Source organism: Actinomadura decatromicini, assembly GCF_008121305.1.
In the GTDB taxonomy this organism is placed as follows: domain Bacteria; phylum Actinomycetota; class Actinomycetes; order Streptosporangiales; family Streptosporangiaceae; genus Spirillospora; species Spirillospora syzygii.
This window is the reverse complement of record NZ_VSRQ01000008.1, coordinates 113,653-337,227: the sequence shown is the minus strand read 5'-3', so window position 1 is coordinate 337,227 and position 223,575 is coordinate 113,653. Positions and strand designations below refer to the sequence as shown.

Annotated in this window: 209 protein-coding genes (2 of these 209 cut by a window edge); 95 read left to right on the top strand and 114 right to left on the bottom strand. The window is 73.2% G+C overall.

Going from position 1 to position 223,575, the window contains the following annotated elements; all coding sequences use genetic code 11:
* Positions 1-309: the 5' end (the start) of a hypothetical protein gene (locus tag FXF68_RS34375; protein ID WP_148766748.1), read on the bottom strand. The gene continues 1,014 nt to the left of window position 1, outside the view; 309 of the gene's 1,323 nt are visible here — the first part of the coding sequence; it begins with the start codon at positions 307-309; its stop codon lies off the left edge, out of view.
* A 57-nt stretch (positions 310-366) separates the two neighbouring features.
* On the bottom strand, positions 367-657 hold the full coding sequence (locus FXF68_RS34370; RefSeq protein WP_148766746.1) for a UGSC family (seleno)protein: 291 nt from the start codon (positions 655-657) through the stop codon (positions 367-369).
* A gap of 190 nt (positions 658-847) precedes the next feature.
* On the opposite strand from FXF68_RS34370, the gene FXF68_RS34365 reads away from it, so the two are divergent.
* Positions 848-1,660: an IclR family transcriptional regulator domain-containing protein gene (locus FXF68_RS34365; RefSeq protein WP_148766744.1), complete on the top strand. Its 813-nt coding sequence runs from the start codon at positions 848-850 to the stop codon at positions 1,658-1,660.
* Between the two features lie 33 nt (positions 1,661-1,693).
* Complete coding sequence (gene selB, locus FXF68_RS34360; RefSeq protein ID WP_148766742.1) at positions 1,694-3,451, top strand: selenocysteine-specific translation elongation factor; 1,758 nt, start codon at positions 1,694-1,696, stop codon at positions 3,449-3,451.
* Positions 3,452-3,474: 23 nt separating this feature from the next.
* Here the strand turns inward: selB and FXF68_RS34355 are convergent, their stop codons facing one another.
* The 10 genes from FXF68_RS34355 to FXF68_RS34310 form a co-directional block, all read right to left on the bottom strand.
* Positions 3,475-4,143: a GntR family transcriptional regulator gene (locus FXF68_RS34355; protein ID WP_148766740.1), complete on the bottom strand. Its 669-nt coding sequence runs from the start codon at positions 4,141-4,143 to the stop codon at positions 3,475-3,477.
* Between the two features lie 143 nt (positions 4,144-4,286).
* Entirely contained in the window at positions 4,287-5,129 is an 843-nt protein-coding gene (locus FXF68_RS34350; protein ID WP_148766738.1) for an NAD(P)-dependent oxidoreductase, read from the bottom strand.
* A gap of 9 nt (positions 5,130-5,138) precedes the next feature.
* On the bottom strand, positions 5,139-5,927 hold the full coding sequence (locus FXF68_RS34345; protein ID WP_148766736.1) for an ATP-binding cassette domain-containing protein: 789 nt from the start codon (positions 5,925-5,927) through the stop codon (positions 5,139-5,141).
* Positions 5,914-6,681, bottom strand: coding sequence for an ABC transporter ATP-binding protein (locus FXF68_RS34340; protein WP_148766734.1), 768 nt, complete (start codon positions 6,679-6,681; stop codon positions 5,914-5,916). The genes FXF68_RS34345 and FXF68_RS34340 overlap by 14 nt, the downstream gene beginning before the upstream one ends.
* Positions 6,662-7,660, bottom strand: a complete 999-nt coding sequence (locus FXF68_RS34335) for a branched-chain amino acid ABC transporter permease (RefSeq protein WP_148766732.1) — start codon at positions 7,658-7,660, stop codon at positions 6,662-6,664. The genes FXF68_RS34340 and FXF68_RS34335 overlap by 20 nt, the downstream gene beginning before the upstream one ends.
* Positions 7,657-8,529 (bottom strand): branched-chain amino acid ABC transporter permease, encoded by an 873-nt coding sequence (locus FXF68_RS34330; protein WP_148766730.1) that lies wholly within the window; start codon positions 8,527-8,529, stop codon positions 7,657-7,659. Before FXF68_RS34330 ends, FXF68_RS34335 begins: the two co-directional genes overlap by 4 nt.
* Before the next feature lie 35 nt (positions 8,530-8,564).
* Complete coding sequence (locus FXF68_RS34325) at positions 8,565-8,984, bottom strand: VOC family protein (RefSeq protein ID WP_148766728.1); 420 nt, start codon at positions 8,982-8,984, stop codon at positions 8,565-8,567.
* Between the two features lie 70 nt (positions 8,985-9,054).
* The gene (locus FXF68_RS34320) at positions 9,055-9,798 is read right to left on the bottom strand and encodes an SDR family NAD(P)-dependent oxidoreductase (RefSeq protein WP_148766726.1); all 744 of its coding nucleotides are present in this window, start codon (positions 9,796-9,798) and stop codon (positions 9,055-9,057) included.
* Entirely contained in the window at positions 9,798-10,997 is a 1,200-nt protein-coding gene (locus tag FXF68_RS34315; protein WP_187438248.1) for an ABC transporter substrate-binding protein, read from the bottom strand. The genes FXF68_RS34320 and FXF68_RS34315 overlap by 1 nt, the downstream gene beginning before the upstream one ends.
* Before the next feature lie 253 nt (positions 10,998-11,250).
* Positions 11,251-12,402, bottom strand: a complete 1,152-nt coding sequence (locus FXF68_RS34310) for an acyl-CoA dehydrogenase family protein (protein ID WP_148766722.1) — start codon at positions 12,400-12,402, stop codon at positions 11,251-11,253.
* A 76-nt stretch (positions 12,403-12,478) separates the two neighbouring features.
* Between FXF68_RS34310 and FXF68_RS34305 the strand changes: the two genes are divergently transcribed.
* On the top strand, positions 12,479-13,627 hold the full coding sequence (locus tag FXF68_RS34305) for a thiolase family protein (RefSeq protein WP_148766720.1): 1,149 nt from the start codon (positions 12,479-12,481) through the stop codon (positions 13,625-13,627).
* Positions 13,628-13,676: 49 nt separating this feature from the next.
* Positions 13,677-14,429 (top strand): SDR family oxidoreductase, encoded by a 753-nt coding sequence (locus FXF68_RS34300; protein ID WP_148766718.1) that lies wholly within the window; start codon positions 13,677-13,679, stop codon positions 14,427-14,429.
* Between the two features lie 65 nt (positions 14,430-14,494).
* On the opposite strand, the gene FXF68_RS34295 is transcribed toward FXF68_RS34300, so the two are convergent.
* From FXF68_RS34295 to FXF68_RS34265, 7 genes are all read right to left on the bottom strand, one after another.
* Positions 14,495-15,433 carry an acyl-CoA dehydrogenase family protein gene (locus tag FXF68_RS34295; protein WP_148766716.1) on the bottom strand — a complete coding sequence of 313 codons (939 nt, stop codon included), beginning with the start codon at positions 15,431-15,433 and terminating at the stop codon, positions 14,495-14,497.
* The gene (locus tag FXF68_RS34290; RefSeq protein ID WP_148766714.1) at positions 15,423-16,880 is read right to left on the bottom strand and encodes a class I adenylate-forming enzyme family protein; all 1,458 of its coding nucleotides are present in this window, start codon (positions 16,878-16,880) and stop codon (positions 15,423-15,425) included. The genes FXF68_RS34295 and FXF68_RS34290 overlap by 11 nt, the downstream gene beginning before the upstream one ends.
* Positions 16,877-17,992 carry an acyl-CoA dehydrogenase family protein gene (locus tag FXF68_RS34285; protein ID WP_148766712.1) on the bottom strand — a complete coding sequence of 372 codons (1,116 nt, stop codon included), beginning with the start codon at positions 17,990-17,992 and terminating at the stop codon, positions 16,877-16,879. The genes FXF68_RS34290 and FXF68_RS34285 overlap by 4 nt, the downstream gene beginning before the upstream one ends.
* A complete protein-coding gene (locus FXF68_RS34280; RefSeq protein ID WP_187438247.1) occupies positions 17,989-18,825 on the bottom strand; it encodes an enoyl-CoA hydratase/isomerase family protein in 837 nt (278 codons plus the stop codon). The genes FXF68_RS34285 and FXF68_RS34280 overlap by 4 nt, the downstream gene beginning before the upstream one ends.
* 64 nt (positions 18,826-18,889) lie before the next feature.
* Positions 18,890-20,080: a CaiB/BaiF CoA transferase family protein gene (locus FXF68_RS34275; protein WP_281292245.1), complete on the bottom strand. Its 1,191-nt coding sequence runs from the start codon at positions 20,078-20,080 to the stop codon at positions 18,890-18,892.
* An 8-nt stretch (positions 20,081-20,088) separates the two neighbouring features.
* On the bottom strand, positions 20,089-20,868 hold the full coding sequence (locus FXF68_RS34270) for an IclR family transcriptional regulator (RefSeq protein WP_148766708.1): 780 nt from the start codon (positions 20,866-20,868) through the stop codon (positions 20,089-20,091).
* A 194-nt stretch (positions 20,869-21,062) separates the two neighbouring features.
* Positions 21,063-22,295, bottom strand: coding sequence for an acyl-CoA dehydrogenase family protein (locus FXF68_RS34265; protein ID WP_148766706.1), 1,233 nt, complete (start codon positions 22,293-22,295; stop codon positions 21,063-21,065).
* A gap of 74 nt (positions 22,296-22,369) precedes the next feature.
* On the opposite strand from FXF68_RS34265, the gene FXF68_RS34260 reads away from it, so the two are divergent.
* Together FXF68_RS34260 and FXF68_RS34255 are read left to right on the top strand one after the other, a co-directional pair.
* Positions 22,370-23,146, top strand: coding sequence for a crotonase/enoyl-CoA hydratase family protein (locus FXF68_RS34260; protein ID WP_148766704.1), 777 nt, complete (start codon positions 22,370-22,372; stop codon positions 23,144-23,146).
* 97 nt (positions 23,147-23,243) lie between these two features.
* Complete coding sequence (locus tag FXF68_RS34255) at positions 23,244-24,080, top strand: DNA-directed RNA polymerase subunit alpha C-terminal domain-containing protein (RefSeq protein ID WP_148766702.1); 837 nt, start codon at positions 23,244-23,246, stop codon at positions 24,078-24,080.
* 86 nt (positions 24,081-24,166) lie between these two features.
* Here the strand turns inward: FXF68_RS34255 and FXF68_RS34250 are convergent, their stop codons facing one another.
* The 3 genes from FXF68_RS34250 to FXF68_RS34240 form a co-directional block, all read right to left on the bottom strand.
* Positions 24,167-26,602: a M28 family peptidase gene (locus FXF68_RS34250; protein WP_222870215.1), complete on the bottom strand. Its 2,436-nt coding sequence runs from the start codon at positions 26,600-26,602 to the stop codon at positions 24,167-24,169.
* 369 nt (positions 26,603-26,971) lie between these two features.
* On the bottom strand, positions 26,972-27,754 hold the full coding sequence (locus FXF68_RS34245; protein ID WP_148766700.1) for an oxidoreductase: 783 nt from the start codon (positions 27,752-27,754) through the stop codon (positions 26,972-26,974).
* A 117-nt stretch (positions 27,755-27,871) separates the two neighbouring features.
* A complete protein-coding gene (locus FXF68_RS34240; protein WP_148766698.1) occupies positions 27,872-28,450 on the bottom strand; it encodes a TetR/AcrR family transcriptional regulator in 579 nt (192 codons plus the stop codon).
* 93 nt (positions 28,451-28,543) lie between these two features.
* On the opposite strand from FXF68_RS34240, the gene FXF68_RS34235 reads away from it, so the two are divergent.
* Positions 28,544-28,747 (top strand): hypothetical protein, encoded by a 204-nt coding sequence (locus FXF68_RS34235; protein WP_148766696.1) that lies wholly within the window; start codon positions 28,544-28,546, stop codon positions 28,745-28,747.
* A gap of 266 nt (positions 28,748-29,013) precedes the next feature.
* Complete coding sequence (locus FXF68_RS34230; protein ID WP_148766694.1) at positions 29,014-31,701, top strand: type 1 periplasmic-binding domain-containing protein; 2,688 nt, start codon at positions 29,014-29,016, stop codon at positions 31,699-31,701.
* A gap of 9 nt (positions 31,702-31,710) precedes the next feature.
* Here the strand turns inward: FXF68_RS34230 and FXF68_RS34225 are convergent, their stop codons facing one another.
* Positions 31,711-32,559, bottom strand: coding sequence for an alpha/beta fold hydrolase (locus tag FXF68_RS34225; RefSeq protein ID WP_148766692.1), 849 nt, complete (start codon positions 32,557-32,559; stop codon positions 31,711-31,713).
* Positions 32,560-32,744: 185 nt separating this feature from the next.
* Here FXF68_RS34225 and FXF68_RS34220 point away from each other — a divergent pair, with 185 nt between their 5' ends.
* The 5 genes from FXF68_RS34220 to FXF68_RS44825 all read left to right on the top strand — a co-directional run bounded on the left by FXF68_RS34220 (position 32,745) and on the right by FXF68_RS44825 (position 36,089).
* Positions 32,745-33,752, top strand: a complete 1,008-nt coding sequence (locus tag FXF68_RS34220; RefSeq protein ID WP_148766690.1) for an SRPBCC family protein — start codon at positions 32,745-32,747, stop codon at positions 33,750-33,752.
* 8 nt (positions 33,753-33,760) lie between these two features.
* Positions 33,761-35,059, top strand: coding sequence for a TrbL/VirB6 family protein (locus tag FXF68_RS42750; protein WP_187438246.1), 1,299 nt, complete (start codon positions 33,761-33,763; stop codon positions 35,057-35,059).
* Positions 35,049-35,351 (top strand): hypothetical protein, encoded by a 303-nt coding sequence (locus FXF68_RS34210; protein ID WP_148766688.1) that lies wholly within the window; start codon positions 35,049-35,051, stop codon positions 35,349-35,351. The genes FXF68_RS42750 and FXF68_RS34210 overlap by 11 nt, the downstream gene beginning before the upstream one ends.
* 19 nt (positions 35,352-35,370) lie before the next feature.
* Positions 35,371-35,496 (top strand): hypothetical protein, encoded by a 126-nt coding sequence (locus FXF68_RS44560; RefSeq protein WP_281292244.1) that lies wholly within the window; start codon positions 35,371-35,373, stop codon positions 35,494-35,496.
* Between the two features lie 335 nt (positions 35,497-35,831).
* Entirely contained in the window at positions 35,832-36,089 is a 258-nt protein-coding gene (locus FXF68_RS44825) for an FAD-linked oxidase C-terminal domain-containing protein (protein ID WP_425458634.1), read from the top strand.
* On the opposite strand, the gene FXF68_RS34200 is transcribed toward FXF68_RS44825, so the two are convergent.
* The gene (locus tag FXF68_RS34200; protein ID WP_148766686.1) at positions 36,046-37,845 is read right to left on the bottom strand and encodes a thiamine pyrophosphate-requiring protein; all 1,800 of its coding nucleotides are present in this window, start codon (positions 37,843-37,845) and stop codon (positions 36,046-36,048) included. The two genes, FXF68_RS44825 and FXF68_RS34200, sit on opposite strands and share 44 nt — an antisense overlap.
* 177 nt (positions 37,846-38,022) lie before the next feature.
* Here FXF68_RS34200 and FXF68_RS34195 point away from each other — a divergent pair, with 177 nt between their 5' ends.
* Positions 38,023-39,444 carry a pyridoxal phosphate-dependent decarboxylase family protein gene (locus tag FXF68_RS34195; RefSeq protein ID WP_148766684.1) on the top strand — a complete coding sequence of 474 codons (1,422 nt, stop codon included), beginning with the start codon at positions 38,023-38,025 and terminating at the stop codon, positions 39,442-39,444.
* Here FXF68_RS34195 and FXF68_RS34190 read toward each other — a convergent pair.
* Positions 39,429-40,217, bottom strand: a complete 789-nt coding sequence (locus FXF68_RS34190) for an AraC family transcriptional regulator (protein WP_148766682.1) — start codon at positions 40,215-40,217, stop codon at positions 39,429-39,431. The genes FXF68_RS34195 and FXF68_RS34190 overlap by 16 nt on opposite strands.
* A gap of 161 nt (positions 40,218-40,378) precedes the next feature.
* On the opposite strand from FXF68_RS34190, the gene FXF68_RS34185 reads away from it, so the two are divergent.
* Positions 40,379-40,900, top strand: coding sequence for a DoxX family membrane protein (locus FXF68_RS34185; protein WP_187438245.1), 522 nt, complete (start codon positions 40,379-40,381; stop codon positions 40,898-40,900).
* Positions 40,901-40,982: 82 nt separating this feature from the next.
* Here FXF68_RS34185 and FXF68_RS34180 read toward each other — a convergent pair whose 3' ends face one another.
* On the bottom strand, positions 40,983-41,819 hold the full coding sequence (locus FXF68_RS34180; RefSeq protein ID WP_148766678.1) for an oxidoreductase: 837 nt from the start codon (positions 41,817-41,819) through the stop codon (positions 40,983-40,985).
* A 115-nt stretch (positions 41,820-41,934) separates the two neighbouring features.
* Here FXF68_RS34180 and FXF68_RS34175 point away from each other — a divergent pair, with 115 nt between their 5' ends.
* Both FXF68_RS34175 and FXF68_RS34170 read left to right on the top strand, forming a co-directional pair.
* Positions 41,935-42,831 carry a LysR family transcriptional regulator gene (locus FXF68_RS34175; RefSeq protein WP_246179101.1) on the top strand — a complete coding sequence of 299 codons (897 nt, stop codon included), beginning with the start codon at positions 41,935-41,937 and terminating at the stop codon, positions 42,829-42,831.
* A 73-nt stretch (positions 42,832-42,904) separates the two neighbouring features.
* A complete protein-coding gene (locus FXF68_RS34170) occupies positions 42,905-43,114 on the top strand; it encodes a hypothetical protein (RefSeq protein WP_148766674.1) in 210 nt (69 codons plus the stop codon).
* 25 nt (positions 43,115-43,139) lie between these two features.
* Here FXF68_RS34170 and map read toward each other — a convergent pair whose 3' ends face one another.
* Positions 43,140-43,910, bottom strand: a complete 771-nt coding sequence (gene map / locus FXF68_RS34165) for a type I methionyl aminopeptidase (RefSeq protein WP_148766672.1) — start codon at positions 43,908-43,910, stop codon at positions 43,140-43,142.
* Positions 43,911-43,998: 88 nt separating this feature from the next.
* Between map and FXF68_RS34160 the strand changes: the two genes are divergently transcribed.
* From FXF68_RS34160 to FXF68_RS34150, 3 genes are all read left to right on the top strand, one after another.
* Entirely contained in the window at positions 43,999-44,268 is a 270-nt protein-coding gene (locus tag FXF68_RS34160; protein WP_148766670.1) for a helix-turn-helix transcriptional regulator, read from the top strand.
* A gap of 38 nt (positions 44,269-44,306) precedes the next feature.
* The gene (locus FXF68_RS34155; RefSeq protein WP_222870214.1) at positions 44,307-44,903 is read left to right on the top strand and encodes a P-loop NTPase family protein; all 597 of its coding nucleotides are present in this window, start codon (positions 44,307-44,309) and stop codon (positions 44,901-44,903) included.
* A 154-nt stretch (positions 44,904-45,057) separates the two neighbouring features.
* The gene (locus FXF68_RS34150; RefSeq protein WP_148766668.1) at positions 45,058-45,618 is read left to right on the top strand and encodes a class IV adenylate cyclase; all 561 of its coding nucleotides are present in this window, start codon (positions 45,058-45,060) and stop codon (positions 45,616-45,618) included.
* Positions 45,619-45,625: 7 nt separating this feature from the next.
* Here FXF68_RS34150 and FXF68_RS34145 read toward each other — a convergent pair whose 3' ends face one another.
* On the bottom strand, positions 45,626-46,927 hold the full coding sequence (locus tag FXF68_RS34145; RefSeq protein WP_187438244.1) for an alpha/beta fold hydrolase: 1,302 nt from the start codon (positions 46,925-46,927) through the stop codon (positions 45,626-45,628).
* Between the two features lie 133 nt (positions 46,928-47,060).
* Here FXF68_RS34145 and FXF68_RS34140 point away from each other — a divergent pair, with 133 nt between their 5' ends.
* Positions 47,061-48,188 (top strand): sensor histidine kinase, encoded by a 1,128-nt coding sequence (locus tag FXF68_RS34140; RefSeq protein WP_148766664.1) that lies wholly within the window; start codon positions 47,061-47,063, stop codon positions 48,186-48,188.
* Positions 48,185-48,847 (top strand): response regulator, encoded by a 663-nt coding sequence (locus FXF68_RS34135; protein WP_148766662.1) that lies wholly within the window; start codon positions 48,185-48,187, stop codon positions 48,845-48,847. The genes FXF68_RS34140 and FXF68_RS34135 overlap by 4 nt, the downstream gene beginning before the upstream one ends.
* A gap of 10 nt (positions 48,848-48,857) precedes the next feature.
* On the opposite strand, the gene FXF68_RS34130 is transcribed toward FXF68_RS34135, so the two are convergent.
* Together FXF68_RS34130 and FXF68_RS42740 are read right to left on the bottom strand one after the other, a co-directional pair.
* Positions 48,858-49,925 carry a maleylacetate reductase gene (locus FXF68_RS34130; RefSeq protein WP_148766660.1) on the bottom strand — a complete coding sequence of 356 codons (1,068 nt, stop codon included), beginning with the start codon at positions 49,923-49,925 and terminating at the stop codon, positions 48,858-48,860.
* 2 nt (positions 49,926-49,927) lie between these two features.
* Complete coding sequence (locus FXF68_RS42740; protein WP_187438243.1) at positions 49,928-50,776, bottom strand: NAD(P)-binding domain-containing protein; 849 nt, start codon at positions 50,774-50,776, stop codon at positions 49,928-49,930.
* A 52-nt stretch (positions 50,777-50,828) separates the two neighbouring features.
* On the opposite strand from FXF68_RS42740, the gene FXF68_RS34120 reads away from it, so the two are divergent.
* From FXF68_RS34120 to FXF68_RS34100, 5 genes are all read left to right on the top strand, one after another.
* Positions 50,829-51,182 carry a MerR family transcriptional regulator gene (locus tag FXF68_RS34120; RefSeq protein WP_148766659.1) on the top strand — a complete coding sequence of 118 codons (354 nt, stop codon included), beginning with the start codon at positions 50,829-50,831 and terminating at the stop codon, positions 51,180-51,182.
* A gap of 24 nt (positions 51,183-51,206) precedes the next feature.
* On the top strand, positions 51,207-52,007 hold the full coding sequence (gene ppk2, locus FXF68_RS34115; protein WP_148766657.1) for a polyphosphate kinase 2: 801 nt from the start codon (positions 51,207-51,209) through the stop codon (positions 52,005-52,007).
* 47 nt (positions 52,008-52,054) lie between these two features.
* Positions 52,055-53,197, top strand: a complete 1,143-nt coding sequence (locus tag FXF68_RS34110) for a sensor histidine kinase (RefSeq protein WP_246179094.1) — start codon at positions 52,055-52,057, stop codon at positions 53,195-53,197.
* Positions 53,194-53,865: a response regulator gene (locus FXF68_RS34105; protein ID WP_148766653.1), complete on the top strand. Its 672-nt coding sequence runs from the start codon at positions 53,194-53,196 to the stop codon at positions 53,863-53,865. Before FXF68_RS34110 ends, FXF68_RS34105 begins: the two co-directional genes overlap by 4 nt.
* A 155-nt stretch (positions 53,866-54,020) precedes the next feature.
* Complete coding sequence (locus FXF68_RS34100; RefSeq protein WP_148766958.1) at positions 54,021-55,001, top strand: NAD(P)-dependent alcohol dehydrogenase; 981 nt, start codon at positions 54,021-54,023, stop codon at positions 54,999-55,001.
* Positions 55,002-55,431: 430 nt separating this feature from the next.
* Here the strand turns inward: FXF68_RS34100 and FXF68_RS34095 are convergent, their stop codons facing one another.
* Positions 55,432-56,031: a hypothetical protein gene (locus FXF68_RS34095; protein ID WP_246179093.1), complete on the bottom strand. Its 600-nt coding sequence runs from the start codon at positions 56,029-56,031 to the stop codon at positions 55,432-55,434.
* A gap of 171 nt (positions 56,032-56,202) precedes the next feature.
* Here FXF68_RS34095 and FXF68_RS34090 point away from each other — a divergent pair, with 171 nt between their 5' ends.
* Positions 56,203-57,246, top strand: coding sequence for a glycoside hydrolase family 113 (locus FXF68_RS34090; RefSeq protein WP_222870213.1), 1,044 nt, complete (start codon positions 56,203-56,205; stop codon positions 57,244-57,246).
* Positions 57,247-57,276: 30 nt separating this feature from the next.
* Here FXF68_RS34090 and FXF68_RS34085 read toward each other — a convergent pair whose 3' ends face one another.
* Positions 57,277-59,103, bottom strand: a complete 1,827-nt coding sequence (locus FXF68_RS34085) for a DUF2334 domain-containing protein (RefSeq protein ID WP_148766649.1) — start codon at positions 59,101-59,103, stop codon at positions 57,277-57,279.
* 503 nt (positions 59,104-59,606) lie between these two features.
* Here FXF68_RS34085 and FXF68_RS34080 point away from each other — a divergent pair.
* From FXF68_RS34080 to FXF68_RS34050, 7 genes are all read left to right on the top strand, one after another.
* Positions 59,607-60,854: a glycosyltransferase family 2 protein gene (locus FXF68_RS34080; RefSeq protein WP_148766647.1), complete on the top strand. Its 1,248-nt coding sequence runs from the start codon at positions 59,607-59,609 to the stop codon at positions 60,852-60,854.
* 117 nt (positions 60,855-60,971) lie between these two features.
* Positions 60,972-62,177: a non-hydrolyzing UDP-N-acetylglucosamine 2-epimerase gene (gene wecB, locus FXF68_RS34075; RefSeq protein ID WP_222870212.1), complete on the top strand. Its 1,206-nt coding sequence runs from the start codon at positions 60,972-60,974 to the stop codon at positions 62,175-62,177.
* A 22-nt stretch (positions 62,178-62,199) separates the two neighbouring features.
* Positions 62,200-62,874, top strand: coding sequence for a 3-keto-alpha-glucoside-1,2-lyase-like domain-containing protein (locus FXF68_RS34070; protein ID WP_222870211.1), 675 nt, complete (start codon positions 62,200-62,202; stop codon positions 62,872-62,874).
* 414 nt (positions 62,875-63,288) lie between these two features.
* Positions 63,289-63,786: a bacterioferritin gene (gene bfr, locus FXF68_RS34065; RefSeq protein WP_148766643.1), complete on the top strand. Its 498-nt coding sequence runs from the start codon at positions 63,289-63,291 to the stop codon at positions 63,784-63,786.
* A 221-nt stretch (positions 63,787-64,007) separates the two neighbouring features.
* Positions 64,008-64,643, top strand: coding sequence for a 2OG-Fe(II) oxygenase family protein (locus FXF68_RS34060; RefSeq protein WP_148766641.1), 636 nt, complete (start codon positions 64,008-64,010; stop codon positions 64,641-64,643).
* Positions 64,640-65,266, top strand: a complete 627-nt coding sequence (locus tag FXF68_RS34055) for a hypothetical protein (RefSeq protein WP_148766639.1) — start codon at positions 64,640-64,642, stop codon at positions 65,264-65,266. The genes FXF68_RS34060 and FXF68_RS34055 overlap by 4 nt, the downstream gene beginning before the upstream one ends.
* A 33-nt stretch (positions 65,267-65,299) precedes the next feature.
* Positions 65,300-66,472, top strand: a complete 1,173-nt coding sequence (locus tag FXF68_RS34050) for an epoxide hydrolase family protein (RefSeq protein ID WP_148766637.1) — start codon at positions 65,300-65,302, stop codon at positions 66,470-66,472.
* A 30-nt stretch (positions 66,473-66,502) separates the two neighbouring features.
* On the opposite strand, the gene FXF68_RS34045 is transcribed toward FXF68_RS34050, so the two are convergent.
* Positions 66,503-68,602, bottom strand: a complete 2,100-nt coding sequence (locus FXF68_RS34045; RefSeq protein WP_187438242.1) for a glycoside hydrolase family 31 protein — start codon at positions 68,600-68,602, stop codon at positions 66,503-66,505.
* Positions 68,603-68,720: 118 nt separating this feature from the next.
* Between FXF68_RS34045 and FXF68_RS34040 the strand changes: the two genes are divergently transcribed.
* Positions 68,721-71,018 (top strand): hypothetical protein, encoded by a 2,298-nt coding sequence (locus FXF68_RS34040; protein ID WP_148766633.1) that lies wholly within the window; start codon positions 68,721-68,723, stop codon positions 71,016-71,018.
* A 278-nt stretch (positions 71,019-71,296) separates the two neighbouring features.
* A complete protein-coding gene (locus FXF68_RS34035; protein ID WP_148766631.1) occupies positions 71,297-72,658 on the top strand; it encodes a M20/M25/M40 family metallo-hydrolase in 1,362 nt (453 codons plus the stop codon).
* 63 nt (positions 72,659-72,721) lie between these two features.
* Here the strand turns inward: FXF68_RS34035 and FXF68_RS34030 are convergent, their stop codons facing one another.
* From FXF68_RS34030 to FXF68_RS33905, 27 genes are all read right to left on the bottom strand, one after another.
* Entirely contained in the window at positions 72,722-73,477 is a 756-nt protein-coding gene (locus FXF68_RS34030) for an N-acyl homoserine lactonase family protein (RefSeq protein WP_148766630.1), read from the bottom strand.
* A complete protein-coding gene (locus FXF68_RS34025) occupies positions 73,474-74,526 on the bottom strand; it encodes an Ldh family oxidoreductase (protein WP_148766629.1) in 1,053 nt (350 codons plus the stop codon). Before FXF68_RS34025 ends, FXF68_RS34030 begins: the two co-directional genes overlap by 4 nt.
* Complete coding sequence (locus FXF68_RS34020) at positions 74,523-75,962, bottom strand: aldehyde dehydrogenase family protein (protein ID WP_148766627.1); 1,440 nt, start codon at positions 75,960-75,962, stop codon at positions 74,523-74,525. The genes FXF68_RS34025 and FXF68_RS34020 overlap by 4 nt, the downstream gene beginning before the upstream one ends.
* A complete protein-coding gene (locus FXF68_RS34015; RefSeq protein WP_148766625.1) occupies positions 75,959-77,467 on the bottom strand; it encodes an amidase in 1,509 nt (502 codons plus the stop codon). The genes FXF68_RS34020 and FXF68_RS34015 overlap by 4 nt, the downstream gene beginning before the upstream one ends.
* Positions 77,448-78,866 carry a 3-oxoacid CoA-transferase gene (locus tag FXF68_RS34010; protein ID WP_222870210.1) on the bottom strand — a complete coding sequence of 473 codons (1,419 nt, stop codon included), beginning with the start codon at positions 78,864-78,866 and terminating at the stop codon, positions 77,448-77,450. Before FXF68_RS34010 ends, FXF68_RS34015 begins: the two co-directional genes overlap by 20 nt.
* A gap of 37 nt (positions 78,867-78,903) precedes the next feature.
* The gene (locus FXF68_RS34005; RefSeq protein ID WP_148766623.1) at positions 78,904-79,344 is read right to left on the bottom strand and encodes a Zn-ribbon domain-containing OB-fold protein; all 441 of its coding nucleotides are present in this window, start codon (positions 79,342-79,344) and stop codon (positions 78,904-78,906) included.
* Between the two features lie 50 nt (positions 79,345-79,394).
* Positions 79,395-80,570: a thiolase domain-containing protein gene (locus tag FXF68_RS34000; RefSeq protein WP_067887870.1), complete on the bottom strand. Its 1,176-nt coding sequence runs from the start codon at positions 80,568-80,570 to the stop codon at positions 79,395-79,397.
* Entirely contained in the window at positions 80,567-82,900 is a 2,334-nt protein-coding gene (locus FXF68_RS33995; RefSeq protein WP_148766621.1) for a CaiB/BaiF CoA-transferase family protein, read from the bottom strand. Before FXF68_RS33995 ends, FXF68_RS34000 begins: the two co-directional genes overlap by 4 nt.
* Positions 82,897-83,703, bottom strand: a complete 807-nt coding sequence (locus FXF68_RS33990; protein ID WP_148766619.1) for an enoyl-CoA hydratase/isomerase family protein — start codon at positions 83,701-83,703, stop codon at positions 82,897-82,899. Before FXF68_RS33990 ends, FXF68_RS33995 begins: the two co-directional genes overlap by 4 nt.
* Before the next feature lie 60 nt (positions 83,704-83,763).
* Positions 83,764-84,186, bottom strand: a complete 423-nt coding sequence (locus tag FXF68_RS33985; protein ID WP_148766617.1) for a Zn-ribbon domain-containing OB-fold protein — start codon at positions 84,184-84,186, stop codon at positions 83,764-83,766.
* 32 nt (positions 84,187-84,218) lie between these two features.
* Positions 84,219-85,349, bottom strand: a complete 1,131-nt coding sequence (locus tag FXF68_RS33980; RefSeq protein WP_148766615.1) for a thiolase family protein — start codon at positions 85,347-85,349, stop codon at positions 84,219-84,221.
* Positions 85,350-85,416: 67 nt separating this feature from the next.
* Entirely contained in the window at positions 85,417-86,097 is a 681-nt protein-coding gene (locus FXF68_RS33975; protein WP_148766613.1) for a GntR family transcriptional regulator, read from the bottom strand.
* A 73-nt stretch (positions 86,098-86,170) separates the two neighbouring features.
* The gene (locus FXF68_RS33970; RefSeq protein WP_148766611.1) at positions 86,171-87,226 is read right to left on the bottom strand and encodes an ABC transporter ATP-binding protein; all 1,056 of its coding nucleotides are present in this window, start codon (positions 87,224-87,226) and stop codon (positions 86,171-86,173) included.
* On the bottom strand, positions 87,223-88,218 hold the full coding sequence (locus FXF68_RS33965; RefSeq protein WP_148766609.1) for an ABC transporter ATP-binding protein: 996 nt from the start codon (positions 88,216-88,218) through the stop codon (positions 87,223-87,225). Before FXF68_RS33965 ends, FXF68_RS33970 begins: the two co-directional genes overlap by 4 nt.
* Before the next feature lie 124 nt (positions 88,219-88,342).
* On the bottom strand, positions 88,343-89,284 hold the full coding sequence (locus FXF68_RS33960; RefSeq protein ID WP_222870209.1) for an ABC transporter permease: 942 nt from the start codon (positions 89,282-89,284) through the stop codon (positions 88,343-88,345).
* Between the two features lie 14 nt (positions 89,285-89,298).
* Positions 89,299-90,243, bottom strand: a complete 945-nt coding sequence (locus FXF68_RS33955) for an ABC transporter permease (RefSeq protein ID WP_222870208.1) — start codon at positions 90,241-90,243, stop codon at positions 89,299-89,301.
* An 81-nt stretch (positions 90,244-90,324) separates the two neighbouring features.
* A complete protein-coding gene (locus FXF68_RS33950) occupies positions 90,325-91,911 on the bottom strand; it encodes an ABC transporter substrate-binding protein (RefSeq protein ID WP_187438241.1) in 1,587 nt (528 codons plus the stop codon).
* 385 nt (positions 91,912-92,296) lie between these two features.
* The gene (gene crcB / locus FXF68_RS33945; RefSeq protein WP_148766602.1) at positions 92,297-92,662 is read right to left on the bottom strand and encodes a fluoride efflux transporter CrcB; all 366 of its coding nucleotides are present in this window, start codon (positions 92,660-92,662) and stop codon (positions 92,297-92,299) included.
* Complete coding sequence (locus FXF68_RS33940; protein WP_148766600.1) at positions 92,659-93,036, bottom strand: DUF190 domain-containing protein; 378 nt, start codon at positions 93,034-93,036, stop codon at positions 92,659-92,661. The genes crcB and FXF68_RS33940 overlap by 4 nt, the downstream gene beginning before the upstream one ends.
* Positions 93,033-93,629 carry a fluoride efflux transporter FluC gene (locus FXF68_RS33935; RefSeq protein ID WP_148766598.1) on the bottom strand — a complete coding sequence of 199 codons (597 nt, stop codon included), beginning with the start codon at positions 93,627-93,629 and terminating at the stop codon, positions 93,033-93,035. The genes FXF68_RS33940 and FXF68_RS33935 overlap by 4 nt, the downstream gene beginning before the upstream one ends.
* Positions 93,630-93,816: 187 nt before the next feature.
* Positions 93,817-94,320: a carbohydrate-binding protein gene (locus FXF68_RS33930; protein ID WP_187438240.1), complete on the bottom strand. Its 504-nt coding sequence runs from the start codon at positions 94,318-94,320 to the stop codon at positions 93,817-93,819.
* A gap of 254 nt (positions 94,321-94,574) precedes the next feature.
* Entirely contained in the window at positions 94,575-95,768 is a 1,194-nt protein-coding gene (locus FXF68_RS33925; RefSeq protein WP_148766594.1) for an acyl-CoA dehydrogenase family protein, read from the bottom strand.
* A gap of 3 nt (positions 95,769-95,771) precedes the next feature.
* Positions 95,772-96,830, bottom strand: a complete 1,059-nt coding sequence (locus FXF68_RS33920) for an acyl-CoA dehydrogenase family protein (RefSeq protein ID WP_187438239.1) — start codon at positions 96,828-96,830, stop codon at positions 95,772-95,774.
* A gap of 32 nt (positions 96,831-96,862) precedes the next feature.
* A complete protein-coding gene (locus tag FXF68_RS33915; protein ID WP_148766590.1) occupies positions 96,863-97,324 on the bottom strand; it encodes a nuclear transport factor 2 family protein in 462 nt (153 codons plus the stop codon).
* Entirely contained in the window at positions 97,324-97,845 is a 522-nt protein-coding gene (locus FXF68_RS42735) for a Zn-ribbon domain-containing OB-fold protein (RefSeq protein WP_187438238.1), read from the bottom strand. Before FXF68_RS42735 ends, FXF68_RS33915 begins: the two co-directional genes overlap by 1 nt.
* Positions 97,846-97,847: 2 nt before the next feature.
* Positions 97,848-99,080, bottom strand: coding sequence for a thiolase C-terminal domain-containing protein (locus FXF68_RS42730; protein WP_187438237.1), 1,233 nt, complete (start codon positions 99,078-99,080; stop codon positions 97,848-97,850).
* The gene (locus FXF68_RS33905) at positions 99,080-100,012 is read right to left on the bottom strand and encodes an LLM class F420-dependent oxidoreductase (protein WP_148766585.1); all 933 of its coding nucleotides are present in this window, start codon (positions 100,010-100,012) and stop codon (positions 99,080-99,082) included. Before FXF68_RS33905 ends, FXF68_RS42730 begins: the two co-directional genes overlap by 1 nt.
* Before the next feature lie 147 nt (positions 100,013-100,159).
* Between FXF68_RS33905 and FXF68_RS33900 the strand changes: the two genes are divergently transcribed.
* Positions 100,160-101,872 carry a thiamine pyrophosphate-binding protein gene (locus FXF68_RS33900; protein ID WP_148766583.1) on the top strand — a complete coding sequence of 571 codons (1,713 nt, stop codon included), beginning with the start codon at positions 100,160-100,162 and terminating at the stop codon, positions 101,870-101,872.
* Between the two features lie 11 nt (positions 101,873-101,883).
* Positions 101,884-102,225, top strand: a complete 342-nt coding sequence (locus FXF68_RS33895) for a DUF6907 domain-containing protein (RefSeq protein ID WP_148766581.1) — start codon at positions 101,884-101,886, stop codon at positions 102,223-102,225.
* Between the two features lie 72 nt (positions 102,226-102,297).
* Here the strand turns inward: FXF68_RS33895 and FXF68_RS33890 are convergent, their stop codons facing one another.
* Genes FXF68_RS33890 through FXF68_RS33880 form a run of 3 tightly spaced genes read right to left on the bottom strand, consistent with a single transcriptional unit; the run spans position 102,298 to position 105,072 of the window.
* Positions 102,298-103,233 carry an enoyl-CoA hydratase gene (locus FXF68_RS33890; protein ID WP_222870207.1) on the bottom strand — a complete coding sequence of 312 codons (936 nt, stop codon included), beginning with the start codon at positions 103,231-103,233 and terminating at the stop codon, positions 102,298-102,300.
* Positions 103,230-104,753, bottom strand: a complete 1,524-nt coding sequence (locus FXF68_RS33885; protein ID WP_148766579.1) for a class I adenylate-forming enzyme family protein — start codon at positions 104,751-104,753, stop codon at positions 103,230-103,232. The genes FXF68_RS33890 and FXF68_RS33885 overlap by 4 nt, the downstream gene beginning before the upstream one ends.
* A 10-nt stretch (positions 104,754-104,763) precedes the next feature.
* Positions 104,764-105,072, bottom strand: coding sequence for a hypothetical protein (locus FXF68_RS33880; protein WP_148766577.1), 309 nt, complete (start codon positions 105,070-105,072; stop codon positions 104,764-104,766).
* Between the two features lie 138 nt (positions 105,073-105,210).
* On the opposite strand from FXF68_RS33880, the gene FXF68_RS33875 reads away from it, so the two are divergent.
* A complete protein-coding gene (locus tag FXF68_RS33875; protein ID WP_187438236.1) occupies positions 105,211-106,107 on the top strand; it encodes a VOC family protein in 897 nt (298 codons plus the stop codon).
* Between the two features lie 70 nt (positions 106,108-106,177).
* Here FXF68_RS33875 and FXF68_RS33870 read toward each other — a convergent pair whose 3' ends face one another.
* From FXF68_RS33870 to FXF68_RS33850, 5 genes are all read right to left on the bottom strand, one after another.
* Positions 106,178-107,074, bottom strand: a complete 897-nt coding sequence (locus FXF68_RS33870; protein WP_148766573.1) for an SDR family oxidoreductase — start codon at positions 107,072-107,074, stop codon at positions 106,178-106,180.
* A gap of 153 nt (positions 107,075-107,227) precedes the next feature.
* The gene (locus FXF68_RS33865) at positions 107,228-107,896 is read right to left on the bottom strand and encodes a TetR/AcrR family transcriptional regulator (protein WP_187438235.1); all 669 of its coding nucleotides are present in this window, start codon (positions 107,894-107,896) and stop codon (positions 107,228-107,230) included.
* A 253-nt stretch (positions 107,897-108,149) separates the two neighbouring features.
* Complete coding sequence (locus FXF68_RS33860) at positions 108,150-109,358, bottom strand: CaiB/BaiF CoA transferase family protein (protein WP_148766569.1); 1,209 nt, start codon at positions 109,356-109,358, stop codon at positions 108,150-108,152.
* 14 nt (positions 109,359-109,372) lie between these two features.
* Positions 109,373-111,019 carry an AMP-binding protein gene (locus tag FXF68_RS33855; RefSeq protein ID WP_148766567.1) on the bottom strand — a complete coding sequence of 549 codons (1,647 nt, stop codon included), beginning with the start codon at positions 111,017-111,019 and terminating at the stop codon, positions 109,373-109,375.
* A 17-nt stretch (positions 111,020-111,036) separates the two neighbouring features.
* The gene (locus FXF68_RS33850; RefSeq protein WP_148766565.1) at positions 111,037-111,909 is read right to left on the bottom strand and encodes an acyl-CoA thioesterase; all 873 of its coding nucleotides are present in this window, start codon (positions 111,907-111,909) and stop codon (positions 111,037-111,039) included.
* A gap of 158 nt (positions 111,910-112,067) precedes the next feature.
* On the opposite strand from FXF68_RS33850, the gene FXF68_RS33845 reads away from it, so the two are divergent.
* Positions 112,068-113,282 (top strand): amidohydrolase family protein, encoded by a 1,215-nt coding sequence (locus FXF68_RS33845; RefSeq protein ID WP_222870206.1) that lies wholly within the window; start codon positions 112,068-112,070, stop codon positions 113,280-113,282.
* A gap of 90 nt (positions 113,283-113,372) precedes the next feature.
* Positions 113,373-113,891 carry a DoxX family protein gene (locus tag FXF68_RS33840; protein WP_148766561.1) on the top strand — a complete coding sequence of 173 codons (519 nt, stop codon included), beginning with the start codon at positions 113,373-113,375 and terminating at the stop codon, positions 113,889-113,891.
* Positions 113,892-113,913: 22 nt separating this feature from the next.
* Here FXF68_RS33840 and FXF68_RS33835 read toward each other — a convergent pair whose 3' ends face one another.
* From FXF68_RS33835 to FXF68_RS33825, 3 genes are read right to left on the bottom strand one after another with little or no spacing between them, the layout of a single operon-like run.
* Positions 113,914-114,636: a TetR/AcrR family transcriptional regulator gene (locus FXF68_RS33835; RefSeq protein ID WP_187438234.1), complete on the bottom strand. Its 723-nt coding sequence runs from the start codon at positions 114,634-114,636 to the stop codon at positions 113,914-113,916.
* Positions 114,637-114,662: 26 nt separating this feature from the next.
* On the bottom strand, positions 114,663-115,814 hold the full coding sequence (locus tag FXF68_RS33830) for an acyl-CoA dehydrogenase family protein (protein ID WP_148766556.1): 1,152 nt from the start codon (positions 115,812-115,814) through the stop codon (positions 114,663-114,665).
* 2 nt (positions 115,815-115,816) lie between these two features.
* The gene (locus FXF68_RS33825; protein ID WP_148766554.1) at positions 115,817-116,878 is read right to left on the bottom strand and encodes an acyl-CoA dehydrogenase family protein; all 1,062 of its coding nucleotides are present in this window, start codon (positions 116,876-116,878) and stop codon (positions 115,817-115,819) included.
* A 403-nt stretch (positions 116,879-117,281) separates the two neighbouring features.
* Here FXF68_RS33825 and FXF68_RS33820 point away from each other — a divergent pair, with 403 nt between their 5' ends.
* The 14 genes from FXF68_RS33820 (at position 117,282) to FXF68_RS33755 (ending at position 131,361) form a co-directional block, all read left to right on the top strand.
* Positions 117,282-118,397 (top strand): ABC transporter substrate-binding protein, encoded by a 1,116-nt coding sequence (locus FXF68_RS33820; protein ID WP_187438233.1) that lies wholly within the window; start codon positions 117,282-117,284, stop codon positions 118,395-118,397.
* A 12-nt stretch (positions 118,398-118,409) separates the two neighbouring features.
* Positions 118,410-119,276 (top strand): branched-chain amino acid ABC transporter permease, encoded by an 867-nt coding sequence (locus tag FXF68_RS33815; RefSeq protein WP_148766550.1) that lies wholly within the window; start codon positions 118,410-118,412, stop codon positions 119,274-119,276.
* Between the two features lie 18 nt (positions 119,277-119,294).
* Positions 119,295-121,178: a branched-chain amino acid ABC transporter ATP-binding protein/permease gene (locus tag FXF68_RS33810; protein ID WP_148766549.1), complete on the top strand. Its 1,884-nt coding sequence runs from the start codon at positions 119,295-119,297 to the stop codon at positions 121,176-121,178.
* A complete protein-coding gene (locus FXF68_RS33805) occupies positions 121,178-121,930 on the top strand; it encodes an ABC transporter ATP-binding protein (protein WP_148766547.1) in 753 nt (250 codons plus the stop codon). Before FXF68_RS33810 ends, FXF68_RS33805 begins: the two co-directional genes overlap by 1 nt.
* A 23-nt stretch (positions 121,931-121,953) precedes the next feature.
* Positions 121,954-124,110 carry an acetate--CoA ligase family protein gene (locus FXF68_RS33800; RefSeq protein WP_187438232.1) on the top strand — a complete coding sequence of 719 codons (2,157 nt, stop codon included), beginning with the start codon at positions 121,954-121,956 and terminating at the stop codon, positions 124,108-124,110.
* Between the two features lie 5 nt (positions 124,111-124,115).
* Positions 124,116-124,568, top strand: coding sequence for an FAS1-like dehydratase domain-containing protein (locus FXF68_RS33795; RefSeq protein ID WP_148766543.1), 453 nt, complete (start codon positions 124,116-124,118; stop codon positions 124,566-124,568).
* A complete protein-coding gene (locus tag FXF68_RS33790) occupies positions 124,565-124,999 on the top strand; it encodes a MaoC/PaaZ C-terminal domain-containing protein (RefSeq protein WP_148766541.1) in 435 nt (144 codons plus the stop codon). Before FXF68_RS33795 ends, FXF68_RS33790 begins: the two co-directional genes overlap by 4 nt.
* On the top strand, positions 124,996-125,406 hold the full coding sequence (locus FXF68_RS33785; RefSeq protein ID WP_148766539.1) for a Zn-ribbon domain-containing OB-fold protein: 411 nt from the start codon (positions 124,996-124,998) through the stop codon (positions 125,404-125,406). The genes FXF68_RS33790 and FXF68_RS33785 overlap by 4 nt, the downstream gene beginning before the upstream one ends.
* Entirely contained in the window at positions 125,396-126,559 is a 1,164-nt protein-coding gene (locus tag FXF68_RS33780) for an acetyl-CoA acetyltransferase (RefSeq protein ID WP_148766537.1), read from the top strand. The genes FXF68_RS33785 and FXF68_RS33780 overlap by 11 nt, the downstream gene beginning before the upstream one ends.
* Before the next feature lie 56 nt (positions 126,560-126,615).
* Positions 126,616-127,374, top strand: coding sequence for an enoyl-CoA hydratase/isomerase family protein (locus FXF68_RS33775; protein ID WP_148766535.1), 759 nt, complete (start codon positions 126,616-126,618; stop codon positions 127,372-127,374).
* Positions 127,375-127,395: 21 nt separating this feature from the next.
* Complete coding sequence (locus tag FXF68_RS33770; RefSeq protein WP_222870205.1) at positions 127,396-128,208, top strand: enoyl-CoA hydratase/isomerase family protein; 813 nt, start codon at positions 127,396-127,398, stop codon at positions 128,206-128,208.
* A 120-nt stretch (positions 128,209-128,328) separates the two neighbouring features.
* Entirely contained in the window at positions 128,329-129,402 is a 1,074-nt protein-coding gene (locus tag FXF68_RS33765; RefSeq protein ID WP_148766533.1) for an MBL fold metallo-hydrolase, read from the top strand.
* Positions 129,403-129,448: 46 nt separating this feature from the next.
* The gene (locus FXF68_RS33760) at positions 129,449-130,642 is read left to right on the top strand and encodes an amidohydrolase family protein (RefSeq protein WP_148766531.1); all 1,194 of its coding nucleotides are present in this window, start codon (positions 129,449-129,451) and stop codon (positions 130,640-130,642) included.
* Positions 130,643-130,719: 77 nt separating this feature from the next.
* Complete coding sequence (locus FXF68_RS33755; RefSeq protein WP_148766529.1) at positions 130,720-131,361, top strand: TetR/AcrR family transcriptional regulator; 642 nt, start codon at positions 130,720-130,722, stop codon at positions 131,359-131,361.
* 90 nt (positions 131,362-131,451) lie between these two features.
* Here the strand turns inward: FXF68_RS33755 and FXF68_RS33750 are convergent, their stop codons facing one another.
* The 13 genes from FXF68_RS33750 to FXF68_RS33695 all read right to left on the bottom strand — a co-directional run bounded on the left by FXF68_RS33750 (position 131,452) and on the right by FXF68_RS33695 (position 145,700).
* Complete coding sequence (locus FXF68_RS33750; protein WP_187438231.1) at positions 131,452-132,087, bottom strand: TetR/AcrR family transcriptional regulator; 636 nt, start codon at positions 132,085-132,087, stop codon at positions 131,452-131,454.
* A 224-nt stretch (positions 132,088-132,311) separates the two neighbouring features.
* Complete coding sequence (locus FXF68_RS33745) at positions 132,312-133,382, bottom strand: zinc-binding dehydrogenase (protein WP_148766525.1); 1,071 nt, start codon at positions 133,380-133,382, stop codon at positions 132,312-132,314.
* A 14-nt stretch (positions 133,383-133,396) separates the two neighbouring features.
* Complete coding sequence (locus FXF68_RS33740; RefSeq protein ID WP_148766523.1) at positions 133,397-134,854, bottom strand: aldehyde dehydrogenase family protein; 1,458 nt, start codon at positions 134,852-134,854, stop codon at positions 133,397-133,399.
* A 4-nt stretch (positions 134,855-134,858) separates the two neighbouring features.
* Positions 134,859-135,659: a hypothetical protein gene (locus FXF68_RS33735; protein WP_148766521.1), complete on the bottom strand. Its 801-nt coding sequence runs from the start codon at positions 135,657-135,659 to the stop codon at positions 134,859-134,861.
* Positions 135,659-136,576: a TIGR03619 family F420-dependent LLM class oxidoreductase gene (locus FXF68_RS43310; RefSeq protein WP_222870204.1), complete on the bottom strand. Its 918-nt coding sequence runs from the start codon at positions 136,574-136,576 to the stop codon at positions 135,659-135,661. The genes FXF68_RS33735 and FXF68_RS43310 overlap by 1 nt, the downstream gene beginning before the upstream one ends.
* On the bottom strand, positions 136,573-138,105 hold the full coding sequence (locus FXF68_RS43305) for a class I adenylate-forming enzyme family protein (protein WP_222870203.1): 1,533 nt from the start codon (positions 138,103-138,105) through the stop codon (positions 136,573-136,575). Before FXF68_RS43305 ends, FXF68_RS43310 begins: the two co-directional genes overlap by 4 nt.
* Positions 138,102-138,890: an ABC transporter ATP-binding protein gene (locus FXF68_RS33725; RefSeq protein WP_246179092.1), complete on the bottom strand. Its 789-nt coding sequence runs from the start codon at positions 138,888-138,890 to the stop codon at positions 138,102-138,104. The genes FXF68_RS43305 and FXF68_RS33725 overlap by 4 nt, the downstream gene beginning before the upstream one ends.
* Positions 138,887-139,666 carry an ABC transporter ATP-binding protein gene (locus FXF68_RS33720; RefSeq protein WP_148766519.1) on the bottom strand — a complete coding sequence of 260 codons (780 nt, stop codon included), beginning with the start codon at positions 139,664-139,666 and terminating at the stop codon, positions 138,887-138,889. Before FXF68_RS33720 ends, FXF68_RS33725 begins: the two co-directional genes overlap by 4 nt.
* The gene (locus FXF68_RS33715; RefSeq protein WP_148766517.1) at positions 139,663-140,706 is read right to left on the bottom strand and encodes a branched-chain amino acid ABC transporter permease; all 1,044 of its coding nucleotides are present in this window, start codon (positions 140,704-140,706) and stop codon (positions 139,663-139,665) included. Before FXF68_RS33715 ends, FXF68_RS33720 begins: the two co-directional genes overlap by 4 nt.
* A complete protein-coding gene (locus FXF68_RS33710) occupies positions 140,693-141,568 on the bottom strand; it encodes a branched-chain amino acid ABC transporter permease (protein ID WP_148766515.1) in 876 nt (291 codons plus the stop codon). The genes FXF68_RS33715 and FXF68_RS33710 overlap by 14 nt, the downstream gene beginning before the upstream one ends.
* A gap of 3 nt (positions 141,569-141,571) precedes the next feature.
* Positions 141,572-142,738: an ABC transporter substrate-binding protein gene (locus tag FXF68_RS33705; RefSeq protein WP_148766513.1), complete on the bottom strand. Its 1,167-nt coding sequence runs from the start codon at positions 142,736-142,738 to the stop codon at positions 141,572-141,574.
* Between the two features lie 44 nt (positions 142,739-142,782).
* A complete protein-coding gene (locus FXF68_RS33700; protein ID WP_148766511.1) occupies positions 142,783-143,976 on the bottom strand; it encodes an amidohydrolase family protein in 1,194 nt (397 codons plus the stop codon).
* Positions 143,973-145,700 (bottom strand): N-acyl-D-amino-acid deacylase family protein, encoded by a 1,728-nt coding sequence (locus FXF68_RS33695; RefSeq protein ID WP_148766508.1) that lies wholly within the window; start codon positions 145,698-145,700, stop codon positions 143,973-143,975. Before FXF68_RS33695 ends, FXF68_RS33700 begins: the two co-directional genes overlap by 4 nt.
* A gap of 431 nt (positions 145,701-146,131) precedes the next feature.
* Between FXF68_RS33695 and FXF68_RS33690 the strand changes: the two genes are divergently transcribed.
* The 11 genes from FXF68_RS33690 to FXF68_RS33640 all read left to right on the top strand — a co-directional run bounded on the left by FXF68_RS33690 (position 146,132) and on the right by FXF68_RS33640 (position 157,133).
* A complete protein-coding gene (locus FXF68_RS33690; RefSeq protein ID WP_148766506.1) occupies positions 146,132-147,301 on the top strand; it encodes an acyl-CoA dehydrogenase family protein in 1,170 nt (389 codons plus the stop codon).
* Between the two features lie 80 nt (positions 147,302-147,381).
* Entirely contained in the window at positions 147,382-148,473 is a 1,092-nt protein-coding gene (locus tag FXF68_RS33685; RefSeq protein WP_148766504.1) for an acyl-CoA dehydrogenase family protein, read from the top strand.
* An 18-nt stretch (positions 148,474-148,491) separates the two neighbouring features.
* Positions 148,492-149,661, top strand: coding sequence for an ABC transporter substrate-binding protein (locus FXF68_RS33680; RefSeq protein WP_148766501.1), 1,170 nt, complete (start codon positions 148,492-148,494; stop codon positions 149,659-149,661).
* Positions 149,662-149,674: 13 nt separating this feature from the next.
* Entirely contained in the window at positions 149,675-150,544 is an 870-nt protein-coding gene (locus FXF68_RS33675; RefSeq protein ID WP_148766499.1) for a branched-chain amino acid ABC transporter permease, read from the top strand.
* 25 nt (positions 150,545-150,569) lie between these two features.
* Complete coding sequence (locus FXF68_RS33670) at positions 150,570-151,577, top strand: branched-chain amino acid ABC transporter permease (RefSeq protein ID WP_148766497.1); 1,008 nt, start codon at positions 150,570-150,572, stop codon at positions 151,575-151,577.
* Positions 151,574-152,359, top strand: coding sequence for an ABC transporter ATP-binding protein (locus FXF68_RS33665; RefSeq protein ID WP_187438230.1), 786 nt, complete (start codon positions 151,574-151,576; stop codon positions 152,357-152,359). The genes FXF68_RS33670 and FXF68_RS33665 overlap by 4 nt, the downstream gene beginning before the upstream one ends.
* Positions 152,346-153,110, top strand: coding sequence for an ABC transporter ATP-binding protein (locus tag FXF68_RS33660; RefSeq protein ID WP_148766493.1), 765 nt, complete (start codon positions 152,346-152,348; stop codon positions 153,108-153,110). Before FXF68_RS33665 ends, FXF68_RS33660 begins: the two co-directional genes overlap by 14 nt.
* Entirely contained in the window at positions 153,094-153,897 is an 804-nt protein-coding gene (locus tag FXF68_RS33655) for an SDR family oxidoreductase (RefSeq protein WP_148766491.1), read from the top strand. The genes FXF68_RS33660 and FXF68_RS33655 overlap by 17 nt, the downstream gene beginning before the upstream one ends.
* Positions 153,898-153,910: 13 nt before the next feature.
* On the top strand, positions 153,911-154,999 hold the full coding sequence (locus FXF68_RS33650) for a zinc-dependent alcohol dehydrogenase (RefSeq protein ID WP_148766489.1): 1,089 nt from the start codon (positions 153,911-153,913) through the stop codon (positions 154,997-154,999).
* Positions 154,996-155,943 carry an SMP-30/gluconolactonase/LRE family protein gene (locus FXF68_RS33645; RefSeq protein ID WP_187438229.1) on the top strand — a complete coding sequence of 316 codons (948 nt, stop codon included), beginning with the start codon at positions 154,996-154,998 and terminating at the stop codon, positions 155,941-155,943. The genes FXF68_RS33650 and FXF68_RS33645 overlap by 4 nt, the downstream gene beginning before the upstream one ends.
* On the top strand, positions 155,940-157,133 hold the full coding sequence (locus FXF68_RS33640) for an epoxide hydrolase family protein (protein ID WP_148766487.1): 1,194 nt from the start codon (positions 155,940-155,942) through the stop codon (positions 157,131-157,133). The genes FXF68_RS33645 and FXF68_RS33640 overlap by 4 nt, the downstream gene beginning before the upstream one ends.
* An 11-nt stretch (positions 157,134-157,144) precedes the next feature.
* Here the strand turns inward: FXF68_RS33640 and FXF68_RS33635 are convergent, their stop codons facing one another.
* From FXF68_RS33635 to FXF68_RS33620, 4 genes are all read right to left on the bottom strand, one after another.
* Positions 157,145-158,200, bottom strand: coding sequence for an Ldh family oxidoreductase (locus tag FXF68_RS33635; protein WP_187438228.1), 1,056 nt, complete (start codon positions 158,198-158,200; stop codon positions 157,145-157,147).
* 70 nt (positions 158,201-158,270) lie between these two features.
* Entirely contained in the window at positions 158,271-159,119 is an 849-nt protein-coding gene (locus tag FXF68_RS33630) for a fumarylacetoacetate hydrolase family protein (RefSeq protein WP_148766483.1), read from the bottom strand.
* A 59-nt stretch (positions 159,120-159,178) separates the two neighbouring features.
* Positions 159,179-160,588, bottom strand: coding sequence for an amidohydrolase family protein (locus FXF68_RS33625; RefSeq protein WP_148766481.1), 1,410 nt, complete (start codon positions 160,586-160,588; stop codon positions 159,179-159,181).
* On the bottom strand, positions 160,585-161,802 hold the full coding sequence (locus FXF68_RS33620; protein ID WP_222870202.1) for a CoA transferase: 1,218 nt from the start codon (positions 161,800-161,802) through the stop codon (positions 160,585-160,587). Before FXF68_RS33620 ends, FXF68_RS33625 begins: the two co-directional genes overlap by 4 nt.
* A gap of 22 nt (positions 161,803-161,824) precedes the next feature.
* Between FXF68_RS33620 and FXF68_RS33615 the strand changes: the two genes are divergently transcribed.
* Positions 161,825-162,871 carry an enoyl-CoA hydratase/isomerase family protein gene (locus FXF68_RS33615; protein ID WP_222870201.1) on the top strand — a complete coding sequence of 349 codons (1,047 nt, stop codon included), beginning with the start codon at positions 161,825-161,827 and terminating at the stop codon, positions 162,869-162,871.
* Positions 162,872-162,888: 17 nt separating this feature from the next.
* Here FXF68_RS33615 and FXF68_RS33610 read toward each other — a convergent pair whose 3' ends face one another.
* From FXF68_RS33610 to FXF68_RS33570, 9 genes are all read right to left on the bottom strand, one after another.
* Entirely contained in the window at positions 162,889-163,887 is a 999-nt protein-coding gene (locus FXF68_RS33610) for a Gfo/Idh/MocA family protein (protein WP_148766477.1), read from the bottom strand.
* A 74-nt stretch (positions 163,888-163,961) separates the two neighbouring features.
* Complete coding sequence (locus FXF68_RS33605; protein WP_148766475.1) at positions 163,962-166,667, bottom strand: sugar-binding protein; 2,706 nt, start codon at positions 166,665-166,667, stop codon at positions 163,962-163,964.
* 19 nt (positions 166,668-166,686) lie between these two features.
* Positions 166,687-167,478, bottom strand: coding sequence for a carbohydrate ABC transporter permease (locus FXF68_RS33600; RefSeq protein WP_148766472.1), 792 nt, complete (start codon positions 167,476-167,478; stop codon positions 166,687-166,689).
* A complete protein-coding gene (locus tag FXF68_RS33595; RefSeq protein ID WP_148766470.1) occupies positions 167,475-168,434 on the bottom strand; it encodes a carbohydrate ABC transporter permease in 960 nt (319 codons plus the stop codon). The genes FXF68_RS33600 and FXF68_RS33595 overlap by 4 nt, the downstream gene beginning before the upstream one ends.
* A gap of 88 nt (positions 168,435-168,522) precedes the next feature.
* The gene (locus FXF68_RS33590) at positions 168,523-169,866 is read right to left on the bottom strand and encodes an extracellular solute-binding protein (protein ID WP_222870200.1); all 1,344 of its coding nucleotides are present in this window, start codon (positions 169,864-169,866) and stop codon (positions 168,523-168,525) included.
* 97 nt (positions 169,867-169,963) lie between these two features.
* Positions 169,964-171,172, bottom strand: a complete 1,209-nt coding sequence (locus FXF68_RS33585; protein ID WP_246179091.1) for a carbohydrate kinase family protein — start codon at positions 171,170-171,172, stop codon at positions 169,964-169,966.
* On the bottom strand, positions 171,172-172,557 hold the full coding sequence (locus FXF68_RS33580) for a 6-phospho-beta-glucosidase (protein ID WP_148766466.1): 1,386 nt from the start codon (positions 172,555-172,557) through the stop codon (positions 171,172-171,174). Before FXF68_RS33580 ends, FXF68_RS33585 begins: the two co-directional genes overlap by 1 nt.
* Entirely contained in the window at positions 172,554-173,315 is a 762-nt protein-coding gene (locus FXF68_RS33575) for a DeoR/GlpR family DNA-binding transcription regulator (protein ID WP_148766464.1), read from the bottom strand. Before FXF68_RS33575 ends, FXF68_RS33580 begins: the two co-directional genes overlap by 4 nt.
* 271 nt (positions 173,316-173,586) lie before the next feature.
* On the bottom strand, positions 173,587-174,507 hold the full coding sequence (locus FXF68_RS33570) for a class I SAM-dependent methyltransferase (RefSeq protein ID WP_148766462.1): 921 nt from the start codon (positions 174,505-174,507) through the stop codon (positions 173,587-173,589).
* A gap of 190 nt (positions 174,508-174,697) precedes the next feature.
* On the opposite strand from FXF68_RS33570, the gene FXF68_RS33565 reads away from it, so the two are divergent.
* The 4 genes from FXF68_RS33565 (at position 174,698) to FXF68_RS33550 (ending at position 179,232) form a co-directional block, all read left to right on the top strand.
* On the top strand, positions 174,698-176,440 hold the full coding sequence (locus FXF68_RS33565) for a hypothetical protein (RefSeq protein WP_148766460.1): 1,743 nt from the start codon (positions 174,698-174,700) through the stop codon (positions 176,438-176,440).
* A gap of 101 nt (positions 176,441-176,541) precedes the next feature.
* On the top strand, positions 176,542-177,459 hold the full coding sequence (locus FXF68_RS33560) for an SIS domain-containing protein (RefSeq protein ID WP_148766458.1): 918 nt from the start codon (positions 176,542-176,544) through the stop codon (positions 177,457-177,459).
* Positions 177,456-178,403 carry a 1-phosphofructokinase family hexose kinase gene (locus FXF68_RS33555; RefSeq protein WP_148766456.1) on the top strand — a complete coding sequence of 316 codons (948 nt, stop codon included), beginning with the start codon at positions 177,456-177,458 and terminating at the stop codon, positions 178,401-178,403. Before FXF68_RS33560 ends, FXF68_RS33555 begins: the two co-directional genes overlap by 4 nt.
* On the top strand, positions 178,396-179,232 hold the full coding sequence (locus FXF68_RS33550) for a class II fructose-bisphosphate aldolase (RefSeq protein ID WP_246179090.1): 837 nt from the start codon (positions 178,396-178,398) through the stop codon (positions 179,230-179,232). The genes FXF68_RS33555 and FXF68_RS33550 overlap by 8 nt, the downstream gene beginning before the upstream one ends.
* Here the strand turns inward: FXF68_RS33550 and FXF68_RS33545 are convergent.
* The 5 genes from FXF68_RS33545 to FXF68_RS33525 form a co-directional block, all read right to left on the bottom strand.
* The gene (locus FXF68_RS33545; RefSeq protein WP_148766452.1) at positions 179,201-179,803 is read right to left on the bottom strand and encodes a dihydrofolate reductase family protein; all 603 of its coding nucleotides are present in this window, start codon (positions 179,801-179,803) and stop codon (positions 179,201-179,203) included. The genes FXF68_RS33550 and FXF68_RS33545 overlap by 32 nt on opposite strands.
* A gap of 40 nt (positions 179,804-179,843) precedes the next feature.
* Positions 179,844-180,998, bottom strand: a complete 1,155-nt coding sequence (locus tag FXF68_RS33540) for a hypothetical protein (RefSeq protein WP_148766450.1) — start codon at positions 180,996-180,998, stop codon at positions 179,844-179,846.
* Positions 180,995-181,969: a WxL protein peptidoglycan domain-containing protein gene (locus tag FXF68_RS33535; protein WP_148766448.1), complete on the bottom strand. Its 975-nt coding sequence runs from the start codon at positions 181,967-181,969 to the stop codon at positions 180,995-180,997. The genes FXF68_RS33540 and FXF68_RS33535 overlap by 4 nt, the downstream gene beginning before the upstream one ends.
* 99 nt (positions 181,970-182,068) lie before the next feature.
* On the bottom strand, positions 182,069-183,052 hold the full coding sequence (locus FXF68_RS33530) for a WxL domain-containing protein (RefSeq protein ID WP_148766446.1): 984 nt from the start codon (positions 183,050-183,052) through the stop codon (positions 182,069-182,071).
* A 93-nt stretch (positions 183,053-183,145) separates the two neighbouring features.
* Entirely contained in the window at positions 183,146-183,973 is an 828-nt protein-coding gene (locus tag FXF68_RS33525) for a hypothetical protein (RefSeq protein WP_148766444.1), read from the bottom strand.
* 102 nt (positions 183,974-184,075) lie between these two features.
* Between FXF68_RS33525 and FXF68_RS33520 the strand changes: the two genes are divergently transcribed.
* From FXF68_RS33520 to FXF68_RS43295, 6 genes are all read left to right on the top strand, one after another.
* Entirely contained in the window at positions 184,076-184,744 is a 669-nt protein-coding gene (locus FXF68_RS33520) for a hypothetical protein (RefSeq protein WP_187438227.1), read from the top strand.
* Positions 184,741-185,766, top strand: a complete 1,026-nt coding sequence (locus FXF68_RS33515; protein WP_246179089.1) for a heme/hemin ABC transporter substrate-binding protein — start codon at positions 184,741-184,743, stop codon at positions 185,764-185,766. Before FXF68_RS33520 ends, FXF68_RS33515 begins: the two co-directional genes overlap by 4 nt.
* Complete coding sequence (locus FXF68_RS33510; protein ID WP_148766442.1) at positions 185,760-186,818, top strand: FecCD family ABC transporter permease; 1,059 nt, start codon at positions 185,760-185,762, stop codon at positions 186,816-186,818. Before FXF68_RS33515 ends, FXF68_RS33510 begins: the two co-directional genes overlap by 7 nt.
* Positions 186,815-187,645, top strand: a complete 831-nt coding sequence (locus FXF68_RS33505; RefSeq protein WP_148766440.1) for a heme ABC transporter ATP-binding protein — start codon at positions 186,815-186,817, stop codon at positions 187,643-187,645. Before FXF68_RS33510 ends, FXF68_RS33505 begins: the two co-directional genes overlap by 4 nt.
* Positions 187,646-187,710: 65 nt before the next feature.
* A complete protein-coding gene (locus FXF68_RS43300; protein ID WP_222870199.1) occupies positions 187,711-189,429 on the top strand; it encodes a sulfatase-like hydrolase/transferase in 1,719 nt (572 codons plus the stop codon).
* Between the two features lie 32 nt (positions 189,430-189,461).
* A complete protein-coding gene (locus FXF68_RS43295; protein ID WP_222870198.1) occupies positions 189,462-191,045 on the top strand; it encodes an ArnT family glycosyltransferase in 1,584 nt (527 codons plus the stop codon).
* Here FXF68_RS43295 and FXF68_RS42720 read toward each other — a convergent pair.
* Both FXF68_RS42720 and FXF68_RS33485 read right to left on the bottom strand, forming a co-directional pair.
* Positions 191,042-193,894 (bottom strand): hypothetical protein, encoded by a 2,853-nt coding sequence (locus tag FXF68_RS42720; RefSeq protein WP_187438226.1) that lies wholly within the window; start codon positions 193,892-193,894, stop codon positions 191,042-191,044. The genes FXF68_RS43295 and FXF68_RS42720 overlap by 4 nt on opposite strands.
* A gap of 60 nt (positions 193,895-193,954) precedes the next feature.
* Positions 193,955-194,494, bottom strand: a complete 540-nt coding sequence (locus FXF68_RS33485) for a carboxymuconolactone decarboxylase family protein (RefSeq protein ID WP_148766438.1) — start codon at positions 194,492-194,494, stop codon at positions 193,955-193,957.
* 101 nt (positions 194,495-194,595) lie between these two features.
* Between FXF68_RS33485 and FXF68_RS33480 the strand changes: the two genes are divergently transcribed.
* On the top strand, positions 194,596-196,068 hold the full coding sequence (locus tag FXF68_RS33480) for a phytoene desaturase family protein (protein ID WP_148766436.1): 1,473 nt from the start codon (positions 194,596-194,598) through the stop codon (positions 196,066-196,068).
* Here FXF68_RS33480 and FXF68_RS33475 read toward each other — a convergent pair.
* The 3 genes from FXF68_RS33475 to FXF68_RS33465 are packed head-to-tail and all read right to left on the bottom strand — an operon-like array spanning position 196,065 to position 199,126.
* On the bottom strand, positions 196,065-197,621 hold the full coding sequence (locus tag FXF68_RS33475; RefSeq protein WP_148766434.1) for an FAD-dependent monooxygenase: 1,557 nt from the start codon (positions 197,619-197,621) through the stop codon (positions 196,065-196,067). The two genes, FXF68_RS33480 and FXF68_RS33475, sit on opposite strands and share 4 nt — an antisense overlap.
* Positions 197,618-198,121 carry an inorganic diphosphatase gene (locus tag FXF68_RS33470; RefSeq protein WP_148766432.1) on the bottom strand — a complete coding sequence of 168 codons (504 nt, stop codon included), beginning with the start codon at positions 198,119-198,121 and terminating at the stop codon, positions 197,618-197,620. The genes FXF68_RS33475 and FXF68_RS33470 overlap by 4 nt, the downstream gene beginning before the upstream one ends.
* Before the next feature lie 36 nt (positions 198,122-198,157).
* Positions 198,158-199,126 (bottom strand): SDR family NAD(P)-dependent oxidoreductase, encoded by a 969-nt coding sequence (locus FXF68_RS33465; RefSeq protein WP_148766430.1) that lies wholly within the window; start codon positions 199,124-199,126, stop codon positions 198,158-198,160.
* Positions 199,127-199,227: 101 nt separating this feature from the next.
* On the opposite strand from FXF68_RS33465, the gene FXF68_RS33460 reads away from it, so the two are divergent.
* The gene (locus FXF68_RS33460) at positions 199,228-200,061 is read left to right on the top strand and encodes a helix-turn-helix domain-containing protein (protein ID WP_148766428.1); all 834 of its coding nucleotides are present in this window, start codon (positions 199,228-199,230) and stop codon (positions 200,059-200,061) included.
* Between the two features lie 5 nt (positions 200,062-200,066).
* Here the strand turns inward: FXF68_RS33460 and polA are convergent, their stop codons facing one another.
* On the bottom strand, positions 200,067-202,706 hold the full coding sequence (gene polA / locus FXF68_RS33455; RefSeq protein ID WP_222870197.1) for a DNA polymerase I: 2,640 nt from the start codon (positions 202,704-202,706) through the stop codon (positions 200,067-200,069).
* Between the two features lie 96 nt (positions 202,707-202,802).
* Here polA and FXF68_RS33450 point away from each other — a divergent pair, with 96 nt between their 5' ends.
* On the top strand, positions 202,803-203,639 hold the full coding sequence (locus FXF68_RS33450) for an LLM class F420-dependent oxidoreductase (RefSeq protein ID WP_148766423.1): 837 nt from the start codon (positions 202,803-202,805) through the stop codon (positions 203,637-203,639).
* A gap of 52 nt (positions 203,640-203,691) precedes the next feature.
* Here the strand turns inward: FXF68_RS33450 and FXF68_RS33445 are convergent, their stop codons facing one another.
* Complete coding sequence (locus tag FXF68_RS33445; RefSeq protein ID WP_148766421.1) at positions 203,692-205,215, bottom strand: M20/M25/M40 family metallo-hydrolase; 1,524 nt, start codon at positions 205,213-205,215, stop codon at positions 203,692-203,694.
* Positions 205,216-205,472: 257 nt separating this feature from the next.
* Between FXF68_RS33445 and FXF68_RS33440 the strand changes: the two genes are divergently transcribed.
* Genes FXF68_RS33440 through FXF68_RS33425 form a run of 4 tightly spaced genes read left to right on the top strand, consistent with a single transcriptional unit; the run spans position 205,473 to position 209,559 of the window.
* Positions 205,473-208,133, top strand: a complete 2,661-nt coding sequence (locus FXF68_RS33440) for a sensor histidine kinase (RefSeq protein ID WP_187438225.1) — start codon at positions 205,473-205,475, stop codon at positions 208,131-208,133.
* Positions 208,130-208,576 carry a roadblock/LC7 domain-containing protein gene (locus FXF68_RS33435; RefSeq protein WP_148766417.1) on the top strand — a complete coding sequence of 149 codons (447 nt, stop codon included), beginning with the start codon at positions 208,130-208,132 and terminating at the stop codon, positions 208,574-208,576. The genes FXF68_RS33440 and FXF68_RS33435 overlap by 4 nt, the downstream gene beginning before the upstream one ends.
* Before the next feature lie 7 nt (positions 208,577-208,583).
* Positions 208,584-208,961: a DUF742 domain-containing protein gene (locus FXF68_RS33430; protein ID WP_067888168.1), complete on the top strand. Its 378-nt coding sequence runs from the start codon at positions 208,584-208,586 to the stop codon at positions 208,959-208,961.
* Positions 208,942-209,559, top strand: a complete 618-nt coding sequence (locus FXF68_RS33425) for a GTP-binding protein (protein WP_148766416.1) — start codon at positions 208,942-208,944, stop codon at positions 209,557-209,559. The genes FXF68_RS33430 and FXF68_RS33425 overlap by 20 nt, the downstream gene beginning before the upstream one ends.
* Here FXF68_RS33425 and FXF68_RS33420 read toward each other — a convergent pair.
* A complete protein-coding gene (locus FXF68_RS33420) occupies positions 209,548-210,159 on the bottom strand; it encodes a TetR/AcrR family transcriptional regulator (RefSeq protein ID WP_148766414.1) in 612 nt (203 codons plus the stop codon). The two genes, FXF68_RS33425 and FXF68_RS33420, sit on opposite strands and share 12 nt — an antisense overlap.
* 73 nt (positions 210,160-210,232) lie before the next feature.
* Here FXF68_RS33420 and FXF68_RS33415 point away from each other — a divergent pair, with 73 nt between their 5' ends.
* From FXF68_RS33415 to FXF68_RS33400, 4 genes are all read left to right on the top strand, one after another.
* Positions 210,233-211,375 (top strand): acyl-CoA dehydrogenase family protein, encoded by a 1,143-nt coding sequence (locus FXF68_RS33415; protein ID WP_148766412.1) that lies wholly within the window; start codon positions 210,233-210,235, stop codon positions 211,373-211,375.
* A 442-nt stretch (positions 211,376-211,817) separates the two neighbouring features.
* Positions 211,818-212,792, top strand: coding sequence for an AraC-like ligand-binding domain-containing protein (locus FXF68_RS33410; RefSeq protein WP_148766410.1), 975 nt, complete (start codon positions 211,818-211,820; stop codon positions 212,790-212,792).
* A gap of 192 nt (positions 212,793-212,984) precedes the next feature.
* On the top strand, positions 212,985-213,557 hold the full coding sequence (locus FXF68_RS33405) for an RICIN domain-containing protein (protein ID WP_148766408.1): 573 nt from the start codon (positions 212,985-212,987) through the stop codon (positions 213,555-213,557).
* Between the two features lie 34 nt (positions 213,558-213,591).
* A complete protein-coding gene (locus FXF68_RS33400) occupies positions 213,592-214,032 on the top strand; it encodes a hypothetical protein (RefSeq protein WP_148766406.1) in 441 nt (146 codons plus the stop codon).
* 154 nt (positions 214,033-214,186) lie between these two features.
* On the opposite strand, the gene FXF68_RS33395 is transcribed toward FXF68_RS33400, so the two are convergent.
* The gene (locus FXF68_RS33395) at positions 214,187-214,753 is read right to left on the bottom strand and encodes a TetR/AcrR family transcriptional regulator (protein WP_148766404.1); all 567 of its coding nucleotides are present in this window, start codon (positions 214,751-214,753) and stop codon (positions 214,187-214,189) included.
* Between the two features lie 120 nt (positions 214,754-214,873).
* Here FXF68_RS33395 and FXF68_RS33390 point away from each other — a divergent pair, with 120 nt between their 5' ends.
* On the top strand, positions 214,874-216,349 hold the full coding sequence (locus FXF68_RS33390) for an MFS transporter (protein ID WP_148766402.1): 1,476 nt from the start codon (positions 214,874-214,876) through the stop codon (positions 216,347-216,349).
* A 156-nt stretch (positions 216,350-216,505) separates the two neighbouring features.
* Here FXF68_RS33390 and FXF68_RS33385 read toward each other — a convergent pair whose 3' ends face one another.
* Positions 216,506-217,378 carry a glycoside hydrolase family 26 protein gene (locus tag FXF68_RS33385; RefSeq protein ID WP_148766400.1) on the bottom strand — a complete coding sequence of 291 codons (873 nt, stop codon included), beginning with the start codon at positions 217,376-217,378 and terminating at the stop codon, positions 216,506-216,508.
* A gap of 290 nt (positions 217,379-217,668) precedes the next feature.
* On the opposite strand from FXF68_RS33385, the gene FXF68_RS33380 reads away from it, so the two are divergent.
* Both FXF68_RS33380 and nrfD read left to right on the top strand, forming a co-directional pair.
* A complete protein-coding gene (locus FXF68_RS33380; protein WP_246179100.1) occupies positions 217,669-218,478 on the top strand; it encodes a 4Fe-4S dicluster domain-containing protein in 810 nt (269 codons plus the stop codon).
* A complete protein-coding gene (gene nrfD, locus FXF68_RS33375) occupies positions 218,475-219,527 on the top strand; it encodes an NrfD/PsrC family molybdoenzyme membrane anchor subunit (RefSeq protein ID WP_148766396.1) in 1,053 nt (350 codons plus the stop codon). The genes FXF68_RS33380 and nrfD overlap by 4 nt, the downstream gene beginning before the upstream one ends.
* Positions 219,528-219,531: 4 nt before the next feature.
* Here the strand turns inward: nrfD and FXF68_RS33370 are convergent, their stop codons facing one another.
* Complete coding sequence (locus FXF68_RS33370; protein WP_148766394.1) at positions 219,532-220,083, bottom strand: DoxX family protein; 552 nt, start codon at positions 220,081-220,083, stop codon at positions 219,532-219,534.
* A gap of 251 nt (positions 220,084-220,334) precedes the next feature.
* Here FXF68_RS33370 and FXF68_RS33365 point away from each other — a divergent pair, with 251 nt between their 5' ends.
* Both FXF68_RS33365 and qcrB read left to right on the top strand, forming a co-directional pair.
* Positions 220,335-220,976, top strand: coding sequence for a hypothetical protein (locus FXF68_RS33365; protein WP_148766392.1), 642 nt, complete (start codon positions 220,335-220,337; stop codon positions 220,974-220,976).
* 129 nt (positions 220,977-221,105) lie between these two features.
* Complete coding sequence (qcrB, locus tag FXF68_RS33360; protein ID WP_148766390.1) at positions 221,106-222,794, top strand: cytochrome bc1 complex cytochrome b subunit; 1,689 nt, start codon at positions 221,106-221,108, stop codon at positions 222,792-222,794.
* Positions 222,795-222,816: 22 nt separating this feature from the next.
* Here the strand turns inward: qcrB and FXF68_RS33355 are convergent, their stop codons facing one another.
* A complete protein-coding gene (locus tag FXF68_RS33355; RefSeq protein WP_148766388.1) occupies positions 222,817-223,386 on the bottom strand; it encodes a TetR/AcrR family transcriptional regulator in 570 nt (189 codons plus the stop codon).
* A gap of 90 nt (positions 223,387-223,476) precedes the next feature.
* On the opposite strand from FXF68_RS33355, the gene FXF68_RS33350 reads away from it, so the two are divergent.
* On the top strand, positions 223,477-223,575 hold the start of the coding sequence (locus FXF68_RS33350; RefSeq protein WP_148766386.1) for a DUF3291 domain-containing protein. Its footprint extends 288 nt past the window's final position; 99 of the gene's 387 nt are visible here — the first part of the coding sequence; it begins with the start codon at positions 223,477-223,479; its stop codon lies off the right edge, out of view.

Below are 223,575 nucleotides of genomic sequence, written 5' to 3'. Positions count from 1 at the left end.
CTCCAGGAACAGGTCGTGCAGGTCGTCCTCGGTCGCGGGCTCCAGCAGCCGGGACCTCGCCCGCTCGAACGTCGCCCCGGCCATGTCGGCGTCGTCGAGCGGCCTGGTCAGCCCGTCGAGGACGTCCCTCGCGAACGGGTTGCCGGAGACGGGGTTGTCACCCTCGACGTACCCGCGCAGCTCGGCGGACGTGCGGCCGGGCACCGGCGAGGGCACGAAGGCGTGCCGCAGCGTCGGGACGCCCGCGAGGCGGCTGGTCGACGCGACGAGCCGCGCGAACGCGTCCGCGTGGACGGAGACGGTTGGCACGCGGTACTCGGACTCGAGCCGCGTGGCGTGGCCGGCGACCGCCGGCGCGCAGCCGCTTCAAAGGCCGACGCCGAGGATCGCCGCGTCCCCCTCCGCCGCGATCCGCGCGTACAGGTCGGGCGCCGGGTCGAACGGCGTGGACAGGTGCTCGGTCACGGTCGTGATCCCGGGCCGGTGCTCGTGGAGGGAGGCGCGGAGCTGGTCGATGAGGTCGGCGGAGTTCTCGAAGCCCGCGTCCACGAGGAAGACCGTCCGGCCCTCCAGGCTGTCGGGCCGCGGGGCCAGCGACTTGCCGCCCACGGTCGGCGCGTTGCCCTCGGGGTTGAACACCGTGATCCTGCCGGCCATGACGACCCCTCTCCACGCCGCGATCATGGCGATCCGGCGTGCGGAACCAGGACGAATGTTCGGATAGTTGATTCTGTGCTGGGGTGTTGATGTTGTCAACAGCCTATATGTCCGGTTTTCGCGGTCTCGGCGACGTGCGGAGGTAGTACGGATGTTTGTCATCCGAACAGGGCTCCCGCATGATGAGCGGATGGCAGTGCCCGACACCGCGCCGGACGGCACCGGCCGCGCGGACGACCGCGGGGCGCACTTCGTCCAGTCGCTGGAGCGCGGGCTCAACGTGATCAGGGCGTTCGACTCGGCCACGCCGCGGCTGACGCTGAGCGAGGTCGCCCGCGCCACCGGCCTCACCCGGGCCGCCGCGCGGCGGTTCCTGCTCACGCTGGTCGACCTCGGCTACGTCCGCACCGACGGGCGACTCTTCTCGCTGACGCCCGGGGTGCTGCGGCTCGGCTACGCCTACCTGTCGGCGCTCTCGCTGCCGGACGTCGCCGAGCCGCACCTCGAACGGCTGGTCGCGACGATCCGCGAGACGTCGTCGGTGTCGGTGCTGGACGGCGACGACGTCGTGTACGTCGCGCGCATCCCGACCTCGCGCATCATGACGGTCGCGATCAGCGTCGGCACCCGCTTCCCCGCGTACGCGACGTCCATGGGGCGGGTGCTGCTCGCCGGGCTGCCCGACGCCGACCTGGACGACCGCCTGGCCCGGGCCGCGCGGCGTCCGTTCACCGAGCGGACCACGACCGACCCGGCAACGCTGCGCCGCGAGATCGACCGCGTGCGCAGGCAGGGCTGGTCGCTGGTCGACCGGGAACTGGAGGACGGCCTGCGGTCGATCGCCGCGCCGATCCGCGACGCCGCCGGCACGGTGATCGCGGCGGCCAACGTCTCCGTCACGGCGGGCCGGGTGCCCGCCGCGCGGATGCGCCGCGAGCTGCTGCCGCTGCTGCTGGACGCCGCCGCCCGGATCGAGGCCGACCTGCGCGCCGCGCGCAACTGAACCGGTGGCCACCCACGCGGGAGGACGAGGACCATGCATGTGATCGCCACCGCCGGGCACGTCGACCACGGCAAGTCCACGCTGGTCAGGGCCCTGACCGGGATGGAGCCCGACCGGCTTGAGGAGGAGCGCAGGCGGCGCCTCACCATCGACCTCGGGTTCGCCTGGACGACGCTTCCGGGTGCGGGCGAGATCGCGTTCGTCGACGTCCCCGGGCACGAGCGGTTCGTCGCCAACATGCTCGCCGGGGTCGGCCCGGCGCCCGCCGTGCTGTTCGTGGTCGCCGCCGACGAGGGCTGGATGCCGCAGAGCGCCGAGCACCTGGAGGCGCTGGACGCGCTCGGGGTGTCCCACGGCGTGCTGGCGGTCACCCGCTCCGACCTCGCCGACCCGGCCCCGGCGATCGCGGAGGCGCGCGAGTGGATGGCGGGCGGGACGCTGCGCGACGTGCCCGCCGTCGCGGTCAGCGCGGTCACCGGCGCCGGGCTCGACGACCTCCGCGCGGCCCTCGTCGACCTGGTCGCCGGACTGCCCCGCCCGGACGCCGCCGCGCCGGTGCGGCTGTGGGCGGACCGGTCGTTCTCCGTGCGCGGCACCGGGACGGTCGTCACCGCCACGCTCGGCGCGGGCACGGTCCACGTGGGTGATGAGCTGCTCAACACCGAGGGGCGGGCGGTCCGGGTGCGGGGCATCGAGGCGCTGGGCGAGCGCCGGGACAGTGTGACCGCCACCGCGCGGGTCGCGCTCAACCTGCGCGGCGTCGACCGCGCCGACGTGCCGCGCGGGCTGCCGCTGCTCACGCCCGGCGCGTGGCGGACCGCGTCCGAGGTGGACGTGGAGCTGCGCCCGACCTCGTCGGCCGCGCCGCCGGAGCGGCTCGTCCTGCACATCGGGACCGCGGCCGTGCCGTGCCGGCTGCGCCCGCTCGGCCCGGCGCACGGACGGCTGCGGCTGGACCGTCCGCTGCCGCTGCGGTACGGGGACCGCGCCGTCCTCCGCGACCCGGGGCGCCGCCGCATCGCCGCGGGGCTGCGCGTCCTGGACGTCGACCCGCCGCCGCTCCGCAGGCGCGGCGCGGCGCGGGCCCGGGCCGCCGAGCTGGCCGGGGTGCGGACGGCGGCGGACGTCGCCGCCGCCCGGCTGGGCCGCGGCCTGCTGCGCGGCGCCGACCTCGCCGCGATGGGCCTGCCCGCGCCCGGCGCGCCCCGGCACGGCGACTGGTGGACGTCCGACGAGCGCTGGGCCCGATACGCGGCCGACCTCGCCGAGGCCGAACGGCGGCACCGGGCCGACCATCCGCTGGAGCCGGGGATGCCGGTGGCGGCGGCCGTCCAGCGGCTCGGCCTCCCCGACCCCGCGCTGGTGCCCGCGCTCGCCGCGGACGCCGGACTGGACTGCGCCTCCGGCCTGCTCACGCCGCCCGGCCACGTGGCCGCGCTGCCCGGCGAGCTGGACGAGGCCGTCCGATCTCTGGAGCTCGACCTCGCCGCCGCGCCGTTCGCCGCGCCGACCGCCGACCGCCTCGCCGAGCTCGGCCTCGGCAACACCGAGCTCGCCGCCGCCGAGCGGCTCGGCCGGCTGGTGCGCGTCGCGCCGGGGATCGTCCTGCTCCCCGACGTGGACCGCCGCGCGCTGGACGTCCTCAAGGCGCTCCCGCAGCCGTTCACGCTGAGCGCCGCCCGGCAGGCGATGGGCACGACGCGGCGGGTGGCCGTCCCGCTGCTGGAACTGCTCGCCGCGCGCGGCCTGACCCGCCGCACCCCCGACGACGAACACGAGATCACCGGGTAGGCCCTGGCGGCGGACGCTTCGGGTCAGGCGGGCGGCGGGGTGTTCCGCCGGAGGCGCGCCGCGTGCAGGATGTGCTCGGCCATGGACCGGCGCGCGTCGTAGGGGTCGCCGCGCTCCAGGGCGTCGATGATCCGGCGGTGGTCGTCCGAGAGGGACCGGGCGTTCTTCTCGTCCTTCCAGATCGTCATCCGCGGTGGGACGAACGCCCAGAGGGAGGCGGCCTGCAGCGCCACCAGCGACGACCCCGCCTCGTAGATGGCGAAGTGCAGCGCGCGGTTCAGCACCGGCAGCCGCGACTGGTCGCCCGCCTCGATCGCGTCGTTGAGGTCCTGGTGGGCGGCGCGGATGCGGTCGAGGGCGGCGTCCTCCATCCGCTCGACGGCGAGGGCGGTGGCGAGGCCCTCGACCTCGGAGCGCAGGAGGTGGAGGTCTTCGATCTCCTGGGGTGTCATGTCCTTGACGGTGGCGCCCCGGTGGGACTCGTAGTTCAGCGCGCCCTCCGCCTCCAGCAGGCGGAACGCCTCGCGCACCGGCGTGGGGCTGACTCCGTAGCGCTTCGCCACGTCGGTCTGCCGCAGGCTCGTGCCGGGCTTGATGAGCCCGTCCGCGATCTCCCGGCGCAGGCGCTCCAGGACGTAGGCGGTCTTGCTCAACGGCGGACCGCTCGCCGTGGAATCCGTCGCGCTCGACACGTCGCCCTCCGGGAGTCAAACAGCGGATCTGGATAATACTCTATCGACTATGGAAGATCCGCTTTTCCCGTTTCATGGAGTGACCGTGCGTGGAGCCATTCTTGCCCTCTCCTATCCTCCAGGAATTTATAGAATATAGCTCCCTAGGCGTCGTGGGCCAGCGTAGCGATGTCCCTGTCGGCGTCGGCCGTCCCCAGGTGGCCTGCCAGGATCCGGGTGATCGCGGGGAGCAGGTCGAGCCGCGTGCCGAGGCTCTCGGCGAACTCGGCGACCAGGGTCGCGTCCTTGTGCAGGATCCGGGTGCTGCCGCGCACCGGCCCCGGCCCCTCCGCCAGCCGCGCGACCAGGACCTGGAGCATCGTCGAGTCGGCGGCCGTCCCCGCCAGCAGTTCGGCGACGTCGGTCTCCGCCAGCCCCGCCGCCCCCGCCAGCCGGACCGTCTCGGCCGCCGCGACGACGTGCGCCGCGACCAGGTGCTGGTGCAGGAGCTTCACGGTCGTCCCCGCGCCGAGCGGGCCGCACGCCACCACCCGGGACGCGTACGCGGCAAGCACCGGCCCGGCCGCGCGCAGCGCGTCCGGGCCGCCTCCGGCGAAGACCGTCAGCGTCCCGGCGACCGCCGACTCGGTGCCGCCGGAGAACGGCGCGTCGAGGACGCGGCAGCCGGTCCCGGCGAGCGAGCCGAGCGCGACCGCGTCCCGCACCGCGACCGTCGAGTGGTTCACCAGGACGTGGTCCGGGCCGACCAGCGGCGCGAGTTCGGCGGCGACGCCGCGCACCGCCGCCGCCGTGGGCAGGACGAGCAGCAGCACGGACGCCGCCTCGACCAGCGCGGCCAGGTCGTCCACGCGCTCGGCCTCCGTCGTCCCCCCGAAGGGGTCGTGGCCGAGCACCCGCCCGCCCTCCCCCGCGAGGCGGTCGGCGAGGCGGCCGCCCATCGCCCCGAGCCCGACGACCCCGACCACGGTCTCCGCGTCCGGACGCATCGGGCCGCCTCAGGCCCGGTGACCGGCGGCGGAGCCGTCGCGGACGTCGCGCCGCACGCTGCCGAGCGCCTCGGCGTAGGCGGCGTCGAGGTCGTCCGGGGCGAGCGGCCCGGCGTGGACGCCGCCGCGCACGAGCACGTACCCCCGGTCGACGTGGCGGAGTAGCCGCGTGCTGGTCGGGCTGGTGAGCAGCGCCGCCACCCCGTCCTCGGCGAGACCGGTCAGCAGGTCGAGCAGCTCACCGACGATCACCGGCGCCAGCCCGGTCGACAGCTCGTCGAGCAGCAGGACACGCGGCTCGCCGAGCAGCGCCCGCGAGATCGCCAGCATCTGCTGCTCGCCGCCGCTGAGCACGCCCGCGGACTTGCGCACGCCCCGCCGCAGCGGCTCGAACCGCTCGACGCCCCGGTCGACGGCCTCGTCCGGGAGGCCGAGCAGCTCGGCCATCACCTGGAGGTTCTCCCGGACGGTCATCCGCGGGAAGAGCTGCCGCCCCTGCGGGACGAGCGCCATTCCCCGTCGGGCCCGCTCGACCGCGCTCGCGGCGGAGACGTCCGCGCCGTCGAGCAGCACCGTGCCCGTGCCGCGCACCGCCCCGTACGCCGCGTTCACCAGCGACGACTTCCCGGCCCCGTTGGCGCCGAGCAGCAGTGTCACTCCCCCGGCGGGGACGGTGAGCGCCCGGCCCGCGAGGTTGAGCGCCACGGCCTTGCCGTAGCCGACCCTGAGATCGCGCACCTCCAGGGCGGCGCGGCCGTCCGCGGAGGGCGTCTCGGGGGTCGTCTCAGTCGTCGCCAAAGTACACCTCCTTCATCTCCTCGCTCGCCATGCACTCGGCGGGGTCGCCGTCGAAGCGCACCTCGCCGTCCGCCATGAGCACCACCCGGTCGACGAGGGAGACGACGATGTCGATGTTGTGGTCCACGAGCAGGACCGCGCATCCGGCGTCGGCCATGGTGCGGATCGCGCGGGAGAGGCCCTGGATGCCGTCGCCGTCCAGCCCGGCGAACGGCTCGTCGAGGAGCACGACCTCCGGGTCCTGGCTGAGCGCCCGCGCCGCCTCCAGCAGCCGCAACTGGCCGAGGGTCAGCTCGGAGGCGGGACGGTCGAGATCGCTCAGGCTCAGCGAGCCCGCCATCTCCTCCGCGCGGCGCCGCAGCCGGTCCGCGCGCGGGTCGACCAGCCCACGGACGATCGTCGACGCGAACGACAGCGGCCCGCTGAAGGTCGTCGCGTAGGCGCCGATCAGGACGTTCTCCAGCGCGGTGAGCTCGTGCGCGACCTGCGGGTACTGGAAGGTGCGCGCCAGCTTCGCGCGCTTGGCGCGGCGGGCCGCGGTCCCGCTCAGCACCCGGTCGGCGACCTTCACCGTGCCGGTGTCGGCGGGCTGCTCGCCGCTGATCAGGTCGACGACCGTGCTCTTCCCGGCGCCGTTCGGCCCGACCAGGCCGACCACCTCGCCGCGGGACACGTGGAAGCTGACGCCGTGGACGGCGCGGACCCCGCCGTACGCCTTGTGCAGCCCCTGGCAGCTAAGCGCTGGGCTGGACATGGTCCCTCCCCTCCTTGTGCAGCGGCCCGTCCCGGCGGACCAGCCTGGCCGCCCGCGCGAGGACGTCGCCGAGCAGGCCGAGCAGTCCCCGCCGCGCGAAGATCAGCACCACCAGCACGGCGATCGCGAAGGCGAGCGTGCCGGTGTCCTGGAACCAGGTCAGGTTGAAGGTCAGCTCGGTGACGACCACCGCCCCGACGACCGCGCCCCAGGGCGACCGGTAGCCGCCGAGGAACGGGATGAACAGCGCCACGAACGCGACCGAGAGCGGCACCGACTCGGGGAGCATCGACAGGTTCACCGCGGCGAAGTACCACCCGGCGACGGCGCCGAGCCCGGCGCCGATGCCGAGCGACACGAGCGTCAGGGCGCGCGTCGAGACGCCCGAGGACTCGACCGCGCGGGGCGCGTCGCCCTTGGCGCGCAGCGCGATCCCGAACGGCGAGGTGCGCAGCCGGTCCAGGCCCCACGCCGCGAGGAACAGGGTCGCCAGCGCGGCGATCACCAGGTGCTGGCGGGTGACCTCGCTCCCGAACAGCGTCAGCCCGCGGGTGAGCGTCACGCCGGACGCGCCGCCGGTGATGCCGGTGCCGTCCACCAGCCAGGCCGCGAACGCCTCGCCGAACAGGAGGGTGACCGCCGCCAGGTAGAAGCCGGACAGCTTGTACGTCGTGAGGCCCAGCAGGACCGCGACCGCCGCCGAGATCACGATCCCGATCGGCAGCGCCAGGAACATCGACAGGTCGGTGCGCACGCACAGGATCCCGAGGGCGTAGCCGCCGATCGCCACGTAGGCGTTGTAGGCGACCGACATCGAGTTGCCCATGATGTAGTGGCTGTACAGGCCGAGGCTGATCAGGCCGTAGGTGACCATGAGGATCGCCAGGTCCTGCCGGTAGCCGTTCTGGCCGACCCACAGCACGACGAGGATCAGCATCGCGAACGCGATCGGCGTCCGCCAGCGGGTGAGGCGGCTCATGCGCGCACCCGCTTGACGAAGATGCCCTCCGGGCGCAGCGCGAAGAACAGCGCGGCGACGGCGAAGGTCACGTAGGTCAGCGCCGCCGGACCGAAGTAGTAGATCGCGAGCGCCTGGAGGAACGCCAGGCCGATCCCCCCGGCGAGCGGCCCCCAGACGTTGGCCGCGCCGCCGATCACGAAGGCGAGGAACCCGAACAGGGTGAACTGGAGCGCGCTCGTGAACGCGACGCCCGCGCGGTTGGCGAACAGCGCGCCCGCCAGCCCGGCGAGCAGGCCGGACGAGGCGAACGCGAGCAGCCGGATCCGCCGGACCGGCATCCCGAGCATCGTCGCGGCCTGCGTGTTGTCGCCGATCGAGCGGAACTGCCGCCCGAGCCTCGTCCTGCGCAGCAGCGTCCCGATGGCGACGAACAGGGCGAGGGTCACCGCGATCTCGATGAGCGCCTGCGCGCTGACGACGAACTTGCCCACGTCGAGGACGTCTCCTTTCATCCAGGTCGCCCCCGGCAGCGCCGACTTGCCGAAGGCGACCCCGGCCATCTGCTGGAGCGCGAAGAGGCCCGCGACGAGCGCCATCACGACGTGGTGGTCCTCACCCCCGCCCGGTTTGACCAGCGGGGCCACGACCAGCACCTCGATGCACAGGCCGAGCGCGACGCCGAACGCGACCGCCGCGAGGACGCCGAGCGGCAGCGGCAGGCCGTGGCCGACCGTGATCGCCGAACTGGCCATCCCCCCGACGACCGCGAGGCCGCCGACGGCGAAGTTGAACAGCGCGGCGCTCTCCTTGACCATGAACAGGGCCAGCGCGATCAGGCCGAAGAAACACCCGGTCTCCAGCGTGGGGACAACGAGCTCGATGGGCATGGGGGGACTCCTTCCAGGGCTGCCGACGCGCTGGGTCACTCGACCCGCTGGTTGATCTCCACCACGTTCATCGACGGGTCGTAGGTGTAGACCTGGTGGAATCCCTTGTAGGACCAGGTCCCGGCGTCGTTGAAGGGCATGCCCTGCTCGCCGAGCCGCCGCATGACGCCCTGGATGTCGTCCACCTGGATGGCGATGTGGCCGTTGATGACGGGGTGCACGCGCAGGTCGTTGTCCCAGGGCAGCGACGGGGTCGGCTTGCAGATGTGGATCTGGCGGCCGTTGTGGTCCTCGAACAGGGCGACGAAGTCGCTTCCGGTCTCCAACTGGCCCTGCTCGCCGTCACCGGACCACGGGAACTGGATCTCCTTCATGCCGAACACGGCGTTGTAGAAGCGGACCATCGCCCGGACGTCGTGGGCGGGGATGTTGACGTGGTGCAGGTTCCAGCTCATGATTCCTTCGTTCTCCCGTTTCTTTCGAGGACGTTCGAGGTCAGGGGGCGGGCGGTCGGCCAATCGGAGGTCAGATCCGCAGGGGGAAGCCGCCGCCGACGGTGAGGGTCTCGCCGGTGACGAACCCGGCGGCCTCCGAGGCGAGGAAGAGCGCGGGCCCGACGAGGTCGGCGGTCCGGCCCTGCCGCGCGATCAGCTGCTTGGACGAGATGAAGTCGGCCAGCAGCGCGGGCGGCAGGTCCGCCATCGCGGCGTCGGTGTCCATCGGGCCGGGCGCGACGCAGTTCACCCGGATCCCGTCGGCGGCGAGCTCGGCGGCGAGCGCCGTGGTCACGCCGCGCACCGCCAGCTTCGTCACGCCGTACACGTCGCGGGGGACGATGCCCGACACCGACGAGACGTTGATGATGCTGGCGTTCGGCGACTCGGCCAGCCAGGGCCGGGCGCTCCGCGCGCACCGGACGAGGCCGACGACGTTGACCGACAGGATCGACATCCACCCCGCGCTGTCGATCTCGGTCGCCGGACGCGACCAGGCCATCAGGTGCAGTCCCGCGTTGTTGACCAGGCAGTCGATCCGGCCCGCCCAGGCGGCGATCTCCTCCATCGCCGCCTGGACCGACTCGTCGTCGCCGACGTCGCAGCGCACTCCCCGGGCGGCGTCGCCGCCGAGCTCCGCGGCGGTGGCCTTCGCCTGGTCGAGGTCGAGGTCGGCGAGCGCCACCCGGGCCCCGTCCGCGACCCATGCCTCGGCGAGGGTGCGCCCGATCCCGCGGGCGCCCCCGGTGATCACGACCAGCGGCCGGCCCGCCATCAGCCGCAGCTCGGCTGGTAGGTCGCCCAGTTCTGGCCGGGCCGGTTCTGCGCGTCGAAGGTGCGCAGGACGATCCCGCACAGCCCGTCCGAGCCCATGTGCTTGTCGGGGCCGAACGACATCGTGAACCCGGTGCCGCCGAAGCTCGCCTCGAACTTGGTGACCTTCTGCAGCGCCTCGTTGATCGCCTTCGAGTCGGCGTCCGCGCCCGCGTCCTTGATCACCTTCGCGATCAGGTGGACGCTGTCGTAGCCCTGCGCGGAGAACGCCGTGAGCGCCTTGAACTTGTCGCCGTTGCGCGCCTTCAGCTTGGCGATGAGGTCGTTGGACCGGGTGTTCTGCGAGGAGATCGCGCTCGCGTAGACGAGGCCGTCCAGCGTCCCCGGCTTGGCGAGCGCCCAGGTCTCGGGCTGGTTGCCGATCGAGGCGAGCGAGAAGCGCGGCTTGTCGGGAAGGGCCTGCTTGAGGGCGTTCTGGAAGAGCACCTCCAGCTGGCCGCCGAGCGAGGAGACGAGGACCGCGTCCGGCTTGGACCGGCTCAGCCTGCTGACCTGGGTGGTGACGTCGGTCGCGTTCAGCGGCGCCTTCTCCTTGGCGACGAGTTCCACGCCCGCCTTCTCCAGGGTCGGCAGCAGCGCGTCGTTCAGGCCCGCCATCGTCGGGGAGTCGTCGGTGAGGACGGCGACCCGCTTGTACCCGGCCTTGGCGAACGCGGCGCCGTACACGGTGCCGACGTCGGTCACCGGGTTGGCGAGGATGTAGGAGTAGCCGTTGTTCGGCGGCTGCGCGATCGCGCCGAGGATGTTCGTCGGCGAGATCGCCGCGACGTGCTCCTGCTGGACGATCGGCTTGACCTGCGCCGCCGACGCGGAGCCGGAGTTCATCAGGATGATCCGGGCCTTCGCGTTGACCAGCTTGCGCACCAGCGCGGGCGACTGGCTCGGCTCGCCGCCGTCGCTGTAACGGACGAGCTTCAGCTTCTTGCCGTCGATCCCGCCGCCGTCGTTGATCTCCGACAGCGCCAGCTCGATCCCGCGCGTCGCCTCGGCGGACGTCGCCGCGGTGCCGCCCGCGGTGTCCTCGATCATGCCGACGACGATGTCGCCGCCGTCCCCCGACGAGCCGCCGCACGCACCGGCCGAGAGGCACAGCACGGCCGCGGCGAGGCTCACCCCCAAAGACCGGGTTCCAACCGCCATGGCGGGCCTCCATCGTTCGTGTTTCCAGTGGGGTGGGTGCATGTTCTCGCGGTTTGTTCTCACACAAGAACAGCGTTCTGCATAACGTAAGCCAGGTCGGCGGAGCACGTCAACCACCTGATGACACCCTTTTCACAGCGGCCACAGGGGGCGCCGGCGCGCGCCGCCGAGCACCCCGAAACGGGCGATGAGCTGGGAAAAGTAGCCCACGGGGGCGGGCCCGGCGATCTCGGCGGTCCGCTCAGCGCAACGCTCAGCGCAACGCGGACCGGCCGAGCAGATGCTTGCCCATCTGGAGGACCTGGATCTGCGAGGTGCCCTCGGGGATCGTCGCCTCGCGGGCGTCGCGGAAGTACCGCTCGACCGGGAACTCCTCCATCAGCCCCGCGCCGCCGTGGACCTGCAGCGCCAGCGTCGCGCTGCGTCCCGCGGTCTCGCCGCAGTAGTACTTCGCCATCGAGCACTCGTAGCGGCCGTCCCCGCCCGCGTCGAGCACGCGGGCGGCGTCGTACCCGAGCAGCCGGGCGGTCTGGGTGCCGACCGCGATGTCGACCACCATCTGCTGGACGAGCTGGAACTCCGCCAGGCTCTTGCCGAACTGCCTGCGCTCCCGGCTGAACCTGACCGCCGCCTCCAGGCACGCCTGCGACAGGCCGACCGCGCCCATCGCCATGTTCAGCCGCCCCTGGTTGACCGCGGCCATCGCGAGCCCGAACCCGGAGCCGGGCTCGCCGAGCAGGTTCCCGGCGGGGATCCGGACGTCGTCGAAGACCAGCTCGCAACTGGTCGTGCTGCGCACCGGCATGTGCGCGATGTCGTGCACGCCGTACGGCGACTCGGCGGCGTCCACCAGGAACGCCGAGACCCCGCGGTCGTTGCCGTCCTCGTCGAGCTGGCGCGCGAGCAGGATCCCGAAGTCGGCGCGCAGCGCGTTGGTGATGTAGATCTTGCGGCCGTTGAGCACGAACGAGTCGCCGTCGCGGCGGCCCGTGCAGCGCAGCGCGCCCGCGTCCGACCCGGCCTCCGCCTCGGTGAGCGCGAACCAGCCGAACCGCGACGCGGCCAGCATCGGGTCCAGGAACCGGGCCCGCTGGGCGTCGGTCCCGGCCCGGCTGAGCAGCATCGCGACCATGCCCTGGACGTTCACCGTGGTCCGCAGCGAGCCCCAGCAGCGCCCGGCCTCCTCCATGAGGACGGCCTGCGCCATCGCGCTGACCTCGTCGCCGCCGTGCTCGCGGGCGACCGCGCCCCGCACGTATCCGAACTCGTAGAGCCCGCCGAGCAGGTCCCAGGGGAACTCGCGGCGCCGCTCGTAGTCGGCGACCAGCGGCGCGACCTCGGCGTCGAGGTAGCGGCGCAGTGCCTCCTGGAGGTCCCGTTCCTCGGTGTTCAACGCGATTGACATCCGCCGTCCTTGCCTTAATCTGTTCACCAGTAAGAACAGTGAACAACATACAGAACAACCTGTCGAGAGGTCCGGGATGAGCGCCACACCTGTCATCGTCGACGCGGTCCGCACCCCGATCGGGCGCCGCAACGGCGCCCTCTCGGGCGTCCATCCGGTGGACCTGACCGCGCACGTGCTGACCGCGATCCTCGAACGCAACGGGCTCGACCCGGGGCGGATCGACGACGTCGTCTGGGGCTGCGTCACGCAGATCGGCGCGCAGTCGAGCAACGTCGGCCGCCTCGGCGCGCTCGCCGCGGGCTGGCCGGAGGCGGTGCCGGGGACGACCGTCGACCGCGCCTGCGGCTCCAGCCAGCAGGCGCTGCACTTCGCCGCCGCCACCGTCGCCTCCGGCCAGCAGGACATCGTGATCGCGGGCGGCGTCGAGTCGATGTCGATGGTCCCGATCGGATCGGCGCGGGCGGTCGGCGCCCCGTACGGGCCGCGGGTCAAGGCCCGCTACGGCACCGACACGTTCAGCCAGGGCCTCGGCGCGGAGACCATCGCCGAGCGCTGGAAGCTGAGCCGGACGGAGCTGGACGAGCTGTCCCTCCGCTCGCACGAGCGGGCCGCCACCGCCACCGACGCGGGCGCCTTCGAGAACCAGCTCGCGGTGGTCGACCTGCCCGAGGGCTCCCTCGCCGCGGACGAGGGCATCCGCCGGGACACCTCGGCGGAGAAGCTCGCCGCCCTCAAACCCGCCTTCCGCGACGACGGCGTCGTCACGGCGGGCAACGCCTCGCAGATCTCCGACGGCGCCGGAGCGCTGCTGATCATGACCGACCGAAAGGCCGCCGAGCTCGGGCTGCGCCCGCTGGCCGCGTTCCGGCACGGCGTCGTCGTCGGCGACGACCCGGTCACCATGCTCACCGCGCCGATCCCCGCCACCCGGAAGCTCCTCGACCGCGCCGGGATCGCCATCGGCGACATCGACGCGTTCGAGGTGAACGAGGCGTTCGCCTCGGTGGTCGCGGCCTGGCAGCGCGAGACCGGCGCCGACCCGGCCCGGGTCAACCCGCTCGGCGGCGCCATCGCGGTCGGGCACCCGCTCGGCGGGTCCGGGGCCATTCTGATGACCCGGCTCGTCCACCACCTGCGCGACAACGACCTCCGCTTCGGCCTCCAGGCCATGTGCGAGGCGGGCGGGATGGCGAACGCCACGCTCGTCGAGCGCTGGTCGTGAACGGCCCGAGCCCCCGCACCCCCTTCCCAGAACCGATGAGGAACACAGCGTGAAGATCGAGTCGTCCACCTTCGTCGTCACCGGGGCCGCGTCCGGGCTCGGCCGGGCCACCGCCGAGCTGCTGCTCGACCGCGGCGCCACCGTGGTCGGGACCGACCTGCGGCCGCGGGCGGCGGACGCGGCCGCGATCCCCTTCGTCGAGGCCGACATCACCGACGAGGCCGCGATGACCGCCGTGTTCGACGCCGCGCGGGAGCGGCACGGGGGCGTGCACGGGGTCGTCCACTGCGCGGGGCGCGGCGGCGACCGGGTGCGGATCCTCGACCGCGACGGACGGCCCGGCTCGCTGGAGTCGTTCGGCGACGTCGTCCGCACCAACCTCATCGGCACCTACAACGTGCTCCGGCTGGGCGCGCGGGCGCTCAGCGGCAACGACCCCGTGGGCGGCGAGCGGGGGGCGATCGTGCTGACCGCCTCGGTGGCCGCGTTCGACGGCCAGATCGGGCAGACGTCGTACTCGGCGTCCAAGGCGGGCGTGCACGGGATGGTGCTGGTCGCCGCCCGCGACCTCGCCTCCCGGGGGATCCGGGTCAACGCGATCGCGCCCGGCATCTTCGACACGCCCATGCTCGCCCGGCTGCCGGAGACGACGCGCGCCTCCCTGTCCGCGACGGTGCCCTACCCGAAGCGGCTCGGCGACCCGGGCGAGTACGCCGAACTCGCCGTCCAGCTCCTCTCCAACGGCTACCTCAACGGCGAGACGATCCGGCTCGACGGCGCGATCCGCATGGCGCCGCGCTGACCCGGCCGGAAGACACCAGAGAGGCGCGACCCGGCACGGGTCGCGCCTCTTTCGTTCGGCGCCGCTCAGGCGGCCGGTATCAGGCCGACCTCACGGGCGAGCCGCTCGGCCTCGGTGGCCGACTGGGCGACCCGCTGCCCGAGCCAGGACAGCGGCCCTTCGAGCGAGAAGCCGATCGCGCCGTAGGTCTGGTGCGCCTGGTAGACGGCCTGCCGGGACGCCCGCGCCGCCGCCCGCAGCGCGACGTGCACGTCGAACCCGGCCGCGCGCGGGTCGTCCGCGCCGTCCAGCGTGTGGGCGGCGCGGCGCGCCAGCAGCGCCGCCGCCCGGACCTGCGCGTCGACCTCGGCCAGCGGGTGAGCGACCGCCGTGAAGTCGCCGATCCGTTTCCGGAACTGGGTGCGCTGCCCGGCGTAGACGACGACGTCGGACAGCACCCGCTGGCCCGCGCCCGCCAAGTAGGCGGCCAGGCCGAGCCGGGCGAGCAGCGCGGCGCCCGGCCCGACCAGTACCTCGGGGCCCGCGGGCACGAGGTCGGCGGCGACGACCGGCTCATGGCCGAGCGAGACCCACTCCTCGCGCCCCTCCCCTAGCGCGACCGGCCGGACGCGCCAACCCGCCTCGTCGTAGCGGCCCAGCTCGAACAGCCGGTCGGCGCTCACGCCCCACGGCATCGCAGAGGCCGTGCCCGCGGCCGGCACCAGCTCCCCCGCCATCACCGCCTCGGCGTCGTCGGCGGGCAGCGCGTCCAGGACGAGGAGGGTCTGCCACCACGGGCCGGGGCAGCCGCCCCGGCCGAGCGCGTCGCCCGCCGCGACCACGTCCATGGCCCCGGCGCCGAGGTCGGGCGCGGTGAGCGCCAAAGCGCCCGCCTCCGCGATCGCGGCCCACTTGGCGCGGGGGAAGACCGGCTCGGACTCCGGTTCCGGCAGGTCCGCCAAGACGCGCGCCAACGTCTCCTGGAAATCGCGCTGCTCCTGGGAGTAGGGCCAGTCAGTGCTCATCGAGCCACCCCTTCAGCGCACGCTTGTCGATCTTCATGGCGGTGGTCAGCGGCATCGCGTCGCGGACGACGATCCGCTTCGGCACCTTGTACCCGGCGAGCCGCTCCCGGCAGTGGCGGCCGAGGACGCCGACGAGATCATCGAAAGCTCGGGACACGGGGACCACCACCGCCTCCACCCGCTCGCCCCAGTCGGGGTCGGGGACGCCGACGACGGCGGCCTGCGCCACGTCGGCGTGCTCGCACAGCACCCGCTCCACCTCGCTCGGGAAGACGTTCTCGCCGCCGGTGATGATCAGCTCCTTGAGCCGTCCGCGCAGCTCGACGACGCCGTCCGGGCGGCGGGCGCCGAGGTCGCCCGAGCGGACGCCCTCCGCCGGGACGGGCCGCAGTTCCCCGCCGACGAGGTAGCCCGCCATCTGCCAGGGCGCGCGGATCACCAGCTCGCCGACCTCCCCCGGCGCGACGGGCGCGCCGTCCGGGGCGACGATCCGCAGCTCGGCTCCGGGCACCGGGCGGCCGATCCCGCTCATCCGCCCGCCGTCCTCCCAGGAGCGCAGCCGCGACACCGCGCCGACCTCGGTGGCGCCGTAGCCGGTGATCAGCGTGGCGCCGCCGAAGCCGCGGCGGAGCCGCTCGGGCAGGTCGGGCTCGGCCGCGGTCGAGCCGAACAGCACGGCGCGGACGTGCCCCGTTCGGGACGGGTCGAACGCGGGATGCCCGAGGATCCGGTTGAGCGCGGTCGGCGGCCCGAACAGCCGGTTCGCGCGGCCGGTGAGCAGCAGGTCCACCGCCCGGCCCGCGTCGAAGCGCGGCTCGACGACCAACCGGCCCCCGGCGTACAGCGTCGCGAACGCGCAGGTGGCGAGCGCGACGTGGAAGAACGGCGCGAAGTACAGCTCGGCGTCGGTGCGGCGCGTTTCGAGGACGTGCGCGCTGCACGGGAGGTAGGCGGCGAGTCCGGCGGTCGTCCAGACGGCGCCGCGCGGCGTCCCGGTCGTCCCGCCGGTCCCGAAGACGATCGCGGGAGCGTCCCCCGGGACCGCGCGGGGCTGCCAGGACCCGGCCTCCCCCACCAGCTCGACGCTCGGGTACGACGGCGCGGACGCCGCCGGGCGGTGCCCGTCGCCGACGACGATCGCGGACGGCCGGACCGCGTCCAGGTACAGGTCCAGTTCGGCCGGTGCGAGCTTGACGTTCAGCGGCGCGGCCGCCGCGCCCGTCGCCATGATCCCGATCAGCGCCGCGAGGTGCTCGGCGCTCGGGTCGAGCGCCGTCCCGACGCGGTCGCCGGGCCCGATGCCGCGGTCGGCCAGCGCGGCGCCGATCTCCCGGGCGCGCCGCCACAGGTCGCCCCAGCTCCACTCGGCCGCCGGGTCGGCGACGGCGGGGTCCGCCGGGGTCTGCTCCGCGCGGGCGCGCACCACCTCCACGAACGAGCCGGTCATCGGCCACCGAGCCCGAACTCGGCGCGCGCCAGGACGCCGCGCATGATCTCCGACGAGCCGCCCGCCAGGGTCTCCATCATCGACTCGCGCCACAGGAAGGCGAGGTCGTCGTCGCGGCGGGTGGCCTCCAGGTAGCCGAGTTCCAGCGCGGCCCGCGCGATCTCCTGGGTCGCGCGCGAGCCGACGAGCTTCACGCGCGCGGCCTCGGCGGTGCAGTCGGCGCCGTCCAGGGCGCGGGCCAGCGCCTCGGCCGCGAGCACCTCGACGGCCTGGACGTCGACCGTGAGCCGCTCGACGCGATCCCGCAGCAGCGGGTCGTCCAGAAAGCCGTGCTCCCGCGCCCAGCCCACCAGGCTCTCCAGGTCGCGGCGGACGCGGCCGGGCAGCACCATCAGATGCCGCTCGACCGCCAGCGCCTCCCGGATCAGCCGCCACGCCTGGCCCTCCGCGCCGACCCGGTCGGTCACCGGCACGACCACGTCGTCGAGGAAGACCTCGTTGAGGCGGTGCCCGTCGATGGTCTCGATCGGCCTGATGTCGACGCCGGGGGCCCGCAGGTCGAGGATGAGCAGCGTGTGCGGGTCGCCGTCGGCCACGCCCTCGGCCCGGCACAGCAGCCAAAGGTAGTCGGAGTGGTGGGCGTCGGACGTCCAGCGCTTCTCCCCCGTGACCCGGTACACGTCCCCGTCGCGGACGGCCCGGGTGCGCACCGCGCGCAGGTCCGAGCCCGCCTCCGGCTCGGAGTAGCCGAGCGCGAAGGAGACGTCGCCGAGCGCGATGCCGGGCAGGAAGCGCGCCTTCTGGTACTCGGTCCCGTGCACGACGAGGGTCTTCGCGACGATCCCGGCGGCGAGGTCGGGACGCGCGGCGCGGGCATGGGCGAGTTCGTCCCACAGCGCGAACTCGTGGGCGAGCGTCGCGGGGACGGCGCCGTCCTCGCCGGGCCAGCCCAGCGAGAGCCAGCCGCGCCGGCCCAGCTCGCGGTAGAGGTCGCGGGTCGCGCCGCCGCGGCCGTGGAAGAACTGGCGTGGGTCGAGGGCGTCGCCCATCCCGTCCAGCAGCGCGCGGACCTCGGCGCGGAACGTCTCGACGTCCCCGGGTTCAGCGGTCATCGCTCACCGTCCACGCTCACCGTCCACTTCGGCGGGCGCTTCTCGGCGAAGGCACGCGCGCCCTCCAGGAAGTCTGGATGGGACCAGTGCCGCTGCGCCGTGCGCCACGCCTCCTCGGCGGCGGCGTGCGGCGGGCGCCCCAGCGACTCCCACAGCAGCGCGCGGGACAGCTCGACCGCGCGCGGCGAGTTCGCCGCGATGCAGGACGCGATGTGCAAGGCGGTCGACTGCAGCTCGGCGGCGGGGACGACCTCGTCGACCAGCCCCAGCGCGTATGCCCGGGCGGCGTCGAGCCGGAACGACGAGCCCTGGAGGGTCATCCGCATCGCCGTGCCGAACGGCAGCCGGTGGGTCAGGCCGATGTTCTCGACCGCCCCGACCTGGCCGACGCTGACGTGGGTGTCCATGAACGCGGCGTGCTCGGCGGCGATCACCACGTCCGAGTCGACGACGAAGTGCAGCCCGCCCCCGGCGGCGACGCCGTTGACCGCGCAGACCACCGGCTTGCGGACGCCGCCGCCGAGCGGCGACCAGACGATCGGCTCCCGCCGCGCGGAGGCGGACGGCACCTCGCCGGTCTCGGCGATCTCCTTGACGTCGGCGCCCGTGCAGAAGTGCCGGTCGCCCGTGCCGGTCAGGAGCACGACGCGGACGTCGTCGTCGGCGTTGGCGCGCGCCCAGATGCGCGCCATCGGCTCGCGCATCCGGCGGCTCAGGGCGTTGCCGGCCTCGGGCCGGTCGAGCCGGACGACCAGGACGCCGGCGGTGACCGAGACGGCGAATCCGGGGTACTCTTCGGCACCGCCGCGATCGGGGCGCTCAGGTGAAGGCATCGACCTACTCATTCACTATAAAGAACTCAGTTCTTCATAGAATACGAGCGGCCGGTCGCCAGGGTCAAGGAAGGGCGGGCGCGGCGAACACCGCGCGGGCGGCGCGCAACTCGTCGGCTTCGTCCCGGCCAAGGCCGAGCTCCGCGAGGATCTCGGCGGTGTCGGCCGCCTGCCCGCACCGGGGCCGGGCGACCGGCGGGCTCGCGGAGAGCCTGGGCGCGGGCGCGGGCTGGCGCAGGCCGTCCCAGTCGACGAAGACGCCGCGGGCGGCGAGTTCGGGGTCGGCGGCCGCCTCGTCCGGCGTGGACACCGCCGTCACGCAGGCGTCGGTCCCGTGGAACCGCTTCCCCCATTCCGCCCTGGTCCGGGACGCGAAGATCTCGGCCAGCGCGGTCCGCTGCGCGGCCCACCGGGACCGGTCGTGCTGCGGCCAGTCGTCCGGGTCGAGTTCGAGGCCGTCCAGGAGCGCGCGGTAGAAGGGGGGCTCGATCGCGCCCACCGCGACGTACCGGTCGTCGGCCGTGCGGTAGGCGCGGTAGAAGGGAGCGGACCCGTCCAGCAGGTTCGCGCCCCGCTCCGGACGCCACGCGCCCGACCCGAGCATGCCGTGGATCATCGTGGTCAGGGACGCCGCGCCGTCCACCATGGCGGCGTCGACCACCTGCCCGCGCCCGGTCCGGCCGCGCTGGACGAGCGCCGCGAGCACGCCGAGCGCGAGGTAGGCGCCGCCGCCGCCGAAGTCGGCCACGAGGTTCAGCGGGACGGCGGGCGGCCGGTCCGGGTCGCCGATCGGGTGCAGCGCGCCGGAGCGCGCGATGTAGTTGATGTCGTGCCCGACGGTCTGCGCGAGGGGTCCGTCCTGCCCCCAGCCGGTCGCCCGGCCGTAGACCAACCCTGGGTTGACCGCGTGCAGATCCGCAGGTCCGAGGCCCAGCCGCTCCATCACCCCCGGCCGCATCCCCTCCAGGAGGACGTCCGCGGACGCCGCGAGCCGGACCGCGACCGCGCGCCCGCGCGGATGCTTGAGGTCGATTCCGATCGAGCGCTGGCCGCGCGTGCGCGGGTCGTCGGCGAGCGCCGTGTCGATCACCCCGGCGGCTCCGGCGCGGTCGATCCGGACCACCTCGGCGCCGAGGTCGGCGAGGAGCATCGCGGCGAACGGCACCGGGCCGAGCGCCGCCGGGAACACCACGCGGACGCCGCCGAGCGCCCGCTCTCCGGCCGGCCGTCCGGCCGGGGGGATCGTCGCGGGCAAGCCGCCTCCTAGCTGCTCAGCCGCCGCGACTGCACGCTGACCTCGCCGATCCGGTCGCAGACCCGGCGCAGTTCGGCGCCGTACTCGGCGGCGGTTTCGTCGTCGATGAGGTTGGAGAAGCCCACGGCGGCCACCACCAGCGTGACCCGGCCCTCGGCGTCGAACACCGGGGCCGCGACCGTGGAGATGCCGAGCGCGTAGCCCTCGTGGTCGACCGTCCAGCCGCGCTCGCGGACCAGGCCGAGCTCCTTCCGGAAGGCCTCCACGTCGGTGAGGCTCTTCGGGGTGAACGCCTGCAGCCCGTGCCGCAGGATGACCTCAAGGGACTCGGGGCTCTCGTAGGCGAGGAAGGCGCGGCCGAACGAGCCGCCCTGGATCGGGATCCGCTCCCCCGGCTGGAGGGTGATCCGGACCCGGTTCGGACGCTCCAGCTTGTCCAGCAGCGAGATCTCCTCGGCGCTCACCCGCCGGTAGATCACGATCGTGGCCTGCAGCTTCTCCAGCAGTTCGCTGAGGTAGCGGCGGGCGAGGGACAGCTCGCCGAACTGGCTGCTCGCCGCCGCGCCCAGTTCGAGCAGGGCCGGGCCGAGCCGGTAGGTGCGCGTCCGCTCGTCGTAGTCGACCACCTCAAGGTTGGTGAGGGTGCGCAGGATGTAGAAGACCGTGCTCTTGTTGATGCCGGTCGTCTCGATGATGTCGGCGAGCACCGACGGTCCGCGCTGCGCCAGGGCGTCGAGCACCGTGAAGGCGCGCGTCACCGCGGGCGCGCGGTCCTTGTCATCGGCCATGGGTCTCGTCCTTTCGCGGGCCGCACGGGTCAGTTTCGTTCCGGAGATCGGCTCCGTCTGACCGGGAAAGATGATTCCAGAACGCGCCGCCCTCCTCCGCCTCGTCAGACTCCGCCCCGTCAGACCCGGCCCTGTCAGACCCGGCCCTGTCAGACCCGGGCCCGTCAGACCCGGGCCCGTCAGACCCGGGTCCGTCAGAGGTCGCGGTCACCGGCGAGCAGGCGGCCCGCGACGAGCCTGCGCAGGATCTCCGCGGACCCGTCGGCGATCTGGACGGTGCGGATCATGTGCCACGCCTCGGCCATCCCGATCTCGGTGGTGATCCCCATCCCGCCCAGGGTCTGCATCGCCCGGTCGATCGTCCGGGTCGCCATCTCGGTGGAGAGGATCTTGCACATCGCCGACTCCTTGAGGGCGCGGTCACCGGCGTCGATCCGGGCGGCGGTGTCGAGGCCGAGGACGTGCGCGGCGTGCACGTACGTCGCGCACTCGGCCAGCGGGAACATCACCCCCTGGTGCTCGGCGAGGAGCCTGCCGAACGAGCGCCGCTCGGCCGCGTAGTCGAGGGCCTGGTCGAGCGCCCAGCGCGCCAGGCCGACGGACTTGGCGCAGTTGTACATCCGGCCCAGGCTGATCCCGCCGAGGCCGATGCCCGCGGCCTGCCCCTCCTCGCCGACGAGCAGCTCGGGCGTCACGTGGACGTCGTCGAGCGAGATGATCGCGTGGTTGCCGCCGCTCTCGCCGTACAGGCTGATGACGCTGTCCACCCGGAACCCGGGCGCGCCGGTGTCGACGAGGAAGGCCGACACGCCGCCGCTGCGGCGGGCCAGCGCGTCGGGGTCGGTCACCGCGAAGACCAGGCCGTAGTCGGCGTAGGGGCCGTTCGTCGTCCACTGCTTGGTGCCGGTCAGGCGCCATCCGCCGGACCCGTCCGGGACGGCCCTGGTCCGCATCGACCAGGCGTCGGAGCCCGCCTCGGGCTCGGACATCATGAAGCACATCGACTTCTCGCCGGACATCAGGCCCGGCAGGACCCGCTCGCGGACGTCCGCGCTGACCAGCCCGAACACGAAGCTCGGACCGGTCGCCCAGTGCGCCAGCACGTCGTGGGCGAGCCAGCGGTGCGGCCCGCTCAGCCGGTAGACCAGCTCCCAGGCGGCGTAGGTGGTGACCGCTCCCTGGCCGCCGCCGCCGAGGTCCTCGGGGACGGTCATGGTGAAGAAGCCGGCCTCCGCCGACGCCGTGCGGACCCGCCGCCGCAGCTCCTCGACGCGGTCGACGTGCCGCCCGGTCTCGTCGTACCGGCCGCGCTGGTCGTTGAGCACGGCGGCGTACTCCTCGTGGAGCGGGAAGACCTCCGCGCGGAGGAAGCCCTCCAGGCCGCTCAGGATGGCGGCCGTCTCCTCGGACACCCCGGTCGTCGACATCACGGCTCCCTCGTTGAACGCTGTTCTTGATATAGAATAACATGCGGCCAGTCAGGGACGCCCGAGGAGGACACATGGAGAAGGAAGCCGGTGACGTCGTCCTGCTGGACGCGTGCGACGGGGTCCTCACGATCACGCTGAACCGTCCCGCGAAGCGCAACGCGGTCGACCGCGCGGTCGCCGAGGCGGTCTCCGCCGCGCTGGACCGGCTGGAGGACGACGACGCCCTGCGCGTGGGCGTGCTCACCGGCGCGGGCGGCACGTTCTGCGCCGGGCTCGACCTCGACGCGTTCGCCCGCGGCGAGGCCGCCCGCTCGGCCTCGCGGGGGTTCGCCGGGATCGTCGAGCGGCCGCCCGCCAAGCCCCTGATCGCGGCCGTGGAGGGCTGGGCCCTCGGCGGCGGCTTCGAGATCCTGCTCTGCTGCGACCTCCTGGTCGCGTCCTCGACCGCCGTCTTCGGCCTGCCCGAGGTCAAGCGCGGGCTGGTCGCCCGGGGCGGCGGGGCGCTCCGCCTCACCCAGCACCTGCCGCGCGGCCGCGCCCTGGAGCTGCTGCTCACCGGCGAACCGATCAACGCCGCGGACGCGCACGCCTACGGGCTCGTGAACCGGCTGGCCGAGCCGGGTCAGGCGCTCCGGGTGGCGCGGGATCTCGCGCGCGCGGTCTCGGCGAACGCGCCGCTGGCCGTGTCGGCGGCGAAGCGGATCGTCACCGAGGCGCCCGGCTGGGGGCTCGACGAGGCGTTCCGGCGCCAGGGCGAGATCCTCGCCCCGGTCTTCGACTCGGCCGACGCCCGCGAGGGCGCGCTCGCGTTCAAGGAGAAGCGCCCCCCGGTCTGGCAGGGACGATAGACGACCGCCGAGCGAAATACCTCGAACGCGACTGCGAAGGGCGACCCCGTCGCTACGCTGTGCGGCATCCCGCCAGCGGCCGAACCCGGAGGTTCCCATGGACGAGGAGTCGCAGCCAGCCGAAAAGGCAGTCGAATACGAGATCGCGCTACCAGCGGACGCCTACTGGACGCGAGACGGGCGCATCCCCCTCGGCTCCGACCTGACCGAGGCGTTGAACCGGGCCATGAAGTACCTGGAACAAGGGGAATTCGGTTCCCTTTCGTTCGTCGCGGCCTTCGACGGCCATTGGCCCCGGGACGAGCGCACCATCGTGTACCGCGTCCAGGACGGGGTGGTGCTGACGCTCGATGGTCGTGACCTCCAGGACCAGGTGCGCACGGTCCTGGACGCCGGAGACGTCGAGGGGTGGAGCCATCTGCCGACCCCGGAGACCCCCATCCCGTTGACGGAGGTCCAGTCCCGCCTCGGGGTCCGCGTCTACAACCTCCTCGCCCGCCAGGGGTTCAGGACCCTGGACGAGGTGCTCGCCGTGCCGGAGGAGACGCTGCGCCAGGAGCGGGGCGTCGGCCGCCACTGCCTGGAGAAGATCCGGCAGCTCCGCGACCCGGAGGGGCCGCTCATCCGCGTGGCCCACACCCGGCCGGTCCGGCAGCAGGACGAGCATGCCGACCTGGTGCGGCGGCGCCTGTCCCCGGCCTCGCTGCAGCGGTACGGAGTCCTCATCGAGCCCCTCGGCCAGTGCGACCTCGCGGTGTCGGCGTTGAGCGTCATCGCCGACTCCCTGAACTCCGAGCCGCTGCCCCCGGCGGACCCCGCCGTCGTCCGGCTCCTCCGCGACGCCGCCGAGCCGGGTCTGCTGGACGCCTACCTCCGCACGCACGAGGCCGTCCCGGAGACCGGTTCGCCGGTCTCCGGGAAGCGCGCCCGCTGACCGTTCGCGCCGGGCGGAACCGTGCCCGGTCCGGGCACCCGCCCCCGGGGGGGGAAGGGCTGGACCGGGCACGTCCGGGCTATCGCCTAGCCTCGCCGGTTGCCCGGCTGGGCGCCCACGGCCACTTTCCAGAGGGCGTAGGCGATCGCGTCGGAGCAGCGGTCGAGCGCGGTCGTGTTGATGTTGTTCGGATAGCTGTCGCAGGACTGGTGGTAGCACCGGTCGAACGCCTGGTTCGCGGTGCCGCCCCACTTCTGCGCCTGGGCGGCGGACTTGGTCGCCGGGGCTCCGGTGAACAGGAACGTCGTGGCGATTCCGGCGTTGCGGAACGACCCGTCGTCACTGCAGCACTCGGAGACCTCCTCCGTCGGGACGTTGATGGAGTCGAAGTACTCCTTGAGGTTCTTCGCCAGCGGCGAGTTGATGTCGTCGATGAAGTAGCCCGGGTTCGGCGAGCCGACCATGTCGAAGTTGAAGTAGCCCTTGATCTTCGACTTGTCGGCGGCCGACAGGCGGCCGACGTAGAACTTCGAGCCGCGCAGGCCCTGCTCCTCGTCCGTCCACCAGGCGAACCGGACGTGGTTCACCATGGTGGGCTTGGTCCGGGCCAGTTGCAGCGCGACTTCCAGTTGTGCGGCGGAGCCGGTGCCGTTGTCGTTGATCCCGGGACCGGCCGCGACGCTGTCGAGATGGGCGCCGAACATGTAGACGTTGCCGTCATTGCCGCCTGGCCAGTCAGCGACGAGGTTCGGCCCCGCGCCGCTGGTGCATCCGGACGAGCACGCCTGCCGGGCCACGGTGAACCCGGCTTCCTTCAGTTTCGCCTCGATGTAGGACACCGAACCGAGGTAGCCCGCGCCCGTCGACCGGCGGGTTCCGCCGTTGCTGCTGGCGATGGTCTGGAACTGCTGCAGGTGCGCCTTGACATTCTCGACATTGATGTCAGGCGACGCCACTACTTTTGGGGAGCCACCCCCCACCGTGTACGCGGTGGAGTCGCTCACGCCCGGGGTGCAGGTCGGCTCGCCGGACTGCGCGCCGAGGCTGACCGCGTCCCACGCGGCCTTGACCTTGTTGAACTGGTCGCAGGTCTTGTCGAGGTTCTTCGCCGCGGTCAGCGTCAGGACGCGGTACCGGGGGTAGCTGGTGCCGGACGTCTTGAGCTGCATCGCGTTGTAGAAGATCTTCGCGGCGTTCAGCACGCCGATGCCGGTGACCTGGCTGTTGTTGCAGGTCGGGCTGGTCGGCTTGCCGCCGCCGGGGTTGGAGCCCTCGGCGAGCAGGTAGAACCAGTGGTTGCCTGGACCCGCGGCCTTGTGGACTTCCATGTTCGGGACGGAGCTGGAGTAGCAGTTCGGGTCGTTGTTGACCTGCGAGGGGTTGTACATGTTGCGGATCGGGCCGCTGCCGGTGAGGTTGACCAGCTCGCCGACGGTGTAGTCCGGGGTGTCGGCCGGGTTGTTCAGGAACGCCTCGACCGCTGCGCCCCAGACGTCCCCGACGAACTCCTGGGTCCCGCCGCCGGACATGCCGCCGGGGGTGAAGTTGTCCAGGCCGTGGCCGAACTCGTGGTCCACGACGTCGGTCGAGGTGATCCACTGGTTGCGGTTGTTGTGGCCGAACTGGGCGTCGGTGCCGTTCCAGTACGCGTTGACCGCGTTGAGGCCGACGCGCGCCGGGGCCCACTGGTTGTTCCGCAGGCCGGTGCGGCCGAAGGTCTTCAGCAGGTCCCAGAAACCGGCGGCGGCGTACATGACGTCGACGCAGCCGGACTCCTTGTCGGTCTTGGACGTGCTGCCCCAGACGTCGTCGGGTCCGGTGAAGACCCGGTTGCCGCTGTAGTCGGCGCAGGACATCCCGGCCCGGTTCGGGTCGCGCATCGAGTACTGGCCGCCGGACTGGGTCGTTCCGAAGGTCAGGTTCGACCCTTCCCAGATGCCGGTGCCGGTGCCCGCGTAGACGAGCTCCTGCTCGCCGAACCGCTTGCCGGTCCGGGCGTCGACGTAGACCTTCTTGCGGCTGGGCTGCTTGCCGTCGCGTCCGGACACGACCGTCTCCCACGCGAGGCGCGGGGTGCCCAGCGCGTAGACGACCAGGCGCGGCTTGGGCGCGGCGGCATCCGGGCTGGTCAGCGCGGCGCGGGCGCGTCCGGCCGCCGCGGTCTCGCTGACCTTCGGGGTGGTGGCGACGGTGATCTGACGCCGCTGCGCCACCGACAGGGTGCGCACGCGGCCCTGCCCGTCGGTGGCGACCACGAAGTCGCCGCCGACCACGGGAAGCCCGCGGTAGGTGCGCTCGTAGGCGACGTAGTACTGGTCCCAGGGCGTGCTGATCACCTGGGTCCGGATGTACTTCTCGTCCTTTCCGGTGTGCAGGTCGGCGGCGTTCGCGGCGATCAGCCGGTCCGCCGACGTGATCGCGGCCGCCTTCGGATCCGCGCCGGGCTTCTGACCGCTCGTGGTGGACGTCATGGCGGGGGCCGCCATGCCCGTGACCGCGAGCGCGGTGACCGTGACGGTCACCAGGAGATGGTTTCTGCGTTTCACAGCCGCATGCCTCCATAGGGGCGGGGGGTGAGGCCGCCCCGCGGGGTCGGGGCGGCGGCCGACGCGGCGGCGGAGCCGGGCGTGGCCGCGCGCACGGGCTCGGGAGCCGTGCGGCACGTGAACGGCCGCCGCGTCTTATGGAGGAGATTGGCATCTCTGGAACGGTCGCGGACCATCACATCTGGTCATAAATTCGCGCTATGCAGCCGTGAACTGCACATCCATGTGATCATCCGCAACGCGGGGAATTGCTTTCACGAGTCTGCGCGTCCGCCGTTCCGCGGGGGTGGGGACGCCATTGCGGCGCCCCCACCCGCGTGCGGTGTCTCCGGTGCGTCTGCTGACTCAGAGGGATTTGACGGTGCCGCCGTCGATCACGTAATCGGCACCGGTGATGTTGCCCGCGACGTCCGAGAGGAGGAACGCGATGAGGGACGCGACCTCCTCCGCCTCGGTGACGCGTCCGGTGGTGATGTTGAAGGCGGCGGGGATCTGCTTGAGGAACGCGCCGTGCTCCGCCCCGTTGGCAGCCGCGACCTTGGCTCCGAACCCTTCCGGGTCCTCCCAGATGGAGGTGCGGACCACTCCGGGCGAGACCGTGTTGACGCGCACCCCCTGCGGCCCGAACTCCTCGGCCAGGGACTTCCCGAGCGCGGCGAGGGCCGCCTTGGCGGCGCTGTAGGCGACCGGCGCGGCGGCGGGCAGCCGGGAGTTGATGGACGAGACGTTGACGATCGACCCGCGACGCTCGATCAGGCTGGGCAGGGCCGCCCGGCTGGCCCGGACCGCGCTGAGCAGGTTGAGGTCGAAGACGCGCGTCCACTGGGTGTCGTCGGTGTCGAGGAAACCGCCGAGTCGGACGTCGTCTCCAGCGCCGACGTTGTTCACCAGGAAGTCGATGCCGCCCAGTTCGGCGCGGGCGGTGCCGACGAAGGCGGCGACGCCCTCGGCGGTGCTCAGGTCCGCCGAGACGGCCAGGGCCCCGGTCTCCTTCAGTTCGGGGGTGATGGTGCGGGCGGCCCCGGCGACGGCGACGCCTTCGGCGACGAGCGTCCGGACGGCGGCGAGCCCGATGCCGCGGCTCGCTCCGGTGACGACGGCGGTCTTGGACGCGAGGTCAAGGTTCATGACGATCCTTTTCTTGAACTACAGGTACAAAATCAGGGCACGCGAAAGCCCGGACCTGCCGGGATTCGGGATCAGTTCGAGGTCGGTTCGGAGGTCGGTTCGGAGGTCGGTTCTGGGTCAGAGGGTGTCGATGGTCGCGTCGATCACCCGGAGGAGCCGTTCCGGCCCCTCGGCGACGCGGCCGAGGACGCGCATTCCCACCGCGATGTTCATGAGCAGGCTCCCCAGCGCGGCGGCGTCACGACCGGGATCGATCTCCCCGGACCGCTGCCCCTCCTCGATCAGCGCCTGGAACGCCCCCTCGGTGCGGTCGATCATGCGGCGGACGAGTTCGGTCGCCTCCTCGTCCACCCCCGCGAGTTCCGTCGCGGTGTTCGCCGCCATGCAGCCGCGGCGATCCGGGTCGCCCAGGTCCATTTCGACCAGGGCCAGCAACGTGCTCCGGAGACGTTCCTTGACCGGCCCCGGACCCTCAAGGCTCTCCACCAGGGCGACGGTCTGGCTGTCGCGGTACCGGCGGAGCGCCCGCTCGAAGAGCTCGCGTTTGCTCCCGAACGCGTTGTAGAGACTCCCCTTGCCGATGCCGAGCGCGTCCACCAGGTCCTGGGGGGTGGTGGCGGCGTATCCCTTCCGCCAGAACACCTCCATCGCCCGGTCGACGGCGACCTCCGCGTCGAACTGCCTTGGCCGTGCCATGGGCGGAACGCTACACCGTTCTGTACCTAGAGTTCAAATACAGGCGGCCGCGGCCTCGGCCAGGCCGATGCGAGGGACGTCACGCGGGTCAACATGACCTCCGACCAGGCGGGCGCGGCGTTCGCGGCCAGACGCGTGGAGGCGGCGGTGCCCTGGGAGCCGTGGCTCACCAACGCGGTCAAGAATCAACGTCGGCCTGCCGCGCCCGCGCACCACGGAAATGGTCACGGAACCGGAATTCACCGCGCCCGGCGCGCCCTCCGCGACGCCGCCGCAATCGGCCCCGCCGACGTGTGATCCGGCTGAGCGCCTCCCGCGTCCGACCGGGGCGGATCGGCGATCCGGCCGACCACCGAAGGGGTAATCCGTCTATCCGAAACCATTCGAAAAAAATGATCATTAGAATCGAAGCCGACGGCCCCCGCCGCTGATCTGCGGTGAGAACTCCGCTGTGGCATTATCTGCCGCAGCCCGGAGCGTCCATTGGGGACATGGACGCGCGGATGATCGTCACGGAGGCGGACGGTTCTCCCTCCGGCCGAGTTTCCGCAGAGGAGTCTTCGATGGGTTCTCCCGACAACCGGGCTCAGGAGTCTTCGACGGGCTTCCCCGACGACCGGGCCGGCGACTTCGTCCTCGACTTCCCGACGGCGGTGGCGCCCGAGTACCGGAACCGGTCGAGCCTCGCGACCAGCCCGCCGCTGTTCATACTGCGGGTGCCCGAGTCCGCGCATCCGGACGGCGTAGACCGCGTCGTCAGGGAACTGCGGACGGCGCTCACCGACAACGGCAACCTCGTGCCGCTGGCCCACCTGTCGGCCGAGGACGACTCCGAACTGCTGTCCGAGACCGCCGGGTTCCGGCTGATGACGGGCACGCCCCAGCACATGACGCCCGACCGGTTCCCGAACTTCCTGGTCATGCGCGACCTCATCGCCTTCATCCGGGGGAACCGGGACGCCTGGCGCACCGGCCCGCAGGCCCGCCACCTGCGGCGGCACGCCAGCGAGCAGCGGGCCCAGCGCGGCGGCCCGCTGGCCTTCACCAGAATGGAGGGCCCCAACCCGGACGGGCTCATGGGCTTCCTGATGCGGATCAGTTGGCTCTCGTTCGTGCAGCGGCTGCCGAAATGGCTGTGGGCGCGCTGGACGTCCCGCAGGGTGATCCGCCGCTGGCTGGGCGCGGAACGGATCGCCGCGGGCGGCAAGAACCTGTACCGCGTGATGGACACCGTGGGCGCCGTGTGGAGTTCGCAGTTACGCAACGACCCCGAGCACCAGGAAGCGCTCCAGCAGCTCGACCAGCTCCTCTTCCGCGCCTTGCTGGAGGATCTGCGCACCCCGGCGGTCGGCGGGATCCTGCCCCGGCGGCGCCGCCGGACGTCCCGCCCGGTCATCCTGGTGGAACTGCCGCCGCCCGGCCGGGACGGCTCCCGGGCGGCCGAGCGCTTCCTGCGCTCGGCCCACAACGCGGCCGCCACGGCCCGTCCGCCCGGCCCGCTGATCGTGGCCGTGGGGCTGCCGTCCCAGGCCCTGCTCGACGACCTCGGCGACCCGGCCGAGACCGGCTTCGCCCAAGCCGCCGCCCGTCTCTCCGAGAAGGACGGCCCGCCCGTCCTCGTGTCCTTCTCCACCGAGGCGCTGGGGAAGCGAGGGCTCGACCTGCGCAAGGTCGCGCCGCGCAGGTTCAGGTTCGGCTGGATGGTCCCCGCCGCGATCATGACCTGCGCGGCCCTCCTGGTCGGGGGCGCCGCCGGCGGGCTGATCGCACGGCAGGTCCTCGGCGACCGGAGCTGCGTCGGCGGCACCGCGTCCCTCGCCACCCGGACCGCTCCCACGCCGACCGACCCCAAGGGCTGGTACGACGCGGCGGTGCGGGAGATCGGCGAGCAGAACAAGCGCGCGGAGAAGGCCGCCGCCGACGGCAAGACCATCCGGACCGTGGTGGCGTTCGAGTCCAGCGTCCCGAAGGACGAGAACGAGACGCGCTTCGACGGCACGATCCCGGAGCTGCGCGGCATCGCGATGTGGCAGCGGAAGCTGCTCGACATCACGGTGTCCAACGACAGGGTCGTCGGGCTCCGGGTGGAGGTCAGGCCCACGGGCACGTCGTTCGCGAACGCCGTCCCGGAGGCGAGGCGGCTCGTCGCCGAGGTGCGGCGGCAGGCGGCCGACAGGAGCACCCCGTCGTACGCGCGGATCGTCGGCGTCCTCGGGTACGCGCAGAGCCGCGGCGAGACCCGGGACGCGCTCGAGGTGCTCGGCGAGGCGGGCATCCCCACGATCGGCACCACCGCGACGGCCGACGAGATGTCGGCGGGCAACGCGAGCCTCAGCTACTGGCCGTTCACCCCGTCCAACTCGACCGAGGCGCGGATCGAGGCGGACTTCGCGAGCGGGCGGAACATCGTCGCCGCGCCCGGCTCCGGCGACGGCTGCTCCCCCGCCCGCCAGGCCCTCGTCATCGAGAGCTCGGCCGACCTCTACAGCCGCAGCCTCGCCGACAAGTTCCGCACCGCGTTCCCCGGCGGCACCCAGGTGTTCGACTTCAACCAGGAGGGCCTCTTCCAGCGGGGGCTGACGACCAACGCGACGACCATGTCCAGCGCGGACGACCTGGCACGCGCGCTGTGCGGGGCGCTCAGGGCGGAGCCCGCGACCGTCGTGTACTGGTCGGCGCGGGCCCGCGACTTCACGGCCTTCATCGACGCCATGGACACCCAGGGCACCTGCACCGCCGACGACGTCACCGTCCTCGGCGGGAACGAGCTCACGAACGTCGCCCTCACCGGCGCCTTCAACGACAAGGGCTGGCTGCGGCTGTACTACTCCGCGCACCGGCTGCCCGCGACGGACCCGCGCGCCAGCGACAAGACCCGCGAGTTCGTCGACGCCTACACCGCGTTCGTGAAGCGCACCACGAAGGGCGCCGACCCCTGGGTCCAGGACGGTCATTCCGCCGTGTCCTACGACGCCTTCCACGCCCTGTCGCAGGCCGTCAACCAGGCCAGGCAGCCGAACGGAGAGGTTCTCCCCCAGGCCCCCGTCGTCGCGCTCCGCGGCGGCGTCACGTTCGACGGCGCCACCGGCTGGGTGTCGTACGGGCAGGGCACGAACGCCCCGCCCATGGACAAGACGCTCGTCCTGCTCCGCCAGTTCGCGGACCATCCGGAGGCCGTCGTGGTGTGCGGCGCGTACAAGAAGGGCGCGTCGAGCCGCGAGGAGGGCCCGCCCTGCTCCCGGTCCCGCTGAGGCCGCGCGTCAGTCCAGTTTCGTGACGATGTCGACCACCCGGTCGGGCATCGACAGGAACGGCGAGTGGGACGAGTCGAGCGTCACTACGGTCGTCGGGTTGTCCGGGAAGGCCGCGTCGGCCTCGGCGATGAACCGCCGCTGCAACGCCGGACGGATCGCCCAGTCCTGCTCGCACCTGACATACGTGCGGGGGACGGAGCCCCAGCCGTCAGAGGTCAGCCGCGTCGTCCCGAGCAGCATCGCGACCGGGCCGTCGGGCGTCAGCAGGCCGAGCGCGGCCTCGGCGGCGTCCACGGGGATGTCGTCGAAGAACGCCTTCCGGAGCCGGCGGCGGTAGTCGTCCTCGGCGGAGACGAGGTCGAGCCGCATGGCGCCCACCCGCGCGGGATCGGTCGCCAACGAGGCCGTGACCAGGCTGTCGGCGTTCTCGGGGCTCCGCGCGTAGGTGTCGGACGTGACGCCGGAGGCGGGCATGAACCCGGTCAGGTACACCGCGTGCGCCACCAGCTCCGGGACCTCCTGAACGGCGCGTGTGAGCACCGCCCCGCCCATGCTGTGGGCCACCGCCGTGACCGGACGGCCTCGTCCGAGCCGTCTGATCTGCGAGATCAGCAGCTCTCCGGCCTGGTCGAGGCCCACGTCCGCGACGGGCGAGGGCTCGGCGGCCATCTCGTCCGGGTCGAACGGGCGGGTGGCGAGGCTTCGCGGGCGGCGGGCGCGCAGCCCGTGGCCCGCCATGTCCACGGCGTGCGCGACGTGACCGGCGCCGGTCACGCGGGCGAGTACCTCGCTCCAGCACCACGAACCGAACCAGAAGCCGTGCACGAACAGCAGCGGCGGCGGACGTAACGACATGGACCACTCCCGTGGGGCTCAGCGCGGCAAATCCCACCGGATCGTACAAGCGATCAAGGACCCGGGCGCGCCTCACGGATCGGTAGATCTTTTGTTCTTCCTGCTCAGCGGCGTTTTCGTCGTTTCGTCCCTGGCTCGTCGGCTATGCCGTTCAAGAGGGACGTCGATGAAGCGAAGTGGTGACCATGGCAGAGACAGGCACCAAGGACCGCGCGAGCGAGCAGGCCGCGCAGACCGCCCAGAACGCGCTGGACGTTCCGGTCCAGCAGCTGAAGGACGCGGGCCGGGAGGTCGTCAAGGCGCTGATGGTGCAGACGCTGGAGAAGGCCACCGGCAGGATCGAGGGCCTGGCCCACCGTCTGAACGACGCCGCGGACGGCGCGGGCGCCGGCACGAAGGCGGCGGCCGCCGGAGCGGAGGCGCTCGCCCAGGGCAAGTCCCCGCTCAAGGCGGGCGTCGGAGCAGGCATGGCCGGAGTGAAGGAGAAGGCGAAACAGGTCATCGGGGCCGGAGGCGGCGACGGGGACGGTGGCGGCGGCGACAAGACGAAGGTCACCACCATCATCGAGCAGTTCGACGTCGGGCTGCCGAAGCGCGTCGCCTATGACCAGTGGACTCAGTTCACCGACTACCCGAGCTTCACGAAGAAGGTCGAGAGCGTCGAGCAGGAGTCGGACGAGAAGCTCAACTGGCGGGCGCAGATCTTCCTGTCCCACCGCACCTGGGAGTCGACGATCATCGAGCAGGTCCCGGACGAGCGGATCGCCTGGAAGTCCAAGGCCCCGCACGGCTACGTCGACGGCACGGTGACCTTCCACGAGCTGGCGCCGACCCTGACGCGGATCCTGCTGGTCGCCGAATACCACCCGGACGGCTTCTTCGAGAAGACCGCGAACCTCTGGCGCGCCCAGGGACGCCGACTCCGCGCGGACTTCAAGCACATCAAACGCCACATGATGACGCAGACCGTCCTGCAGCAGGACGAGGTCGAGGGCTGGCGCGGCGAGATCCGCGACGGCGAGGTCGTCAAGTCGCACGAGGACGCGCTCAAGGAAGAGAAGGGCGAACAGGAAGGCGACAAGGAAGACGAGAAGGAAGAGGGCGGCGAGGAAGCGACGGACGAAAAGGAAGAGAAGAAGGAAGAGAAGGACGAGACGCAGGAGCAGGACAAGCAGGAAGCCAAGTCCGAGTAGGGGAGACGATGGCCGACGAGCGCCGAGAGCGAGCCGAGCGGGACGAGCGCGATCAGGGAGCGGAGCGGGACGAACGTCCTGAGCGCGGTGGGTCCGGCGAGTCGGAGGGCCTCACCGGCAGGACCCTGACCCCGGAGCGCCCGCGTACCAGCGAAGGCCCGGACGTCTACCTCGACGTCCCGGAGCTGAAGGTCGAGGAGATCTCCTTCGAGCTGGAGGACCTGGAGGCGCACGTCTCGCTCGTCGCCGAGGTCCTCGACCTGCTCAAGCTGAACGTCGGCGCGGACGTCCGCCTCGGCCGGGTCAAGCTGGAGATCAAGGGGGTCGGGGCGCAGGCGCGGCTGGAGGTCCGGCTCGACAACGTGGCCGTCATCGTCGACCGCGTCCTGACCACGCTCGACCGCAACCCGGAGATCCTCCAGCACATCGGCCGGGGCGTGGAGGCGATGACGCGCGACATCGGCTCCGGCGCGGGCACGGCGGTGGGCGAGGTCGGCAAGGGCGCGAAGGGCGCCGTCGAGGACGTCGGCCGCGGCGCGGGCGGCGCCGTGGAGCACGTGGGCGAAGGCGCGGGCGGCGCGGTCCGGGACGTCGGTCGAGGCGCGGGCGGCGCGGTCGAGAGCGTCGGCGAAGGAGCGGGCGGAGCCGTCCGGGACGTCGGCCGAGGCGCAGGCGGCGCCGTGGAAAACGTCGGCGAGGGCGCGGGCGGAGCCGTCCGGGACGTCGGAAAGGGCACGGGCGGCGCCGTCGAGAACGTCGGCGAAGGCGCAGGCGAAGGCGTCCGCGACGTCGGGAAAGGCGCAGGCAGCGCCGCCGAGAACGTCGGCGAAGGCGCAGGCGAGAGCGTCCGCGACGTCGGGAAAGGGACCGGCGAAGCCGTCGAGAACGCGGGCGAGGGCGTTCGTGATGTCGGCGAAGGCGCGGGCGACGCGGCCAAGGGCGCGGGAGAAGGCGCCGGGGAGGCGGCCGGTAAAGCCGGGGAGGCGGCCGGGAAGACCGCCGAAAGCGCGACCGGAGCCACCGACGACGACAACGCCGACGAAAAAGCCGAAGACAGCGACGAGAACGGCGGCGAAGAAGGCGAAGAGAGAAAAGAGGGCGAGGAGAAGCCCTCAGCCAATGGCTCAGGTAACGGCGAGAAATCGGAAGAAGACGGCGACGACGGGCCGGAGCTCACAGATCTTCACAGCGCGCTTCACGAGACCGGGGAATCGGTACGCGACCTCGGCCGTTCCCTTCTCCGGATGCTCTCCCAGTACACCCCTTCCCACAACGAGGAGAAGGAGAAGAGCGACAGTGGCTCGTGACGGTTACCCCGGTCCGGAACAACGCGCTCAGGCGGACATCCTCTTCACGGCCCGGGTGACAGCCGACGAGCTCCGTTTCGACACGGCGCCCGAGAACTCGGTGACGTTCTCCCCCGACGCCGCCGACGCTTCCACGTCCGGAAGCGAACGCACCAATCTTCCCGACGAGGTCGAGGAGAACACCACCTACCGCGACATCGAGATCGATTACGCCATCGCGGCGAAACTGTCGTGGCCCGACGGCCATCCCCTTCTGGACACCACGCGCGATCAGGACGGGACGCCCAGTTAGTTGGTCGCGTATGCCCGCCATGCCGCAGCGCGATCTCGCGGCCCGGGTCGACGGCGAGGTCCGGTTCGACGCCGGGTCGCGAGCCGACTACGCCCACGACGCGTCCAACTACAGGCAGCCGCCGATCGGCGTGGTGGTCCCCTGAGCGTCGACGCGGCCGTCGCGGCGGTCGAGGTCTGCAGGGAGCACGACGTCCCCGGCCTCTCCCGGGGCGGCGGGCGGTCGTCGAGCCCGGCCCCTGCCTGGACGACCTGAACGCCGACCTCGCCCGCGCGCTCGTCGGCACCGAGTCGAGCGCGTGGTCGGCGAGGAGGCCCTGCGGGACATCCCCGAGGGCTCGGGCTGGCTCATGGCGCGCTTCGCGGGCGACACCCGCGAGCAGGCGGACGAGCGGGCCGACCGCCTGTTGCGGGACGTCCACCGCTCCGAGCACGACCCGAGGGTCGCCTACATCGACGACCCGGAGGCCGAGCTGCGGCTGTGGAAGGTGCGCGAGGCGGGGCTCGGCGCGACCGCGTATCCGCCGGGCGGCCGGGACACCCACGAGGGCGGGAGGACGCGGCGGTCCCGCCCGAGCGGCTCGGCGACTACCTGCGCGACTTCCGGTCCCTGCTGGACGAGTTCGACGAAGCGGCGGAGCCTGCTCCTCACCGCTCAGACCTGGCGGTCCCGCTGAGCGCTTCTCCCGGCGCGATCACTTCTTCCCGGCGCGGTGCGGGAGGAGTTCCTGCATCTTGACCTTGATGCCCTTCTTGACGACGCCGAGCCGGTCCTCGTCGCCCTTCAGCAGGGCCTCGGCGCTGTCCTTCATCTGCTCGAAGGAGGCGTGCGGCGGGATCGGCGGGACGTCCGGGTCGACGCGGACGTCCAGCAGGGTCGGCCGGTCGGCGGAGAGGGCCTCGTCCCAGGCCGTGGCGATCCGGCCGGGCTCGTCCACCCTGATGGCGTTGAGGCCGTTGCTCGCCGCGAACGCGGCGTAGTCGCACTCGGGGAGGGTCTGCGACTCGGTGAACTTCGGCGCGCCCTGCATCGCCCGCATCTCCCAGGTGACCTGGTTGAGGTCGTTGTTGTGCAGGACGGCGACGATCAGCCGGGGGTCCTCCCACTGCCGCCAGTAGTGCCTGATGGTGAGCATCTCGGCGAGGCCGTTCATCTGCATCGCGCCGTCGCCCTCGAACACGATAACGGGACGGTCCGGGTGCCCGAACTTCGCGCCGATCCCGTACGGGACGCCGGGGCCCATCGTGGCGAGCGTCCCGGACAGGGAGCCGCGCACGCCCGCGGGGAAGCTCAGGTTGCGGGCGTACCAGTTGGCGGCCGAGCCCGAGTCTGCGACGACGATCGCGTCCTCCGGCAGCCGCCGCGACAGCTCGTGGAACAGCCGCATCGGGTTGATCGGGTCGGCGTCGACCATGGCCTCGTCGGCCACCGTCTCCCGCCAGCTCCGCACGTTCGACTCGAGCGTCTCCCGCCACTCACGGTCGCTCTTGCGCTCCAGCAGCGGCACCAGGGCGCGCAGCGTGGAGGCGGCGTCGCCGACCAGGTTGACCTCGTACGGGTACCGCATGCCGATCAGCTTGGGATCGATGTCGATCTGCACGGCCCGAGCCTGGTCCAGGTCAGGCATGAACTGGGTGTAGGGGAAGCTGGACCCGACCGTGAGCAGGGTGTCGCAGTCGTTCATCAGCTCGTAGCTCGGACGGGTGCCGAGCAACCCGATCGAGCCCGTGACGTAGGGCAGCTCGTCCGGCAGGACGTCCTTGCCGAGCAGCGCCTTCGCGACGCCCGCGCCGAGCAGGTCCGCGACCTCCCGCAGTTCGGCCGCCGCGCCCCTGGCGCCCGCCCCCGCGAGGATGGCGACCTTCCGTCCGGCGTTCAGGACGTCGGCGGCGCGCCGGAGAGCCTCCGCGTCGGCGCTGACGGACGGCAGCGCGACCCCGAGGCTGGACGGGACCATCTTGAAGGCGTGCTTGGGCGGGCTGTACTCCAGCTCCTGCACGTCGGCGGGGATGATCAGGGCCGTCGGCGCCCGCTCGGCCGTCGCGACGCGGATCGCCCGGTCCAGCACGTTCGGCAGTTGCTCCGGGACGGTGACCATCTGGAGGTACTCGCTGGCCACGTCCTTGTAGAGCGACATGAGGTCGATCTCCTGCTGGTAGGAGCCGCCCATCGCGCTGCGGTTGGTCTGTCCGACGATCGCGACCACGGGCACGTGGTCGAGCTTGGCGTCGTACAGCCCGTTCAGCAGGTGGATGGCCCCGGGGCCCGACGTCGCGGCGCACACTCCGACCCGTCCGGTGAACTTGGCGTAGCCCACCGCCTCGAACGCGCTCATCTCCTCATGCCGCGCCTGGACGAACTGCGGCTTGTTGCCCGCACGGCCCCAGGCGGCGAGAAGTCCGTTGATCCCGTCGCCCGGGTATCCGAACACCTTCTCGACCCCCCAGTCGCGCAGGCGCGCCAGGAGGTAGTCGCCGACAGTCGTCGAAGCCATGGAACAGCTCTCCTCCCGAATGGTCGGACGTCGCGTTCCGCTTACCCAGCCCGCCGCCGCCTTACCATTCGGGCCCGGCGGGCGCCAGGGCGCCCGCCGGCGTGAGCAGATCGTTCAAGACACTTCGCGCTCCCCCTTGCGATCGTGACGGTCAGCGTCCCCCTGAAGGAGGAATCGTTGGACGTCCCTCTGCGGCTCTCTTCCGCGCACATGCGAGACCTGGGTTACCGGGCGGTGGACGAGGTGGTCGAACACCTCTCGACGCTTCGCGACCGGCCGGTCGGCGCACCGCCCGACCGCGAGGAGATCGAAGCCTTCATGGACGCGGCGCTCCCCGAGGAGCCGAGAGACGCGATCGAGGTGATGCGGGAGGCGGTCGAGCATGTGCGCGAGTTCACCGTCCAGACCGACCACCCGCGGTTCCTCGCCTACATTCCGGGCCCGAGCACCTACGTGGGCGCCGTCGCGGACTTCCTCGCGTCCGGGTTCAACGTGTTCGCCGGGCAGTGGCTCGTCGGCTCGGGCCCGGCCATCATGGAACGGATAACGATCGACTGGCTGCGCGCCATATGCGGATTCCCGTCGACCGCCGGGGGCCTTTTCGTCAGCGGCGGCACGATGGCGAACCTGATCGCGATCCATGCCGCGCGGTCGAGGTCCGGCGACCGGTCCGGGCTGATCTATCTCACGTCCCAGACGCACGGCTCGATCCGCCAGAGTCTCGGCTTCATCGGTATCGGGGAGGAGCAGATCAGGTCCGTCGGCACCGACGACCGCCTGCGGATGGACCCGGCCTCCCTGCGCGAGCAGATCGCGCGGGACCTGGCCGCGGGGCATCGGCCCTTCTGCGTCGTCGCGACCGCCGGAAGCACCAACACCGGCGCGGTCGACCCGCTCGACGACCTCGCCGACCTGTGCGCGGAGCACGGCCTGTGGCTGCACGTGGACGGCGCTTACGGGGCCGCCGCGGCCCTGTCGAAGAGCGCCGCGGACCTGCTGCACGGCCTCTCCCGCGCCGACTCGCTCGCCCTCGACCCGCACAAGTGGTGGTACCAGCCGTACGAGGCGGGCTGCGTCCTCGTCCGGGACGAGACGGCGCTCATCGACGCCTACAGCATGAACGCCGAGTACCTGCGCGAGACGCGGCACGGCACCGCGCCGCTGAACTACTACGACCTCGGCCCCCAGCTCACCCGCGGCTTCCGGGCGCTCAAGATGTGGATGACCTTCAAGACCTTCGGCCTGGACGCCTTCCGGCGGGCCGTCGAGCACGGGATCGCCCTCGCCGAGCACGCCGAGGGGCTGCTCCTCGACAGCGACCGCTGGGAGGTCGTCAGCCCGGCCCAGCTCGCGATCCTCACGTTCCGGCCCGTGCTGGCCGGCGCGACGCCGGACCAGGTCGACGCCGTCACCCGCGCGGTCGCCGCGAGCACGCTGCAGGACGGTTTCGCCCTGGTGCTGACGACGGAGATCGAGGAACGCCCCGTGCTGCGGCTGTGCATCACCCATCCCGAGACGACGGCCCACGACATCGAGGAGACGATCGCCCTTCTGGAGCGCCTCCTGGACGACGCGACCCCGCCTCAGTTCCGGCGGTAGCGGCCCGGCGTCACTCCGACGATCCGGGTGAAGTGCCGGTGCAGGTGGCTCTGGTCGGCGAACCCCGTGAGCTGCGCGATCTCGGGCAGCGGCAGGCCCGACCTGACCATCGCCCGCGCCGCGTCGATCCGCCGGGACACCAGGTATTCGTGCGGCGCCAGCCCGAGGTCCGCGTGGAAGCGCCGGACGAGGGTCGCCTGGCTCACCCGCGCCAGCGCTGCCATGTCGCTCAGCGACACGGGGACGGCGTAGTGGTCGTCCAGGTATTCGCGCAGGACGCGGACCACCGGCGAGGGGGACGACGACGCGTCCTCGTCCCGCGCGTGCGTGCCGAACAGCAGGGCGAGCGCGCCCGCGACGGGCGTCGCCGCGTCGCCGGAGCGGGACTCGCAGGCGGTCAGGAGCGCCCCGGCGCAGCCCGGATCGTCGATGACGTGCTCGGTGAAGGTCGGCGCGGCCCGTCCGCCGTGCAGGGTGGCGGCCTCGGCCCTGGTGACGGTGATGACGACGTAGTCGAGGCCCGAGGTCGGATGCGTCCAACTGCGATGGGACTCGCCCGGGTGCAGGACGGTGATCGCCCCGGAGTGCGCCTCGTGGACGGTCCCGCCGACGTCGACGAAGCCGACGCCGCCGCAGACGACCCCGAACGACCAGTCCCGGTGCGCGTGCCGCGGGAAACGGTGGTCGGCCCGGACGCTGTTCCATTCCCAGGTGAGCGCCGCCGGGCGGCCGGCGCGCCGAGGACGGGGCGATGAGGCCGAACTCCTCCGCATCCGATGATCTTAGCGGCAATCGCGCGGGGGAACCGTGCCGCTCACCCTCGATCCGGACGCGCTCACCGCGAAAACAGTTCCACTGGTCCGGTTGCGGCGGCGCGGAACTAATAGGAAACTTACCTATTGAATGGCTCCCACCCCCGCCCCAAGGAACCCCCATGTCCCTTGACACACGCCTGCGTCCCCCGCCGTCGATCTCCTCCGCGCACCCGGCCCGCTACGCGCTCGCGGTCGGACGGCTCCTCCTCGGCTGGCTCTTCCTCTGGGCCTTCCTCGACAAGCTGTTCGGGCTCGGCAAGCCCACCCAGGACGGCTGGCTGTCCGGCGCCTCACCGTCCAAGGGCTTCCTGAGCCACGCCGACGGACCGTTCAAGGAGATGCTCCACTCCATGGCCGGGCAGGTCTGGGTCGACTCCCTCTTCATGTTCGGGCTCGCGGGCCTCGGCGTCGCTCTCTTCCTCGGCGTCTGCCTCCGCATCGCCGCCGCCGGTGGAACGATCCTGCTGTTCATGCTCTGGGCCGCGTCCCTGTGGCCGGAGACCAACCCCTTCATGGACGAGCACTGGATTTACGCCGCCCTGCTGATCTCGGTCGCGTTCGCCGACGCCGGTACGACGCTCGGTTTCGGACGGACCTGGGCGCGCCTGCCGATCGTCCGCCGCTTCTCCATCCTGCGCTGACGAAAGGGCGTAGGAGCGTCCCAAAACCGGCTCGCCCCGCGTTTCGGCCGGGCGAGCCGGTCATTTTCGGAAATGGCGGCACTCAGTCGAGATCCGTGGAGCGGCTGAGTTTCTCCCAGCGCGCCAGATCGGCCCGCAGCAGTTCGTGATGGGCGGCGATGTGGTCGACCGCGTCGTTCCCGAGCGCCAGCCGCAGCGGCGGGTCGGGGCTGTCCAGGACCTTGACGATGGCCTGGGCCGCCTTGCGCGGGTCGCCGGGCTGGGCGCCGTCCATGCCGTCGACCGCCGCGCGGGTCGGGCCGGTCGAGGCGGCGTACTCCTCGATGACCCGCGACCGGTGCATCCGCCCGCCGCCGAACTCGGTGCGGAAGGCCCCGGGCTCCACGATCAGCACCCGGACGCCGAACGGCGCGACCTCGTCCGCGAGCGCCTCCGACAGCCCTTCGAGCGCGAACTTCGCCGCGCAGTACGCGCCGAAGCCCGGCATGCTCAGCTGCCCGCCCATCGAGCTGATCTGCACGATCGCCCCGCCGCGTCGGGCGCGCATGTGCGGCAGGACGGCCTTGGTCACCGCGACGGCGCCGAAGAACATGACCTCCATCAGCGCCCGCAGGTCGGCCATGTCCAGTTCCTCGACGGCGCCGACACTGCCGTGGCCCGCGTTGTTGACCACGACGTCCAGCCGTCCGAACTCGGCGATGGTCCGCTCGACGGCGGCGGTCACCTGGTCTTCCCGCGTGACGTCCAGCGGCGCGGTCCGCACGCGCGCCCCGCCCGCCTCGGCGAGGTCGGCGAGGCTCTCCGGACGCCGGGCGGTCGCCATCACCCGGTCCCCCGCCGCGAGCGCCGCCAGCGCCAGCTCCCGCCCGAACCCCGCCGAGCAACCGGTGATCAACCACACCCGGCCAGTTTCCGTCATCGTCGTTCGCACCCCTGATCCCGGTTCGTTCCCGTGTCCTCCTCACCCTGGCGCGGGCGGCCCCGGCTCGGCCAACACACGCTCCCTCCGGCGGTTACAGTCGGGTCCTGTGAGCATGGAGCTGCGTCAACTGCGCTACTTCGTCGCCGTCGCGGAGCACCTCGGCTTCGGCCGGGCCGCGAAGCACCTCCACCTCGCCCAGCAGTCGCTGTCGCAGCAGATCGGCGCGCTCGAACGCGACCTCGGCGTGCGGCTGTTCGACCGCGACACGCGCGGCACCCGCCTCACGGACGCGGGCCGCGTGTTCCTGCCCGAGGCCCGCGCCGTCCTCGCCCGCGCCGACGCCGCGGCGGCCGTCGCGCGGCGCGCGGGACGCGGCGAGATCGGCCGCCTCGACCTGGCGTTCCTCACGTCCACCGCGAACTACATGCTGCCGCCCGTCGTCAAGGCGCTGCGGGAGCGGTTCCCCGGCCTCGAACTCACCACGCACAACGTGCCGATCGACGAGCTGGTCGCCGGGCTGCGGGACGGCCGGTTCGACGCGGGGTTCACCCGCCCGCCGCTCGTCCCCGACCTCGCCACGCGCGTGCTCACCACGGAACCGGTCTGCGCCGTCCTGCCCACCGGGCACCCCCTGGCCGGACGCGCCGAACTCCGCCTCGCCGACCTGGCCGACGAGGACTGGGTCCTCTCACCGCGCGGGTCGTGGCCGCCCTGGCACGACAAGTACGACAGGGACTTCGCCGCCGCCGGGTTCACGCCCCGCGTCGTCCAGCGGGCGGACGGGGCGGCGAACCTGCTCGGGCTCGTCGCCGCGGGCGTCGGCGTGACCCGGCTCGCCCGCTCCGCGAACAGCATCCGGCGCGGCGGGGTGGTGTTCGTCCCCTTGGCCGGGGACCGGGCGGACACCGTCGTCGCCTGGCCGCCCGACCGCGACGGGCCGGCGCGCCGCAACCTGCTCGACGTCGCCGCCGACCTCGCCGCGACCGGCGACCTCACCCGCTGGGGCTGACGCCGCCGGGCCCTGTAACCCTCGCGCATACCTACCCGTGGACGGCCGGAACGCCGAACACGGGAGGATTCCGATGCGCGTAGTCGAAGGCACGATGGCGGCCCTGGAACACCAGTCGCGAGGGAGCCGGGCGCTGTTGGCGGCGGCGGCCCTGCTGGCCGCGCTGCTGGCCGCGTTCCTCGGGTTCGGCGCGGCGGCCGCCTTCTCGGGCGGCCACGCCACCGGGCGCCACACGACCATTCTCGCCGGGGACGGCACCGCCATGGGTGTCGGCAGGACCTGACACCCCCGCGAGAGCCCCCGGTCGATCAGCGGGTGCGGCGGGTGAGCACCAGGGGGCCGTCCTCGGTGACGGCCACCGTGTGCTCGGAGTGCGCCGTGCGCGAGCCGTCGGCCGACCGGATCGTCCAGCCATCGGGGTCGTAGACGATCCGGTCGGTCGTCCGGGCGAACCAGGGTTCGAGCGCGAGGGTGAGGCCGGGCCGGAGTTTCAGGCCGCGCCCCGCCTTGCCCTTGTTCGACACGTGCGGGGCCTCGTGCATGGTGCGGCCGAGCCCGTGCCCGCCGAACTCGTCGTTGACCGGATAGCCGTAGTCGCGGGCGACCGCCCAGATCGCCGCCGAGATGTCGCCCACGCGGTTGCCGGGCCGGGCCGCCTCGATCGCCGCCTCCAGCGCCTCCTCGGTGGCGCGGATGAGCCGCAGGTCCTCCTCGGCGGCGGTCCCGACGACGACCGTGCACGCCGAGTCGGCCACCCAGCCGTCGATGCCGACCGCGATGTCCGCGCTGAGGACGTCCCCGTCCCGCAGGACGTAGTCGTGGGGCAGTCCGTGCAGGACGGCGTCGTTGACCGACAGGCAGATGACGTTGCGGAACGGGCCGTTGCCGAAGGACGGCGCGTAGTCCCAGTAGCAGGACTCGGCGCCGCGCCGCTTGAGCATGGCACGGGCGTGGTGCTCCAGGTCGAGGAGGTTGACGCCGACCGCGGCGAGCCCGGAGACCTCGGTGAGCACCTCGGCCACGAAACGCCCGGCCACGTGCATGCGCTCGATCTCCGCGGGCGTCTTCAGTTCGATCACGAATACCTCATGTACGTGCGGTGCCGGTATTTCTATACCGGCACTCTAACGCTTGACGGTATAGAAATACCAGTCCTACCCTGGGCGCATGGTCCGGCAACCGCTCACGCCCGAACAGATCGAGGCCGGCAGGCGACTCGGCTCCCTGCTGCGCGACGCGCGGGCCGGCCGCGACCTCGCGGAGGTCGCGCGGGCGGCCGGGATCTCGCCGGAGACGCTGCGCAAGATCGAGACCGGTCGGCTGCCGTCCCCGGGGTTCGGCACGATCGTCCGCCTCGGCGAGGCGCTCGGACTGCCGGTGCAGGAGCTCGCGGCCGCCTGGCGCGGCGGCGGGCTGCCGCTGGAAGCGGCGTCCTGACCGCCGGCGCCGCGGCGCTGCGGGCACGGCTGCGGCACGTGCGCTGGATCGGCGGCGGCAGCGGCGCGGGAAAGTCGACCGTCGCGCGGCGCGTCGCGTCCCGGCATTCGCTGCGCGTGTACTCGACCGACGACGCGATGCCCGACCACGCCGCCCGCAGCACGCCGGACGACGCTCCTTATCTGAGCGCTTTCAAGGCCATGAGCATGGACGAACGGTGGGTGAACCGTTCTCCCGAGACGATGCTCGACACCTTTCACTGGTTCCGGGGCGAGGGTTTCGGCCTGATCGTCGAAGACCTGCTGCGCCTTCCGGCGGACACCGGCGTGGTCGTCGAGGGTTTCCGGCTGCTGCCGCGCCTCGTCGAGCCGCTGCTCGCCGATCCCGGTCACGCGGTCTGGCTCCTCCCGACGCCCGAATTCCGCCTGGCCGCGTTCGACGGACGCGGCTGGGACATGCCGAACAAGACCGGCGACCCCGTACGGGCTCGGCGCAACCTCCTCGAACGCGACCGGATGTTCACCGATCTCCTCTCCGCGGAGGCGAGACGGCTAGGACTGGCCGTCATCGAGATCGACACCGCGATGGACGAGGACGAGTCGGCCGAGCGTGTGACGCGGGCGCTCGGCCTCTGAGCCGGGTGACATCCGAGCCGGGTGACATCTGAGCCGGGGTGACACCGTCCTCACCATCGGCCGACCCGGCGCCGCGCGGCGGCCCGCTCGACAAGGCTGGGAAACGCCCGGCGCGTCCCCCTCGCGCCGGCCGTCCGGCACCGGGAGGCCCCTGATGGAATACGTCGAGATCGAGCACAAATACCTGGTCGACGACCCGGCGCCGCTGCGGGCCGTCCTCGCCGGGCGCGGCGGCGAACCGGGGCCCGCCGTCCGGCAGGTCGACACCTATTACAACGCCCCGCACCGCGACCTCCTCGAAAGGCCCGTCGTCACCGAATGGCTGCGCATCCGCCGGACGGACGGCGGCGCGTCCCTCAACTTCAAGAAGTGGCACCTGGACGACGACGGCCTTGCCACCCACTGCGACGAGTACGAGAGCGACGTCACCGACGCCGAAGCGGTCCGCCGCACTCTGCGGGCCTTGGACTTCACCCAGATGGTCAGAGTCGACAAGGTGCGCGAGGAATGGACGCTCCCCGGCGGCCGGATCGTGGTCGCCTTCGACACCCTCGCGAGCCTCGGCAGTTTCGTCGAGTTCGAGTTCAAGGGCGACGCCGAGACCGTCCCCGCCGCGATCGAGGAACTGACCGCGTTCGTCGGCGAACTCGGCGTCCCGCTCGGCGAGCGGATTCACCGGGGCTACCCGCACATGCTGCTCGGCCGCGACCGATGAAACCGCCTCAGCGCTGGGACGGCGGGGCGGTCTGAGCCGTGTACGGGGCCAGGGGAAGCGGACGCCCGGTCAGGAACGCCGTGACGGTCGAGCGGTAAAGGGCGGGCTGTTCGGCCTCGATGACGTGCCCGGCGTCCGGCACCTGAACGAGTCTCGCGCCCGGGATCACGTCGCGGTATTCGCGGGCGATCTCCCATCTCTTGTATTCGCATTCCCCGCGCAGGATCAGCGTCGGCACCGCGACCCGGCGCAGGGCCGGACGGGGGTCGGGCGCCTCCAGCATGTCGTCGGAGATCATCTGGTTGGAGTAGAACCCCGACCGCGACGCCGCCTCGTGCAGCGGACGCCCGGGATGGCACGTCGCCGCCGACCCGACCGACGACAGCAGCTCGTCGAACAGCGGGTCCAGCTCCGCGTCGGGCAGCAGCGCGTGCGCCGATCGCGGGTTGACCGCCATGAGCAGCGACCAGGCGACGAGCTGCGGACGGTTCTCCAGGCCGTCCATCCGCCGCCGCTGGGCCGGGGTCAGCCGGTCCCAGATCTCCCCCTCGCCCGACTTCTCCCACTCCGGCGCCCACAGCGCGCCGGGAGAGGTGAGGACGACGCGGGCCGCCCGGTCGGGGTGCGCGGCGAGGTAGGCGGCGGCGAGCGTGGCGCCCCACGAGCTGCCCGCCAGGACGAGCCGGTCCGCGCCGATCCGCAGCCGGATCGCCTCCAGGTCGGCGACCTGCCGGGCGACCGTGTAGCCGGCGGGATCGGCCAGCCGCTGCGAGCGCCCGGATCCGAGCTGGTCGTAGGTGTAGACGTCGAAGCCGGTCGCGGCGAGGGCGCGGTCGAGGTCGTCCGGCCCGGCGCCCGGGGTGCCGGGGCCGCCGTGCAGCCGGACGACCGGGTCCGCCCGGCGCTGCCCGCGCGCCCGGGTGAACGTGTACGCGATGCGCGAGCCGGTGGAGAGCCCCCAGTAGCGGGTGTCCTGCGGCGGAAGGGCGGTGGCGCGGACGCCGATCGGCCGGAAGACCAGCAGATGGCCCGCGACCGCCACGAGCGCGGTCATGCCCGCGGCGACGAGGATCGCGACCGGGACGCGGCGGCGGGCGCGGGCGAGGCGTCCGCCCAGGTACGCGACACCACCGCAGACCGACGCGGCGGCGGCCAAGGCGGTCGCCGCGCAGGCGGGCAGGGGCGCGTCGGCCGCCGCGGCCAGGAGGAACGCGACGACGGCGGCGGGCGGGGCGAGCAGCGTGCCGACCAGGATCAGCGCACCGCCGCCGATCCGGCGCGCGTACAGGGACACAGGTGTCGAAGTCATGCCGCGACGGTAGGAACGGCCGCCGCGCGAGGTCGTCCCTCCGGAAGGAGGCGATCGGTCCCCCCGGAGGGGTACGGATCGTCCTCCGGCCGGACGATTCACCAGATCGGGGGCGTTCCGTACGCTGACCGCCATGGACCTTCGACGGTGGGGCCCGGACCGGTCCGCCGGACGCCGGTGGCACTGGGTCGCGCTGGACGTCCTCGTCGCCTACGTCTCGGCGGTCATCACGATCGGGGACTCCGACGTCACCGCCTCGCCGCTGCACGGCCCGGTCGCCGTGCGGATCGCGGCCGTGGTGTGGTTCGCGGCGATCGCCGGGCGCCGGTTCGCCCCGGCGACGGCGCTGTGGGCGTCGGCGGCGGCGACCGTCGCGACGGTCCTCGCCGGGCATCCGCTCACCAACCTGTCGGCGGCGTCCGCGCTGGCGCTGACGATGGTCGCGCAGACCCGGCCCCGGCCGGACGCCGCGCGGCTCGCCGCCGTCCCGGTCGCGGCGGCGCTCGCCGCGCTCGCCGCCGCGGGCACCGAGGCGCTCGTGCTCGGCGCGGCCCTGCACGGCGGCGCGCTGCTCGCCGGGGACGGCGCCCGGTCGCGCTTCGAGGCCGCCGCCGCGCTGCGGGCGCACGAGGCCGAGCGCGCCGCCGCGCTGCGGCTCCGCGCGCTCGCCGACGAGCGCGCCCGGATGGCCCGCGAGCTGCACGACGCCGTCGGGCACGCCGTCACGGTCATGGTCACGCACGCCGGGGCGGCCCGGCTGTCCCTCGGCGACGAGCGCGCGGACGTGCGCCGCTCGCTCGGCGGCATCGAGGACGTCGGCCGCGCCGCCCTCGGCGACCTCGACCGCGTCCTCGGCCTGCTGGACGACGCCCCTCCCCCGGACCTGCCCGCCGCGCTGCGTGGCCTGGTCGCCGGGCTCCCGCCCGGCCTCCGCGCCGACCTGGCCGTGGACGGCGACCTCCCGCCGGTCGCGGAGCCCGTCGCGCGGGCGGTGCACCGGATCGTCCAGGAGTCGCTGACCAACGTCGTCCGGCACGCGTCCGCCGGGACGGTCCGTATCTCGGTGGCCCGCGCCGGCGGCGGCCTGCGGGTCACCGTGACCGACGACGGCACCGCCGCGCCCGGCCCGCCGGGACGCGGGATCGCCGGGATGCGCGAGCGCGCCGCCGGGCTCGGCGGGACGTGCGCGGCGGGCCCCGCCCCGGACGGCGGCTGGCGCGTCGAGGCCCGCGTCCCCCTCACCGCGCGGGCCGCCGCGTGATCCGCGTCCTCCTCGCCGACGACGAGGAGCTGATGCGCGCGGGCCTGCGCGTGATGCTCCGGACGCAGCCGGACATCACCGTCGTCGCGGAGGCGGCGGACGGCGCGCAGGCCGTCCGGAGCACCGCCGCGCTCGCGCCCGACGTGGTGCTGATGGACGTCCGGATGCCCGTCCTGGACGGCGTCGCCGCCACCGCCGAGATCACCGCGCGGCATCCGGCGTCCCGGGTGCTGGTACTGACGACGTTCGAGCTGGACGAGTACGTCTTCGCCGCCGTCCGGGCCGGGGCGGCCGGGTTCCTGCTCAAGCGGTCCCCGCCGGAGACGCTGATCGAGGGCGTCCGGACGATCGCCTCCGGCGAGGGCCTGCTCGGACCGTCGGTGACCCGGCGGTTGCTCGCCGAGTTCGCCCGCACCTCCCCCGCCCCGCCGGACGCGGCGGCGCGCAGCCGCCTGGACCGGCTGACCGACCGCGAGTACGAGGTCCTGCTGCTGATCGCGCGGGGGTTGTCCAACGCCGAGATCTCCGCGCGCCTGCACATCGGGGAGGCGACGACCAAGACGCACGTGAAGCGCGTCCTGGCCAAGCTCGACCTGCGCGACCGGATCCAGGCGGTCGTGTTCGCCTTCGACAACGCCCTCGTCCACCCGCGCGGCTGAGCGGCAACCTTCAGCCCCGCGGGGGCTCTCCGCTCCAGGCGGCGCGGAGCAGGCGCGTCACGCCGTCGCGGGTCACTGCCGCGGGATTCACGAAGTCGGCGCCGACGACCTGTTCGCAGATCGGGTCGATGTCACTCTCGGACATGCCGAGCGACCGCAGCGAACGCGGCGCGCCGAGGGAGCCCGCGAGGTCCCAGAGGCGCCGGGCGGGGTCGTCCGCGTCCAGCGCCCGCGCGAGCGCCTCGACCGCCCCGGTCGCAGACGCCGCGTTGTAGGCGAGCGCATGCGGCAGCACCACGGTGTGGGTCTCGGCGTGCGGGAGGTCGAGCGTCCCGCCGAGGGCGTGGCACAGCTTGTGGTGCAGGCCCATGGTCGTCACGCCGAGGACCGCGCCGCACAGCCACGCCGCGTAGAGCGCCGCCGCGCGGGCGTCGCGGTCGCCGCCGTCCGCGCGGACGGCCGGGAGCGCCCCGGTCATCGCGCGCACGCCCTCCCCCGCCATCAGCGAGACGACCGGCGACCGGTCGGGCGCGTACAGCGCCTCGACCGCGTGCGCCACCGCGTTGAACCCGCTGGTCACCGACACGGCGGCGGGCAGGGCGAGGGTGAGGTCCGGGTCGTACAGGACGGCGGCGGGCAGCACCCGCATGTCCTTCCCGGTCCGCTTGCGCCCGTTCTCGGTGAGGCCCCAGGTCGGGGTCATCTCCGAGCCCGAGTACGTCGTCGGGACGGCGACCACCGGCAACCCGTGTTCGAGCGCGATGGCCTTCCCGAGCCCGACGGCCGACCCGCCGCCCACCGCCACGCAGCCGTCCGCGCCCAGCTCGGCGGCGCGGTCGCGGGCGCGCCGCGCCACCTCCACCGGGACGTGCATGCGCGCCTCGGCCAGCACCCCCGCCGACCGCTCGCCCAGCGCGTCCGACACGGACTCCCCCAGTTCGCCCCGCCGGGGCGAGCACAGCACGAGCACACGCCGCAGCCCCAGCCGGGCGACCTCCTCGGGCAGGGCCGCGACGACGCCGGCCCCGAACCGAACCCGCATTGGAAGCGCGTCGTAGGAGAAGGAGGTCTGGAGCATGGTCACCCTTCCTGATCGGGCCCGACGCCCTTCACCCGGCCCACAGTACGGGCCCCATAATTCATCCCGTGGAGCCGGACGAGGAGAAGGAATGGCATGCCGAGGCCGACCGCACCTTCAGCACCCTCCTGGCCCAGGCCGAGACCCAGCCGCCGGACTCGGATCCGCACCTCGCGGACGAGCTGAAGAACGAGGCGGCCGACTGGCTCGTAGGACTCGCCCTGAGATGCGACGACCGGGGGTACGTCGAGCGATGGTGCCTGCGAATCGGCAATGGCCTCCCGCCCGGACATCCTCTGCTCGGGCTCTCGGCGTTGTGCGTCGGGCATCTGTCGCGGCGCTTCGGCGTCGTGAGCGACGAGGCGCGCGCCCTCGTCGAAGAACTGGCGGCGCGGTGTGAACGCGACCCATCGGACGTCGATGGGAACGCGCTCAGCGGTCTTGAGGACGTCCACTCCTACGCACCACGGCGGCCATGACTCGCGGGCCGGGCTCAGGGGCGGGTGGGGGCGGCGAGGCGGGTGAACGCCTCTGAACCGTGGCCGGCTTCGATCGCTTGTTGTACGGCCGTTCGGGCCGCCGTGGACGACGCCGATCATCGACGTCCAGAAGACGTCGAGCATGGTGGCGTCGAAGCCGGCGGCGCGGCCGGGGTCCGCGCCGACGTGCGCGAGGTTCCCGCCCAGCGCGGCGAGCGTCGGACGGTGCGTCCGGTAGACGTCGTCCGGGCCGCTAAAGAGCAGGGTCGCGTCCGGGCCGCCGTGCCAGGCGGTGGTGGGGTGGACGGCGGCGAACGCGGTGGCGAGCGGACGGCCCATGGGGCCGAGGCCCAGGACGGTCACGGGTGTCATGGCCGTTAAGCTGAACCTTCACGTTGATGTCAGAGTCAACCTGGGAGCCGGGATGCGGATCGGCGAACTCGCGCGGCGGACGGGCGTCAGCGAACGCGCGCTCCGCTACTACGAAGAGCAGGGCCTGCTGCGCCCCGAACGGCGGCCGAGCGGCTACCGCGTGTACGGCGAGGCCGACGTGGCGGCGGTGCGGCGGATCAGGGTCCTGCTCGCGGCGGGGCTGAACACCGCGCAGATCAACCAGGTGCTGCCCTGCGTCGTCGTCGACGACGGCCTGCTGGTGCCCGACTGCCCCGAGCTGGTCGACGAGCTGGTGAAGCACCGCGACCGCATCGGCGCGGCGATCGAGGAACTGGCGGCGACCCAGGCCAACCTGGACACCATCATCGCCGGCCGGAGGCACTGACGCCGTGAACCGTGAGGACGTCCCATGAGCAAGGTGAAGCGGCTGCCGCGGAAGGTGTACGAGCCGGAGCTGGCGCGGCTCCAGGCGGAGCTGGTGAAGTTGCAGGAGTGGGTGCGCAAGGAGGGCGCCCGCGTCGTCGTGGTCTTCGAGGGACGCGACGCCGCCGGAAAAGGCAGCACCATCAAACGGGTCACCGAATACCTCAATCCGCGCGTCGCCCGGATCGCGGCGCTGCCCGTGCCGTCTGACCGCGAGCGCACGCAGTGGTATTTCCAGCGGTATGTGGAGCACCTTCCGGCGGCCGGGGAGATCGTCCTTTTCGACCGTTCCTGGTACAACCGGGCGGGCGTCGAGCGTGTCATGGGTTTCTGCACCCAGCAGGAATACACGCGCTTCCTCCACCAGTGCCCGATCTTCGAGCGGCTGCTGGTCGAGGACGGCATCCTGCTGCGCAAGTACTGGTTCTCGGTGAGCGACGACGAGCAGGAGCGCCGTTTCCGCAGCCGTCTCGACGACCCCATGCGGCGATGGAAGCTGTCCCCGATGGATTTGGAGTCCATCACCCGCTGGGAGGACTATTCACGCGCCAAGGACGAGATGTTCGTCCACACCGACATTCCCGAGGCGCCCTGGTACGTCGTCGAAAGCGAGGACAAAAGGCGGGCGCGGATCAACATGATCGCCCATCTGCTGTCGACCATTCCCTACCACGCGGTGGAGCCCAAGCCGTTGGAGCTGCCCGAGCGTCCGCCCGCGAAGGGCTACGAGCGGCCGCCGCGCGACATGCAGACCTACGTCCCCGACCATTCCGCGGCCTTGGAATGACCCGCCGAGGGCGGGACGGGAGCCGCCGCCGCTCGTACGATGAGCCCGTGTCGTCCCTTCTGCGTTCCGTGCGCGAGGAGCCCCGTCCCCCCGGCCCGCCGCCGCGCGGGTGGCGGGACTGGGCGCTGGTCGCGGCGCTCGCCCCGGCCGCCGTCCTGGAGGGCGCGCTGCGCCCTGACCTCCCCTGGCGGACGGCGTCGGTCGTCCTCACCGTCGCGCTGCTGCCCACCCTCCTCTGGCGGCGGACGAACCCGCTGCTCATGGTCGCGATCGCGTTCGGCGGCTGCGGCCTCGCGGGACTGCTGACGACCGGCGAGGCGCCGGCCCTGAACGCGATGGCGTTCGTGCTGTTCCTCGCCTACGCGCTGGTCCGCTGGGGATCGGGACGGGAGGCCGTCGCGGGCGCGGCGATCGCCTACGCCAAGGTCGTCCTGTCCGTCGTGTTCGACGGCATGGCCGGCGCGGACGCCTTCGGCGCGTTCGCGATCCTGTCCGCGGCGATGGCGGCGGGCGGGGCGCTGCGGTACCGGGCGCGGGCGCGGCAGCGCGAGCTGGAGCAGGCGAAGCTACTCGAACGCGAGCGGCTCGCCCGCGACCTGCACGACACCGTCGCCCACCACGTGTCGGCGATCGCGATCCGCGCGCAGGCGGGCCTCGCGACCGCCGCCGCCGACCCGGACGCCGCGACCGACGCGCTCCGCGTGATCGAGACCGAGGCGTCGCGGACGCTCACCGAGATGCGGGCGATCGTCCGCGTCCTGCGCGCCGACGGCCCGCCCGAGGCGGCCGGGCAGCGCGTCGGGGACGTCGCCGCGCTGGCGAGCGCGGCCGAGTCGGGTCCGGCCGTGGAGGTGCGGATGTCCGGCGACCTCGGCGAGGTGCCGCCGCCGGTCGCGGCCGTGGTGTACCGGCTCGCGCAGGAGTCGGTGACGAACGCGCGGCGGCACGCCCGCCGCGCCACCCGCATCGAGGTCAGCGTCGCGGCCGACGACACGGCCGTCCGGCTGCGGGTCCGCGACGACGGCGAGCCCGCCGAGCCGCGCCCGGCGGACGAGGCGGACGCGGGCTACGGGCTCGCCGGGATGCGCGAGCGCGCGGGCCTGCTCGGCGGCACCTGCGAGGCGGGCCCGGACCCCGAGCGCGGGTGGACGGTCACGGCCGTCCTGCCGCGCGCCGGGTGGGCGCGGTGACCATCCGGGTCGTCCTCGCCGACGACCAGGAGATCGTCCGCACCGGGCTGCGGATGCTGCTCAACGCGCAGCCGGACATCGAGGTCGCCGCCGAGGCGGCCGACGGGCGGCGGGCCGTCGAGCTCGCGCGGCGGCTGCGGCCCGACGTGTGCCTGTTCGACATCCGCATGCCCGTCCTGGACGGCATCGAGGCGACCCGCGCGCTCGCCGGGCCGTCCGTCCGGGACCCGCTCGCCGTCGTCGTCATCACGACGTTCGACCTGGACGACTACGTGTACGCCGCGCTCAAGGCGGGCGCGCGGGGCTTCCTGCTGAAGGACGCGGGGTCGGCGCTGCTGTCCCAGGCCGTGCACGCGGCGGCGGGCGGCGACGCGCTCATCGCGCCGAGCGTCACCGCGCGGCTGCTGGACGCCTTCGCCGCGACCGGCCCGCCCGCCGGTCCGCCCGTCCAGCCCGTCGACGCGCTGACGGACCGCGAGGAGGAGATCGTCCTCGCCGTCGCCCGGGGCCGGACGAACAACGAGATAGCCCGCGAGCTGCACATCACTCTGAGCACCGTGAAGACCCACATCACCAGCCTGATGGGGAAGGTCGGCGCCCGGAACCGCGTCGAGATCGCGATCTGGGCGTACGAGACGGGCCGCGTGCGGAACGGCCCCGGCGCCTGAGCGCCCGCCGAAAGTACGGCGCCCCGCTCAGACCAATGGACGGCCCGCCCGTGGACGTTCTCCCGATGAGCCGCGCCGCCTCCCCCGCCAGGATCGGGGCAAGGGCAGACCGGAGCGCCGCCGGGTCGCGGCGCGGGCGGGAGGGCAGGCGCGTGATGAAGGCGATCGTCCAGGACGGGTTCGGCGCACCGGAGACGCTGCGGGCCGTGGAGATCGAGACGCCCGAGGTCGGGCCGGACGACGTGCTCGTCCGGGTGCACGCCGCCGGGGTGAACCCGTACGACTGGCACGTCCTGCGCGGCAGCCCCTACGTCGCGCGGCTGATGCCGGGCGGTCTCGGGCTGACCCGGCCGAAGGAGCGGGTGGCGGGGCTCGACGCGGCCGGACGGGTCGAGCGGGTCGGCGCGGACGTGCGCGGGCTGCGGCCGGGCGACGAGGTGTTCGGCTTCTGCCCCGGCGCGTTCGCGGAATACGCGCGGACCAAGGCCGACCGGCTCGCGCCCAAGCCGGCGGGCCTGTCGTTCGAGGAGGCGGCGGCGCTGCCCCTCGCGGCGACGACCGCGCTGCGGGCCGTCCAGGACGTGGCGGAGGCGCGCGCCGGGCAGCGGCTGCTCGTCAACGGCGCCGCCGGGGGGATCGGCACCTGCGCCGTGCAGATCGCCGCCGCCGCGGACGTCGAAGTGATCGGCGTGTGCAGTACGGGGAACGTCGGGCTGGTGCGCTCGATCGGCGCGGCGGACGTCGTCGACTACACCGAGGACGACTTCACGCGCGGGCGGCCGCCCTACGACGCCATCCTCGACAACGTGGGCAACCGGTCGCGCCGCGACCTGCGCCGCGCCCTCACGCCGGACGGCACGCTCGCCATCAACGCGGGCGGCGCGCCAGGCGAGGTGATCGGGGCGATCGGCCCCATGGTCGGCGCGGCGCTACTGGACCGGTTCGTCCGGCAGCGGCTGCGCGTCGTCCCGACCCTGCTGCGCCGCGACGACCTGCTGGCCGTCGCCGGGCTCGTCGAGTCCGGACGGCTCGTCCCGGTGCTCGACCGGGGCCGTCCGCTGTCCGACGCCGCCGAGGCCGTCAGCTACGTCGAGCGGGGGCACGCGCGCGGCAAGGTCGTCCTCACCGTGCCCTGAGCGGCGGCCGACCGTCCGGGCCGCGGCCAGCACGGCGAGCACCGCGCTCGTCAGGATCATGAGCGCGACCACGACCCATTCGCTGGAGCCGTCCGGGCCGTAGACGCGGCTCGCCCGGCCGACGTCCACGGCCCTGGTCCGCGCGCCCTCGCGCAGCGAGCCGCGGCCGCCCTGGAGGGAGACGTCCGCACGGTGAATTCTCCCGTCGTCGGACGTGAATTCCCCGTTCCATGTGCAGCTCTGGTGCCCCGGATGCCGGACGCATTCCAAATGGCGCGCCGTGAACACGCCGGGGGCTCCGTCGGCGCGGGCCGCGCGAACAGCCGGAGCGATATTCGGTACGGCCAGATAGAGCAGATAGAGCGCCACCAGAATCAGGGCGGCGGTCACTCCGTGAGAACGGCGCTTCCGGGCCATCTCCGGACCCTCGTCAGAGGGAGTCGGCGGCGCAGGTGCAGCGCATCCGGTCGCGCTCGGCGTCGTTCGGCCGCCGGTGCAGGACCATCGCCACCACCATCGGCGCGAAGACGATCGCGTTGTAGAACAGGTGGAGCTCGACGCGCGGGGCGATGAGCTGGATGACGCTGGTCGGCACGGGACGGCCCGCGATGTTGTGCCCGGTGCTCGCCTGCACGAGCAGCAGCAGGTGCTCGAAGTGGTGCCAGATCTGGATCACCAGTGCCACGTTCCACCAGGTCCGCGACCTGCCGACGAACCCGGGCCGCAGCAGGACGAGCCCGATCAGCATCACGAGCGCGTACCCGTAGTGCATCCACTCGGACGTGACGAGCCACGGGAACGCGAGCCCCAGGACGCCGCGCGACTCCTTCACCGACCAGCCCAGCCCCCAGATCTGGATGGCCTGCGCGATGTGCTCGGCCCAGTGCGCCACGACGACGAAGAGGAACAGGCCGAGCCCGGCCCGGTGGTAACGCTGGTTGAGGGATCGCAGCCCGGTGTCGAATCGCCTGGGGAGTGCAGCGTCCGTCGCCATTACGAAGATCTCCGTCCGCTTCGGCTCTACCCGCATTTTCCTTCCCATCCAACGTGTGCGGCGGGTTTCGCACCACTCACAGATTGCTCTCCACCGCCACCGATGGCCAGATCGGCGGAGGCAGATGATGTTGGCGGGTTCCGGCCACAAAAGAGAACGGCCATTCGCGCGTGCCGCGCGGCCGGTTCGGCTGGAATGGCGTGAGTGATGAACGCGTACGGCCGCGGCGCCCGCCTGACGGCCCTGCTCGCCGCCCTGCCCGCCGCCGTGTCCGCCGCCGCGTCCTGCTCGGCGTCCGGCGACCGCCCTCCGGAGAGGCCGGACCAGCACCAGCGCGGGATCGCGCTGCCGGCCTGGAGCACCGACGACTACGGCGGGCCGCGGGCGGGCGCGTACGTCGCGGCCGTCGCCGCGACCGGCGCGACCTGGATCCAGCTCACCCCGACCTGGTACCAGCGGTCGCCGCGCGACTCCGCGATGCGCCCGACGGACCAGACGGCGAGCGACGCGAGCCTGCGGCACATCATCGGCCTGTCCCGCCGGGCCGGGCTGCGCGTCCTGCTGAAACCGCACGTGGACCTGCCCGGCGACCAGGACCGCGCCGCGATCAGGCCGCGCGACGCCCGCTCCTGGTTCGCGGCCTACACGCGGCTGATCGTCCACTACGCCGACCTGGCCCGCGAGACGGGCGTCGACGAGCTGTCCGTCGGGACGGAGCTCGCCGGGCTGTCGGACGACCGCGCGCCGTGGCTCGACGTCGTCCGGCAGGTCAGGTCGCGGTTCCACGGGACGCTCGTCTACGCCGCCAACTACGACGAGTTCGAGCACGTGGCGTTCTGGGACGTCCTCGACCTCATCGGGATCGACGCCTACTGGCCGCTGGCGAGCCGTCCGACCGCCGACCCCGCCGCGCTGCGCCGCGCGTGGCGGCCGATCCTCCGGGAGGTCGGCCGGTTCGCGGCGCGGCACGGGCGGAAGGTGCTGTTCACCGAGGCCGGGTACGTGAGCCAGCGGGGCAGCACCACCGAGCCGTTCGCCTGGGACATCGCCGACGTGGACGGCTCGGCCGAGCAGGCCGCCGCCTACGAGGCCCTCCTCGCGAGCTGCGCCGGGCTGCCGTGGTGGGCGGGCGTCCACTGGTGGATGTGGGACGACTGGCCGGGCGCGGCCGAGACCCCGCGGCGGCTGTCGTACTCGCCGCACGGCAAGCCCGCGGAGCGGGTCCTCCGGCGCTGGTGGCGCCCACGCTGACGTCCACGCGCGCCGGAGGACCCGCGACCGCTACGGGATCAGCGTCGCCGGGTCGACGAACGTGTAGCCGAGGCCACGGATGCCGTCAACGATCTCGGTGAGCGGGCCGGTCCCGTTGTACGGGTGGTAGAAGGTGCTCGCGAAGCCGTCCCGCACGGCGAGGTTGTACTGCGCTGCCCGGACGATGTCGGCGGGCAGGCGCGGCGGGAGGTTGTTGTAGGGATCGGGCTCGTAGTTCCCGAGGTTCTCCGGCAGGACGGTCGCCCCGCCGATGTCGCGGACGGGGTAGGGGAAGAACTGGCCGATGTAGCGGTGCCCGTCGACGGGCCCGCCGGAGAGCTGGCCCGAGAAGTACAGGCTGCGCTCCAGCCGTGCGGCGTAGCTCTGCTTGATCACGCCGTAGTCGGTGGCGGACGCGGCGTAGTGCGGGGTGGTCCAGATGTTCGGGGTGGGCAGGCCGACGGGCGCGTAGGCCAGCCTCCCGGTGACGACCCGCGCGGACGCCCAGGGCCCCGAGTCCTCGGCCACGGGACCGTCGAGGACGACGTTGTTGCCCGCGTCGATGTGGGCGCGGAAGAACTCGAAGTCGTCGCCGGTCGCTCCCGTGTAGGGGTTCTGGGCGTTGCGGTACTGGTGGGTGTAGCCGTGCGCCACGATCCGTCCGCCGTGCGAGGCCATGTACCTCAGGGCGTTCACGACCTGGGGACGCTGCGCCAGCGTGACGGTCTCGGGGACGCCGTTGTTGTAGGCGCCGTTCGGGTCGGTGTAGACGGGGATCACCTGGAACGCGTACGGGATGTGCTGCGAGTTCAGGTACTGCGCGACGGCCATCAGCTCGGCCGGGTCGCTGTCGGGGTTGATGTCCTCCAGCCGCAGGACGGCACGGTGCCGGGTGGCCGTGCTGGGCGCGAGGGCGTCGAACAGGAGGTCGTGCCAGGCGACGATCCGGTCCGTCTCCTTCGTGTAGGCGTAGGGGATCTCGCCGAGGTAGGTCAGGTTGGACGACCTGACCGCCCACGGGAAGGTGGTCTCCGGCGTGGTGCTCGTGTCGTGGGCGAGGGCGAGCGTGGTCACCGCCGACGGGTTGGTGATGTAGGGGCGCAGGATGCCGCCGTCCGACCCCTGCGGGACGGTGCGGGTCAGCGGCTGGGTCTTGTAGTCGACCCGCGCCACGCTTCCCACCCCGAAGAACGACTGCGTCGGGTCCCAGCCGTACTTGGCGGTGAACGCGGGGACGCCGACCTTGCCCGCCAGCGTCCAGATGTTGTCGTTCATCCACACGACGGGCTTGGCCGTGGCGACGACGTCGGAGTAGAAGGCGTCCGGGATCGCGTCGGGGATCGAGCCGCCGTAGTAGGTCGAGCCGATGTAGACCGTTGCCGTGTGCTGCTCGACCTCGCCGGCCGTGTACTGCGAGACGGGCTTCGCCGTGACCGAGCCGAAGTGCCCGGCGAGGTTCGCGGTCGCCATCCCGTACAGCTCGCCGAGGAACCCGTACGGCCCGGCCGAGTCGTAGAGGACGAGCGCCGAGGTGCCCCCGGCGGCGGCCCGCGGGGCCACCGCGGCCCCGGTCGCGGCCTTGGCCCCCTTGAGCGGACGGGTCGCCGGGCGCTCCTTCCGCCTGCGCTGGTCGGCCGCCGCCTGGGTCTTCGCCCAGTCCTTGAGCTTGAGCGCGGACGCCGGGCGTCCGAGCGCGAGGTCGTCGCCGTGCCGGTGCCCGTGGCCCGGCCCGGCGCGCCCGGGCGCCGCGGCGGCGGTCGCCGCCGGGGCGGCGAGCGCCGTCACCGCCGCCAGCAGGATCGCCAGCACGGCCGCCGGCGGTCTCCCCGCTTTTCGGCTGCGCCAATTCATGGTCATCGAACCGCCTCCGCGTCCTTTAACGAAGCGTGAAAAGTGCGGTACCCCGCGTGGAATGTCGTATCACGTCTTGATTAATTGATCTAGTCGTGGCACGATCCGGCCGATCCGCAGCATTTCCCGCCTCTCGACTTTGACAGGACTTTACTTCGCGGTACCGTTCTTGCGGAACAGTTGGCCCGTCCCGGTCTGGGACGGGAACGGGGGGTCCCTCATCGGTCGTAGACGACTACGAAAAATGCGGTGCGGCCATCCCTCCAGACCGCGAATACCGGGGGGTCGCCGACGTTGTACATGAAATCTTCTCTAGGTTCGCTGCTCGTCTTCGCGGGGATCGTCGCACCTCCCGGCAGGACGCCCGTCATGCATGTGGCGCGCATCCTGCTGCAGATAACCGGAATGGGATTCGGAATTTACTGCGTGGCCGCTTTCGGTCTTTTCCTGGCCGGCGCGCGGATGCGCGGCGCGGCCGACACACGGCCCGGACGACCGCAGGAGTCGCCATGATAGGGCAGGTCACGGTCGCCGGCAGCCTGGCGATCATCGTGTTGGCGGTCGCGTACAACGGCGGGATGTTCGTCCTGTCGCGGCGCCGGATACCGCTCCCCGACGAGCCCGGCAAGGAACGCACCTATGTTTTCATGCTCGCGTGCCTGAACGAGGAAAAGGTAATAGGTGAGAGTCTGTCACGTCTCCTCGACCTGCCGCTGGACGACTTTCTCGTACTCGTCGTGGACGACGCCTCCGATGATGAGACAGCCCGTATCGCGGCCGCGGCGGGCGCGTCCGAACCCGGCCGAATCCATATCCTCAGCCGCACGTTCCCGGACGCCCGCAAGGGAAAAGGAGCGGCGCTCAACGCCGGTCTCGACTGGCTCGCCGAATCGGAGCTGCTGGCCGGAAAGGACCCGCGTGACGTCGTCATTTGCGTGGTCGACGCGGACGGCCGCCTCGACCGGCACGCCGCCGCCCAGGTCGATCCCTTCTTCAATGATCCGGAAGTGGGGGCCGTGCAGGTGGGCGTGCGGATGTACAACCGGCACGGCCGCCTTCTCGCCCGGTTGCAGGACATGGAATTCGTCGTCTACGGCGAGATCTTCCAGGGCGCCCGCCGCCACATCGGCAGCGTCGGGATGGGCGGCAACGGCCAGTTCATGCGCCTGGCCGCGCTGCGCTCGCTGACCGGACGGCCCTGGAGCGACTGCCTCACCGAGGACCTCGACCTCGGCGTCCGGCTGATCGCCTCCGGCTGGACCAACGCCTACTGCGGCACGGCGGCCGTCCACCAGCAGGCGGTCCTCACCCTCGGGCGGCTGCTGCGGCAGCGGTCCCGCTGGTTCCAGGGGCACATCCAGGCGTCGCGGCTCGCGCCGCTGATCCTGCGGGAGGTCGCGCCGCGCCCGGCGGCCGACCTGCTCTACCATCTGTCGAGCCCCGCGCTGCTGCTGCTCACCTCGCTGCTGCCGGTCTCGTTCGCCCTCATGCTCGGCGACACCGCCGTCGCCTCGGTCCAGGCCGGGCACAGCCTCATGTCGGTGTGGTGGCTGCCCTGGTTCTACGTCATGACGTTCGGCCTCGCCGCCGCCTACGCGTTCGTGTACCGCAGGCGCGAGCCGGTGAGCCGGCTGCACTCGCTGTTCCTCGGCCACCTCTACGTGATCTACGGCTACATCTGGTTCGTCTCCGGGTGGTGGGCCGTCGGCCGCCTCCTCACGGGCCGGCACACCTGGCTCAAGACCGCACGCACCTGAGAACGCACGTCCCCAGGCCGAGACCCGGCCTCATCCTCCCCTGCGCGACGGGCGGCGCCACCGCGTCCGGCCCGCGCGCCCCACGAGTCTGCCCACCAGTCTGCGAGGAGCGGAAACATGGCTGTCCTCCCCCGGCACGACGACCCCGTCCGGAACCAGTCGTGGGACGGTGTGCCCCAGTCCCCGGTGCCCGAGTCCCCGGTGCGCGCCATGGTCGTGCTCGGCACCCGGCCCGAGGCGATCAAGCTCGCGCCCGTCGTCCGCGCCATGGACGCCTCGCCGTCCTGCGAGCCGTACGTGGTGAGCAGCGGCCAGCACCGCGAGATGCTCGCGCCGATGCTGACGGCGCTCGGCCTCAAGGCGCACACCGACCTCGCCGTGATGCGGGACCGGCAGCGGCTGGCCGGGCTCACCGGGCGGCTCGTCACGGCCCTCGACGAGACGATCCGCGAGGAGCGCCCGGACGTGGTCGTCGTGCAGGGCGACACGACCACCGCGATGTGCGGCGCGCTCGCCGCGTCCTACGAGCGGATCCCGGTCGCCCATGTGGAGGCGGGGCTGCGCACCGGCGACCTGTACGACCCGTTCCCCGAGGAGCTGAACCGGCGGCTGATCGGCCGCCTCGCGCGCTGGAACTTCGCGCCGACCGAGCGCGCCGCCGCGCACCTGCGCGCCGAGGGCGTCCCGGAGGGGCAGGTCCTCACGACCGGCAACACGGTCATCGACAACCTCCAGTGGATGCTCGACCGGGGCGAGGGCGAGCCCGCCTTCCGCACCGGCGGCAAGCGGATCCTCGTGACCCTGCACCGCCGCGAGAACCAGGGCGGCGGGATGCGCGGCATCGCCGGGGCCGTCCGGCGGCTCGCCGACCGGGGCGACTGCGAGGTGCTGCTGCCGCTGCACAAGAGCCCGGCGGTGCGCGAGTCCCTCCTGCCCGGCCTGTCCGGGCATCCCGGCATCACGATCTGCGAGCCGCTCGGCTACCCCGACTTCACCGCGACGCTGGCGGCGTGCGACCTCGTCCTCACCGACTCGGGCGGCGTCCAGGAGGAGGCGCCCAGCCTCGGCAAGCCGGTGCTGGTGCTGCGCGCCACCACCGAGCGGCCGGAGGCGGTCGACGCGGGCGTCGCGCGGCTCGTCGGAACCGACCCCGGAGCGGTGTTCGCGGCGGCGTCCCGGCTGCTGGACGACCCGTCCGAGCGCGACCGGATGGCCCGCGCCGTCAACCCGTTCGGGGACGGCCGGGCCGCCGACAGGATCGTGGCGGCGATGGTCCGTGACTGCCTCCGGCCACCCGCGGCGCGGGACGGGGCGTCGGGCTGAGCCGTGCCGCATCATGGCAGCCATGTCACCCTCGGCCGAGCGCTCCGTGCCCCGGTGGTCGCCGCTGGTCGCGCTGGCCGTCCTCGTCACCGCCGCGTCCCTGGCGACCGTCCCCGACTGCGGCGGCGGTGACCGGTTCGTGCGGTGGCGGGACGGCACCGACCACGGCCCGTGGCGGTCGGTGTTCGACGGCCACGGCGTGAACGGGGCGCGCGGCGACGTCGTCTCGCTGCGTCCGATGGAGGCGGCCGGTCCGGCGGAGACGCACGCCGGGCTGGTCGTCTCGCGGGCCCGCTACGGGGCGATGGAGTTCAGGCTGCGCGCCCGCACCGTCGCGCAGTTACGGGAGCGGAAGCCCAATCCGTGGGAGGCCGCCTGGGTCGTGTGGGGCTATTCCGATGCGAGCCACTTCTACTACTTCATCTTGAAACCGACCGGCTGGGAACTGGGCAAGCGCGATCCCGCGTATCCGGGCGGGCAGCGCTTCCTGTCGACCGGGCGGCGCGCCTTCGCGCTCGACCGCTGGTACCAGGTCGCCGTCGTCCACCGCGGCGCGGGCATGGCCGTGCGGGTGGACGACCGGGATGTGACCGCCTTCACCGACGCGGAACGCCCGTACACCGGGGGCTCCGTCGGCCTTTACACCGAGGACGCGGAAGTCGAGTTCCGCGACATCTCCGTGCTCGCCCGTCACTGAAGCCGCCCGGGCACCGACTGGGGGCGGCGTTCGACGCTTCACCGCCGTCGTTCACTTTTCAACCTGGGGAATCTGCATATGATTCCGGGCGGCCGACTTCGGTCAATGGGGAAATTCTTTGTTTATTAGGCAAGGCTAGCCTTAATTAGCATTACCTAAGTAGCCGAATGGCTACATGAATTCCACCGAAGTCACGGCGGCAATCTGATCACGGCCCTGACCACCGGTCGGCTTGGACGGCGTTGGACAGGACCGGCTTCCGGTCCTTCCCTAACGGCCTATGCCGCGTCCCGGCGGGCGCCGCCGGCCGAACGGGATCGCCGCAGGATGGGCCTCGAATTCGCCGGATCAGCGGAATTCAACTCGAAAATTCTGAGCTGGCGGCCGCCCGGCGGCACTGCCAGCATGTGCGCCATGGAAGGTGACAGGGAAATCATCGCGCTGCTCAACGAGCAGCTCACCGCTGAACTCACGGCCGTCCACCAGTTCTTCCTGCACGCCAAGATGCAGCAGGACTGGGGCTACGTCAGGCTCGCGAAGCACACCCGCTCGGAATCCCTCGACGAACTGAAGCACGCCGAGCGGCTCACCGAACGGATCCTGTTTCTGGAAGGAGCGCCCAACTACCAGACAATCCACACGCTGCGGATCGGGCCGAACGTCCCCGAACAACTCAGGGCCGACCTCGCCCTCGAGATGGAGACGGTGGAGCGGCTGCGGCCCGGCATCGAGCTGATGCGCTCGCGCGGCGACGTCACCTCCGCCCGGATCTTCGAGGAGATCCTCGCGGAGGAGGAAGAGCACGTCGACTATCTGGAGACCGAACTCGGCCTTCTCGATTCCCTCGGCGAGCACAACTACCTGCAACGGCTCACCGACGCGCCCGGAGAGGACTTCACCGAGCCCGTCTAATGGCATCGCAATAGTGGACCAGGCTCCATTCTCCGGCGGAATGCGCCGGAGCGGACCTCCACCCGGCCCCGCGTGAACCCGCTCCTCCCCGACCGGTGCGGGCCGCGCGGACCGACACCCCACCCCCGGCCGGGCGGCGGACGGGCGACCGCCCGTCCGCCGTCCGGCCGCCCGTGATCGGCCGAGTCCGGCGGCGGATCCATCGAGAAAGGAGCGCGACCATGACCGACACCGACATCGCGGGCACCGCTCTCGCGGCGCCCGCCGACCGGCTGGTCCTGGAGATGTGGCGGACGCCCGTCTACCAGGCCGACTGCGCGGGCGCCGCCGAGCACCTCCCGGCCCTGCGCCGGCTCGTCCTCGACGCGGCGCGGGCCCGGGGCCCGGCCGGCCTGGAACCGGGCGTGATCGAGGCGACCCGGACGATGCTGACCTGGGACGACCCCGCGATCGACTGGCTGCGGCGGCAGATCGGCATCGCCGGGGAGGCGCTCGCCCGCGCTGTGCTCGGCGACGCCGCCGGCGAGGCCGGCGAGCACGACATCGAGGCGTGGGCGGTGGTCCACCGGTCCGGCGCCGCGCCGCGCCCGCACGCGCGCCGCGACTCGGCCTGGTCGGGCGTGCTGTCCCTGGACGGCGGCGACGGCGACGCCGCGCACCTGCGGCTGCTCGACCCGCGTCCCGCCGCCGCGGACCGGCCCGCCTCGCCGGGCGTCGTCCGCCACTCCCCCGTCCCCGGCCGGATGATCGCCTTCCCGAGCTGGCAGGCGCCCCGGATGGAGGCGGCGGCCACCGGTTCGCGGACGCGGATCGCCGTAGCCTGGAACATCTCCTACGTCCGGGACCGTGCGTCATGACCCTCACCATTCCCGCGCCCGTCCCGTCCTCCGGCCGCGACCGGCGCAGCTGCGGCGACGCCGGGGCCGCCGTCCGGCAGCACTGGGGGACGCCCATCGCGTTCGCCACGCTCGACCCCGCCGGGCTCCTGTCGCCGTCCGCGTCCGCCATCGAAGCCGAGGGGCCACCGGTCGAGTCCGTCCCGCCGGACGAGTTCGTCACCGACCCGGATGCGCTGGCCGCGCAGTTCCACGCATCGTTCGACGCGCTCGCCGCCGCCCACGGGCCCGGTCTCACGCCCCCGGTCGGCCGCATCGACGTCGCCGTGCGGATCTGGCGGCACGGGCACGCCGCGCCCGCCGCCGCGCATCCCGCCGACCTGGTCGGCTGGTGGGTGCTGGACGCGAGCCCCGCCCCCGCGCCCGCCGAGTCCGCGCACGCCGAGTCCGGCGCGCTCGCCTTCGCCGATCCCCGGCACGGCGCGGAGGCGCCCGCGCTGCCGGGACGCCCGTGGGGCCGCCGCCTGCTGGTCCGGCCGGTGCCCGGCGCGCACGTCGCCGTCCCCGGCTGGCTCGCCGCCTCGGTCGTGCCCGTGGCGCGCGGCCAGCACGTCCTGGTGGCCGTCGCCTCGACCGTCCGGTGATCACCGGGAGCCCGCCCGCGTAGGGTGGGTGCCATGCCGGAGACGCCCTCGCGACCCGAGCCCTTCGTCCAGCGGACCGACCCCGCGGCGCTCGACGACCTGCGCGCCCGCCTGCGCGCGACGCGCTGGCCGGACGCGCCCGAGAACGCCGGGTGGTCGCTCGGCACCGACGCCGGCTACCTCCGCGAACTCGTCGCCTACTGGGCGGACGGCTTCGACTGGGCGGCTCAGGAGGAGGCGCTCGCCCGGCTCCCCCGGTACCGCGTCCGAGTCGGCGGGCTCGGGATCCACTTCGTGCACGCCCGGGCGGCCGCGCCGTCCGGGCCCGTGCTCCCGCTGGTCCTCGGGCACGGCTGGCCGGACTCGTTCTGGCGGTACACGAAGGTCGTCCCGCTGCTCACCGATCCCGGCGCGCACGGCGCCGACCCCGCCGACGCGTTCGACGTGGTCGTCCCCGACATGCCCGGGTTCGGGTACTCCGACCGCCCGGCCGGGCCGCCGCTCGACTCCGTCGCGGTGGCCGGGCTGTGGGCGGAGCTGATGGACGTCCTCGGGTACCGCCGGTTCGGCGCCTCGGGCGGGGACGTCGGCAGCCACGTGAGCCGCTACCTCGCGCTCGACCACCCCGACCGGGTGGTGGCCGTCCACCGCACGGACGGCGGGCTGCCCGTCTTCGGCGGCGACCCGGCGGAGCTCACGCCCGAGGAGCGCGACTGGTTCGCGGACGTGGCGGCCTGGGGCGCGGCGGAGGGCGCGTACGCCGCCGTCCACCGCACCAAGCCGCAGACAGCCGCGTTCGGGCTCACCGACTCGCCCGCCGGGCTGGCCGCGTGGATCCTGGAGAAGCTCCGGTCGTGGAGCGACTGCGACGGGGACGTCGAGAACAGCTTCACCAAGGACGAGATCCTGACGAACGTCATGATCTACTGGCTCACCGGGACGATCGGCTCGTCCATGCGCATGTACCAGGCCAACGCCGCGATCCCGGTGGAGCAGCACGCCCGGCGGGTCGAGGTCCCGTCCGGCTTCTCGCTGTTCGCGGGCGACGTCCTGCGCCCGCCGCGGGCCTGGCTGGCACGCACGACCAATCTGGTGCGCGTCACCGAACCGGCCCACGGCGGGCATTTCGCGCCGTTCGAGGAACCCGAGCTCTACGCCGCGGAACTCCGCGAATTCTTCCGCCCCTACCGGAAGGAATTGGCGTAGCGCATTTCCGGGTTCACTGCAGGCTGCGGGCTACCGGCTGCCGAGTACGGAGATGAGCCGGGACGTGTCCTCCGTTCCCATTCGCACGAACAGGGGAAGCGTGCCCAGGTCGGCCTTGTACGCCTTGAGGTCGCCGCCGCCGACCTCCTTGCGGCGTGCCACGTCGTACCAGCGTCCGGGCGGCAGGTGGACGCTGCGCGACGTCCCCTTGGACAGCACCGGGGCGGCCAGCAGCGAATCGCCGAGCAGCCATTCGTCGGGGATCGAATAGGTGGCGCGGTCGTCCGGGAAGGTGAAGAACAGCGGCTTCATGATGGGCTCGCCGGACGCCACCGCCCGTTTCACCTGGTCCTGGATGTACGGGTTGAGCGCCTTGTGCAGGCGCATCGCCGCCGTGTAGTACCGCGCGACCTCCGGCGGATAGGTGACCCACTTCTTGTGGACCTGGTCGTAGACCCGGATGGGCGAGGTCGACGAATAGACCAGCGGCATGGCGGCGGCGGCCTGCGCCCAGCGGACGAGGACGTCCTTCGACGGCGGCGCCTGCCCCATCGAACCGCCGATCATGTCGGTCTCGACGAACGGGTATCCGACGGTCGAGACGGCGAGGTTCTGCTTGACGGCCGCCTGCAGCGAGGGGAAGTCGGTGCCCTTGTCGAGCATGCGGGTGACGAAGCCGTATTTCTGCGCGCCGGTCCAGTGCACGCGGACGCCGACGCTCTGCTGGTCGAACCCGTCGGCGAGTTCCGCGCCGAGGCGGCGGTAGTCGGCGGCGGTCAGGCCCTTCGCCGGGGCGCAGCCCTCGTCGAAGAACCGGGTGTCGAATTTGAAGCCGTCGATGCCGTATCTGCGCTGCAGGTCGCGGAGATTGTTCTCGTACCAGCGGTAGGCCGCCGCGTTCCCGAGGTCGACGAGACCGGCCTCGCCGTTCCACCAGGTGACGACGCACGGTTTCGACGGGTCCCCCTTCGACTTGAGGAGGTAGCCCTTCTGCTTGGCGATGGCGTAGTTGTCGGCGTCCATGTTGATCCATTGCGTGACCCACACGCCGAAGCGGTAGTTCATCGCGTGGATCTCGTCCGACATCGCCTTCGGATTGGGGAACTTGTCGTTGAAGACGAAGTCGCCGTAGTGCTTCATCCAGCCGGAGTCCAGCGACATCGTGTGGCCGGGCAGGCCCTTGGCGTGGAGGGCGCGGGCGTATTCCAGGAAGCTCTTCTGGTCGACGTCGTTGTAGAACTGCGCCCATGAGTTCCAGAGCGGGCTCTCGAACTGGTCGGGAGGCGCGTCGCTCTTCTCGGGCTTGCCCGCTATGCCGATGTAGTCCTGGTAGACGGCGCGGGGCGTCGGCTCGACGAAGACGGTCGTCTTGAGCGAGGACGTGTCGGCGACGCTGAGGTCGGCGACGCCCTTCCGCTCGCGTCCGAGGGAGACGTGCATCAGGTTGCCGGTGTCGACGTAGATCCCGGCCGCCGACTGCGTGAACCAGAACGGCTCGACCATCAGGTAGGACGCCGGGCCGAACGCGGGGTCGTTCACCTGCTCCTTGCCGCGGGCGGCGTCCAGCGGCCACGGCTGGAGGAGGTGCGGGTCGCCCTCGGCGTCGGACCTGGCCTCGCCCTGGCCGTACCAGTGCCCGGCGGACGCGAGGTCGAAGTGCACGCCGACGCGGGTCGCCTTCACCCCCTGGACGGCGGTCTCCAGCCCGTACCGGTCGGCCTCCGGCTTGATCTTCACGCGGAGGGTGGCGCGCCGGTCGGTCGTCGCCACGGTGAGGTCGAGGACGCCGTTCGCCAGGCCGAACCTGCGGACGGACGTCGGGCTCGTCCGGCTGCCCTTCGGCCCGGTGAAGTCGAACGCTCCAGCGCTCGCGGTGGCGAGGACGGTCCGCCCCGCGCGCTTCGTCGTGATGGAGAACGGCGACACGCCGATCACGACCGAGTAGTCGCCGTTCGTGAGGGTGAGGTCGTCGCCGCTCCGCCGGAGCTCGGGCCCGGCCGCGGCGGCGGGGACGACGGCGAACAGCGGCGGGACCAGGGTCAGACAGGCAAGAGCACGTAAGAGACGCTTCCGCGACACGGACACCTCGCAGGTGACGGAGCCGGCCTCCCCCGAGACTGACCTGCTCATTTGTGTGTGCTTTAGACAATTTGCAAGCATAAATGGATACAAACGAGCGATCAACAAGCATTGTCAGGGAGATCCGGGTGTGGCCGGATTCGGCATACTGTCCCGGTGGAGGCGCCCCATGGGGATCGGACGTTGGCGTGCCGAGCGGCTGGTCAGGCTGGCCGCGGAGCAGGGCGGCACGGCGCGGCTGGACGCTCTGGCGCGGCGCGCCGCCGCGGGCGGACCGGAACTGGCCCTGCTCGTCGCGGTCGCGGTCCGCGATGAGCATCGTGCGCACCCGCTGCGCGCCTGGGCGCGGGACCTGATCCCGCGCGCCTGGGCGCGGCGGCGCGATCCGAGGCTGCGCGCCGTCGTCCGCAGGCACGGACTCCTGCCGGACGGCGGCCCCGCGCGCCGCACGGTCGCGGCCCTGCACGGCCGGCTGCTCGAACACTGGGACGACGGCGCCGAACGGGCGGTCCCCGCGCTGCTCACCGACCCCGATCCCGACGTGCGGGAGGGCGCGCGGCACGCCTGCGGCGCGGCAAGCGAGCCGGTGCTCGGCGCGCTGTGGCGGGCCGCCGCCGAGGCGTCCGGCGACGACCGCCGGGCCCTGCTCGACGCCTTGCCGCGCAATCCCCGTCCGCTCGCCGGCGCGACGCTCGCGCACGCCTGGCGGTGCTGGATCGACGGGCCGACGCCGGAGCTGTGGGCCCGCCTCCGCGAGACCGGCCGGGAGGCGCCCGGCGATGACGAGGTCCGGCGGCTCAGCGCGCTGGCCCTCGGCACGGCCGCGCCGGACGAGCTGTGCCGTGCCGTCCTCGCCGACCGCACGCCCGAGCACGTCCGGCGGCTCGTCGCGCGGACCTGCGCCGAGCGCGGGCTCGTCCCGGACGAGGAGCTGGAGCGCGCCGCGTTCCTGCTGCTCAGCGGCCGGAGGTCGGAGTACCGGGCGGCAGATCCGGACGGCGGCCTGCTGGCGGTCGCCTACGCGGGCGGCTCGGCCGGGCTGCGCGCCCGGATGCGGTCCGCCGTCGCGGGCGACCTCGACCTGGTGCGGGTCCTCGCCGCCACCGCGCCGCCGCGCACGATGAGCGTCCGCGAGCGCGGCTTCCTCGCCGGGCGGCTGGCCGCCGAGGAGGCGTGGCCCGACCTGTGGCGGCTCGCCCGCGACCTCCCCCTCGCCGAGGTGATCGAGGCCGTCCGGCCGGTCCGCGGGTGGTGCCCGCCCGGCATGCCGCGCGACGCGTTCGACCGGTTGCGCGCCATGCCGTCCGACCGCGTCCGGGCCGCGCTGTCGGCGTTCGACCTGCGCGGACCGCTGCGTCCCGTGCACGACATCACGGTCGTGGAACGGTGCGCCCTCTCCCCGGACGGGACGCGCCTCGCCGTCACCGGCCGGAGCCGGACCACGGGCGCGCAAGTCCTCATCGACTACGCCCTGCCCGGAGGGACGGTCGTCGCGTCCTACAGCAGTGAGGGCCGCACCGAGCAGTGGCGGAGCCTGGTCCACACCGGCGAGGAGGTGATCGCGATCGTGGGGCACCCGGCCGGGCGGCTCGTCCGGTACCGGGACGGCGAGCGCCACTGCCTGATCGACCCACCGCACATCCCCGGGCACGTCCGCGACGACATCTGCGCCGCCGTCCTCGCGCCCGGCGGGACCCTCGCCGCCGCGAGCCTCCGCGACCTGCACCTCTTCGCGCCGCCCTACGACGGGACGCGGCGCACCGTCCGGTTCGCCGACCTCGGGCTGGCGGAGGTGTGGGGCTTCGCGCTGGCCGTGGAGCCCCGGACCGGGCTGATCGCGGTGGGCGGCCCGGCGCCCGCCGTGCTGGACGCGCGCGCCGAGGCGCTCGTCGCGCGCGGGGACGGCGACCGAAACAGGACCGAAGGGGTGGTCTTCACCGGGCCTGACCGGCTGGTGACGACGGGCATGTCCGGCGACCTGATCCGCTGGCGGCTCGCGGACGGCGCCCTGCGCCCCGAGGCGTCCCGCACCTACGGCAGCGGCGGCCCGGACCTGACCTCGCTCCCCGCGCACGGCCGGATCTGGGCCAGGTCGGGGGACGTCTACGTCGACGCGGACACCCTCCGCGAGAGCGGCCCGCCGGACGGATCGCGTCCGGACCGGCTGTCCGTCTGGGCCACGCCGTCCGGCCGGCACTTCGCGGTCGCGGGGCTCGACGGCCTCGACGTGCACGGCCCGTACCGGGACGCGGCGGCACGGCTGCTCGACCGTCCGCTGGCCGACCTCGTCCCCGGCGACCTGGACCGCGCGGACGCCCTTCTCGCCTCCGGCCGCTACGACGGCGACGCGGCCGAACTCCTGACCCTGCTCCGCGTCTGCCTGGAAGAACGCTACGGAACCGAGGTCGCCCTGGGCCCCGCGACCTCCGTCGCCACCGAAACCGACATAGCCCTCAGCGTCGACTGAAAGACCCGGGCGCGGGCTTCCTCAGCGCGAATTCGGTTGTCCGGTAATGACCTTCTGGCCAGTTCCACTAAGGAGCGGACGCGCCGATTTGAGGGCCACTGTCTTGATCACGGTTTAGTTGCGGAGACGTGCACCATTCTTGTTGATATTGGGCCGATTACGTAGATTCTCCCGAAACGGGGGTCCTGTTCTCTCGCGGCGCCGCCGTCCGTTCGCGCGCGGCCCGGGGACCGGGCCCGGTCGGCGGGCGCGGCCCCTATCTCCCATGAGGTGACGCCATGTCCGAGGTCAACCGCCGCGACCTGCTGGCCGGAGCGGCCGCCTTCGCCGGATTCGCGACCGTCGGCCTGCTCCCCGGCACCGCCGCCGCCGCGACCCGGCAGCGCCCCGGCGCCCTCCGCCCGCCCTCCCTCGGCGTCGGCGACAAGGCCGTCGTCGCCCGCGTCGACGCCCGCCGTGCGCTGCGGCATCTGAAGGTCCTGAGCGACGAGATCGGCTGGCGCGTCGCCGGGACCCGGGGCGAGCACCGCGCCGCCCGCTACATCGCCGAAGAACTGCGCGACCTCGGGTACGAGGTCGAACTGCAGCCGTTCCCCGTCGCGGACAAGTACCTCGCGGAGATCGACGCGCGCGGCGAGCGGCCGTGGCAGAGCAGCGCGTCCCCGCAGGGCGCCGTCGGCTCGGTGGACGGCAGGGTCGTCGACCTCGGCCCGGTCACCGAGGTCACCGGCGACGTGCGCGGGCGGCTGGTGCTGTTCGACCGCGTGACCGGGAAGGAGACCGACCAGGCGAAGGCCGCCGCGGGCGCGGGCGCCGCCGCCGCGCTCATCGTCAACGTCCGCTCGACCACGTACCCGGAGCGCAAGGCCACCTCGTTCGTGCCCGTCCTGACGGAGCCGGTCGCGATCCCCGTGCTGGGCCTCGCCGAGTACCACGGCGAGCGGATCCGGGCGGGCGCGCGGCGGCTGTCCTTCGAGGTCACCGCCTACACCGGGCTGACGTCCCACAACGTGCTGGCCGAGCGGAAGGCGACGCTGCCGAACCCCGAGGGCAAGGCCGTCATCGTCAGCGCGCACTACGACACGGTGCCCGGGTCCCCGGGCGCCAACGACGACGGCAGCGGGACGGTCCTGTGCCTGGAACTGGCGCGCGTCCTGCGCAGGCTCCCGACGCAGCAGGCGGTCCGCATCTGCCTGTGGGGCGCGGAGGAGTACGGCCTGATCGGCGCCCGGCACTACGTCAAGCAGCTCGACGAGGCGGGCGTCAAGCGGATCACCGGTTGCTTCCAGAACGACATGGTCGCCACCAGCAGCCCGCCCGCGGGCACGTACTGGCTCCTGTCGGTGGACGGCGCGAACAACACCACCACCGCCGCCGTCAACGCCGCCGCCGTCCGGCTCGGCTACGTCGACCAGACCAAGGGCCCGACCGCGCGCGGCTCCAGCGACCACGAGGCGTTCCACGAGCGCGGCATCCCGGCCGGCAACTTCAGTTGGCGCGGCGGCGAGGCGCCGAGCCAGCTCGAGCCGGTCTACCACACGCCCGAGGACAGGATCGTCCAGAACCTCAGCCTCGAGCGGTTGCAGGTGTCGCTCGAACTGATCGGCTGCGCCGCCTACGACGTGGCCCGCCGCAAATAGCCGCCATTCGCGAATGTGGGGACGGGCCGGGCCCGTCCCCACTTTCGTCTGCTCGGGCGGCCGTCAGGTCTGGAACAGGCGGCTTTCGGCGATTCGGCCGTCGTGGCTCGGGACGACCTCGCAGTCCAGCCCGGCGACGTACTCGAAGGTCTCGTAGCACTCGAACAGATTGGTGTGAATGGTGGGCGCGATGCCCTTCCGCCAATCGCTCGGGTCCCAGTTCTCGTAGACGCCGATGGCGTCGCCCGCGAGGAGATAGCGCCCGCTGTCGGTCTCGACCAGGACGCCCTGCGAGCCGGGCGTGTGCCCCGGCATCGGGACGACGGTCACGCCCGGGCAGATCTTCTGCTCCCCGGTTATCGCCTCCGTGCGGTCCCATGCCGACATCCACGGGGCCTGGAGTCCGGGCAGTTTCTCGTAGGCGCGCTCGTGCACCGGAAGCGGGCTGATGGCGTATTCGAGTTCCCGCCGGTTGACCAGGATCCGGGCGTTGCGGAACAGGGCGTTGTTCGAGCAGTGGTCCCAATGCAGATGGGTGTTGACCACGTAGTCGACGTCGTCCGGGTCGATCCCGTACTCGCGGAGGACTCCGGCGGGCGTCTCGTCCGAGTCGCGCACGAATTCGTAGGCGTGGTGCTGCCGGACGTATTCGGGCGCGAGCGTTCCGGTGTCCACGACGATCCGCGTTCCCGCGGCCTCGATGACGAACATGAACATGATGATGTCGATCGTCTCGTCGCTCGCCGAGCCGTAGACCGCGGCGGGCAGCGGGACGTTCTTCGACCGTCCGACGCGCAGCGCGGTCACTTTCACGCTCATCGCTCCCCCAGCGCGTCGACTCCCAGGCCGTCGGCGACCTTCCGCAGGTCGGCAAGGGTGCGTTCGGGCAGCAGCAGCCCGTCGCGGGCGTTCCGCGCCTCGGCCAGGTCCTCGATCTCGCCGGGATAGCGCACTTCCTCCGCCCCTTCCCGCGACCCCGACTTGAGCTCGGCCACCAGCGCCGTCATCCGTTCGCCGAACTCCTGGACGGGACTGAACGCCGCGATGTCCAGAGCCAGATACAAATGCCCCGACCGCCCCGGATGCTCGGCCTGATAAGGCCCGTGCACGGACGAGCCGAAACCGCTCCCGCTCAGAACTCCCGAAAGGACGTCCATCATCACCGAGATGCCGTAGCCCTTGTGCCCGGCCATCGGCAGGACCGTGCCGAGCAGCGCCTCGTCCGGATTCCGCGTCGGCAGGCCCTCGGCGTTGACGGCCCACCCGTCCGGGATCTCGGTTCCGTGGTTCCGCGCGAGGTAGATCTTCCCTCGCGCGACCCCGGTGTTGGCGATGTCGAGGACCATCTGGCGGTCGGCGTCCACCGGCGCGGCGATCGACCACGGGTTGCTGCCGACGAGCTTCCCGCGCCCGCCCCACGGCGCCATCGCCGGGCTCGAATTCGTCGTCAGGACGCCGACGCAGCCGCGCGGCGGCGCCATTCTCGTGAAGTACGCCGCGGTGCCGAAATGGTTCGAGTTCCGCACCGCGACGACGCCGACGCCGTGCCGCTTCGCCCGTCCGATCGCCTCCTCCGCCGCGTGCGCGGCGATCACCTGGCCGATGCCGTCGTGCCCGTCCAGGGTCGCGACGGCGCCGGTCCCGGCGACGATCTCGCATTTGGTCTCGGCGTTCATCACGCCCGCGCGGAGGCGGTCGACGTACCAGCCGACGCGCAGCACGCCGTGCGACTGGTGGCCCCACAGGTCGGCCTGGACGAGGCTGTCCGCGACGAGCCAGGCGTCGTCCGGCGGGACGCCGCACGCGGAGAAGATCCGGGTGGCGGCGTCCCGCAGCTCGTCGGCGGAGACCTGGACGGCCGTGCTCACTTCCGCCCGCCCGCGGGCTCGATCAGGATCAGCCGCTCCTCCGTCATGTCGCGGACGGCGTAGCGGGGGCCCTCCGTCCCGTAGCCGCTGTCCTTCACGCCGCCGTACGGCATCAGGTCCGCGCGCGTGCTGGACGTCGAGTTGATCACGACGCCGCCCATCCGGAGGCGGCGCGCCGCGACCAGCGCGGTGTCGAGGTCGCGGGTGAAGATGCCCGCCTGGAGCCCGTACGGGGTGTCGTTCACCGCCTCGATCACGGCGTCCACGTCGTCGAACGGGACGACCGACACGACCGGCGCGAACACCTCCTCGCAGAGCAGGCGCGCCTCCGGCGCGACGTCGACGAGGATGGTCGGCGGCATCATCGGGCCCGACCGCTTCCCACCGGCGACGACGCGCGCGCCCTGGTCGACGGCGGCGTTCACCCACTCCTCGGCCCGCTTCGCGGCGGCCTCGCTGATCATCGGGCCGATGTCGGTCGCCGGGTCCTCCGGGTCGCCGAGGACGAGCTTCGACGCGGCGGCGGAGAGCTGGTCGAGGAACTCGTCCACGACGTCGGCGTGCACGTAGAGGCGCTGCACCGACGTGCACACCTGGCCCGACTTCCGGAACGCGCCCCGGCTGCACTGCTGCGCGGCCGACGCGATGTCGGCGTCCCGGCACACGATCGTCGCGGACACGTTGCCGCACTCCATCGTCGCCCGCCGCATGCCGAGCCGCGCGGAGATCGCCTTCCCGGCGGCGGTGCTGCCGGTGAACGTCACGAAGTCGACGCGCTCGTCGTCCACGAGCGCCCGGCCGACCGGGTCGCCGGGGCCGAGCACCAGCCCGATGAGCCCGGCGGGCAGGCCCGCCTCCAGCAGCATCCGGCACAGCGCCGCCGCCGCGATCGGCGTGAACGGCGACGGTTTGACCACCGCCGCGTTCCCCGCCGCGAGCGCGGGCCCGACCTTGTGCGCGACGGTGTTCAGCGGCGAGTTGAACGGCGTGATCGCGCCGACCACGCCGACCGGCTGCCGGATCGTGAACGCCAGCCGGTGCTCGAACCCCGGTGCCGCCTGGATCGGGACGACCGCGCCGTCGATCCGCTTCGCCTCCTCCGCCGACGTCAGCATCGTCTGCACCGCGCGGTCGGTGTCGCCGAGGCAGTCCTTCACGCTGAACCCCGACTCGCGCGCCACGTCCAGCGCGAGCCGCTCGCGGTCCTTCGCGATCGCGTCGGCCACCGCGCGGAGGACCTCGTAGCGCGCCGGGGGGTCGAGCGGGGTGCGGCTCGCCTCCCGCGCGACGGTCACGGCGTCCGCGACCATCTCCGGCGTCGCGTCGTAGGCCAGCGCGATCGGCTCGCCGGTGAACTTGTGGTGCACCGTCCGCTCGTGGTCGCTGCGCAGCCACTCGCCGTTGATCAGGTTCGCGACCGTGGGTAGCCCGGTCATGTCGGCTGTCCTTTCCTCGTCTTCGGCGTCCGGCGCGTGCGCGCCGCCCGTGTCCGGGCGGCCTCCGCGACCGGGGACCAGCCGGTGTGCCGCTCGTAGGCGCGTCCGACCCGCAGGACGCGGGCGTCCGCATGGCGGGGGCCGACGATCTGGAGTCCGGCCGGGAGCCCGGCGCGGGTGAGGCCGCACGGCACGCTCAGCGCCGGCTGCCTGGTCATGTTGAAGGGGTAGGTGTAGGGCGTCCACGAGGCCCAGACGCGCGAGCGCTCCGGGGTCGGCCCGTCGACGCCCGCCTCGAACGCGACCGTCGGGACGGTCGGGATGACCAGGACGTCGTACGTCTCGTGGAACCGCGCCATCCGGTGCCCGAGGTCGGCGCACACCGCGACCGCGTCCAGGTAGGCGACGGCGGTGATGCCGCGGCCCTTCTCCGCGTACTCCAGCATCGCGGGGTCGACGCGGGCGAGGTCGTCCGGGCCGTAGGGGCGGAGCGTCCGGGCGAGACCGGCGCACCACATCGTCTGGAACGCCTCGACCGGGTCGTCGAAGATCGGCCCGACCTCGGAGACGCGCGCGCCCATCCCGGCGAGGACGTGCACCGCCTCCGCCACGAGCGCCTCGACCTCCGGGTCGTTGCGGCCGTAGCCGAGGTTCGGCGAGTAGCCGATCGACAGGCCCTTCACTCCCGCCTCGATGCCCGCGGCGAAGGAGCCGTCGCGCGGGGGCGGCGCGGCCCAGTCGCGGACGTCGGGACGCGAGATCACGTCCAGCAGCAGCGCCGCGTCCAGCACCGACAGCGTGATCGGGCCGCGGTGCGACAGCGGCCCGTTGCCGCCCGGCGGGTACGCCGGGACGAGGTCGCCGGTCGGCTTGAACCCGACCGTCCCGGTGAACGCCGCCGGGACCCGCACCGACCCGCCGCCGTCCGTGCCGATCGACCACGTGCCCATCCCGGCCGCGACCGCGGCGGCGGACCCGCCGCTGGACCCGCCGGGGGTCAGCGCCGGGTCCCACGGGCTCCGCGTGATCCCGAACCGGGGCGAGTCGGTGACGCCCTTCCACCCGAACTCCGGCGTCGTGGTCTTCCCGAGCAGGACCGCGCCCGCCTCGCGCAGCCGCGCCACGCCCGGCGAGTCCTCCCGCCACGGGCCCGGGTCGTCCACCAGCCAGCTGCCGCGCAGCGTCGGCCACCCGGCGGTGCGGTCGAGGTCCTTCACCGTGGTGGGCACGCCGTCCGCCGGTCCGCGCTGCGTCCCGGCCGCCCAGCGGGCCTGCGACTCGGCCGCCGCGCGGACCGCGACGTCCTCGCCGACCAGGACGAACGCGTTCAGCTCCGGGTTGCGTGCCTCGATCGCGTCCAGCGCGGCGCGGGTCGCCTCGACCGGCGACAGCTCGCGCCGCTCGTAGGCGCGGGCCAGCTCCGCCGCCGTCATCCCGGCGAGCTCGGACGATGCGGGCGGTCCGGGCGGCGGGGCGTCCCGCCGGTCAGCCCGCGGCGCCGCCATCGGCCCGCGCACCTCCCGGGGCGAAGTCCGCGAAGTCGAACTCGAACTCGGTCAGCTCCGCGACCTCGGCGGCGGTGAACCCCGGCGCGACCTGCTCGAGCCGCCACCCGTCGCCGGTGTGGCGCAGCACGCACAGGTCGGTGACGACGATGTCGACGCAGTTCCGCCCGGTCAGCGGGTACTCGCACTCCTTGACGAGCTTCGGACGCCCCTTCGAGTCGAGGTGCGTCGTCAGGACCATGACCGTGACGTCGCCCGCGACCAGGTCCATCGCGCCGCCGATGCCCCCGCCGATCATGTTCGGGGTGCTCCAGTTCGCAAGGTTCGCGACGGCGTCGACCTGGAACGCGCCGAGCGCGACGAAGTCGACCTTCCCGCCGCGCACCATCTCGAAGGACGTCACGCTCTCGAAGAACGACGCGCCCTTCTCCAGGTGGACGTACTGCCCGCCCGCGTTGTAGATCTCCGGGTTGTAGTCGTCGCGGGACGCGATCGTCCCGTACCCGAGCACGCCGTTCTCCGAATGCAGGACGATGTCGCGCCCGGAGATGTAGTTCGAGATGAGCGTCGGAATCCCGAGACCGAGGTTCATGTAGCTGCCGTTCGGCACGAGCCCCGCCGCGGTCTCCGCCATCTGCAGCCGGGTCAGCCCCTTCTTCCCGTTGTAGGTGCGGGCGCTGTCGGCGCCGCGCCCCTCGCGCGGGGCGGGGTGGTCGTGCGGGACGTCGACCGTCTTGCGCACCACCCGGCTGACGAAGATGCCGGGCAGGCCGATCCGCTCGGGATCCAGCTCGCCGTCGACGATCTCGTCCACCTCGGCGATGGCGATCTTGGCGCCCTTCGCGAAGGCGGGCATGAAGTTGCGGCCCACGCCCTCGAATTCGAGGTTGCCGAAACGGTCCGCGCGCGAGGCGCGGATGAACGCGTAGTCGACCTTCAATCCCATTTCGAGGACGTGCTCGACGCCGTCGATGACGCGGGTCTCCTTGCCGTCCGCCACCGCGGTGCCGACGGCGGTGCGGGTGTAGAACGCGCCGATCCCGGCGCCGCCCGCGCGCAGCCGCTCGACGAGCGTGCCCTGCGGGACGAGCTCCACCTCGATCTCGCCCGCGGCGATCTGCTTCTCGGCCGCCGACGTCGCCTCGCCCGCCCGCGCCGAGAACGACACGATCAACCGGTTGACCTGGTTGTTCTCGATCAGCGTGTTCGAGCGGTAGTCGCCCGTCCCGAGCGAGTTCGCCACGATGCAGAGCCGCCGCGCGCCCTGCTCGCGCAGGGCCACGGTGAGGCTCGTCGGGAAACTGTGCGTCATCCCGAACCCGGCGATCGACACGCTCGCCCCGTCCGGGACGTCCGCGACCGCGGCCTGCGGGGACTCGTACACCTTGTTGATGGTCATCGCCTGACTTCCTCTGCGCTCACGGTCCTCGCCACCCTCAGTCCTCTGTGCTCGTGCTCACCGGGCGGAAGCGGGGCAGCGCGCTCCCGTGCCCGGTGTCGTCGAAGACCACCTCGACCGCGTCCCCGATGGCGACCCGCTCGACGTCGCAGTCGACGATGTTCGTCATCAGGCGGGGGCCCTCTTCCAGCTCCACGTACGCGAGGACGTACGGGGTCACGCCCTTCCAGTCGCCCCCCGCCCGCCGGACGACGCTGTGGGAGTAGACGACGCCGCGTCCGCTGAACTCCTCCCACCGCGTGTCCGTGCTGTGGCAGAACGGGCAGATGGGCCGGGGGTACCAGATCGCCTCGCCACACGCCCCGCAGCGCTGGCCGAGGAACGTGCCCTCGGCCGCCGCCTTCCAGAACTCCTCGGTGTCCGGGGTGACCGGCGGCTTCGCGGTGGGAAGGGTCGGGTTCCGCCTTACTTCACTCATGCGCTTCTTCTGCGGGGGGACGACCCCCCGCTCCCCCCGGTTCGCGTCGCTCATGCGCTTTCCCTTCCAAGAATCATCGTCGCCGCGCGCATCCGAGTGCCGAGGTCGCCGCCGTTGCCGTGGACGAGGGCGATCTCGCAGTCGGGCACCTGCACGCCCGGGTTCGCCTCGCCGCGGAGCTGCCGCACCGCCTCGATGATCTTCGTGATGCCGCCGCGGTGCGCCGGGTGGTTGTTGGCCAGGCCGCCGCCGTCGGTGTTGAACGGCAGGCGGCCGTGGGGGGCGACGAGCGCGCCGTCCATCACGAAGCGCCCGCCCTGGCCCTTCTCACAGAAACCGAGGTCTTCCAGGATCTCCAGGACGGTGATGGTGAAGCTGTCGTAGACGGACACGTAGTCGACGTCCTGGACGCTCACCCCCGCCTGCTGGAACGCCCGGGGACCCGACCAGACGGCGGGCGTGTAGGTGAGGTCGACCCGGCCGCCGTTGGTCAGCTTCCCGGCCTCGCCCTGGCCCATGATCCGCACCGGTTGCCGCTTCAGGGTGCGCGCGACCTCGCGGCTGACCACGACGACGGCGCCGCCGCCGTCCGTCACCACGCAGCAGTCGGCACGGTGCAGCGGGTCCGCGACGAGCGGGGAGTTGACGACGTCCTCGACCGTCATCACCTTCTGCAGGAACGCGTTCGGGTTGTGGGACGCGTGGATCGACGCCGCGACCTTGATCTCGGCGAGCTGCTCGCTCGTCGTCCCGAACTCGTACATGTGCCGCTGCGCCGCCAGCGCGTAAGTGCTGACCAGCCCGGCGCCGGTGTACATCGCCATCTCGAAGGCGTCCTCGGGACGGGCCGGCCCGCCGCCGCCCGGCTGGACGCCCGTGCGCGGCTTGCCCGCCAGCGTGATCAGCGCGACGCTGCACTTCCCGGCCGCGATCGCCGCCGCCGCGTGCGACACGTGGTAGATCGGCGAGGCGCCGCCGCTCTCGGTCGAGTCCATGTAGGTGAGGTTCCGGAGGCCGAGGTACTCGGCCATCGTGACCCAGCCGCCGCCGTACCCGGGCGCGTCGTGCCCGCAGAAGAAGCCGTCGACGTCGTCGAGCGTGAGGCCCGCGTCCGCGACCGCGCCGAGCGCGACCTCGGCGTGGATCTGCGCGAGCGACTTGTCCGGCAGCTCCCGGCCGGGATGCTCGTACGCTCCGATGATGACGGCGGCGTCGTTGGCGTTCATGTCGATCCTCCGGGACGCTGGGACGGCACTTCGGTGTGCTCCTTCTCGGGGACGTGGCCGGGCAGGCGGCCGTCGCGGACTTCGGTGTCGTGCTGGCCGAGGCGGGGCGCCGGACCGGGCGGCGGCGGCTCGTGGCCGGCCAGCCGCAGCGGGAACCCCTTCTGCCGGGGCGGCCCGTCGAGGAAGACGCGGCGGCGCGCGAAATGCGGGTCCTGGGCACGTTCCAATGCCGACAGGACAGGCGCGGACGGTACCCCGGCCCTGTTCAGCTCGGTCACGCACTCCCCCTTCGAGCGCCGCCGCGTCCAGGCGGTGACGGCGGCGTCCACCTTCTCGCGGTGGTCCGCCCACCAGTGGGACGGCTTCTTCGCCAGCCGGTCGGCGCCGACCAGCGCCGCCAGGGCGGCCCGTTCGGCGTCGGTGCGGCAGGCGATCGCGACCCACTGGTCGTCTCCGGCGCAGCGGTACACGTCGTGCGGCGTGCTGCCGGGACGCCGGTTGCCGGTCGGCGCGGGGACGGTGCCCGCGTCGAGGTATTCGATGACGCGGTCGGCGAGCGTCCAGCTCACCAGCTCGCGCTGGGACACGTCCAGGTACGTCCCGCGCAGGTCCTGGACGACGCAGTAGGCGATCAGCCCCGCGCCGAACAGGGATACGAGCTGGTCAGGATAGTTGATGTCGGCGGACGACCACATGGGGCCGTCCGTCCCGTAGCCCGTGACGGACGCCAGCCCGGAGAGCAGGTCGAGCGTCGAGCCGTAAGAGCGGGTGCCCGACTCGGGTCCGGACTGCCCCTGGCTGGACAGCGACAGGTAGATCAGCCGCGGGTTGACCTTGCGCAGCGTCGCCGGGTCGATGCCGAGCCGCTCGGTCACGCCGACCGTGAAGTTCTCGATCAGGACGTCGGCCCGCGCGACGAGCCTGCGCATCTCCGCCCGCCCCGCCTCGGACTTGAGGTCGAGCGTGATGCCCAGCTTGCCCGCGTTGTTCGACTGGAAGAGCGGGGACTCCTCCATGGCCTCGGCGTCCTCGGCGGCGGGCACCGGCCACACGCGGAACGCGTCCGGCCGGTCCATCGACTCGATCTTGACGACGGTCGCGCCGTAGTCGGCGAGGAGCCGCCCGGTGGCGGCGCCCGCCGTGATCGTGCCGAGGTCGAGGACGACGACGCCCGCGAGCGGCGCCCGGTCGGCGCCGTCCGAGCCGGGTTCGGGGTTCCGCGGGCTCGGCACGAGCGCCTCGGCTTCGAGGCTCGGCGGCGGGCCGAACCGCCAGGGCAGGCCCTTGACCGGCGCCAGCCGGACGCGGCCCTCGGCGTCGGTGATGAACGATCGCGCCCGGTACTGCGGGTCGGACGCGAGGTCGGCGAGGTTCGCGCAGTATCCGAACGGCAGGCCGAGCCGCTGCGCGCGCTCGTACATCTCCCGTTTGGGAAGCTTCGCGGCCCACCGCTCGACGACCGCCCACCAGGCGTCCCGCAGCTCCCAGCGCGCCTGGTCGGTGCTGAGCAGCGGGTCCTCCAGCGCCGGGTGGCCGACGAGTTCGACGACGGCGTCCCACTGCTCCGGCTGGAAGATGAACCCGAGCCAGCCGTCGGCGGCCCGGACGATGCGCCAGCGCCCGCTGTTCGTGCCCGACCGGGTCTGGACCTGGCCGGTCTCCGCGTGGACGACGTCACTCTTCCAGTCGATGTAGGCCGCCGCGTCGCAGAGCGCCACGTCCACGGCGTCGCCGCCGGGCCGCCGGAGCGCGAGCATCGCCCCGTAGAAGCCGACGAACGCGCCGGTGTGCGCGGCCTGCTCGCCGCCGAGGCTGAGCGGCGGGCGCTCCGGCTCGCCGACCATCGCGGCGAGGCCGCCGTAGCTCTCGGCGAGCAGGCTGTCGCCGTGGACGTCGGAGCGCGGGTCGGACGCGCCGTAGAGCGTGATCGACACGACGGTCAGCCGCGGGTGCGCGGCGCGGAGGCGGTCCGGCGCGAGGCCGGTCTCCGCCGCCCTGGTGGGGCCGAGGTCGGTGATGAGGATGTCGGCGGCGGCGAGCAGCCTGTCAAGCCGGTCCCGGTCCTTTTCGAGGTCGAGGATGACGCTCTTCTTGTCGGCGTTGTACGCGGCGAACGCGTAGCTCATGCCCTCGGAGTCGACCGGTTCCCGCGTGCGCATCGGGTCGCCACCGGGCGGTTCGCATTTCGTCACCGAATGGCCGAGCCCGGCGAACAGCCTGCCGCAGATCTGCCCGGCCGCGCCCTCGGCGAGCTCGACGACGCGCAGGAGCCGCCCCCGCCCTCGGAGGGCCCCGTTCTCGGACGCGCCGCCCTCGGCTGGACGGCTCATCGGGCGCCTTCGCCGGCGCGGCCGACCGCCATGCGGTGCGTCGCGTGCGGGTCGTCGAGGACGTCCGTGCGCGCCGTGATCTGCGACCGGACATCCTCGCCGTATTCGAGGGCCCGCGTCCAATCCGAGATGTACATGGGAATCTGGTGGAGGGCGCGTTTCGCCCAGGTCAGCGTGACGCCGTTGTGGCGCGCTATCCGCTCCGCGAGCGCCAGCGCGGCGGCGGGCAGTTCGGCGGCCGGGACGGCCTGGTTTACCAGGCCCCATTCGGCGGCCGTCGCGCCGGTGATGCGGTCGGCGGTCAGCACCATCCACGCGGCGCGCTTCGCTCCGAGCCGCAATTGCGTCGACGGTCCGGCGAGTCCGGGATAAAGACCGAAACCGACCTCGGGCATTCCGATCGGAGCGTCGTCGGCGGCGATGGCGAGGTCGCTCGAATTGATGAGCGTCAACCCGCCGCCGAGCGCGAACCCGTTGACCGCCGCGATGACGATCGCGGAATGCTGCCGGATCCGCTCCTGGACGGCGAGCCAGCTCGTGCGCCGTCCCGCGCCGCGGCGGTCGGCGTCCATCTCCTCCTCCGCCGACTCCTTCAGGTCGACGCCCGCGCAGAACGCCGGACCGGCGCCGGTCAGCACGATCACCCGGACGCGGCCGTCGCAGCGGTCGAGGACGTCGAGCAGCGCGGCCCGCGCGGCGCGGCTCATCGCGTTCCGCTTCTCGGGGCGGTTCAGCGTGATGCGCGCGACGCCGTCCGACAATTCCTCGTACCGGACGAGTTCAGGGTCAGCGATCGAATCCATGGGAAATACAACCTCACCTATTCGGAGCGGACGCGGCGGGGGGCCGGGCCGGCGGCGCGGTCATCGCGGGTCCGCCTCGGCACTGAACCGCAGGACGGCGCGACCGGCGGCGTCCGGCCGGAAGACCGCGCGGACGGGCTGGTCGAGGCGCGGTTCCGGCGACCCGTCCGTGAGCGTGCTGATCACGAGCGGACCTTCGGCGAGCCGTACGTAGACGAGCCGGTAGGGGACCTCGTCGGCGAACGCGGCGAAATACTTCTGGTGCATCGTGCACCACGACCAGATGGTCCCGGTGCCGCTCACTGCCTCCCAGGACGCCGAGCCGGAAAGGCACTCGGGGCACACGGGCGAGTCGGGGAAGCGGTGCCGCCCGCAGTCGGCGCACTTCTGCAGCCGGAGCTCTCCGGCGGCGCAGCCGTCCCAGAACGACTGGTTGCTCGGGGTTATCTCGGGGAGGAGTTTCGCGTAGGCCGCGACGTCCATCGGCTCGCCCTTTCCAATCGGCTCTGGTCGGCTCAGTCGGCAACGAGAACGTGCGCTGTCACGATGGGCGAGACGCACATGTACTGCGCGGTTCTACAGTTCTCGACCTGCCGTTCACCGGCCTCGCCGCGCAGTTGCCGGACCGCCTCCACATGGAGCGCGAAACCCTGCATGTAGCTTTCGCTCGTGTGCCCGCCGGACGTGTTGAGCGGGCGCTCGCCGCCGAGTTCGATACGGCCGTCCCGGACCCATTCCCAGGCGCCGCCGCGCGGCGCGTGACCGAAGCCCTCCAGGGTGAAAAGGATCGTGGGCAGAAAATTGTCGTAAACCTGCATGCAGTCGATGTCGTCCGGGCCCATCCCGGCCTTCTTGTACAGTTCCTCGGCGACGGCGGCACTCGTCGAGTAGTAGAAGTCGGGGCTGATGTAACTGCGGCTCAGTTCGGCGCGGCCCGCCGTCGCCGCGACCCGCACGGGCTTCTTGCGGAGCCCCCGGGCGCGGTCGGCGGTCGTCACGATGAACGCGACCGCGCCGTCGTTGATGATGCAGTAGTCCAGTTTGCGGAGCGGCTCGGCGATGAACCGGGAATCCATGTACTCGTCGCGGCTGATCTCCTTCTGGAAGACCGCGATGGGATTGCGGGCGCCGTTCGCTCGGTTGTTGACGGCGAGCGGAGCGAGCGCGTCCTCGGGGGCGCCGTAAAGGGTGCTGTACCGCTGGTACATCATCGACACGTAGGCCCCGGTGGACGTCATCCCGTACATGGCGTCGTAGGCCCCGGCGGGGTCGGCGTCCCCGCCGCCGTATTTCAGCCCGGCCGTCCTGCCGTTCGTCGCGTAGACGCACGCGACCATTTCCGCCGTGCCCGACTGGACGAGCGCGTACGCCTCCTGAAGGGCGACGCCGCTCATCCGGCCGGTGCCTTCCAGGTCGTGGACGAACGCCGGGCCGGTGAGGCCCGTCATCTCCCCGAACCTGCCGTATCCGATGTTGATGCAGAGGAGCCCGTCGATGTCGCGCTTGTCGGCGCCGCAGTCGTCCAGGGCGTCCCGGAACGCCTCCGCGGCGAGCTGATAAACGTCGTTCGGACGGCCCTTGTCCGCGTAGAGCCGCCGGAAGTCCGACGACCCGACGCCGACTATGGCCACGTCCTTTTCAGGCATGACGAACCCACCCTCGTACTCGTACCGGTGTGGCTCAACGCCACGGTGTCGTGGTGTGTCGTGGCCCCTACTTGGAGGGCTGCTGCTTTTCGAGGATCTCGACGGCCTCCAGCGCGGCCTTGGCGGCGGCGCGGACGTGGCGGTGCGCCGCCTCCGCCGCCCGCTCCGGCGACCTCGACGCGATCGCCTCGGCGAGGTCGAGGTATTCCTGCCGGGACGCCTCGTGCCGTCCCGGAATGGTCACCGAAAGACTGCGCAGCGCGTGGATCCGGGTGTGCAGCGGCTCCAGCATCGACTTCAGCAGCGAATTGCGGGCGCCCGCGAGGAGCAGCTCGTCGAATTCGTATATCGCCTGGAGGCGCTCTTCGCCGGAGGGGCGCGGCTGCACCTTCTCCACGAGCTCGGCGACCTCCTCGTCGGTGGCGCGCAGCACGAACAGCTCGGCCGCGGCCGGCTCCAGCGCGTCCCGCACCTCGTAGATCTCGCGGACCTCGGCGCTGCCCAGCCGGGCGACGCGGACGCCGCGGCTCGGCGACGGCTCCACCAGGCCGAGCGTCTGCAGGTGCCGCATCGCCTCGCGCACGGACGTCCGGCTCACGCCGGTCAGTTCGACGAGCTCGCGCTCGGTGAGCTGGCGGCCCGGAGGGAGCAGGCCCGCGGCGATCGCCTGGCGGATGCGCCGGACGACCATCTCCGGGACGGACTCGGTCGGGCGGTCGATCAGCAGGTCGAGCTTCGGATCGGTCACGGCAGTCCTTACTACTTTGTCTGACGTACTACAGACTACGTGCGCCAGTATATGTCGGTCAATGTGGGGCGAGTCACGGCCGCGAATTGACGTCGAGTTCGTTCAGCGAGGCGCCCGACAGCGCCGGTCCGCTCGTTTGCAAATGGCACGCCACCTCCCCGCCGCCGTCCACCGCGGTGTGCTCCGGCATTCGCTGCCTGCAGACTTCCATGACGAACCGGCAGCGGGTTTGGAACGGGCACCCGACCGGCGGATTGGCCGGATCCGGTAGATCGCCTTCAAGGACGATCCGCTCCGTTTTCCGGCGCGGATCGGGGATCGCCGACAGCAATGCCCGGGTGTACGGATGCGCGGGCGCGGAGTAGACCCGTTCCGCCGGACCGGTCTCGACGATCCGGCCGAGATACATCACCCCGACCCGGTGCGAGATGTGCCGGACGACGGCGAGGTCGTGCGCGATGAACAGATAGGTCAGCCGGAACTCCGCGCGGAGCCGCTCCAGCAGATTGATGACCTGGTTCTGGGTGGAGACGTCCAGCGCGGAAACGGCCTCGTCGCACACGATGAAGCGCGGGTTCAGCGCGATCGCCCGCGCGATGGCGAGGCGCTGCCGCTGCCCGCCGGAGAACTCGTGCGGATACCGGTCGGCGTAGCTCGCCCGGAGCCCGACCATCTCGATCAGCTCGTCCACCCGGGCGCGCGCCGCCTTCGCCGACATCTTCTCGTGGACGAGCAGCGGCTCCGCGATGCTCGCCGCCACCGTCGCCGACGGGTCCAGCGACGAGTACGGGTCCTGGAACACCATCTGCATGCTCCGCCGCGCCCGCCGCAGGCTCCCGCCGCGCAGCGCCGTGACGTCCTGCCCGGCGACGGTGATCGTCCCGCCCGCCGTCGGGACGAGCCTGAGCAGCGCCCGCCCGGTCGTCGACTTGCCCGACCCCGACTCGCCGACCAGCCCGAACGTCTCGCCCTCGGCGATCTGGAAGGTGACGTCGTTGACCGCGCGCACCTGCCGCGCGGGGGCGAGCGTCCGCCGCTTACGGAACACGACGCTGACGCCGCGGGCGTCGACGAGCGGCCCGTCCTCGGCCGCGGGCCGCGCGGCCCCGGTGGATTTCGTGAAGGTCATGGGGAACCCGCCAGGTGCAACTGCTCGATTCGGCAGCAGCGGCTGCTGCGGCCCGGTTCGACGGTCCGGAGCGCCGGCGCGGCGGCGCACTCCTCGCCCGCGTGCCCGCACCGGGGGCCGAACCTGCACCCCTCCGGCATGCGCCACGGCTCGGGCGGACGGCCCGGGATCGTCGGCAGCTCCTTCCCGCGCACCCCGAGCTGGGGCATCGCGTTCAGCAGCCCCGCCGTGTACGGGTGCTTCGGCGTGTCGTACAGGTCGAGCGCGGGCGCCGTCTCGACGACCTCGCCCGCGTACATCACGACGACCCGGTCGGCCAGCTCAGCGACGAGCCCGAGGTCGTGGGTGATGAAGAGGATCCCGCAACCCGTCTCGTCGCGGAGCCGGGCGAGCAGCGCGACGATCTGCGCCTGCACCGTCACGTCGAGGGCGGTGGCGGGCTCGTCCGCGATCAGCAGCTTCGGCTCGCAGGCCAGCGCCATCGCGATCATCGCCCGCTGCCGCATCCCGCCGGAGAACTCGTGCGGGTAGTCGCGGACGCGGCTGCCCGCGTCCGGGATGCCGACGAGGTCGAGCATCTCCGCGGCCCGCGCGAACGCGGCGCGGCGCGTCCCGCCCTTGTGCCGCCGGTATCCCTCGGCGATCTGGTCGCCGATCGTGAACGCCGGGTTCAGGCTGGTCATCGGCTCCTGGAAGATCATCGAGATCTCGTTGCCGCGGATGTCGCGCAGCTCCTTCGGCGGCATGCCGACGAGGTCGCGGCCCCGGTACCGGACGTGACCCGCGGGCGTCCGCGCGTACCCGGACGGCAGCAGCCGCAGCACCGACAGGCTCGTGACGCTCTTGCCCGACCCGGACTCCCCGACCAGCCCGACGATCTCGCCCGGCCCGACGTCGAACGACACGCCGTTGACGACGTTCGTCCACCCCCGGTCGGTGAGGAAGTCGACGTGCAGATCCTCGATCTCCAGCAGTGTCCCGTCGTCCGTCATGACGCCCTACCTTTCCGGAGGCGTCCTGATCCTCGCTTCGCTGCGGTCATGACGCCCTGCCCCTCTGGGGAACGCCCCCCAGACCCCCGAAAGGGGAAGCGTCCTGATCCTCGCTTCGCTGCGGTCATGACGCCTTCCTCGTCTCGCGGCCGAAGGCGTCCCGGAGGCCGTCGCCGATCAGGTTGAAGCAGAGCGTCGCGATCGCGATGGCGATCCCGGGGTAGACGGCGAGGGACGGGTTGGTCCGCATCTCCAGGAACGCCTGGCCGAGCATGCTGCCCCAGCTCGCAGTCGGCGGGAGGGCGCCGAGGCCCAGCAGGCTGACCGTCACCTCGGCCAGCAGCGCCGACGCGAGCAGGAACGACAGCTGGACGAGCGCCGCGGGCATGATGTTCGGCAGCACCCGTTTCCGCAGGATCGTCAGGTGCGGCGTCCCGATGCTGGTGGACGCCTCGATGTACACCTCGCGGCGGACTTCGAGGGTGCTCCCCCGCACCACCCGGTACATGCGGGGCGCGTACACGATGCCGAGCGACACCATCGCGGTCGTGAGCCCCGGCCCGACCATCGCGATGATCGCGATCGTCAGGATGATCGCGGGGAACGCCATCAGGATGTCGGCCGCGCGGTCCAGCAGCCAGTCGACGATCCCGCCGAAGTAGCCGCTGACGAGGCCGAGCGGCAGCCCGATGCCGGTCGCGATCGCGACGGCGAGGGCGGCGGCGGCGAGCGACACCCGGCCGCCGTGCATGAGGCGGGTCAGCGTGTCGCGGCCGAGGGTGTCGGTGCCGAGCCAGTGCTCGGCGGTCGGGCCGGACAGCCGGTCGCTGATGTCGACCTGCGCGGGCCCGTAGGGGGCGATGAGCGGGGCCGCCGCCGTCACGACGATGATCGCGAGCAGCAGCAGGGCGCCGACCACGGCCGACCGGTTCGACCGGAACCGGCGGACGACGGCGCGCGTCCTGGACACCGGCTCGATCGGGTCGGCCGCCTTTCCGGCGTCCTTGCCCGTGTCCTTGCCCGCGTCCGTGCCGGGCGGCGCGGCGACCGTCTTCCGGATGTCCACGCTGTCACTTTGAGTCATGACATTTTGACCTTCGGATTGAAATAGCCGTACGACAGGTCGACCGCCAGGTTGACGAGCATGATCAGGACAGCGGTGATCAGCAGAATTCCCTGCACCATCGGGAAGTCGCGGGAGAACACCGAGAAATAGGCGAGCTTCCCGACTCCGGGAAGGGCGAACAGCTGCTCGATGACGACGGTCGCGCCGATCAGCCGGTTCGCCTCGACGCCGAACGCCGTGACGACCGGGACGGCGGCGTTCTTGAGGACGTGCTTGACCGCCACCCGCCGCGGGTGCAGCCCTTTCGCGACGGCCGTGCGGATGTAGTCCTCCTGCATGACCGAAGTGACGGCGGCCCTGGTCTGCCGGGCGACGACCGCCGTAGGGACGGTCGCGAGCGAGAAGGCGGGCAGGATGAGATGCCCGAGCCAGTCGAGCGGGCTGTCGGTGAAATTCACATAGCCGACGGCCGGAAGCGTCCGCATCTGGATGGCGAAGACGAGCACGAGCATCATGCCGACCCAGAAATAGGGCAGCGCCATGAACGCGCTCGCGGTGACCGTGGACACCCGGTCCACCCAGCTTCCGGGACGCAGCCCGGCGGCGAGGCCGAGCGCGAGGCCGAGCACCGCCGCGATCAGCAGGGTCAGCCCGACCAGCGACAGCGTCACGGGGAACCCGTGCGCGATCGCCGACCAGACGCTCTGGCTGTCGACGAACGACGTGCCGAGGTCGCCGTGCAGGACGTCGGTGAACCAATTCCAGTACTGGACGAGGAACGGGTCGTCCAGCCCGAGCTGCTCGCGGATCGCCTGGATCCGCTCGGGCGTCGGGTTGCTTCCGGCCAGGGCCACCTCGGGCCCGCCCGGCACCAACGCGATCAGGCTGTAGATCAGGAAGCTGACGATGACCAGCAGCGGGACCATCGCCAACAGCCGGACGCACAAGAACCGCAGCACGCCGGGAACCTCCGTTCTTTACGGGGTGGTCGTCCCCGGCCGGGCCCGCGCGGGGCCCGGCCGGGGACCGCTAGCGGCGCGTCACTTCCTGATCGCGACGCCGCGGAACTGGCGGGACCCGTCGACGTAGACCTCGACGCCCATGACCTTGTTGTTCATCGCCAGCGGGGTGTTCAGGTGGCACAGCGTGACCGGCGAGGCCGCGTCGTCGTGGGCCGCCTTGAAGAGCTGCTTGTAGATGGCGGCGCTGCTCTCCCGGTCCTCCGCGCCCTTGGCCTTCGCGGCGAGGTCGTTGATCGTCGGGTTCGAGTAGCCGCCGGGGTTGCTGAATCCGTCGGGCAGGTAGTACGAGGCGACCTGGATGCTCGGGTCGGCGTCCGCCTTCTGCTGGACCATGATCGCGTCGACGGACTTGTTGACCGAGAAGCCCTCCATCAGCTTCGGCAGCTCGACCGGCCGGATCGTCATCTTGACGCCGATCTCCTGGAGGTTCGCCTGGATGAGCTCCGCGACCCGCTGGTAGGCGTCGAGGTTGTCGGTCTCCAGCGTGAACTCGAACCCGTCCTTCACGCCGGCCTTGGCGAGCAGTTCCTTGGCCTTCGCGGGGTCGTACTTGTAGGCGTCCGGGGTGAGGCTCGGGTCGGAGGCGTAGTAGGTCGACGGGAACATCTGCACGCCGGGCTGGCAGAAACCGCCCTGGAGTTCGTTGACCGCGTTACGGTCGATGGCGTAGTTCAGCGCCTGCCGGACTTCCTTCTTGTCGAACGGCGGGCGCGCGACGTTCAGCGCGATGGTGAAGCTCGCCAGGCTCGGCTTCTGGCAGACGGCGAGTTTCCCGTCCTTCGCCGGCTGGTACATGGCGGACCGCAGGAATGTGGCGTCGGCCGATCCGGTGACGGTGGCGTTCAGCCGCGCATTGTCGTTACTGGAGATCAGGTACACCATTTTGGCGACGTTGACGGCCTTCGGGTCCCAGTAGTCCTTCACCGGGGTGTACTCGACCTTGGTGTTGGGCTCGTAGGCGCTGACCTTGAAGGCGCCCGACCCCCCGGTGGGCGTCCGGCCCTGGCTCGGGTCGTCGAAGACGGCGGGGCTCATCATCATGCCCGCCGAGCTGGACAGGATCCCGATCAGCGGCGCGGCGCCCGTCTTCGTGCGGACCTTCACCGTCGAGGCGTCCGCGACGTCGACCCCCGTGACGTCGCTCAGCGCCTGCTTGTTGAAGCTCTTCGCACCCCGGTGCCGGTCGAGGTTCGCCTTGACGGACGCGGCGTCGAACGCCTTTCCGTCGTGGTACTTCCATTTGTCGATGAGGTGCAGCGTCAGGGTCTTGCCCTTGTCGCCGATCTCCCATTTCCTCGCCAGCATCGGCTGCGGCTCGCCGGCGGCGTCCATGCGGATCAGCGTGTCGTAGACCGGATACAGGTACATCCAGCTGTTGCTGGTCGTGATCTTGTCCGGGTCGAAGCTCGTGTTGGCGACGCTGTACATCCAGGTGAACGTCGCGCCCTTGTCGATCGCCGCCTGGTCGACCGGCGGGCAGGCGACGTCCTGCTTCGGCTTGGCCGCACCCGTGCCGCCGCCGCCCTCGTCGCCTTGGTCGGCGCTACACGCGCTCGCGATCATCAGGAACGCCGCGGCGGCCGCGACGATGAGCTGTTTCCGCATCTTGGGGGGTCCTCCGAACCAGGAACGTGGTGATGGAAAACGCGGTGAAGCGGGAAAAACGCCGTCCGAGCAGAGCGGTGCCGGATATCCGAGTGGGGCCCGATCGCCCGCAGGGTCACTGCGTCCGGAGGTGACGGGCCGATCGCTCGCGGGGGGTCGGCCCCGCGGGGGGTGGGTGCCGCGGTGCCACTGGGTCGCGGTCGAAGTTTGTACTTTGTCTGATGAATGAGAACATACGTAGACTCGTCCGTCAAGGAAACGGCGGAGGGCTCCCGAACGCATGCGAAAGGCCGCACCGGGGCGTCCCGGTGCGGTGATCGGCCCAGGCCGGGCCGCTAGGGAGCGGCGCCGGCGGGGAGCCGCCGCGAAGGAGTCGGCGGAAGGGTCAGGCGCCGACGATCGCCTGGGCCACGGCCATCCCGGCGTAGGCGGCGCCGAGCCCGGCGGCGAGCGACATCAGGGCGTTGAGCAGCGCGTAGGTCCCCGAGCCGTCCTCGATCAGCCGGACGGTCTCGTACCCGAACGTCGAGTACGTCGTGAGCGCGCCGCAGAAGCCGGTGCCCGCGACGGCCATGACGCCGCTTCCCGGGGCCAGCTCGGTGAGCATGCCGAGCACCGCGCAGCCGACGATGTTGACGGTGAACGTCCCCCAGGGGAACACCGAGTCGTGACGGGACTGGACCGCGCGGTCCGTCAGATAGCGCAGCGGCGCGCCGAGCGCGGCGCCCAGGGCGACCAGCAGGACGGTCATTCCCCCGACTCCCCCGACTCCTGCGACTCCTCCGGGGCGTCCGAGCGGGCCGCGTAGCGGATGACCTCGACCGGGTCGAGGACGACGAGGCCCTCCTCGATCAGCTCGTCCAGCTGGGGCAGGAACGCGCGGACCTTCTCCTCCGCGTCCACGATGACGATCGCGATCGGCAGGTCCTCGGTCAGCGACAGGATCCGGGACGTGTGCACGCGGCTGGACGTCCCGAAACCCTCGTAGCCGCGCAGGACGGTGGCCCCGGCGAGCCCCGCCTCGTGGGCCAGGCGCACGATCTCGTGGTAGAGGGGCCGGTGGCGCCACTGGTCGTCCTCGCCGATGAGGACCGTCAGCCGGAGGGCCGAGTCGTGCAGCTTCATGAGTTCTCCTTACCCTCGCCGCCCGAACCCCCGCCGTCCGAACCCCCGCCGTCCGAACCCCCGTCGTCCGAAACCTCGTCGTTCGCGCCGTCGTCGACGGCCGGTTTTCGCGGACGGGAGAGCAGCCGCGTCAGCCAGACCCCGGCCTGGACCGCGAGCAGCGCGCAGACCAGCGTCCCGAACAGGTAGAGCAGCGCGCTGCGGGCCATCTCGTCCTGGACGCCCCGCTGCACCTCGACGAGCGCGGTGGAGAACGTGGTGTACCCGCCGAGGATCCCGACGCCGAGGAACGGCCGCACCAGCCGGTGCGCCCGCCGCACCTCGGTGATCAGCACCATCAGCACGCCGATCAGCAGGCAGCCGGACACGTTGACCGCGAAGATCGCCCAGTCGAACGCGCCGGTCCGGTGCGGCAGCGCGGTCGAGATCCCGTACCGCGCGAGCGCGCCGCAGACCCCGCCCGCGGAGATCGCGGCGAGCGTGGACCAGTGGTCGCGGCCGAGATCCCACCGCCGTCGCGGGGGAACGCGCAGGTCGATGTCCGGGGCCCTGGGCGGGGCCGCCTCCGAGCGGACGGGACGTGCGTCGGGCACAGGACTCCTCCTACCAGCGTGCGCGAGAACCACTGGCAGGGACCGTTGGCGGCCGATGCCGCGGTTGCTCCGCTCGGGCGAGCTGGAAGCGGCGAGCCCCACCGCCGCGGTCCCCGGATGTGCGGGGACCGCGTCCCAGCTTAGTCGCACCGCGCCGGGGAACCGGCGGGAGACGCCGGTCAGCGGATCAGGTCGCCTGCCAGAGGCCGGGCGTGAGCTGGGGCTGCCAGTCGGCCTGCGACCTGTGCGCCTGGCGGCAGACGTAGCGGACGCCGTGGTACGTCACCGCGTCGCCGGGACGGTAGGCGACGCCGACCGCCCACGCGGGCGTGCTCACCCTCCGCCCGGGCGGCGGCGTCCGCGGCGGCCGGGTCCCGCCGGTCGGGACGGCGGACGGCGTCGCCGAAGGCGTCCGGGACGGCGTCGGGGCGCCGGACCTGCCGGGAGCCGCCGTGCCGGGCGGCACCCACGTCGACTCGGTGGGCGGGGCCGACTCCGGAACGGGCCCCTCGGACGCGGCGACGCCGGGCGCCGGGTCGGGGTCGGAGTGCGGCTGAAGCGCGGAGAACACGCCCACGAAGAGCACGATCGTCACGACGCCGCCGAGCACGGCGTACCCGAACCTGAACGTCCTCGGCGCGCGACCGTCGCCGCGATCGCCGCGCCCGCGCTCCGGCGCGCTCCTGTGCACTCGACCCCCCAGTTCCCGGCCGTGGAAGGACATGCCGCCGCGCCCGCCCGCCGAGCGCCGATCATAGTGACATGTTCGCGCGGAGCATGTCACTCGCCCATCCGCCCGCCCCGCGAGGCCGCGAGTTCCCGCCCGCGCGCCGCCGGAGGCCACGCGCGTCGTCCGCGCCCCAGCACACTAGAACGGGAACTCCGGCGGCGGGATGTCGAGACCGGATGCGGTCGATCTAGTCCCGGGTTGAACTGTCGGGCGCCCTACTTTCCGGGGCGGTTGCGCGCGTATTTCGGTAGCCCCAGAACCCGTTCCGCGATGAGGTTGCGGTGCACTTCCGTGGTGCCCGCGTAGATGGCGGTGCCCTGGGCGAAGCGGTGCGCCCATTCGATGACGCCGTCCTCCAGGGCGCCGTCCGCGCCGCGCGCGACGAGCGCCTCCGGGCCGACGAGGTCGATGATGTCGGCCGAGTCGCGGATCAGCAGCTCGGACGCGAGCACCCGGCCCATCGGCGGCGGGGTGTTGCGGGACGCCTCCACGTCCAGCGCGACCTGCCCGAGCCTGGCGCGGACGAGCGGGTCGTCGATGGGGCGCCCGCCGTCCGGCCGCCGCGCGGTCGACGCCCAGCGCAGCGTGTGCTCCAGCAGCCGCTCCAGCGTGTGCAGGTAGGTCTGCCCGGACGGGTTGATCTCCGCCAGCCCGTGCGCGTCGTCGCGTCCGATGCCGTGCTCGGCGCGCAGCGGCTCGGACAGGACGGTCCAGCCCTGGCCGCGCTGCCCGAGCCGGTAGTGGTCGGGGACCCGGACGTCCCCGTAGTAGACGACGTTGGTCCGCTCGCCGCCGAGCGTGTGGACGGGCCTGATCTCGACGCCCGGCGAGTCGAGCGGGACCAGGAACATCGTCAGGCCGCGGTGCTTCGGCGCGTCCGGGTCGCTGCGCGCGAGCAGGAAGCTGTACTGGCAGTTCTGCGCGCCGGTGGTGAACATCTTGGAGCCGGAGATCGTCCAGGTGTCGCCGTCCAGGACGGCCCTGGTGCGGGCCCCGGCCAGGTCGGAGCCGGTGTCGGGCTCGGTGTAGCCGAGGCAGACGCACACCTCTCCCCTGGCGATCCGCGGCAGCACGTCCGCCTTGAGGGCGTCGTTCGCGTACGCGCGGATGCCCGCGACGGACAGCCCGGTGGTGCCCTTGGTGATGCTGGGCGCCTCGCGGCGGCGCAGCTCCCGGTCCAGCAGGTGGACGCGCAGCGGGTCGAGCCCCGCGCCGCCCTCCTCGACCGGCCACGCCGGGAAGATCCAGCCCTTCGCGCCGAGCGCGCGGTGGAAGGCGCGGTTGTGGCCCGCGCCGGTCTCCCATTCCTCGTCGAGGACGTCCTGGGTGAGGTGCTCGTCGAGGAACGCGTCCACCTCCTTCACGAAGGGGGTGAGTTCCTCGTCCGGTTCGAGAACGCCGAAGTCCATGGGTCAGCCCTTCACACGGTCAGCGAGCAGGTCGCCGATGGCCGACAGCTCGGCCCTCGGATCGCCGGCGAGGACGCTCCAGCCCTTCGCCCGGCGGAAGTAGAGCTGGACGTCCGACTCGACGGTGAAGCCGAACCCGCCCTGGACGTGCGTGGCGACGGTGACCGCCTTCGTCGCGGCCTGGGCGGCGTACGCGAACGCCATCGGGACGAGTTCCGGCCGCGCGTCCGGCTCGCTGCCCGCGAACCAGGCCGCCTTGCGGGCGAGGTTGCGGGCGCCGACGACGCCGGTGTGCGCGTCGGCCAGCGCGTGGGAGATCGCCTGGAAGGCGCCGATGGGCGTGTCGAAGGCCGTGCGGTCCTTGACGAAGTCGAGCCCGAGCGCGAGCGCGCCCTCGCCGATCCCGGACAGGGCGGCGGCGGTGAGCAGCTTCCACTCGCGTACGGCCGTCGCGTACAGCGCGCGGGCCCGGTCCCCTTCGGCGAGGACGGTGCGCCCACCGGACGGCGGCCGCCACCACGCGACCGGGGCGCGTCCCTGGTTCGCGACCGAGGGCGCGGGCTCGCCCTCGTACAAGGCCAGCTCATCGCCGGTCAGCGCGATGACCGCGCCCGTGACCGCCCCGGCCGGGACGAGCTGCCGGGTCCCGTCCGGCGCGACGGGATGGAGGGCGAGCGTCGGGAACCGGCCGTCCTCCAGGGCGCCGCCGATCCACCTCCGTGCCAGGTCGGGCGCGGCCTCGGCGAGCAGCCGCAGCGCGACGGAAGCCTCGATCAGCGGGACGGGCGCGACGTGCCGCCCGGCCGCCTCGGCCACCAGGGCGAGGTCCAGCGGCGACGCGCCGCCGCCGCCGAGCACCTCGGGCAGCCCCATCGTGGCGGCTCCGGTCCGGACGAGCGAGCGCCACAGCCCCTCGTCGTGGCCGAGGGGCTCGGCCTCCCGGACCCGCGAGCTCGGGCACTCCCGGGCGAACAGCTCGGCGAAGGCGGCCTGCACGTCCGCCTGTTCCTCGCCGAGCGAGTAGTCGTTGCGTCTGAGCTCCGGGCGGTGCGCTGTGATCACGGGCATCTCCCTTCCGGCGCGAACGCCGTGAATCAGCCGGTCGTCGTCTCGTGGTGCGTCGTCTCGCCGTCCGGGACGCGGCCGTCCACCCGGACGCGGCGCCGCGCGAACCGCCAGCGCCCTCCGGCGAGGACGTACTCGTCCAGGTAGCGGCCCCAGTGGTCGAGGCCGTGCGCCATCAGGACCTGGAAGTAGGCGCGGCCCCGCGCCCGCTCCGGGTCGAGCAGGTCGATCTGGTGGGTGCTCACGAAGTGCCGCACGTAGGGCGGGGCGCCGCGGTCGTCGGCGGCGGTTCGCCAGCGGTCCCGCGTGCCGGTGAAGATCGTGGCGATCTCGTCCCGGCCCCGGTACACGCGGCCGTCGCCGATCTCCATCGCGGCGTCCGGCGCGAACAGTTCCATGAGGTCGTCGAAGCGTCCGGCGTCCCCGTACGCGTTGTAACGCGCGACCAAATCGCGGACGGCCTCACGCGCGGCGGCCTCCCACGGCTCCATCAGCGGTTCCGCTCGGCGGCCCGCCACGGGTCGTGCTCGGGCGGCTCGTCGGCGAGCCGGAACTGCGGCAGCGCGAGCCCGTCGTCGAGCTTCGTGAAGCACACCCGCACCCGCAGCCCGATCGCGACGTTCGCCTCGTCCTCCGGGCGGGACGGGTCGTCCCGCGCCACCAGGTTCGCGATCTTGCGCAGCGAGACGGACTCGTCCTCGCGGCCGCCGCGCCACGGGACGCCGCGCTGCTCGTCCAGCTCGACGAGCACCACCGGGTACGGCACCCAGTCGGCGAAGGCGGCGTTCACCGCCCGCGCGACGACCTGGTAGCTGTAGATCACGCCGGTGCCGGCGACCGGCTCCCACGTCCAGTCCAGGCACGTGCAGAACGGGCAGGCCGCGCCGATCTGCCCGCGCAGCAGGCCGCACTCCGCGCAGCGCTGCACGACCAGCTCGCCGCGCCCGGCCGCCTCGAAGTACCCGGCGTGCTCCGGGTCCGCCGCGATGTCGAACCCCTTGTAGACCGCCACCGCTACCTCCTCATGATCAGCGCGCTGGACACCGCCGGGGTCCCCCAGCCCATGTTCATCGCGACCTCCACGTCCCTGACCTGGCGGCAGCCGCCCTCGGCGTGGTCGTAGGTGTGCTCGCCCTCGCGCCAGCCGGGGCAGGAGTCGTCGGCCTGGTGGCGCAGTTGCCGGACGTTCTCGATCACCAGGTTCATGCCGTGCGTGTAGCCCTCGCAGAGCTGCCCGCCGCTGGTGTTGTTGGGACGCGCGCCGCCGAGCTCGATCGTCCCGCCGGACACGTAGTCGCCGCCCTCGCCCTCCGCGCAGAACCCGTACCCCTCGAACAGCAGGACGGGCGTGAAGGTGAACGCGTCGTAGCACCCGGTGAGCTGGATGTCGGCGGGCTCGACCCCGGCGTTGCGGAACGCGATCCGGCCGCCGTAGTACCCGGCCTGCCGGGTGATCGGGTCGCACTGGTAGTGGGCGAGCGGATCCTGGTACGGCTTGTTGGCCCGTCCCGTCACGGACATGATGTAGGCCGGGCGCTGCCGCAGGTCGCGTGCCCTGTCGGCGGACGTCACGATCACGCAGGTGGCGTTGTCGGTCTCGACGCAGCAGTCCAGCAGGTGGCACGCGGGCTTCACGATCCACCGCGAGTCGAGCACGTCGTCGACGGTCACCCGCTTGCGGTAGTACGCCCTCGGGTTGTTGGACGCGTGCTTCGCGTGCGCCACCTTCACGGCGGCGAGCTGCTCGTTCGTCGTCCCGTAGGTCTGCATGTGCCGCGCGAACGTGAACTGGAAGCGCTGCGCCGGGCTGCTGACGCCGTACGGCGTAGTGTCGAGCGCGTCGCCCACCAGCCGGGCGGGGCCGGGGCCGGACGGCGCGGGACGCCCGCCCATCCGCAGCGACGAGTAGCCGTTCATCGACCGGAACACCGCGACCGTACTGCACATCCCCGCCTCGATCGCGCCCATCGCCAGCCCGATGATCGTCTCGGTGCTGGAGCCGCCGCCGTAGGTGTCGGTGTAGAAGTTGAGCCGGATGCCGAGGTCCGTCGCGATCGTCTGGGACAGCGTCGAGTCGCCGACCTGGTAGCAGAGCATGCCGTCGACGTCCGTGGCGTCCAGCCCGGCGTCGGCCATCGCGGCGCGGACGGCCTCCACGCCCATGCTCCGGGTGCTGCGCCCGGAGCCGCGGACGTAGGCCGTCTCCCCCACCCCGACGATGCAGTACTTGTCCTTGAGCCCGCCCATCAGCCGTCTCCCGTCCGTGCGATCACCTCGTCGGCGAAGCGCTTGATGCCGTCCAGAACGTCCTCCTTGGTGGTCCGTCCCGCGTGTTTGTGGGGGGACGACCCTCCACGCCCCCCGGAACGGCCCGTATGGTCGCGGACGGGCGCGGCGACGACGCGCGTCACGCCCAGCTCCGCCGCCCGGCGGACGGTGTCGAGGTCGGCGGGGACGCTGCACGTGACCTCGAACGGCTCGTCCTCCCGCCCGGCCTCGGCGCGGGCCGCGCGGACGACCGCGAGCATGCGGGCGACGTCGTCGAGGTCCCGCGCGCCGATCTCGATCCAGCCGTCGCCGAGCCGTCCCGCGCGGCGCAGCGCGGGCGGGGACGTCCCGCCGACCTCGATCGGGATGCCGCGTCCCGCGCCGTACCGCTGCACCGGCTTCGGCTCGAACGCGACCGGACCGAAGGCGTAGTGCCGTCCCTTGTGCTCGACCGTCTCCTCGCTCCACAGCCTGCGGAGCAACGGGATGACCTCGTCCGTGCGGTCGCCGCGGTCGCGGAACGACATGCCGACGGCGGCGAACTCCTCCGCCAGCCAGCCGACCCCGACGCCGAGCGTGACCCGCCCGCCGGACACCCGGTCGAGCGTCACCACCGACCGCGCGGTGATCACCGGGTGCCGCAGCGGCAGGACGTACACGTTGGTGGCGAGCCGGATCCGCTCGGTGGACGCCGCGATCGCCGCGAGCACCACCCACGGGTCGTACATGGGGGTGCGGGGCTCGATCGGCGGCCGGCCGTCCGCGGTGTAGAGGTAGGTCGAGGGCAGCTCCGCCGGGAGCACCAGGTGCTCGGGGACCCACACCGACTCGTAGCCGTTCTCCTCCGCGACCCGCGCGGCCTCCGGCTGGTGCCGCGGGCTCAGCCCGTACATCGGCAGACCGAACTTCATGTCCCGTTCCTCCCGTGCGACGGCGCGCACCGCGATCATATATCTACCAGACGGTTGGTTGACTAGAGGCGATTGGAAATGGCATCGTGAAGGCGATCCGGCCCACCGTGACGCGAGTACGAGGCGAGAACAAGGCGAGGACGAGAGATGCCGACAGCACGCACCTTCCAGACCCCGACGCCGGTTCCGGAGGCCATCGCGACGGTGCTCGCCGAGGCGGGGATCGACATCGTCTTCGGCATCCCGGGCGGCGAGACCGGCAAGATCTTCAACGCGCTGGAGAAGTACCGCGACACGATCCGGACGGTCGTCGTCCGGCAGGAGTCGCTCGCCAGCGCCATGGCCGAGGTGTACGGGCGGCTGACCGGACGCCCCGGCGTCCTCATCGGGCAGGGCCCGTGGGTGCTCGGCTACGGGATCATCGGCACGCTGGAGGCGCACCTGTCGTCCAGCCCGATGCTGCTGCTCACCGACTTCTCCGACGGCGCCGGGCTCACCCAGCACGGCTCCTACCAGACGGGCACCGGCGAGTACGGCAACTGGGACGCCAGGCAGAGCTTCGCGGGCGTCACCAAGCAGGTCGTCGAGGCGCGCGGCGCGGCCGAGGCGGTGCACGGCACCCAGCTCGCGATCCGGCACGCGCTGAGCGGCGAGCCGGGACCGGTCGCCGTCGTCTACTCGGGCGCGGCGCTCACCGGGACGGTCGGGCCCGACTCGCGTCCCCGCATCTACCCGACCGCCGGATACGTGCCGCAGCCGGCGCCGCCCGCCCACGCCGAGCGGGTCGAGGCGGCGGCGCGGGCGATCGCGGCGGCGCGCCAGCCGGTGGTCATCGCCGGGAACGGCGTGCGGATCGGCCGGGCCGAGGGCGCGCTGCGCCGGTTCGCCGAGGCGCTCGACGCGCCCGTCGTGACCACTCCGTCCGGGAAGGGCTGCGTCGCCGAGACGCATGACCTCGCGCTAGGCGTGTTCGGCACGTTCGGCGTCCCCGCCGCGAACGCGGCCGTCGCGGGCGCCGACCTCGTCGTCGCGGTCGGGACGAAGCTCAGCTCCGGCGACACCGCCATGGAGAACCCGGCGCTGCTCGACCCGGAGCGGCAGACGCTCGTCCACCTGGACGTCGAGCCGCTGAACGCGGGCCGCGCGTTCCCGAGCGAGCACGTCCTGCTCGGCGACGCCGCCGCGACCCTCGACGCGCTCACCGAAGCGCTCGGCGGAAGCCCGACCGGACGCGGCCGGGAGCGGGCGGCGGCACTGCGCGAAGAGCACGGCCACTTCGACCACCCGGCCGCGACGTCCGACGCCGTGCCGATCATGCCGCAGCGACTGATCGCCGAGCTGTCCCGGGCGATCGGCGACGACGGCATCGTGACCTGCGACGCGGGCGAGAACCGCATCTTCATGACGCACTACTACCGGACGCCGAACGCGGGCGGCTTCCTCCAGGCGGCCGGGGTCGGGCCGATGGGCTACGCGATCCCGTCCGCGCTCGGCGCGAAGCTCGTCCATCCGGGCCGCCGGGTCGCCGCGGTGACCGGCGACGGCGGCTTCGCGATGGCGATGAACGGCCTGATGACGGCGGTCGAGCACCGTATCCCCATCGTCACCGTCGTGTTCAACAACGCGGCGCTCGGCTGGGTGGTGCACGGCGGCTCGTCCGTCTCGCACTTCGACGACTTCGACCACGCGGCCATCGCGCGGTCGATGGGCTGCCAGGGGATCCGCGGGGAGGACCCGGCGGAGCTCGGGACGGCGCTGCGGGCGGCGTTCGCCGAGGACGCGCGCCCGACCGTCGTGGACGTGCGGATCTCGATGGAGACGTCGTTCCGGGACGTCACGTCCCCCCTGGTGCGCGGTTGAGGAGGAACCCCATGCCCGTGGCCTCGAAGAACGCCTGCGCGCAGGACCAGCGGTGCCCCCGCTGGTGCACCCTGGACCACTCGGGGACGCGGACGGCGCTGCTGCACGAGAGCGAGGCACAGGGGCTCCCGCTCTCGCACCGGCACGACGTCCGGCTGCCGGAGTCGGTGGACCTGCGGGTCGTCCAGTACGGGCCGGACGAGCCGGGCGAGGACGCGGTCCCGCCGTCGGTGGAGCTGACCTACCACGTCGGGTCCCGCTACCGGGTGATCGGGCTCTCGGCCGGGGAGGCGCGGCGCCTCGCCGGGATACTGCTGGCCTGCGCCGCCCACGCGGACGACACCTCCGGCTGACCCCACTTCCGCATCGAGCGACGGCCGCCGCCGGATCCCTCCGGCGGCGGCCGTCGCGTCGCGGCGCCGGGGCTAGGGGGCGGGGGCCTCGGCGACGTCCTTCAGGGCGGGCTTCACGGGCGGGGCGGTGCGCCAGTCCGGCACGCCGTGCTCGGGGGTGGCGACGATGCTCTGCCCCTTGGTCTCGTTCGACCAGTGCGCGTGGTTGAGCTCGTGCAGCGTGAAGCAGGCGTTGAGCGAGTTGTAGAAGCCCATGTTGTCGACGGTCTGGTTCACCGACTCCTTGATGAGGAGGGCGGCCATCGTGGGGAGCTGGGCGATGCGGCGGGCCAGCGCGAGCGTGTCGCCGGCGAGCCGGTCCGGCGCGAACACCTTGCTCACCATGCCGAGCCGGTGCGCCTCGTGGACGTCGATCGAGTCGCCGGTGAGCAGCAGTTCCTTGGCCTTGCGCGGGCCGAACTCCCACGGGTGGCCGAAGTACTCGACGCCGCACATGCCGAGCCGGGTGCCGACCACGTCCGCGAACCTCACGTCCTCGTCGGCGACGATCAGGTCGCACGCCCACATCAGCATCAGCCCGGCCGCGTAGACGGTGCCGTGCACCTGGGCGATCGTGATCTTGCGGAGGTTGCGCCAGCGGCGGGTGTTCTCGAAGAAGTAGTGCCACTCCTGGAGCATCATCTTCTCGATGCCCGTCCGCGAACCGCCGTTGATCTTCGTCGTCGGGTGCTGGTCGGGGCCGGGGCCGTACTCCGCGCGGGACTCTGCCGAGCCGATGTCGTGGCCGGACGAGAACATCGGCCCCGCCCCGCCGAGGATCACCACGCGGACGTTGTCGTCGCGCTCGGCGCGCATGAACGCGTCGTCCAGCTCGACGAGCAGGCCCCGGCTCTGTGCGTTGCGGGTCTTCGGCCGGTTCAGCAGGATCCGGACGATCGTCCCGCCGTCGAGCTCCTCGTAGGTGACGAACCTGTAGTCGGATGAGCCGTTCAGATGGGCTGCGGTCACGGCATGCTCTCTTCCTGTTCGCCGAGCAGCTCCGCGCGCAGCTCGCGGCGGAGCAGCTTGCCCGTGTCGGTGTAGGGCAGTCCGGTGCGGAATGCCACGTGTTCGGGGGTGCGGGACGAGCGCAGCCGCCCGCGCACCCAGTCCTGGAGTTCGGCGGCGGACGGCGCGTGCCCGGCGCGCGGCACGACCGCCGCGACGACCCGCTCGCCCCACTCGGTGTCGGGGAGGCCGACCACGGCGGCGTCGGCGACCGCGGGATGCGCGGCGAGGACGTCCTCGATCTCGCCGGGCGAGATGTTCTCCCCGCCGCGGACGATGACGTCGTCCAGCCGTCCCTCGACGAACAGGTAGCCGGCGTCGTCGAGGCGGCCCTCGTCGCGGGTGGGGAACCAGCCGTCCGGGCGGATCGCGCGGCGGTCCAGGTACTCGCCCGCGACCTGCTCGCCGCGCACCCAGATCTCCCCGGTCCGCCCGGCGGGCAGCGGGCGGCCGGACTGGTCGCGGATCTCCACCTCGACGGACGGGACCGGCACGCCCACCGAGCCGAGCCGCCGCCGGACGTCCGGGTCCTCGCCGCCGAGCGCGGCGCGGTGGTCGTCCGGGCCGAGCACGGCGATCGTCGAGCTGGTCTCCGTCAGCCCGTAGGCGTTGACGAAGTCGACGTGCGGCAGCAGCCGCATCGCCCGCTCGATCACCGGGACCGGCATCCGCCCGCCGCCGTAGGACAGCGCCCGGAGCGCGGGCAGCGGACGGCCGCCCGCGGGCAGCGCGTCCAGGATCCGGCCGAGCATCGTCGGGACGACCATCGCGTGCGTGACCCGCTCCTCGGCCGCGAGCCGCACCCATTCGCGCGGGTCGAACGACGGGAGCTGGACGATCCGCCGCCCCGCGTACACCGAGGTCAGGACCGCCGATACGGCCGCGATGTGGTACGGCGGGACGCTCACCAGCGTGGCCTCGTCCTCGTCCGCGCCCATGAACTCGACCGTGGACACCACGTACGACGCGAGGTGCCGGTGCCGCAGCACGGCGGCCTTCGGCTCGCCCGTGGTGCCGCTGGTGAACAGCAGCACCGCGATGCCCTCGGGGTCGGGCGCGTCCTCGTCGGCGGGCGCGGTCCCGGCGATCGCCTTGAGGAACGTCTCGGTGCCGGCCTGGACGAGCCCGTCCGGCGACGTCCGGACGCGTTCGGCGAAGGCGGGGTCGGTCACCGCGACGCCGGGGACGACGCGGCGCAGGACGGCGGCGAGCCGCTCGTCCGCCAGCCGGTAGTTCAGCGGGACCATCGGCACGCGCGCGAACGCGGCGCCGAACAGCAGCAGCGGCACGGCCGGGGAGTTCACGCCGACCAGGACCGCGTGCTCCGCGTCGCGTCCGGCGAGCCAGCGCCCGGCGCGCCGGGACAGCTCGTACAGCCTCTCGTAGGTCAGCGCCTCGGCCGGACCGCCGCGCCGGGGGCCGAGCGCGACGCGGCCGCCGAAGCCCTCGGCGGCCATCCGCAGCAGGAGTGCGACGTCCATCGGTGCCCGCTCAGTCGGAGGACGGGAGCGGCTTGGCGTCCTTGATCCCGAGCGGCTCGTCCGCCACGGCGAGCGACCCGGCGCCCGGCCGGGTGCACAGCAGCTCGAAACTGCCGCCCGCGTCGACGTAGCGCTTGCCGAGCAGCACCCCGGCGGCGAAGCCCGGGTCGGGCGCGGCCCCCTCCGGCGCCGGGTCGTCGATCCCGAGCATCGGCCGCCCGCCGCACCGCAGGTCCACCTCCCCGCCGCCCGACCGGACCACCACGACCTCCGCCTCACACACCGCGCTGCGCAGTCGCGAGCCGATTCTCAGAATCATGGAAGACCCTCCCCGACCGGCGGAAACCCGGTCTACGGCAGTACCTCTGACACCCTGTAAACAACCAACCGTCTGGTAGATATGTTAGGGCCGGGCGAGCGGATTCGCCAGGGCCGGGCGAGGAGAGGGAGCGGAACGTTGTTCGAGATCGGCAGGTTCTACCACGCGATCCACATGGTGTCCGACCTGGACGCCGCCGACGACTGGTACGACCGGGTGTTCGGCGTCGAGCGCTTCTACAAGGGCCACCTGGCGGTGGAGAAGCGGGACGCCTCGCTCGTCGTCATCGCCGACTTCGTCATGGAGCCGATGACGTCCAGCCGGCTGCCGGGCGCCGAGGCGACGCCGGTCGGCCGGTTCTACGCGAGGTTCGGCCAGCACCTGCACTCGCTGGCCTGGTACGTCACCGACCTGCGCGGCCTGTACGAGCGGCTGCGGTCGGCGGGCGTCCGGGTCACCGGGCCGGGCGGCGGCGACATGGAGTCGGGCGAGTTCCCCGGCTCCCTCTACACCCACCCGAGGGACAGCCACGGCGCCATCGAGTTCGTGGACGCCGGCGCCGTGAGCGAACTGGTCGACCCCCGGTTCCGTCCCGACTTCTCCACGGCCTACTGGAGCGACGAGCATCCGCTGGGCGTCGAGCGCGTCTCGCACCTGACGGTCGTCGTCCGCGACCTGGAGCCCGCCGTCGCGTTCTACGCGGACACCCTCGGCGGCGAGGTCATCCGCAGGGGGCGGGGGACGGACGGTGCGGACAGCGCGTTCGTCCACGTCGGCGTGGACACCGTCATCGAGCTGGCCCGTCCGGACGACGACAACGGCCCGGCGGGACGCGACCTCGCGCGCAACGGCGAGATCCTCCACTCTGTCACGTTCAAGGTCCGGTCGCTGGACGCCGCGCGCAAGCACCTCAGCGCGTGCGGGGTGCGGATCGCGGACGAGGCTTCCGGCGAACTGCTGCTGGAGCCGGACGACTGCTTCGGCGCCGTCCTCCGGCTGACCGAGAACGCGGCCGGGGACGCGGCCGGGGGCTGAGCCCGTCGCGGCCGTGCCGCCGTCCTCCCTCCTGACGGCGGCACGGCGCGGCGGCGCGACGCCGACGCGGTCAGCGGAGGGAGACGTTCGCGGCGGCCTTCGCGACCAGGTGCGGCATGACGACGGCCAGCTCGGACGGCTCCCACCGCGCGCCCTTGTCGATGACCGGGCCCTCGCGCCACCCTTCGAGGACGCTGATCCGGCCGCCGTGGACGTTGAAGACGCGCCCGGTGACGTCCTTGGAGTCGGGGCCGGCCAGCCAGGTCACGAGCGGCGCGATGTTGTCGGGGGCGAAGGGGTCGAAGTTCTCGCGGGCGGCCATCCGCTCCTGCCCGCGCGGGGTGATCATCCGGGTGCGGGCGGACGGCGACACCGCGTTCACCGTGATCCCGTACCGGGCCAGCTCCAGCGACGCGATGATCGTGAACCCGGCGATGCCCGCCTTGGCGGCGCCGTAGTTGCTCTGCCCCGTGTTGCCGAACAGGCCGGACACCGACGAGGTGTTGACGATGCGGGCGTCCACCGGAGCGCCCGCCTTGGAGCGCTCCCGCCAGTGCCGCCCGGCCTCCCGGGTGACGAGGAACGTGCCGCGCAGGTGGACGGCGAGGACGGAGTCCCACTCGTCCTCGGTCATGTTGAGGATGGTGCGGTCGCGGAGGATGCCCGCGTTGTTGACGACGGCGTGCAGTTCGCCGAAGGTGTCGAGGGCCAGCCGGACGAGCCCGGCGGCCCCGTCCGCGGTGGACACGTCGTGGCCGCTCGCCACGGCCTCGCCCCCGGCCGCGACGATCTCCTCGACGACCTCCTTCGCCGCGGCCGAGTCGGGGTTCGCGCCGTGCACGTCGCCGCCGAGGTCGTTGACCACGACCCGGGCGCCCTGGCGCGCGAGCTCCAGCGCGTGCCCCCGGCCGATCCCCCGTCCCGCGCCGGTGACCACCGCAACCCGGCCTTCGCAGATGCTCGCCACTGCCGTACTCCTCACTCGTCGCAGACCCGCCGAAGGCGGGTGGACGACCCGCCCCGGAGCCCGTCCGGGCCCTGCTAGACTACCAACCGTCTGGTGGATATCCAATTGCCGGGAAAGGTTTATCCCGGCGAGCGGGCGGAACGAGGAAGAGAATTACGCGGATTCGGACGACGCCGCGGCGGCCAGCTCGTCGGAACCGCCGAGCCCGCGGATGAAAAACGTCGCGTACCAGTCGGCGAGTTCGACGTAGGAGAGCCGTCCGGAAGGCTTGAACCAGCGCGGCGTGGTGTTCATCAGCTCGAACAGGGTGCTGGTCACGACGCTCGGGTCGACGCCCGAGTCGAAGTCGCCGTCGCGCATTCCCTGCTCGATTATCTCCTTGGCGAAGGCGCTGAATTTGTCGCGCTCGGCGATGACCTCCTTCAGCCGCTTGCCGCGCAGCCGGCTGAACTCGCTCTCCGCGACGCCGCGCCAGAGCCGCTGCTTGCGGTTGAGCGCCATCCAGCGGCGGATGAAGGCGCGCAGGCGGACGGGGGCGGGGGCCGCCGCGACCTCGGGCTCCTCCACCAGCGAGGGCTGGTGGGCGGCGAGCGCCCGCTGCACCAATTCAAAGAGCAGGTCTTCCTTGTTCTTGAAATAGTAGTACATGCTGCCCTTGAGGATCCCCACCGTATTGGCGATGTCCTGCAGGCTGGTCGCCTCATAGCCCTTCTGCGAGAAGATCTTCGCCGCCGCCTCGACAATCTCTTCCCATCGCTGTTCTCCGGCGATGCGCGTTTTGGCGGCGCCGCGCTGACGCCCCTGAGACACGCTCAAAACCATCATTCCCTTCATCGATTCGGCGTGCCGCACAGTCTACCAAGGGCATCGTTCCAAAACCGCCGGGACAACGATGTCCCGCGCCCTCGCGGCCGCCGCCCCAATTCGGCCGGACGCCGCGTCCGGGGGGCGCGCGGGCGCAAATCGGACGCCCGCTCAGGCGACCGCGGCGACGCGACCGCGGCGCGAGGATCGCCTGAGCGCCACTCGGGGTCTGGGGGGTGGTCCCCCAGATGGACAGAGTTACGCGACAGACTTACGCGATGGCGCCTGTTTCCTTGAGTCGGGCGATCTCGGGCCAGTCGCGGCCGAGTTCCAGCAGGACCTCCTCGGTGTGCGCGGCGGCCTCCGGCGCGGGACGCAGCTCGGGCTGCCGCCCGTCGAACCTGACCGGCGCCCGGACGAGCGTGATGTCCTGCCCGGTCGGGTGCTTCACGTCGGTGACGTAGCCGTTGGCGGTGACCTGCGGGTCGTCGAGGACCTCGGGCAGCGTCTGCACCGGCTCCCACGGCCCCTTCAGCGGGCCGAGCCGCTCGCGCCACTCCGCGAGGGTCGCGGAGCCGAACGCCGCGGCCAGTTCGGCGACGCATTCGGCGCTGTTCGCCGTCCGGTCGGCGGCGCTGCCGAAGCGCGGGTCGGCGGCGAGGTCGTCCCGGCCGAGGTGCCGGCAGAGCGGCCCCCACCAGCGGTCCGACTCCAGCATGAGCAGCGCGATCCAGCGGTCGTCGGCGGTGCGGTAGACGTGCGAGATCGGGTTCGGGACCTTCACCTCGCGGCGGCTGAAGTCGCCGCCGATCGCCTTGGAGTAGACGACGTCGCTGGAGTTGACCCAGAGCGCGGTGGCGAGGAGCGACACGTCCACCTCGGACGGCGTGCCCGTGGTGGCGCGGCGGTAGAGCGCGGCGGCGACGCCGAAGGCGAGGTTCATCGCGCCGGTCTTGTCGCCGAACCCGGGGCGCTGCCGCGTCGGGCGCTCCGCGCCCTCCTCGGTGAGCGCGTGCGCGATGCCGCCGCGCGCCCAGAACGCGCTCATGTCGTAGCCGGGCTTGCCCGCGTCCGGTCCGGCGGGGCCGACCGCGTCCGCGCGGACGTAGATGACGTCCGGGTTCACGGCGCGGATGTCGTCCAGGTCGATGCCGAGCTTGGCCCGGTTGCCGGGCAGGAAGCTCGTCATGAACACGTCGCAGCGCGCGGCCATCTCCAGCAGCAGCGCGCGGCCCTCGGGCCTGCCGATGTCGAGGCCGACGCTGCGCTTGCCCCGGTTGGTCTGCTCCATCGTGACGCTGACCCCGTCCAGGGTCGGGGTGATGCCGCCCGTGGAGAGGCCGCGCTGCGGGTCGCCGCGCAGCGGGTGCTCGACCTTCACCACGTCCGCGCCGAAGTCGGCGAGGACCGCGGCGGCCGCCGGGACGAACGTCCACGTCGCCACCTCCAGCACCCGGACGCCCTCGAAGATCCCGTCCATCCCGTCCTCCGTCGTCAGGCCGCCGGGTCGGCGAGCGACTCCCGCAGCGCGTACTTCTTGATCTTCCCGGACGCGGTCCGGGGCAGGTCGTCCACGTACCGCCAGATCCGCGGGATCTTCTGCGGGGCGAGCCCGCCCTGCCGCAGGAACGCCGACAGGGCCTCGTCCGCCACCGTCACGCCCGGCCGGAGCAGGACGAACGCGGCGGGCTGCTCGCCGAGCCGCTCGTGCGGGGCCGGGACGACCGCCGCGTCCAGCACCTCGGCGTGCCGGACGAGCGCGTCCTCGATCTCGCGGACCGAGATCTTCTCCCCGCCGCGGTTGATGATCTCCTTCGTCCGCCCGGTGACCAGGCAGGAGTGGCGGGGATCACCCGCGCCGACGTCGTGCGCGGTGAGGCGCCCGAGGTCGCCGGTGCGGAACCAGCCGTCGTCGGTGAAGCCCTCGCGGGTGTGCTCGGGGTCGACATAGCCGAGCGCGAGCTGCGGGCCCCGGACGAGGAACTCCCCCGCCTCCCCGGCGGGCAGCTCCGCGCCGTCCGGGCCGAGCACGCGGACCTCGCAGCCCGGCATGATCCAGCCGTCCGTCGCGAGCCTGATGTGCGGCGGGTCCAGCCGGGGGCTGGCGCCGCTCACGCCCGGGCACTCCGTCATCCCGAACGCGCGGGCCGGGGCGAGCCCCTTCGCCTCGCACGCCTCGGCCAGCGAGGTCGGGATCGACGAGCCGCCGCACGGGTAGCCGCCGGCCAGCGGGAGCCGGTCGATGCCGCGCCGGTCCAGCGCGTCCACCAGCTCCTTCATGAACACGGCGGCGCCCGCGGACGTCGTGACCCCGTGCTCGCGGATGTCGTCGATCGCCCGGTCGGCGTCCCACCGGTCGCGCAGCACGACCGACGCGCCCGTGTAGAGCGGGACGGCGATCGCCGACAGCAGGCCGGTGGCGTGCGCGACCGGCGCGGGCATGTAGGCGCGGTCCGTCCAGGTGGTGCCGGACGCGCGGGTCGACCGGACGGGCGAGGCGATGAGCCCGCGGGTGCTGTGCACGACCGCCTTCGCGCCGGACGTCGTCCCCGAGGTGAAGCCGATGAGCGCGGGCGCGTCCGGGTCGACGTCCACGCCGATCGCGCCGCGCCCGGTCACGGTCGTCTCGAACGGCGTCCAGCCGGTGGCGGCGCCGCGCAGCACGACCCGGACGGACGGCTCCCACCCGGCCATGCGGCACGCCTCGTCCACCAGCTCGGGATGGCGGCACCTGCGGAACTCGGCGGCGGTCACCACGCAGGCCGGGCGCACCGTGGCCACGATCGCGGCGACCTCGGCCTCGCGGTAGATCGGCACGACCGGCGCGCTGATCGCGCCCGCCGCCCAGATCCCGTACGCGACGACCAGCGACTCCCACCAGTTCGGGACCTGCCAGGCGACGACGTCGCCGGGGCCCACTCCCCGCGAGGACAGGAACCCGGCGAAGCGCCCGGCGGTGTCGACCAGCTCCCGCCAGGTCAGCTCGACGCCGTCGTCGACGACGGCGGGCAGCCCGCCGAACTCGACGCGGTTGCGGGCCATGAGGGCGCCGATCGAGACGGGCACCTGGTGGGCCCGCCGCTCGTACCGGGCGGTCAGCCCGTCCGGACGCGGCGCGGGCGCGAACACGAACGATCCCATCGGGGCTCCCCTCCCGCTCAGAGGACGCTCGCCCTGTCACGGCCGCCGTCGCGCGTCCCCGCCGGGGAGGCGAACCTGCGGATGATGCTGTCCTGCGCGAACGAGGCGACGAGCCGTCCGTCGCGGGCGAAGGCGTGGCCGCGTCCGTAGGAGCGGCCGCGTCCCGCGTACGGGCTCTCCTGCGCCAGCAGGATCCAGTCGCCCGGGTCGACCTCCTCGTGGAAGGTCACGCTGTGGCCGAGGATGCCGGTGGAGAACTTGTCGTGCGCGTCGGCGACGGAGAGGCCGGGGTGCGGGCGCATCGCGGCTCCGATGAGGAAGCCGGCGGTGGCGTGCGCGAGCATCCCCTGGAGGACGGCCTGCTCCCCGGACGCGCCGGGCGTCCGCGTCCAGACCGCCAGCTCGGTGGAGCCCGCGTCGCCTCCGGGCGCGGTGCCGTTGAGGTCGGCGCCGCCCGCGACGCGCAGCTCGCGTCCGGCGTAGGGGTCGGTGAGGGGTTCGAGCGCCTCGGGCGGCTCGACGTCCGGCATCCGCGCGGCGTGCCTGATCAGGTCCTCGTCGTCGGCGGTAAGGAGGACGTTGGCGCGGGCGCGGAGCCGTCCGTCCTGGGACGCGGTGACGGTCGCGCTCGCCATCGTCCGGCCGGAGTGCAGGGGCTCGACGTCGAAGTCGATCGGCTTCGCCTTGGACGCGACCCGCGCGAACAGCGCGTGCACCGTCTTCACCCGCTTGCCCGGCTCGCCGCGCGCCGCGGCGACGGCGAGCTGCGCGACGAGCTGGCCGCCGAACACCACGTCCCGTTCCGGGCTGTCCACGCTGTTCCCGCGGTAGCGGCCCGGGTCGAGCCGCTCCAGGTCGAGTGCGCTGGCGAGGTCGGCGACGATGCCCATCCGGCACCTCCAGGTTCCCGGGGCGATGCCACGGATCCTAACCTCGGCACCCCTAACTGTCTACCAGTCGTCCGGTAGATAATCACCGTTCGTTGACTACCGGACGACCGGTTGCCAAACTGGCGAGAGGACCACGTGAGAGGACTGCCATGACCACCATGCGGACTCCCGATCTCAACTGGCTGATCTCGGTCGACGACCACGTCATCGAGCCCGGCCACGTGTGGACGGACCGCGTCCCCGCGAAGTACAAGGACGTCGCGCCGCGGCTCGTCGACGACGCCGAGCACGGCGAGGTCTGGGTGTACGAGGACCGCCGGGTGCCGTCGTCCGGGCTCGCCGCCTCCGCGGGGCGCCGGAAGGAGGAGTTCACGCCGAACTCGATCCCCTACTCGGAGATGCGGGCGGGCTGCTACGACTCCGTCGCGCGGCTGGAGGACATGAACCGGGCCGGCATCCTCGCGTCGCTGTGCTTCCCGTCCGTGCCGCGCTTCTGCGGGCAGCTGTTCTGGGAGGCGGAGGACAAGGAGCTCGCGATGCTCTGCGTCCGGGCCTACAACGACTTCATGATCGACGAGTGGTGCGGGTCGGCGCCCGGCCGGTACATCCCGCTCGTGATCGTCCCGCTGTGGGACCCGAAGGCCGCCGCCGCCGAGGTCGAGCGCACCGCCGCCAAGGGCGCGCGGGGCGTCGCCTTCTCCGAGAACCCGGCGCCGCTCGGGCTGCCCACCATCCACGACCCGAAGCGCTACTGGGACCCGCTGTTCGCCGCCGCGCAGGACGCCGAGCTGATCGTGTGCATGCACGTCGGGTCGTCGTCCACGATGCCGAAGATCAGCCCGAACTCGCCGTTCATGGCCAACATGACCTGGGGCGCGAACCGCACCTCCGGCGCGCTCCTCGAATGGCTGTTCAGCGGCGTCTTCCAGCGGTTCCCGTCGCTGAAGATCGCGCTGTCGGAGGGCAACATCGGCTGGATCCCGTACTTCCTGGAGCGCGCCGAGCAGGTCCTCGACCACCAGCGCGCGTGGATCCAGCGGGGCGAGGCGTTCGGCGGGTCGCTGGAGGGCAGGCACGCGGTCGGCTCGCTCGACCTGGACAACTTCGACCTGCGGCAGACCTACCACGACCACGTGTTCGGCTGCTTCATCGACGACATCCACGGCATCCGCAACCTGGACGTCATCGGCGAGGACAACGTCATGATCGAGACCGACTACCCGCACTCGGACTCCACCTGGCCGGACTGCATCAAGCTGGCCCAGGAGCGCCTCGCCGACGTCGACCCGCAGGTCGCCTACAAGGTGCTGCGCGGCAACGCCGAGCGCGTGTTCCGCTTCACCCCCGCCGATCCGCCCGCGGTGACCCCCTGACGCGGATCCGGCGCGCCGCGGCGCGCCGCCGCCGTGGGGGTGCCATGGCGGCGGCGCGCCGCGCCTTCTGAGCGAGTGGAGGTAACGAGGATGGACGAGGTGTCGGCGGGGCTCCTGCTCGTCCGGGTCGTCGTCGGGGTGACGCTGGCGGCGCACGGCTACAACAAGTTCTTCGGCGGCGGCCGCATCCCGGGCACGGCGCGCTGGTTCGAGAGCATCGGCATGCGGCCGGGACGGCTGCACGCGCTCGCCGCGGCCTCGACGGAGCTCGGCGCGGGCGCGCTGTTCGCCGCCGGGCTGCTGACGCCGCTCGCGGCGGCCGGGTTCGTCGGGCTCATGCTCGTCGCGGCGTGGACGGTCCACCGGGCCAACGGCTTCTTCAGCGCGGGGAACGGGTGGGAGTACAACCTCGTCCTCGCCGTCGTCGCCGCCGGGGTGGCGACCACCGGACCCGGCGACTGGTCGCTGGACGCGGCGGCCGGGCTCGACATCGGCGGCTGGGGCCTGCTCGTCGCCGCGGGCGGCGGGCTCGTCGCGGGGGCCGGGCTGCTCGCCGCCTGCTACCGTCCCGCGCCCCGGACGGACGGCGCCCCGGCGGAGGCCGCCTGAGCACCGGAGCCCGCCCGGCCGGTCAACGCGGGCCGTCGCCGTCGGCGACGGCCCGCGAAGCGTCGACCGGCTCCGCGTTCACCGGCTCCGCGCTCACCGGCTCCGCGCTCACCGGCTCCGCGCTCACCGGCTCGGGGGCGAAGAGCCCGTTGGACGGGACGGGGCGCAGCCCGAGCAGCGTCCCGTAGATCTCGATCGTCTTGGCGATCAGCGCCTCCGCGTCCTCCGCCGTCTCGCAGTCGGCGACCTCGCGGGCGACGCCGCCGATGGAGCCGGTGACGATCGAGGACAGCGCACGGTCCGCCAGCGGGTCGCTCACCTGGAGGAGCTTGGTGTTCTGCCGCGCCCACTGCTGGCTGAACCGGCGGGCGACGCCCGCGAACCCTGCGGGCGCGTCCCCGTCCGACACCATCCGGACGAGCCCGCTGTGCTGCCACGCGCTCGTCAGGTACGCGCGGGTGCCCGCGAGGAACAGGCGGCGGCCGTCCGAGACGCCCGCGTCCCGGAGCAGGGCCACCGCCTCGCGCGTCCGGGCGGACTGCGCGTCCATGTAGCGGGACCACAGCGCGTGGTAGACGCCGTTCTTGCTGGCGAAGTGGTAGTAGAGCGCGCCGACGCTGGTGCCGGCGCGCTCGGTGATGTCGGAGACGCTCGTCCCGTAGAAGCCCCGCTCGGTGAAGAGCTCCTCGGCCGCGTTCAGCAGGGCGTGGGCCTGACCGGTCTCACCGGCCTCGGACTTGCGCATGGGCCCCATTCTCCCGCGTCCGCGCCTCACCGAGACGAGGGTTTGCGAGGCATGGAGAGGATGTGCCAGGCGAGCAGGTTCCGCTGGATCTGGGACGATCCGCCGTAGACGCTGATCGGACGGGAGCGGAAGTAGCCCGCGAGCACGTCGGGCGCCGCGCCGGTGACGGCGTCCGCGCCGACGAGGTCCAGCGCGAGGTGGTACAGCGACTGCTCCGCCTGCGACCACAGCAGTTTCCCGACCGATCCCTCGGGGCCGGGCTCGCGCCCGGACACGCGGAGCGAGAGCTGCTGCGCGACGTTCAGCCGGAGCGCCTCGCCGAGCACGTACGCGCGGGCCAGCTCCCTGCGGACCTCGGGACGCGCGGTGAGGCCGCGCGCGGCGGCCGTCTCCTCGATGGCGCGCAGCGTCTTGCGGTAGTTGGAGATCATGCCGACGTCGGCGGGCCCGCGCTCGTAGGTGACGGTCGTCATCGCGATGTGCCAGCCCTGGCCGGGGCGTCCGAGCATCTGGCCGGCGGGGATCACGACGTCGTCCCAGAAGACCTCGCTGGTCTCCGGCTCGCCGTCGGCGAGGACGATCGGCCGCGTCGTGATGCCCGGCGACCTCATGTCGACGAGGAACGCGGAGATGCCCTTGTGCTTCGGAGCGTCCGGGTCGGTGCGGGCGAGCAGCAGGCACCAGTCGGAGTACTGGCCGCCGCTCGTCCACATCTTCTGCCCGTTGACCACGTAGTCGCCGGACGCGTTGCGCTCGGCGCGGGTCTGGAGCGCGGCGAGGTCGGAGCCCGCGCCCGGCTCGGAGAAGCCCTGGCACCACTGGACCTCGCCGCTCAGCAGCGACGGCAGGAAGCGGCGCTTGTGCTCCTCGCTCCCGTACGTGTAGATCGCGCGGCCGAGGTAGTTGACCTGGCCCGGCACCGGCGGCCCGTCGGACGCGCCGACCTCCTCGTTCAGGATCGCGTCGTACACGGGGCTGAGGTCCTGGCCGCCGTACTCGCGCGGCCACGCCATCCCCATGTAGCCCGCGTCGTAGAGGCTGCGGTGCCAGCGGCGGCGGATGGCGGCCTTCGCGTCGTGGTCGGCGGCGGCGTCGTAGTCGGCGGGCGCGTTCGCGGCGAGCCAGTCGCGCAGCCGGGCGCGGAACGCGGCCTCCTCGGGGGTGTCCCGGAAATCCATGATCAACCCTCTTCCGGCCCGGGGCCCTCGCCCAGGCGCAGGTCGGCGACGCGGAGCAGGCTGTGCCCGGCGTCGCCGAGCACCTGGCGGTCGAGCAGGACGCGGCGCGCGTACAGGTGGGCGACGTGCTCCCAGGTGTGCCCGATGCCGCCGTACACCTGCATGACCGTCTCGGCCACGTCGAGCGCGGCGGACGCGGTGTAGGCCTTCGCGGTGTGCGCGGCGAGCAGCGCGTCGGCGGGCTCGGCCTCGTCGGCGGCCCAGGCGGCGTAGCTCACGCAGGCGGACGCGGCCTCGCAGTGGACGAGGGCGTCCGCGCACATGTGCTGGATCGCCTGGAACGACCCGATCTGCTGGCCGTAGGCGACGCGCTCCTTGGAGTAGGCGACGACGCCGTCGAGCGCGGCGCGCATCGCGCCGACCGCGTCGGCGGCGACCGCGGTGAGCCCGAGCGCCCGCCAGCGGTCGAGGTCGGCGGGGTCGAGCGGGCGTCCGATCTCCTCGGCGTCCGCCGGGGCCGGGCCGGTGAAGCGGGCCAGCTCGCGGGTGAGGTCGGCGCCCGGACGGCGCTTCGCGGCGCCGTCCAGCGGGACGCGCACGAGCCGCCGCCCGTCCGCCAGCGCGAGGCCGTGGGTCGCGCCCCACGAGTCGAACGCGACCGCGCCGCCGAGGTCGTCGGCGGCGGCGATGCCGGACAGGTCGCGGGTGAGCAGGACGGCGTGCCGCTCGGCCCCGTCCGCGGCGCGCTGGAGCAGGTCGGCGGGCGCCCCGGCGAGCGCGAGCAGCTCGGTGGCGAGCACCGCCGAGCCGAGGTAGGGCAGCGGCGCGAGCGCGCCGCCGAGCGCCTCGGCGACGATCGCCGCGTCCACCCCGGAGCCGGTCGGCGCACCGGACCCGTCGCGCACCCGGAGGCCGAGCATGCCCGCCTCCGCGAGCGCGGCCCAGCCCTTTCCCCGGTCGCTCTCCGCGATGTCCCGCGGATTGCCCGCGCGCACCGAACCGGCCAGCGAACCCATCATTTCCCGAAGCATCTGCTGTTCATCGTTCAGCAGCGCAAGAACCATTATCGGCTCCCTTTGAGCAAGCGAGGATCGCGGCACTGCCCCGGCCGTCGAATTGCTCCGCCCAAGCGGTGTACGACTACCAGACGACCGGTAGGCAACTGAACCTTGTTCAGGGATACCCCGAGAGGCTCCGCCCTGTCAACCCTTGGCCTCTGAGCTGCTCGGTTAGGACGGATCAGTGCCATGTGAACTCGTGCCCGCCGGACCGTTGACGCCCGGCAGGCCGGATGTTACACAAGACTGAACCACATTCACCTGACAGAATCCTTTTTGAGCGGAGGACGTCATGCTTGCTCTGAAACGGGGCAGGAGAATTCTCGGCACAATGGTGTTGGGAACAATTGTCGGCACCGCCGCGGCATGCGGAGGCGGCTCCGCGGATTCTGCGGGGAGCGGCCCCTTCGTGTTCTACGTGTCGATCGACACCTCGGGCCCGACCGCCGTCCTCGGCGGCGGCCTGCTGGCCGGCGCGCGCACGGCGATCAAGGACATCAACGCCAAGGGCGGCATCGGCGGGCGCCAGATCAAGCTGGAGGTCGCCAACGACCAGAACAACCCGACGAAGGCCGTCAGCGAGCTGCAGCGGCGGCTCGCCAAGGGCAAGCCGGACCTCGTCTACCCCGGCGGGTCCAGCGCGGTGTCGATGTCGATGCTGCCGATCCTCACCCGCGACAAGGTGCTGTCGGTCGGCGCCACCAGCAGCATCCAGCTCAACGACCCGAAGAAGTTCCCCTACCACTTCGGCGTAACCCCGCCGAGCTCGGCGTACGTGCCCACGTTCGTCCAGCTCGCGAAGGAGAAGGGCTACAAGAAGGTCGCGATGATCTACTCGGACGACGCGACCGGGCAGAGCTCGTTCAAGCAGTACGAGGGACCGGTCAGGCAGGCCGGGATCGAGCTGGTCAGCGCCGGCTACGACACCACCGCGCTCGACATGACGCCGCAGCTCCAGCAACTGCGCGCGCAGAAGCCGGACGCGCTGATCGTCAACGGCTACGGCACGGCGGTGCTCTACGTGCTGCGCGGCCGGGCGCAGATCGGCTGGACGCTGCCGTCCTACGGCGACCAGCTCGCCAGCCCGTCCCCCATCGCGGGCAAGGTGACCGCGGCGCAGATCAAGAACTACCAGGTCATCATGCAGACGTCCTCGCTCGTCGGGGACCACCAGCACCCCGGGCTCGCCCCCGTGATCAAGGAGTTCCAGTCCTCGGACGGGGCGAAGTTCCTGACCCAGACGGGCGTCGCGGTGTTCACCACGACCTACGACCTCCTCCAGTTCGTCGCCTACGAGGCCGGGCAGGAGAAGACCACCGACGGGCAGAAGCTCGCGAAGGCGTTCGAGAAGTTCAAGACGCCCGCGACCCCGCCGTGGGTCGGCAAGGGGCCGAACGGCGAGGTCACGAAGTACGAGTACACGCCGTCCAACCACTTCCCGATGACGAGCGCGACGTCGTTCAAGTACGTCCAGCCCGGCACGTACGACGCCGACGGGTTCTACGTCCCCGGCAAGGGCTACTGAGGCGGCGGTCCGATGACGACCATCTGGGCGGGCCTCGCTACCGGGGCCCTCTACAGCCTCGTGGCGATCGGCTACAACGTCGTGCTGCTGGCCTCGGGCGTGGTGAACTTCGCGAACGCCTACCTCATCATGATCGGAACGTTCCTCGCCTACGTCTGCCTGGTCGACTGGGGGCTGCCCGTCGCGGCGGCGATCCCGCTGACCGGCCTCGCCGTCGCGGTGATCGCGGTCGTCGAGGAGCGGATCGCGATCCGGCCGCTGCTGAACCGGCAGGGCGGGCACGCCGCGCTGATCACCACGGTCGGGGTCGGCACGCTGCTCGGCGGGATCGCGGCGAAGGTCTGGGGGACGGAGCCGGTCAAGGTCCCGTCCCCGTTCTCCGCGGAGCCCCTGACGCTGCTCGGCGGGACGATCCAGCGCAACGACCTGGTGCTGATCCTGCTCGTCCTCGCCCTCGGCGTCGGCCTGCACCTCTGGTCGCGCCGGACGCTGCTCGGCCTCGCCTCGCTCGCCACCGCGGAGAACCGGCAGGCGGCGCAGGCCCGCGGGCTGAACGTGCGGGCGCTCGGCCTCGGCGCGTTCGCGCTGGCCGGGCTGATCGCCGGGCTGTTCGCGGTGTTCGTCGCCGGGCGCACCTACGCGCACTTCCACCTCGGCGAGACGCTCGCGCTGTTCGGGTTCGTCGCGATCGCGATCGGCGGGTCCGGCAGCCAGCTCGGCGGGCTGATCGGCGGGTTCGCGATCGGGCTGCTGTACGCGGTCACCGCCCGCTACGTGGGCGACTCCTATCCGCAGATCGTGGTGTTCGCGGTCTTCCTGCTCATCCTGCTGACCCGGCCCCGGGGCCTGTTCGGCGGCGCGGCGGAACGGCAGGTGTGAGATGACGGCAGGTGTGAGATGACGACGCTGTCCGCGTCCCGCGACAACCCCTCCGGCGGGAACCCGTCCGGCGGGAAGGCGGCCGCGCCCGCGCTGCTCCGCGGCGGCAGGCCGCTCGCCGGGGCACTCCTCATCGTCCTGGTGCTGGTCGCGCCGCTGCTCGGCCTGAACGACTACTGGGCTCGCACCGTCCTGCTGGTGGCGATCCTGTCACTGCAGGTCAGCGGGCTGAACATCGTCCTCGGCTACGCGGGCGAGCTGGCCGTCGGCCAGGTCTTCCTGTACGCGGTCGGCGCGTACGTCACCGGCTACCTCGGGGTGTCGCACGGCATCACCGACGCCGGAGTGATCGTCGTCTGCGCGATCGCCTGCGCCGTCGTGGTCGGGCTGATCACCGGCATCCCCGGGCTGCGGCTCGGCGGCTGGTCGCTGGCGATGCTGACGTTCTTCCTCGTCCTGATCATCCCGAACCTCGTGAAGGTGCTGGAGTCGTTCACCGGCGGCGCCAACGGGCTCGCGCCGCCCGTCCCGACCCTGTTCGGGACGCCGCTCGGCCGCGACGCCCTCTACATGCTGATCGTCGCGGTGACGGCGGTGTGGTTCCTCGTCGCGCGGAACCTGATCCTGTCGCGGCACGGCAACGCGTTCCTGGTGCTCAAGCAGAGCCCGGTGCTCGCCGGGTCGCTCGGCATCTCGGTGTTCCGGCTGAAGCTGCTCGTGTACGTGACCGGCGCGATCCCGGCCTGTCTCGCGGGCGTGATGTTCGCCTGGCTGGACGGCTTCATCGCGCCGGAGACGTTCACGTTCACAATGGCGCTGAGCATCCTCGCGGCGTCCATCGTCGGCGGGTCCACGTCGATCTACGGGGCGCTCGCCGGGGCGGCGATCGTCCAGCTCGGGCAGCAGTCGTTCAGCTCGTTCCAGGACTGGCAGCTCCTCATCTACGGCGCGTTCCTGCTGGTCGCCGGGATCCTGCTGGCGGACGGGCTGACCGGGCTCGTCCGCGGCCGGGTCCGGCGGGTCGCCCGGCGGTTCGGCGTCCCCGCCCCGGCCCCCGCGCCCGCCGACGCGGGGCCCGCCGACACGGGGCCCGCCGACCTCGGCGCGCTGACCGGCGCGCGGCTGCGGACGAAGGCCCTCTGCAAGTCGTTCGGCGGCAACCAGGCGCTCCGCGAGGTGACCGTCGAGGCCGAGCCGGGCCAGGTCACCGCGCTGATCGGGCCGAACGCGTCCGGGAAGACGACGCTGCTCAACCTCGTCTGCGGCTTCTACCGGCCGACGTCGGGGACGGTCGAACTGGGAGGCCGCGAGCTCGGCGGGCAGCGGCCGTACCGGATCGCCCGCGCCGGGATCGCCCGGACGTTCCAGACCCCGCTGATCCCGAGCGGCATGACGACGAAGGCGTTCGTCGCGACCGGCCGCTACGTCTCGCACCGGGTCCGGGTCCCGGCGGCGGTGCTGCGGCTGCCCGCGTTCCGCCGCGGGTTCGCCGCCGACGACGCCGAGGCCGTCCGGCTCCTCGGGCTGCTCGGCATCGCGGACGTCGCCGACCGGGAGGTCGACTCGCTGCCGCTCGGCACGCGGCGGCTCGTGGAGGTCGCGCGGGCGCTCGCGGCGCGTCCGGCGGTGTTCCTGTTCGACGAGGTCGGCTCCGGGCTGGACGAGGGCGACCTCGCCGGGCTGGAACGCGCCATCCGGATGATCCGCGACGCGGGCGGGACGGTCGTCCTCGTCGAGCACAACTTCCCGCTGGTGCTCGGGCTCGCGGACCGGATCCACGTGCTCAGCCAGGGCGGGCTGCTCGTGTCCGGCACCCCGGCCGAGATCCAGGCCGACCCGCGCGTGCTCGCCGAGTACACCGGCTCGGACGCGGCCGGGAAGACCACCGGAGGTGAGGGCTGATGCTCCAGGTCAGCGGGCTCAGCGGAGGCTACGGCGACATCCGCGTGCTGTGGGACGTGGACCTGCGCGTCCGTCCCGGGCGGGTCACCGCCGTGCTCGGCCGCAACGGCGCGGGCAAGACGTCCCTGCTGAACGCGGTCGCCGGGTTCCCGCCCGGGGTGACCGGCGGGACGATCACCTTCGACGGCCGGGACGTCACCGGCGTGGCGCCGCACCGCCGCGTCCGCGCCGGGCTCGGGTACGTCCAGGAGGGGAAGCAGGTCTTCCGGCAGCGCACGGTCGAGGACAACCTGCTGCTCGGCGGCTTCACGCTCGCCCGCTCCGGGCTCGGCCGCTGGACGGGCGGCCGCAAGCGGAGCCCGGCGCGGCGGGAGGCGCTCGACCGGCAGTACGAGCGGTTCCCGATGCTGGCCGAGCGGCGGCACACGGTGGCGGGCAGCCTGTCCGGCGGGCAGCAGCAGATGCTCGCGATCGCGCAGGCGCTGATGCCGGGGCCCCGGCTGCTGATGCTGGACGAGCCGTCCGCCGGCCTCGCCCCGGTGATCGCCGCCGAGGTCTTCGAGATGATCAGCGCGCTGCGCGCGGACGGCCTGTCGATCCTGCTGGTCGAGCAGGTCGTCGAGTACGCGATGCGGGTCGCCGACGACGTCGCGGTGGTGGACAACGGCCGGATAGCCGCGGCGGGCGACGCGCGGTCCTTCGACGACACCGCCGTGATCAACGAGATCTATCTGGGTGTGGGGAGCCGATGACGGCCGACACGGAGGCAGGCGCAGTGGGGCAGACGAACACGGCGGGCACGCCGACGGGCACGCGGACGGGAATCGAGCGGCTGCTCGCGCCGAGCTCGATAGCGATGGTGGGGGCGTCCAACCAGGAGATGCGGATCGGCGGTCAGGTGTACGGGAACCTGGCGCTGAACTTCAAGGGCGCGCTGTACCCGGTGCATCCGCGCGACCAGGCGGTCCAGGGCGACCGGGCGTACCGGTCGGTCGCCGACCTGCCGGGACCGGTGGACCTCGCGGTGATCGCGGTGCCCGCCGGGCACGTGGCCGGGGTGATCGAGCAGTGCGGCGAGCGCGGCGTCGGCGGCGCGGTCGTGCTGACCGCCGGGTTCGCCGAGGCCGGGCCGGACGGCGCGGCGCTCCAGCGCGAACTGGCGGACGCCGCCGCGCGGACCGGCGTCCGGGTCGTCGGGCCGAACTGCATCGGCTACCTCAGCTCGGCGGGCGGGGTGGCGGCCAGCTTCGCGATGCCGCCGGGCACGCCGCTGCCGCCGGCCGGGCCGGTCGCGCTCGTCTCGCAGAGCGGCGGGTTCGGCTCCTACATCGCGGAGAAGGCGCAGCTCGCCGGGCTGCGCCTCGGCTGGTTCGTCAGCACCGGCAACGAGGTGGACGTCAACATCGCCCAAGTGCTGCGGTTCCTCGTCGAGCGGGACGAGACGCGCGTGCTGCTCGCGTTCAGCGAGACGCTCCGCGACCCGGACGTGTTCGTCGAGACCGCGCGGCGGGCCGCCGAGCTGGACAAGCCGCTGGTCCTGCTGAAGGCGGGGCGGTCGGAGGAGGCGGCGCGGGCGGCGCTCAGCCACACCGCGTCCGTGGTCGGCTCGGCGGAGGTGTTCGACGCGGTGTGCCGCCAGCACGGCGTCGTCGTCGCGGACACGATGGAGGAGATGCTCGACCTCGGAATGATCTTCCAGGACGGGCGGCGCCCGCGCGGCGACCGGATCGGCATCATGACGACGTCCGGCGGCGCCGGGGTGCTGCTGGCGGACGGCGCGGGCATGGCGGGGCTGTCCGTCCCGGAGTTCCCGCCGGGCGAGCGGGACGCGATCGCCGCGAAGATGCCGCAGCCGTTCTACGGATCGGCGTCCAACCCGGTGGACACGACGGCGCAGATCACCGCCGCGCCCGACCTGTTCCAGACGGTGCTCGGCGAGGTCGTCGGCGGCTCGGTGGTGGACATGGCCGCGACCGTGACGTGGGCGCGTCCCGGCGCCGCCAACGACGCGATCATCGAGACCTACCGGTCGACGGACAAGCCGTTCGCGGTGCTGTGCACCACCTGGCTGGAGGACTTCCAGAAGGCCGGGGTGCCGACGTTCACCGACCCGCGGCGGGTCGTCCACGCGCTGGCGGCGCTGGCCCGGCACACGCTGCGCCGCCCGCCCGCGACGCCGGAGTTCGTCCCGGACGAGGACCGCGCCCGCCGCGTCCGCTCGATGCTGGTCGAGGCGCGCAACCTCGGCGAGGACGTGCTGCTGGAGTCGACGGCGAAGCGGGTGATGGCCGAGTACGGGATCCCGGTGACGCGGGAGATCTACGTGCGGGGCGTCCGCGACTCCGGTCCGGACGAGGTCGCCGCGGCGGCCGCGAAGCTCGGCGGCCCGGTCGCGCTCAAGGTCATGTCGTACCAGCTGCCGCACAAGTCGGACGTCGGCGGGCTGCGGCTCGGCCTGTCCGGCGCGGACGCGGTGAAGGACGCCTACCGCGACATGCTCGCCGAGGTCGCGCGCCGCGCCCCGGACGCGATGATCTCCGGGGTGCTGGTCCAGGAGATGGCCCCGGCCCGGCTGGAGATCGGCTGCGGGATGCGGCACGACCCGGTGTTCGGCCCGATGGTCGCGCTCGGCCCCGGCGGGATCATGATCGAGATGCTGGCGGAGACGGCGCTGCTCCGGCCGCCGTTCGACGCCGCCGCCGCCAAGGAGGCGATCGGCGGGCTGCTCGGCGGGCGGCTCGTCGGCGGCTCGCGCGGCCTGTCCCCCGGCGAGCTCGACCTGCTCGCCGCGACGATGACCGGGCTCGGCGCGCTGGCGCTGGAGGTCCCCGAGATCGCCGAGGTGGACGTGAACCCGGTCCGGGTGGCCGACGGCGGCGCCGTGGCGGCGGACGCGCTGATCGTCCTCGCCGACGACGCTGAGGAGAGCTGACCGCGATGGCCGACTTCGGCAAGATCGGCTTCGAGTGGCCGCCGTACACCATCGAGGTGGAGCGCGGGAAGATCGCCGAGTTCGCGCTGGCGGTGCGGGCGTCCGACCCGGTCTACACCGACCGGGCGGCGGCCCGCGCGGCCGGGTACGCGGACGTGCCCGTCCCGCCGACGTTCAGCGCGGTCGGGCAGCACTGGGCGCCGAAGACCTCCGTCGAGGACGACCTCGGCGTCGACCTGAAACGGGTGCTCGCGGGCGGCGCCGACTGGGAGTACCTGGGCGACATCGTCGCCGGGGACGTGCTGACCGTCCGCGGCCGCGTCGTGGACATGGTCGAGAAGCGGGGCAGCCGCGGCCCGATGACGCTGATCATCAGGGAGAACACGTTCGTCAACCAGCGCGGCGAGACCGTGCTGCGGCTGCGCGGCACGATGATCGAGCTCGGAGCGACCCCATGAAGACGGAAACGAGGGCCGCCGAGGTCAGGGTCGGCCCGCTGACCAGGACGGACTTCGTCCGCTACGCGGGCGCGGGCGGCGACTTCAACCCGATCCACCACGACGACGGCTTCGCCGCGTCCGCCGGATACCCGTCGGTGTTCGGGCACGGGCTGCTGACCGCCGGGATCCTGTCCGGCTTCGCCTGCGACTGGCTCGGCCGCCGGAACCTGCGCAGTTACGGCGTCCGGTACGTCGCGCAGGTGTGGCCGGGCGACACGCTGATCCTGTCCGGCGAGATCACCGGCACCACCGAGGACGGCCTCGCGCGGGCGGAGCTGCGGGTGGAGCGCGAGTCCCCGGACGGCGAGCGCGCCGTCGTGCTGCGCGGCACCGCGACCGCCATCGTCAGCGCCACCGTCACCGCCGTCCACCCCGAGGAGGAGAAGTGAGCGAACCGGTGGAACCGGCCCCGCACAAGGGCTACGTCGAGCGGCTCGACAAGGGCGTCCTCGCCTACCAGCGGTGCGACGACTGCCGGGCCGCGGTGTTCCATCCCCGGGTGACCTGCCCCGGCTGCGGGAGCGGGCGGCTCGCCTGGCGGGAGAGCGCCGGGCTCGGCACGGTGTACGCGACGAGCGCCCTCGTCCGCCGCGACGCCGACCCGTACTCGGTCGCGCTGGTCGACCTGGACGAGGGCTTCCGGATGATGAGCTCCGTCGTCGGCGTCCCGGCGGACGCCGTCCGCATCGGGATGCGGGTGCGGGCCCGCGTCGAACCGCGCGACGGGGACCGCGAGCCGCGCCCGGTGTTCGTCCCCGAGGAGGCCGTTCCGGAGGAGGCGCGTGATGGCTCCTGACCTGCGCGGCAAGGCCGCGATCGCCGGGGTGGCCGAGTCGGACCTCGGCGAGGTCGGCCCCGGCCGGTACGCCATCGACCTCGCCGCCCAGGCCGCCGCGCGGGCTCTGGACGACGCGGGCCTGACGAAGAACGACGTCGACGGCCTGTTCACCGCGATCGCCGGGCGCGGCATGGCCCCGCTCGACGTCGGCGAGTACCTCGGGATCAGGCCCCGCTACAGCGACGGGACGATGGTCGGCGGCAGCGCGTTCGTGTCGTTCCTGCACCACGCCGCGCTCGCGATCGCGTCGGGCGCGTGCGAGGTCGCGCTGCTCGTGTACGGGAGCACGCCGCGCGCCGACTCGGGCCGGGCCCGGCTCGGCATGGGGCCGCCGGAGCTGCCGTCCTACGAGGCCGCGTTCCGGCCGCGCCAGCCGATCACCGGGTACGCGCTGGCCACGTCCCGGCACATGCACCAGTACGGGACGACCCGCGAGCAGCTCGCGGAGGTCGCGGTCGCGGCGCGGAGATGGGCGCAGCTCAACCCGGTGGCGTTCGAGCGCGGCCCGCTGACCGTCGAGGACGTCCTGAACAGCCGCGTCATCTCCAGCCCGCTGTCCAAGCTGGACTGCTGCCTGGTCACCGACGGCGGCGGCGCCGTCGTCGTCACCACGCCGGAGCGGGCGCGGGCCGCCCGCAAGCCGCCCGTCTACCTGCTCGGCGCCGGGGAGGCGCACTGGCACCGGACGATCTCCGAGATGCCCGACCTGACCGTCACCGCCGCGACCGAGTCGTCGGCGCGGGCCTACGCGATGGCGGGGCTCGGGCCGTCCGACGTGGACGTCGTGCAGGTGTACGACGCGTTCACCGTCAACACCGTCCTGTTCCTGGAGGACCTCGGGTTCTGCGCGAAGGGCGAGGGCGGCGCGTTCGTCTCCGGCGGGCGGATCGCGCCCGGCGGGGAGCTGCCGGTCAACACGAGCGGCGGCGGCCTGTCCTACTGCCATCCCGGCATGTTCGGCATCTTCACGATCATCGAGGCGGTGCGGCAGCTCCGCGGCGAGTGCGGCGCGCGGCAGCGGGACGGCGCCGAGGTGGCGCTCGCGCACGGCAACGGCGGCCAGCTCTCGTCCCAGGTGACCGCCCTGCTCGGAACGGAGGCGACGCTGTGACCGTCGAGCTGGTCTCGGTGCGCGGCGCCTCCCACACACGAAGGAGGACGCGCCGCATGACGGCCGTGCTGACCGAGCGCTACGGCAGCGTGCTGCTGGTGACGCTGAACCGTCCCGAGGTGCTGAACGCCGTCGACGACACGGTCGTCGAGGGCATGGCGCTGGCCTGGCGGGAGGCCGCGGACCCGGCGGTCCGCGCGGTCGTCCTCACCGGCGCCGGGCGCGGCTTCTGCGCGGGTGCCGACCTGAAGGCGGGGCGGCGGCCGGACGCGGCCCGTCCGGCGGGCGGCCTGCGCGCGACGTTCAACGCCGACATGCTGGCGATGGCCGCGCTGGAGAAGCCGGTGATCGCGGCGGTGAACGGCCCGGCGGCGGGGTTCGGGCTGTCCCTCGCCTGCGCCGCCGACCTGCGGATCGCCTCGCACGCGGCGCGGTTCGTCCCGGCGTTCGCCGACATCGGGCTCGTCCCGGACGGCGGCGGCTCCTACTACCTCGCCCGGCTGCTCGGCTACGCCCGCGCGTTCGAGCTGCTCACCACCGGCCGCCGCCTCACCGCGGCGGAGGCCCTCGACTGGGGGCTCGTCACCGAGGTCGTCGAGCCGGTGGCGCTGGTGCCCCGGACGCTCGACCTCGCCGCCCGGCTCGCCGACCGTCCGGGGCTCGCCGTCCCGCTGACGAAGCGGCTGCTCGCGGGCGCCGCGCGGGCGCACCTGGCCGAGCAGCTGGAGGAGGAGGCGCGGGCGCAGGAGGCGGCGCTCGGCGCCCCCGGCCGCGCGGCGGCGCGCGCCGCGAAGATCGACGAGATGAAGCGCTGACCGCGCGGAACAGGAGAGCACGTGCCCGACTACGGGAGCTTCACCAAGGTCCTCGTGACGCAGGACGACCGGCTGCTGACCGTCTCCCTGAACAACCCGGACCGCCTCAACGCCATGGGCGGCGGGCTGGAGCGCGAGCTGTCGGAGGTGCTGCGGCTCGTCGCGGACGACGACTCCGTCGGCGCGGTCCTGCTGCGCGGCGAGGGACGGGCGTTCTGCGCGGGCGGCGACGTCAAGAGCTTCAACGAGTGGACGACCGCCGCCGAGCAGCCGCCGCCGGCGAGCCGCGTCCTCGGCACGCTGAAGGCGACGGAGATCCTCGACACGATCCTCGCCGTGCCGCAACCGATCGTCGCGGCCGTGCACGGCTACGCGATGGGGCTCGGCGCGACGATCGCGCTGTTCTGCGACGTGGTCGTCGCCGCCGAGGACGCGAAGATCGCCGACAGCCACGTCGCGGTCGGGCTGGTCGCCGGGGACGGCGGCGCGGTCGCCTGGCCGCTGCTGATGCCGCTCGGCGCCGCGCGCTACCACCTGCTCACCGGCGAGCCGCTGACCGGCGCGGAGGCGGCCCGCTACGGGATGGTGCTGCGCGCCGTCCCGGCGGCGGACCTCGCCGCCGAGAGCGAGCGCGTCGCGCGCAAGCTGGCGGACGGCGCGCCGCTCGCCGTGCAGGGCACGAAGGCGACGCTGAACAAGATCGTCCGGGAGCGGATGGCGCTCACGCTGGAGAGCGGCCTGCTGCTGGAGGGCGCGACGTTCGTCAGCGAGGACCACAAGGAGGCGGCGGCCGCGTTCGTGGAGAAGCGCAAGCCCGAGTTCCAGGGCCGCTGAGCGCGCCGGGACCGGCGGCCCCGGCCCGCCGGTCCCCGCCCCCGACGATCTCGTTACCTACCAGACGGCTGGTATATTCGAGAGACCGGGCGACGGCCGTCGGAGCGAGGGAACCCACCGATGAGTGAACACGAGCCGGGGCCGGTGTCCCGCGTGCAGTGGGAGGCGTGGCGGCGAAGGTCGATCCCGCCGGTCGAGGATCTGGGCGGCGGGCTGTGGTCGATCCCCGTCCCGCTGCCGCTGGAGGCGCTGCGCTACGTCCTCGTCTACGCGCTGGAGCTGCCGGACGGCGTGGCCGTCATCGACGCGGGCTGGGACACCGGCGAGGCGTGGGACGCGCTCACCGCCGGGCTCGGCGCGGCCGGGTTCGGCGTCGCCGACGTCCGCGCCGTCCTGGTCACGCACATCCACCCCGACCACTACGGGCTGGCCCACCGCATCCGCGAGGAGTCGGGCGCGTGGATCGGCCTGCACCCGGCGGACGCGGCGCTGCTCGAAGTCCGCTACGACGACGTCGACACCCTGATCGAGGACAACCGCGTCCTGCTGGAGCGCATCGGCACCCCGGACGAGCAGGCCCGCGAGCTGGCCCGCGCGTCGATGGGGATGCGCCGCTTCGTCTCGGTCGCGCGTCCCGACCGCCTCATCGAGGACGGCCGGCGCCTGGACCTCCCCGGCTGGGACCTGCGCGCGGTCTGGACGCCCGGCCACTCCCCCGGCCACCTGTGCTTCGCCGACCCCGGCCGCGGGCTGCTGTTCTCCGGCGACCACGTCCTGCCGAAGATCACGCCGAACATCTCGATGCATCCGCAGCAGCGCGCGAACCCGCTCCAGGACTTCTTCGACTCGCTGCGCAGGGTCGCCGGGCTGGACGTCCGGGAGGTCCTGCCCGCCCACGAGTACCGCTTCGCCGACCTGCCCGGACGGGTCGCGCACCTGCTGGAGCACCACGAGGAGCGGCTGGAGGAGATCGAGAAGGCGCTGCGCGAGCGGCCCGGCGCGGACTGCTGGCGGATCAGCAGCCGGCTCACCTGGTCGCGCCCCTGGGCGTCCTTCGACACGCACTCCAAGCGGGCCGCCACCGGCGAGACGCTCGCCCACATGCTCCTGCTCGAACAGCGCGGACGGCTGGTCAGATCGGGCGGCAGACCCGAGCGCTGGTGGCCGCCCGAGCTGCTTCCCGGCACCTTGTAACCTACCAGTCGTCTGATAGATTAGAGGGACTGAGGAGGAGGTCCGCATGCCATCTCGCCAACTCGGCTTCCCGGTGTTCGACGCCGACAACCACCTGTACGAGACGCGCGAAGCGCTGACCAGGCACCTGCCGGAGAAGTACCAGGGCGCCATCGACTACGTCGACGTCCACGGCCGCACGAAGATCGTCGTCCGCGGGCACATCAGCGACTACATCCCGAACCCGACGTTCGACCGCGTCGGCAAGCCGGGCGCCCAGGAGGAGTACTTCAAGCACGGCAACCCAGAGGGCAAGAGCATCCGGCAGATCATCGGCCGGGGCATCGACTGCCCGCCCGCCTTCCGCGAGGCCGGGCCGCGGCTTGAGCTGATGGACGAGCTCGGCCTCGGCTACTCGCTGATGATGCCGACGCTCGCCAGCCTCGTCGAGGAGCGCATGCGGGACGACCCCGACCTGTGCTCCGCCGCGATCCACGCCCTCAACCGGTGGATGTCGGAGGACTGGCCGTTCGCCCACGAGGGCCGCATCTTCTCCACCCCGATCATCACGCCCGGCCTGGTCGACAAGGCCATCGCGGAGCTGGAGTGGGTGCTCGACAAGGGCGCCAAGGTCGTCCTGATGCGTCCCGCGCCCGCGTGGGGCTACCAGGGGCCGCGCTCGTTCGCGCTGCCCGAGTACGACCCGTACTGGAAGCTCATCGAGGAGTCCGGCACGCTCGTCGTGTTCCACGCGTCCGACAGCGGCTACAACCGCTACTGGAACGAGTGGGAGGGGACGCAGCTCGAAATGCAGGCGTTCGCGCAGCCGATGCCGTTCACCGCGGCGATGCGCAACGCGCACCGCGAGATCCAGGACGCCGTCACCTCGATGATCTTCCACGGCGCGCTGTGGCGGCACCCCGGCGTCCGGATCGCGCTGATCGAGAACGGCGCCGGATGGGTGCCCCACCTGCTGGAGCACCTCGACGAGACCTACGGGACGATGCCGCAGGTGTTCCCGGAGAAGCCGTCCGAGACGTTCAAGCGGAACTTCTGGATGCACCCGTTCCACGAGGAGGACCCGCGCGGCCTGATCGAGCTGCTCGGCTCCGACCACATCATCTTCGGCTCCGACTACCCGCACGTGGAGGGGCTCGCCGACCCGCTGTCCTACGTCGACGAGCTCCAGGGCCTCGCCGAAGCGGACATCCGCAAGATCATGGGCGGCAACATGATGGGCCTGCTCGGCGTAGCCGCCTGATCGCGCGAGCACGGACCCCCGCCCCTCTTCCGCTGGTGGGGGTCCGTTTCCACCCGCGAATCCTCTAGGGTCGACACGTGGACGACGACAGCCCGGCCCAGCGGCCGCCCGCCGAGGAGCGCCCGTCCCGGCCGCGGGGCCGCCGCACGGCCGCGCTGCTGCTCGACGCCGCCGTGGAGGAGTTCACCGCGCACGGCTACCACGACGCGCGCATCGCCCGGATCGCCGAGCGCGCGGGGACCTCCTACGGCACCTTCTACCTGTACTTCACCGACAAGACCGACGTGCTCTGGGAGGCGCTGGAGCCCACCCGCACCGGGCTCGCGGACGTCCTGCGGACGCTCGGCCCGCTGACGCCCGGCCCGGAGGGACGGGCGGAGCTGGAGGCGTGGGTCCGCCGCTTCTGCGACCACCAGCAGCGGCACATGCCGATGTTCCGGGCGCTGGTCGAGGCGCAGGCCGCCGCCGAGGACATCGCCCGCAACGGCGTCGAGATGCTCGGCGAGTACCGCCGGATCCTCGCCGCCCGCATCCGGGAGAGCGACGCGATCGGGATCGACCCGAACCTCGCCGCGCTCGTCATCTACGCGACCCTCGAACGGACGAACTTCACCTATTACTACGGCTCGCTCGTCGCCAGTTACCGCGAGATCGTCACCGTGCTCACCGAGTTCGTCCACCGCTCCCTGTTCGGCGCCCCCGCGGCGTCCGCCGCCTGAGCCGACCTGGGGGCGGCCCCCAGATTCCGAGGGACGGTCAGGTGATCCTCGCGCGGCGGTCGCGTCGCCGCGGTCACCCGACCGTGCAGGTCAGCGGCCGCCGATGCGCAGGCGGGAGCCGGTGGGGACGCCGCCGCCGAAGAACGCCCGCTGGATCATCACCGCGAGCGTGTCGTGCAGGCGGTCGATGTCGATGTCGGAGTACTGCGAGCGGGCGTAGAAGTGGATGCGCTCGACCACCACGTACAGCAGGGCGGCGCGCAGCTCAGTCGGGACGTCGGACGCCGTCCCGGCCGCGTCGATCGGGCCGCAGAAGGCGGTGACGAGCTTCACGAACGCGGTGTCGGCCTCCTTGGCCAGCTCCGGGTCGAGCGGGGCGACGTTGTCGGTCCACGCCCTGATCACGCCGCTGAACCGGACGTGCAGCGCGTCGTAGTCGGCGAGGAACAGCCGCAGCCGGGCGCGGGCGTCCTCCTCGGGGCGCAGCGCGCCGAGCCGGTCGGCGAGCGCCCGCAGCTCGCGGAAGCAGTCGCCGCTCAGCTCGTGGAACAGGGCGCGCTTGTTCTCGAAGTACCGGTAGAACGTCGCCCGGGACGTGCCGGCCTGCCGGATCACGTCGTCGACCGTGGTCTTGGCGTAGCCGTGGCGGGCGAACGCCGCCAGGCCGGCCTCGGTCAGCCTCGACCGGAGTCCGCTCTCCTGGCCGGCCGGAACCGGTTCGGCCAACGGGCTCGACCCCCTCGACATTCGACGCCTGTCGGTCCCGGCGCGCGGCGCGCCGGCGGCATCGGCCCGTCCCGCCGGGCCGTGCGAGCATGGAGCTTACACGCTAATGACATGTGTGTATGCGACATCGTTGATCGATGCCGGGTAACGCCCGTGACGTAGGCTTTCGCGCGAAGATTCACTGATGTCACCCTTGGGCGGGAGCGGGGCCGCCGGTGCGCCGCTCAGGCGAGCGCGAGCACCCCGCGGTTCAGCCTCCCTCCGGCGAGGTCGTCGATCGCCGCGCCGATCCCGGCGAGGTCGTAGACGCGGCTCACCATGGCGTCCAGGTCGAAGCGCCCGGCGCGGTACAGGCCGACCAGCAGCGGGATGTCGTGCTGCGGGCGCGCCGCCCCGTACCGGCACCCGAGGATCGACTTGTTCTGGTACAGCGACGCGACCTGGAACGCGGCCTCCGCGTCGCGCGGCGGGACGCCGAGCAGCACGCACGTCCCGCCCCAGGCGAGCAGGTCGACGGCCTGCCTGATCAGGGACGGGTGCCCGACGCACTCGAAGGCGTGGTCGACGCCGTCCGGCAGGCCGAGGTCGCGGACGGCGGCGGGCACGTCGGCCACGGCGGACGCGTCGACGAAGTCGGTCGCGCCGAACCGGCGGGCCGTCTCCTCCTTGGCGGGGTTGGCGTCCACCACGACGATCCGCCCGGCGGCGGCGATCCGCGCCGCCTGGACGACCGACTGCCCGATCCCGCCCGCGCCGACGACCAGCACCGTGTCGCCGGGCCGGACCTGCGCGCGGTTGAGGACGGCGCCCGCGCCGGTCAGCACGGCGCAGCCGATCAGGCAGGCGGCGTCGAGCGGCACGTCCGGGTCGATCACGACGGCCTGCGACTCGTGCACGACCGTCCGCTCCGCGAACACCCCGGCGTTCGCGAACTGGTAGGCGGGCGCGCCGTCCAGGGTGAAGCGGTCGGCGCGGACGCCGAGCGAGGCGCGGCACAGCGTCGGCTCGCCGCGGTCGCAGGCGGCGCACCGGCCGCAGTTGCCGAGCGTCGTCAGCACCACGTGGTCGCCTGGCCCGACGTCGGAGACGGCGGGTCCGACCTCCTCGACGACCCCGGCGCCCTCGTGGCCCATGACGACGGGGGTGGGGAACGGGATCGTCCCGTTCACGACCGACACGTCGCTGTGGCACAGCCCCGCCCGGTGGACGCGGACGGCCACCTCGCGCGGCCCCGGCGCCCGCACCGAGACGTCGTCGCGGACCTCCAGCTCGCCGGTCCATACGATGCCGCGCATCGTGCCCCTCCCGTTCATCCCGGCCATACCAGGCTCTGGAATTCGGTGTAGGCGTGGAGGGCGAAGTCGCCGCCGTCCCGTCCCACGCCGCTCTTCTTGAATCCGCCGAACGGGGTCTCCGGGTTGCGGGCGACCGTGTTGATCCCGACGTTCCCGGCGCGGAGCCGCCGCGCCACGCGCATCGCGCGGACGGTGTCCCGCGACCAGACGTAGTCGTACAGCCCGAACTCGGTGTCGCCCGCGAGCGCGATCCCCTCCTCCTCGTCGTCGAACGGCAGCGCCACGACGACCGGGCCGAAGATCTCCTCGCGGACGGCCCGCGAACCGGGCGCGCAGCCCGCGATCAGCGTCGGCGCGACGTAGAAGCCGCGGTCGAGGGGCGGACGCGCGCCGCCCGCCAGGACCGTCCCGCCGTCCGCCGCGCCCGCCCGGACGTAGGACTCGACCCGCTCCCGGTGCGCGCCGCTGATCACCGGGCCGACGACCGTGTCCGGCGCGGCCGGGGCGCCGACCGGCAGCGCCCCCGCGATGGCCGCCAGCCGCTCGACCATCCGCTCGTACACGCCGCGCTGGACGATCAGCCGGGTCGGCGCGGTGCAGATCTGCCCGGAGTGGAACGTGTAGGTGCTCGCGGTGCCGCGCGCGGCGGCGTCGAGGTCGGCGTCGTCGAAGACGAGGCTCGCGCCCTTGCCGCCGAGTTCGAGCAGGAGCCGCTTGCAGTCGCGTCCGGCCGCCTCGGCGATCGCGGTGCCGACCGCCGTGCTGCCGGTGAAGCTCACCATGTCGACGTGCGGCGACGCGATCAGCGCCTCGGACGGCTCCGGCCCCGGCGCCACGACGAGGTTGACCGCGCCGGGCGGCATGCCCGCCTCGTGCAGCGCGCCGACCAGCGCGATCACGCCCAGCGGGTCCTGCGGCGCGGGCTTGACGACGACCGTCGCGCCGACCGCGAGCGCCGGGCCGATCTTTCCGACGACGTTGGTGAGCGGCACGTTGTAGGACGTCACGCACGCGACCACCCCGACCGGCTGCCGGACGGCCATCGCGTTGACCAGCCCGCCGCGGCCGACCGGGTCGGCCGCGGGCGGCAGCGGCACCTCGGGCGACGCCGCGGCGGAGCGCGCGTACCGGCGCAGCCGCGCGACGGCGGCGGGCACCTGCGCGGTGCGGGTCATCGCGGTCGTCGCGCCGGTCTCGGCCTGGACGAGCGCGAACAGCTCGGCGTAGCGGGCCTCCAGCAGGTCGGCGGCCCGGTCGAGGATCTCGGCGCGCTTCTCGGGCGGCGTCCGGGACCAGGCGGGGAACGCGTCGGCGGCGGCCCGCGCGGCGCGGTCGGCGTCGGCGGCGGACGCGCTCGGCGCGAGCCCGACGACCTCCTCGGTGGCCGGGTTCACGACCGGGTAGGCGCCGCCCTCCCCGTCCACCTGCTCGCCGCCGATCCACAGCCGCGCCGGGGTCTCGGTGGTGATCACCGGTTCACCACAGCTCGTCGGTGTAGGCGTCGGTGCCGACGATGGTCGGCAGGAACGGGGCGGCGAACGTGACACGTCCGGCGCCGCCCGCCTCGACCGCCTTCGCGTAGGCGCGGACGGCGTCCCAGCATTCGCGCGGGTCGCACTCCAGGAACACGAGCTGGACGACCCGTTCCGCGCTCCCGCCGGTGGTGCCCAGCGCCATCGGCGAACCGCCGCCGTTCCCGGTCGGGCCGGAACGCGGCGTCCAGGAGGAGACCGTGTCCACGCCGTCGGCCGCGAGCAGCCCGGTCGCCGGGCCGTCTTCGAGGTGGGTACGCAGGTCGTCCGCCGTGCCGCCGTCCGCCGGTTCGGCGACGATCACCGCGAGCCCCTTGTAGCCGTGGTCGAGCGCCAGCTCGATCGGGACGCCGTCGTCGTCGGCGTACCGGGCCGACTCGAACGTGTAGATGCCGGTGTGCGCGTGCGACCGCTCGGCGAAGCCCCGGCCGTTGTCGTACAGCCACCAGACGCGCTCCCCCGCCCAGGCGGTGTGCGCGTCCACTTTGCCTTCCAGGTACCAGTAGACGGAGAGGTAGGAGCCCGCGTCGAGCGGCTCGGCGAACGGGCTGCCCGCCGGGAAGCGCAGGTCCTTCAGCGCGCGGGGCGCGACCCAGCGGCCTCCGGCGAGGGCGTGCGGGCCGTCCATGACGCCCGCGTAGAAGTGGTCGCGCTCGTACCAGCGGTTGTAGGCGACCTCGTGGCCGCGGTGCGGGTCCACCATCGTGAACAGCATCGCGCCGACCTTGACCGGGTAGTCGTCCATCAGCCTTCCCCTCCGCCGCCGGCGAGCGGCATGACCTCGTGCGCGAACGCGGCGATCTGGTCGACGAGCTCCTCGTGCCCGCGGACCGGGAACGAGAGCTGCACGTGCGTGACGCCCAGCTCGGCCTCCGCCCGCAGCAGCGCGGCGATCTTCTCCGGCTCCCCGGTCACGGCGCGCTCCGGGACGCCGTCGTGCGGGACGCCCACGTACACGTGCATGCCGCCGCCGACCGCGAACGGGGCGTCCGCGCGTCCCGCCGCCGCGAGCCGGGCGCGCAGCGCGGACACGGCGGCGGCGGTCCCCTCGGGCGGCGGGCCCTGCGGCAGCCAGCCGTCGCCGAGCCGCGCGGCCCGGTCGATCGCGGCGGGCGACGAGCCGCCGATCCAGATCGGCGGGCCGCCCGGCTGGACGGGGCGCGGGCGCTGCCCGCCGTCCCCGCCGCCCCACTCGTCGGCGAACCTGGCCCGGATGGCGCGGACGGCCTCGTCCGTCCGGCGGCCGCGCTCGGCGAACGGGACGCCGAGCAGCGCGAACTCGCCTTCGAGGTGCCCCGCGCCGACGCCGAGCACGGCCCGGCCGCCGGACAGCGCGTCCAGCGTCGCGAACGCCTTCGCCGTCAGCAGCGGGTTGCGGTACGCGACGACGTACACGTGCGACATCAGCTTCACGCGCCGCGTGATCCCGGCCAGCCAGCCGAGCGTGGCGACCGTGTCGTACCAGGTCGTCGTCATGCGCGGGGCGTGCTCGCGCGGGATCGCGACGTGGTCGCAGACGGCGACGTAGTCGAACCCGTGCGCGTCGCACGCCTGCGCGACGGCGGCGATCTCGGCGGGCCCCGCGTCGCGCTCCCACGGCTGGGCGAACAGCGTCGACTGCGCCTGCACGGGCAACTGGAGCCCGAACGTCAACCCGCTCACTTGGACTCCCCGAAGCGTTCGCGGAGGCGGAACTTCTCGATCTTGCCGGTGGCGGTGCGCGGCATCCGCTCGATGAAGACGACGTCCTCGGGCACTTTGAAGTGCGCGAGCCGCTCCCCGGCGTAGCTCCGCACCTCGTCCGCGGCGGGCGGGACGGCCGGGTCGGACGCGACCGCGAACGCCATGACGCGCTCGCCGAGCACCGGGTCCGGGACGGCCAGCACCGCCGCCTCCGCGACGCCCGGATGCTCCCGCAGCACCGACTCGACCTCGATCGACGAGATGTTCTCCCCGCCGCGCCGGACGATGTCCTTCTTGCGGTCGACGAAGAAGAAGTAGCCGTCGTCGTCGAAGTAGCCGAGGTCGCCGGTGTGGAACCAGCGGTCGTCCAGCGCGGACGCGGTGGCCTCCGCGTCCTTGAGGTAGCCCGCGAAGCCGATCCTCGCCCGGTCGAAGACGACCTCGCCGGTCTCGCCGGGCGCGGCCGGCGTCCCGTCCGAGCGGACGATCGCCATGCCGGAGCCGGGGAACGGGCGGCCCGCCGAGCCGGGGCGGCGCGGCTCGTCCAGCCGCGTGTAGGTGCCCATGCCCGCCTCGGTCATGCCGTACCAGTCGATGACCGGCGCGCCGAACCGCTCCTCGATCGCGGGCGCGCCGCCCGCGCAGCCGAGGACGATCAGCACGCGGAACGCGTGGGTGCGCTCGTGCCACGCGGCGGGGCGTCCCATGAGGATGTTGACGATCGGGGCGAGCGTGAACAGGTAGGTGGGCCGGTAGAGGTCGACGAGGCGCCAGAACCGCCCGGCGGAGAAGCGGCGCGGGAAGACCGCCGCCGCGCCGTAGGCCAGCGCGGACATCAGCCCGCCGAAGCCGTTGCCGTGGAAGAACGGCGTCACGACCAGGGCCCGGTCGGACGCGGTGAGCCCGAACATCTCGTTGTAGTCGATCCCGGTCGCGGCGTTCGGCTCCGACACCACCGCCTTGGGGCGTCCGGTCGTCGTACCGGACGTGTACATGAGCAGCGGGGCCGACGCGGACGCGTCCCGGCGCGGACGGGCCTCCGGGGGCGGCGCGGTGGCGATCAGCTCGCCGTAGGAGACGGCGGACGGCGGCGGCGCGCCGCCCTCGTCGCCGGACAGCGCGATCACGTGCGCGAGGCCCGGGATCCCGGCGGCGAGCGCGACGGCGCGGGCGGCGAGGTCCGCGTCGCACACGACCGCGACCGAGTCGGAGTGCGCGCACACGTAGCGGGCCTCGGCGTCCGTCCACTCCGGGTTGGCCGCGACGGTGGCGAGGCCCGCCGCGCCCGCCGCCAGGTACGTCTCCACCCATTCGGGACGGTTCCGCGCCCACACGCAGATCCGCGCCCCGGCCGGGACGCCGAGCTTGACGCGCAGCGCGGCGGCCAGCGCGGACGCGTTCCCGGCCAGCTCGCCGTAGGTGCGGACGCCGTCCTGCTCGGTCAGCAGCGCGAGGCGGTCGGGGCCGATCTCGGCGTGCCCGGCGATGATGTCGAAGAGGGTGGTCATCCAGCCTGCCTCTCGTCGTGGTGGGCCTCGTGGCGGACCTCGGGGACGGCGTCGTGGTCGACGTCGTGGTCGGCGTCGGACTCGCGGGCGAGGTAGGACGCGAGCAGGCTCTCCCGGTCGGCGAGCTCGGCCGCCGGTCCGCTCATGGCGATCTCCCCGGCGGCCAGCACATAGGCGCGCTCGCAGAGGCCGAGCGCGAGCCCGGCGTTCTGCTCCACGACCAGGACGGAGATCTTCTCCCTGACCTCGCGCAGCGCCGCGTACACGGTGTCGACGACGGCTGGAGCGAGGCCGAGTGACGGCTCGTCCAGCAGGAGGAGGCGGGGCGCGGCGAGCAGGCCGCGGCCGATCGCCATCATCTGCTGCTCGCCGCCGGACAGCGTCCACGAGCCGCGCCGCCGCAGCTTCGTCAGCGGCGGGAACAGGTCGTAGACGTCGGCCAGCGTGAACTCCGCGGTGCGCCCGCCGCGCGCCACGGTCCCGACGAGGAGGTTCTCCTCGGTGGTGAGGCTGCGGAACGGCATCCGCCCCTCCGGGACGTGGACGAGCCCCGCGCGGGCGATCGCGTCCGGCGACACGCGGCGCAGGTCGGCCCCGCCGAAGCGGACCTCGCCGCGCGCCTTCACCAGCCCGGACAGCGCGCGGAGCGTGGAGCTCTTGCCCGCGCCGTTCGCGCCGAGCAGCGCGACGGTCTCCCCCTCCCCGACCTCCAGGTCGATGCCGCGAACCGCGTCGACCGGCCCATACGAAACAACCAGCCCACGAACCTCCAACAGAGCGCTCACCTCGCCTCCCCCAAATAGGCGCTGATCACTTCGGGGTGGGACCACACCTCGGCGGGGGTTCCGGCGGCGATGCGGCGGCCGGTCTGGAGGACGACGATCCGGCCGCACAGCCGCTCCAGGAACGCGATCTTGTGCTCCACCAGCAGCAGGCTGCCGCCCAGCTCGGCGACCTGCTCCAGCAGGTCGACGAGCCGCTCGGTCTCGACCGAGCTGAGGCCGGCGGCGGGCTCGTCCATCAGCAGCAGCCGGGGGCGCGCCATCAGCGCCCGCGCGATCTCCAGGTGGCGGCGCTCCCCGTACGCGAGCCCGGCCGCCGGCTGGTGCGCGCGGTCGAGCAGGCCGACGCGGCGCAGCGCCTCGGCGCCCTCGCTCCAGCGCTCGCGGTCGCGCGCCCACATCGAGCGGCGGCGCAGCCACGCGCTGGCGGTGGTGCGGCGGCCCCGGTCGCGGGACGCCACCATGACGTTCTCCAGGCAGGTGAGGCCCGGGTCGACCTGCGGCGTCTGGTAGGTACGGAACACTCCGTGCCGGGTGATGCGTCCGGGCTTGGACAGCGGGACCTCCGCGCCGTCCACCCGCACCGACCCGGACGCCCCGACCAGCCCGGACACCACGTTCAGCAGCGTCGACTTGCCGGACCCGTTCGGTCCGACCAGCCCGACGACCTCGCCGGGACGCACCTCCAGCGACACGTCGTCCACCGCCGTGACGCCGCCGAACCGGACGGTGATCCCGTCGCACCGCAGCAGCGGCGTCTCCTCCTTCACGGCGCTCATCGCTTCACCGCCCCTCCCGGCGGGCGCCGGGTGAGCCGGGCCCGGACCTTCTCCGGCAGCGACGCCAGCCCGCCCGGCAGCATCACGATCACCAGCAGGATGATCACCGCGTACACCAGCTCCTTGTAGTCCGCGAGGTCGCGCAGCCACTCGGGGACGAGCGTCAGGATGACCGCGCCGACCGGCGGCCCCCAGATCGAGCCGCTGCCGCCGAGCAGCAGCATGAGCAGCACGTCCAGGGAGATCTCGACGTGGAACGAGGACGGGTCGATGAACGCCGAGGTGTGCGCGAGCAGCGAACCGGCGGCGCCCATGTACCCGGCGCCGATGCCGAACGCCACCGCCTGGAGGCGGCGGGTGGGCAGGCCGGTGGTGCGGGCGACGTCGCCCATCGTGCGGGCGAAGATCAGGTCGCGCTGGGCGGGCGACCGCTCCACGAGCACGGCCAGCCCGATGCCGACGACGAGGACGCCGAAGGCCAGGTAGAAGTACTCGCGCGGGGTGTCCAGCGCCAGCCCGAAGATCTTCGTCTCGATGCCGTAGCGGCCGGTGCCGCCGCCGGTGAAGCCCGTCCAGTTGCGCATCACGATCATGGTCAGCTCGCCGAACGCGAGGGTCGCGATGGCGAACTGGATGAGCGGGCTGCGGGCGAGGGCGAGCTTGAGCAGCGTCCCGATCAGGCCGGTGACGAACACCGCCGTGACGAGCCCGACGAGGAACCCGCCGTGCTGCGACGCCCACACCGACGTGTACGCGCCGATGGCGTAGAACCCGACGGTGGCCAGGCTGAACTGCCCGGCGAGGGTGAGCTGGAAGTAGAAGCCGAGCGCCAGCAGCCCGTAGATCGCCGACGTGATCATGATGCCGGTGCCGTACAGGCCCTGCACGAGCAGCGGCAGCAGCGCCCCGAGGACGGCGACGGCGACGACCCACTCGCGCTGCCTCCGCTCGAAGATCGCGGGACGGATCGGCGGCGGGGCGGCGGCGCGGCCCCGGCGGGCGCGGCCCGTCCCCGAGGGGGCGCGGTCAGTAGCGGACACGGACGACCTCCCCGAACAGTCCGCTGGGCCGCAGCACCAGCGCGACGAGCAGGATCAGGTACGGGTACGCCTCGACGTAGTCGGCCGAGACGTATCCGGCGGCCATCTGCTGGACGATCGCGATCCCGAACGCCGCGAGGACGGTCGCGCCCATCCGGTCGAAGCCGCCGAGCACGGTCGCGGCGAACGACGACAGCAGCAGCGTGAACCCGAGCTGCGGCGACACGGTCAGCGTCGGCGCGACGAGCACCCCGCCGAGCCCGGCGAGCGCCGCCGACAGCCCGAACATCAGCACCGACAGCCGGGTGACGCGGATGCCCTGGAGCAGCGCGGTCTCCCGGTCGGCGGCGAGCGCGCGGACCTGCCGTCCGACCGACGACTTGTGCAGCATGAGCATCAGCCCGGCGAGCACGACGCCGGTCACCGCGACGATCAGCACGCTCTGGTACGGGATCGCGGCCCCGGCGAAGTGCCAGACCCTGCCGCCGAACGGGGACGGCAGCGTCTTCTGGTCGTTGCCCTGCCACAGGATGATCAGCGACCGCAGGCCGAGGGCCAGCGCGAACGTGGAGATGACGACGGCGAGGATCGGCTGCCGGCGCAGCGGCGCGTACCCGATCCGCTCCATCGCGACGCCCACGCCGAACACCAGCGCGACGACGATGAGGTAGGCGGGGATCGTGGCGATGCCGTGGTCCACGACCAGCCACACCCCGAAGTACGCGCCGAGCGTGAGCAGGTCGCCCTGCGCGAAGTTGACCACGCCCGTCGTCTGGTGCAGCAGGACGATCCCAAGCGCGATGAGCGCGGCGATCGCGCCCTGCGCGACGCCGGACGCCAGCAGGCCGACGAAATGGCCCATCGGTCAGCCCGCCCGGCTCGTCAGGCCGTCGTAGGTCTTGAGGAGCCTGCGTCCGGTCAGCCCGCCCTCGGCGTCGATGATGACGTCGGAGTGGTAGAGGTCGTTCTCCTCGTCCGCCTTGTAGGTTCCGCAGACGCCCTGGTGGGTGACGCCGCCGAGCGCCTTCGTGAGCGCCTTCGGGTCGGTGCCCCCGGCCTTCTCGATCGCGGCGGCCAGCACCCGGAAGGCGTCGTAGCCCTGCGCGAGCTGCGGGTTGGTCGGCGACGGCCCGTACTTCCTCTTGTAGGAGGCGACGTACGCCTGCGCCTCGGGCGACTGCGACAGGTCCGGGTCGCAGGCGATCACGTAGTGGTAGCCCTTGAGCTCGGCGGGCGGGTTGAGGCGCCCGCCGAGGATGGAGCCGCCGCTGTTGTCGCCGAACGTCGGCGCGGTCAGCCCGTTCTGCCCGCGCTGCCGCAGGAACAGCGAGTCGATCGTCGGGAAGCTCCAGGTCACGGTCGCGTCCACGCCGCGGAAGGCGAGGACGGCCTCGGTGAGGTCGGTCGCCGTCTGCGGCACCCGCCGCTCGACGATGTTCGTGACGCCGCCCGCCGTGAGGCCCGCGCGCAGCAGCCGCGCCGCCTCCTCCGAGCCCGGGTCGGTGCTCGCGAGCAGCCCGACCTTCTTCGGCTTGGCGTTGTTCACGATGTAGTCGGTGAGCGCCTGCGTCTGCATCGCCTCGGTCGGCCCGTAGCGGAAGACGTTGTCGACCTTCAGCGTCGACTTGCCGAGGGTGTGCGACTGCGCGACGTGCAGCGTCGGGATCCCGGCGGTCTTCAGCAGCGGCGCGGTCGCCTTCACCTGCGCGGTCGTGGCGAGCCCGACGATGGCGGCGGGCTTCTCGGCGAGCGCCTTCTTCACCGCCGTGAGGCCCTGCTGCGGGGTGAGGCCCCCGTCGTAGGCCTTGTACTCGACCTTGCGTCCGCCGATCCCGCCCTTGGCGTTGATGTCGGCGATCGCGAGGTCGATGGCGTAGTGCCGGTCCTTCGTGGCGTACTCCCCGGTCTCCGCGCCCATCCAGGCGATCTTGATCGGCTCGCCGGAGCCGGAGCCGGAGCCGCAGCCGGCGGCGGCGGCCGCGACGGCCAGGGCGGCGAGGACGGCGGGCGCGGTCCTTCTCCTGTGCGACATGCCCGTGGTCTCCTCTGTGCTTGGGGGTGGGGTGAGGGAGCGGGTCAGGCCGCGATGCCGTAGCGCTCCAGGCCGAAGGCCCGGATCGCGTTGCCGCGCAGCAGCTTGTAGATCTCGGTGTCGTCCAGGCCCGCCTTGTCGCAGATGCGGGCGGCCACGTCGGCGGAGTCGGGGTAGGTGCTGTCGGCGTGCGGGTAGTCGGTCTCGAAGCAGATCTGGTCCATGCCGATGACGTCGCGGTTGGCGAGGCCGGTCTCGTCGTCGAAGATGCAGCCGTACACCCGGCCCCGGATGTAGCTGGTCGGCGGCTCGGGCAGGTCGGTGCCGAACGAGTTGTCCGACCGCTCGTGCCAGAGCTTGTCGGCGCGCTCCATCACGTACGGCATCCAGCCGACCTGGCCCTCCGAGTAGGCGAGCGTGAGGTTCGGGAAGCGGGCGAGCGTCCCGGAGAAGACGAAGTCGAGCATCGAGCCCATCGCGTTCTGGAACGTGAGCGTGGAGCTGATGATGAACGGCGCGTCCGGCGACGTCCCCGGCATGCTGGACGACGACCCGATGTGCAGGCACACGACGGTGCCGGTCTCCTCGCAGGCGGCGAAGAACGGGTCCCAGACGCCGGAGTGGATGGACGGCAGCCCGAGCGGATGCGGGTTCTCCGAGAACGTCACCGCGTGGCTGCCCTTCGCCGCGCACCGGCGGACCTCCTCGGCGGCGAGCTCGGCGTCCCAGAGCGGGACCATGGACAGCGGGATCAGCCGTCCGCGCGCCGGGCCCGCGCACCACTCGTCGATCATCCAGTCGTTGTAGGCGCGGACGCAGAGCAGGGCGAGCTCCTTGTCGTCCCGCTCCATGAACGCCTGCCCGCAGAACCGGGGCAGGGTGTTCGGGAAGCAGAGCGACGCCTCCATGTGGTTGGCGTCCATGTCGGCGAGCCGGTCGGCCTGCTTCCAGCAGCCGGGGCGGATGTCGTCGAAGGTGACCGCGCCGAACCCGACCTCGTCGAACCCGACGGCGGCGGACAGCTTCATCAGCGGCGTGACGAGGTCGTCGTACAGCCAGACGTCGGCCCAGTCGCCGTCGGGGTCCTCGCGCCACCCGCCCGGCATGCTCAGCCTCCCCTTCTGCCGGACGATCCGCGGCCCCCGGTCGAGGAAGCGGCCCGGCAGCCGGGAGGTCCACAGGTCGGGCGGCTCGACGACGTGGTCGTCGACGGAGATGATGCGCGGAATCGTGGTCATCGCAGCGCTGCCTTCCTGGTCTGGACGGTGTCGGTCTCGGTGCCCGAGCGCAGGACCGTCCCGGGCAATCTCCCGGTCGGCACGCCGTCCCGGATCGTCTCGACGCCGTTGACGAAGACGTGCTTCACGCCGACCGACTCCGCGATCAGCCGGGGGCTCTCGCCGGGCAGGTCGGGGACGAGGGTCGCCGGTCCCGCGTCCACGGTCTCCGGGTCGAACACGACGACGTCGGCGTGGTAGCCGGGTTCGAGGCGGCCCCGCCCGCGCAGCCCGAACAGCCGGGCCGGGACGTCCGACAGCAGCTGGACGGCCCGCTCCAGCGACACCAGCCTGCGGCCGCGCAGCGAGTCGGCGAGGAACCGGGTGAAGTACGGCGACCCGCACATCCGGTCGAGGTGCGCGCCCGCGTCGGAGCCGCCGAGCATCACGTCCGGGTGCTCCCACACGAGGCTCCGCAGCGCCCAGTCGTTGGCCGTGTCGCTGGTCGGCTGCGGCCACAGGACGGTCCGCAGCTCGTCCTTGCAGACGATGCCGGCGAGGGTGGTGAACGGGTCCTCGCCGCGCTCGGCGGCCAGCTCGTCCACCCGGCGCCCGACGAACTCGCGCAGGTCGGGGTGGAAGGCGTCGCCGATGACGTAGTTGCCGAACTCGGCGAGCCGGGCGAACGAGCTGGTGCGCGCCTTGGCGAGCATGTCCTCGCGCACCCGCGGGTCGCTCAGCCGCTCGACGCGCTCCTCGACGGTGCCGCGCAGGACCTCGTCCCAGCCGGGGATCAGCCAGAGGGCGCAGAACGTCCGGAAGCTCATGTTCATCGGGACGAGGATCGGCATCGTCAGCGCGACGACCCGGCCGCCCAGCTCGCGGGCGCGGGCGGCGGCGCGGAGCTGGTGCGCGATCTTGTCGGCGTCGGTGGAGTCGACGCTGAGCACGTTCCAGTTGAGCGGGCGGCCGGCCGCGGCGCTCATCGTCGCGAACAGCTCGATCTCGTCGTCGCTGAACCGGTCGAGGCAGCCCTGCACCATCCCTTCGAGCGTCGTGCCGGGGTACTCGCCGACGACCCGGCACAGGCTGATCAGCTCCTCCGGCGAGGCCCAGCGGGACGCGACCGGCTCCCCGTCGCCGTCCTTGTGGGTGGACGACCGCGTCGTCGACAGGCCGAGCCCGCCCGCCGCGAGGGACCGGCGCAGCACGTCGGCCATCTCCGCGACCTCCCGCCCGGTCGCCTCCCGTCCGATGGCGTCCGGGCCCATGACGTAGCGGCGCAGCGCGCAGTGCCCGACGAGGAAGCCCGCGTTGACGCCGAGGTTGCCGTCGAGCCCGCCGAGGAACTCCCCGAAGCTCTCCCACTTCCAGTCGACGCCCTCTTCGAGCGCGGCGAGCGGCATGCCCTCGACCTGCGCCATCATCCGGCGCAGGTAGTCGCCGTCGCCCTTGTTCAGCGGGGCGAGGGTGAAGCCGCAGTTGCCGCCGATCACGCTGGTGACGCCGTGCCAGCTGGACGGCGTGGCGAACGGGTCCCACCAGAGCTGGGCGTCGTAGTGGGTGTGGGGGTCGACGAAGCCGGGGCCGACGACGAGGCCGTCCGCGTCCAGGGTCTCGCGGGCCGGCTCGTCCAGCGTCCCGACCGCCGCGACGCGGCCGTCCCGGATGCCGACGTCGGCGGTCACCGGCCGTCCGCCGCCGCCGTCTACCACCGTCGCGCCGGTGATGGCGAGGTCGAGCATCGCTCCTCCTAGGTCTTGGCGGGGTCGCGGGTCGCATCGGCCGTTGGTTGAGGAGTATGTATCGGGTCTCGATGGCTGACAAGACATGGATGTCAACTAACGTCGCTGGGCCATGACTAGCCCGTATATCAAGCTGATTCGCATGTCTAGACTGGTTTTCCAGCAGCCGCGCGCCTACCCTCCGCGCGGCGCACACAAGACGCGAATGTCATGTTCTGGACGGCCCTTCCGGAGCGCCGGGGCGAGCGCCCGCCGAGCGCGGAGTCCGATGTCGGCCAACCGGCCCGCACCCGCCGAAAGACGCCCCCAGCAGCCGCACAACCGGACGGTCGTCAGACGAAATCTCTACCAACCGTCTGGTAGACACTCGGGTGACCCGCGGGCTACCATCCCGGCATCGACGCGCTGGTCGTGACCGAGGAGGCCGTGCAGTGGAGTTCGCCTTCAGCCCGGAAGAGGAACTGTGGCGGCAGGAGGTCCGCGACTTCCTCGACGCCGAACTGCCGCCCGAGAAGGCGTTCAACCACGAGTTCGTCGAGGACGACGAGCTGTGGGAGTTCGCCCGCGAGTTCACCCGCCGGGTCGGCCGCAAGGGCTGGATCGGGCTCACCTGGCCGACGGAGTACGGCGGGCTCGGCCGGCCGCTGACCGAACGGCTGATCATGGCGGAGGAGTTCGCGCTCCGCGACGCCCCGTTCGTCAACATGATCGGCTACGGGCTGGCCGCCGGGACGCTGCTGGTCGGCGGCACCGAGGAGCAGAAGCGCCGGTTCCTGCCGGAGATCGCCAGGTTCGAGGAGTTCTGGGCCGAGGGGCTGACCGAGCCGGGCTCGGGCTCGGACCTCGCGTCCCTCACCACCCGCGCCGTCCGGGACGGCGGCGACTGGCTCATCAGCGGCCAGAAGACCTACACCACCTGGGGCCACCGCGCCGACGTGATGTACCTGGCCGCCCGCACCGACCCGGACGCGCCCCGCCACCGCGGCATCAGCATCTTCCGCCTCGACCTGACGCTGCCGGGCGTCTCGTTCTCCCGGCTCGACAACCTCGGCGGCGGCCGCCAGAACCACACCTACCTCGACAACGTGCGCGTCCCCGGGGACATGCTGATCGGCGAGGTCGGCAAGGGCTGGTCGTACATCATGAACGCCTTCTACGCGGCGGGCGGCGTGTCCGCCCGGCACGCCGAGCTGCAGCGGATGCTCGGCGCCGTCCTCGACCACTGCAAGACGACTGTCCGGGGCGGGCGGCCGCTGGTCGACGACCCGGGCGTCCGGTCCAGGCTCGCGGAGCTGGCGCTGATGGTGGAGACCGAGCGGCTGCTCGCCTACGAGTCGCTCGGCGACGCCCTCAACGGGCGGACGCCCGCGTTCGCGGGGGCGCTCGGGCACGTCGTCCACAAGGAGCACCAGCCGCTGTTCGCCCAGCTCGTCGGACAGATCGTCGGGCCGCTCGGGCAGTTGAGCGCCGGCAGCCGCTGGGCGGCGCTCGGCGGCGACGCCGAGGCCTGGTACCGCGCCTCCTACGCCAACCACGCGGGCGGCACCTCGCAGGTCAAGCGGATGGTGCTCGCCACCCGCGGCCTCGGCCTCCCCCGCTGACGGCACCGCCGACATCCCGTTCCGCCGTCCCCCGCCGACCCCGCCCCGCCGACCCGGCGGTCCCGACAGGAGGATCACGCATGGACGTCGCACCGGAGGACCGGCAGGCCGAACTGGCCGAGGTCGCCCGCCGGCTGTTCGCCGCACGCTGCCCGACCGACGTCGTCCGGGATCTGGAGGGCTCGCCGGACGGCCACTCCCCCGACCTGTGGCGGGAGATGGCGCGGCTCGGCTGGCTGGGTCTCGGCCAGCCCGGCACCGGCTCGGGGATCGCCGACCTGGTCGCCCTCTACACCGAGATGGGACGCGCGCTCGTGCCGAGCCCGCACCTGCCGTCCGCCGTCGTCGCCGCGCAGGCGCTCGTCGCCGCGGGCGGGCGGGACGCCCTCGTGGCCGAGATGGCCGCCGGGGAGGCGATCGTCGTCCCGGCGCTGGCGGAGGAGTCGGGCGAGTACGACCCGGACGCGCTCACCGTCCGCGCCGAGCCTGACGGCGGCGGGCACCGGCTCAGCGGGACGAAGCTGCTCGTCCCGTTCGCGCACGTCGCGTCGCGGCTGCTGGTCGCGGCCCGCGCGCCGGAGGGCGTGACGCTGTTCCTCGTCGACCCGGCGGACTGCGCGGTCGAGCGGCTGCCCAACATCGCGGGCCATCCGCTGTTCGCCGTGACCTTCGACGGCGTGACGGCGCCCGCGGACACGCTGGTCGGTTCGCCCGGGGCGGGACACGACCTGCTCGGCCCCGCGCTCGACCGCGCGGCCGTGCTGCGCTGCGCCGAGATCGCGGGGGCGGGCGAGGCGCTGCTGGAGATGACCGTCCGGTACGCGAAGGAGCGCGAGCAGTTCGGGCAGGCGATCGGACGGTTCCAGGCCGTCCAGTACCTGTGCAGCGACATCGCGATCGACGGCCACCTGACCGCGCTGCTCGCCCGGCAGGCGGCGTGGGCGCTCGACCGGGGCGGCGCGGCGCGCCGCGAGGTCGCCGCCGCCAAGGCGTACGGGGGACGCGCCGCGCAGCGCGTCGTGCACTGCGCGCACGAGGTGCACGCGGGGATGGCGTTCATGCTGGAGTCCGACGTCCAGCTGTTCACCCGCCGCGCGAAGCACTGGGAGTACGACCTCGGCGGACAGGCCCGCCACGAGGACGAGCTTGTGACCGCGCTTCAGGAAGCCTGAGCGGCGAGAGGAGACGTCATGCGCGTCAGAAACCCCGGAGCCGGGCACGTCCTGGCCCTCGTCTCCCTCTGCGGCCTCGCGGCGGCGGGCTGCGGCCACCTCGGCGGCGGCGGAGGGTCGGACGACACGATCGACATCGGCGCCCTCGTCTACCAGACGGGCCCGCTGGCCCAGAAGGGCGCGACGAACAACCTGACGATGGCGGCCGACGACGTCAACGCCGCGGGCGGCGTCGACGGCCGCAAGATCAAGATCAAGTTCTACGACATCGGCGGCCTCACCCCGCAGCAGGGCCGCACGGCCGCGCAGCGGGCGCTCGCCGACAAGCCGGACGCGCTGATCGGCCCGTCCGTGTCCGCGCAGACCAACGCCTTCCTCGGGCTGCTGCCGAAGGCCGAGGTCCCGCTGATCAACGTCTCGGCGCAGCGGGAGAGCGACCCGGGCCAGCCGCAGGGCAACCCGTGGACGTTCCGCATCTACCACCGCGTCGACCGGATGGCGGAGGCGATCTCCCGCGTCATGGCCGAGCAGCTCAAGGCGAAGAACGTCGTCGTCACGCACTCGACCGACGACACGAGCACCCACGTCAAGGACGACGTCGTCAAGGACCTCAAGGCCAAGCAGATCAAGGTCATGAAGATCGCCTCGTACACGCCGGAGGCGACGGACCTGACGAACGCGGCGCTCGCCACGCGCGGCGCGGACGCGGTCGTCGCCCTCGGGTACCCGCAGCCGCTCGGCCTGATGGTCAAGCAGATGCGGGCCAACGGGATCAAGTCCCCGATCGTGTTCGACCCGGGCGCCGAGGCGGGCGTGAAGCTGCTCTCCCCGAGCGACCTCACCAACACGAGCATGGTCGCGGCGTGCCGTCCGCAGGCGACGCAGGGGCAGGACCCGGTCGCCAAGAAGTTCATGGACGCCTACACCGGCAAGTACCCCGGCTCGTACGTCAACGGCTACTACTACGAGGCCGTGCAGCTCATCGCCCAGGGCATGAAGAACTCCAAGGGCGAGGGCGGCGCCAAGCTCCGCGAGGGCCTCGCCGCGATCAAGGGGTTCAAGGGCATCTGCGGGGAGTCCTCCGCCGACCCCGACCAGAACTTCATCCACGACTACAAGGTCGTGAAGCTGGACGGCGGCAAGGAGACCCTCGGCGGGATCGTCTCCGGCCTGACCGGCGCCTACTGAGGCGGGCGGCGCGATGGACAGGTTCATTGCACTGCTGTTCGCAGGGTTCTCGACGGGCGCGGTGTACGCGCTGGTCGCGTCGGGGATCGTCCTCGTCCACAAGGCGAGCGGCGCGGTCAACTTCGCGCAGGGCGACCTGCTCACCCTCGGCGCGTTCGTGTACCTGGCGTTCACCGGCGCCATGCCGCCGATGGCGGCGGTCGGGCTGACGATCGTCGTGCTGTTCGTGGCGGGCGGGGCGATCGAGCGGATCGTGTTCGTCCCGCTGCGGGACCAGCCGAGACTCACGGTCGCGGTCGCGACGTTCGGGATCGCGCTGGCGATCCAGGCGGGGCTGACCGTGTGGCAGGGGTCGGACCCCCAGTCGGTGCCGTCCGCGTTCGGGCACGGGTCGGTGGACGTCTTCGGCACGCCGCTGCCGGTCCTGTCGCTCTGGACGATCCTGATCACCGCGATCGTGTTCGCCGGGATGTACGCCCTGTTCCAGTTCACCCAGATCGGGCGGATGGTCCGGGCGCTCGCCGCCGACCGCGAGGTCGCCGTCCTGTACGGGGTCCCGGCGAGCGGGCTGAACTTCCTCACGTTCGGGCTGTCCGGCGCGCTCGCCGCGCTGGGCGGGGTGCTGCTCGGCCCGTCGATCGCGATCAGCCCGATGATGGGCTTCAGCATCGTGCTGTTCGTCTTCGCGGCCGTCACCATCGGCGGCTTCGACAGCATGGGCGGGGTGGCCGCGTCGGCCGTGGTGCTCGGGGTGGCGCAGCAGCTGCTCACCGGCTACGTCTCCAGCGCGTACACGAACGCCTACCCGTTCCTCGTCATGCTCGCCCTGCTGCTGGTCAGGCCCACGGGACTGGCCCGCCCGATCGCCGCCGAGCGGTTCTGACCGGACGAATGGAAGGGGAATCGCGATGACGTCGACACGCGCCACGACGGGCACCCGCGCGAACACGGCGCTCGGCTCCGGCCTGGTCTGCTACCTGATCGTCGGCTACGTGATCGCCATGGGCGGCGACGGCTACCTGCTGACGGTCGCCTCGCTCGCGGCGGTGAACGTCGTGCTGGCGGTCGGGTTCAGCATCGTCTACGCGCAGAGCGGCCAGTTCAGCTTCGCCACGGCGGGCCTCGCGGCGGCGGGCGCCTTCGGCTACGCCTGGTTCGCCGAGCACATGCCCGCGGAGATCGCCATGGTCGCGGCGGTCGCGGCGACGACCGTCCTCGGGCTGGCGATCCGGCTCGCCACGATCCGGCTCAGCCGGCTGTACTTCGCGATCGCGTCGGTCGCGGTCGGCGGGCTGATCACCATCGTGCTGGTCAACTGGGAGTCGCTGTCCGGCGGCGCGTCCGGGGTCGGGCCGGTCCCCGCCGTGACGTTCGGGATGGTGGACGGCGACGAGCTGGCAGGCGTCTTCCTGATCGCCTGGCTGCTGTCGGCGGTGGCGGTGGCCGCGGGCTCGCTGCTGTACCGGTCCGCCTGGGCCCGCGACCTGCTCGTGGTGAAGGACCTGCGGCACATCGGGCAGAACGACGGGCTGCCGATCCGGCGGCTGGAGCTGGAGGCGTACGCCGTCCACGCGGCGTTCACCGGGCTCGCCGGGGTGATGCTGGCGAGCACCGGCACCTTCATCTCCATCGCCTCGTTCGACATCTCCATGGCGCTGCAGGTGCTGATCATGGTGGTGCTCGGCGGGTCGGGCCGGGTGCTCGGCCCGGTCATCGGCGCCGCCGTCGTCACCCCGCTGCCGGAGATCCTGCACGGCGCGGGCAAATGGTCCGGGATGGTCTACGGGATCACGCTGCTGATCGTCCTCGTGGCGCTGCCGGACGGCGTGCTCGGCCTCTGGGACCGGTTCCGCGCCTGGGCCCGCGCCCGGCTCGTCAGACCCGGGACGGTCCGGGTGGAAGGAGGCAGCCCGTGAACGTGCCGGAGGTGAACGCTCTGGAGGTCAGGGACGTCAAGGTGCGCTTCGGCGGCGTCTACGCGCTCAAGGGCGTGTCGCTGGCGGTGCCGTCCGGGATGTGCGTGGGGCTCACCGGCCCCAACGGTTCGGGAAAGTCGACGCTGGTCAACGCGGTGACCGGGGTCGTGGACGCGGAGGGCGAGGTCCGCGCGCAGGGCACCCCGCTGCGGCTCTCCAGGCCGGGCCGCGCCGCCCGGCTGGGGCTGCGCCGGACGTACCAGACGCCGCGCGTCCACCCGAAGCTCACTGGGATCGAGAACGTCTGCACCGGGCACCGGCTGATGGCGGGGCGCAGCGCGCCCGCCGCCGTGTTCCGGCGGATGCGGGCGGGCGCCGCCGAGCGGGACCGGCGGCGCGACGCCGCCGCCGCGCTCGACCGGGTCGGCGGCTCCGCGGCCGCCGACGTCACCGGCGCGGTGATGACCTACGGGCAGCGGCGGCTGGTGGAGCTGGCGCGCGTGCTGGTGGCGGAGCCGCGGGTGCTGCTGCTGGACGAGCCGTCCGCCGGGCTGAACGACACGGAGGTCACCGCGCTGCGGACGCTGATCGCCGACCTCGCCGCGGAGGGCGTCGGGGTACTGCTCATCGACCACCGGATCTCGCTGCTCAACGAGGTCTGCGACCGGCTGGTCGTGCTGGAGGAGGGGCTCAAGCTGCACGAGGGCGAGCCCGCGGACGTCTGGCGGCACGACCGGGTCCGGGCCGCCTACATCGGGGAGCTGGACGATGCTGGAAATTGAGCGGCTGTCGGTCCGGTACGGGCCGGTGCGGGCGGTGGAGGGGCTGAGCCTGACCGTCGCGTCGGACGCGGCCGTCGCGGTCCTCGGGCCGAACGGCGCGGGCAAGACGTCGACGCTGCGCGCGGTGTCGGGGCTCGTCGTGCACGGCGGGAGCGTCCGGCTGGACGGCGCCGAGCTGGCGCAGCGGTCGCCGCGGCGGATCGCGAAGGCGGGCGTCGTCCACGTGCCGGAGGGGCGGCGGGTGTTCGGCAGCCTCAGCGTCGAGGAGAACCTGCGGGTCGCGACCGTGGCGGGCCGCGGCCGTCCCGCGCGGTTCTCCATCGCCGACGTGTACGACCTGCTGCCCGCGCTCGCGGCGATGCGCTCGCGCGGCGCGTGGGCGCTGTCCGGCGGCGAGCAGCAGATGCTCGCGATCGGCCGCGCCCTCGTCGCCTCGCCCGGCGTCCTGCTGCTGGACGAGCCGTCCCTCGGCCTCGCGCCGTCGGTCGCCGACCGGATCTACGACACGTTCCGGCGGCTGAAGGGCGCGGTGGGGCTGCTGATCGTGGAGCAGGTCGCGTCCCGGGTGCTCGGGATCGCGGACACGGTCGTGGTCATGCGGGAGGGGCGCCCGGTCGGCAGCGGCCCGGCATCGGAGTTCACCGACCCGCACCGGCTCGCCCGGCTGATGATCGGCGTCGGCGCCGACGACGGCGCCCCGGACGTGCCGGGGCCGGACGTGACGGAGGGGCAGCGTGCCGCCGACGTATGACGCGAGACGGCTGCTGGACGGCCGCACGGTGATCGTCTCGGGCGTCGGCCCGGGGCTCGGCCGGCAGACCGCGCTGGCGGCCGCCGCGGCGGGCGCGTCGGTGGTGCTCGGCGGGCGGTCGGCGGAGGCGGTCGGCGAGGTCGCCGCCGAGGTGGCCGTGACCGGGGCGCGGACGGCGCGGCTGCTCTGCGACGTCACCTCGGACGCCGACTGCCGCGCCCTCGTCGCGCTCGCCCGGCGCGAGTTCGGCGGCGTCGACTGCGTGGTGAACAACGCGTTCGCGTCCGCGCCGCACGGGACGACCCTGGACAACGCCGACGTCGACCAGTGGCGGGAGACGATGGACGTCACCCTCTTCGGGTCGCTGCGGATGACCAAGGCGGCGCTGCCCGAGCTGCGCCGCAGCCGGGGCTCCGTGGTGTTCGTCGGCTCGCAGAGCATGCGGCGGATCAAGGCGGGCCGCGGCCCGTACGCCACGGCGAAGTCGGCGCTGGTGACGGCGGCGCAGGTGCTGGCGCGGGAGGTCGGCCCGGACGGGATCCGGGTCAACACGATCGTCCCCGGCCGGATGTGGGGCCCGTCGCTGCGCACCTACATCGACCGGCTCGCCGCCGAGCGCGGCACGAGCGCCGAGACCGAGACGCGGAGCATGGTGGGCGACAACGCGCTGCCCCGGCTGACCAGCGACGAGGAGTGCGCCCGGGTGATCGTCTTCCTGGCGTCCGACCTGTCGTACGGGATGACCGGCCAGACCGTCGACGTGAACGCGGGCGAGACGTTCCACTGAGGAGGCGACCGGAATGGACGGCGCGCGGTACCTCGTGCAGACCGGGCCGGAGGCGTACGAGCTGCGGGAACGCCCGCTGCCGAGGATCGGCGCGGACGACGCGCTGCTCGCGGTGGAGGCGTGCGGGATCTGCGGCACCGACATCGAGGTGTTCGAGGGGCGGTCCGCCGCGCGGCTCCCGCTCGTGCCCGGCCACGAGCCGCTCGGCCGCGTCGTCGCGATCGGCGCGGCGGCGCGGGCGCGGTGGCGGCTGGCGGAGGGCGACCGGGTGGCGGTCCACTCCACCCTGACCTGCGGACGCTGCCGTACCTGCCGCGCCGGGCTGCGCGGCTGCACCGCGCCGGAGTTCGCCGACGGCACCATCTACGGCTTCCGGAGCCCGGACGTCGGGCCCGGCCTGTGGGGCGGGTTCGCGACGCACCTCTACCTGGCGCCGGAGGCCATCCTCGTCCCGGTGTCCGGGTCGGTGAGCGTGGCGGCGGCGTCGCTGTTCAACGTGCTGGCCAACGGCGTCGACTGGGCGCTCGACCTCGGTGGCGCGCGGTACGGGACGTCCGTCGCGATCCTCGGTCCCGGGCCGCGCGGGCTCGCGTCGGTGATCGCGGCGAGCGCGGCGGGCGCCGGGCCGATCGCGGTGACCGGGCTGGCCGCCGACCGCGAGCGGCTCGACCTGGCGCTGGAGCTGGGCGCCGACCACGCGATCGACGTGACGGACGGGTCCGCGGCCGAGGCCGTCCCGCGCGTCCTCGGGGAGGCGCCCGACATCGTCATCGACACCACGCCGGGGTCGCTCGCGTCCGTGACCGACGCGGTCCGCATGGCGGGACGCAAGGGCACGGTCGTCCTCGCCGGGCTGAAGGGCGCGGACGGCCTCGCGCCGTTCCCCGTCGACCTCGCCTGCTCCAAGAGCCTGACGGTCAAGGGCGCGGTGTCGCGGTCGCTGCGCTCGATGGAGCAGGCGGTCGCGCTGATCGAGTCCGGACGGTGGCCACTGGAGAGGTTCGCGAGCCACGCCTACCCGCTGGAGCGCGCGGAGGACGCCCTCCGCGCCCTGATGTCGGACGACAAGCCCGTTCACGCGAGAATCGAGCCCGCCTCATGAGCCTGCACCCGGTAGTGGAAACGCGCTCGCACGAAGTCACGGTCCGGCGGCTGACGGGCGTGACCGTCCTCGCCGAGGGGCTGGAGTTCCCCGAGGGGCCGGTCGCGCTCGGCGACGGGAGCGTGCTCGTCACCGAGATCGCGGGCGGGCGGCTGACCCGCGTCCGCCCGGACGGGACGAAGGAGGTCGCGGCCGTCACCGGCGGCGGCCCCAACGGCGCGGCGATCGGCCCGGACGGCCTCGTCTACGTCTGCAACAACGGCGGTAAATGGCCGGACGTCTGGCAGGGCGGCCGGATGGAGCGCGTCGACCTCGGCAAGGGCACCACCGAGGTCCTGTTCACCCAGTGCGGCGGGCGTCCGCTGTCCGGCCCGAACGACATCGTGTTCGACGCGGAGGGCGGCTACTGGTTCACCGACACCGGCAAGATCCAGGGCCGCCGCCGCGACCTCGGCTCGGTGTTCTACGTGACGCCGGACGGCGAGCTCCGCGAGGCGGTCCATCCGGCGGAGACGCCCAACGGGGTCGGGCTGTCGCCGGGCGACGGGCGGCTGTACTACGCGGAGACCGCGACGGCCCGGCTGATCGGCCGCGACGTCACCGCGCCCGGCAGGCTGGACGACGCGCCGCCGCGCGACCCGTCCACCCTCACGGGCCAGCTCCCCGAACTCGCCTACTTCGACTCGCTCGCGCTGGACGCGGCGGGCAACGTCTGCGTCGGCACGCTCATCCAGGGCGGCGTCACCGTGATCTCCCCGGACGGCGCGCGGATCACGAAGTACCTCCTCCCGGACGAGCTGGCCGACCGGATGGTCACCAACATCTGCTTCGGCGGTCCCGACATGTCGACCGCGTACCTGACGCTGGCCGAGCACGGGCGGCTCGTCTCCTGCCCCTGGCCGGAGCCGGGCCTGCCGCTGCACTTCCAGCAGGGCGTGCGATGAGCCGCGCCGTGCGGGTCGCGCCGTTCACGATCGACGTCCCGCAGGCCGTGCTGGACGACCTGCGCCGCCGCCTCGACCGCGCCCGCCCGGCGGACGAGGTCGAGGACGCGGGCTGGGACTACGGGACGAGCGGCCGCTACCTCTCCGAACTCGTCGACCACTGGCGCACGCGCTTCGACTGGCGGGCCGCCGAGAAGCGCCTGAACGCGCACGCCAACCTGCGCGCCGACGTGGACGGCCTCGGCGTCCACGTCGTCGCCGAGCGCGGGACGGGCCCGGACCCGCTGCCGATCGTCCTCATCCACGGCTGGCCCAGCGGCTACCTGGAGATGACGCGGCTGATCCCGCTGCTCGCGGACCCGGCCGCGCACGGCGCCGACCCGGCGGACGCGTTCGACGTCATCGTCCCGTCGCTGCCCGGCTTCGGCTTCTCCGACCCGCCCGCCGAACGCGGCTTCGGGTACGCGCGGATGGCGGAGACCCTCTCCCGCGTGGTCGCGGACGGCCTCGGCCACCGGCGCTACGGCCTGCACGTCACGGGGCTCGGCGCGTACGTCGGCGGGCGGATGGCATTCGCCGACCCAGAGGCCGTCGTCGGCCTGCACACGCATGACCCGGTGCTGCTGCCGCCCGTGTCGTTCGACCCGCCGTTCCGTCCGGCGTCGGCGGCGGAGGCGCGGTTCCTCGAACGGTCGCGGGCGTGGGGCGCGGCGGAGGGCGCGTACGGCGTCCTGCACCGGACGAAGCCGTCCAGCCTGGCGCACGCGCTGAACGACTCGCCGATGGGCCTCCTCTCCTGGCTCCTCGACAAGCACCGCACGTGGAGCGACTGCGGCGGGGACCTCGAACGCCGCTACGCCAAGGACGACCTGGTCACCAGCGCGACCCTGTACTGGGCGACCGGCAGCATCGGCTCGTCCATCCGGGTGTACTACGAGCGGGTGCACGCGGACCCGCCGATCGCGCCGGGCAGCCGCCTGCCGGTGCCGACGGGCGTCGCGATGCCGCCGGAGCTGCCGGGCAGCCCGCCGCGCCAGGCGCCCCGCGAGATGGTCGAGCGGACGCACGACGTCCGGCACTGGGCCGAGCTTCCGGCGGGCGGGCACTTCGCGTCGTGGGAGGAGCCGGAGGCGGTCGCCGCCAGCATCCGCGCGTTCTTCCGCCCGCTGCGCCGGCCCCGGCCGCGCTGACCCCGGCCGGTTCAGCGGAGCCGGGCGTCGATCTCCACGCCGAGCCGGGCGGCGAGCGCGGCCAGGTCGGCGCGGACCGGGTCCGCGAGCGGCACGCCGTGCTCCCGGCGCTCCCGCTCGCGCTCGGTCTCCTTCTCGCCGGGCAGCCACACGCGGTCCACGCCGGGACGGCGCGGCGCGGTGCGGATCTCCGCGCCGATCCGGTCGACGCGGCGCGCGTACTCGGCGGGGTCGGTGAACGCGCCGACGTCGATCGCGCCCAGCAGCGCGGTGTTGCCGCCCGGCTCGTGCGGGCGGTGGCCGGTCAGCTCGGCGTCCGACAGCCACCCGGCGAGGACGCCCGTCAGCAGCGTGACGCAGAGCGCGAGGCCGTACCCCTTGTACCCGGCGACGGGCAGCAGCGTCCCGCCGTCGAGGACCGCCGCCGGGTCGGTGGTCGGACGCCCGTCGCCGTCGAGGAACGCGTCCGCGGGGAGCGGCTCGCCGCGCTGCGCGGCGACGAGGACCCGTCCCCACGTCGACACGCTCATCGCCGAGTCGTACACCACGGGCGGGTCGCCGGGGAACGCGAACGACAGCGGGTTGTTGCCGACCATCGGCACCGCCGCCCCGGTCGGCGCGATCAGCGCGAGGACGTTGGTCGCGGAGAGGCCGATCATGCCCTGCTCGGCGGCCGCCAGGCTGTAGTCGGCGGCGGCGCCGAAATGGTTGATGTTGCGGACGACGACCAGCCCCACGCCGGACGCCGCGGCCTTCCCCATCGCCAGCTCCATCGCGGCGGACGCGGCGACCGCGCCGAGCCCGTTCCCGCCGTCGAGCAGCGCCGTCGCCGGATGGTCCCGGACGACCGCGATCTCCGGGTCGGCGGCGATCCCGCCCGCCTCGATCCGCTCCACGTACGGGCGGAGCCGGATGAGGCCGTGGGTCTCGACGCCGCGCAGGTCGGCGGTGACGAGGTTGCGCGCCACCCGCACCGCACCCGCCGCCGGAACCCCGACGCTCTCCAGGATCCGCGCGGCGGCGTCGACCAGCACCTCGGCCGGAAGCGTATTGGAAGCGATCGTCATGCTGTCCTGCCTTCCTGGGGGGCGACCCCCAGACCCCCGCGGGGGCGCCATGATCCTCGCTTCGCTCCGCTCATGACGCCCTCCGGCAGGTGTTGCGAAGCGTGCCTATGCCTTCGATGTCTACCTCTACGACGTCACCGTCGCGGAGGAGGCGGGGCGGGTCGCTCGCCATGCCGACGCCGGGCGGCGTCCCGGTCGCGATGACGTCGCCGGGGCGCAGCGTGAACGCCCGGCTGAGCCGGGCGATCAGCGCCCGGACGGAGAAGATCATGTCGGCGGTGCTCGCGTCCTGCCGGAGCTCCCCCGACACCCGGCAGCGGACGGCGAGGTCCTGCGGGTCGGGGACCTCGTCGGCGGTGACGAGCCACGGGCCCATCGGGCAGAAGGTGTCCAGCGACTTGGCGCGGACCCACTGGCCGTCGGCGCGCTGCAGGTCGCGCGCGGACACGTCGTTCAGGCAGGTGTACCCGAGGACGTGGCCGAGCGCGTCCCGCTCGGAGACGTGCCGCGCCGTGCTGCCGATGACGACGGCCAGCTCTGCCTCGTAGTCGACCTGCGCGGTGACCTCCGGGTCCCATTCGACGGTCTCGCCGTGCGCGGTCAGCGCGCTCGGGAACTTGGCGAACACGACGGGCTCCGTGGGGACGTCCAGCCCGCCCTCGGCCGCGTGCTCGGCGTAGTTGAGCCCGATCGCGACGATCTTGCCGGGCGCGCGGACCGGCGGCAGGAACGTGAACTCGGCGGGGTCGGCCTCGGGCAGGTGCGGCGCGGCGGCGGCGAGCGCGGCGAGCTCGTCCGGCGTGACCGGCGAGGTCGGCAGCCGCGACCCCGCGGGGACGACGCGGACGGCCCCGCCCGCGGCGGCTCCGGCGATCGCGAGGGTGTCGGCGCCGTTCCGGCGTACTCGGGCGAGCCTCATCGTCTCTCCAGGATCCGGGGGCGAGGGCCCCTTCACGATCCCATCCCGATCTCCGCGAGTCAACCAGACGACTGGTAGATTATCTGGTTCGCGGCGGTGAGCCGGACGGCGTCCGCGCCCGGTTCGGCGAGCGCCGCGTCCAGGCCGTGCCGGAGCAGGACCAGGTCGGCGGGGCCGCCCGTCCGCAGCCGCCGGGGCGGGCCGCCCGGGTCGTCCGGCGGTGCGAGGTAGGCGTCGAGGGCCGCGCGCGGCGACAGGCGCTCGGCCGGGTTCAGGACGCGGCCGTCCGGCGTCTCGCGGCGGACGGCGGCGGCGATCACGGCCCACGGGTCGAGCGGGCCGTACGGGGCGTCGGACGACAGCGCGACCCGGACCCCGGCCGCCGCGAGCGACCCGCACCGGTACAGGTCGGGACGGTCGTCCGCCGGGACGTCGCGCGCGTAGTCGTCCCCGCGGTCGGCGAGGAAGCCGGGCTGGGTGACGACGGCCGCGCCGAGCGCCGCGATCTCGCCGGTCAGCTCGGGCGGGACGAGCGCGGCGTGCTCGATCCGGTCGCCGGGGACGGCCCCGGCCTCGCGCAGTGCCGCCAGCAGAAGGACGAGCGCCTCGCGGGTGACCGCGTGCACGGCGACCGGGCGTCCCGCCGCGTGCGCCGTCCCGATCCGCTCGGCGAGGTCGTCGAACGCCGGGAGCCCGGAGTCGGCGAGGACGATCTTCCACGGGCCGGGCGTCCAGAGTCCCTCGTCGTTGGACGGGTCGAGGGGCGCGCCTAGCAGGTGGACGTGCTGCGGGAGCGTACCGTCCCGGCGTGCCGAGGCGATCGACGCGAGCGCCTCGGGGGTCAGCTCGGGCGTCGCGTCGGTCACGGCGGTGACGCCGAGGCGGGCGAGTTCCCGGCCGACGTCCGCGAGGTCCGGCGGCGCGGCGGACGGCAGCCGGGAGCGCAGCCAGGCGTCGGCCCGCCAGATCCGTCCCGTGGGGGCTCCGGCGGAGTCGCGTTCGATGCCGGGGTGGTCGGCCTCGTCCAGCCGGACGGCTCGCGCGGCGGGCGTGTTGAGCATCCACATAGCACCGCTGCGGTGCTGCACCCGGACCGGCCGCCGTGCGTCGAGCGCGTCGAGCGCGGCACTGGTGAGGTCGCCCGCGACGGACTCGTGGTAGCCGGTGCCGCGGACCCAGCCGTGCCGGTCGGGGACGGCGGCGGCGAGCGCGGCGGCCAGCCCCGCCCGGTCCGCGACGTCCGGCGGGCCGCAGCGCACCGAGCGCCGCGCCGCCGCCAGCGCGTGCAGGTGCAGGTGGTGGTCGACGAGGCCGGGCAGCAGCGCGCCGCCCCCGCACTCGACGACCTCCTCCCCCGCCTCCCAAGGGACGGACGGGGCGATGTCGGCGATGCGGCCGTCCCGGACGCGGAGGTCGGCGCGGCGGCCGTCCGGCAGTTCCGCGTCGCGCAACAGGAACCCTCCGGTCACGGCGCGGGAATCCGCAGTTCGCGCAGGACTTCGGCGGTGTCCTCGCCGCTGCGGGACGCGCGTCCGACCGGAGTGCGGCGCCGGGGCGGCGCGACAGGGACGGGCCCGCCGCGCGCGTCCACGACCCAGCCGCCGTCCACCCGGCGGGCCCGCGCGGACGGCTCCGCACCGGGATCGAGCGTGGCGGCGACGACGTCCGTCATCGAGACGTCGTGCAGCGCTCCCCCGCCTCTGGCGGGCGCGGTCAGCGCGCGGACCGCCGCGGTGAGCCCGGTCAGCGGGTCCGCGATCGCGTCGCCCGCGAACAGCGGGACGCCGCCCGGCTCGCGAGCCACGAGCCCGGCGCTCGCCGCGACGTCGTCGCCGAAGCCCACCCGGTCCGACTCGCGGCCCGCCGCCGTGATGGAGATCCAGGTGGTCCCGGCGGCGACGGCGGCGTGCGCGTCCAGGCCGAAGCGGGCGAGCGCCCGGGGGCGCGACGCCTCGACGACGATGTCCGCCCGCTCGACCAGCTCCCGCAGCGCACGGCGCCCGGACGGCTCGCCCGGGTCGAGCACCACCGACCGGTGGCCCGCGTGGAGGAGCCGGTAGAAACCGGGATCGCCGCGCCGGGCCCCGTCCGGACGCGACGGAGTCTCGACCTTCACCACCCGCGCCCCGGCCAGGCCGAGCAGGTGCGCGCACAGCGGCCCCGCCCACAGCGCGCTGAAGTCCACCACCAGGAGCCCGGCGACGGGCCGGGGCGGCGGCGCGACCTCCGGCGCGACCGGGGAGACGGGCGCGACGGGCGCGGCCGCCAGGCCGAGCAGTCCGGCCCGCTCCGCCAACTCGGCTCCCGGGTGGGCGCGCAGCCACGCCTCAACGGGCGGCCACACGTCCTCGGGGAGTTCGGCGCCGACCAGCGCGCCGAGCAGGGACGGGTCGTCCGGACGCGCGCACGACACGGCCGCCCATCCGTCGGCGGTCGGCAGCAGGCGGCAGGCGCCGCCCGCCGAGACCGTCCCGCGCCGCGCCGCGCCGGTGAACGCGGCCCTCTCGGCGAGGAGAGCGGCGCCGTCGACCGCGACCCCGGTCAGCGCCGCGAGCCGGGCGGCCAGCTCGCGCGCCCGCGTCGCGGCCCGGCCCGGCGGGACGAGCGGCGGCCCGTCCGGCCGCCCGGTCAGCGCGACGGCCCCGCTCGCCGCCCAGTCGGCCGCCGGATCCGCCACGATCATGGTCCTGTCTAGGGTAGTCAGCATGGTTGCGGTGCCGATGACCGACCCGGCCGGGCTCGCCGCGGATGACGCGCGCCCGCCGCTGCTGGACGCCTCCGGACGTCCCGAGACCCCGCTCATGGGCGTCGACCTGCGCAAAGGCGTCGATCCCGACGACCTCGTCAGGGCGGTCGTGCACGCCCGCGACAGCGACCGGCTGCTCGTCGGGCTGGCCGACGGGCCTCTCGATCCGCCCGCGCTCGCCCTGGCCGAGGCCCTCGACCTCACCCTTTCCGAGGGCGAGGCGGAGGACGCGCGGCTCGTCCCGGTGCCCGACGCGGAGGCCGCGCTCGCCGAGATCGACGCGGCCGTCGCGGCCCATCCCACTGCCGCGCTGGTGCTCGCGCGCCTGCTCCGCATCACCCAGGCCGTGCCGGTCCGCGCCGCCCTGGACGCCGAGTCCTTCGCCTACTCCACCCTGCTCGGCGGCGCCGAGTTCGCCCGCTGGCTCGACGGACGCGCCCCCCGCGCGGAGGCCCCGCCGACGCCCGACCCGGTGCTCGTCGCCCGCGACGGCGCCCGGCTCACCGTGACGCTGAACCTGCCGTCCCGCCGCAACGCGCTCGGACGGCGGCTCCGCGCCGCCCTGGTCGACGCGCTCGACCTCGCCGTCCTGGACGACACCGTCGAGCACGTCGTGCTCGACGGCGCGGGCCCGGTGTTCTCGTCCGGCGGCGACCTCGCCGAGTTCGGCACGGCCCCGGACGCGGCGACCGCGCACCTCGTCCGGACGTCCGCGAGCCCCGGCCTGCTCGTTCACCGCCTCCGCGACCGCGTCGAGGTCCGGGTGAAGGGGGCGTGCGCGGGCGCGGGCGTCGAGATCCCCGCCTTCGCCGCGCGGGTCCGCGCCGAGCCGGACACCACGTTCCGGCTGCCGGAGGTCGCGATGGGCCTCATCCCCGGCGCGGGCGGGACGGTCGGCATCCCGCGCCGTGTCGGCCGCTGGCGCACCCTGCACCTGGCCCTGTCCGGGGTGCCGCTGGACGCGTCCACCGCCCTCGCCTGGGGCCTCGTAGACGAACTCGGCTGAACGCCGGTTGAGCGCCGCTACCTGCGGACTTCGTCGATCGTGACGGCGCGCCGCTCGCGCCGGGCGACCTCGCACGCCTCCGCCACGTAGAACGCCTCAAGGCTCTCCTCCGGCGGGCACGGGCTCGGCCCCCCGGACGCGACCATCTCCGCGAAGGCGCGCAGCTCCGCCTCGTAGGCGTCGGCGAACCGCTCCTGGAAGCGGGTGTGCGGCGGCCCCGCCGGGCGGAACCCGCCGCTCGCCGGGGACAGCGGCGTCCGGTCGTCGAGCCCGGCGACCACGCCGTCGAGGGAGCCGAGCACCTCCAGCCGGACGTCGTACCCGGCCGCGTTGTAGCGGGTCGCGGACACGACGGCGAGCGTGCCGTCGTCCAGCGTGAGGACGGCCGAGCCGGTGGCGACGTCCCCGGACGCGGCGAACACCGCCGAGCCCCGGTTCGCCCCGGCCGCGCTGACCTCGGCGACGTCCCGCCCGGTGACGAACCGGACGGCGTCGAAGTCGTGGACGGAGCAGTCCCGGAACAGCCCGCCCGACGTGGGGATGTACTCGTCCGGCGGCGGCGCCGGGTCGAGCGTGCACGAGCGCACCGTGTGCACCCAGCCGAGCCGCCCCGACCGGACCGCGTCGCGCGCGGCCACGTGCCCCGGGTCGAACCGCCGCTGGAAGCCCACCTGCACGGGGACGCCCGCGTGCCGCACCGCCGCCAGCGTCCGGACCGTGCCGTCCAGGTCGGCGGCGACGGGCTTCTCCACGAACACGGGCAGGCCCGCGTCCACCGCCCGGATCACCAGGTCCGCGTGCGCGGCGGTCGGCGTGGCGACGACGAGGCCGTCCAGCCCGGCGGTGAACAGCGCGTCCACGGTGTCCACCGAGACCGCGCCGAGCTTGGCCGCCACCTCCCGCGCGCGTCCCGGGTCGGCGTCGGCGACGACGACCTCCTCGACCCCGGCGAGGCCGCGCAGCGTCTCCGCGTGCCCCGCGCCGATCCGGCCCACTCCGGCCAGCCCGATCCTCATCCGTTCCCCGATTCCTCTGTCGTTCTCAACCGGCGGCCCGCCGGGCCGGGGATCGCCCGGCCCGGCGGGTCGGCTCAGCCGGAGAGCCGGACGGCGCTGCTCGCCGTCCCGCCCTTCGCCGCCTCGAAGGCGACGGTCAGGGTGCCGCTCGCACCCGGCACGGTCACCCGCACCGAGCCCGCGCGGCCGATCTTGATCTCCTTCGTGCCGAGGACCTTTCCGTCCCACACATGTACGTGCGCGGTGCCCGGTCCGGTCGACGCCAATCGGAAGGTGGTCGAACCACCGGAGACCGACGGTCGTCCCGCGATCCACGCCGAATCAGAGCGCGGCGCGGCGGGGCCCGCGGCCAGCGGAACGCCGGTCCGGACGGCCTGGAGGATCGACTCGGGCGAGTTCACCGAATCGGTCGCGTCGGTCGGCATGACCGGCGCCGGCGGCGTGGTCGGCATCCCGGCCGGCGGGACGTGCCCCGGCAGCGACACCTGGCCCCACCGGTACGGGTCGCCCTGCACCCCGCCCCAGGTGGACCAGCCGATGCGCGTCTGGCCCGTCTTGTCCTGGGTGTCGGAGTCGTACACGAAGATGTTCAGGCCCATCCGCGCCGGGTCGACGGCGGTCGGCAGCGCCTTGAACGGGATCTTCGCCTCGATCACGTACCCGTCGTAGGGGTCGTTGACCGTCGACGCGATCTGCATGCCGGGCGCGGTCTTCTCGCCCGGGCCCTGGTTGGCGTCCGCGTCACGCTGGAAGCAGGGCTTCCCGTCCGACATCTTCGGGAAGATGCCGGTCTTGAACGTGGTGGACGTGTTCTCCGAGTCGCCCCGCGGGTCGATCGCGATCTCGACGGAGTCGGTGCGCCAGTGGCGCTTGCAGTCGTCCGCGCCGAGCGTCGTGCCCGCCTTGTCGTCGCGGACCTTGACGAGGACGTTCAGCGCGTCGTCGGTCCAGGTCACCTTGCCGGTGGCCGAGCAGTCGTCCGCGGACGCGCACGCCTCGCCCTCCCAGACCCGGGACAGGTTCAGCTCCGGACCCGGGTACTCGCCCGGCGACTCCTTGCCGTCCAGCGCCGGCGCGGCGGCCGCCTTCGGCAGCTCCGCCTTCGGGACGAGCTCCAGCGCCCCCTTCTGCACGTCGGCCGCGCCCGCGGACGACGTCGTCGTGATGGTCAGGTCGTAGTCGCCGCCGTTGCCGCCCTGGTTGGAGGTCGGCAGGGAGGCGTCGGTGTTGGTGACGGTGAAGTCGACCGACCCCGTCTTCCCCGCGTCGAGCGTGTACGGCTTGGACGCCGCGTCCGCCGAGAACCCCTGCGGGAGGTCGAGCTTGACCGTGCCCGACTGCGCGGACGCGGTGGTGTTCGCCACGTCGATCCGCACCTTGCGGGACGTGCCGGACGCCAGCGTCAGCACCCGCTTCACCTGCCCGGTGAGCGCGGGGACGCCGACCTTGCCCGCCCAGGTGTCGAAGTCCGACACGCGCGGCAGCGGCTCCAGCACCCCGGTCACGGCGGGCCGCACCTCGACCGACGTCGCCGCCTGGCCCTTGGCCTTGCCGCTGGTGAGCGTCGCCGAGATCTGCGCGCGTCCGGCCTTGGCGCCCGCCGGGGGCGTCACGGTGAACGTCGCCGAGCGCTCAGCAGACCCGAGTTTGCCCAGGTCACCGCTCCCTGTAACGTTCCAACCAGCGGGCACCGAAAGGGCGGCCCTGGCCCCCTTCAGCTGCTCCGCGGCGCTCGCCTTGGCGGTCACCTTGAACGCGCGCCCGCCGGTCACCCCGAACGAGTCCGTCGCCAGCTCGAACCGCGTGCCGAGCGGCAGCCCGCCCTGTCCGGGTTGCAGCGCCCCCTCCAGCATCGCGGCCGGGCCGGTGTTGCCGAGCGTGAACGGCACCCGGCTGTGGATCTGCATGTAGTAGTCGCAGCCGATCTTGGTCGGGTCGGACGGCGCGTCCGGGAACCCGCCCCAGCCCTGGCTGACGTACGTGCGCTGCGCCTCGCGCTCGACCTGCGCCCAGGTCTTGCCGCCGTTGCGCGCGGACGCGCGGCCGCCCCACACGCCGTAGGTGACCGAGGCCGCGTTCGACGGCGTCCCCGACGCGGCGCAGGCGGACCCGGTCGGCCCGGACGCCCCGCCCGTCTGGAACAGGCGTCCCGGCGCCCACGCCTGCAGCCCCTCCTTACGGAGCTGCGTCGGATACGCCGAGGCGTTGCCCGCGGCGAAGTACGCCTCCGTCGCCAGCCGCGCGGCCATCTGGTGGTTGCCGTGCTGGCCGGGCAGCGGCGCGGGCACCATGGTGACGATCACCTTGGGCCGCGTCTCCCGGACGAGCCGGACGACCTTCTCCAGCGTCTTGTCGTGGTCCCACGTCTCCGCGGTGAGCGGGGTGCTCACCGTGTAGTAGAAGTCGACCTTGTCCAGGTAGTGGATGTCGGTGACGCCCGCCTTGCCGACGGCGCGCCGCTCCTCGTCCTCCCGGAGCAGGCCGAGCGCCGGGCCCTCCTCGGTGCCGGAGGCGTTGCCGCCGCCCTCGCCGCGCGTGACGGTGAGGACGCCGACCTTCGCCTTGTCGAATTCGTTCCACTGGCCGAGCGTCGACAGCGCGCCGGCCTCATCGTCCGGGTGCGCCCCGACGAACAGCACGTCGAGCTGCCCCTTGTCAGACGCCCCTTTGGACGGTGCGCCGCGGTCCGCCGGAGCCGCCTGCGCGGGCGGGCCCGCGAAGGCGACTGCCGTGGCCGCGAGCGCGGCGGACAGGATTGCGGGTAGGGCGAGTCTTCGCAATTAACTCTCCTGTTCTTCCCTACTCCTTGATGGCCCCCGAGAGCATTCCTGCGATGAACTGTCGTTGCAGGAAGACATAGGCCGTCACGACGGGCGCCGCGATGATCAGCGCGCCGGCCATGAGCAGCGAGTAGTCGGTCTTGTGCGTGCCCTGGAAGAAGGACAGCCCGAGCGGCGCGGTGCGCAACCCCTCCTCCGAGTTGATGATCACCAGCGGGAGCAGGAACTCGTTCCAGGTCCACATCGTGGTGAGCAGCAGCATCGTGAGGATGGCGGGACGGCCGACGGGCACGAGCACGCGCCACAGCGTCGTCCACCCGTTCGCGCCGTCGATGCGGGCCGCCTCCAGCAGCGACCTTGGGACGCTCCGGAAGTACGCGCGCATCCAGAACGTGCCGAACGCGACCGACATGGCGACCTGCGGGAGGATCAGCCCCGCGTAGCTGTTGTCGAGCCCCACCGACCGCAGGTCGAAGTACAGCGGGACGACGATGGCCTCGGTCGGGATGGTCAGCCCCGCGAGGAACAGCAGGAACACGATTCCGGCGCCGCGGAACCGCATGGTGCCGAGCGCGTACCCGGCCATGATCGACAGGACGGCGGCGAGCGCCACGGTGATCGCCGTGACGATGATGCTGTTGCGCATGTAGGTGCCGAAATGGCCCTCACGCCACGCGTCCGCGAAATTCGAGAAGTTCAGTTCGGGAAACTGCAACGCCTGCGTCAGCACGCCGATCATGGGAAAGACGGCGATGACAGCGAACACCGCCAGAATGGCGTGGTTGAAGAACCGCTCAGTCCGCCCGTTCATGCGTCCTTCCCCTCCACGACCCGTCGAATCCCGGCTGTCACGACGAATGCCAGGACGGCGAGGGTGACGCCGACGGCGCAGCCTAGGCCGACCTCGCCGGTGTTGAACGTGCGGTTGTAGACCTCGTAGGCGGGCACCTTCGTGGCGTCGCCCGGCCCGCCCTCCGTGGCGTTGTAGATCAGGTCGAAGTTGCGGATCGCCATGATCGTGGTGAGCGTCAGCGCCACCGCGAGCTCGCGCCGCAGCGCCGGGAGCGTCACCGCGAAGAACTCGCGGACGGCCCCCGCCCCGTCGATCCGCGCCGCCTCGTACAGCTCGCGCGGGATGCGCTGCACCCCGGCGAGGAACAGCACCATCGCGAGCCCGATCCCGACCCAGGTGCCGACGACGCCGACCGCGGGCAGCGCGAACGTGAAGTCGCCGAGCCAGCCGCGCCGCCAGTCCGGCAGGCCGAGCGCGTGCGCCCAGCCGAGGACGGTGTTGACCGGGCCGTCCGCCGAGTACACCCAGCGCCACGCCACGGCCACCGCGACCATCGCGACGACCTGCGGCAGGAACAGCACCGTCCGGAAGAAGGCGAGGCCGTGGATCTTCGACCGGGACATCACCGCGACCAGCAGGAACGCGATGCAGCACGGCAGCACGGCGTAGAACACGATGAGCACCAGCAGGTGCCCGAACGCGCCGCGCAGCACCGGATCGGACCAGATGGCGGTGTAGTTGGAGGCGCCCGCCCACGTCGCCGTCCCGAGGCCGTCCCAGTCGTACAGGGAGAACTGCGCCCCGCGGACCAGCGGCCACAGCAGGAACGCCCCGTACACGAGGAGGGCGGGCAGGACGTACAGCCAGCCGATCCTGCGTGGCTCGCCCGGAGGGCGGGACTCGACCCGCGCCTGGCGCGGCGCGGGCGCCTCGCCTCCGGACTTCCGGGTCTTGTGCCGCGCGACGGTCGTCATGTGCGGGCTCCTTGGGTATCCGTCTCGGCCTGCGTCCCGTCCCGGCCGCGCCCCGTCGGAGGGGCGGCCGGGACGGGCCCGCCGGTCGTTACTTCTTCTTCTGGAAGGCGTCGTAGTCGTCCTGCGCGGCCTTCATGACCTCGTCGGCCGACTTACGCCCGGCGATCAGCTCCTGGAGCGGTCCACCGAAGGCGTCGGTGAAGGTCGGCGTGGCGTAGTCGATGTAGGGCGTGATGCCGTCGTTCTTGCTCAGCTCGCCCCACGCCGCCGTGATCTCCTTCTGCAGCGGCTGGTCCGGCTGCTTGGAGGCCGCGAGCGCGGGCAGGTTGCCGGTCTCGACGGACACGTCCATCGCCTCGGGCGAGGTGATGAAGTTGATGTAGGCGGCGGCCACGTCCGGGTTCTTCGACTTGGACGTGATCGACCAGGGCAGGCTCTCCCCGCCCATCGTCGCCGTCGGCGCCCCGGCCTGCGGCGCGGGCGGCACCATGAAGCCGACCTTGTCCTTCATCTTGTCGGCCAGGTCGGGCGCCCACCAGGTGCCGCCGAACAGGAACACGCCGTCGCCCTTGGCGAAGTTGACCGGGGTGTCGTCCCACTTGATGGAGTTGGCGTCCTTGGTGAAGTAGCCCTTCTTGGCCCAGTCGGCCAGCCGCTGCGCGGCCTGGACGTTCGGGCCGTCCGTCCAGGAGCCGCCGCTGCCGAACACCAGGTTGCGGACGGCCTCCTTGTTGTTCACGCCGTCCTGGACGATGCCGTAGAGCTGCATCGCGGGCAGCTTCTCGACGTTGCCGAACGCGATCGGGATCTCGTTCTTGCCCTTCGCCGCGGCGAGCGCCTGCTCGAACTCGTCCCACGTCTTCGGCGGCTGGATGCCGAGCTTGGCGAGCTTCTCCTTGTTGTAGAAGAGGCCGACGATCTCACCGTTCAGCGAGACGCCGTACAGCTTGCCCTGGCCGATCAGCTTGCCGCCGTCGGTGACGCTGTTCAGGTCGGTCAGGCCCTTCGGGTAGCGCTTCTTCCACCCGTACGCCTGGTCGTAGGAGTCCAGCGGGAGGAGCATCCCGGCCTTGACGAACTGCGCCATCGACGCGTAGCCCTGGTTGGCCTCGACGACGTCCGGCGGGTTGCTGCCGGACAGCGCGAGCCGGAGCGTCTTCTGCAGGTCGGAGAACGACCGCGACACCCGGTTGATCTTGACGTTCGGGTACTTGGCCTGGAACCGCTTGTTCAGCTCCTCGATCTGCTTCTTCTGCCCGCCCTGGACCTCCTGGTCCCAGACGGTGAGGGTGACGTTCCCGGCCTTGGCGACGTCGGTGCTGACCGCCGCGGGCGCCTTGCTCTCGGGCTTGTCGTCGGACGAGCCCGGCGCGCACGCGGCGGCGAACGCGGTGAGGAGGGCCGCGGCCGCCGCGACCGTCCCTCGTCTCATGAATGTCGGCATATCCTGCGGCTCCCTTTGTGCTCTCTATCCCTGGGGTGGGTGGTGGTGCTGCGTGGTCTCCGGCGCCGCGCGCGGCGTCCCGGGATCAGGACGGCGACTCGACGTCGGCCCGGAGGGTCGGCTCGGCGCGGACGACGGTGTCGTCCGCCGAGTCGGGGATGAAGTCGACGACGAACGCGTAGTCGGCCAGCACCGCTTCCGGCACCTCGCCGGACTCGCCGAACGCCGCGATCTCGCCCCAGCAGGGCGCGCCGAGCGACCCGCTGCGGTGCCGGACCGACAGGCCCGCGCACAGGTTCGCGAACTTCAGCCGCTCGGCCAGCGGCAGCCCGGCGAGCGTCCCGAACAGGAACCCGGCGCCGAACACGTCGCCGGCCCCGGTCGCGTCGAGCGGCCGCACCGGCAGCGCGTCGGTCTCGGCGACCTCCCCGGTCGCGGAGTCGATCGCGATGGCGCCCGCGCCGCCCCGCTTCACGACCACGACCGGGACGCGCTCGGACAGCGCGCGGGCCGCGTCCTCCGGCGTGCCGGTGCGCGTGTAGGCCATGGCCTCCACGGCGTTCGGCAGGAAGACGTCCACGTCCGCCAGCCGGTCGAGCACCTCGCTCGACCAGGTCTCGGTCGCGTCCCAGCCGAGGTCGGCGAAGACCAGCGTCCCGGACCGGCGCATCTCCCGCGCCCAGCCGGGCACCGGGCGCTCGATGTCGACGAAGCAGGCGCGCGCGGACGGCGGCCGGGAGCCGAGCACCGCCTCCGCGCCGTCCGCCTCCGCCGGGCCTCCGCCGCTCGAGCCCGCCCCCGCGGTGGACTCGGCGCCCGGCACGGGCTTGGCGTAGGTGACCATGCTGCGGTCGGAGTCGTAGGCCAGGGACACGGTGACCGGCGTGGGCCAGCCCGTGACCTTGCGGGAGTGGCCGAGGTCGATGCCCTCCTGCTCGGCGAGCGTCCGCCACAGGTACGCGCCGAACAGGTCGTCGCCGAACGGCGCGGCGAGGCCGACGCGCAGCCCGAGCCTGCTCATCGCGACCGCGATGTTCGCGATCCCGCCGGGCGCGGAGCCGAGCCCCTCGGTGAACAGCTCCGTCCCGGGCGGCGGCAGCCCCGGCAGCCCGGTGAAGATCATGTCCATGAACACCTGGCCGCTGAGGAACACGTCCAGCTCCGGGGACGCGCCGGGGTCGCCCGCGCGGCGCAGCATGTCGCCCGCGAGGCCCCGCTCGGTGCACGGGTCGGCGAGGTCCGGCTCGGGCGGGCGCCCGGCGGCCGGGTCCCCGTTCAGGGTCTCTACTGCCATCAGGCCCTGCCTTTCTTGGAGGGGGCGCCCGGCTCGAACACGGCGGCCACGCCCGGGATGCGGTCGATGTAGCCGTCCAGCAGGCGCCGGGCGATCGGCACCGAGTCGACCAGCGGGTGCAGCGCGAACGCCTGGACGGCGGCCGTCCGCGACCCGGTCGTCGCGGCCTCGATCGTCAGCCGCTCCACGGCCTTGACCTGCTGCATCATCCCCGTCTGGTGCAGGTCGGGCTGGTCGAGGACGAGCGCGTGCACCCCGTTCGCGTCGACCGTGACCGGCACCTCGACGACCGCGTCCGCGGGCAGCGCGCCGACGGTCGACCCGTTCCGCACGTTGAGGATCATCGTCGCGGGCTCGTTGCGGCTGATCGCGGCCATCACGCTGAGCGCGACGCGGGCGTAGCCCTCCTCCGCCGGGTCGATCCCGGACTGGACGTCGAGGGCCTCGCCGGTCCGCGCGCCCTTCATCTCGGCCATGTAGCTCGCGCTGCGGGACGCGACCGTCTCGCGCCACAGCTCCATGGCCGCGCCGCCGGACGCCGCCGCGATCCGCTCGTAGAACGCCTCCTGCTGCTTGAGCAGGAACTCGCCGCGGGTCTGCCCGGCGTCGAGGGTGGCGCGCACCGCGTCGCGGTTGAAGTAGTAGTAGTACAGGTACTCGTTGGGGATGACGCCGAGGTCGCGCAGCCAGTCGCCGCCGAAGACCACGCCCTCCTCCAGCGTCCCGAGCACGTCGTCGTCGGCGAGCAGGGCCGGGAGGACGTCGACGCCGTCGTGCAGGATCCGCCGCATCCAGCCGAGGTGGTTCAGCCCGACGTAGTCGAGCTGGACGCGGGCCGGGTCGAGCCCGAGCGCCGCCGCCACCCGCGCGCCCAGCCCCGACGGCGTGTCGCAGATGCCGAGCACCCGGTCGCCGAGCACGCCCTGCATCGCCTCGGTGATCATCCCGGCCGGGTTGGTGAAGTTGATGACGTAGGCGTCGGGCGCGAGTTCGCGCACGCGGTGCGCGATGTCGAGCATGACGGGGATGGTGCGCAGCCCGTAGGCGATGCCGCCGGGGCCGGTCGTCTCCTGGCCGAGGACGTTCAGGTCGAGCGCGACCCGCTCGTCGCACACCCGTCCGGCGAGGCCGCCGACGCGGATCGCGGAGAACACGAAGTCGGCGCCCTCCAGCGCCTTGTCGAGCACGGTGCTCGTGTGGACGCGCGGCGCCGCCTCCGCCCCGCCCGCGAGCGTCGCGAGGATGTCGGCCATCACGTCCAGCCGGCCCGGCTCGGAGTCGTGCAGCCAGACCTCCTCGATGCGCGGGGAGCCTGGGTCCTGCAGCAGGGCCTGGTACACGAACGGCACCCGGAACCCGCCACCGCCGAGAATGGCCAGCTTCATGCGATGTACACCTTCCCGCCCGCCTGCCGGCAGACATCGAGAGTCCTGGGGTCGGCGCCGGCGGTGGTGACCAGGGCGTCGACGCGCGCGAGGGAGCACACGCGCAGCGATCCGGTGCCGGGGAACTTCGCCTCCGAGGCGACCAGCACCACCCGGTCGGCAGACTCCAGCATCGCCTGCTTGACCGGCGTCTCGACCTCCATGTCGTCCATGACGTGACCGTCCGGCCGCACCCCGGTGCAGCTGAGGAACACCAGGTCTGCGCGGACCTGGCGGAGCGCCGTCGAGGTGAGCGAGCCGACGAGCGAGAGGTAGTTGCGGCGCACGACGCCGCCGAGCAGGCACAGCCGGACGGCCTCGTCGTCGCGCAGCTCGTCCAGCACGGCCAGGTTGTTGGTGATCACGGTGACCGGCCGGCCGCGCAGGTGCCGGGCGATGAGCCGGGTGCTGGTGCCGATGTCGAGCACGACGACCATCTCGTCCTCGACCAGGGCGGCGGCCCGCTCGGCGACCGCCGCCTTCTCCGCGCTGTCGTGCTCGGCCGACGCCGCGAAGGAGATCTCCGGGACGGCCGAGCGCGGCGACAGCGCCGCTCCCCCGTAGGTGCGCTGGAGCTCGCCGTTGCGGTCCAGCACGTCGAGATCGCGCCGGATCGTCGACTCGCTCACCTGAAGGGTCTCGGCCAGCTCCCTGACCGAGGCCGCACCCTTGGTACGCAGGGACGACACGATCTGCGCACGCCTCTTGCTCGATGTCACGCACAGGAAGGTAACACCTGTGCACGACTTCGGTCATTACCCGGTCAACGGTTTGCCCGAAGTCTGTCATTCACCGCGCTGACGTGCGGAAAGCCTGTCAGGGCGACCACCCGGTCAGGGTACCGTGTCAACTCCTCGGAACGTTCCAACAAACGCCGGTCCGGGCACGGCCGGACCGGCGGCGCCGCGCTCCCCGGACTTTGTCAGGACATCACGTCAACCCCGCGCCCGATCCGGGCCCGGAGCCGGCCGGAGACCCGCGAAAAAATCTTCAGGCGCCGCGCGGTCCGCCGCGCCGCCGCACCGCCCGGGGCAGCGCCGTGGCCGACCGGCCGACCTTGAAGCTGACCGAGTTGCGGACGGAGTCGAGCTCGTCCCGCGCGCGGGCGAGCCGGGCCTCCGCGCGGGCCAGCCGGTCCTCGGAGTCGGCGAGGCGCTCCTTGAGCCTGCGCACCTCGTCCTTCTTCGGCCGCGCGGACTTGCCCTTCACCCGGACGAGCCCGTGCCCGGCGACCTGCTGGACCTCGTGCCACACGTCGTCGCGTCCGGCGAGCCACTCCAGCAGCTCGTCCCGGACGGCGGCCGCGTCGCCCCACGTCCCGTACAGCTTCTGGGTGGTGACGCAGATCGGGCGCAGCCCGTCGTCGGCCACCGCCTCCCAGACGGCGGCGGCGACGCCGGGGGTGTGCTCGGAGCGGTAGTCGTCGCAGACGAGGAGGCCGTCCGGCGGGAGCATGACGTGCGCGGCGCGGATGTCGCCGTGCACGTGCTCGTACAGGTGGGACGCGTCCACGTGCACGAACCTGGCGCTCTCCGGCTCGACGTGGTCGAGGATCTGGGACGTCGGCCCCTGGACGATCTCCGGGAGCCGGTCGTGGAAGGCGCGGTAGTTCGTCTCGAAGGCGGTGCGGGTGAGGGTGGCGTACGACCCGTTCATCTCGGCCTGGTTCGAGTCGTCCGGGGCGTCGGAGTCGAACAGGTCGCACACGGTGAAGGTCTCGCCGTCGCGCAGGTGGCGGCCGATGAGGATGGCGCTCTTGCCGAGGTAGGAGCCGAGCTCCACGAGGTCGCCCCGGTCACCTCGGCGCTCCTGGCGTTCCAGGAACCAGGTGAAGAGCAGTTGGTCGATCTTCGGGAACCAGCCCTGGACGTCGTCGAGGGAGGCGGGGAGGCGGGTCTCTTCGCTGATCATGTTGGGAGGCTCCAACGTGTTCGGGGGCAGCGCGGAGCGGACCGGGCCCGCGGGCCCGGCCGTGATCCGCGCCGTGGCGGGAGAACGACGCTGCGATCCGGCGTATACCGGAGTCGTCATGATAGGCGAGACGCGCCCGTTGGCAATTACGGCGCGTCGCCGGTCGGTCGCGGAAGGAGCTCTGATCTTTGTGGGAAGTGTCGGCGAGGGCGGACGCGGGACGGCGGCGCGGGGGCCCGCGGTGAAGCGCGCGGTGGCCGCCGGGGTGGTCGCCGTGGCGCTGTCGGCGTTAGCGAGCGGGTGCCCGTCGGACTCGGGCGATTCGGGCGGCTCGCGGGCGTCGGGGAGGTCGAGCGGCTCGGCGGACGGCGGCGTGGAGGTGCGGCGCGGCGACGACTTCTCGCTTCCCGGCTGGGTGCGCCCGTCGCCGAACTCCGGGCTCTTCTCCGAGACGGCGGCGCCCGAGTTCGGGGTGGACACGCGCTCGCTGGACGTGAGCTGGCGGCAGCTCCAGCCGGACGGCCCCGGAGAGGTCGTGACCGGCACGCCCGGCGCGGCGGAGGACATGACCTTCCAGTCGTACGGCAGGCAGCTGGCCGACCGGCGGCCGTTCTGGATGCGGATATTCGCCAGCGGCACGAAATGGGCGCCCGACTGGGTCGCCGAGCAGTGCGGCGTGGAGCGGATCGGCCCCGACTACGACGGGCAGTACCACCTGCCGCTCTGGAACGAATGCGTGTGGGGACGCCTCCTGGAGCTCTACCGGAAGGTGTTCGTCGAGCACGGGCTGCGAGCGGATCCGCGGCTGCGGTTCATCTACGTCCCGGGCGCGTTCACGTGGGCCGAGTACGACTACGACATGATCAACGACGCGGCCGAGAAGGGGCTGACGTTCGAGAAGTACCAGGCGTGGTACCGGCACGCCTGGCGCGACCTGGTCGGCCTCTTCGGGCCGTACTCCTACAAGCTCGTGTTCACCGGCGAGGATTACCCGTGGGGCCCGTGGGGGTCGAGGACCGACCTGCTCACCAAGCAGGCGGTCGACGCGGGAATGGGCATCCGGACGGGCATCACCGAGGTCTTCAATTTCCATTTGAGCGAGGCCCCGTCTTACGGCAGCCGGATCCTGCCGGACGGGCACATGACCGTGGACGAGTCCCTTCCCGTCCATGACGGGAAGCACGTCGCCGCCACCGAGAACGAGTGCTACAACGACTGCGACTTCAAGACGTCCGAGCCCTACTACGCCGTCCGGCAGTCGAGTCTCAAGGCATTGCAGTTGCGGATGAACTGGGTTTACGCGGTACCAGGGCCCTCTTATATGAAGCAGTACCCGGAACTTTGGAAATGGGTTCGGCTAAGCGTGGGCAAGACTGCCTCCGATTCCCCGGACGCCTGGGCGGCACTCCGGGACGCCGAGGACACCTACTGGAAGAAGAAGCGGGGCCCGTTCACGGGTGCGCGCGAATGGCGGACCCGGCCCTGGGTGCGAAACCTCGAACGGTGGCTCGTCCAGCGGGACACCGGGCCGGACGGCCGGGCCCGGCGGTCCTCGGCGGACGTCCACACGGGCGTCCTCGGGAAGGAGAACGGCACGGCATACGAGGGGCTCAGCACCGACCGCGCGCACGGGCAGACGTCCCTGTACTTCGACGTCGACGACCGTTTCGCGCGCGGGCTGCGCGGCCCCGCGCAGATCAAGGTCACCTACCGGGACGCGGGCAAGGGCGCCTGGTGGATCGCCTACCAGGGCGGGCGCTCGCCCGAGGTGCGCCGGACCGGCGACGGCCAGTGGAAGACCGCGACCGTGACGCTCCCCCGGCCGGTGTTCGCGAACGGCCTGAGCGGCCGCACCGACTTCCGGATCGCCACCGGCGAGGGCTCCGATCTGGACGTGCGGTTCGTCCGTGTCGTCCGGGAACGGCCCGCCTGAGCCGGACGCATGGCGTTTCCTGCTTCTTTCTCTACTCTTCCGAGCATAAGTGAGCATAGACTCTGCAAAAAGCCGCCGCCGCGTCCTCGCCAGGAGGTTCCATGCCCGCCGACCGGACCACCAGCGAGATCGCCGCCCAGCCGGGGTGCTGGCGGCGGGCGGCGGGGCTGGCGGCCGGGCTCGCCGATCCGGCGGGCGGCGGCCCGCTCCCGGCGCGCGGCGAGCGGGTGGCGGTCGTCGGGTGCGGCACCTCGCTGTTCATGGCGCAGGCGTACGCGGCGCTGCGCGAGTCGGCCGGGCACGGCGAGACGGACGCGTTCGCGGCCTCGGAGATGCCGTCCGGCCGCCGCTACGACCGGGTGGTCGCGCTCTCCAGGTCCGGGACGACGACGGAGGTCGTCGACGTCCTCGCCGGGCTCGCCGGGACGGCCCGCACGACCGTGGTCACCGCCGTCCCGGACTCCCCCGCCGCCGCGCGCGCCGACCATGTCGTCGCCCTCGAGTTCGCGGACGAGGAGTCCGTCGTGCAGACGCGGTTCGCCACGACCCAGCTCGTCCTGCTGCGGGCCCACCTCGGCGAGGACGTCACGGCGGCGATCGAGGACGCGGAGGCCGCCGTCCGCGACCCGCTCCCGGCGGAGCTGCTCGCCGCCGGGCAGTTCACCTTCCTCGGCCGCGGCTGGACGGTCGGCCTGGCGAGCGAGGCGGCGCTCAAGCTGCGCGAGGCGGCCGGGTACTGGACGGAGGCGTACCCGGCCATGGAGTACCGGCACGGGCCGATCAGCGTCACCGGCCCGGGCCGCGCGGTGTGGATGCTCGGCGACCTCCCGGACGGCCTCGCCGCCCAGGTCGCGGCGACCGGCGGGCTGCTGCGCGCGGCGGCCGCCGACCCGCTGGCCGAGCTGGTCCGGGCGCAGCGGGCGGCGGTCGCGCTGGCGGCCGCCCGCGGCCTGGACCCGGACCGCCCGCGGCACCTGACCCGCTCGGTGATCCTGGACGGCGGTGCCCCCGGCGCATGATCCTCACGGTCACCCTGAACGCGGCGCTCGACGACACCTACGAGGTCCCGGACGCCCGGACCGGCGAGGTGAACCGGGTCGCGGCCGTGCACCGCAGGCCGGGCGGCAAGGGCGTCAACGTCGCGCGGGTGCTGCACGGGCTCGGGCACGAGGTGGTGGCCGCCGGGTTCGCGGGCGGCGCGGTGGGCGCGGGGATCGAGGCGGGGCTCGCGTCGCTCGGCGTGCCGTCCGCGTTCACGCCGACGGCCGGGGAGTCGCGCCGGACGGTCACCGTCGTCGCCGCCGAGGTGACGGTGTTCAACGAGCCCGGCCCCACGGTCACCGACGCCGAGTGGGACGCGTTCGCCCGCGACTACGGGCGGCTGGCGCGGGACGCGGAGGTCGTCGTCCTGTCCGGGAGCCTGCCGCCGGGCGTGCCGCCGGACGCCTACGCGCGCCTCGTCCGCCGCGCGGACGCCCCGGTGATCCTGGACGCCGACGGGGAGGCGCTGCGGCTCGGGCTGGCGGCGCGTCCCGACGTCGTCAAGCCGAACGCCGCCGAGCTGGCCCGCGCGAGCGGCACGGCCGACCCGGCCGCCGGGATCCGCGCGCTGCGCGGGGCGGGCGCGGTCGTCGCCTCGCTCGGCGCGGACGGCGTGCTCGCCGCGACCCCGGACGGCGTGCTGCGCGCCGCGCTGGACCGTCCGGAGCCGGGCAACCCGACCGGGGCGGGCGACGCGCTCGCCGCCGGGCTCGCGGCGGGGCTGGCGGGCGGGCTGCCGTGGCCGGAGCGGCTGCGGCGGGCCGTCGCGCTGGCCGCGTGCGCGGTCCGCTCCCCCGTCGCTGGCGAGGTCGACGCCGCCGGGCTTCCCGCGCTGCTGGCGCGGGTCACCGTCCGGGCCGAGGAAGGTCATACCGAGGAGGCCCATACCGGGGAGGGGCATGCCGCTCGCGCCCATGAGTGAGGTCGTCGGCGGGCTCGCCGGCGCGCGGCGCGGGCTGGGCGCGTTCAACGCGATCCAGCTCGAGCAGGCGGAGGCGATCGTCGCGGGCGCGGAGCGCGCCGGGGCCCCGGTCGTGCTGCAGGTGAGCGAGAACTGCGTCGCCTACCACGGCGCGCTCGCCCCGCTCGGGCGGGCCGTCCTCGAAGTCGGACGGGCCGCCGCCGTGCCGGTCGTGGTCCACCTGGACCACGCGACGTCGGCGGACCTGGTGCGCGAGGCGGTCGCGCTCGGGTTCGGGTCGGTGATGTTCGACGCGTCGAGGCTCGGCCACGACGCGAACGTCGCCGCGACCGCCGAGGTGGCCGCGCGCTGCCACGCGGACGGCGTCTGGGTCGAGGCGGAGCTGGGCGAGATCGGCGGCAAGGACGGCGTGCACGCCCCGCACGCCCGCACCGACCCGGCCGAGGCCGCCGCCTACGTCGCGGCGACCGGCGTGGACGCGCTGGCCGTCGCGGTCGGGACGTCGCACGCGATGCTCACCCGCGACGGCGTCCTGGACCTGCCGCTGATCGCGCGGCTGCGGGCGGCGGTGCCGGTGCCGCTGGTGCTGCACGGGTCGTCCGGCGTGCCCGACGAGGCGCTGGCCGCCGCCGTCGGGCACGGCATGACGAAGATCAACATCGCGACGCAGCTCAACAAGGTCTACACGGCCGCCGTCCGGGAGCGGCTGGCCGCCGACCCGGCGCTCGTCGACCCGCGCCGCTACGTCGCGGCCGGACGGGACGCCGTCGCCGCCGAGGTCGCGCGGCTGCTGGCCGTCATCCGAGCGGCGGGCCCACCTCGTAGGTGACGTGCGTGACGAGGTCCGTGTGCGCGACGCGAACGGGCTTGAGCGCGAGGTCGCCGACGCCCGTGAACAGCCGCTCGCCCTCGCCGAGGACGATCGGCGCGATGTGCAGCCGCAGCTCGTCGATCAGCCCGGCGGCGAGGTACTGGTCGACGGTGTGCGCGCCGCCCGCGATCGCGACGTCCAGGTCGCCCGCCGCCTCCTTCGCCTGAGCGAGCGCCGACTCGATCCCGTCGGTGACGAAGTGGAAGGTCGTCCCGCCCTTCATCTCCACCTTCTCCCTCGGGTGGTGGGTGAGGACGAACACGGGCGCGTGGTAGGGCGGGTCGTCGCCCCACCAGCCCGTCCAGCCGAGGTCCCAGTCGCCGCGCCCGGACGTGAACATGTTGCGTCCCATGACGAACGCGCCCGCCGCCGTGATCTGCTCGAGGACGTCGGCGTGGGCGTCGGGCTCCTCGAACATCCACCGGTGCAGCCGCTCGCCGCCGTCGCCGAGCGGCTCGTCGAGGCGCTGGTTCGGGCCGGCCGCGTAACCGTCGGCGGAGACGGCGATGTCGCAGGTCACCTTGCTCATGTCGGGTCCTTCCGTCCGGGCGCCCGCCCGGCGCCGCTCATCAGATGGTCGGAGCCGTGCCCGCGCTCTCGACATCCCTGCCGGAAGAATTCTCCCGCGTTTCCGGCCGCCCGATCTCGTACCCGGCGGGCGGGAGGAGCAACGCCGGCAGCGGGACGTCGAGGGCGCGGCTGAACGCGAGCAGCTCGTCGGCGTCGAAGCGACGCGGCGACGCCGCCGTCTCGGCGTGCTCGACGTGCTCGGCCGTCCAGACCACGCCGGTCAGGTCGGTGAGCGCGGCGGCGAGGGCCGTCCTCGGCAGGCCGCGGACGCGCCGCCACTGCCCGACGTTGACGGCGACTATCTGGTTCATGGTGGCGGCCGTCCGGGTCGTGGGCGGGAGCCCCTGCCGGTGCTTCCCCCTCCCGCGCGCCTCCCGCAGAACGGTCGCGGGGATGGCGAGCGCGAGCAGCGCGGGCAGCGCCCACGGGTAGGCGGACGTGCGCGCCGTGAACCGGACCGGGCTGTCGATCCCGGTCAGCTCGCCGACCACCGCGTACCGGCCGAACGCCGGGCCCGGCAGCTTCACCTTGACGCTGAGCGTGCGCTCCTGGCCGGGGGCGAGGGTGCCGATCGCGGGGGCGTCCAGGACACCGGTCGGGTCGGCGCCGCGCCCGGCGGCGAGGGTGAGCGGCGGGTCGGTGACCGGCGCCTTCCCGGTGTTGCGGACGGTGAACGTCACGGTCCGCTCGGCCGGGCCGCCGAACCAGGCGGCGGACGGTCCCCCGCCGTCCACCCGCACGCCGGACACGGTCAGGTCGCGGGACGGACCGGCCGCGGCGGTGCGGCGCTGCGCGGCGGTGAGCGTCGGCACACCCTTGATCGTCAGCGGGACGGTCCGGGCCCGTCCGCCCGCGACCGGACGCGCCGACACCACGCACGGGCAGCCGATCGGCGGCTGGACGACGGTGACCATCGCGGTGCCGCGCCCCCGCGCGTTCACGAAGGTGGTGGCCGCGGCGGCGACGGCGCAGTCGGCCGAGCCGCGCGCCGCGCCGTTCCCGCACACCTCGATCAGGACGTTCCCGGACGGCCAGGCGGCGAGATCGACGGTCACGGTCTGCCCCACCGCGACGTCGGTCCGGTCGACCTCGACGGCCGGTCCGGGCGCGGCGAGCGCGAGACCGGCGAGGGCGGAGGCGAGCAGCGCGCTCATGACCGCGTCCGGCGGCGCAGCAGGAACAGGGCGGCGGCGAGGGCCACGACGGCGGCGACGGCCGCCCATGGCGTGGCCCACCACCCCGCCGTGCGGACGATCGGACGCGCCGTGCTCGCCGTCGCGTCCATCGAGTCGTGCGGGGTGAGCTTCAACGTGGCGGTCAACGGCCCGGCGGGGAGCACGCCCCGGACGCGGTCGGTGAACGTGTAGGCGTTGCCCGGCAGCAGTTCCGGCACCTTCCGGGTCGCGCCGCCGCCGAGCCCGACGCCGAACGGCCCGGTCACGCCGACCCGCGCGGACGCCGTGAGCCGGACGTTCCCGACGTTCCGCAGCCGGTAGGTGACGTCGGCGCCGCCGCTGCCGAGCGGCGGGTTCGCGGCCGCGACCTTCAGCGACTCCACCCGCAGCGCCGACGACAGCGCCCCGTTCACCCGCGCGTAGACGCGGGCGGCGACGCGGCGGTCGACGTTCACCCGCTGTCCCCGCGCACCGGTGGTCTGCTCGGTGACGGCGGCGATCACGCCGCCGGAGTGGTCGCCGGGCGTCGCGCCGTCCGGCACGGTCAGCGTGAACGGCACGGCCACGGACTCGCCGGGCTTGACCGTCCGCGCGGGGGCGCCCGCGACGGAGATCCAGGCGCCGACGTCGGCGGCGCGCCGGTCGGCGGTGAGGAGGGCGAACGAGCCGTCCGCCGTGTTGAAGGCGTCCGTCGCGTACACGCGGAAGGTCAGCGGGCGTCCGCTCAGGTTGGTGATCGTCACCGTGTCGCGGACCCGCTGCCCCGGGGACAGCGTGTAGACGAAGAAGTCCCGCCGGGACTGCCCGGCGGCGCCGGACGGCTTGACCGACCAGGCGAAACCGCCGCCGCCGCTCGGCGCGGGCGCGGCGGCCCGCGCCGCGTGCGCCGGGACGGCGGGAGCGGCGAGGACGGCGGCCGCCAGGAGGGCCCCGGCGCGGGATGGGTTCATGGGTCGGGCTCCGCGTACTCTCTGTCCGGGGCGGGGTGGGGATGCTTCGACCATTCCCACCCCGCCTTCCCTTCTCGGGGGTCTGTTCCTAGGAGTTCGCTAGGAGAGGGTCAGGGTGAGGGTCGCGGTGTAGTCGCCCGGCGACGTCCCGGCCGGGACGCTCAGGTCCAGCCCCGCGCCCGCCTGGAACACGCCGCCGCTGCCGCCCGCCGCGGACGACGCCAGCGTCCGGGCCGCGCCGAACGCGCCCGCCGGGCCCGCCGTGACGCCGCCCCGCGACCCGTCGTCGACCGTCCGCGCGGTCGGCGTCCAGGCCAGGTTGGCCTTCGGGATCGTTCCACCCTGGGCGTGGCTGAAGTCGGTCACCTCGCCGACCAGGCTCCAGCCCGCCTGGGTGCCGCGCGCGTCGGTGACCGTGGCGGTGCGCAGCGCGCCCGTCGCGTGCTGCCCCGGCGCGACCGCGCCCAGTTGCGCGGTGTCGCCGTCGAGCGCGAGGGTGAGCGCGCCGTTGGTCACGGTCGCGTTGAGCGTCTGTTGGCCCGTTCCAACCGGATCGGTGCCGGGGTCCGTGCCGGGCTCGGTCGGGTTCTCGCCGCCAGTGAAGGTGACCGGGGTGAAGGTGTCCTGGCTCCGGTCGGCGGCGCCGTGCGCGGCCATGGTGATGACGTAGCACTGCGTCTTCAGGCAGTCGACGTCCTTGCCGCCGCCGTCGGTGTACTTGGCCTTCACGCCGCTGAGCGTGACGTCGAAGCTGCCGTCGGCGTTGAGCCTGCCCTGCCCGGACGCCGGGTTGCCGTTCCGGTGCACCCACTTCGACACCTGGAACGCGCCCGCGTTGGTCGCGTAGTCGGGGGCCTTCGGCCCGAACACGACGTACACGCCGACGCCGCCGTTGGCGGCCGGGTCGAAGCCCGTGCCCCGGACGGTGAAGTCCTGCCCGGCGGGGTCGGCCCCGGACGTCGGAGTCGCGGTGGTGGCCGGGCCCGCGGCGAGCGCGGGCGCCGCGCCGAGCCCGATCGTGATCAGCCCGGCGGCGGCGAGCACGGCGCCGCTCCGGGTGATGCGTCTGGTCGCCTGTCTCATGCGCTTCCTCTCGCGGGGGGATGGGGGATGCGAAGGCAAGAACTTAGGTAAGCCTTACCTAATGCGAGGACTGTACCGGAGTCCGGGCCGGGATCAAGGGGTGTGAGCGACGTCTCGGCGGCGTGCGGCGACGCGCCCCGACCTGCGGCGGAGCGCGGCGCGGACGATCAGCGCCGCGCCGGCGGCGGCCGCCGTCGTCGCCCAGAACGGCCACGGGGAGGACGCCTGCCCGCCGGAGACCGTCCGCTCGAACGCGCCCGCGGGCGAGGCGTCCGCGAGCGGCGTCCCGTCCGGGGGCGCGGCCCCGCCGGACGTCGCGCCGGGCGTCGCCGACGCGCCGTCCGCCGTCGGCGCGCCGCTCCGCGCCCCTCCGCCGCTCGACGGCGTCCCGCCTGCGGTCGCTCCGGGCTCGGCGTCCGATCCGTTCCCCGACCCGGAACCGGAGCCCGAGCCCTTGAAGGTGATGGGCGTGAAGGTGTCCTGGCTGCGGTCGGGGGCGCCGTGCGCCGCCATCGTGATGACGTAGCAGGGCGTCTTGAGGCAGTCGACCTTCCGGCCGTCGCCGTCGGTGTACTTCGCCTTCACCGTGAGGCTCACCGAGAAGCCGCCGGACGCGCTCATCGGCGCCTGCCCGCCGCCCGACCCGCCAGGATGCACCCAGGTGGCGGAGAGGTAGGCGTTGGAGTTGGTCGCCCAGTCCGAGCCGCGTGGGCCGAAAACGACGTAGACGCCGAACCGGTTGTTGCGCGCCGGGTCGAACCCGGAGCCGCGGACCGCGACCGTCTGCCCGGCCGGGTCGAGGCCGGACGAAGGGGACACCCGCACCGACGCCGCGAACGCGGGCGCCTGCGCGAGGACGAGCAGGCCGGCGGCCGTCGCGGCGACGGCGGCGCACCGCCGGGGGTTTGTGAAGTTAGGCAAGGCTCACCTCTTAAAAGTTAGGCAAGCCTAAGCTAATGTAAGCGCGAATCTCGGTAAAGGCCCAGGTGGGCCACGGATCGCCTTCGAAGGACTGACCGCCCGATGCACAGCCCGACGCCCGCACCCCGTCCCTCCGCGCACCCCGTCAGGGCGCGCTCCCTCGCGGCGCTCGCCGTCCCGGCGGCCGCCGCCTGCCTCGCGCTCGCCGCCTCCCCCGCGCACGCGGACGCGGGAACGGCGCGCGGGCAGTCCGGGCAGACGTTGACCGTCTCGCGGACGGAGGGCCTGCCCGCCGGAGGCGCAACCGTCAGCGTCAAGGGCTCGGGCTTCGACGCGCGCAAGGGCGTCTACATCGCGCTGTGCAAGGACAACGGGCCGGGCCAGACGCCCACTCCGTGCGGCGGCGGCGCGGACACGTCCGGGAAGGCCGGGGCGTCGCAGTGGGTGTCGTCCAACCCGCCGCCGTACGGGAAGGGACTGGCCGTCCCGTACGGGACGGGTGGAACGTTCGAAGTGACGGTCCGCATCGGGGCCGCGCTGTCCGACTCGGTCGACTGCGCGAAGGTGCGCTGCGCCGTCGTCTCCCGGTCCGACCACACGCGGAGCGCGGACCGGTCGCAGGACGTCCTGGTGCCGGTGTCCTTCGACGGCGGCGACGACGGGTTCCCGGTGTGGGCGTGGGCGGCGACCGGTGTAGGCGGAGCGGCCGTGGTCGGCGGCGGCGCGCTGCTCGTCGCACGCCGCCGCAAGCCCGCCGGGACCGCCGCGTGAGGCGGGCGTCGGCCGGGCTCAGGGGCGTGGCGCTCGCGCTGGGCGGCGCGCTGCTGCTCGGCGGGTGCGGCATCGGGACGGCCGGTGTCTCCGCGGGCGGCGACGATCCGGGCGCGCGCTGCGGCCCGGGGACGGTCGCCGCGCCGCAGGGCGACCCGGTTCCGATCGGGAAGCCGCCGAAGCCGGAGCTGCCGGTCACCGTCCGGTCCGCGGACGGCAGGGACGTGACGGTCCGCGACGCGCGGCGCGTCCTCGCCGTCAACCTGTACGGCTCCCTCGCGGAGATCGTGTACGCCCTCGGGCTCGGCGACCGGCTCGTCGGACGCGACGTCTCGACGACCTTCCCCGCCGCCCGCGCGCTGCCGCTCGTCACCGGGCAGGGCCACGACCTGTCGGCGGAGGGCGTGCTGAAACTGGACCCGTCCGTCGTGATCGCCGACAAGAGCATCGGGCCGCCGGAGGTGCTCGACCAGCTCCGGCGGTCCGGCGTGCCGGTGGTGCTGGTCGACGACCGGCAGACGCTGCCCGCGATCGGCCCGCGCATCCGCGCGGTGGCGGCGGCGCTCGGCGTCCCGGACGCGGGCCGCGACCTGGCGGCCAAGGTCGACGACCGGCTCAAGGGCGCCGCGAAGGCGTCCGGCTCGCGGCTCACCGTCGCGTTCCTCTACCTGCGGGGCAGCGCGGGCGTGTACCTGATCGGCGGGAAGGGGGCCGGGTCGGACGCGATGATCAAGGCGGCCGGGGCGGCGGACGCGGGCACGAAGCTCGGCCTGTCCGGCTTCCGGCCGCTGACCAGCGAGGGCCTCATCAACGCGGCGCCGGACGTGCTGCTCGTGCTGACGGCGGGGCTGGAGTCGGTCGGCGGCGTGTCCGGCCTGCTCAAGCTGCCCGGCGTCGCGCAGACCCCGGCCGGGCGCAACCGCCGGGTCGTGGACGTCGACGACGGCTCCCTGCTCTCGTTCGGCCCGCGCACCGGCGAGACGGTCACGGCGCTCGCCGCCGCGGTGCACCGGACATGCTGAGGAAGGAGAAGCCCGCGCGGCGGGTGCGCGGGCCCGTCCTGCTGGCGGCGCTCGGCGTCGTGCTCGTGGTGCTGTGCGTCGTCGCCGCCGGGCTCGGGCAGGTGAACGTGCCGCCGGACCAGGTCGTCGGGTCGGTCCTGCACCGGATCGGGATCGACGTCGGGCCGCGCCCGGCCGCCGCGCAGGGCGACAGCGCCTTGTGGATCGTCCGGTTCCCGCGCGTCGCGCTGGCCGTCGTCACCGGCGCGGCGCTCGGCTGCTCGGGCGCCGTCATGCAGGGCGTGTTCGGGAACCCGCTGGCCGAGCCCGCCGTCATCGGCGTGTCGTGGGGCGCGGCGGTCGGCGCCGCGACCGTCATCGTGTTCGGGCTGACCGTGCTCGGCGACTGGACGATCGTCGCCGCCGCGTTCGCGACCGGGCTCGTCACGACGCTGCTGGTGTACGCGGTGTCGCGGTCCGCGGGACGGACCGAGGTCGTGACGCTGCTGCTCACCGGCATCGCGGTGAACGCGGTCGCGAGCGCGCTGCTCGGGCTGCTGATGTTCGCGGCCGGGAACGACGCGCTGCGGGCGATCACGTCCTGGAACCTCGGCAGCCTCGCGGGCGCGCGCTGGAGCTCGGTCGCGACCGTCGCGCCGCTCGCCGCCGCCGGGATCGCGGTCGCGCTCGGCTGCGCGCGGCGGCTCGACCTGCTCTCGCTCGGCGAGCGCACCGCCCGGCACCTCGGCGTGCACGTGGAGCGGCTGCGGTTCACCGCGATCGTGGTGATCGCGCTGCTGACGTCGTCGGCGGTCGCGTTCGCCGGGGTCATCTCGTTCGTCGGGCTGGTCGTCCCGCACCTGGTGCGGATGGTCGCGGGGCCCGCGCACCGGACGCTCGTCCCGGCGAGCGCGCTCGGCGGCGCGATCGTGCTGGTCGCGGCCGACCTCGTCGCGCGGACGGCGATCGCCTACCAGGAGCTCCCGCTCGGCGTCCTGACCGCGCTGCTCGGCGGGCCGTTCTTCTTCTGGCTGCTGCGCCGCGCGCGGCACGGCTCGGGCGGCTGGGCATGATCGGCGCGCCGGGCCGGCGGGCGCGGGCGCCGCGTCCCGTCCCGGCGGGGGCGGCGGCGATCGAGGTGCGCGGGCTGCGCGTCGAGCGGGGCGCCCGGACGGTCCTCGACGGCGTCGACCTGACCGTCCGGACCGGGGAGGTGCTGGCGCTCGTCGGCCCGAACGGCGCGGGCAAGTCGACGCTGCTCGCGGCGGTCGGCGGGGACGTCGCGTCCACCGGGGACGTCGCGGTCGACGGCGCGCCGCTCGCCTCCTGGAGCCACGCCGAGCTCGCGATGCGGCGCGCGATCCTGCTCCAGCGGCAGGCGGTGTCGTTCCCGTTCACCGTCACGCAGGTCGTCGCGATGGGACGCGCGCCCTGGGCAGGGACGCCGCTGGAGGACGACGACGAGGCCGCGATCGACGAGGCGATGCGGCGGACCGACGTCGCCGGGTTCGCGGGGCGCCCCTATCCCCGGCTGTCCGGCGGGGAGCAGGCGCGGGTCGCGCTGGCGCGCGTCCTCGCGCAGCGGACGGGCGCCCTCCTGCTGGACGAGCCGACCGCCGCGCTCGACCTGCACCACCAGGAGATGGTGTTCGAGGTCGTCCGGGAGCGGGCGGCGTCCGGGGCCGCCGTCGTCGCGGTCGTGCACGACCTCGGGCTCGCCGCCGCGCACGCCGACCGCGTCGCGGTGCTCGCGGACGGGCGGCTCGCCGCCTGCGGCCCGCCCGCCGACGTCCTCACGGCGGGGCTGCTCAGCGAGGTGTACCGGCATGACATCGAGGTCGTCCCGCATCCGCGGACGGGACGTCCGCTGATCCTGCCGCGCCGTCCCGCACCGAGCTGACGCCGCCCGCCGCGCGGAATGGTGGGAGCGTTGAACCGGGACCCCTGAAAGGTCCGTGCTGTTGGTTGTCGCGACAGCGGCCGACGGACCGAGCCTGGGAGGACGCGCTGACCACCGATAGCCGCCTGGAGCGGGAGAAGGAGACCGAGGCCGCGGCCGACGCGGCGCCGACGACGCGGCCGAGATGGCGCCGGGTGGCGGCGCGGGCCGTCACCGTGTCCGCCTTCCTGTTCGTGCTGGCCGCCCTCGTCATGCCGGACGAGTTCGCCCGGCTGACACCGCTGGCGTTCGTGCGCGTCCCGATCGAGGGGGTCGTGGGCGTCGCCCTCGTCCTCGTCGTCCCGGCGCGGTGGAGGCGGCTCGCGGCGGGGACGGCGGGGGCCGTCCTCGGGGTGTTGACCGTCCTCAAGGTGATGGACATCGGGTTCGACGCGGTGCTCGTCCGGCCGTTCGACCTGGTGCTCGACTGGCCGCTGCTGCGTCCGGCCGTGGAGTTCGTCAGCGGGTCGGCGGGGCCCGCCGGGGCGATCGGCGCGGTGATCGTCGTCGTGCTGCTGACGGCCGGGGTCGTGGTGCTCATGGCGCTGGCGGCGGTGCGGCTCAGCCGCGTGGCCGTCCGGCACGACCGGAAGGCGGCGGGCGTCGCGGCGGTGCTCGGCGTCACGTGGGCGGTGTGCGCGGCGTTCGGCGTCCGGTTCGTGGACGGCGTGCCGGTCGCGTCCGGGAGCGCCGCCGTCCTCGCCTACGACCACGCCCGGGCGGTGCGGACGAGCCTCAACGACAAGAAGGAGTTCGCCAAGGCGTCGGCCGTCGACGCCTTCCGCAATACGCCGAACGACAAGCTGCTGACCGGCCTTCGCGACAAGAACGTCCTGCTGGCGTTCGTGGAGAGCTACGGCCGCTCCGCCGTGGAGAGCCCGCAGTACGCGCCGGGCGTCGACCCCGTCCTGGACGACGGCACGCGGCGGCTGCGCGCCGCCGGGTTCTCCGCGCGCAGCGGCTGGCTCACGTCCCCGACGGCGGGCGGCGGGAGCTGGCTCGCGCACTCCACCCTGCTGTCCGGGCTGTGGGTCGACAACCAGCAGCGGTACCGGACGCTCGTCAACAGCGACCGGCTGACGCTCAACCAGGCGTTCCACCGCGCGTCCGCGCGGACGGTCGCGCTCATGCCCGCCATCACCCGCGCCTGGCCGGAGGGCTCGTTCTACGGCTACGACAAGGTCTACGACTACCGCAACCTCGGGTACAAGGGGTCGCGGTTCAGCTTCGCCACGATGCCCGACCAGTACACGCTGTCGTTCTTCCAGCGCACCGAGCTCGCCCGGAAGGACCACGGGCCCGTGATGGCGGAGACGGCGCTCGTGTCGAGCCACGCGCCGTGGGCGTCCATTCCCCGGCTCGTCCCGTGGGACGCGGTCGGCGACGGCACCGTGTTCAAGGACATGGGCAAGGGGTACGACGCGCCGTGGCCGTCCGGCGGACGGATGCGCGACGAGTATCGCAAGTCGATCGAGTACACGCTGAACACGCTCGTCTCCTACGTGGAGACCTACGGGGACGACGACACCGTGCTCGTCTTCCTCGGCGACCACCAGCCCGCGCCGCTCATCACGGGGGCCGGTGCGAGCAGGGACGTGCCGATCACGATCGTCGCGAAGGACAAGGCGGTGCTCGACAAGGTGTCCGGCTGGGGCTGGCAGGACGGTCTGCGGCCCGCGCGGAACAGCCCCGTCTGGCCGATGAGCGCCTTCCGCGACCGGTTCCTCACGGCGTTCGGCGGCTGACCGGCCTCCGGCCGAGCGGGAGAGGCGGTGACGTGACCTCGCGGCGATGGCCCGTCGTCCTCGCCGTGGCGGCGCTGCTCGCCGGGATGGCGGCGGCGATGGTCTCCACGGCCGTGGCGCAGTCACCGACCATAGACGAGCCGGTCTATGTCGCGACGGGCGTCGTCTATCTCAAAGAGCACGACCTTCGATACAACGCGGAGCATCCGCCGCTGGGAAAATTGCTTATCGGCGCCGGGGCCGTGGCGGGCGGTGTGCGGCTCGATTCCTCGTTCACGGGTTCGGAGCAGAACGTCGGGCGGCATCTGCTTTACGAGTCGGGCAATGACGCGCAGCGGGTCATGCCGGCGGCCCGGCTGCCGGTCATCGTTCTGACGTCGTGTTTCGGGCTGGTCGTCTTCCTTTTCGCCCGCGACCTCAGCGGGGCGCGCGGCGGGCTCGTCGCGCTGGTCCTCTACGCCTTCTCCCCCGACGTCATCGCGCATGGGTCACTGGCGACGCTCGACGTGCCCATGGCCGGGTTCCTGCTGACGGCGGTGTGGCTGCTGTGGCGGGCGCGGGATCGGCGTCCGGGACTCTATGTGCCGCTCGCCGGGGCGGCGCTCGGCGCGGCGGTGGCGACCAAGATGAGCGCGCTCCCGGCGATTCCCGTACTGATGGGGCTGGCGGTGTACTCGACGTGGTCGTCGAGCGTGCGGCGCCGCGTCGCCGCCGGGGCAGCGGTCGCGGGCATCGCGGTGGCTGTGGTGTGGGCGAGTTACCTGGCCGTCGATCCGAGGCTGCGCTGGACGACGCCTCCCACCGTGCCGGACATCGGCGGCTGGCGCGGCCTCGTCGCCGACTGCCTGCCGTTCCCCGCGCCGTTCCGGGACGGAATGCGCATCCAATTCGGCTTCGAGGACATGCGCTGGACGAGTTTCCTCTTCGGCCACGCCTACCAGGGCTCGCGCTGGTACTACCTTCCGGCGGCTCTCCTCGTGAAGACTCCGCTCGGAATGCTCGCGCTCTGGGCGGCGGGACTCGCCGCGTTGTGGGCCGTGCCGAAGCTCCGTCCGGCGGCGCCCTACGTCGTACTCCCGGCGGCGGTGCTGATGGCCGTGGCGATGACGGGGGCGCGCGATCTCGGCGTCCGGTACGTGGTGTTCGTTCCGATGTTCCTCGCCGTCGCGGCGGGTGGGACTGCATTGCTCCGCCGCCGGTGGGTCCCGGCTGTCACGGGGGCGCTGCTGCTGTTCGTCGCCGTCAGTTCAGTGCGGACCTATCCGTATTACCTGCCGTATTCGAATGAGGCGTTCGGCGGGCCGTCCAAGACGCATCTGCGCCTGCACGACTCCAATGTCGACTGGGGACAGGATTTGAAACGGCTCTCCGACCGGCTCCGCGACGACCGTTCCGGCGAACGGGTGTGGCTCGTCTACAAGGGCAGCGGCGTCCCGTCCTGGTACGGGATCCACGCCTCCGACCCGCTGACCGTGCCGCCCGGCCGGGTGCACGGGCTGCTGGTCGTGTCGGACAGTTGGCTCGCCAAGGACGACCCGCGGCTCGTCCCGCTGGTCGCCACCAGCGAGCGGATCGGGGACGTCGGCCACTCCATCACCCTCTTCCGCCGCCCCTAGCGGCGGCCGTGGGCGCGGGCCCAGAGCGCGGGCCAGCCGCCCGCCCCGAGCCACGACGCCGGGACGCGCAGCCCGTGCGCTTCGATCCCGTCCCAGAAGCGGCCGGTGTCCGCGCCCAGTTCGCGGGCTGCGGGCAGGGCGCGCCGCCACACGCCGTCCTCGTCGGCGAGCGTCGTGGCCGGAAACCCGGGGACGGTCGCGGCGCGCGGCGCGGCCACCACCGCCAGCTCCGCCTCCGGCGCGGCGCAGGTCACCGCCACGGTGAGCGCGCAGAGCAGCGGTGCGGCGGCGTGCCGCGCGACGGCGCGGGCGAGGACCGGGTCGTCCTGGACGGCGAGCCGCCCGACCGCCCGCCGCATCCGGCGCCCGGCGAGGTCGAGCGCGTAGGCGTCGGCGACGCCGGGCAGCGTGACGAGGCGGCGCAGCGTCTTCGGCAGCGGCGGCTCGGCCAGGAGGAGCGGGAGCCGGTCGAAGCGCTCGCGCAGCGCCGGGTCGAGGGCGTCGAGCGCCTCGGCGAGCGGGCGGCGGCCGGTCGCCGTCCACAGCGCGGCGAGGTCGGCCGCGCCGGTGTCCAGCGCCCGCCGGACCGCGCCCGCGAGCTGCGCCGCGCCGAGCCTGCGCAGCCGGACGAGCGCCGCGTCCGGCGGGGTCGCGGCGACGGCGGCGAACACGGCGAGGGCGCCGGGGCCCGGCCACGCGTCCCGGGCGAGCGGCCCGAGCGCCGGGCCGACCTCCTCGACCAGCCGGGGCGCGCCGCGCCGCCGCGCCGGACGGACCGGCGGCGGCTCGACCTCGACCTCGGCCGCGGCCTCGGCCGGGACGTCCGGGGCCGCGCCGGGTCCGGGGACCGTCGCGACCCAGGCGCGGAAGCGGCGCTCCAGCTCCGCGTCCGGCTCGTCGTTGAACCGCGCCGCGATCTCGCCGACCCGCCAGCCCCGCGACCCGGGGCGCAGCGGGCACAGCTCGGCGTTCGCGACCAGCGCGCCGCGCGCGTCGTACAGCCCGACGAGCCCGGTGCGCCCCTTCCGCGCGTCGTCGAGGTAGCCGGGCGAGGCGATGCAGTTGCCCATGTGGTCCGCCCATTCGGACAGGTCGCGGGCGGTGCGGGCGATCTTGACGCGGACCCCGGCGCCGGGGACGGCCGCCCCGTCCCGCTCCAGCAGCGCCGCCGGGACGGCGAACTCGCCGGTCAGCGCCTCGGCGATCGCGGTGCCCGACAGCAGCGCGGCGGTGAGGTCCGGCCACGTCCGCGCGTTCCGGGGCGGGACGCCGCCGAGCGCGACGAGCTGCGCCGCCCCGGACGCGGCGAGCGTGACCGAGTCGAGCCGGGGCGCGAGCGGCTCGGCGGGCGGCGGCTCCGGGTCGTGCTCGAACCACGGCTCGCCGGTGCCGGGCGTGGGCGCCGCCCGCTCGTGCCCGTGGACCAGCGCGAGCGCGTCCACCAGGTCGGCGTACCAGAGCAGGTCGCCGACCGTCTCCGTGGCGGCGGCGTCCGGTTCCGTCGCGAGCCGCTCGTAGAGGGGCGCGGTGTCCGGCTGGAGGGCGTTCGTCCACTCCGGGATGCCCGCCCAGTCGGCCGGGGAGCGCCCGTACCCGGCGGCGGCGCGCCATCTCCGCAGGCCGCACGCCGCCCACCGGCGCGGCGTACTGGCGCGAAGGTCGCGGGCGAGGCGCGTCGCCACGGCGGCGTCGGCCACGATCAGCAGCGCGAGGTCGCGGGCGCAGGCCAGCCGGGTCCGGACGTACCCGGCGAGCTTGGCGTCACGCGGCACCCCGCCGGAGATCCTGCGGTGGAGGTCGCGCACGTAGGGGGCGGGACGCGACGGCAGCCCCGTCAGGCCCGGCACGCGGCGCCCCGCGTACCCGGCGGCCTCGTCGGTCACCAGCGAGGCGGCGACGGCCAGCAGGTCGGCGGAGCGGGCCAGGCCGTCGTGCAGCCCGTGGTCGGCGACCGCGACGGCGGTCCGGAGCAGCGCCGTGACGCCGAGCGCGTCTTCGAGGAGGCGGTCGAGCAGGACGCTGAGGTACGGCGCGTCGGGCACCCAGCGGGCGGCGTCCGCGAGAGACGGCTCCCTCCCCCCGAGGGACATCCGCACCCGCCACAGGACGTCCTGGTCGTCGTCGTGGCGGCGGCGCAGGCGCAGCGCGTCGACGCGGTCGCGGCCGCTCTGCGTCGCGAGCCGCCGCTGCCGCCGCGCGACCGCCTCGTGGTGCTCAAGCACCCGGCCCCACAGGTCGACGACCAGGTCGAGGCGGCGGCGCCGGGGCAGCGGCTCCAGCACCCGCCGCAGGTGCCGGGCGAGCGCGGACGGCGGCCCGCCCGCGATGACGGCGGCGTTCCCCGCGTCCAGCGCGAGGACGCGTTCGAGCTGCTCGGGGCCGAGCACGTCGCTCGCCGCCGCGGCGAGGTGCAGCGCCGCCCAGCGTCCCTCGGCGGCGGCGCGCCCGGCGGCGGCGCCGACCGGCTTCGTGACGGCGGGCCCGAACAGCGCCACCAGGAACGCGCTCCGCGCGCCGAGCCGCTCCGCCCCGTCCGGGCCGACGGCGCGGAGGGCGGCGAGGACGGCGTCGCGCTGGTCGCCGCGCGCCCCGTCCAGCCGCGCGGACCGGAAGCCCGCCCCGAGGTCGACGCCCGCGCCCGCCGCCACCGCTCCGCCGTCCGCGACGAGCCTGGTCAGCTCGGTGACGGCGTGCCGGACGTCGGCGGCGTCCGCGCCGTCCGGGCCGAGCGCGACGGGCTCGCCGGGACGCGCGCCGGCGCCGTCCGGCAGGCGCGCCGGACCCGCCGGGCGCGCCGCCCACGCGGCACGGCCCGACGCCACCACGCCGCCGGCGAGCCTGATCTTCACGCGCCCCATGATCCCCGGCCGGAACGGCCCCGGCCAACGGGTTTCCGCGCGGGTGTGCGCTCAGCGCAGGTTCGCGTAGCCCTCGGCCACGAGCCGCTCGGCGATCCGCGCGTACGCGGCCGGGTCGGACGGCGCGTACGTCGCGAGACCGTCCACGTAGCGGTTGAACATGCAGAACGCGGCGGCGATCAGCACGGTGTCGTGGATCTCCACGTCCGTCGCCCCGGCGGCCCGGGCGGCGTCGACGTGCTCGGCCGCGACCTCCCGCCCGCCCCGCTGGACGGCGGCGGCGATGGCGAGCAGCGTCCGCAGCTTCGCCGAGATCGGCGCGCCGTCCGGGTCGGCGTGGACGTGCCGCACCAGCGCCATCCCGCCGGGGAGCTGCGCGGCCGCGCACGCCGAGTGCGACGACGAGCAGAACCGGCAGCCGTTCAGCTCGGACACGTAGGCCGCGATCAGCTCGCGCTCGCCGCGCTCCAGCGGGCCGGGGCCGCGCAGCAGGGTCTCGGCCAGCGCGCCGAGCGGGCCCGCCGTCTCCGGACGGAAGTCGAGCAGGGCCCGCAGGCCGGGAAGTCCGTCGTCCAGGTCGATGTGCGCCACGGGTCCGCCTCCACGCAAGGTCGTCGGGGTCCCCTCGATCCTGCGTCGGCCGCCGGCGTCCGCGCCACTTCGGAACGGTCATGCTGTGATTCGCTAGGGCGATGTACGACGTTGTCATCGCGGGCGGCGGGCACAACGGGCTGGTCGCCGCCGCCTACCTGGCCCGCGCCGGACGGCGGGTGCTGCTGCTGGAGCGCCTCGACCACTGCGGCGGCCTCGCCGTCTCCGCCCGCGTGTTCCCCGGTGTGGACGCGCGCCTCTCCCGCTACTCGTACCTGGTGAGCCTGCTGCCGTCGCGGATCGTCCGGGACCTCGGGCTGCGGATCGAGCTGCGGCGCCGCCGGTACGCCTCGTACACGCCGGTCGACGGCGGCGGCCTGCTGGTGGACGACGCCGACCCGGCGCGGACGGACGCCTCCCTCGCCGCCGACGCGGACGCCTGGCGCCGCTTCTACGCCATGACCGGGCACGTCGCCCGCCGTGTCGCGCCCACCCTGCTGGAACCGCTGCGCGACCGCGCCGGGCTGCGCCGGACGGTGGACGACGCCGAGGCGTGGCGCGACCTGTTCGAACGCCCCATCGGCGACGTCGTGGACGAGCGGTTCAGCGGCGACGCCGTCCGGGGCGCCGTGCTCACCGACGCGCTGATCGGCACCTTCGCCGACCCGTCCGATCCGTCGCTGCTCGCGAACCGCTGCCTCCTCTACCACGTGGTCGGCGACGGGACCGGCGACTGGAACGTGCCGGTCGGCGGGATGGGCGCGGTCACCGGCGCGCTCGCGGACGCGGCCCGCGCCGCCGGGGCCGAGCTCCGGACGGGCATGGAGGTCCTGCACGCCGACCCGTCCGGGGAGGTCACCTTCCGGGACGGCAGTGGCGCCGAGCACGCCGTCTCGGCGCGGCACGTCCTGCTCAACCTGCCGGGCGAGACGCGGGCCGAGGGTTCGCAGCTCAAGGTCAACATGGTGCTGGCGCGGCTGCCGAGGCTGCGCGACCCGTCCGTCCGGCCGGAGGAGGCGTTCGCCGGGACGTTCCACATCAACGAGTCCCGCTCCCAACTCGATGCCGCCTACCGGGAGGCCGCCGCCGGGCGGATCCCCGCGACGCCGCCCGCCGAGGTGTACTGCCACTCGCTGACGGACCCGTCCATCCTCGGACCGGAGCTGCGGGCGGCCGGGGCGCACACGCTGACGCTGTTCGGCCTGCACATGCCCGCGCGGCTGTTCCGCGCCGACCCCGAGGGCGCGCGGGCGGAGGCGCTGCGCGCGACGCTCGCGTCGTTCGGGTCCGTCCTCGCCGAGCCGATCGAGGACTGCCTGCTGCGCGCCCCCGACGGCGCCCCGTGCCTGGAGGCCAAGACGCCCGTCGACCTGGAGGCCGAACTCGGCCTGCCCGGCGGGCACATCTTCCATCGCGACCTGTCGTGGCCGTTCGCCGAGGACCCCGCCGAACAGGGACGCTGGGGCGTCGAGACCGAGCACCCGAGGCTGCTGCTGTGCGGGGCGGGCGCGCGGCGCGGCGGCGGGGTCAGCGGCATCCCCGGCCACAACGCGGCCCGCGCGATCCTCGGTTAGGAGCGGCCGCAGGCGCGGTGCAGCGCGGCGGCCAGCGCGTCCGGGTCGAAGGACGGCAGCACGGCGGCGAGGTGCCCGTCCGGACGGACGACATGGACGGTGTCCGCCCCGGCGCGCAGCGCGGCCCGCAGCACGCCCTCGGCGTCGATGTCGTCCAGCGCGTGGATCCGGTGCGGGACGTCGGTCACCGGCCGGTCCGCGTGCCGCCGCGCCGTCAGGACGACGAAGCGCGTCCCGAACAGGCGGCGCAGCCGGGTCGGCGCGCCGGACACGACGCACGGGCCGTCCGGGCAGATCACCCCCGGCACCGGCGGGCGGACCGCGCCCGCCTCGCGCGGGAACCCCTCCACCGGGCCGGACGGCGTGGTCAGCGGCGAGTCGAGGTACCAGTAGGGCTCGGCGAGCCGTCCCGAGTCGATGATCGTGCGGGGGTCGGGGTGCGTCCGCGCGAGTTCGAGCGCGGCCAGGCGGCGGTCCCGCTGCGCGGACGTCTGCGGGACGAGGAACTCCATCGTCGCCGTCGTCACCCGCAGGTTCTCCTCCGCCGCCGCCCGGCGCTCGGCGTCGTAGGAGGCGAGCAGCCCCTCCGGCGCCCAGCCGCGCCGCACGTAGGCGAGCTTCCAGGCGAGGTTCTCCGCGTCCTGCACGCCGGAGTTGAGCCCGCGGGCGCCGAACGGCGCGTACAGGTGGGCGGCGTCCCCGGCGAGGAACGCCCGCCCGGACCCGAACGCGTCCGCGCACCGCTCGGAGAACCGGTACACGCTCGCCCACACGATCTCGTACGGGACGTCCCCCGCGATCCGCCTGATCCGCGCGTCCAGCGCCCCGGACGCGCGCTCGGCCGCGAAGTCGTGGTCGGCCGGGACCTGCCAGTCGATGCGCCACGTCCCGTCCGGGCACTGGTGGACGAGCACCTGCCGCCCCGGGTTCCACTCCGGATCGAAGAAGAACCGCCGCTCGCTCGGGAACGGCAGGTCGGCGCGGATGTCGCAGATCAGGAACCGGTCGTCGAACGTCCGGCCGGGGAACCCGATGCCGAGCAGCCGCCGGACCGCGCTGTGCCCGCCGTCCGCGCCGACCACGTGGCTGCCCCGGACAGCGGCGCCGCCGGACGCCTCCACCTCGACGCCGCGCGCGTCCTGGCGGAGGCCGCCGACCGTCCGCCCGTACCGGACGTCGACCAGCGGCTCCGCGTCGGCGAGGGCGCGCAGCCACCCCTCCACCTCGGCCTGCGAGACGTTGATCCACGGCGGGACCTCGCTGCGCCCCGGGTCCGGGAAGGTGACCGCGAACAGCTCCTCGCCGCGGTGGTAGGTGCGGCCGGTCGTCCACGTCACGCCGCGGGCGATCATCGGCTCGGCGCAGCCGACCCGGTCCAGCACGTCGAGGACGTCCCGCTGGAAGCAGATCGCCTTGGACCCGGACGGGTCGCGCCGCTCCGCCGCCTCCAGCACGACGCTCGGCACCCCGTGCCGGGCCAGCAGCAGCGCGGTGACCAGGCCGACCGGGCCCGCGCCGACGACCACGACCGGCGGATTGGCGGAGGAGGTCACGGCCGCGACGGGTCGCCGCCGTCCGTCCGGGCGCGTTCGACGGCCTCCTCGATCGTCTGGTCCGCGACCCGCCGGTCCTGCCAGCCGCGCACGTCGGTGTCCTTCCCGGGCTCCAGGCTCTTGTAGATGTCGAAGAAATGGGCGATCTCGTCGAGGACGTGCTCGTGGACGTCCCCCAGGTCGCGGATGTCGTCGTAGCGGACGTCCCGCGCCGGCACGGTCAGCACCTTGGCGTCCGGGCCGCCCTCGTCGTGCATCCAGAACACCCCGACGCTGCGGACGGTCACCTCGCAGCCGGGGAACGTCGGCTCCTCCAGCAGCACCAACGCGTCCAGCGGGTCGCCGTCCTCGGCGAGGGTGCCGGGGACGTAGCCGTAGTCGGCCGGGTACTGCGTGGAGGTGAACAGCATCCGGTCGAGCCGGATGCGGCCGAGCCGGTGGTCCATCTCGTATTTGTTCCGCGATCCCCGGGGGATCTCGACGATCATCTCGATCTCCATGAATATGCCTCCCCGGTCAAGGATCTACCCAGGGGGCTAGGGAGATACGAGTTCCTCGGAGAGGGTCCAGAGCCGCTCGGCGCGGTCGGGGTCGCGGGCGTACGGGAGGTAGTGGCCCGCGGGCGGGTCGCCGCCCCGCGTCCAGGAGGTGGCGACGGCGCAGTCTTCGAGGTACTGGCCGCCGACGCCGTCCAGTTCCGGCGCGACCGCCGCCCACACCGAGGTCGCCGCGCCCTGCTCCGGGGTCTTCCACCCGGCCGGGGCTGCGGGGGTGCCGTCCTCCGCCGCCCAGCCCATCGCGCGCAGGTCGGCGGGTGAGATGTGGCGCTGCAGCCCGGTCATGATCGCGCCCGGCATGACCGCGTTGACGGTGATGCCCGCGCCGTACTCCCGGGCGTCCAGCGCGACGGCGAACAGCGCGTTGGCGGTCTTCGACCGGCCGTACGCCTCCCACGGGTCGTACGGCGCGCGGCGGTAGTTCGGGTCGTCGAGGTCGACGTCGCCGCGCCGGTGCGCCCGCGACGACAGCACGACCACCCGCGCCCCGCCCGCCGCGCGCAGCGCCGGGAGCAGCCCGGTGGTGAACGCGAAGTGCCCGAGGTGGTTGATCCCGAACTGCGACTCGAACCCGTCCTCGGTGCGGGTCAGCGGCGGGGCCATCACCCCGGCGTTGGCGACCAGGATGTCCAGCGGCCTGCCGGTGGCGACGTGCGCCTCCGTCCACGCGCGGACGGACGCCAGCGAGCCGAGGTCGAGCCGCCGGAAGACGACCAGGTCGCTGCCCGTCTCCTTGCGGAGCCGCGCCGCCGCCTCCTCGCCGCTCGCCGGGTTCCGGCCGGCGAGGACGACCCGCGCGCCCGCCCCCGCCAGTGCCCGCGCCGTCTCCAGCCCGATCCCGGACGCGCCGCCCGTGACGATCGCCTCCCGGCCCGTCAGGTCGTGCCCGGCCGCCACCTCCGCCGCGGTGGAGGTCCGGTCGAACGTTCTCTCTCCAGGGTGTCCCATGGGACCCAGGCTGCACCGCCCACCGGATCCGCGTGAGACCGCCGCGTTCCTGGCAGTGACACGGTCACCCACGCCGCCGGACGCGCTGGGATAATCGCCCGATGGTCTCGTCGAACGCGCTGGGCGACTTCCTGCGGGCCCGGCGCGCCCGCGTGCGGCCGTCCGACGCGGGACTCCCGGCGGGCACCGGGCTGCGCCGCACCCCCGGCCTGCGCCGCGAGGAGCTGGCCGCGCTGTCCGGGGTCAGCATCGACTACTACATCCGGCTCGAACAGGGCAAGGAGCTGAACCCGAGCGCCTCGGTGCTGGACGCGCTCGCCACCGCCCTGCGGCTCGGCGGCGACGAGCACGCGCACCTGTACGCGCTCGCCAACCACGCCGCGCGGCGCACGTCGCAGGCGCGCCACACCGCCGACCGGACGGTCCCGTCCGGGACTCGGCTGCTGCTGGAGAACCTCCGCCCGTGCCCGGCGTACCTGCTCGGCCCGATCGGCGACATCCTCGCCGCCAACCCCGAGGCCGTCGCCCTCTACGCCGGGCTGGACGAGTGGCCCGAGGAGCGGCGCAACACCGTCCGGTACGTGTTCCTGCACCCGGCGGCGCGGACCCTGCTCGCCGACTGGGACGCCTCCGCCCTCGGCTGCGTCGCGAACCTGCGCGGCGTCCTCGCCGACGACCCCCGCTCCCCCGGCCTCGCCGACCTCGTCGACGAGCTGACCGCGGGGAGCGCCGAGTTCGCCGAGCTGTGGGGCCGCTACGACGTCCGGCACCGGCGGAGCGCCCGCAAGACGTTCCGCCACCCGGTCGTCGGCGAGCTGACCCTGGGATACGAGGTGCTGCGCCTCTCCGAGCCGGGCCGCCGCGTCACCATCTACCAGGCCGCGCCCGGCACCCGCGACCACGAGCGGCTGACCCGCCTGGCACGCGAGCCGTAGCGGGGTCAGTGGGCGGCGGCGTTCCAGTCGGGACCGGCGCCCACGGCGACCTCAAGCCCGACCGACAGCGGATAGGCGGCCGTCATCTGAGCGTGGACGATCTCCTCCACCGCGTCGCGCTCGCCGGGCGCGACCTCCAGCACGATCTCGTCGTGGACCTGGAGGAGCAGCCTGCTGCGCAGCCCGGCCCCGGTCAGGGCCTCGTCCACCCGCAGCATCGCGATCTTGACGATGTCGGCGGCCGAGCCCTGGACCGGGGCGTTCAGCGCCATCCGCTCGGCGGTCTCGCGGCGCTGCCGGTTGTCGCTGGTCAGGTGGGGCAGGTAGCGGCGGCGGCCGAGGATCGTCCGGGTGTAGCCGGTGACGCGGGCCTCGGCGACGACGTGGTCGAGGTAGTCGCGGACGCCGCCGAGCCGCGCGAAGTAGGCGTCCATCAGCGGGCGCGCCTCCGCCACCGCGATGCCGAGCTGCTTCGCGAGGCCGAAGGCGGACAGGCCGTAGGCCAGCCCGTACGACATCGCCTTGATCTTGCGGCGCTGGTCGGGGGTGACGGCGTCCGGCGCGACGCCGAACACCTGCGCGGCCATCGTGGTGTGCAGGTCCTCCCCGGACTCGAACGCGGCGACGAGGGTCGGGTCCTGCGAGAGGTGGGCCATGACGCGCAGTTCGAGCTGCCCGTAGTCGGCGGTCAGCAGCGCCGCGTAGCCGTCGCCGGGCAGGAACGCGCGGCGGATGCGCCGCCCCTCCTCCGTCCGGACGGGGATGACCTGCAGGTTCGGCTCGGTGGACGACAGCCGCCCGGTCGCCGCGACGGTCTGCTGGAACGTGCTGTGCACGCGGCCGTCCGCGCCGATCTCGCGAATCAGCCCGGCGACGGTGGCGCGCAGCCGCGCCTGGTCGCGGTGCCGGAGCAGGACCTCCGGCAGGCCGTTGTCGGTCTGGGTGGCGAGCCAGGTCAGCGCGTCCACGTCCGTCGAGTACCCGGACTTGATCTTCTTGGTCCTGGGCAGCCCCAGCTCGCCGAACAGCACCTCCTGGAGCTGCTTGGTCGAGCCGGGGTTGAAGCGGCGGCCCGCGATGTCGGCGGCGTCGTCGGCGGCGCGCTCCATCGCGTCCGCGAAGTGCTTCTCCAGCTCGTCGAGCATGCCCGCGTCGACGTGCACGCCCGCGCGCTCGGCCCGGGCCAGCAGGCCGGACAGCGGCAGCTCGACGTCGCGGAGCACCGCGTCCATGCCGGTGGACGCGAGGTCGGCGGCGAACACGCCCGCGAGGTCGAGCACGGCCCGCGCGCTCGCCATCAGCCCGGCCGCGCCGTCTTCCGGCGGGCGCCGCCCGAGGTGCCGGCCGGCGAGATCGGCGAGGCCGTAGGCGGCGAGGCCCGGCAGCAGCAAATAGGCGGCCATCGCGGTGTCCGAGGCGACGCCGCCGACGTGCCAGCCGCGCTCGCCGAACACGCGCAGCAGCGACTTCAGGTCGTGCACGGCCTTCGGACGGCCGGGATCGGCCAGCCAGCCCGCGAACGCGCGCTCGTCGCCCTCGGACAGCCGGGACGGCTCGAACGACGCGGCGTACCCGTCGCCCGTGGCCAGCGCGACGCGCGCGACGTCGCCCTCGCCGCGCGCCCACGTCCAGTCGGCGGCGAGGCCGATCGTGCCGGTGGCGCGGTCGCTCAGCCAGGCGGCCAGCTCGCCGGGCTCCAGCTCGGTGCCGTGGATCGTCTCCCGCGGCTCCGCCGTGTCCGCTTGTGGACGGCCGCCGCCCGGGTCGGCCGCGAACAGCCGCTGCCGGAGGCTCGCGTTGCGGAACTCCAGCTCGTCGAGCAGCGCGGTGAAGGCGGCCAGGTCGTAGGGGCGGCGGCGCAGGTCGTCCAGGCCGACGGGCAGGTCGAGGTCGCGGACGAGCTCGGTCAGCCGCCGGTTCAGCCGCACCGTGTCGGCCGCCGCGCGCAGCTTCTCGCCCGCCTTGCCCTTCACCTCGTCGGCGCGGTCGAGCAGCGCGTCGAGGGAGCCGAACTCGCGGACCCATTTCGCTGCCGTCTTCTCCCCGATGCCGGGGATGCTCGGCAGGTTGTCGGACGGGTCGCCGCGCAGGGCGGCGAAGTCCGGATACTGGGCCGGGGTCAGGCCGTACTTCTCCTGCACCGCCTCGGGCGTGTAGCGGATCATCTCCGACGCCGTCCGGTAGAAGTACAGGACGGTCACGTGCTCGCCGACGAGCTGGAGCGCGTCCCGGTCACCGGTGACGATCAGCACGCTCATGCCCGCCGCCTCGGCCCGCACCGTCAGCGACGCGATGACGTCGTCGGCCTCGTAACCGGGCGCGCGCAGCACCGGCACGCTCATCGCGGCGAGGAACCGGTCGAGGACGTCGAGCTGGCTGCCGAACTCCTCCGGCGACCGCGCCCGCCCGGCCTTGTACTCGGGGAACGCCTCGGTGCGGAACGTCCGGCGGGACACGTCGAACGCGACAGCCGCGTGCGTCGGACGCTCGTCGCGCAGCGCGTTGGCCAGCATGTTCGCGAACCCGTACACGACGTTGGTGGGCTGGCCCGCCGTGGTGCTGAAGTTCTCCACGGGCAGCGCGTAGAACGCCCGGTAGGCCAGCGAGTGGCCGTCGAGCAGCAGCAGGCGGGGCCGATCGGTCATGTGACCCATCCTCGCATCCGGGAACGACGTTCCAGCCCGCCGGAAACACGCCGGGAGCAGGGCATTAAACGGCCGGACGAGATGTTGGGGGCAGACATGACGAAGATCAGACTGGGCCGGCTCGGCATCTGGCGGCCCTGGAGCCTGCTCGACCCCGCCCTGGCCAAGGACGTGGAGGACTACGGCTACGGCGCCATCTGGGTCGGCGGCTCCCCGAGCGGGGACCTGGACGCCGTCGAGCGCCTGCTCGCGGCGACCGACCGCATCGTGGTCGCGACCGGGATCGTGAACATGTGGAGCACGCCCGCCGAGGAGGTCGCGCCGTCCTACCACCGGCTCGCGGACGCCTACGGCCACCGGTTCCTGCTCGGCGTCGGCATCGGCCACCGCGAGCGGACGCGTGAGTACCACAGCCCGTACGAGACGGTCGTCCGGTACCTCGACGCGCTGGACGCGGCGAACGTCCCGGTCGGCGGGCGCGTCCTCGCCGCCCTCGGTCCGAAGGCGCTGGAGTTGTCGAGGGACCGGGCGGCGGGCGCGCACCCCTACCTGACGACGCCCGACCACACCCGGGCGGCGAGGGAGACCCTCGGCGACGGCCCGGTCCTCGCGCCCGAGCAGAAGGTCGTGCTCGACACCGACCCCGAGCGCGCCCGCGCGGTCGCCCGGGACGGGCTCGCCCGCTACCTGGGCCTGCGGAACTACGTCAACAACTTCAAGCGGTTCGGCCTCACCGACGCCGACGTGGCGGACGGCGGCAGCGACCGCCTCGTGGACGAGCTGGTCGCGCACGGCGACGCGGCCGCGATCGCCGCGCGGCTGTCCGCCCACCTGGACGCGGGCGCCGACACCGTCGCCGTCCAGGTGCTGACCGAGGAGGGCGGGGACCCGCGTCCCGCGCTGCGCGCGATCGCCGAGACGCTCACCCCCTGAACGCGCGAGAGGGACGCGCCCGCGTGCGGGCGCGTCCCTCGGCGGACCCGCGTCAGCGGGTCTTGTAGCTGCCGATCTGCTCCAGCGGCCGCTTGTAGGACGGCGCCGGCCGGTCGGGCGCGTTCTTCCTGGCCAGCTCGTTGCCGTTCACGGTCAGCGTGCTGTAGGCGAACAACTGGGTGACCGCCGCGGTGGCGTCGATCATCTGGTCGAAGCCCTTGAGGTTCACGTTGTCGTACCGGTCGCACGCCTGGTGGTAGCACGGGTCGTAGGCGACGCCCGCCGTGCCCCCGTACCGCTTGGCCTGCTCCGCGGTCTTGATCCCCTCGGCGCCGGTGGCGATCCCGCCCGCCGGGATGCCCGCGCTGATGAAGGCGTTGTAGTCCGAGCGCCCGTCGAACGCGGTCGGGTCGGTGGGCAGCTTGCGCGACGCGAAGTGGTCGTTGAACGCCTTCTCGATCGCGCCGGACCCGACCGGGCCCGGGACGTTGTTCTTGCCCTCGCTGTTGTCGCCGTCGTAGACGAAGTTGACGTAGTTCGGCGACGCGAGCATGTCGAAGTCGAGCATCAGCGCGATCTTGTCGCGGTCCGCCTGCGGGAGGACGTCGACGTAGTGCTGGGAGCCGAGCAGGCCCTCCTCCTCGGCGCCCCAGAAGGCGAACCGCACCTTGTTGCGCAGCGCGGGGCCGAGCTTGTCGATCTGCTTGGCCATCTCCAGGAGCGTGGCGGTGCCGGAGCCGTCGTCGTTGATGCCCGGCCCCTCGGCGACGCTGTCGTTGTGCGCGCCCACGACGACGACGTTGTCGGCGCGTCCGCGCTTGGTGTCGGCGAGGACGTTCGCCGCCGTCCGCTTCTGGTTCAGCGTGTCGGTCTTGACCCGCAGCGTCACGCCGCCGTTCTGGGCCTGCTGGACGAGCGCCTTCCCGACCGCGTTCGTCGGGCCGACGACCGGCAGGTTGTACGGCTTGGTCAGCGTGCCCGCGACCGGACCCGGCTGGTCGGGGAGCTGGTAGATCACGACGGCGGCGGCGCCCGCGGCGATCGCGTTGTCGGTCTTGACGGAGAAGAAGCAGCCGCCGCGCTGGATCAGCGCGATGTGGCCCTTCGGGAAGCCGGCGAAGTCGGCGGCCTCGCATCCGCTGCCGGCGCCGGTCGCGGACGGATCGACCGGGGTGGCGGCGGCGGTGACGTCCCCGGACCCGGAGTACTGGAGCGTCTGGAAGTCGCTGTCGGGCTGGAACGTCTTCTGCTGGGGGGCCGTCTCGGCGAACGTGGGCGCGGACCGTTCCTGCCAGTAGTCGAACTCGAACCGCTGCACGGTCGGGGTGTACCCGGCCCGCTTGAGCTGGTCCGCGATGTACTTCAGGGTGATCTCGTTGCCGGGGAGTCCGGCGGCGCGGTTGCCGCCGTTCGCGTCCGCGATCTTCTGCAGGTTGAGCTGGTGATGGCGGACGTTCTTCAACGTGACCAGGCTGGCCAACGAGGGGCGGCTGGGCGCCGCCTGGGCCGGGGCCGCCGCCAGGGTGCTGGCGGCGAGCGACAGCCCCAGGAGCGTTGCTAGCGCGGCTCTGCGCATGACACGGTCTCCGATAGTGGGGGATGATCTTGCGCCCGAAGCTTTGCATGCGACATTTCGCACAACAAGCGATGCGCAGTACATATCGCGGCCAACATCGGCCTTCTCGGATTCGGAGCGTGAGCGGCCGATCGCGACCAGCACCCTGACAGACGGTGAACTGTCCAAAACCGGTAGCGCCTATGGCTTTCGGCACGTCAGCGTCTATAGGCTCCGTGAGCTTCGGTGAATGGCGGGTTAATCCATCGGGAGTTCCAGTGACGAAGTCGGAGGCCACCGGCGGGACGCACGGGCGGCCGCGTACCCACCCGATCTGGCGCAGGATCGCGCTTCTCCTCGCGGTGCCGCTCACGGCGCTGCTCGTGCAGTGGGGCATCCCGGCCGTGGTCACGCTGTCGAACGCGCTCCAGCGCTACGACTACTCCACCGTGTACAACGAGGTCGGCGTGCCCGCGACCACGGTGACGGAGGCCCTGCAGGACGAGCGGACCGCCGCCGTCCGCCTCCTGACCGACAACTGGAAGCCGGACAAGCAGCGCTACGACGAGCAGGTCGCGGACACGGACGCGGCGGTCGCCGCGTTCCGCAAGCGGGCCCTGTCGGCGAAGACCCGGGACGCGATGGACGGCTCCACCACGACCCGCGTGCGCCGGCTCAGCGACGCCTACGACGAGCTCGTGACGCTGCGGGCCCGGGTGGCCGCCGGCGCCACCACGACGATCGGCGCCATCAACGGCTACAGCAAGGTCGCGGACAACACGATCCGGCTGCTGACCACGCTCGTGAGCGTCGACGACGTCACGACGTACCAGCACACGAACGCGCTGCTGCACAACTACTGGGCCCGCGAGCTCATGCTGCGCGAGGACGCGCTGCTGTCCACCCTTCGGGGCGGGCCGATGAGCGCGACGAACCGCACGGCCTTCGCGTCGTACGCCGAGGGACGCCGCCAGTTCTTCGAGCTCGGCCGGACGGAGGCCGAGGGCACGATAGAGAAAATCATGTACGATCTGGCGAACTCATCGGCCTTCACCACGTATACGACGCTGGAGAACTCCGTCGTGAACAACGGTCTGGCGCCCGACCCGAGGGAGTGGCGGTCCGCGATCTCGGCGCTCTCCCCCGTCTGGTTCGACGCCGCCGCGCAGGCCCAGACCGTGGTGAACAACGACGACGTCAAGCCCGCCGGGCGCCGGATCATGCTCGGCTTCTACCTGATCGGCGTCATCGGCCTCGTCAGCCTCATCGTCTCGGTCGCCCTGTCGCTGCTGTTCGCGCGGCGGCTCACCGCCGAGCTGCGGGCGCTGCAGGAGTCGGCGCAGCGGCTCGCGAACGAGCGCCTCCCGCGTGTCGTCGCGAAGCTGAGACGCGGCGAGACGGTCGACGTGGAGGCGGAGTCTCCACCGCCCGCGACCGGGCGGACGCGGGAGATCGTCAGCGTCAGCGAGGCGTTCGGGACCGTCCAGCGGACCGCGGTCGGCACCGCCGTCGGCGAGGCCGAGCTGCGCGCCAGCATCAACCGCGTGTTCATCAACCTGTCGTGGCGCAGCCAGTCGCTGCTGCACCGGCAGCTCCGGCTGCTCGACCAGATGGAGCGGCGCGCGGCCGGCCCGGACGAGCTGGACGACCTGTTCCGCCTCGACCACCTCACCACCCGCATGCGCCGGCACGCCGAGGGCCTCGTCATCCTCGCCGGGTCGCCGACCGTCCGCGCCTGGGACCACCCGGTCGCCGCCGAGGACGTCGTCCGCGCCGCCGTCGCCGAGATCGAGGACTACACGCGGGTCGAGGTGACGGGCGCGTCGTCGGTCGCGGTCAGCGGCGACGTCGTCGCCGACGTCATCCACCTGCTCGCCGAGCTGATCGAGAACGCGGCCGTGTTCTCGCCGCCCGCCACCGAGGTCACCGTCAAGGTCGAGACGGTCGCCAACGGGCTCGCGGTCGAGATCGTCGACCGCGGCATCGGCCTGCACCCCGACGAGCTGGAGGAGCTCAACACCCGGCTCACCAGCGCCGCCGAGTTCGACCTGGTCGACACCGAGCGGCTCGGGCTGTTCGTCGTCGCGCGGCTGGCCGCCCGGCACCGCATCAAGGTCTCGCTGCAGGCGTCCGCGTACGGCGGCACGACCGCGATCGTGCTCGTCCCGCACGCGCTCGTCACGATCGACGACGACCTCTCCCGCGGCGGCCCGGCGCCCGGCACCGCCCGCACGCTGGTGGCCGCGTTCGCCGGCGGCGGCACCGCGCCGACCGGCCGGCAGCGGCTCGGCCGGCCGTCCCGGCCGGCGCTTCCGGGCGGGGCCGCGCCGGCCCAGGCGGAGCCGCCGGACGACCTGCCGGGCGACCTGCCGCCCGGCGAGCCGCCGATGGCCGTGCCCGCGTCCGGCTCGCCCTACGAGCCGCCGACGTCCCCGTACGACACACCGGCGTCGCCGTACGAGCCGCCGGTCCCGCCCTACGACGCGCCCGCCTCGCCGTACGACCCGCCGACGTCCCCGTACGACCCGCCCGCGTCGCCCTACGACCCGCCCGCGTCGCCGTACTTCACGCCGGAGGGCCCGCGCGACGCGCCCGGAGGGCAGGGCGGCCGCGTCCCGGCCGCCGAGGTCCCGGGGCAGATCATCGAGGCGGAGGTCGAGTCCAGCGAGGTGACCGGGCGGCTGCCGCGGCGCGTCCGGCAGAAGAACCTCGCCCCGCAACTGCGCAAGGGCTCCGGGTCCCGGCGCGCCGACCGGCAGAAGCCCCCGGCGCCCACGCGGCCCGCGGGCCGCGGCCCGACCGACGACGACTTCGAGGAGCCCGTGCCCGAGCTCAGCCGCGACCTGATGTCCTCACTGCAGTCGGGATGGCTGCGCGGCAGGGGCGACGATGACGAACCGGACGATCCCGGTCAACTCGATGAATGGGGTGAACGATGACCCAGCAGGCCCACCACGCCACCGGCGAGCTCGACTGGCTGCTCGACGATCTGGTTCAGCGGGTCGGGGAGGTCCACCAGGCCGTCCTGCTCTCCCGGGACGGACTGGTCATGGGCGCCTCGGGCGGTGTCACCCGCAAGGACGCCGAGTTCCTCGCGGCACTGTCCTCGGGGTTCCACAGCCTCGCCAACGGCGCCCGCGAGCACTTCCAGGCCCGCCAGGTGCGGCAGACCGTCGTCGAGCTCGACGGCCTGCTGTTCTTCGTCATGCCCGCGGGCAACGGGAGCTGCCTCGCGGTGCTGAGCGACGCGGGCGGCAACGCCGGGCTCGTCGCCTACGAGACCACCATGCTGATCAAGCGGGTGCGGCGGACGCTCGCGGCCTCGCCGCGCGCCTCGGCGGAGCCGCCCGACCCGCAGTTGCGCTCGGGCGCCTCGGGCTGAGCCGGCCGTGGAGACTCCGCGAGAACGCTGGGTCGGCCGGGACGCGGGCCCGGTCGTGCGGCCGTACGCGGTGACCCGGGGGCGGACCCGCCCCCAGGGCATCGTCATAGACCTGGTCACGCTCCTCGTCGCCACGGGCCGAACCCCGGGCGAGAAGGTGTGGCTGTCCCGCGAGCAGCGCGTGCTGCTGGAGCTGTGCCGACGGCCGTCCACCCCGGCCGACCTCGCCTCGGAGATCGACCTGCCGTTCCGGGTCGTGCAGATCCTCCTGGAGGACCTGTACCAGTACGGCCTGGTGGAGGAGACCAACCCCCAGGCCGAGCAGTCAGACCGCCCCGACCCACGCATCCTGATGAGAGTGCTCGATGAACTTCGCCGGCTCTAACGTCTCTCTGCCGGGCGACGCCGCGCTCGCGCCCCGCGGGGGCGAGGACGTCCCGCTGCACACGCTGAAGATTCTCGTCGCCGGCGGCTTCGGCGTCGGCAAGACCACCCTCGTCGGCGCGGTGAGCGAGATCCGCCCGCTGCGCACCGAGGAGGACCTCACCGACAAGTCCGTCGGCGTGGACGACCTCGGCGGCGTCGAGGCCAAGCGGACCACGACCGTCGCGATGGACTTCGGCCGCCTGACGTTCTCCGGCGGCGTCCGGCTCTACCTGTTCGGGACGCCCGGCCAGGAGCGGTTCTGGTTCATGTGGGACCAGATTGCCTACGGCGCGGTCGGCGCGATCGTCCTCGTCGACACCCGGCGGCTCAGCACGAGCTTCGCCTCCATCGACTTCTTCGAGCAGCGGGAGATCCCGTTCGTCATCGCGGCGAACGTCTTCGACGGCGCCCGCCGCTACCGCGAGGAGGACATCAGGGAGGCCCTCGACATCGACCTGGACGTGCCGGTCGTGCTGTGCGACGTCCGGCAGCGGGACATGGCGAAGGGCATCCTCGTCACGCTGGTCGAGCACGCGCTCCAGTCGTCACGGCGCTGACCCCGCCGGTCCGGAGGCGGTCATCCGCGCGACGATCAGCGAGGCGAGCGCGGCGTAGGCGGCGGAGTCGTCCAGACCCGTGTCCGCCTCGATCTCGCCGCGGTGGATGGCCTCCATGACCTGGCCCGCGACGGCGCCGACGAACGCCGCGTCGGCGGCGGCGCCCGCGCCGTCCGGGAACGCCTCGCGGACGAGCCCGCGCACGCGCCGCACCGCGTAGCGCGTGTTCCGCTTGTAGATCTCGCGGGCGGGCGCGAACGCGTCCAGGTCGGCGAAGAAGGCGGGCGAGGCCGGGGCCAGCTCGGCGGAGATCGCGCGCAGGTACGCGCCGACGCGCTCGCGCGGGTCGGCGCTCGCGTCCACGACGGCCTCCACCCGCTCGGTCGCGCGCCGGAAGAACGCCCGCACGACCGCCACGATGATCTGCTCGCGGCTGGCGGCGACCGCGTACAGCGTGCTCTTCGAGCAGCGCAGCACGGCCGCCAGCTCCGCGACGCTGAGGCTCGCGAAGCCGCGGTCGAGGAACACCTCCATGAGCCGGTCGATGAGGTCGTCGCGCCGCCGCGAGGCCCGGGTCACCCGCTCGTCCACCGAGGTCATGCCCAGGACGGTACCAAAACGGGTTCGCCGGTACCGGTCTTGGTACTGTGAGGGTGCCGAAAGGAGCCCGCCCATGCCCGTCACCCGGCAGCTGCCCACCCCCGAGTCCGCCGACCTCGTCGCGCTCACCCGCGAGATCGCGGCGAAGGAGCTCGCGCCGCGGGTCGCCGACGCCGAGCGCACCGGGACGTTCCCGCGCGACGTGTTCGCCACGCTGGGCCGCGCCGGGCTGCTCACGCTCCCCTACCCGGAGGAGTTCGGCGGCGGCGGCCAGCCGTACGAGGTCTACCTCCAGGCGCTGGAGGAGATCGGAGCGGTGTGGGCGAGCGTCGGCGTCGGCGTGAGCGTCCACTCCCTGTCCTGCTTCCCCCTCTTCTCCTACGGGACGGACGAGCAGCGCGCCCGCTGGCTCCCCGACCTGCTGTCCGGCGAGCGGCTCGGCGCGTACTGCCTGTCGGAGGCGCACGCGGGCTCCGACCCGGGCGCGATGCGGGCGCGTGCCGTCCGGGACGGCGACTCCTACGTCCTGAACGGCGCCAAGGCGTGGACGACCCACGGCGGCGAGGCCGACTTCTACACCGTCATGGCGCGCACGTCCGACGACGGGTCGCGCGGCATCTCCTGCTTCTACGTCCCGGCGGGGACGCCCGGCCTGGAGTTCGACCGTCCCGAGGACAAGATGGGCCTGATGGGCTCGACGACGGCGACGGTCCGGTTCGTGGACGTCCGCGTCCCGACCGACCACCTGATCGGACGCGAGGGCCAGGGCCTCCCCATCGCGCTCGCGGGCCTCGACGCCGGCCGCCTCGGCATCGCCGCCGTCGCCACCGGCCTCGCCCAGGGCGCGCTCGACACGGCCGTCGCCTACGCCAAGGAGCGCGAGGCGTTCGGCAAGCCGATCATCCAGCACCAGGGCCTCGCGTTCGTGCTCGCCGACATGGCGGCCGCGATCGAGTCGGCCCGCGCCACCTACCTCTCGGCGGCCCGCCTCAAGGACGCGGACCGCCCCTACGGCCGCGAGGCGTCCATCGCCAAACTGGTCGCCACCGACAATGCGATGAAGGTGACGACGGACGCCGTCCAGGTCCTCGGCGGCGCCGGCTACACCCGCGACTTCCCGGTCGAGCGCTACATGCGGGAGGCCAAAGTGATGCAGATCTTCGAAGGCACCAACCAGATCCAACGCCTCGTCATCGCCCGCGACCTCGCCCGCTGAGCAGCGTTCCACCTGCGGTTTCGCACGGCGTTCTCGCCCGGCTCCCGTACCGGCCACGGTTTCGCCCGTGCTCGGCCGCCCGGTCGGCCCTACGGGTCCCGGTCGCACGCGTGCGCTGCTCCGTGGAAAAGTCATGATCATCGGGATCATCGCGGCGAGACGGGAACGCCGCCGCCGCGCCGAATTCCTGCTGTTCGCCGAGTCGCGTGGCTGGACGGCCGAAATCGACCCGGCCGCCTATCCCGACCCTGTCGCGACCGCGGGCCAGTCTCCGCGCCCTGATCGCCGCCATCGTCTACCTCGTCTCGCAGCAGTGAGGATGAGGCCTGCCGGTCACCCCGCATTCAGGAGTCAGTGATCCGGCCGCCGCCGCTGATTAACTCCTCGCTTTCGAACCCGTGTTCAACTGGCGCGCCATGACTCACGGCCACGGGGGTGAGATATGCGGGTCATTCGGTTCAGCACTGAGGAGATCGCTCCCCAGGATCGGTTCGCATGCTGGCAGGAGCGCGGGAACAAGTCCTTGCTGCCCACGCTGCTCACCAGCGATGAGTCATCCGGCTTTCTGGGACGAGCGCAACGACTGGCCCTGGACGGCCTGTACATTTCCGCGCTGACGCATCCGTCGGTGCGGATCAACAGATCCGCGAAGTTGGTACGTCGAAGCGATCCCGAGGTCTATCACGTCAACCTGGTCCTCACCGGAGAGGCGGCGCTGCGCCAGGCCGGGCGGGAAACCGTGTTCGGAGCCGGGCAGTTCGCCCTGTTCGACAGCTCCCGCCCGTTCGAAGCCCGGCGCAGTGGCGGCAGTGGAGCCGCTTCGGGTCTCATCGTCGAGGTTCCGAGGCGGATGCTCCCGATCGCGACCGACAGGGCCGATCAGCTCACCGCCATCTCCTTTTCCACGCGAGCGGGCCTTGGCGGGTTGTTCGCCCGCTGGGTGATCGACGTGCTCCGGCGCGCGGACGAGTTCGAACCCCAGGACGCGCCGGGCCTGGCCTCCGTCACCGCCGACCTGCTGGCCGCCGTCTTGAGCCCTCGCCTGGAAGCCGCCCTGCCCGAAACGGCCGAATCCCAGCGACGCCTGCTTCGGCTTCAGATCAGCGACTACATTCAGCAGCACCTCGGCGATCCGAACCTGTGTCCGGGCGTCATCGCCGCGGTTCACCAGATCTCCGTGCGCCGGCTGCACGAACTGTTCACGGACCAGGAGATGACGGTCGCCGCGTGGATCCGCCACCAGCGGCTTGAGTCGTGCCGCCGCGATCTCGCCGATCCGCGGTTCCGGCCCTATCCCGTCCGGGCGATCGCCGAACGCTGGGGCTTCCGGGACGGCGCGCACTTCAACCGCGCTTTCCGGGCCGCTTACGGCATGCCACCGGGGCACTACCGCCGCAAGGCGCTTGACGACCGATGACGCACGACCCGACAACTTTTGCCGCGCGGACCGTCAATGACATCTGGCACGTTCCCACTGCATCCTTCTGGTGATCAGAGGTGAGCCCGCCGGCGGCGGGTCCTCTTGATCGAAGTCCACTTCACTCCCCGGCCATTCCTGTTTGCGTGCCACAGGGCGGAAGTGTTCACGCCACCACAGAACGGAGGGCAGATGAGAAACCGACTGATACATGCGCTCGCGGCATTGTGCGTCCCCGCGCTCCTCACCTCGACGCCGCTCGCCGCGTCCGCCGCACAGCCGGCGACGGGCAAGCCGGCGAAGGCCGAGGTCCAGGCGGGATACGTGACGATGTGGGCCTGGCTCGGCAACACGGACCGGTGCATCGACGTACCCGGCTGGTCCACCCAGAAGAGCACCAAGCTGCACACCTGGGACTGCCTCCCGACTCAAGCCAACGAACTCTTCACCGCGGAGGGGCCCTACACCAACAATCCCGGCGGCTATGCCGCGTACCTGCTCCGGAACAAGCACAGCGGAATGTGCATCAACGTCCCGAACAAAAACAAGACGCCGGGCGTTCAACTCATCCAGTACCCGTGTAACCCGAACGAGGCGAACAGCCAGTGGGTGGATATGCGCACAAGGTCCATCCACGTCTTCAAGAACGCATACACGAACCTGTGCATGGCCGTCGAGGGCGGCGGAACCGCGAACGGCACGAAACTGATCCAGTGGCACTGTGACGAGACCCAGGCCTACGAGAAGTTCTACCTCGGCGGTTGACGGACGGACTCGTCCGATTCTTCGGGAGTGTGAAATGAGCTCTCTGCGAGGCAAGGCGCGGTCAGCGGCCGTGGGGGCCGTCGCCGTCATCGGCCTGGCCACCGCGACAGCGGCTCCGGCAGCGGCGACCAACAGCGCGACGATCACCATGTACTCCGCCAGGAACCCCACCAACGATCTGGGGTGGGGGCAGTGGTGGGGGAACCCGGAGGGGTCCCATCAGAATGGCGAAATCGCGGTCTTCGACAACGAATGCGACGGCGACAACGGGATCTTCGCGGCGCTCTACAAGCATGACGGAACGCTGGTCAACGTGGTCAGCGTCAGGGGCTGCACGTCGAGCAACGTGATCGGCGTCAAGGCCGAGAGCAACGGCGGGCCCGCATGGGGCGAGAGTGTCACCTTCGAGGTGTGCAAACTCCTCCCCGCAGGCCAGAAGGTGGACTGCCAGAGCACCCGTCGCGTCAACGCTTGATCCGGTGAACCGCCGCTCCCCCGGCCCGTTCTGCGGCGTCCGGGAGCACGGCAAAGGAGCCGCCGGCCAGACGCGTTCTGGCCGGCGGCTTCTCAGGTGGTAGGGCGGCGGGCATCGAACCGGCCGACCTCGTGCCCGCGATCCAGGTCGCGGGTCACAGCAATCGGTCGACCAGCCCGTCGACATAGTCCGGGGTGAGCGGCTCCACGCCGAACAAGACGCGGATGTACATCGGGGCCAGCACGTGGTCCAGCACGTCCAACGCGTCGGGTGCGTCCTCGCCGCGTTCGCGGGCGCGATCGAGCATCGACCGCAGTTGCCGAGCGCGTTCGGCGAGGAGGTCGTCACGCGCCCGCAGGCCCTGGGGTCCGTTGCTCGACAGGGCGACGGCCAGGCGCAGCAACGCCAGGCCGTCGGGTCCGGTGATCTCGCGGGCCACGTTGGCCGCGAAGGCGCGCAGGTCGCCGACGAGACTCCCGGTGTCGGGCATCGGCGACCGCGCGTTGAGGCGGGTGAGCGCCACGTCGCTGAGCAGGTTCTCCAGGTTGCCCCACCGGCGGTAGATGCTGCTGTCGGCCACGCCCGCGCGGGCCGCGACGTCGCCGACGGAGAACGTGCCGTAGCCACGCTCGCCGATCAGGTCGGTGACGGCCTGGTGCACCGCGGCGGCGACACGGGCGCCGCGCCCGCCGGGTCGACGGGCTCCCTGGCGCTCGTCCATGCCCCCACCTTAACGCAGGAACGACTTGCGTTTGTGGGACGTCTCTCTTTACAGTCGCCTAACGCAGTCAATCACTGCGTTAGGGCGCCCAAGCGCGACCACCGACCGAGAGGAATCCCCATGGCTGCATCGTCTGCGGCCGCAGGCAGTCGACCGAACAAGGTCGTGCTGCTCACGGTGACCTGCCTGGGCCAGTTCATGGTGCTGCTCGACAACACGATCGTCGGCACGGCACTGCCCGATATGCAGCGCCGGCTTCACACTGAGCTGACGGGTCTGCAGTGGATCGTCGACGCTTACGTGCTGGTGGTCGCCATGCTGCTGCTGTCCGGCGGCGTTTTCGCCGACCGGTTCGGCCGCAGGCGGGTGTACCTGACCGGCGTGGCGGTGTTCACCGCCGCATCGGTGCTGTGCAGCCTCGCGCCCTCGGTCGGCTGGTTGATCGCCGGCCGGGTTCTGCAGGGCGTCGGAGCCGCGGCGCTGAGCCCCGCCTCGCTGGCCCTGCTCGCCGCCGCCCATCCCGTGCCGCAGGAACGGATCAAGGCGATCGGGCTGTGGGCCGGATTCAGCGGAATCGGTCTGGCCGCGGGCCCCGTGGCCGGCGGCGTGCTGACGGACGCCTTCGGCTGGCCCGCCATCTTCCTGGTCAATCTGCCCATCGGCGTGGCCCTTCTGCTGGCCGGTCTGCGCGGCCTTGAAGAGACCCGCAATCCGAGCGCCCCCGCGATCGACGCCCCGGGGACGGTCCTGTCCGTCCTCGGGGTGGGGACGCTGACGTACGGGCTGATCGAGGGAGGCGCCCGCGGCTGGACGTCGCCGGTGGTCCTGGGCGGCTTCACCGCCGCGGCGATCCTCCTCGCCGCGTTCGTCGCCGTCGAAGCGCGCCGTTCCGCTCCGATGCTCCCGCTTCGACTTTTCCGGCAGCGGCTCTTCACCGTGTCCAACGCCGCCATGGTCGTGGTGGGGTTCGCGCTCATGGGTTCGTCGTTCTTCTTCTCCCAGTTCTTCGTGTACGTTCAGGGCAGCTCGATCCTGGTCGCCGGCCTCCAGACCCTGCCGGCGTCCCTCGCCATGGTGATCGTCAGCCCGTACGCGGCCCGGCTCGCCGCCCGGTACGGCTTCCGAGTCGTGGTCACCACCGGCCTGGCCCTGGCCGGCCTGGGACTGCTGGCCCTCGGCATGGTGCACGCCGACACCGGCTACGGAAACGTGTGGTGGCGGCTGGGAGTGGTCGGCATCGGCTTCGCCCTGACCATGTCCCCCCTGACCGGAGCCGCCATCCAAGCGGTCAGCCCGCGGGAAGGCGGCCTCGCGTCAGGCATCAGCAGCACCACCCGGCAGATCGGGGCGGTGCTCGGCGTCGCGGTGCTCGGAGCCGTCGTCCGCACCCGGCAGGCCGGCGGCGCCTCCTTCGAGACCGGCCTCACCAGCGCCTTCATCGCGGCCGGCGCCATCACGACGGCCACCGCCGTCTTCACCGGCCTGTGGCTCGCGAGGTCCAAGCCCGCGAGGGGCGGGGCGGTGCCGGACACGGCCGACGAGCCTCCGAGGCCCGAGCGGCCGCTCGCGCCGACGGAGTCGCCTCGCGGACGGTGACCGCAGGCGACGCCGGCCGACCCCGCGCGACCCGTCCCGGTACACGCCCGGCGGGAGGCCGCCGCTCGTCCCGCACGGCAACGTACCGGGGCCGCGCTCACCCCAGCGACGCGCGGCTCGTCATCGTCCGCTAGCCGTCCAGCCGTCCAGCCGTCCTCAGAGGGTGAAGTCGGCTGGGGGGCAGTGGTATCTGCGGGAGGCGGATCTGGCTGCGGCGACCCAGGCCGGGTTTCCGCCCGGGGTGCGGACGGAGATCGGTCCGGCGGTGTTGAACCAGCAGGCGAAGGCGCAGCGGGTGTGGCGTCCGCCGGCCGCCGTGGACGTGAGGTACTCGACCTGGTCGTTCAGCCAGCCGACGTCGCGCGTGCCGGTCCGGCCGTAGCCGATCTCGGGGACCGCCCACGGGACGCCCTTGGAGTCGGCGAACTCCACGGCGGGCCCCCACAGGGAGTCCCCCGAGCCGACGTGGGAGTAGCCGTCGACGCCGAAGCAGTCGACGAGGTCGTCGCCCGGCCACAGGTCGGCGTAGGTCGACCCGGCGCGCGGGGACGTCCCGGACCAGGTGGTGAGGATCTGGATCGTGTGGAGGAGCGGCCTTCCCTCGGCCTTCACCCGCTGGACGAGGCGGCAGAACCGGCGGAACGCGGCCCGGTACACGGTGAGGCCGAACGAGCCGCTCCGGATCTTGCCGTCCGCCTCGTGCCAGATGCTCACGAACGCGAGGTGGTCCTCCGGGATCGACCGCAGGAACGCGAGGGTCTCCTGGTCGAGGGCGCCCCGGGCCATGGCGGTGATGGACGGCTTCCCGCTCCAGCAGGACGCGCGGGCGCCGACGTCCACGCCCGCGTTGGACTCCGCCCAGCCCTCCGGCATCCCGACGGCGGCGGGCTGGTAGGAGCGCCGGATGGTGAGGGGGCCGAACTCGTCGTCCATCCCTGGGAAGTCGGAGCCGGACAGGCGGTCTCCGGCGGCGCCCCACAGGATCGCGTTCCGCCCCGTGTTCCGCTGGTCGGGTCTGGCATGCGTCATCGTTCCCCCGGCATCGGGTCGACGACCCCCACCGTCGATGGTCGCCGGGTAGGTCCCGCCGGTGCCAGGAGCGCGCGCCGTATTCGCCCTGCGGGGCCACGGACTTGTGTCCGCGGAGTGGGAGCGGCCCGGCGCGGGGCGTGTAGGGGGCGCGTCGCCGGGAACTCGGTCAGGGTCCGCGCGGATCGCGAGGAGGTCGTGGGATGGGCAGCCTGATCGGACGGAACCTGCTCGCCGGAGCCGAACCCGACGTCACCGCCGACGCCGGGTATCCCGACCCGCCGCCGCGCATGGGGTTCTTCACCGACACGTCGGTGTGCATCGGCTGCAAGGCGTGCGAGGTGGCCTGCAAGGAGTGGAACGCCGTCCCCGAGGACGGCCTCGAGTTCACCGGGATGTCCTACGACAACACGCAGGGCCTCGGCGCCGACACCTGGCGGCACGTCGCGTTCATCGAGCAGGACAAGCCGATCGGGCAGTCGGAGACGGGCGTCGGGCGCGGCCCGAACGGCGCAGCCGACATGCGCTGGCTGATGGCGTCCGACGTGTGCAAGCACTGCACGCACGCCGCCTGCCTGGACGTCTGCCCCACCGGCTCGCTCTTCCGCACGGAGTTCGGGACGGTCGTCGTCCAGGAGGACATCTGCAACGGCTGCGGATACTGCATCCCCGCCTGCCCCTACGGCGTCATCGACCAGCGCAAGGGCGACGGCCGGGCGTGGAAATGCACGCTCTGCTACGACCGGCTCGGCGCGGGACAGGAACCCGCGTGCGCGAAGGCGTGCCCGACCGACTCCATCCAATTCGGCCCGCTCGAAGAACTGCGCGAGCGGGCGGCGGTGCGCGTCGACCAGTTGCACGACCTCGGCGTCGACGACGCCCGCCTCTACGGCCACGACCCGGACGACGGCGTCGGCGGCGACGGCGCGTTCTTCCTGCTCCTGGACGAGCCCGAGGTGTACGGGCTGCCGCCCGACCCGGTCGTCACCACGCGCGAGCTGCCGTCGATGTGGGCGCACGCGGGAGTCGCGGCGGCGACGCTGCTCGGCGGGCTCGCCGCCGTGTTCGCCGTCCACGGCCGGAGCGGAGGCGGCCGATGAGCACGTCCGACGTCGGCAAGGACGGCCTGCGCGGCGAGCGCCCCGGCCGGGAGGCGCAGATCGGACGGGGCGTCCGGCGCAAGGGGCGGCGCGGCGAGCGGGCGATGGTCCCGGACGCCGAGTTCACCTCCTACTACGGCAAGCCCGTCCTGAACCCGCCGGTCTGGAAGGCCGCCGACGTCGCCGCCTACTTCTTCCTCGGCGGCCTGGCCGGTGCGGGCTCGGTGCTCGCCGCCGGGGCGCAGCTCACCGGGCGTCCCGCCGCCGCGCGGGCGCTGAAGGCGTCCTCGCTGGCGGCGATCCTCGGGTCCACGGCCGCGCTGATCCACGACCTCGGGCGTCCGGAGCGCTTCCTCAACATGCTGCGGGTGATGAAGCCGACCTCGCCGATGAGCATGGGCTCCTGGCTGCTCGCGGCGTACGGCCCGGCCGTGGGCGGCGCCGCCGTCCTGGACGTGACGGGCCTGTTCCCCCGGCTCGGCGGTGCGGCCACCGCGACGGCGGCGGCGCTCGGCCCGGCCGTCACCACCTACACGGCGGTCCTCGCGGCCGACACGGCGGTGCCCGCCTGGCACGAGGCCCACCGGCAGCTGCCGTTCGTGTTCGCGGGCTCGGCCACGGCCGCGGCGGCGGGGATGGGGCTCGTCGCGTCCCCGCTCCGCGAGAACGGGCCGATGCGCAGCGCGGCGGTGTTCGGCACGGTCCTGGAGGCCGCCGCGGCGCGGACGCTGCGCCGCCGCGTCGGCTTCGTCGCCGAGCCGTACCAGGAGGGCAAGGCCGGACGGCTCATGCGCGCGGGCGCGGTCCTGTCGGCGGCGGGCGCGGGCGGCGCCGCGCTGTTCGCCGGGCGCAGCCGGGCGGCGGCGGTCGTCAGCGGGACGGCGCTGCTCGCGGGCTCGGCGTTCACCCGCTTCGGCGTCTTCCACGCCGGGATGCAGTCGGCGCGCGACCCGAAGTACACGGTCGTCCCGCAGCGGGAGCGCCTGGCCGCGCGCGCCGACATCGCGCGCGCCGACGCCGGGCGGGCCGACGCCGAGCAGGTCGGCTGAGCCGTCAGACGGCGGTCTCCTCGGCCGTCTCACCGGCGGGCTCGCGGGCCGGACGCCAGAACACGGCGAGCAGCGCCGCCGCGCCGAGGCCGCCGGCGAGGGCGGTGATCGCGAGACCCGTCCAGCCCGCGAGGTCGCCGTCCACGCCGAACGCGCGGTCGAGGGAGACCGCGCCGCCGCCGAGCGCGCCGAGCGCGCACGCCACCAGGATGATCATGAGGACGTACTCGTAGCCCTGCCCCGGCCGGAAGATGAAGAAGCCGTTCCGCAGGTGGGCGGTGATGAACGCGACGGCCATCGTGCCGACCGCGCCCGCCGCCGCGAGCGGGGTGAGCAGGCCGAGCAGCAGCAGGACGCCCGCGCCCAGCTCGGTGCCGGTGGCCATCAGCGCGTGCAGCCGCCCCGGCCGCAGCCCCATGGACTCGAACCACCCCGCCGTGCCCTCGATCCTCCCGCCGCCGAACGCGTGGTTCCACCCGTGGGCGACGAGGGTGCCGCCGACCGACACCCGCAGGACGAGGGACGCGATGTCGATGCTCGCCGCGTCCACCGACATTCACGGCCCCTTTCCCTGATTCCGGACGTCCCCGTCCGAGCGTCCCGCCAACGTACAGGAACGATCCGGGCGGGCCCGGGCGCGGGTCGGAGGATCACCGAGCCCCGTTCGGGCCGCGGCCGGTTACCGGCCCCGCCGTGGGGCAGATCACAAAGGGGTGAGTCCCGGATCACGTCACATTCCGGGCGGTCGATCCATCTTTCTTACAGGTGCTCCGCGAGGGCGCCGGGTGCGGAGAGCTGGGAGGCGCCATGGGCACCGAGCCGAGGCGGTTCGACCTCACGATGCTGCACGCCGCGTACGGCGCGTTCCGCCGCGACGCGGCCCGGCTGGAGTCCGCCGCCGGGCGGAAGGGCGCCCTCGACTGGGCGGCGATCGAGAACGGCTGGTCGCTGTTCAGACTCCACTGGCGCGTGCAGGACCTCGCGGAGAAGAACGCCCTCTGGACGGTGATGTACGCCAAGGCCGCCGACGGGATGGACGAGGTCGGCGCCGTCCTCGACGAGATGACGTTGCACGCGCTGCGGACCGTCCCGCCGATGGACGCGATGGACTCCGCCCTCGAACAGCGCAGCCGCGACATGTTCGCCGAGTGCGCCGAATGGCTCGGCGCCGCCGCGGCCGACCTCCTCGACTTCAAGGAGTCGGACGTGCTGCCGCTCGTCCCGCGAACGCTCACCGCGTTCGAGTGGGGCGGGTTCGACGTCGAGTTCCGCCGCGAGCTCGGCATGCGCGGGCTCGGCGTGTTCCTGCCGTGGCTGCTGGACGGCGCCGACGAGCGCACCCGGCGGGCCGTGCTGCGGCTGCTGCCGCCGCCGATCCGGCTCGTGTACCGGACGAGCTGGCGGCCCCGCTACGAGCGCCGCCCACGGCTCGCCGTCCGCGCCTGCTGAATCCCGCCCGTTTGCAGACGGACCCGTGTGATCGGGTCCACATTCCGTCGATGTCACGTTCTTCCGCCGTACCGGGTCTTCATGCGCAGAAGCGGCTCTGCTCGACACGGCGACGGGAGGACGTTGACGATGGCGGCGACGCGGAGGGGCGGCGGCGGGACGTCCGGACGGAGGCCGCCGAAGGCGGTGGACGCCTCGGCGCGGGCCCTCGACGAGCGGTTCGGCACGACCGGGTTCGCCCGCAAGGCCATGCGCAAGGCGTTCCCCGACCAGTGGAGCTTCCTGGTCGGCGAGATCGCCATGTACTCGTTCGTGATCATCCTGCTGACCGGGGTGTTCCTCACGCTGTTCTTCAAGCCGAGCATGCACGAGGTCGTGTACGACGGGTCGTACACGAAGCTCAAGGGCGTGGAGATGAGCGAGGCGTACGCCTCCACGCTCAAGATCAGCTTCGACGTGCGGGGCGGGCTGCTCGTCCGGCAGCTGCACCACTGGGCGACGCTCATCTTCATCGGCGCGATCCTCGTCCACCTGCTGCGCAACTTCTTCACCGGCGCGTTCCGCAAGCCGCGCGAGCTGAACTGGCTGCTCGGCCTCGTCATGTTCGTGCTCGTGATGTTCAACGGGCTGTTCGGGTACTCGCTGCCGGACGACCTGCTGTCCGGGACGGGGCTCCGCGTGGTGGAGGGCGTGACGCTGTCCGTCCCGCTGGTCGGGTCGTACGCGGTGATGTTCCTGTTCGGCGGCGAGTTCCCGGGGACGGACATCGTCCCGCGCCTGTACGTCATCCACGTCCTGCTGATCCCGGGCGTCCTCGCCGCGCTGATCCCGCTGCACGCGGTCGTGCTGACGTGGCGGCAGACGCACACGCAGTTCCCGGGCAAGGGCAGCTCGAACACGACCGTCAAGGGCTATCCGTTCTTCCCGGTGTTCATCGCCAAGACCACGTCGCTGTTCCTGTGGGTGCTGGGGGTGGCGACGCTGCTGGCGGCGTTCGTCCAGATCAACCCCGTGTGGCTGTACGGGCCCTACGACCCGGGCGCGATCAGCTCCGGCTCGCAGCCGGACTGGTACATGGGCTGGCTGGAGGGCGGGCTGCGGATCATGCCCGCCTGGGAGATCGACGCCTGGGGCCACACGGTCTCGCTGAGCGTGGCGATCCCGGGGCTGGTCGTCCTCGGCCTGCTGATCGGCGGCCTCGCCGCCTACCCGTTCCTGGAACGCTGGGTGACCGGCGACCCCGCGACCCACCACCTGCTCGACCGGCCGCGGGACGTCCCCGCCCGGACGGGCATCGGCGTCGCCGGGATCGTGTTCTACGGCGTGCTGTGGCTCGCGGGCGGCAACGACGTCCTGGCCGACCGGTTCGAGATCCCGCTGTTCTGGACGACCTGGTTCTTCCGCGGCGCGGTCATCCTCGGGCCCCTGCTCGGCTACGCCATCGCCTACCGCATCTGCGTCGGCCTCCAGCGGCGCGACCTCGGCCTGGCGGAGCACGGGCTGGAGACGGGCGTGATCCGCATGTCGCCGGACGGCCGGTTCAGCGAGGTAGAGCGCCCGATGCCGGACGAGGCGATCGCCGCGATCACCGATCCGCGCCCGGCGGTGGCCGTCCCGCTGGACGTCCCGCCCGACATCGACGGCGTCGAGAGCCCGCGCGCCCGCGGCGGCGCGCGGCGGGTGCGGGCCGCGCTCAACCGGCGGTTCCGGGCCGACCTCGCGACCGTCCCGGAGCGGACGCCAGCCGACGGGAACGGCGACGGGAACGGCGACGGGCCGAAGGAGGTCACCGGCTCCGGCACGGTCTCCGAACGCTGAGGTCCCGCCGTCACAACGGCGGTCAGCGCTCGAACAGCATGCGGATGACGGGACCGGCGGCGGCCACCGGGTCGTCGCCGAGGTCGGCGGGCAGGGCGCCGCTCAGCCACAGGTGCGCGAAGCCGTGGACGATCGACCAGGCGGCGAGCCCGGCCGTCTCCTCGTCCCCGGAGCCGCCCGCCATGACGCCCCGGACGCCCGCCGTGAGCACCCGGTCGGCGCGCGCGCGGGCGGCGCTCAGTTCGGGGTCGTCCGCACGGTAGAGCCCCGGCGCGAACATCACCTCGAAGTACGCCCGGTTGTCGACGGCGAAGCGGACGTAGGCGAGGCCCGTCTCGTGCAGGTCGTCGCCCGCGGCTTCGAGGGCGTCGGCGAACAGCGTGTAGCCCTCGGCGGCGACGGCGGTGAGCAGGCCGGTCTTGTCGCCGAAGTGGTGCGCGGGCGCGGCGTGCGAGACGCCCGCGCGGCGGGCCAGTTCGCGCAGGCTCCAGCCCGCCGGGCCCGACTCGGCGATCGCCGCCACGGCGGCGTCGAGGACGGCCCTGCGCAGGTTCCCGTGGTGGTAGCTCGGCTGCGGTCGCTGCTCGGTCATGCCGCGATCCTATCTTGCCATTGACAAGTTCGCCGCCCGGATGGCAATCTAGCCAATGACAAGATACTGCTGCGAACCCAGGGGGACCCCATGCCGACGATTCCGTGGACGAAGCTCGCGGACGCCGAGCCCGGCGCCGAGGTGGTGGTCATGGCGTCCCGGCTTGAGGTGCGCTCGCTGCGCCACGTC

What these genes read in the sequence shown, in the direction of transcription:
- FXF68_RS34370 (WP_148766746.1), bottom strand. Translation starts at nt 657, where the DNA reads ATGGCCGGCAGGATCACGGTGTTCAACCCCGAGGGCAACGCGCCGACC.
- FXF68_RS34365 (WP_148766744.1), top strand. Translation starts at nt 848, where the DNA reads ATGGCAGTGCCCGACACCGCGCCGGACGGCACCGGCCGCGCGGACGAC.
- selB (WP_148766742.1), top strand. Translation starts at nt 1,694, where the DNA reads ATGCATGTGATCGCCACCGCCGGGCACGTCGACCACGGCAAGTCCACG.
- FXF68_RS34350 (WP_148766738.1), bottom strand. Translation starts at nt 5,129, where the DNA reads ATGCGTCCGGACGCGGAGACCGTGGTCGGGGTCGTCGGGCTCGGGGCG.
- FXF68_RS34340 (WP_148766734.1), bottom strand. Translation starts at nt 6,681, where the DNA reads ATGTCCAGCCCAGCGCTTAGCTGCCAGGGGCTGCACAAGGCGTACGGC.
- FXF68_RS34335 (WP_148766732.1), bottom strand. Translation starts at nt 7,660, where the DNA reads ATGAGCCGCCTCACCCGCTGGCGGACGCCGATCGCGTTCGCGATGCTG.
- FXF68_RS34330 (WP_148766730.1), bottom strand. Translation starts at nt 8,529, where the DNA reads ATGCCCATCGAGCTCGTTGTCCCCACGCTGGAGACCGGGTGTTTCTTC.
- FXF68_RS34325 (WP_148766728.1), bottom strand. Translation starts at nt 8,984, where the DNA reads ATGAGCTGGAACCTGCACCACGTCAACATCCCCGCCCACGACGTCCGG.
- FXF68_RS34320 (WP_148766726.1), bottom strand. Translation starts at nt 9,798, where the DNA reads ATGGCGGGCCGGCCGCTGGTCGTGATCACCGGGGGCGCCCGCGGGATC.
- FXF68_RS34315 (WP_187438248.1), bottom strand. Translation starts at nt 10,997, where the DNA reads ATGGCGGTTGGAACCCGGTCTTTGGGGGTGAGCCTCGCCGCGGCCGTG.
- FXF68_RS34310 (WP_148766722.1), bottom strand. Translation starts at nt 12,402, where the DNA reads ATGTCAATCGCGTTGAACACCGAGGAACGGGACCTCCAGGAGGCACTG.
- FXF68_RS34305 (WP_148766720.1), top strand. Translation starts at nt 12,479, where the DNA reads ATGAGCGCCACACCTGTCATCGTCGACGCGGTCCGCACCCCGATCGGG.
- FXF68_RS34295 (WP_148766716.1), bottom strand. Translation starts at nt 15,433, where the DNA reads ATGAGCACTGACTGGCCCTACTCCCAGGAGCAGCGCGATTTCCAGGAG.
- FXF68_RS34290 (WP_148766714.1), bottom strand. Translation starts at nt 16,880, where the DNA reads ATGACCGGCTCGTTCGTGGAGGTGGTGCGCGCCCGCGCGGAGCAGACC.
- FXF68_RS34285 (WP_148766712.1), bottom strand. Translation starts at nt 17,992, where the DNA reads ATGACCGCTGAACCCGGGGACGTCGAGACGTTCCGCGCCGAGGTCCGC.
- FXF68_RS34280 (WP_187438247.1), bottom strand. Translation starts at nt 18,825, where the DNA reads ATGCCTTCACCTGAGCGCCCCGATCGCGGCGGTGCCGAAGAGTACCCC.
- FXF68_RS34270 (WP_148766708.1), bottom strand. Translation starts at nt 20,868, where the DNA reads ATGGCCGATGACAAGGACCGCGCGCCCGCGGTGACGCGCGCCTTCACG.
- FXF68_RS34265 (WP_148766706.1), bottom strand. Translation starts at nt 22,295, where the DNA reads ATGTCGACGACCGGGGTGTCCGAGGAGACGGCCGCCATCCTGAGCGGC.
- FXF68_RS34260 (WP_148766704.1), top strand. Translation starts at nt 22,370, where the DNA reads ATGGAGAAGGAAGCCGGTGACGTCGTCCTGCTGGACGCGTGCGACGGG.
- FXF68_RS34255 (WP_148766702.1), top strand. Translation starts at nt 23,244, where the DNA reads ATGGACGAGGAGTCGCAGCCAGCCGAAAAGGCAGTCGAATACGAGATC.
- FXF68_RS34245 (WP_148766700.1), bottom strand. Translation starts at nt 27,754, where the DNA reads ATGAACCTTGACCTCGCGTCCAAGACCGCCGTCGTCACCGGAGCGAGC.
- FXF68_RS34240 (WP_148766698.1), bottom strand. Translation starts at nt 28,450, where the DNA reads ATGGCACGGCCAAGGCAGTTCGACGCGGAGGTCGCCGTCGACCGGGCG.
- FXF68_RS34235 (WP_148766696.1), top strand. Translation starts at nt 28,544, where the DNA reads ATGACCTCCGACCAGGCGGGCGCGGCGTTCGCGGCCAGACGCGTGGAG.
- FXF68_RS34230 (WP_148766694.1), top strand. Translation starts at nt 29,014, where the DNA reads ATGGGTTCTCCCGACAACCGGGCTCAGGAGTCTTCGACGGGCTTCCCC.
- FXF68_RS34225 (WP_148766692.1), bottom strand. Translation starts at nt 32,559, where the DNA reads ATGTCGTTACGTCCGCCGCCGCTGCTGTTCGTGCACGGCTTCTGGTTC.
- FXF68_RS34220 (WP_148766690.1), top strand. Translation starts at nt 32,745, where the DNA reads ATGGCAGAGACAGGCACCAAGGACCGCGCGAGCGAGCAGGCCGCGCAG.
- FXF68_RS42750 (WP_187438246.1), top strand. Translation starts at nt 33,761, where the DNA reads ATGGCCGACGAGCGCCGAGAGCGAGCCGAGCGGGACGAGCGCGATCAG.
- FXF68_RS44560 (WP_281292244.1), top strand. Translation starts at nt 35,371, where the DNA reads ATGCCGCAGCGCGATCTCGCGGCCCGGGTCGACGGCGAGGTCCGGTTC.
- FXF68_RS34200 (WP_148766686.1), bottom strand. Translation starts at nt 37,845, where the DNA reads ATGGCTTCGACGACTGTCGGCGACTACCTCCTGGCGCGCCTGCGCGAC.
- FXF68_RS34190 (WP_148766682.1), bottom strand. Translation starts at nt 40,217, where the DNA reads ATGCGGAGGAGTTCGGCCTCATCGCCCCGTCCTCGGCGCGCCGGCCGC.
- FXF68_RS34185 (WP_187438245.1), top strand. Translation starts at nt 40,379, where the DNA reads ATGTCCCTTGACACACGCCTGCGTCCCCCGCCGTCGATCTCCTCCGCG.
- FXF68_RS34180 (WP_148766678.1), bottom strand. Translation starts at nt 41,819, where the DNA reads ATGACGGAAACTGGCCGGGTGTGGTTGATCACCGGTTGCTCGGCGGGG.
- FXF68_RS34175 (WP_246179101.1), top strand. Translation starts at nt 41,935, where the DNA reads ATGGAGCTGCGTCAACTGCGCTACTTCGTCGCCGTCGCGGAGCACCTC.
- FXF68_RS34170 (WP_148766674.1), top strand. Translation starts at nt 42,905, where the DNA reads ATGCGCGTAGTCGAAGGCACGATGGCGGCCCTGGAACACCAGTCGCGA.
- FXF68_RS34160 (WP_148766670.1), top strand. Translation starts at nt 43,999, where the DNA reads ATGGTCCGGCAACCGCTCACGCCCGAACAGATCGAGGCCGGCAGGCGA.
- FXF68_RS34150 (WP_148766668.1), top strand. Translation starts at nt 45,058, where the DNA reads ATGGAATACGTCGAGATCGAGCACAAATACCTGGTCGACGACCCGGCG.
- FXF68_RS34145 (WP_187438244.1), bottom strand. Translation starts at nt 46,927, where the DNA reads ATGACTTCGACACCTGTGTCCCTGTACGCGCGCCGGATCGGCGGCGGT.
- FXF68_RS34140 (WP_148766664.1), top strand. Translation starts at nt 47,061, where the DNA reads ATGGACCTTCGACGGTGGGGCCCGGACCGGTCCGCCGGACGCCGGTGG.
- FXF68_RS34130 (WP_148766660.1), bottom strand. Translation starts at nt 49,925, where the DNA reads ATGCTCCAGACCTCCTTCTCCTACGACGCGCTTCCAATGCGGGTTCGG.
- FXF68_RS42740 (WP_187438243.1), bottom strand. Translation starts at nt 50,776, where the DNA reads ATGACACCCGTGACCGTCCTGGGCCTCGGCCCCATGGGCCGTCCGCTC.
- FXF68_RS34120 (WP_148766659.1), top strand. Translation starts at nt 50,829, where the DNA reads ATGCGGATCGGCGAACTCGCGCGGCGGACGGGCGTCAGCGAACGCGCG.
- ppk2 (WP_148766657.1), top strand. Translation starts at nt 51,207, where the DNA reads ATGAGCAAGGTGAAGCGGCTGCCGCGGAAGGTGTACGAGCCGGAGCTG.
- FXF68_RS34100 (WP_148766958.1), top strand. Translation starts at nt 54,021, where the DNA reads ATGAAGGCGATCGTCCAGGACGGGTTCGGCGCACCGGAGACGCTGCGG.
- FXF68_RS34095 (WP_246179093.1), bottom strand. Translation starts at nt 56,031, where the DNA reads ATGCGGGTAGAGCCGAAGCGGACGGAGATCTTCGTAATGGCGACGGAC.
- FXF68_RS34090 (WP_222870213.1), top strand. Translation starts at nt 56,203, where the DNA reads ATGAACGCGTACGGCCGCGGCGCCCGCCTGACGGCCCTGCTCGCCGCC.
- FXF68_RS34085 (WP_148766649.1), bottom strand. Translation starts at nt 59,103, where the DNA reads ATGACCATGAATTGGCGCAGCCGAAAAGCGGGGAGACCGCCGGCGGCC.
- FXF68_RS34080 (WP_148766647.1), top strand. Translation starts at nt 59,607, where the DNA reads ATGATAGGGCAGGTCACGGTCGCCGGCAGCCTGGCGATCATCGTGTTG.
- wecB (WP_222870212.1), top strand. Translation starts at nt 60,972, where the DNA reads ATGGCTGTCCTCCCCCGGCACGACGACCCCGTCCGGAACCAGTCGTGG.
- FXF68_RS34070 (WP_222870211.1), top strand. Translation starts at nt 62,200, where the DNA reads ATGTCACCCTCGGCCGAGCGCTCCGTGCCCCGGTGGTCGCCGCTGGTC.
- bfr (WP_148766643.1), top strand. Translation starts at nt 63,289, where the DNA reads ATGGAAGGTGACAGGGAAATCATCGCGCTGCTCAACGAGCAGCTCACC.
- FXF68_RS34060 (WP_148766641.1), top strand. Translation starts at nt 64,008, where the DNA reads ATGACCGACACCGACATCGCGGGCACCGCTCTCGCGGCGCCCGCCGAC.
- FXF68_RS34055 (WP_148766639.1), top strand. Translation starts at nt 64,640, where the DNA reads ATGACCCTCACCATTCCCGCGCCCGTCCCGTCCTCCGGCCGCGACCGG.
- FXF68_RS34050 (WP_148766637.1), top strand. Translation starts at nt 65,300, where the DNA reads ATGCCGGAGACGCCCTCGCGACCCGAGCCCTTCGTCCAGCGGACCGAC.
- FXF68_RS34045 (WP_187438242.1), bottom strand. Translation starts at nt 68,602, where the DNA reads ATGAGCAGGTCAGTCTCGGGGGAGGCCGGCTCCGTCACCTGCGAGGTG.
- FXF68_RS34040 (WP_148766633.1), top strand. Translation starts at nt 68,721, where the DNA reads ATGGGGATCGGACGTTGGCGTGCCGAGCGGCTGGTCAGGCTGGCCGCG.
- FXF68_RS34035 (WP_148766631.1), top strand. Translation starts at nt 71,297, where the DNA reads ATGTCCGAGGTCAACCGCCGCGACCTGCTGGCCGGAGCGGCCGCCTTC.
- FXF68_RS34030 (WP_148766630.1), bottom strand. Translation starts at nt 73,477, where the DNA reads ATGAGCGTGAAAGTGACCGCGCTGCGCGTCGGACGGTCGAAGAACGTC.
- FXF68_RS34020 (WP_148766627.1), bottom strand. Translation starts at nt 75,962, where the DNA reads ATGACCGGGCTACCCACGGTCGCGAACCTGATCAACGGCGAGTGGCTG.
- FXF68_RS34015 (WP_148766625.1), bottom strand. Translation starts at nt 77,467, where the DNA reads ATGGCGGCGCCGCGGGCTGACCGGCGGGACGCCCCGCCGCCCGGACCG.
- FXF68_RS34010 (WP_222870210.1), bottom strand. Translation starts at nt 78,866, where the DNA reads ATGACCATCAACAAGGTGTACGAGTCCCCGCAGGCCGCGGTCGCGGAC.
- FXF68_RS34005 (WP_148766623.1), bottom strand. Translation starts at nt 79,344, where the DNA reads ATGAGTGAAGTAAGGCGGAACCCGACCCTTCCCACCGCGAAGCCGCCG.
- FXF68_RS34000 (WP_067887870.1), bottom strand. Translation starts at nt 80,570, where the DNA reads ATGAACGCCAACGACGCCGCCGTCATCATCGGAGCGTACGAGCATCCC.
- FXF68_RS33995 (WP_148766621.1), bottom strand. Translation starts at nt 82,900, where the DNA reads ATGAGCCGTCCAGCCGAGGGCGGCGCGTCCGAGAACGGGGCCCTCCGA.
- FXF68_RS33990 (WP_148766619.1), bottom strand. Translation starts at nt 83,703, where the DNA reads ATGGATTCGATCGCTGACCCTGAACTCGTCCGGTACGAGGAATTGTCG.
- FXF68_RS33985 (WP_148766617.1), bottom strand. Translation starts at nt 84,186, where the DNA reads ATGGACGTCGCGGCCTACGCGAAACTCCTCCCCGAGATAACCCCGAGC.
- FXF68_RS33980 (WP_148766615.1), bottom strand. Translation starts at nt 85,349, where the DNA reads ATGCCTGAAAAGGACGTGGCCATAGTCGGCGTCGGGTCGTCGGACTTC.
- FXF68_RS33970 (WP_148766611.1), bottom strand. Translation starts at nt 87,226, where the DNA reads ATGACCTTCACGAAATCCACCGGGGCCGCGCGGCCCGCGGCCGAGGAC.
- FXF68_RS33965 (WP_148766609.1), bottom strand. Translation starts at nt 88,218, where the DNA reads ATGACGGACGACGGGACACTGCTGGAGATCGAGGATCTGCACGTCGAC.
- FXF68_RS33950 (WP_187438241.1), bottom strand. Translation starts at nt 91,911, where the DNA reads ATGCGGAAACAGCTCATCGTCGCGGCCGCCGCGGCGTTCCTGATGATC.
- crcB (WP_148766602.1), bottom strand. Translation starts at nt 92,662, where the DNA reads ATGACCGTCCTGCTGGTCGCCCTGGGCGCCGCGCTCGGCGCGCCGCTG.
- FXF68_RS33940 (WP_148766600.1), bottom strand. Translation starts at nt 93,036, where the DNA reads ATGAAGCTGCACGACTCGGCCCTCCGGCTGACGGTCCTCATCGGCGAG.
- FXF68_RS33925 (WP_148766594.1), bottom strand. Translation starts at nt 95,768, where the DNA reads ATGGACTTCGGCGTTCTCGAACCGGACGAGGAACTCACCCCCTTCGTG.
- FXF68_RS33915 (WP_148766590.1), bottom strand. Translation starts at nt 97,324, where the DNA reads ATGGAGCCGTGGGAGGCCGCCGCGCGTGAGGCCGTCCGCGATTTGGTC.
- FXF68_RS42730 (WP_187438237.1), bottom strand. Translation starts at nt 99,080, where the DNA reads ATGGGCGGGCTCAAGGACAAGTACTGCATCGTCGGGGTGGGGGAGACG.
- FXF68_RS33905 (WP_148766585.1), bottom strand. Translation starts at nt 100,012, where the DNA reads ATGAAGTTCGGTCTGCCGATGTACGGGCTGAGCCCGCGGCACCAGCCG.
- FXF68_RS33900 (WP_148766583.1), top strand. Translation starts at nt 100,160, where the DNA reads ATGCCGACAGCACGCACCTTCCAGACCCCGACGCCGGTTCCGGAGGCC.
- FXF68_RS33895 (WP_148766581.1), top strand. Translation starts at nt 101,884, where the DNA reads ATGCCCGTGGCCTCGAAGAACGCCTGCGCGCAGGACCAGCGGTGCCCC.
- FXF68_RS33885 (WP_148766579.1), bottom strand. Translation starts at nt 104,753, where the DNA reads ATGGACGTCGCACTCCTGCTGCGGATGGCCGCCGAGGGCTTCGGCGGC.
- FXF68_RS33880 (WP_148766577.1), bottom strand. Translation starts at nt 105,072, where the DNA reads ATGATTCTGAGAATCGGCTCGCGACTGCGCAGCGCGGTGTGTGAGGCG.
- FXF68_RS33865 (WP_187438235.1), bottom strand. Translation starts at nt 107,896, where the DNA reads ATGGTTTTGAGCGTGTCTCAGGGGCGTCAGCGCGGCGCCGCCAAAACG.
- FXF68_RS33860 (WP_148766569.1), bottom strand. Translation starts at nt 109,358, where the DNA reads ATGGACGGGATCTTCGAGGGCGTCCGGGTGCTGGAGGTGGCGACGTGG.
- FXF68_RS33855 (WP_148766567.1), bottom strand. Translation starts at nt 111,019, where the DNA reads ATGGGATCGTTCGTGTTCGCGCCCGCGCCGCGTCCGGACGGGCTGACC.
- FXF68_RS33850 (WP_148766565.1), bottom strand. Translation starts at nt 111,909, where the DNA reads ATGGGCATCGTCGCCGACCTCGCCAGCGCACTCGACCTGGAGCGGCTC.
- FXF68_RS33845 (WP_222870206.1), top strand. Translation starts at nt 112,068, where the DNA reads ATGCGGACTCCCGATCTCAACTGGCTGATCTCGGTCGACGACCACGTC.
- FXF68_RS33840 (WP_148766561.1), top strand. Translation starts at nt 113,373, where the DNA reads ATGGACGAGGTGTCGGCGGGGCTCCTGCTCGTCCGGGTCGTCGTCGGG.
- FXF68_RS33835 (WP_187438234.1), bottom strand. Translation starts at nt 114,636, where the DNA reads ATGCGCAAGTCCGAGGCCGGTGAGACCGGTCAGGCCCACGCCCTGCTG.
- FXF68_RS33830 (WP_148766556.1), bottom strand. Translation starts at nt 115,814, where the DNA reads ATGGATTTCCGGGACACCCCCGAGGAGGCCGCGTTCCGCGCCCGGCTG.
- FXF68_RS33825 (WP_148766554.1), bottom strand. Translation starts at nt 116,878, where the DNA reads ATGGTTCTTGCGCTGCTGAACGATGAACAGCAGATGCTTCGGGAAATG.
- FXF68_RS33815 (WP_148766550.1), top strand. Translation starts at nt 118,410, where the DNA reads ATGACGACCATCTGGGCGGGCCTCGCTACCGGGGCCCTCTACAGCCTC.
- FXF68_RS33810 (WP_148766549.1), top strand. Translation starts at nt 119,295, where the DNA reads ATGACGACGCTGTCCGCGTCCCGCGACAACCCCTCCGGCGGGAACCCG.
- FXF68_RS33805 (WP_148766547.1), top strand. Translation starts at nt 121,178, where the DNA reads ATGCTCCAGGTCAGCGGGCTCAGCGGAGGCTACGGCGACATCCGCGTG.
- FXF68_RS33795 (WP_148766543.1), top strand. Translation starts at nt 124,116, where the DNA reads ATGGCCGACTTCGGCAAGATCGGCTTCGAGTGGCCGCCGTACACCATC.
- FXF68_RS33790 (WP_148766541.1), top strand. Translation starts at nt 124,565, where the DNA reads ATGAAGACGGAAACGAGGGCCGCCGAGGTCAGGGTCGGCCCGCTGACC.
- FXF68_RS33780 (WP_148766537.1), top strand. Translation starts at nt 125,396, where the DNA reads ATGGCTCCTGACCTGCGCGGCAAGGCCGCGATCGCCGGGGTGGCCGAG.
- FXF68_RS33775 (WP_148766535.1), top strand. Translation starts at nt 126,616, where the DNA reads ATGACGGCCGTGCTGACCGAGCGCTACGGCAGCGTGCTGCTGGTGACG.
- FXF68_RS33765 (WP_148766533.1), top strand. Translation starts at nt 128,329, where the DNA reads ATGAGTGAACACGAGCCGGGGCCGGTGTCCCGCGTGCAGTGGGAGGCG.
- FXF68_RS33760 (WP_148766531.1), top strand. Translation starts at nt 129,449, where the DNA reads ATGCCATCTCGCCAACTCGGCTTCCCGGTGTTCGACGCCGACAACCAC.
- FXF68_RS33745 (WP_148766525.1), bottom strand. Translation starts at nt 133,382, where the DNA reads ATGCGCGGCATCGTATGGACCGGCGAGCTGGAGGTCCGCGACGACGTC.
- FXF68_RS33735 (WP_148766521.1), bottom strand. Translation starts at nt 135,659, where the DNA reads ATGGACGACTACCCGGTCAAGGTCGGCGCGATGCTGTTCACGATGGTG.
- FXF68_RS43305 (WP_222870203.1), bottom strand. Translation starts at nt 138,105, where the DNA reads ATGACCACCCTCTTCGACATCATCGCCGGGCACGCCGAGATCGGCCCC.
- FXF68_RS33720 (WP_148766519.1), bottom strand. Translation starts at nt 139,666, where the DNA reads ATGAGCGCCGTGAAGGAGGAGACGCCGCTGCTGCGGTGCGACGGGATC.
- FXF68_RS33710 (WP_148766515.1), bottom strand. Translation starts at nt 141,568, where the DNA reads ATGGGCCATTTCGTCGGCCTGCTGGCGTCCGGCGTCGCGCAGGGCGCG.
- FXF68_RS33705 (WP_148766513.1), bottom strand. Translation starts at nt 142,738, where the DNA reads ATGTCGCACAGGAGAAGGACCGCGCCCGCCGTCCTCGCCGCCCTGGCC.
- FXF68_RS33700 (WP_148766511.1), bottom strand. Translation starts at nt 143,976, where the DNA reads ATGACCACGATTCCGCGCATCATCTCCGTCGACGACCACGTCGTCGAG.
- FXF68_RS33695 (WP_148766508.1), bottom strand. Translation starts at nt 145,700, where the DNA reads ATGCTCGACCTCGCCATCACCGGCGCGACGGTGGTAGACGGCGGCGGC.
- FXF68_RS33685 (WP_148766504.1), top strand. Translation starts at nt 147,382, where the DNA reads ATGGACGTCGCACCGGAGGACCGGCAGGCCGAACTGGCCGAGGTCGCC.
- FXF68_RS33680 (WP_148766501.1), top strand. Translation starts at nt 148,492, where the DNA reads ATGCGCGTCAGAAACCCCGGAGCCGGGCACGTCCTGGCCCTCGTCTCC.
- FXF68_RS33675 (WP_148766499.1), top strand. Translation starts at nt 149,675, where the DNA reads ATGGACAGGTTCATTGCACTGCTGTTCGCAGGGTTCTCGACGGGCGCG.
- FXF68_RS33670 (WP_148766497.1), top strand. Translation starts at nt 150,570, where the DNA reads ATGACGTCGACACGCGCCACGACGGGCACCCGCGCGAACACGGCGCTC.
- FXF68_RS33660 (WP_148766493.1), top strand. Translation starts at nt 152,346, where the DNA reads ATGCTGGAAATTGAGCGGCTGTCGGTCCGGTACGGGCCGGTGCGGGCG.
- FXF68_RS33650 (WP_148766489.1), top strand. Translation starts at nt 153,911, where the DNA reads ATGGACGGCGCGCGGTACCTCGTGCAGACCGGGCCGGAGGCGTACGAG.
- FXF68_RS33645 (WP_187438229.1), top strand. Translation starts at nt 154,996, where the DNA reads ATGAGCCTGCACCCGGTAGTGGAAACGCGCTCGCACGAAGTCACGGTC.
- FXF68_RS33640 (WP_148766487.1), top strand. Translation starts at nt 155,940, where the DNA reads ATGAGCCGCGCCGTGCGGGTCGCGCCGTTCACGATCGACGTCCCGCAG.
- FXF68_RS33635 (WP_187438228.1), bottom strand. Translation starts at nt 158,200, where the DNA reads ATGACGATCGCTTCCAATACGCTTCCGGCCGAGGTGCTGGTCGACGCC.
- FXF68_RS33630 (WP_148766483.1), bottom strand. Translation starts at nt 159,119, where the DNA reads ATGAGGCTCGCCCGAGTACGCCGGAACGGCGCCGACACCCTCGCGATC.
- FXF68_RS33620 (WP_222870202.1), bottom strand. Translation starts at nt 161,802, where the DNA reads ATGATCGTGGCGGATCCGGCGGCCGACTGGGCGGCGAGCGGGGCCGTC.
- FXF68_RS33615 (WP_222870201.1), top strand. Translation starts at nt 161,825, where the DNA reads ATGGTTGCGGTGCCGATGACCGACCCGGCCGGGCTCGCCGCGGATGAC.
- FXF68_RS33610 (WP_148766477.1), bottom strand. Translation starts at nt 163,887, where the DNA reads ATGAGGATCGGGCTGGCCGGAGTGGGCCGGATCGGCGCGGGGCACGCG.
- FXF68_RS33600 (WP_148766472.1), bottom strand. Translation starts at nt 167,478, where the DNA reads ATGAACGGGCGGACTGAGCGGTTCTTCAACCACGCCATTCTGGCGGTG.
- FXF68_RS33595 (WP_148766470.1), bottom strand. Translation starts at nt 168,434, where the DNA reads ATGACGACCGTCGCGCGGCACAAGACCCGGAAGTCCGGAGGCGAGGCG.
- FXF68_RS33590 (WP_222870200.1), bottom strand. Translation starts at nt 169,866, where the DNA reads ATGAGACGAGGGACGGTCGCGGCGGCCGCGGCCCTCCTCACCGCGTTC.
- FXF68_RS33585 (WP_246179091.1), bottom strand. Translation starts at nt 171,172, where the DNA reads ATGGCAGTAGAGACCCTGAACGGGGACCCGGCCGCCGGGCGCCCGCCC.
- FXF68_RS33580 (WP_148766466.1), bottom strand. Translation starts at nt 172,557, where the DNA reads ATGAAGCTGGCCATTCTCGGCGGTGGCGGGTTCCGGGTGCCGTTCGTG.
- FXF68_RS33570 (WP_148766462.1), bottom strand. Translation starts at nt 174,507, where the DNA reads ATGATCAGCGAAGAGACCCGCCTCCCCGCCTCCCTCGACGACGTCCAG.
- FXF68_RS33560 (WP_148766458.1), top strand. Translation starts at nt 176,542, where the DNA reads ATGCCCGCCGACCGGACCACCAGCGAGATCGCCGCCCAGCCGGGGTGC.
- FXF68_RS33555 (WP_148766456.1), top strand. Translation starts at nt 177,456, where the DNA reads ATGATCCTCACGGTCACCCTGAACGCGGCGCTCGACGACACCTACGAG.
- FXF68_RS33550 (WP_246179090.1), top strand. Translation starts at nt 178,396, where the DNA reads ATGAGTGAGGTCGTCGGCGGGCTCGCCGGCGCGCGGCGCGGGCTGGGC.
- FXF68_RS33545 (WP_148766452.1), bottom strand. Translation starts at nt 179,803, where the DNA reads ATGAGCAAGGTGACCTGCGACATCGCCGTCTCCGCCGACGGTTACGCG.
- FXF68_RS33540 (WP_148766450.1), bottom strand. Translation starts at nt 180,998, where the DNA reads ATGAGCGCGCTGCTCGCCTCCGCCCTCGCCGGTCTCGCGCTCGCCGCG.
- FXF68_RS33535 (WP_148766448.1), bottom strand. Translation starts at nt 181,969, where the DNA reads ATGAACCCATCCCGCGCCGGGGCCCTCCTGGCGGCCGCCGTCCTCGCC.
- FXF68_RS33530 (WP_148766446.1), bottom strand. Translation starts at nt 183,052, where the DNA reads ATGAGACAGGCGACCAGACGCATCACCCGGAGCGGCGCCGTGCTCGCC.
- FXF68_RS33520 (WP_187438227.1), top strand. Translation starts at nt 184,076, where the DNA reads ATGCACAGCCCGACGCCCGCACCCCGTCCCTCCGCGCACCCCGTCAGG.
- FXF68_RS33510 (WP_148766442.1), top strand. Translation starts at nt 185,760, where the DNA reads ATGCTGAGGAAGGAGAAGCCCGCGCGGCGGGTGCGCGGGCCCGTCCTG.
- FXF68_RS33505 (WP_148766440.1), top strand. Translation starts at nt 186,815, where the DNA reads ATGATCGGCGCGCCGGGCCGGCGGGCGCGGGCGCCGCGTCCCGTCCCG.
- FXF68_RS33480 (WP_148766436.1), top strand. Translation starts at nt 194,596, where the DNA reads ATGTACGACGTTGTCATCGCGGGCGGCGGGCACAACGGGCTGGTCGCC.
- FXF68_RS33470 (WP_148766432.1), bottom strand. Translation starts at nt 198,121, where the DNA reads ATGGAGATCGAGATGATCGTCGAGATCCCCCGGGGATCGCGGAACAAA.
- FXF68_RS33465 (WP_148766430.1), bottom strand. Translation starts at nt 199,126, where the DNA reads ATGGGACACCCTGGAGAGAGAACGTTCGACCGGACCTCCACCGCGGCG.
- FXF68_RS33460 (WP_148766428.1), top strand. Translation starts at nt 199,228, where the DNA reads ATGGTCTCGTCGAACGCGCTGGGCGACTTCCTGCGGGCCCGGCGCGCC.
- polA (WP_222870197.1), bottom strand. Translation starts at nt 202,706, where the DNA reads ATGACCGATCGGCCCCGCCTGCTGCTGCTCGACGGCCACTCGCTGGCC.
- FXF68_RS33450 (WP_148766423.1), top strand. Translation starts at nt 202,803, where the DNA reads ATGACGAAGATCAGACTGGGCCGGCTCGGCATCTGGCGGCCCTGGAGC.
- FXF68_RS33445 (WP_148766421.1), bottom strand. Translation starts at nt 205,215, where the DNA reads ATGCGCAGAGCCGCGCTAGCAACGCTCCTGGGGCTGTCGCTCGCCGCC.
- FXF68_RS33435 (WP_148766417.1), top strand. Translation starts at nt 208,130, where the DNA reads ATGACCCAGCAGGCCCACCACGCCACCGGCGAGCTCGACTGGCTGCTC.
- FXF68_RS33425 (WP_148766416.1), top strand. Translation starts at nt 208,942, where the DNA reads ATGAACTTCGCCGGCTCTAACGTCTCTCTGCCGGGCGACGCCGCGCTC.
- FXF68_RS33420 (WP_148766414.1), bottom strand. Translation starts at nt 210,159, where the DNA reads ATGACCTCGGTGGACGAGCGGGTGACCCGGGCCTCGCGGCGGCGCGAC.
- FXF68_RS33415 (WP_148766412.1), top strand. Translation starts at nt 210,233, where the DNA reads ATGCCCGTCACCCGGCAGCTGCCCACCCCCGAGTCCGCCGACCTCGTC.
- FXF68_RS33410 (WP_148766410.1), top strand. Translation starts at nt 211,818, where the DNA reads ATGCGGGTCATTCGGTTCAGCACTGAGGAGATCGCTCCCCAGGATCGG.
- FXF68_RS33405 (WP_148766408.1), top strand. Translation starts at nt 212,985, where the DNA reads ATGAGAAACCGACTGATACATGCGCTCGCGGCATTGTGCGTCCCCGCG.
- FXF68_RS33400 (WP_148766406.1), top strand. Translation starts at nt 213,592, where the DNA reads ATGAGCTCTCTGCGAGGCAAGGCGCGGTCAGCGGCCGTGGGGGCCGTC.
- FXF68_RS33395 (WP_148766404.1), bottom strand. Translation starts at nt 214,753, where the DNA reads ATGGACGAGCGCCAGGGAGCCCGTCGACCCGGCGGGCGCGGCGCCCGT.
- FXF68_RS33390 (WP_148766402.1), top strand. Translation starts at nt 214,874, where the DNA reads ATGGCTGCATCGTCTGCGGCCGCAGGCAGTCGACCGAACAAGGTCGTG.
- FXF68_RS33385 (WP_148766400.1), bottom strand. Translation starts at nt 217,378, where the DNA reads ATGACGCATGCCAGACCCGACCAGCGGAACACGGGGCGGAACGCGATC.
- FXF68_RS33380 (WP_246179100.1), top strand. Translation starts at nt 217,669, where the DNA reads ATGGGGTTCTTCACCGACACGTCGGTGTGCATCGGCTGCAAGGCGTGC.
- nrfD (WP_148766396.1), top strand. Translation starts at nt 218,475, where the DNA reads ATGAGCACGTCCGACGTCGGCAAGGACGGCCTGCGCGGCGAGCGCCCC.
- FXF68_RS33370 (WP_148766394.1), bottom strand. Translation starts at nt 220,083, where the DNA reads ATGTCGGTGGACGCGGCGAGCATCGACATCGCGTCCCTCGTCCTGCGG.
- FXF68_RS33365 (WP_148766392.1), top strand. Translation starts at nt 220,335, where the DNA reads ATGGGCACCGAGCCGAGGCGGTTCGACCTCACGATGCTGCACGCCGCG.
- qcrB (WP_148766390.1), top strand. Translation starts at nt 221,106, where the DNA reads ATGGCGGCGACGCGGAGGGGCGGCGGCGGGACGTCCGGACGGAGGCCG.
- FXF68_RS33355 (WP_148766388.1), bottom strand. Translation starts at nt 223,386, where the DNA reads ATGACCGAGCAGCGACCGCAGCCGAGCTACCACCACGGGAACCTGCGC.